The organism is Bradyrhizobium sp. SZCCHNS3052, from assembly GCF_032484495.1.
GTDB lineage: Bacteria > Pseudomonadota > Alphaproteobacteria > Rhizobiales > Xanthobacteraceae > Bradyrhizobium.
The window spans coordinates 1-214,241 of sequence record NZ_JAUETB010000012.1 but is presented as its reverse complement, the minus strand read 5'-3'; the positions used below and the strand labels follow the sequence as shown (position 1 = coordinate 214,241).

At 65.5% G+C, this 214,241-nt stretch carries 196 protein-coding genes, 3 tRNA genes, 3 pseudogenes and 2 riboswitches; of the genes and pseudogenes, 79 read left to right on the top strand and 123 right to left on the bottom strand.

What is annotated here, in order from left to right; translation table 11 throughout:
- Positions 1–644 precede the first annotated feature (644 nt).
- The 4 genes from QX073_RS28670 to QX073_RS28660 all read left to right on the top strand — a co-directional run bounded on the left by QX073_RS28670 (position 645) and on the right by QX073_RS28660 (position 2,626).
- Positions 645–1,043, top strand: coding sequence for a hypothetical protein (locus tag QX073_RS28670; RefSeq protein ID WP_315718664.1), 399 nt, complete (start codon positions 645–647; stop codon positions 1,041–1,043).
- A 244-nt stretch (positions 1,044–1,287) separates the two neighbouring features.
- Positions 1,288–1,809: a hypothetical protein gene (locus tag QX073_RS28665; RefSeq protein ID WP_315718665.1), complete on the top strand. Its 522-nt coding sequence runs from the start codon at positions 1,288–1,290 to the stop codon at positions 1,807–1,809.
- A complete protein-coding gene (locus tag QX073_RS34485) occupies positions 1,809–2,054 on the top strand; it encodes a DUF2635 domain-containing protein (RefSeq protein WP_409978007.1) in 246 nt (81 codons plus the stop codon). Before QX073_RS28665 ends, QX073_RS34485 begins: the two co-directional genes overlap by 1 nt.
- Before the next feature lie 185 nt (positions 2,055–2,239).
- A complete protein-coding gene (locus QX073_RS28660) occupies positions 2,240–2,626 on the top strand; it encodes a hypothetical protein (protein WP_315718666.1) in 387 nt (128 codons plus the stop codon).
- Between the two features lie 258 nt (positions 2,627–2,884).
- On the opposite strand, the gene QX073_RS34480 is transcribed toward QX073_RS28660, so the two are convergent.
- Positions 2,885–3,319: a bleomycin resistance protein gene (locus tag QX073_RS34480; protein WP_409978008.1), complete on the bottom strand. Its 435-nt coding sequence runs from the start codon at positions 3,317–3,319 to the stop codon at positions 2,885–2,887.
- Between the two features lie 404 nt (positions 3,320–3,723).
- Positions 3,724–4,155, bottom strand: a pseudogene (locus tag QX073_RS28655) (MarR family transcriptional regulator); the annotation flags it as partial.
- Between the two features lie 107 nt (positions 4,156–4,262).
- Here QX073_RS28655 and QX073_RS28650 point away from each other — a divergent pair.
- Both QX073_RS28650 and QX073_RS28645 read left to right on the top strand, forming a co-directional pair.
- A complete protein-coding gene (locus tag QX073_RS28650; protein WP_315755052.1) occupies positions 4,263–4,517 on the top strand; it encodes an ABC transporter substrate-binding protein in 255 nt (84 codons plus the stop codon).
- Between the two features lie 86 nt (positions 4,518–4,603).
- Positions 4,604–4,813, top strand: coding sequence for a hypothetical protein (locus QX073_RS28645; RefSeq protein WP_315718543.1), 210 nt, complete (start codon positions 4,604–4,606; stop codon positions 4,811–4,813).
- A 111-nt stretch (positions 4,814–4,924) separates the two neighbouring features.
- On the opposite strand, the gene QX073_RS28640 is transcribed toward QX073_RS28645, so the two are convergent.
- The 7 genes from QX073_RS28640 to QX073_RS28610 form a co-directional block, all read right to left on the bottom strand.
- A complete protein-coding gene (locus QX073_RS28640; RefSeq protein ID WP_315718542.1) occupies positions 4,925–5,245 on the bottom strand; it encodes a DUF736 domain-containing protein in 321 nt (106 codons plus the stop codon).
- Between the two features lie 1,094 nt (positions 5,246–6,339).
- Complete coding sequence (locus tag QX073_RS28635; RefSeq protein WP_315718541.1) at positions 6,340–7,836, bottom strand: sugar ABC transporter ATP-binding protein; 1,497 nt, start codon at positions 7,834–7,836, stop codon at positions 6,340–6,342.
- Entirely contained in the window at positions 7,833–8,927 is a 1,095-nt protein-coding gene (locus QX073_RS28630) for a hypothetical protein (RefSeq protein ID WP_315718540.1), read from the bottom strand. Before QX073_RS28630 ends, QX073_RS28635 begins: the two co-directional genes overlap by 4 nt.
- Positions 8,924–11,041: an ABC transporter permease gene (locus QX073_RS28625; protein ID WP_015663991.1), complete on the bottom strand. Its 2,118-nt coding sequence runs from the start codon at positions 11,039–11,041 to the stop codon at positions 8,924–8,926. Before QX073_RS28625 ends, QX073_RS28630 begins: the two co-directional genes overlap by 4 nt.
- 79 nt (positions 11,042–11,120) lie before the next feature.
- Positions 11,121–12,134, bottom strand: a complete 1,014-nt coding sequence (locus tag QX073_RS28620) for a sugar ABC transporter substrate-binding protein (RefSeq protein WP_315718539.1) — start codon at positions 12,132–12,134, stop codon at positions 11,121–11,123.
- A 42-nt stretch (positions 12,135–12,176) separates the two neighbouring features.
- On the bottom strand, positions 12,177–13,148 hold the full coding sequence (locus tag QX073_RS28615; protein ID WP_315718538.1) for an ABC transporter permease: 972 nt from the start codon (positions 13,146–13,148) through the stop codon (positions 12,177–12,179).
- Positions 13,149–13,171: 23 nt separating this feature from the next.
- Entirely contained in the window at positions 13,172–15,049 is a 1,878-nt protein-coding gene (locus tag QX073_RS28610) for an AMP-binding protein (RefSeq protein ID WP_315718537.1), read from the bottom strand.
- A gap of 255 nt (positions 15,050–15,304) precedes the next feature.
- Between QX073_RS28610 and QX073_RS28605 the strand changes: the two genes are divergently transcribed.
- Positions 15,305–16,249 (top strand): AraC family transcriptional regulator, encoded by a 945-nt coding sequence (locus QX073_RS28605; protein WP_315718536.1) that lies wholly within the window; start codon positions 15,305–15,307, stop codon positions 16,247–16,249.
- A 406-nt stretch (positions 16,250–16,655) separates the two neighbouring features.
- Here QX073_RS28605 and QX073_RS28600 read toward each other — a convergent pair whose 3' ends face one another.
- The 8 genes from QX073_RS28600 to QX073_RS28565 all read right to left on the bottom strand — a co-directional run bounded on the left by QX073_RS28600 (position 16,656) and on the right by QX073_RS28565 (position 33,368).
- A complete protein-coding gene (locus QX073_RS28600; RefSeq protein WP_315718535.1) occupies positions 16,656–17,591 on the bottom strand; it encodes a DUF2493 domain-containing protein in 936 nt (311 codons plus the stop codon).
- A gap of 340 nt (positions 17,592–17,931) precedes the next feature.
- The gene (locus tag QX073_RS28595; protein ID WP_315718534.1) at positions 17,932–18,984 is read right to left on the bottom strand and encodes a toprim domain-containing protein; all 1,053 of its coding nucleotides are present in this window, start codon (positions 18,982–18,984) and stop codon (positions 17,932–17,934) included.
- Positions 18,984–23,291: a strawberry notch-like NTP hydrolase domain-containing protein gene (locus QX073_RS28590; RefSeq protein WP_315718533.1), complete on the bottom strand. Its 4,308-nt coding sequence runs from the start codon at positions 23,289–23,291 to the stop codon at positions 18,984–18,986. Before QX073_RS28590 ends, QX073_RS28595 begins: the two co-directional genes overlap by 1 nt.
- Before the next feature lie 205 nt (positions 23,292–23,496).
- The gene (locus QX073_RS28585; RefSeq protein WP_315718532.1) at positions 23,497–25,620 is read right to left on the bottom strand and encodes a ParB/RepB/Spo0J family partition protein; all 2,124 of its coding nucleotides are present in this window, start codon (positions 25,618–25,620) and stop codon (positions 23,497–23,499) included.
- Positions 25,621–25,721: 101 nt separating this feature from the next.
- On the bottom strand, positions 25,722–26,678 hold the full coding sequence (locus tag QX073_RS28580) for an ArdC family protein (RefSeq protein WP_315718531.1): 957 nt from the start codon (positions 26,676–26,678) through the stop codon (positions 25,722–25,724).
- Between the two features lie 395 nt (positions 26,679–27,073).
- Positions 27,074–28,753, bottom strand: a complete 1,680-nt coding sequence (locus tag QX073_RS28575) for a recombinase family protein (RefSeq protein ID WP_315718530.1) — start codon at positions 28,751–28,753, stop codon at positions 27,074–27,076.
- A gap of 320 nt (positions 28,754–29,073) precedes the next feature.
- A complete protein-coding gene (locus QX073_RS28570) occupies positions 29,074–30,231 on the bottom strand; it encodes a hypothetical protein (RefSeq protein WP_315770019.1) in 1,158 nt (385 codons plus the stop codon).
- Between the two features lie 86 nt (positions 30,232–30,317).
- A complete protein-coding gene (locus QX073_RS28565; RefSeq protein WP_316226732.1) occupies positions 30,318–33,368 on the bottom strand; it encodes a DEAD/DEAH box helicase in 3,051 nt (1,016 codons plus the stop codon).
- 947 nt (positions 33,369–34,315) lie between these two features.
- On the opposite strand from QX073_RS28565, the gene QX073_RS28560 reads away from it, so the two are divergent.
- Complete coding sequence (locus QX073_RS28560) at positions 34,316–34,573, top strand: hypothetical protein (RefSeq protein ID WP_316200617.1); 258 nt, start codon at positions 34,316–34,318, stop codon at positions 34,571–34,573.
- Positions 34,574–34,830: 257 nt separating this feature from the next.
- On the opposite strand, the gene QX073_RS28555 is transcribed toward QX073_RS28560, so the two are convergent.
- Complete coding sequence (locus QX073_RS28555; RefSeq protein ID WP_316200616.1) at positions 34,831–35,259, bottom strand: hypothetical protein; 429 nt, start codon at positions 35,257–35,259, stop codon at positions 34,831–34,833.
- Between the two features lie 249 nt (positions 35,260–35,508).
- Here QX073_RS28555 and QX073_RS28550 point away from each other — a divergent pair, with 249 nt between their 5' ends.
- The gene (locus QX073_RS28550) at positions 35,509–35,727 is read left to right on the top strand and encodes a hypothetical protein (RefSeq protein WP_316200615.1); all 219 of its coding nucleotides are present in this window, start codon (positions 35,509–35,511) and stop codon (positions 35,725–35,727) included.
- On the opposite strand, the gene QX073_RS28545 is transcribed toward QX073_RS28550, so the two are convergent.
- The 11 genes from QX073_RS28545 to QX073_RS28495 all read right to left on the bottom strand — a co-directional run bounded on the left by QX073_RS28545 (position 35,724) and on the right by QX073_RS28495 (position 44,785).
- Positions 35,724–37,013, bottom strand: coding sequence for a tyrosine-type recombinase/integrase (locus QX073_RS28545; RefSeq protein WP_316200614.1), 1,290 nt, complete (start codon positions 37,011–37,013; stop codon positions 35,724–35,726). The two genes, QX073_RS28550 and QX073_RS28545, sit on opposite strands and share 4 nt — an antisense overlap.
- Positions 37,014–37,215: 202 nt before the next feature.
- A tRNA-Phe gene (locus tag QX073_RS28540) sits at positions 37,216–37,291 on the bottom strand.
- Positions 37,292–37,465: 174 nt separating this feature from the next.
- Positions 37,466–37,672: a DNA gyrase inhibitor YacG gene (gene yacG / locus QX073_RS28535; RefSeq protein ID WP_315717867.1), complete on the bottom strand. Its 207-nt coding sequence runs from the start codon at positions 37,670–37,672 to the stop codon at positions 37,466–37,468.
- 51 nt (positions 37,673–37,723) lie between these two features.
- Positions 37,724–38,353: a Maf-like protein gene (locus QX073_RS28530; RefSeq protein WP_006613056.1), complete on the bottom strand. Its 630-nt coding sequence runs from the start codon at positions 38,351–38,353 to the stop codon at positions 37,724–37,726.
- A 181-nt stretch (positions 38,354–38,534) separates the two neighbouring features.
- Positions 38,535–39,005, bottom strand: a complete 471-nt coding sequence (locus QX073_RS28525; RefSeq protein WP_315717868.1) for an arsenate reductase ArsC — start codon at positions 39,003–39,005, stop codon at positions 38,535–38,537.
- 54 nt (positions 39,006–39,059) lie between these two features.
- Entirely contained in the window at positions 39,060–39,566 is a 507-nt protein-coding gene (locus tag QX073_RS28520; protein WP_315717869.1) for a UPF0262 family protein, read from the bottom strand.
- Positions 39,563–40,858 carry a histidinol dehydrogenase gene (gene hisD, locus QX073_RS28515; protein WP_316226731.1) on the bottom strand — a complete coding sequence of 432 codons (1,296 nt, stop codon included), beginning with the start codon at positions 40,856–40,858 and terminating at the stop codon, positions 39,563–39,565. Before hisD ends, QX073_RS28520 begins: the two co-directional genes overlap by 4 nt.
- Positions 40,859–40,945: 87 nt before the next feature.
- Positions 40,946–41,395, bottom strand: a complete 450-nt coding sequence (locus tag QX073_RS28510; protein ID WP_316187846.1) for a DUF2948 family protein — start codon at positions 41,393–41,395, stop codon at positions 40,946–40,948.
- A 24-nt stretch (positions 41,396–41,419) separates the two neighbouring features.
- Positions 41,420–42,709 carry a UDP-N-acetylglucosamine 1-carboxyvinyltransferase gene (gene murA / locus QX073_RS28505; protein WP_316226730.1) on the bottom strand — a complete coding sequence of 430 codons (1,290 nt, stop codon included), beginning with the start codon at positions 42,707–42,709 and terminating at the stop codon, positions 41,420–41,422.
- Positions 42,710–42,858: 149 nt separating this feature from the next.
- The gene (locus QX073_RS28500; RefSeq protein ID WP_410052261.1) at positions 42,859–44,559 is read right to left on the bottom strand and encodes an FAD-dependent oxidoreductase; all 1,701 of its coding nucleotides are present in this window, start codon (positions 44,557–44,559) and stop codon (positions 42,859–42,861) included.
- A 43-nt stretch (positions 44,560–44,602) separates the two neighbouring features.
- Positions 44,603–44,785: a hypothetical protein gene (locus tag QX073_RS28495; protein WP_316165560.1), complete on the bottom strand. Its 183-nt coding sequence runs from the start codon at positions 44,783–44,785 to the stop codon at positions 44,603–44,605.
- Positions 44,786–45,136: 351 nt separating this feature from the next.
- On the opposite strand from QX073_RS28495, the gene QX073_RS28490 reads away from it, so the two are divergent.
- Positions 45,137–45,211: transfer RNA gene (locus tag QX073_RS28490), tRNA-Thr, on the top strand.
- A 14-nt stretch (positions 45,212–45,225) separates the two neighbouring features.
- Here QX073_RS28490 and QX073_RS28485 read toward each other — a convergent pair.
- A complete protein-coding gene (locus QX073_RS28485) occupies positions 45,226–45,432 on the bottom strand; it encodes a hypothetical protein (RefSeq protein WP_316165561.1) in 207 nt (68 codons plus the stop codon).
- Between the two features lie 432 nt (positions 45,433–45,864).
- Here QX073_RS28485 and QX073_RS34475 point away from each other — a divergent pair.
- From QX073_RS34475 to QX073_RS28470, 4 genes and pseudogenes are all read left to right on the top strand, one after another.
- Positions 45,865–46,038 (top strand): annotated as a pseudogene (locus QX073_RS34475) (nuclear transport factor 2 family protein); the annotation flags it as partial.
- A gap of 489 nt (positions 46,039–46,527) precedes the next feature.
- The gene (locus QX073_RS28480; protein WP_315717875.1) at positions 46,528–47,262 is read left to right on the top strand and encodes a sensor histidine kinase; all 735 of its coding nucleotides are present in this window, start codon (positions 46,528–46,530) and stop codon (positions 47,260–47,262) included.
- Complete coding sequence (locus QX073_RS28475) at positions 47,243–47,929, top strand: response regulator transcription factor (RefSeq protein ID WP_315717876.1); 687 nt, start codon at positions 47,243–47,245, stop codon at positions 47,927–47,929. The genes QX073_RS28480 and QX073_RS28475 overlap by 20 nt, the downstream gene beginning before the upstream one ends.
- 196 nt (positions 47,930–48,125) lie before the next feature.
- Positions 48,126–48,479, top strand: coding sequence for a response regulator transcription factor (locus QX073_RS28470; protein ID WP_315717877.1), 354 nt, complete (start codon positions 48,126–48,128; stop codon positions 48,477–48,479).
- 113 nt (positions 48,480–48,592) lie between these two features.
- On the opposite strand, the gene QX073_RS28465 is transcribed toward QX073_RS28470, so the two are convergent.
- Positions 48,593–48,766: a hypothetical protein gene (locus QX073_RS28465; protein WP_315717878.1), complete on the bottom strand. Its 174-nt coding sequence runs from the start codon at positions 48,764–48,766 to the stop codon at positions 48,593–48,595.
- Between the two features lie 164 nt (positions 48,767–48,930).
- On the opposite strand from QX073_RS28465, the pseudogene QX073_RS28460 reads away from it, so the two are divergent.
- Positions 48,931–49,600: pseudogene (locus QX073_RS28460) on the top strand (IS3 family transposase); the annotation flags it as partial.
- Positions 49,601–49,942: 342 nt separating this feature from the next.
- On the opposite strand, the gene QX073_RS28455 reads toward QX073_RS28460, so the two are convergent.
- The 3 genes from QX073_RS28455 to QX073_RS28445 all read right to left on the bottom strand — a co-directional run bounded on the left by QX073_RS28455 (position 49,943) and on the right by QX073_RS28445 (position 53,239).
- Positions 49,943–52,018 (bottom strand): HAMP domain-containing methyl-accepting chemotaxis protein, encoded by a 2,076-nt coding sequence (locus tag QX073_RS28455; protein ID WP_315828007.1) that lies wholly within the window; start codon positions 52,016–52,018, stop codon positions 49,943–49,945.
- 129 nt (positions 52,019–52,147) lie between these two features.
- Positions 52,148–52,495 carry a hypothetical protein gene (locus tag QX073_RS28450; protein ID WP_316226729.1) on the bottom strand — a complete coding sequence of 116 codons (348 nt, stop codon included), beginning with the start codon at positions 52,493–52,495 and terminating at the stop codon, positions 52,148–52,150.
- A 15-nt stretch (positions 52,496–52,510) separates the two neighbouring features.
- Positions 52,511–53,239, bottom strand: a complete 729-nt coding sequence (locus QX073_RS28445; RefSeq protein ID WP_315751340.1) for an SDR family oxidoreductase — start codon at positions 53,237–53,239, stop codon at positions 52,511–52,513.
- 120 nt (positions 53,240–53,359) lie between these two features.
- On the opposite strand from QX073_RS28445, the gene QX073_RS28440 reads away from it, so the two are divergent.
- Entirely contained in the window at positions 53,360–54,643 is a 1,284-nt protein-coding gene (locus QX073_RS28440) for a hypothetical protein (protein WP_316226728.1), read from the top strand.
- 207 nt (positions 54,644–54,850) lie between these two features.
- Here QX073_RS28440 and QX073_RS28435 read toward each other — a convergent pair whose 3' ends face one another.
- A complete protein-coding gene (locus QX073_RS28435) occupies positions 54,851–55,888 on the bottom strand; it encodes a magnesium and cobalt transport protein CorA (RefSeq protein ID WP_315828005.1) in 1,038 nt (345 codons plus the stop codon).
- A gap of 257 nt (positions 55,889–56,145) precedes the next feature.
- Here QX073_RS28435 and QX073_RS28430 point away from each other — a divergent pair, with 257 nt between their 5' ends.
- Positions 56,146–56,850, top strand: coding sequence for an SDR family oxidoreductase (locus QX073_RS28430; protein WP_315717883.1), 705 nt, complete (start codon positions 56,146–56,148; stop codon positions 56,848–56,850).
- Between the two features lie 414 nt (positions 56,851–57,264).
- Here QX073_RS28430 and QX073_RS28425 read toward each other — a convergent pair whose 3' ends face one another.
- Together QX073_RS28425 and QX073_RS28420 are read right to left on the bottom strand one after the other, a co-directional pair.
- Positions 57,265–58,704, bottom strand: a complete 1,440-nt coding sequence (locus QX073_RS28425; protein WP_316226727.1) for a glutamine synthetase family protein — start codon at positions 58,702–58,704, stop codon at positions 57,265–57,267.
- A gap of 193 nt (positions 58,705–58,897) precedes the next feature.
- Complete coding sequence (locus QX073_RS28420; protein ID WP_316165567.1) at positions 58,898–60,256, bottom strand: aromatic ring-hydroxylating dioxygenase subunit alpha; 1,359 nt, start codon at positions 60,254–60,256, stop codon at positions 58,898–58,900.
- Positions 60,257–60,467: 211 nt separating this feature from the next.
- Between QX073_RS28420 and QX073_RS28415 the strand changes: the two genes are divergently transcribed.
- Both QX073_RS28415 and QX073_RS28410 read left to right on the top strand, forming a co-directional pair.
- On the top strand, positions 60,468–61,268 hold the full coding sequence (locus QX073_RS28415) for an IclR family transcriptional regulator C-terminal domain-containing protein (RefSeq protein WP_315717886.1): 801 nt from the start codon (positions 60,468–60,470) through the stop codon (positions 61,266–61,268).
- 815 nt (positions 61,269–62,083) lie between these two features.
- Positions 62,084–62,785, top strand: coding sequence for an alpha/beta hydrolase (locus QX073_RS28410; RefSeq protein WP_315751328.1), 702 nt, complete (start codon positions 62,084–62,086; stop codon positions 62,783–62,785).
- A gap of 9 nt (positions 62,786–62,794) precedes the next feature.
- On the opposite strand, the gene QX073_RS28405 is transcribed toward QX073_RS28410, so the two are convergent.
- Together QX073_RS28405 and QX073_RS28400 are read right to left on the bottom strand one after the other, a co-directional pair.
- Entirely contained in the window at positions 62,795–63,220 is a 426-nt protein-coding gene (locus QX073_RS28405; RefSeq protein WP_316226726.1) for a hypothetical protein, read from the bottom strand.
- 22 nt (positions 63,221–63,242) lie between these two features.
- On the bottom strand, positions 63,243–63,824 hold the full coding sequence (locus tag QX073_RS28400) for a TetR/AcrR family transcriptional regulator (RefSeq protein WP_316226725.1): 582 nt from the start codon (positions 63,822–63,824) through the stop codon (positions 63,243–63,245).
- Between the two features lie 196 nt (positions 63,825–64,020).
- Between QX073_RS28400 and QX073_RS28395 the strand changes: the two genes are divergently transcribed.
- From QX073_RS28395 to QX073_RS28385, 3 genes are read left to right on the top strand one after another with little or no spacing between them, the layout of a single operon-like run.
- Entirely contained in the window at positions 64,021–64,515 is a 495-nt protein-coding gene (locus QX073_RS28395; RefSeq protein WP_316193444.1) for a (2Fe-2S)-binding protein, read from the top strand.
- A complete protein-coding gene (locus tag QX073_RS28390) occupies positions 64,512–65,570 on the top strand; it encodes a xanthine dehydrogenase family protein subunit M (protein ID WP_316193445.1) in 1,059 nt (352 codons plus the stop codon). Before QX073_RS28395 ends, QX073_RS28390 begins: the two co-directional genes overlap by 4 nt.
- Positions 65,560–67,824, top strand: a complete 2,265-nt coding sequence (locus tag QX073_RS28385; RefSeq protein ID WP_316226724.1) for a xanthine dehydrogenase family protein molybdopterin-binding subunit — start codon at positions 65,560–65,562, stop codon at positions 67,822–67,824. Before QX073_RS28390 ends, QX073_RS28385 begins: the two co-directional genes overlap by 11 nt.
- An 81-nt stretch (positions 67,825–67,905) precedes the next feature.
- Here the strand turns inward: QX073_RS28385 and QX073_RS28380 are convergent, their stop codons facing one another.
- A complete protein-coding gene (locus QX073_RS28380; protein ID WP_316226723.1) occupies positions 67,906–69,894 on the bottom strand; it encodes a methyl-accepting chemotaxis protein in 1,989 nt (662 codons plus the stop codon).
- Between the two features lie 286 nt (positions 69,895–70,180).
- On the opposite strand from QX073_RS28380, the gene QX073_RS28375 reads away from it, so the two are divergent.
- The 6 genes from QX073_RS28375 to QX073_RS28350 all read left to right on the top strand — a co-directional run bounded on the left by QX073_RS28375 (position 70,181) and on the right by QX073_RS28350 (position 80,553).
- Complete coding sequence (locus tag QX073_RS28375) at positions 70,181–70,492, top strand: hypothetical protein (protein WP_315717894.1); 312 nt, start codon at positions 70,181–70,183, stop codon at positions 70,490–70,492.
- A gap of 219 nt (positions 70,493–70,711) precedes the next feature.
- Positions 70,712–71,446 (top strand): porin family protein, encoded by a 735-nt coding sequence (locus tag QX073_RS28370; RefSeq protein WP_315717895.1) that lies wholly within the window; start codon positions 70,712–70,714, stop codon positions 71,444–71,446.
- A 243-nt stretch (positions 71,447–71,689) separates the two neighbouring features.
- Positions 71,690–73,828 (top strand): methyl-accepting chemotaxis protein, encoded by a 2,139-nt coding sequence (locus QX073_RS28365; protein WP_316193449.1) that lies wholly within the window; start codon positions 71,690–71,692, stop codon positions 73,826–73,828.
- Between the two features lie 274 nt (positions 73,829–74,102).
- Entirely contained in the window at positions 74,103–75,161 is a 1,059-nt protein-coding gene (locus QX073_RS28360) for an MBL fold metallo-hydrolase (RefSeq protein WP_316226722.1), read from the top strand.
- A gap of 209 nt (positions 75,162–75,370) precedes the next feature.
- A complete protein-coding gene (gene hemA, locus QX073_RS28355) occupies positions 75,371–76,600 on the top strand; it encodes a 5-aminolevulinate synthase (RefSeq protein ID WP_315717898.1) in 1,230 nt (409 codons plus the stop codon).
- A 434-nt stretch (positions 76,601–77,034) separates the two neighbouring features.
- Positions 77,035–80,553: a PAS domain-containing hybrid sensor histidine kinase/response regulator gene (locus QX073_RS28350; protein WP_315717899.1), complete on the top strand. Its 3,519-nt coding sequence runs from the start codon at positions 77,035–77,037 to the stop codon at positions 80,551–80,553.
- A gap of 14 nt (positions 80,554–80,567) precedes the next feature.
- Here the strand turns inward: QX073_RS28350 and QX073_RS28345 are convergent, their stop codons facing one another.
- Positions 80,568–81,500: a LysR family transcriptional regulator gene (locus QX073_RS28345; RefSeq protein ID WP_315717900.1), complete on the bottom strand. Its 933-nt coding sequence runs from the start codon at positions 81,498–81,500 to the stop codon at positions 80,568–80,570.
- A gap of 103 nt (positions 81,501–81,603) precedes the next feature.
- On the opposite strand from QX073_RS28345, the gene QX073_RS28340 reads away from it, so the two are divergent.
- Both QX073_RS28340 and QX073_RS28335 read left to right on the top strand, forming a co-directional pair.
- The gene (locus tag QX073_RS28340; protein WP_316170732.1) at positions 81,604–82,575 is read left to right on the top strand and encodes an alpha/beta hydrolase; all 972 of its coding nucleotides are present in this window, start codon (positions 81,604–81,606) and stop codon (positions 82,573–82,575) included.
- Positions 82,576–82,601: 26 nt separating this feature from the next.
- Positions 82,602–83,414 (top strand): alpha/beta hydrolase, encoded by an 813-nt coding sequence (locus QX073_RS28335; protein ID WP_316226721.1) that lies wholly within the window; start codon positions 82,602–82,604, stop codon positions 83,412–83,414.
- Positions 83,415–83,784: 370 nt separating this feature from the next.
- Here the strand turns inward: QX073_RS28335 and QX073_RS28330 are convergent, their stop codons facing one another.
- The 3 genes from QX073_RS28330 to QX073_RS28320 all read right to left on the bottom strand — a co-directional run bounded on the left by QX073_RS28330 (position 83,785) and on the right by QX073_RS28320 (position 86,239).
- Positions 83,785–84,243: a hypothetical protein gene (locus tag QX073_RS28330; protein ID WP_316226720.1), complete on the bottom strand. Its 459-nt coding sequence runs from the start codon at positions 84,241–84,243 to the stop codon at positions 83,785–83,787.
- Between the two features lie 87 nt (positions 84,244–84,330).
- Complete coding sequence (locus QX073_RS28325; protein ID WP_316170815.1) at positions 84,331–84,873, bottom strand: Imm21 family immunity protein; 543 nt, start codon at positions 84,871–84,873, stop codon at positions 84,331–84,333.
- Positions 84,874–85,564: 691 nt separating this feature from the next.
- Positions 85,565–86,239, bottom strand: a complete 675-nt coding sequence (locus QX073_RS28320) for a response regulator transcription factor (protein ID WP_316170729.1) — start codon at positions 86,237–86,239, stop codon at positions 85,565–85,567.
- Between the two features lie 352 nt (positions 86,240–86,591).
- On the opposite strand from QX073_RS28320, the gene QX073_RS28315 reads away from it, so the two are divergent.
- Positions 86,592–88,262: an MFS transporter gene (locus QX073_RS28315; protein WP_315717904.1), complete on the top strand. Its 1,671-nt coding sequence runs from the start codon at positions 86,592–86,594 to the stop codon at positions 88,260–88,262.
- 108 nt (positions 88,263–88,370) lie between these two features.
- Here QX073_RS28315 and QX073_RS28310 read toward each other — a convergent pair whose 3' ends face one another.
- The 3 genes from QX073_RS28310 to QX073_RS28300 all read right to left on the bottom strand — a co-directional run bounded on the left by QX073_RS28310 (position 88,371) and on the right by QX073_RS28300 (position 90,155).
- Positions 88,371–88,838 carry a secondary thiamine-phosphate synthase enzyme YjbQ gene (locus QX073_RS28310; RefSeq protein WP_315751306.1) on the bottom strand — a complete coding sequence of 156 codons (468 nt, stop codon included), beginning with the start codon at positions 88,836–88,838 and terminating at the stop codon, positions 88,371–88,373.
- Positions 88,839–88,862: 24 nt separating this feature from the next.
- Positions 88,863–89,429 (bottom strand): hypothetical protein, encoded by a 567-nt coding sequence (locus QX073_RS28305; protein ID WP_315828027.1) that lies wholly within the window; start codon positions 89,427–89,429, stop codon positions 88,863–88,865.
- Between the two features lie 102 nt (positions 89,430–89,531).
- Complete coding sequence (locus tag QX073_RS28300) at positions 89,532–90,155, bottom strand: 2-hydroxychromene-2-carboxylate isomerase (protein WP_316170728.1); 624 nt, start codon at positions 90,153–90,155, stop codon at positions 89,532–89,534.
- Positions 90,156–90,439: 284 nt separating this feature from the next.
- Here QX073_RS28300 and QX073_RS28295 point away from each other — a divergent pair, with 284 nt between their 5' ends.
- The 5 genes from QX073_RS28295 to QX073_RS28275 all read left to right on the top strand — a co-directional run bounded on the left by QX073_RS28295 (position 90,440) and on the right by QX073_RS28275 (position 93,011).
- Positions 90,440–90,817 (top strand): AtpZ/AtpI family protein, encoded by a 378-nt coding sequence (locus QX073_RS28295; protein ID WP_315717908.1) that lies wholly within the window; start codon positions 90,440–90,442, stop codon positions 90,815–90,817.
- A gap of 87 nt (positions 90,818–90,904) precedes the next feature.
- Positions 90,905–91,648: a F0F1 ATP synthase subunit A gene (locus QX073_RS28290; protein ID WP_315735910.1), complete on the top strand. Its 744-nt coding sequence runs from the start codon at positions 90,905–90,907 to the stop codon at positions 91,646–91,648.
- 40 nt (positions 91,649–91,688) lie between these two features.
- On the top strand, positions 91,689–91,916 hold the full coding sequence (locus QX073_RS28285; protein ID WP_006615622.1) for a F0F1 ATP synthase subunit C: 228 nt from the start codon (positions 91,689–91,691) through the stop codon (positions 91,914–91,916).
- Positions 91,917–91,944: 28 nt separating this feature from the next.
- Entirely contained in the window at positions 91,945–92,520 is a 576-nt protein-coding gene (locus QX073_RS28280; RefSeq protein WP_315717910.1) for a F0F1 ATP synthase subunit B', read from the top strand.
- Positions 92,520–93,011: an ATP F0F1 synthase subunit B gene (locus tag QX073_RS28275; protein ID WP_315827988.1), complete on the top strand. Its 492-nt coding sequence runs from the start codon at positions 92,520–92,522 to the stop codon at positions 93,009–93,011. The genes QX073_RS28280 and QX073_RS28275 overlap by 1 nt, the downstream gene beginning before the upstream one ends.
- A gap of 107 nt (positions 93,012–93,118) precedes the next feature.
- Here the strand turns inward: QX073_RS28275 and QX073_RS28270 are convergent, their stop codons facing one another.
- From QX073_RS28270 to thrC, 4 genes are all read right to left on the bottom strand, one after another.
- Positions 93,119–93,736 carry a hypothetical protein gene (locus tag QX073_RS28270; protein WP_315717956.1) on the bottom strand — a complete coding sequence of 206 codons (618 nt, stop codon included), beginning with the start codon at positions 93,734–93,736 and terminating at the stop codon, positions 93,119–93,121.
- Between the two features lie 142 nt (positions 93,737–93,878).
- The gene (locus tag QX073_RS28265) at positions 93,879–94,466 is read right to left on the bottom strand and encodes a GNAT family protein (protein WP_315717912.1); all 588 of its coding nucleotides are present in this window, start codon (positions 94,464–94,466) and stop codon (positions 93,879–93,881) included.
- 114 nt (positions 94,467–94,580) lie between these two features.
- The gene (locus QX073_RS28260) at positions 94,581–95,870 is read right to left on the bottom strand and encodes a pitrilysin family protein (RefSeq protein WP_315751523.1); all 1,290 of its coding nucleotides are present in this window, start codon (positions 95,868–95,870) and stop codon (positions 94,581–94,583) included.
- Positions 95,870–97,285 carry a threonine synthase gene (gene thrC, locus QX073_RS28255; protein WP_315827987.1) on the bottom strand — a complete coding sequence of 472 codons (1,416 nt, stop codon included), beginning with the start codon at positions 97,283–97,285 and terminating at the stop codon, positions 95,870–95,872. Before thrC ends, QX073_RS28260 begins: the two co-directional genes overlap by 1 nt.
- A 1,645-nt stretch (positions 97,286–98,930) precedes the next feature.
- Here thrC and QX073_RS28250 point away from each other — a divergent pair.
- The 4 genes from QX073_RS28250 to QX073_RS28235 all read left to right on the top strand — a co-directional run bounded on the left by QX073_RS28250 (position 98,931) and on the right by QX073_RS28235 (position 101,253).
- Positions 98,931–99,254, top strand: a complete 324-nt coding sequence (locus QX073_RS28250) for a heavy metal-binding domain-containing protein (RefSeq protein WP_315717915.1) — start codon at positions 98,931–98,933, stop codon at positions 99,252–99,254.
- Positions 99,251–99,478 carry a hypothetical protein gene (locus QX073_RS28245; RefSeq protein WP_315717916.1) on the top strand — a complete coding sequence of 76 codons (228 nt, stop codon included), beginning with the start codon at positions 99,251–99,253 and terminating at the stop codon, positions 99,476–99,478. Before QX073_RS28250 ends, QX073_RS28245 begins: the two co-directional genes overlap by 4 nt.
- A gap of 267 nt (positions 99,479–99,745) precedes the next feature.
- The gene (locus QX073_RS28240; RefSeq protein ID WP_315751522.1) at positions 99,746–100,579 is read left to right on the top strand and encodes a PhzF family phenazine biosynthesis protein; all 834 of its coding nucleotides are present in this window, start codon (positions 99,746–99,748) and stop codon (positions 100,577–100,579) included.
- Between the two features lie 86 nt (positions 100,580–100,665).
- Positions 100,666–101,253: an NAD(P)H-dependent oxidoreductase gene (locus QX073_RS28235; protein ID WP_315828026.1), complete on the top strand. Its 588-nt coding sequence runs from the start codon at positions 100,666–100,668 to the stop codon at positions 101,251–101,253.
- A gap of 25 nt (positions 101,254–101,278) precedes the next feature.
- Here the strand turns inward: QX073_RS28235 and QX073_RS28230 are convergent, their stop codons facing one another.
- The 10 genes from QX073_RS28230 to coxB form a co-directional block, all read right to left on the bottom strand.
- Positions 101,279–101,683, bottom strand: coding sequence for a carboxymuconolactone decarboxylase family protein (locus QX073_RS28230; RefSeq protein ID WP_315751295.1), 405 nt, complete (start codon positions 101,681–101,683; stop codon positions 101,279–101,281).
- On the bottom strand, positions 101,622–102,089 hold the full coding sequence (locus tag QX073_RS28225; RefSeq protein WP_315751293.1) for a MerR family transcriptional regulator: 468 nt from the start codon (positions 102,087–102,089) through the stop codon (positions 101,622–101,624). Before QX073_RS28225 ends, QX073_RS28230 begins: the two co-directional genes overlap by 62 nt.
- An 84-nt stretch (positions 102,090–102,173) precedes the next feature.
- Positions 102,174–102,935: an SURF1 family protein gene (locus QX073_RS28220; RefSeq protein WP_315751291.1), complete on the bottom strand. Its 762-nt coding sequence runs from the start codon at positions 102,933–102,935 to the stop codon at positions 102,174–102,176.
- Positions 102,936–103,140: 205 nt separating this feature from the next.
- The gene (locus tag QX073_RS28215; protein ID WP_315717920.1) at positions 103,141–103,530 is read right to left on the bottom strand and encodes a DUF983 domain-containing protein; all 390 of its coding nucleotides are present in this window, start codon (positions 103,528–103,530) and stop codon (positions 103,141–103,143) included.
- A 166-nt stretch (positions 103,531–103,696) separates the two neighbouring features.
- Complete coding sequence (locus QX073_RS28210) at positions 103,697–104,554, bottom strand: cytochrome c oxidase subunit 3 (RefSeq protein ID WP_315717921.1); 858 nt, start codon at positions 104,552–104,554, stop codon at positions 103,697–103,699.
- Positions 104,555–104,641: 87 nt separating this feature from the next.
- Positions 104,642–105,301 carry a cytochrome c oxidase assembly protein gene (locus QX073_RS28205; protein WP_409977986.1) on the bottom strand — a complete coding sequence of 220 codons (660 nt, stop codon included), beginning with the start codon at positions 105,299–105,301 and terminating at the stop codon, positions 104,642–104,644.
- Between the two features lie 7 nt (positions 105,302–105,308).
- Positions 105,309–105,485: a CoxF protein gene (locus QX073_RS28200; RefSeq protein WP_315717922.1), complete on the bottom strand. Its 177-nt coding sequence runs from the start codon at positions 105,483–105,485 to the stop codon at positions 105,309–105,311.
- A 20-nt stretch (positions 105,486–105,505) separates the two neighbouring features.
- Positions 105,506–106,444: a heme o synthase gene (locus QX073_RS28195; RefSeq protein WP_315751287.1), complete on the bottom strand. Its 939-nt coding sequence runs from the start codon at positions 106,442–106,444 to the stop codon at positions 105,506–105,508.
- Positions 106,445–106,590: 146 nt separating this feature from the next.
- The gene (gene ctaD, locus QX073_RS28190; RefSeq protein ID WP_315717924.1) at positions 106,591–108,204 is read right to left on the bottom strand and encodes a cytochrome c oxidase subunit I; all 1,614 of its coding nucleotides are present in this window, start codon (positions 108,202–108,204) and stop codon (positions 106,591–106,593) included.
- Between the two features lie 67 nt (positions 108,205–108,271).
- Positions 108,272–109,108, bottom strand: a complete 837-nt coding sequence (gene coxB, locus QX073_RS28185) for a cytochrome c oxidase subunit II (RefSeq protein ID WP_315717925.1) — start codon at positions 109,106–109,108, stop codon at positions 108,272–108,274.
- Positions 109,109–109,588: 480 nt separating this feature from the next.
- On the opposite strand from coxB, the gene QX073_RS28180 reads away from it, so the two are divergent.
- Complete coding sequence (locus tag QX073_RS28180; RefSeq protein WP_315717926.1) at positions 109,589–110,215, top strand: invasion associated locus B family protein; 627 nt, start codon at positions 109,589–109,591, stop codon at positions 110,213–110,215.
- Between the two features lie 84 nt (positions 110,216–110,299).
- Here QX073_RS28180 and QX073_RS28175 read toward each other — a convergent pair whose 3' ends face one another.
- Positions 110,300–110,800: a GNAT family N-acetyltransferase gene (locus tag QX073_RS28175; RefSeq protein ID WP_315717960.1), complete on the bottom strand. Its 501-nt coding sequence runs from the start codon at positions 110,798–110,800 to the stop codon at positions 110,300–110,302.
- Between the two features lie 84 nt (positions 110,801–110,884).
- On the opposite strand from QX073_RS28175, the gene tldD reads away from it, so the two are divergent.
- The 6 genes from tldD to QX073_RS28145 all read left to right on the top strand — a co-directional run bounded on the left by tldD (position 110,885) and on the right by QX073_RS28145 (position 115,085).
- A complete protein-coding gene (gene tldD / locus QX073_RS28170; protein ID WP_316170721.1) occupies positions 110,885–112,309 on the top strand; it encodes a metalloprotease TldD in 1,425 nt (474 codons plus the stop codon).
- An 11-nt stretch (positions 112,310–112,320) separates the two neighbouring features.
- Positions 112,321–113,109: a signal peptidase I gene (lepB, locus tag QX073_RS28165; RefSeq protein ID WP_316204550.1), complete on the top strand. Its 789-nt coding sequence runs from the start codon at positions 112,321–112,323 to the stop codon at positions 113,107–113,109.
- A gap of 79 nt (positions 113,110–113,188) precedes the next feature.
- The gene (locus QX073_RS28160; RefSeq protein ID WP_316226719.1) at positions 113,189–113,605 is read left to right on the top strand and encodes a hypothetical protein; all 417 of its coding nucleotides are present in this window, start codon (positions 113,189–113,191) and stop codon (positions 113,603–113,605) included.
- Entirely contained in the window at positions 113,602–114,030 is a 429-nt protein-coding gene (locus QX073_RS28155) for a hypothetical protein (RefSeq protein ID WP_316226718.1), read from the top strand. The genes QX073_RS28160 and QX073_RS28155 overlap by 4 nt, the downstream gene beginning before the upstream one ends.
- Entirely contained in the window at positions 114,020–114,478 is a 459-nt protein-coding gene (locus tag QX073_RS28150) for a hypothetical protein (protein ID WP_316226717.1), read from the top strand. The genes QX073_RS28155 and QX073_RS28150 overlap by 11 nt, the downstream gene beginning before the upstream one ends.
- Positions 114,479–114,515: 37 nt before the next feature.
- Positions 114,516–115,085, top strand: a complete 570-nt coding sequence (locus tag QX073_RS28145) for a nucleotidyltransferase family protein (RefSeq protein ID WP_316226736.1) — start codon at positions 114,516–114,518, stop codon at positions 115,083–115,085.
- 177 nt (positions 115,086–115,262) lie between these two features.
- Here QX073_RS28145 and QX073_RS28140 read toward each other — a convergent pair whose 3' ends face one another.
- The 5 genes from QX073_RS28140 to QX073_RS28120 all read right to left on the bottom strand — a co-directional run bounded on the left by QX073_RS28140 (position 115,263) and on the right by QX073_RS28120 (position 119,385).
- Positions 115,263–115,979, bottom strand: coding sequence for a cytochrome c biogenesis CcdA family protein (locus QX073_RS28140; RefSeq protein ID WP_316226716.1), 717 nt, complete (start codon positions 115,977–115,979; stop codon positions 115,263–115,265).
- A gap of 6 nt (positions 115,980–115,985) precedes the next feature.
- Positions 115,986–116,387 (bottom strand): thioredoxin family protein, encoded by a 402-nt coding sequence (locus QX073_RS28135; protein WP_316226715.1) that lies wholly within the window; start codon positions 116,385–116,387, stop codon positions 115,986–115,988.
- 137 nt (positions 116,388–116,524) lie between these two features.
- Positions 116,525–117,178: a PAN domain-containing protein gene (locus QX073_RS28130; protein ID WP_316226735.1), complete on the bottom strand. Its 654-nt coding sequence runs from the start codon at positions 117,176–117,178 to the stop codon at positions 116,525–116,527.
- Positions 117,179–117,429: 251 nt separating this feature from the next.
- A complete protein-coding gene (locus tag QX073_RS28125) occupies positions 117,430–118,800 on the bottom strand; it encodes a glutamate--cysteine ligase (protein WP_316226714.1) in 1,371 nt (456 codons plus the stop codon).
- 96 nt (positions 118,801–118,896) lie between these two features.
- Positions 118,897–119,385 (bottom strand): helix-turn-helix domain-containing protein, encoded by a 489-nt coding sequence (locus tag QX073_RS28120; protein ID WP_316226713.1) that lies wholly within the window; start codon positions 119,383–119,385, stop codon positions 118,897–118,899.
- 147 nt (positions 119,386–119,532) lie between these two features.
- On the opposite strand from QX073_RS28120, the gene gstA reads away from it, so the two are divergent.
- Positions 119,533–120,147, top strand: coding sequence for a glutathione transferase GstA (gstA, locus tag QX073_RS28115; protein WP_316201992.1), 615 nt, complete (start codon positions 119,533–119,535; stop codon positions 120,145–120,147).
- 188 nt (positions 120,148–120,335) lie between these two features.
- Here gstA and QX073_RS28110 read toward each other — a convergent pair whose 3' ends face one another.
- The 4 genes from QX073_RS28110 to QX073_RS28095 all read right to left on the bottom strand — a co-directional run bounded on the left by QX073_RS28110 (position 120,336) and on the right by QX073_RS28095 (position 126,337).
- On the bottom strand, positions 120,336–122,549 hold the full coding sequence (locus tag QX073_RS28110; protein ID WP_316226712.1) for an FAD-dependent oxidoreductase: 2,214 nt from the start codon (positions 122,547–122,549) through the stop codon (positions 120,336–120,338).
- A gap of 177 nt (positions 122,550–122,726) precedes the next feature.
- The gene (locus QX073_RS28105) at positions 122,727–123,935 is read right to left on the bottom strand and encodes an acetyl-CoA C-acetyltransferase (protein WP_315717934.1); all 1,209 of its coding nucleotides are present in this window, start codon (positions 123,933–123,935) and stop codon (positions 122,727–122,729) included.
- Positions 123,936–124,018: 83 nt separating this feature from the next.
- On the bottom strand, positions 124,019–125,809 hold the full coding sequence (locus QX073_RS28100; RefSeq protein WP_315717935.1) for an acyl-CoA dehydrogenase C-terminal domain-containing protein: 1,791 nt from the start codon (positions 125,807–125,809) through the stop codon (positions 124,019–124,021).
- Positions 125,810–125,938: 129 nt separating this feature from the next.
- Positions 125,939–126,337: a nuclear transport factor 2 family protein gene (locus tag QX073_RS28095; protein ID WP_315717936.1), complete on the bottom strand. Its 399-nt coding sequence runs from the start codon at positions 126,335–126,337 to the stop codon at positions 125,939–125,941.
- Positions 126,338–126,474: 137 nt separating this feature from the next.
- Between QX073_RS28095 and QX073_RS28090 the strand changes: the two genes are divergently transcribed.
- The 5 genes from QX073_RS28090 (at position 126,475) to QX073_RS28070 (ending at position 133,618) form a co-directional block, all read left to right on the top strand.
- Positions 126,475–127,062, top strand: coding sequence for a PadR family transcriptional regulator (locus QX073_RS28090; RefSeq protein ID WP_315717938.1), 588 nt, complete (start codon positions 126,475–126,477; stop codon positions 127,060–127,062).
- A 188-nt stretch (positions 127,063–127,250) separates the two neighbouring features.
- The gene (locus QX073_RS28085) at positions 127,251–130,772 is read left to right on the top strand and encodes a hypothetical protein (protein ID WP_316226711.1); all 3,522 of its coding nucleotides are present in this window, start codon (positions 127,251–127,253) and stop codon (positions 130,770–130,772) included.
- A gap of 156 nt (positions 130,773–130,928) precedes the next feature.
- A complete protein-coding gene (locus tag QX073_RS28080) occupies positions 130,929–131,762 on the top strand; it encodes a hypothetical protein (protein ID WP_316226709.1) in 834 nt (277 codons plus the stop codon).
- Positions 131,763–131,915: 153 nt separating this feature from the next.
- The gene (locus QX073_RS28075; protein ID WP_316165584.1) at positions 131,916–132,842 is read left to right on the top strand and encodes a sulfite exporter TauE/SafE family protein; all 927 of its coding nucleotides are present in this window, start codon (positions 131,916–131,918) and stop codon (positions 132,840–132,842) included.
- Complete coding sequence (locus tag QX073_RS28070; protein ID WP_315717942.1) at positions 132,839–133,618, top strand: TIGR02186 family protein; 780 nt, start codon at positions 132,839–132,841, stop codon at positions 133,616–133,618. Before QX073_RS28075 ends, QX073_RS28070 begins: the two co-directional genes overlap by 4 nt.
- An 11-nt stretch (positions 133,619–133,629) precedes the next feature.
- Here QX073_RS28070 and QX073_RS28065 read toward each other — a convergent pair whose 3' ends face one another.
- Positions 133,630–134,409: an MBL fold metallo-hydrolase gene (locus QX073_RS28065; protein WP_316165585.1), complete on the bottom strand. Its 780-nt coding sequence runs from the start codon at positions 134,407–134,409 to the stop codon at positions 133,630–133,632.
- Entirely contained in the window at positions 134,406–135,326 is a 921-nt protein-coding gene (locus tag QX073_RS28060) for a DMT family transporter (protein WP_316165586.1), read from the bottom strand. The genes QX073_RS28065 and QX073_RS28060 overlap by 4 nt, the downstream gene beginning before the upstream one ends.
- Before the next feature lie 97 nt (positions 135,327–135,423).
- On the opposite strand from QX073_RS28060, the gene QX073_RS28055 reads away from it, so the two are divergent.
- Positions 135,424–136,290 (top strand): LysR family transcriptional regulator, encoded by an 867-nt coding sequence (locus QX073_RS28055; RefSeq protein ID WP_315717945.1) that lies wholly within the window; start codon positions 135,424–135,426, stop codon positions 136,288–136,290.
- A gap of 246 nt (positions 136,291–136,536) precedes the next feature.
- Here the strand turns inward: QX073_RS28055 and pdeM are convergent, their stop codons facing one another.
- From pdeM to QX073_RS28035, 4 genes are all read right to left on the bottom strand, one after another.
- On the bottom strand, positions 136,537–137,190 hold the full coding sequence (pdeM, locus tag QX073_RS28050) for a ligase-associated DNA damage response endonuclease PdeM (RefSeq protein WP_315769738.1): 654 nt from the start codon (positions 137,188–137,190) through the stop codon (positions 136,537–136,539).
- Between the two features lie 49 nt (positions 137,191–137,239).
- Positions 137,240–139,945 carry a ligase-associated DNA damage response DEXH box helicase gene (locus tag QX073_RS28045; protein ID WP_316226734.1) on the bottom strand — a complete coding sequence of 902 codons (2,706 nt, stop codon included), beginning with the start codon at positions 139,943–139,945 and terminating at the stop codon, positions 137,240–137,242.
- 292 nt (positions 139,946–140,237) lie between these two features.
- Complete coding sequence (locus QX073_RS28040) at positions 140,238–141,467, bottom strand: ABC transporter substrate-binding protein (protein WP_316165587.1); 1,230 nt, start codon at positions 141,465–141,467, stop codon at positions 140,238–140,240.
- A 108-nt stretch (positions 141,468–141,575) separates the two neighbouring features.
- Positions 141,576–142,502, bottom strand: coding sequence for a class I SAM-dependent DNA methyltransferase (locus tag QX073_RS28035; protein ID WP_315827973.1), 927 nt, complete (start codon positions 142,500–142,502; stop codon positions 141,576–141,578).
- A 115-nt stretch (positions 142,503–142,617) separates the two neighbouring features.
- Here QX073_RS28035 and QX073_RS28030 point away from each other — a divergent pair, with 115 nt between their 5' ends.
- From QX073_RS28030 to QX073_RS28010, 5 genes are all read left to right on the top strand, one after another.
- A complete protein-coding gene (locus QX073_RS28030) occupies positions 142,618–143,664 on the top strand; it encodes a ligase-associated DNA damage response exonuclease (protein ID WP_316226733.1) in 1,047 nt (348 codons plus the stop codon).
- Complete coding sequence (locus tag QX073_RS28025; RefSeq protein ID WP_316226707.1) at positions 143,661–145,535, top strand: ATP-dependent DNA ligase; 1,875 nt, start codon at positions 143,661–143,663, stop codon at positions 145,533–145,535. The genes QX073_RS28030 and QX073_RS28025 overlap by 4 nt, the downstream gene beginning before the upstream one ends.
- A gap of 121 nt (positions 145,536–145,656) precedes the next feature.
- The gene (locus QX073_RS28020; protein WP_315717950.1) at positions 145,657–145,965 is read left to right on the top strand and encodes a DUF6460 domain-containing protein; all 309 of its coding nucleotides are present in this window, start codon (positions 145,657–145,659) and stop codon (positions 145,963–145,965) included.
- Positions 145,966–145,978: 13 nt separating this feature from the next.
- The gene (locus tag QX073_RS28015) at positions 145,979–146,713 is read left to right on the top strand and encodes an MBL fold metallo-hydrolase (protein ID WP_315751264.1); all 735 of its coding nucleotides are present in this window, start codon (positions 145,979–145,981) and stop codon (positions 146,711–146,713) included.
- Positions 146,714–146,820: 107 nt separating this feature from the next.
- Complete coding sequence (locus QX073_RS28010; RefSeq protein WP_315828019.1) at positions 146,821–148,116, top strand: MATE family efflux transporter; 1,296 nt, start codon at positions 146,821–146,823, stop codon at positions 148,114–148,116.
- A 71-nt stretch (positions 148,117–148,187) separates the two neighbouring features.
- On the opposite strand, the gene QX073_RS28005 is transcribed toward QX073_RS28010, so the two are convergent.
- Both QX073_RS28005 and QX073_RS28000 read right to left on the bottom strand, forming a co-directional pair.
- Positions 148,188–149,282 (bottom strand): quinone-dependent dihydroorotate dehydrogenase, encoded by a 1,095-nt coding sequence (locus tag QX073_RS28005; protein ID WP_315717952.1) that lies wholly within the window; start codon positions 149,280–149,282, stop codon positions 148,188–148,190.
- Entirely contained in the window at positions 149,279–149,623 is a 345-nt protein-coding gene (locus tag QX073_RS28000) for a DUF952 domain-containing protein (RefSeq protein WP_315717953.1), read from the bottom strand. Before QX073_RS28000 ends, QX073_RS28005 begins: the two co-directional genes overlap by 4 nt.
- 253 nt (positions 149,624–149,876) lie before the next feature.
- Between QX073_RS28000 and QX073_RS27995 the strand changes: the two genes are divergently transcribed.
- Positions 149,877–150,638, top strand: a complete 762-nt coding sequence (locus tag QX073_RS27995; protein ID WP_316226705.1) for a carbonic anhydrase family protein — start codon at positions 149,877–149,879, stop codon at positions 150,636–150,638.
- A gap of 198 nt (positions 150,639–150,836) precedes the next feature.
- Here QX073_RS27995 and QX073_RS27990 read toward each other — a convergent pair whose 3' ends face one another.
- From QX073_RS27990 to QX073_RS27965, 6 genes are all read right to left on the bottom strand, one after another.
- Positions 150,837–152,483 carry a lysine--tRNA ligase gene (locus QX073_RS27990; RefSeq protein WP_315751260.1) on the bottom strand — a complete coding sequence of 549 codons (1,647 nt, stop codon included), beginning with the start codon at positions 152,481–152,483 and terminating at the stop codon, positions 150,837–150,839.
- A 141-nt stretch (positions 152,484–152,624) separates the two neighbouring features.
- A complete protein-coding gene (locus QX073_RS27985; RefSeq protein WP_316175635.1) occupies positions 152,625–153,533 on the bottom strand; it encodes a transporter substrate-binding domain-containing protein in 909 nt (302 codons plus the stop codon).
- Positions 153,534–153,631: 98 nt separating this feature from the next.
- Positions 153,632–154,225, bottom strand: coding sequence for an SCO family protein (locus QX073_RS27980; protein ID WP_316226704.1), 594 nt, complete (start codon positions 154,223–154,225; stop codon positions 153,632–153,634).
- A 21-nt stretch (positions 154,226–154,246) separates the two neighbouring features.
- The gene (locus tag QX073_RS27975; protein ID WP_315751257.1) at positions 154,247–154,435 is read right to left on the bottom strand and encodes a hypothetical protein; all 189 of its coding nucleotides are present in this window, start codon (positions 154,433–154,435) and stop codon (positions 154,247–154,249) included.
- A 130-nt stretch (positions 154,436–154,565) separates the two neighbouring features.
- Entirely contained in the window at positions 154,566–155,090 is a 525-nt protein-coding gene (locus QX073_RS27970; RefSeq protein ID WP_316226703.1) for a hypothetical protein, read from the bottom strand.
- A gap of 713 nt (positions 155,091–155,803) precedes the next feature.
- The gene (locus QX073_RS27965) at positions 155,804–156,163 is read right to left on the bottom strand and encodes a hypothetical protein (RefSeq protein ID WP_315717159.1); all 360 of its coding nucleotides are present in this window, start codon (positions 156,161–156,163) and stop codon (positions 155,804–155,806) included.
- 165 nt (positions 156,164–156,328) lie between these two features.
- On the opposite strand from QX073_RS27965, the gene QX073_RS27960 reads away from it, so the two are divergent.
- Positions 156,329–156,694, top strand: coding sequence for a nuclear transport factor 2 family protein (locus QX073_RS27960; protein WP_315717158.1), 366 nt, complete (start codon positions 156,329–156,331; stop codon positions 156,692–156,694).
- A 176-nt stretch (positions 156,695–156,870) separates the two neighbouring features.
- Positions 156,871–158,736, top strand: coding sequence for an AMP-dependent synthetase/ligase (locus QX073_RS27955; protein WP_316195061.1), 1,866 nt, complete (start codon positions 156,871–156,873; stop codon positions 158,734–158,736).
- A gap of 34 nt (positions 158,737–158,770) precedes the next feature.
- Here QX073_RS27955 and QX073_RS27950 read toward each other — a convergent pair.
- Positions 158,771–158,844 (bottom strand) — tRNA-Gly (locus tag QX073_RS27950).
- Positions 158,845–159,074: 230 nt separating this feature from the next.
- On the opposite strand from QX073_RS27950, the gene QX073_RS27945 reads away from it, so the two are divergent.
- The 5 genes from QX073_RS27945 to QX073_RS27925 all read left to right on the top strand — a co-directional run bounded on the left by QX073_RS27945 (position 159,075) and on the right by QX073_RS27925 (position 162,031).
- Positions 159,075–159,494, top strand: a complete 420-nt coding sequence (locus tag QX073_RS27945) for an SPW repeat protein (RefSeq protein ID WP_316226702.1) — start codon at positions 159,075–159,077, stop codon at positions 159,492–159,494.
- Positions 159,495–159,717: 223 nt separating this feature from the next.
- The gene (locus QX073_RS27940; protein WP_316226701.1) at positions 159,718–160,290 is read left to right on the top strand and encodes a methylated-DNA--[protein]-cysteine S-methyltransferase; all 573 of its coding nucleotides are present in this window, start codon (positions 159,718–159,720) and stop codon (positions 160,288–160,290) included.
- Positions 160,291–160,367: 77 nt separating this feature from the next.
- Positions 160,368–161,207, top strand: a complete 840-nt coding sequence (locus tag QX073_RS27935; RefSeq protein ID WP_316226700.1) for an AraC family transcriptional regulator — start codon at positions 160,368–160,370, stop codon at positions 161,205–161,207.
- Positions 161,208–161,259: 52 nt separating this feature from the next.
- Positions 161,260–161,619, top strand: coding sequence for a VOC family protein (locus QX073_RS27930; RefSeq protein WP_315751247.1), 360 nt, complete (start codon positions 161,260–161,262; stop codon positions 161,617–161,619).
- Between the two features lie 10 nt (positions 161,620–161,629).
- Entirely contained in the window at positions 161,630–162,031 is a 402-nt protein-coding gene (locus QX073_RS27925) for an SRPBCC family protein (protein ID WP_315717152.1), read from the top strand.
- Between the two features lie 4 nt (positions 162,032–162,035).
- Here the strand turns inward: QX073_RS27925 and QX073_RS27920 are convergent, their stop codons facing one another.
- Both QX073_RS27920 and QX073_RS27915 read right to left on the bottom strand, forming a co-directional pair.
- Entirely contained in the window at positions 162,036–163,514 is a 1,479-nt protein-coding gene (locus QX073_RS27920; protein WP_316226699.1) for an MATE family efflux transporter, read from the bottom strand.
- A gap of 130 nt (positions 163,515–163,644) precedes the next feature.
- Positions 163,645–164,751 (bottom strand): 2'-deoxycytidine 5'-triphosphate deaminase, encoded by a 1,107-nt coding sequence (locus QX073_RS27915; RefSeq protein WP_315717150.1) that lies wholly within the window; start codon positions 164,749–164,751, stop codon positions 163,645–163,647.
- A gap of 112 nt (positions 164,752–164,863) precedes the next feature.
- A riboswitch (SAM riboswitch) is annotated at positions 164,864–164,943 on the top strand.
- A gap of 76 nt (positions 164,944–165,019) precedes the next feature.
- On the opposite strand from QX073_RS27915, the gene QX073_RS27910 reads away from it, so the two are divergent.
- Positions 165,020–166,228 (top strand): O-succinylhomoserine sulfhydrylase, encoded by a 1,209-nt coding sequence (locus tag QX073_RS27910; protein WP_316226698.1) that lies wholly within the window; start codon positions 165,020–165,022, stop codon positions 166,226–166,228.
- A 77-nt stretch (positions 166,229–166,305) separates the two neighbouring features.
- On the opposite strand, the gene QX073_RS27905 is transcribed toward QX073_RS27910, so the two are convergent.
- From QX073_RS27905 to QX073_RS27895, 3 genes are read right to left on the bottom strand one after another with little or no spacing between them, the layout of a single operon-like run.
- Positions 166,306–167,466, bottom strand: a complete 1,161-nt coding sequence (locus QX073_RS27905; RefSeq protein ID WP_316226697.1) for a GDSL-type esterase/lipase family protein — start codon at positions 167,464–167,466, stop codon at positions 166,306–166,308.
- A 13-nt stretch (positions 167,467–167,479) separates the two neighbouring features.
- Positions 167,480–168,238 (bottom strand): SGNH/GDSL hydrolase family protein, encoded by a 759-nt coding sequence (locus QX073_RS27900; RefSeq protein ID WP_315717147.1) that lies wholly within the window; start codon positions 168,236–168,238, stop codon positions 167,480–167,482.
- Positions 168,238–169,566 carry an OpgC domain-containing protein gene (locus tag QX073_RS27895; RefSeq protein WP_315717146.1) on the bottom strand — a complete coding sequence of 443 codons (1,329 nt, stop codon included), beginning with the start codon at positions 169,564–169,566 and terminating at the stop codon, positions 168,238–168,240. Before QX073_RS27895 ends, QX073_RS27900 begins: the two co-directional genes overlap by 1 nt.
- A gap of 324 nt (positions 169,567–169,890) precedes the next feature.
- Here QX073_RS27895 and apaG point away from each other — a divergent pair, with 324 nt between their 5' ends.
- Entirely contained in the window at positions 169,891–170,283 is a 393-nt protein-coding gene (gene apaG / locus QX073_RS27890) for a Co2+/Mg2+ efflux protein ApaG (RefSeq protein WP_315717145.1), read from the top strand.
- Positions 170,284–171,121: 838 nt separating this feature from the next.
- Here the strand turns inward: apaG and QX073_RS27885 are convergent.
- The 3 genes from QX073_RS27885 to QX073_RS27875 all read right to left on the bottom strand — a co-directional run bounded on the left by QX073_RS27885 (position 171,122) and on the right by QX073_RS27875 (position 174,516).
- On the bottom strand, positions 171,122–172,117 hold the full coding sequence (locus tag QX073_RS27885) for an Hsp33 family molecular chaperone (RefSeq protein WP_315717144.1): 996 nt from the start codon (positions 172,115–172,117) through the stop codon (positions 171,122–171,124).
- A gap of 252 nt (positions 172,118–172,369) precedes the next feature.
- Positions 172,370–173,296 carry an ornithine carbamoyltransferase gene (gene argF, locus QX073_RS27880; RefSeq protein ID WP_315717175.1) on the bottom strand — a complete coding sequence of 309 codons (927 nt, stop codon included), beginning with the start codon at positions 173,294–173,296 and terminating at the stop codon, positions 172,370–172,372.
- Positions 173,297–173,304: 8 nt separating this feature from the next.
- Positions 173,305–174,516 (bottom strand): aspartate aminotransferase family protein, encoded by a 1,212-nt coding sequence (locus QX073_RS27875; RefSeq protein ID WP_315717143.1) that lies wholly within the window; start codon positions 174,514–174,516, stop codon positions 173,305–173,307.
- Between the two features lie 477 nt (positions 174,517–174,993).
- Here QX073_RS27875 and QX073_RS27870 point away from each other — a divergent pair, with 477 nt between their 5' ends.
- Complete coding sequence (locus QX073_RS27870) at positions 174,994–175,509, top strand: GcrA family cell cycle regulator (protein WP_315717142.1); 516 nt, start codon at positions 174,994–174,996, stop codon at positions 175,507–175,509.
- Between the two features lie 122 nt (positions 175,510–175,631).
- Here the strand turns inward: QX073_RS27870 and QX073_RS27865 are convergent, their stop codons facing one another.
- The 4 genes from QX073_RS27865 to QX073_RS27850 all read right to left on the bottom strand — a co-directional run bounded on the left by QX073_RS27865 (position 175,632) and on the right by QX073_RS27850 (position 180,229).
- The gene (locus QX073_RS27865) at positions 175,632–176,939 is read right to left on the bottom strand and encodes an ATP-binding protein (protein ID WP_315717141.1); all 1,308 of its coding nucleotides are present in this window, start codon (positions 176,937–176,939) and stop codon (positions 175,632–175,634) included.
- Positions 176,940–176,967: 28 nt separating this feature from the next.
- Positions 176,968–178,023 (bottom strand): lysylphosphatidylglycerol synthase domain-containing protein, encoded by a 1,056-nt coding sequence (locus QX073_RS27860; protein ID WP_315751236.1) that lies wholly within the window; start codon positions 178,021–178,023, stop codon positions 176,968–176,970.
- Between the two features lie 501 nt (positions 178,024–178,524).
- Positions 178,525–178,830, bottom strand: coding sequence for a hypothetical protein (locus tag QX073_RS27855; protein WP_316226696.1), 306 nt, complete (start codon positions 178,828–178,830; stop codon positions 178,525–178,527).
- A gap of 4 nt (positions 178,831–178,834) precedes the next feature.
- Positions 178,835–180,229 carry an OmpA family protein gene (locus QX073_RS27850; RefSeq protein WP_315827957.1) on the bottom strand — a complete coding sequence of 465 codons (1,395 nt, stop codon included), beginning with the start codon at positions 180,227–180,229 and terminating at the stop codon, positions 178,835–178,837.
- Positions 180,230–180,393: 164 nt separating this feature from the next.
- Here QX073_RS27850 and QX073_RS27845 point away from each other — a divergent pair, with 164 nt between their 5' ends.
- Positions 180,394–181,452 (top strand): polysaccharide deacetylase family protein, encoded by a 1,059-nt coding sequence (locus QX073_RS27845; RefSeq protein ID WP_315751232.1) that lies wholly within the window; start codon positions 180,394–180,396, stop codon positions 181,450–181,452.
- A gap of 117 nt (positions 181,453–181,569) precedes the next feature.
- The gene (locus QX073_RS27840) at positions 181,570–182,379 is read left to right on the top strand and encodes an SDR family oxidoreductase (RefSeq protein ID WP_315827956.1); all 810 of its coding nucleotides are present in this window, start codon (positions 181,570–181,572) and stop codon (positions 182,377–182,379) included.
- An 86-nt stretch (positions 182,380–182,465) separates the two neighbouring features.
- Here QX073_RS27840 and boxB read toward each other — a convergent pair whose 3' ends face one another.
- The 4 genes from boxB to QX073_RS27820 form a co-directional block, all read right to left on the bottom strand.
- On the bottom strand, positions 182,466–183,917 hold the full coding sequence (gene boxB / locus QX073_RS27835; protein ID WP_315751230.1) for a benzoyl-CoA 2,3-epoxidase subunit BoxB: 1,452 nt from the start codon (positions 183,915–183,917) through the stop codon (positions 182,466–182,468).
- 114 nt (positions 183,918–184,031) lie between these two features.
- On the bottom strand, positions 184,032–185,720 hold the full coding sequence (boxC, locus tag QX073_RS27830; RefSeq protein ID WP_316200613.1) for a 2,3-epoxybenzoyl-CoA dihydrolase: 1,689 nt from the start codon (positions 185,718–185,720) through the stop codon (positions 184,032–184,034).
- Between the two features lie 95 nt (positions 185,721–185,815).
- Complete coding sequence (locus tag QX073_RS27825; RefSeq protein WP_316200612.1) at positions 185,816–186,619, bottom strand: alpha/beta hydrolase; 804 nt, start codon at positions 186,617–186,619, stop codon at positions 185,816–185,818.
- A 136-nt stretch (positions 186,620–186,755) separates the two neighbouring features.
- Entirely contained in the window at positions 186,756–188,294 is a 1,539-nt protein-coding gene (locus QX073_RS27820; RefSeq protein ID WP_315751214.1) for a benzoate-CoA ligase family protein, read from the bottom strand.
- A 109-nt stretch (positions 188,295–188,403) separates the two neighbouring features.
- Between QX073_RS27820 and QX073_RS27815 the strand changes: the two genes are divergently transcribed.
- From QX073_RS27815 to QX073_RS27805, 3 genes are all read left to right on the top strand, one after another.
- Entirely contained in the window at positions 188,404–189,324 is a 921-nt protein-coding gene (locus tag QX073_RS27815; protein ID WP_315751213.1) for a helix-turn-helix transcriptional regulator, read from the top strand.
- A 129-nt stretch (positions 189,325–189,453) separates the two neighbouring features.
- Positions 189,454–189,804 (top strand): PilZ domain-containing protein, encoded by a 351-nt coding sequence (locus QX073_RS27810; RefSeq protein ID WP_315751212.1) that lies wholly within the window; start codon positions 189,454–189,456, stop codon positions 189,802–189,804.
- Between the two features lie 4 nt (positions 189,805–189,808).
- Positions 189,809–190,066 (top strand): hypothetical protein, encoded by a 258-nt coding sequence (locus QX073_RS27805; RefSeq protein WP_316200611.1) that lies wholly within the window; start codon positions 189,809–189,811, stop codon positions 190,064–190,066.
- Between the two features lie 2 nt (positions 190,067–190,068).
- On the opposite strand, the gene QX073_RS27800 is transcribed toward QX073_RS27805, so the two are convergent.
- From QX073_RS27800 to QX073_RS27780, 5 genes are all read right to left on the bottom strand, one after another.
- Positions 190,069–190,437: a hypothetical protein gene (locus tag QX073_RS27800; protein ID WP_316200628.1), complete on the bottom strand. Its 369-nt coding sequence runs from the start codon at positions 190,435–190,437 to the stop codon at positions 190,069–190,071.
- A gap of 104 nt (positions 190,438–190,541) precedes the next feature.
- Positions 190,542–191,747 (bottom strand): agmatinase family protein, encoded by a 1,206-nt coding sequence (locus tag QX073_RS27795; RefSeq protein ID WP_316165610.1) that lies wholly within the window; start codon positions 191,745–191,747, stop codon positions 190,542–190,544.
- A 41-nt stretch (positions 191,748–191,788) separates the two neighbouring features.
- Positions 191,789–192,562, bottom strand: a complete 774-nt coding sequence (locus QX073_RS27790) for an ABC transporter ATP-binding protein (RefSeq protein ID WP_315827952.1) — start codon at positions 192,560–192,562, stop codon at positions 191,789–191,791.
- Positions 192,562–193,383 (bottom strand): ABC transporter permease, encoded by an 822-nt coding sequence (locus tag QX073_RS27785; protein WP_315717126.1) that lies wholly within the window; start codon positions 193,381–193,383, stop codon positions 192,562–192,564. Before QX073_RS27785 ends, QX073_RS27790 begins: the two co-directional genes overlap by 1 nt.
- Positions 193,384–193,533: 150 nt before the next feature.
- A complete protein-coding gene (locus tag QX073_RS27780) occupies positions 193,534–194,604 on the bottom strand; it encodes a putative urea ABC transporter substrate-binding protein (RefSeq protein WP_315717125.1) in 1,071 nt (356 codons plus the stop codon).
- 74 nt (positions 194,605–194,678) lie between these two features.
- Positions 194,679–194,780, bottom strand: a riboswitch (guanidine-I (ykkC/yxkD leader).
- Between the two features lie 219 nt (positions 194,781–194,999).
- Between QX073_RS27780 and QX073_RS27775 the strand changes: the two genes are divergently transcribed.
- Complete coding sequence (locus QX073_RS27775) at positions 195,000–195,335, top strand: hypothetical protein (RefSeq protein ID WP_315751204.1); 336 nt, start codon at positions 195,000–195,002, stop codon at positions 195,333–195,335.
- 343 nt (positions 195,336–195,678) lie between these two features.
- Here the strand turns inward: QX073_RS27775 and QX073_RS27770 are convergent, their stop codons facing one another.
- From QX073_RS27770 to QX073_RS27735, 8 genes are all read right to left on the bottom strand, one after another.
- Entirely contained in the window at positions 195,679–196,383 is a 705-nt protein-coding gene (locus QX073_RS27770; protein WP_315751202.1) for an ABC transporter ATP-binding protein, read from the bottom strand.
- A 16-nt stretch (positions 196,384–196,399) separates the two neighbouring features.
- Positions 196,400–197,170 carry an ABC transporter ATP-binding protein gene (locus QX073_RS27765; protein WP_315751200.1) on the bottom strand — a complete coding sequence of 257 codons (771 nt, stop codon included), beginning with the start codon at positions 197,168–197,170 and terminating at the stop codon, positions 196,400–196,402.
- The gene (locus QX073_RS27760) at positions 197,163–198,110 is read right to left on the bottom strand and encodes a branched-chain amino acid ABC transporter permease (RefSeq protein ID WP_315751199.1); all 948 of its coding nucleotides are present in this window, start codon (positions 198,108–198,110) and stop codon (positions 197,163–197,165) included. Before QX073_RS27760 ends, QX073_RS27765 begins: the two co-directional genes overlap by 8 nt.
- Positions 198,107–199,024, bottom strand: a complete 918-nt coding sequence (locus QX073_RS27755; RefSeq protein ID WP_315751198.1) for a branched-chain amino acid ABC transporter permease — start codon at positions 199,022–199,024, stop codon at positions 198,107–198,109. The genes QX073_RS27760 and QX073_RS27755 overlap by 4 nt, the downstream gene beginning before the upstream one ends.
- A gap of 145 nt (positions 199,025–199,169) precedes the next feature.
- Entirely contained in the window at positions 199,170–200,339 is a 1,170-nt protein-coding gene (locus QX073_RS27750) for an ABC transporter substrate-binding protein (protein ID WP_315751197.1), read from the bottom strand.
- Between the two features lie 418 nt (positions 200,340–200,757).
- Entirely contained in the window at positions 200,758–201,978 is a 1,221-nt protein-coding gene (locus tag QX073_RS27745; RefSeq protein WP_315717119.1) for an ABC transporter substrate-binding protein, read from the bottom strand.
- Positions 201,979–202,048: 70 nt separating this feature from the next.
- Positions 202,049–202,372, bottom strand: coding sequence for a 2Fe-2S iron-sulfur cluster-binding protein (locus QX073_RS27740; protein WP_316226695.1), 324 nt, complete (start codon positions 202,370–202,372; stop codon positions 202,049–202,051).
- An 8-nt stretch (positions 202,373–202,380) separates the two neighbouring features.
- Positions 202,381–203,604, bottom strand: coding sequence for a cytochrome P450 (locus QX073_RS27735; protein WP_315717117.1), 1,224 nt, complete (start codon positions 203,602–203,604; stop codon positions 202,381–202,383).
- A 77-nt stretch (positions 203,605–203,681) separates the two neighbouring features.
- On the opposite strand from QX073_RS27735, the gene QX073_RS27730 reads away from it, so the two are divergent.
- From QX073_RS27730 to atzF, 3 genes are all read left to right on the top strand, one after another.
- Positions 203,682–204,188 carry a MarR family winged helix-turn-helix transcriptional regulator gene (locus QX073_RS27730; RefSeq protein WP_315717116.1) on the top strand — a complete coding sequence of 169 codons (507 nt, stop codon included), beginning with the start codon at positions 203,682–203,684 and terminating at the stop codon, positions 204,186–204,188.
- 349 nt (positions 204,189–204,537) lie between these two features.
- Entirely contained in the window at positions 204,538–205,077 is a 540-nt protein-coding gene (locus QX073_RS27725; RefSeq protein WP_410052396.1) for a DUF805 domain-containing protein, read from the top strand.
- A 247-nt stretch (positions 205,078–205,324) separates the two neighbouring features.
- On the top strand, positions 205,325–207,112 hold the full coding sequence (gene atzF / locus QX073_RS27720; protein ID WP_316226693.1) for an allophanate hydrolase: 1,788 nt from the start codon (positions 205,325–205,327) through the stop codon (positions 207,110–207,112).
- Positions 207,113–207,223: 111 nt separating this feature from the next.
- Here the strand turns inward: atzF and QX073_RS27715 are convergent, their stop codons facing one another.
- The 8 genes from QX073_RS27715 to QX073_RS27680 are packed head-to-tail and all read right to left on the bottom strand — an operon-like array spanning position 207,224 to position 213,852.
- Positions 207,224–207,955, bottom strand: coding sequence for a GntR family transcriptional regulator (locus tag QX073_RS27715; protein ID WP_315751192.1), 732 nt, complete (start codon positions 207,953–207,955; stop codon positions 207,224–207,226).
- A 2-nt stretch (positions 207,956–207,957) separates the two neighbouring features.
- On the bottom strand, positions 207,958–208,350 hold the full coding sequence (gene hpxZ, locus QX073_RS27710) for an oxalurate catabolism protein HpxZ (protein WP_315717110.1): 393 nt from the start codon (positions 208,348–208,350) through the stop codon (positions 207,958–207,960).
- Complete coding sequence (locus tag QX073_RS27705; protein ID WP_316226692.1) at positions 208,331–209,731, bottom strand: AtzE family amidohydrolase; 1,401 nt, start codon at positions 209,729–209,731, stop codon at positions 208,331–208,333. The genes hpxZ and QX073_RS27705 overlap by 20 nt, the downstream gene beginning before the upstream one ends.
- A 10-nt stretch (positions 209,732–209,741) precedes the next feature.
- A complete protein-coding gene (locus QX073_RS27700) occupies positions 209,742–209,921 on the bottom strand; it encodes a DUF4089 domain-containing protein (protein ID WP_315717108.1) in 180 nt (59 codons plus the stop codon).
- A 26-nt stretch (positions 209,922–209,947) separates the two neighbouring features.
- Complete coding sequence (locus tag QX073_RS27695) at positions 209,948–211,762, bottom strand: ABC transporter ATP-binding protein (RefSeq protein WP_316226691.1); 1,815 nt, start codon at positions 211,760–211,762, stop codon at positions 209,948–209,950.
- Positions 211,759–211,935: a hypothetical protein gene (locus QX073_RS27690; RefSeq protein ID WP_316165618.1), complete on the bottom strand. Its 177-nt coding sequence runs from the start codon at positions 211,933–211,935 to the stop codon at positions 211,759–211,761. The genes QX073_RS27695 and QX073_RS27690 overlap by 4 nt, the downstream gene beginning before the upstream one ends.
- A gap of 4 nt (positions 211,936–211,939) precedes the next feature.
- Positions 211,940–212,842, bottom strand: coding sequence for an ABC transporter permease (locus tag QX073_RS27685; protein ID WP_315717106.1), 903 nt, complete (start codon positions 212,840–212,842; stop codon positions 211,940–211,942).
- Positions 212,839–213,852, bottom strand: coding sequence for an ABC transporter permease (locus QX073_RS27680; RefSeq protein ID WP_316165619.1), 1,014 nt, complete (start codon positions 213,850–213,852; stop codon positions 212,839–212,841). The genes QX073_RS27685 and QX073_RS27680 overlap by 4 nt, the downstream gene beginning before the upstream one ends.
- Positions 213,853–214,241 lie beyond the last annotated feature (389 nt).

Here is a 214,241-nt window from a genome sequence, read left to right as displayed (position 1 = left end):
CCTTCAGTCCTGCCCACTAGACAGACTGAATCACCGATATCTCTGCGTCGCAACTGCTGACTTTTTCAACGAAATCGACCCATTGCCGACGTTAGCTGCTTCGGCGGCCGCCTTTCTGCGCAAAGAGTATCAGTAGGGGATATGCCAGCGCGAGAATGAAAATCGCGTCGAACAGGTAGACCGCAAATCCGCGCCCGAACGACGCTCCCGCCCCGAACGTAAACTCTCGCGCGTCAGAGAACAGTATCGGCAGGTTAAGAACGGTCGAAATGAAGTGACCGACCCAGCCACCTCCGCAGGTGAAGCTTTGCTGTCCCTCGCTCAAGCTGCACCCGATGGATTTCAGTATAGGGTAAGCGACAAACTCCAAGGGCGCTACAACGATGGCAACCCCCACGATGCATAAGCAAAGCAGGCTCACACCTCGGAAAACTCTGAGCATTATCGACCCCGCATTCACCGAGAGTATCAATATCGATAGCGAGTTGCGACTGTCGTTGATTGGCTCATCGAACGGCTTCGAGGTGCTGGTAAACGGACCCTTGCGACGGATAAGCGTCTGCTTGTGGCCCATCTGAGAAGAGAGACGTGGATGCGCAGGCCAAGGCCGCGCATGACGGAATTATTCAACCGGAATTGAAATCATGCCGTCACCGCTCGCGCGTGCGGTCGCCGCTGCGGCGGTGACGCATGACCGTATCCAGGGCGAGCACTTTACGTTCGCTCCGATGAAATACGACACCGATCGTGACGCGCCGCTGATCTCCGATCCGGCGCGCACCGTGGTCGAGCACGTGCTGTGCCCGTTCGGCGAGTCCGCCGCCCGCGCGGGTGCCGGGGCGTTCGCACAAGCTGGCGTCAAGCCGGAGCGCGCTGGGCATGCGACCGATCGGCCCTATGTCTCGCTCGATCTGTCGCGTCTGGCCTGGCGCCCGCGCACCGGCGACCTCGTGACCCAGGAGGCGACCGGGCGGCGCTTCCGCATTCACGAGGTGCTGCCATCGACGCCGGGCTTTGTCCGGCTCACGCTCAATGGGATCTAACCATGCTGGCACGCGAATTTCTGCGGCTGACGGCGCTGGAAGCGCTGCGCCCCTCGGCGCTGCTGCCGAGCAGCGGTCCCTGGCCGACCATTGCCGGTGCCTATGTCTCGGACTCGCGCATCGATCCGTTCGATGACCTCACCGACGACGAGAAGCGCCCGCTGATCGCCGTGTTCACGGAAAACTCGTCGCTCGCCAGATCGCGCAGGCTGGCCCCGCCTTCTATAAGGGTGAGGTCGATCTCGTGTTCGAGATCTCTGACGTCGCCAACTTCCATCAGGACGGCAAGGTCATCGTCGACTATGCCGACACCGATGCGGCGGTCGAGGCCTCGCTCGGCGTGCTCGAAGATCAGATCTTTCACGCGCTGCATTTCGGGCCGACCGGCGCGCTGTTCCGGCAAATGGTCAAGCTGCCGTTCGAGGAGTGGCACTCCACCATCAAGCATCGCTCGGGCGAGGAAAACAACCGCCTCGCGGCCCGGACGATCCGGGGCCGCATCCGGGTGAAGGAGGCCTGTTACGACCCGGCGCCGGCCTCGCCGCCCGCGGATTTCGACCGGCTCCCGGCCGCGCTCAAGGCGATCGCGACGCAGCTCGGGCCGTCCACCTATCTGCACCGTCTCGCGCTCGGCATGGCGCGCGCCGTGTCGGTCATGCCGACACGCGTCAACCTCGATATGGTCGCCATCAAGGCGGTCCCGCAACCCGGCGCCATCAGCACCGAACCGGTGCAGTCGGCCGCCGACAATCTGCAAGGTGGATAATGGACAATATCTTTCTGAAGCCAGCGCCGCCCGCGGCGGACGGCGTCGTACGCGTGCGCGATCCCCAAACCGGCGCCCCGCTAGCCGCGAGCGGCGAGTGGAAAGCGCGGTCGCAATATTGGACGCGTCGGCTTCGCGACGGTGACGTCATCGAAGTGCAACAGGCCGAGGCGGAGCCCACTGCAGCCACGTCGACGTCCGGAATTGGACCCAAACCGGAAGCTACCGACCCTCACATCGAGTAGACCCGTCATGCTCCCACCCCGATCGAGGACAAATCGACTCATGCGGCAGGCTCGCCGCAAAAACTGGAGGGAGAAGAGAGAGCGCGGCAAAACGCTCAACGTAGGCTAGAAGTTCCACCGTGGATGTGGTACTGAGATAAGCGATTCGTATATAGATACCGTCTTTATGCTTTAAGGATTGCATAGTGACTGACCGGCGTGACGAAATTGAAGCTTTATTGAAGCATGAACGCCTCGAAAAGGTCCAAGGTTACACGAAGCGCGGAAGGCGCTTTCAGCTTTTGCCAGATGCCGAGTTGGTTGATTTCTGGGTACTTGCGATGAACCATTGGGCCGACGGCTCAAACGAGTTCACGTCGCAAGACCTTGATGATTGCCAATCTGAGATGATGTTGAGGCGCATTGAACCGCCATTCGATCGCGTAAGCGAGATATGGGAGCGTGTTGCTCGAAGAGCGGACATTCATTTCAACTTGATTGATAATGATCCAAAAGCTCGCGCCGCTACGGAAGCTTTGTTGGAAGAGCAACTTGGGCAGTTTCGTCAGCAGACCAGGCGCCCGAAGCATTAGTTGTGAGTTGAGAGAAGGCCGATCTGCACACCGAAAGGCTCATTACCGGACCAAGCGGAACGCAAACGGCAGAACTGCTTTTGGCCCATCTTGGACCTAACGGTAGCCCTCGCAGGCCGTCTGTTTTCGGGCTACAATCGGAAGTGGGCCGTAGGACCGCCCCAAGGCCGGCTTTGACCCGAAGCCAGCATCGTCTGTGGGCTCTCGGCACGGTTCCTGCAATGATCGCGCAGTACGCGAGAGACGTTGTCACACCGATCACCTTCTGCCTAGATCTTCTGCGAAACGGAGGAGGTAACCATCAGGGTCTTGCACCAGAAATTGCCTGTTGCCCCGCTCTTCGCCCGTAATCTCGTACCAAGCATCGTGACAGTCTCTGAAAAATGGCCAATTCGCTCCCCTCAGGGCTTCGACGAGGGGAGCGACCGAGTTGACAAACATTTGGAAGTTAATCCCGCGTCCCAACGGACGCTCAAGATTCCCAGTCTCCCAATTGCCGTTTCGCTGTTGTAGCATGAGCTGAGAGCCCTGCAACTCTATGTACATGAAGCGGTTCGCCGGTCGCTGATATGCGATTTGAAAACCGAGTATTCTGCACCAGAACGCCTCGCTCCGCTGCAAATCAAACACGTCCAACTCGGGGACCAGCCGGGCGAACCCTCCGGCAGGCAATCTGTTCTTCGATGTTTCCATTCCCCCGCGAGGCTCCTCGATGCAGCGCTGATCGCTCGCATGTTCTTAGCATTCGCGAGCCGCATTGACGATCGCTTCCTTGGCGGCGTCGGTTCAGCAGCGAGATCCGGTACGCAAAGACACGAACGCGACGTCGGACAATTTGCTCATCTGGCGCTCGATCGCTCTGAAGATCGTCGCACGAGGCTCCGCCAAGGGGAAGACGATTTCGCCAACTGATCAATCCATTCCTCGGCTAACACCAGCGTGCAGGAGCTCGTTGAGAGCGGCGAGTCAGCCGAACGATTACTAGCAGCTCAACTCAGAGATTCCCCGCCTTTAGCGAGGTTTATCGATTATGTTCTCTGCATCTGTCTCCGACATGCTCGGCTGAAGGATAGTGCAGCGGTTCGATCTTTGTTGCCTCAGGTCTGTTCGTCTTCGGATTGATTGTCGCCCTCATCGAGCTTTTTCATGTTTTCAAGGATCTTCAGCAGATCATGCAGACCGTGCACCGTGTCGTTGACGGAAATATCCGCCAGCACGTGATCGTAGTAGGTATGGATCTTCGGTAGCGCGAGCGTCTGCCAGACATGGCGACCAGTATCCGTCCATGACGAGCCTTGATCTCGGTCGCGCTCGTCCTGAGCGATCGTCACGTGTCCGCCGCGCCATACGGCCGACGAGTCCCGCGAGATTCTCGCCGGCTGACCCTGAGGTACTCGACAAGGTCGCCGCCGCTCATTCCGCTCCGTGCCTTCGGGCGGGGACAGCGCGCCCAGCACCGCCCATTGCTGGGTCGTCAGCCCCTCCTCCTGCACGGCCCGGGCCCCCGTTTTATGCAACATATTGGCCGCGTCATCACTGGCGAACAACAGAATGGCGCCGGGCAGATCATCCGGCTGGCCGATGCGACCCAGCGGGATCGAGCGTGTGAAGGCCTCGACCAGCTTCGAAGGCGGAGATCATCGGCCTCGCCAATGCCGGCACCGATACGATCAACGCGATCAAGACGGCCGGCGAGTTCGGCATCGTCGCCGGCGGACAGAAGCTGGTCGGCCTGGTGCTCTTCATCAGCGACATCCATGCGCTCGGCCTGAAGGCGGCGAAAGGGCTCATGCTGACCACCGCCTCTTACAGGGACCTGAACGACAAGACTCGAGTTTTCGCTGAGCGGTTCGCCAGGCGCAGCAACGGCAAAGTGCGCCCGATGAGTTAGGCCGGCACCTATTCCACCACGCTGGCTATCTGCGGGCCGTCGAGAAGGTCGGCAGCGCCAAGGACGGCGCAGCTGTGATCGCGGCAATGCGCGACGCTGGCGCCTTTGATGATCCGCTGTTTAGCAAGACGATCGTGCGCGTCGACGGACGGGTCGCGCACGACATGTATCTGGTCGAGGTCAAGGAGCCGGGGCAATCGAAAAAGCCGTTCGATTACTACAAGGTGGTTGCCACGGTCCCGGCCGATCGCGCATTTCGCCCTCTGGCCGACGGCAACTGCTCGCTGGCGCAATGACGCCTCGCCTGCTCCCAAAGGTCAGGCCGGCGAGGAACAGTCCGCGCAGTCGGAGCGGCCGGCCGACTGCGATGCGCTCCGCCCGGCAGATCCGGACGGAGCGCGATCGGCTCACTCGGCGGTCTTGCGCGGCCGCGACCAGAGGAGCGTGTAGCCCTCGCCGCCCTCGTCCTCGAACAGGTTGGCGTAGATCGGGGCGTTGAAGGAAGGATCGTCGAGCTTGAGCGAGAGATAGTCGCGTCCCTCCTCGGAGTGACGTGCCCAGGCGGCGCCGATCTCGACCCGCCCGGCATAGACGCGGTGGCTGGGCGCGTTCTCGCTGGAGCGGTTGGCTTCGGGGACGATGCGTACACCCTTGGCCTTGAGGCTCAGGGTGATGATCTCGCCCTGGAAATCGTCGCCGACCTTCTTGAAGGAACCGATGGAAGCCATGTTGTCTCTCCTTGGCTGGTTCGGGCCGCGACCACCGCGGCCTCGATGGCGCATATCGGACGAACGGCGAGCGACGGCGCACCCGAAGGGCTGAAGCGGCAGCGGAGGACGGCGTCGGCCAACTTTCTTGTCCCGCGAGGAATGGACGTTCCGTCCAGGGGAAGAAAGTTGGCCGGCGGCGTTGCGCTCAGGCGATCGAGGCCCAGCCGGCCTTCGGCCAGATCAAGCCATCACGAGGCAAGGTGCGTCACTGCCTGATCAGTTCACGGGAGAGACATGGTGCACTGAGGCTGCACAAGAGATCGGGATGATCAGGCGAAAGATCAGAAGCCACCGAGAAGAAAAGCGTGTGCCGATGTGTGCCCTGGCTGCCAAACGTCCGTCATGCCCGGCGAAAGGCCTGGGACAGTCGAGATCCGAAAGGGGGTCCAGCCGGTTCGAGCAGAGTCCCGACTATCTTTCCGATGGAGCTCGACGCCTTGTCGTTCAACGCTAGCGATCCGCATCAAGCTCCTCGAGAACGAGGGCAGCGAGAGCTCTACGCTCCTGTGATCCCGACCACGCTGAACGCGGGGGCCGCTCGGGGTCACGTCTTGCAGCGAGACTGGCGGGGACAGTTCGTAGGCGAAAGACCGATGGAAGGCGGCAGCACGAACCAGGGATGTTCCGACCACGCCGCGCCCGCACAACGTCGTAAAGGCCGGCAGGCACGACCAGTCCAAGAGGCCGTGACGAGAACCAATTGCTGCCGATTGCAGGTATCGTCGCGCGGTCAGCGCGTCAGACGACCACGACCGCTCCCGCGCCACCACGTGCAACGCGATTCAAGCAGACATGCATCTCGATGACGAGTGCAGAGAGTCGCCTGGGATATCGACGCGGGCCGCTTTAGCAAGGCAAAGGACCTGCAGAGTTGACGGCGCTCACGCGTCGCCTTGGCCAGGAGTCCACACGGAATGCCAAGCCCAAGCGCCTCGTCGGCGAGGTTGCCCTGGATCCCCGAGCCGGGAGAGAACGTGACGCCGATCGGGAGTGTCTCGAGTAAGGCGTCGGTGCGCTTGAAGGGATCTGATCGATTGGAGGCCGCGCGCAGTTCAGTGGATGGCGGCATACATGATCTTCTCTTCGGTCGCTTCGATCGCCGAGAATTCTTCGACGACCTTGCCTTGCCTTGATACCAGGATCCGATCGGATAGCGCTATAATTTCCGGCAGATAGGAGGATATCACGACCACAGCTCTGCCTTCATCGGCGAGCCTGTTGATCAACTCGTGAATTTCGACGATGGCCCCGACGTCGACCCCGCGCGTCGGCTCATCGAAGATGATCAGCTCCGGATCCTGAATCAACGATTTAGCGATGACAACCTTCTGCTGATTGCCGCCGGAAAGCTCGACAACCTTGACCTCGTCGCCGATGGCGCGAACCTTGAGACGTTCGATCCAGGTCTTGCCGACCCCATTTCTTTCACGACGCGACAACCAGGCTCGCCCTTCCGGAAACTTGGCAAGCAGACCCAAATAGATGTTGCGCGCGATCGAGGCCGTCTCGAAAAAGCCCTCCACTTTGCGGTCTTCGGTGATGTAGGCGATTCCGGCTTTCACGGCCGGCGCGGGCACGCGATATCGCACAGACTTGTCGTTGAGCAGAATTTCTCCACCGTGAAAGAAATCACGCTTCAGAATACCCGAGACGATCTTAAAAGTCTCGGTTCGGCCCGAGCCGACCAGTCCGAACACGCCCGTGATCTGGCCCGCGAACACCGACAATGAGTTGTTCCTGACCATCGGCGCCATTTTGAGATTCTGTATTGTCAACACGCGCCTGCCGGCCGGGCGCACTTTGTCCTTCCGCACACCATAGAGCGTATTTGAGAGGTTTCGTCCGACCATGGCCTGAACGATGCGCGCTCGATCGAATCCCGAGGCGTCGTCGGTGACGACGTGCTTGCCGTCCCGCAGGACAGTAATGCGATCGGCCAACAGCAAGGCTTCTTCGAGCGCGTGCGAGATGAAGACGATCGAAACACCGCGCCTCTTCAAATCCCGCACCAAATCGAAGAAATACTTCTTCTCCTCTGGCGTAAGCGTCGCCGTGGGTTCGTCAAAGATGATGACTTTCGCCTTGTGCAGCACGGCGCGAGCGATTTCGACCATCTGCTTCTTGGCCGCGCCCAGGCCGCCGACGGTCGCCGTCGGCGCGACGTCGAAATTGAGAGATTGGAGGAACTGCTGAGCCGCGATGTAGATGCCGCGCAGCCGATTGTAGAATCGCTCCTGACCGAGAAACAGGTTTTGCGCCACGGTCATCGTCGGCACCAGACTGTTTTCCTGAAACACCATTGCGATGCCAAGATGCCGCGCCTCCAGCGGCGTTCTGGGAGACACCGCGACGCCATCGACCGTCATTGCACCTGACGTCAAGGCCACGACACCGGCCATGACCTTGGTCAAGGTCGACTTGCCTGCGCCGTTTTCGCCGACCAACGCGTGGATCTCGCCCCGCCGCAGCTCGAAATCGACGCCCTCGATCGCTGGCACGCCGGCATACAGCTTGGTTGCCTTCGACAGGGACAGGATGATCTCGCTCATGGAAGGACCTCCTGGCCAAGGGTTGCAAGGGGCAGCCTGAGCACCCTGCCCGGCCCCTTTGCGATCATGACGAGGTCGCCGCCGTATTCGACGGCAGCGACGATGCCGTGATTGACGCCATCAGCGCGGCTATGAAGCGAATAAACCGGCAGTCCGTCGGCACCGAGCCGGATGACGAGTCCGTACGACCGTGGCGGAGCCCACGGCTTCATGACACCCATGGTCTTGATGTGCGCTCCCTGCAGCGGTTCCTTGAAGGACTGGCCGGACCTGAGCCGTGGTGCCACCCAATAGTCAGGCTCGATCTCAGCAATCATGCGACGCCGGTAGGCCGGTTCGCGCAGCACGAACTCGACCAATTGCGTGCGGGCGATAAAGGCCGTCAGCCAGAAGCCGCCGCCATGCGCCGGTGCAAGCCGGGAGGGATAGACCGGCAGGTGACCGAGCACGACCGTGCGCGTGCCGCCGGGTGCGATCGAGACCAGACGGTGCCGCCAGCTTTCACTGACCAGCACGTCGTTGCCGTTTGCGACGGCACCGAAGGCGTAGCGAAGCCCGCCCGCAAGCTGCTGCATCGTCTGCGTCCGCGGATCGAGCCTGAAGACACGGCCGGTATCACCGAGCTCCATCAGGTCGCGCGCCCAATCGCCGACCTCATACGATGACGAACCATCGGTTGCGATCAGGGTGCCGTCGCCTGCGGGCGCAAGCGCGTTGACGGCGCGCAACTCACCGGTAAATGTCGAGACCGGGGTCTTGGCGGTGATGTCGTCATAGAAATGAACCTCAGTGCCGCCAATCGCAACGGCCAGACCGCCGGACGGAAGCATCGCCAACGCGGAGATCGGCCGCGCGAATCTGCGGATCTCCGTAGGCGACGATCCGGCCCAACGCAGGAGTCGCGCGCCGTCGGCGATGAGAAGGGAGCGGCCGTCGGACGCAATATCCTCCGGTGCTTCACATTCGAGGAGCGTTTCGGCTGCCTCCAGCACTTGATTGGCCTTCAGCGCCCCGTCGAACGACGGAACGGTGATGGTCGCATCGCCGCGGCCGAGCAAGCGGTTTGCGAATTCACGGATGGCGGCGATCACGAATGCCTCCTCCAGCGTGTATCGTAGTGGACGAAGTCTGGATCGGCGTTCTCCAGCTTGAAGCGCCCGATCCTGTTGTTGGCGATACCGCCGAGATAGAGATAACCGCGGTGTTCCCGCATCGAGGTAATCATCGGATGATTGACGCCCTTGAGGTCCCAGAGGGATTCCAGGATCTGGCCCTGCTCGTTGAACTTGACGACGCACCCGGTGTTGATGTTCGGAAATAGCCATTCGTCGATCGGCACCCGCTTGGCCATGCGCCGCCGGAAGCCCGGCATCTGCCACGCCAAGTCGAGCGAAGGGCTGCGCATGCCGACCAGCGCCAGCCAATAGTTGCCATCCGACGCCAGATTGATGTTGTCGGGATAGCCCGGCAGATTGTCCATGACGGTCTCGACCGCGCCTTTCTTCGGACCAGCGAACCAGTATCGCTTGATCGAGCAGCCGAAGGTCTCCGCGAACAAGATCGACTGACCGTCGCTGGCAACAGCGACGCCGTTCGGAAACTTAAGTCCGCGCAGCACGGTGTGGGTCGTTCCACTCTTCGTGTCGTAGCAGATGATGCGACCGTTGCCGCGCGCCTCCAGCCCGTCGACCGGCCACTCGTCCATCTCGTAGCGAACGGTCGCCTCGGAGAAGAAGATCAGTCCGTCATCGGTGATGTCGAGGTCGTCGGCGAGCCGCAGACGGCTGTCGTCATTCACCGAATACAGGCTGCGGTTGGTCTCGTCGGTGGCCTTCTCCACGGTCCCGTCGGGCGTGATGCGGTAGAGACCCATGCCGCCGATGCAGACATACAGATTGTCCTGGCGGTCGAACGCCATTCCGAGCGGCTGGCCGCCGATATGGGCGAACACCTCCATCCGCTCGTAGTCCGGCGGAAAGAACCGGATGATGTCACCGTGACGGGAGCCGGCATAGAGCACGTCGTTGCGGTCGAGAATGACATCCTCCGGCGCCTCGATCCGTCCGAGCCCGATGAGAGACACATCGCGAAGCTTGTCGTTCTGCTCGAACGGCCCGCCCTTGCCGATCTCGGTCGGGGGTGGCGGCGGCAGCGCATGATAGGTCGGGGCAACGTAGACCTTGCTGATGATCCGGTTGCGGTTCTTCTGCCAGCGTATATCGACCATGGCGGCCGCCAGGAGGATCGTCGCGAGCGCCATGCGGTTGACGCCGCCACGCGCGTTCATCGCGGTCAAGCCGTTGGTCATCAGGAGGACGATGAGCACACCGACCAGCGACTTGACGACCGAACCCTTGCCACCGCCCAGTGTGATCCCGCCGAGGACGGTTGCAGTCAGGACGATCACCTCGAGGCCGACGCCGATGTCGCCGCCCACGGTTCCGAGGCGGGCGGCAAAGAACAACGCACCGATGCTGGTCAGAACGCCGCTCGCGACGTAGCAGAGCGCGATGGTCCGCCGCACCGGAATGCCGGAATTGTAGGCCGAGCGGCGCGATCCGCCGATCGCCGTGATGTGCCAGCCGGGCCGCAGCCGCGTCAGAAAGACATGGCCGACGATGGCGACGATGACATAGAGCAGCGCGACGCTCGGGATTCCCAGAACATCCCCGCCGCCAATGAAATCCCACGAGGGGATATCTGGAAGCGATGACGCGATGGCGTTCGAATAGCGTTGGATCAGCAGATCGAACGCCGAGCGATAGATGATCAGCGTGATCAGCGTGGCGATGAAGGCGCGAAGTCTCAGATATCCGATCAAGACCCCGTTCACGGCGCCAAGCAGCCCGCCGACGACCATGGTCGCGACGACCACCGCCGGAACGGGCCAATTGAGAACGTCCAGGAGATAGAGCGCGCAGAAATCCGTCAGGGCAAACATCGACCCGACCGACAGGTCGATGCCGCCGACGATGACCACAAGCCCCATTCCGAGACCGATGAAACCGATCTCTCCGGCCTGGCGCGCAGTGTCGGCGAGACTCGCGGGGGACAGAAAGTGCTCCAGGACCCGGCTCAATGCGAAGCCGACGATCAGGAGCAGAAGCACAGGAACGGCGGTTTCGGTCCACCTCTTGGACAAGATCTCGCCGAGGAGATGGTCGGGCCAGTAGCGATATCGCAGCCGAGTCAATGTCTCGCGCATCTGCCTTCCATGGGTACTGCCTATGCAATCGTCTTGATGCGCGTCCCGGCCGAGCCGGAACGCGCGCCGCGGAGCGTCGTCACTTCTTGAGATCGGAGAGGTTCCAGCACGACGTCTGGGAGTCTGCGTTCTCCTTGGTGATCGGAATGAGCGTGCTGTATTCGAAGCCCTTGACCGAGCCCGCCTTCACCCCCGAGGACAGCAGCCACTTGATCGTTCCGGCCATCTGCGCCGCCTGCGTCGGCACGTCGTAGCTCATGTTCAGATCGAACGAGCCGTTCTTCACGAGCTCGCAGGCGCCCTTGCGCTCTCCACCGCCCGATGTTGCCAGGAAGACCTTGCCGGTGAGCCCGGCCTCCTTGATCGCGGCGGCAGTGCCGATATCCATGCCATCCCAGAAGCCCACGATGCCGCACAGGTCGGGATTCTGCTTCAGGACGGTCTGCGTGATGGCCTTGGCTTTCGCCGCATCCCAATCGGCCGCCTGGCTCGACACCACCTTGATTTCAGGATGCTTGGCGAGAACGTTCTCGACGCCCTTGAGTGTGTAGGCACTGGCGGCCGCGGACAGCGCCCCCTGAATGATCGCGATCTTGTTCGACTTGCCCTGGCAGGCCTTCACCACCCCTTCGGTCTGTCGTTCGCCGATCTCGATCCAGTTCGCGCCGACGAACGCGGAGCTGCGATAGGCTGATCCCATGTTGATCTGGATGACGTAGATCCCTTCGTTTTCGGCGCGCTGCAACAGCTTGGCATAGGTCTGGACGTCGGGATTGTGGATCACCATGACCGCCGGCTTCTCAGAGATCAGCGAGGTGACAGCCTGCGCCCCCGCGTTGGTGTTCCAGTTGGGATCGCGAATCTCGAACTTGACGCCGTAGGGTTCGAGCTCCTTCTTCAGGCCCGCGTACCAGCCCTCCGTCAGATCGAAATTCATGGCGACCGGCACGTAGGCGACCGTCTTGCCGGCAAGCGCCTCGCGAAAGGTCTTCTGAAAGGGCTCGTCAAGCCCCTGCTGCGCGAGCGCCGGCGCCGCAGCCGCCGCGAGCGTCACCGCCACAAGACTTCCAAGTGCTAGGCTATGCATGCGCATCGTCGTTTTCTCCCGTTTGATGTTTTCATTTTTCGGACTGAGCTAGATGTCGCCTTGCTGGGCTGTTTCTTCATTTCGCGGATTCAAGATCGTATCCGTGATCACCGCGATCAGCAGGACGACACCCTTGATCAGGTTCTGTCCGGCATAGGGAATATCCAGAATCGTCATGCCGTTCAGCATGGTCCCGATCAGCAGCGTGCCGATGATGACGTTCACGACGCCACCGCGGCCGCCGGACAATCCGATGCCCCCGAGCACGACGACGAGGATCACGTCATAGATCATGGTCGAGTTGAAGATCCGGGTGGGCATCGAGTTGACGGATGCCGCCATCACGAGACCGGCAAAGCAGCCGATCACCGCCGCAAGCACATATTGCAGCACGACAATCGGGCGCGAGGGAATGCCGGTCACCCGTGCGGCGAACGGATTGTCACCAACCGCATAGATAAAGGCCCCCCAACGGGTCTGACGCAGCAGAACGAACACAGCGATTGCGGCGATCGCAAACATCACGATCGACGTCGGAATGCCAAGGATGCTGCCCTGCCCGAGCCGCTCGAATCCCGCCATGCCGTCGCTCCATTGGACGACGTCGAGCTGGAACAGCGCCGCTTGCCCAAGTCCTGCAACAAACAGCCCAGTCGCGAGCGTTGCAAACAGCGGCGGCACCTCCGCATAGGCGATCAGCCAGCCATTGACGAGACCGATGGCGACGGCCAGGAGGCCGGCGGCGAGCAAGGAGGCCGGCAACGAATGACCGTTCTGCACCAACTGCAGGACGAGCCCGCCGGGGACCGCGAGGGCAGCGATGAGCGACAGATCGATGCCGCGCCCGATGACGACAACGGCCATCGCCAGGCCGAGAATGCCGAGAACTGCGACGTTCTGCAGCAGGGTCAGCATGTTGTCGGCGGTCAGGAAGCCTTTGAGGAAGATCGAGAAGGCCAGGAACAGCGCCGCGAAGACGGCGAACACGATCTCCTGTTGACCAAGCCGAAAGTGCTTCATCGTTTGCTCTCACCAATTCCCAACTACGCCCGCCCGCGTGGCGGTGTCGCTTCAATGCGATAGGTCTGCGGCAACGCCGACAGGCTCTCTGCAAGCCGGCCCAGCGCGACCTCGTCGATCGTTTCGACCGCAATGCAGACGACCGTGTTGAGCTTGTCGTCCTTGTTGACCTGGATGTCTGCCGCGGTTGCAGGACCGAATATCCGATCGACTTCCGTCCTGACCTTCTCCCGAACGGCGAGATCGCGAAGCGTCGGCTTGAAGATCTTGCCCACGGCGGTGACTGGAAGCGCGTCAAGCACCACCACGCGCTTCGGGCGCGCGGGGGGCTCGTGGACATTCTGCTCGAGGTAGTCGCAGAGCCGCGCGAGCTCGATCGTCTGCTGAGGCGACGGCACAACGAAGAGAATCGGAACCTCGCCAGCGTAGGCGTCCGGCATGCCAACGGCAGAGCTCATTTGCACGCCAGGATATGCATTGGCGACATCTTCGATGGCGGCGGGATCGATGTTGTGGCCGCTGCGAACGATGAGGTCCTTCTCCCGACCTGTGAGAACCAGCCGCTCGTCTGCGGTGAGGTAGCCGATATCGCCGGTCACGATCCAATCATCGTCGGTCAGGACGCCGACATTGTGCGTGGGATCGACATATCCGGGGAATACCTGCGGGCCCTTGGCCAGCACCAGCCCGCTCGTGAGCGGAGGACACTCCTTCCTCAGCTCCGGGTCGCCCAGTGCCACGATCTTCGTTCGCGAGAACGGCGCCCTGAATCCGACGCTGCCCTGAAGCGGCTCGCCGCGACCCGGGTTGAACGCGATCGCCGCCGCGGTCTCCGTCATCCCGTAAGTCTCGAACAACCTCACTCCCGTCCTGGCCTGGAAACGGTCACCAACCGCCTTCGGGAGCACCGCACCTCCAGTCAGCGCCATCCGGACCGAGCTGATATCGCAGGACCCGATCGGCACCTCCGCCAAAGCCGCAATGGAGGTCGGCACGCCGCTCACGATCGTCACGCGATGTCGTGCGACGGTGTACCAATAGTCGCGGACGACCTCCGGGACGCGCAGACCGTAGGGTGACGGAATGATCACGTGGCCGCCAGCGGCGAGAATCGACAGACCTGCAGTCATGGTGCCGCCGACATGAAACAGCGGAAACCCGTTCAGCGCGATGTCCAACTCGTCGAGCCCGTGAACCTGGGCGAAGCCCCATGCGGCGTGGATCTGGTTGCCATGTGTCAGGCGGACGAGCTTTGGACGTCCGGTCGTCCCTCCCGTGTGGAAGAGTGCGCACACCGACCGCCGATCATTTGACGGTTCGAAATCGAGCGCATCTCGGTGCTTCGAAGCGGCTTCGTCAAAGACGGCCATTCGGCCGTTCGCATCGCGACTCTCGCCTAGAACGAGAATCTTCTGCAAAGATCCGACCCGTGCGGCGACCTTGTTCGCCTTGTGCCAGAGCGCCGGATCGTCGGCTTCCGAAGGGATCACAAGCAACGCTGCATTCTGCGCGTCGAGGAGATCGACGATCGCGTCCTCGTTCAGCAGATAGTTGATCGAGCTCGCGACGCCGGCGACCTGGGCTCCGAGCAAGGCCGGAAAGACCTGCGGCAGGCTCGGGCAGAGGAATGCAACGGTCGGTCCATCCGGCCTGATGCCGGACGCCCTGAACAAGTTCGCCGCGCGGGATATGTCGGCAAGCAATTGACGGTGAGTGAGGCTGATTTCGCGGGATTCACGAGGTGTCAGAACGGTCAGTGCCTGCCGATCCGGATGCAATCGGGCGGTCGCCTCGAACAGGTGATACAGATTTCGCGCAGGTACGAGGGCGTCATATGGCAGCCGCTCCAGCGCCACGATGTCAGCAATGGAGCCGACAGGGCGCGTGAACCTCGTCGTCATCGGTGAAGGCAGGCCTCCCCCCATTGCTGCAGTCCCTGGCACGGCAAATCACGCACGCCCGCATCGGCATCCGCGACTGCTTCCTCCCATTTTTGTTCTCTTAGCTTGCCGCCCCGAGTGACGCTTGCCTCGGAGCGCAAAGCTTTTGCATGGCCGCGCAAAGTTGGCTTGCGTAGAGCCGCTGGGCAACTAGAATTGCGGAACGGTCCTTGTGCGATGCAAAATGCAGCTTGGGCTGCTCGCGATGGATGACCGATGGAGCTCGTGTTCACAACGGAAAGCCTTGAGCCTTCCAAGCGCTACGCTGCCTGGCAAGGCGCCATTTGCGACGTCTATGTCCATGTCGACGTCGAGGCCGAGCAACGGTCCGACTATCAGGGCTTCATCCGGGAAGCACGATTTGGCGTGCTGACGATGACCGACGTATTGCTGTCGGAGCAACGGATATCACGACGGGAGCGGCATATCGCCAGGCTCGACAAGGATTGCTACTACGTCGAATTCGTTCAACAGGGCAAGATCAACGTCCTGCAGGCAGGCCAGACGCTGAATACGAATCCCCACGTAGGTGCAATCTTCTCCGCGGCCGAAGCCTACGATCTGGAGTGCGTAGGGAAGGTTAGATCCCTCTACCTTGAGATTCCGCGCAAAGAATTTTCGTCGCGATTCACCGAGAACCGGATTCCCGTTGCGATGACTATTGCGACCGGACGCGGTCTTGGCCGGATCGCCGCCGAATTCTGTTCGACGTTGGCATCGGAAGCATCGTCAGTCGATGAAGCGGCGAGGTCGCGGCTCGGCGACGAGCTGATGGATGTTCTGGCTCTCGCCCTGGACATGGGCGACAAGGACCAATTTTCCGAGGACGCCACGGCTCAGAAAGCCCGCCTGCGCTCTGTCAAAGCCTGGATCGAGGAGCATCTCACCGACCACGACCTTTCGCTCGAGAAGATCGCACGGAACAACGGGGTCTCGCTCAGACACCTGCACTATCTTTTTCGACTTACGGACATGTCGGTGTCGGAGTGGATTCTCGACCGGCGCCTGCAACGGTCCTACGATATGCTGACACGACTTGAGCAGCGCGTGTTGTCGGTGACTGAGGTCGCCTACCAGCTGGGATTCAGCAGCTCGTCACACTTCAGCACCGTGTTCCGGCGGAAATTCGGGCATAGCCCGTCCGAGCTACGCCGACGATAGGCCGATGCTCAGTGGCCGAGCGGCTCAGGAGGCACTGCGCCGAGCTCCAGCACGTCCGCGTCGCCCACGCGACCATCAAACCTCGATTCACTCGACAGCTCCACCTTCGAGCAGTTGTGCCGCCAATCGCAAGGCACATCAAGGCCGGCACAGCGACGAGAGGCTGATCCATTTGCAGGTTGCGGGACCGTCGCCAAACACGAGAGCTGTTCGGGGATATTCCGGTCGAGAGGTAGCGCTGCCGATTGCAGGCATCGTCGCGGCGGTCAGCGACCACCATGCACCCTGCGCCACCAGGTCCGACGCATTCAAGCAGACATACATGTCGATGCCGAGCGCAGGAGTCGCTTGGGATGTCGCCGCAGCCGCTTGGACGAACGCAAAGGACCTGCACAGTTGACGGCGCTCACGCGCCGCCTTGCCCGAAGGTCCAGACGGGAATGCCGAGGCGGCGAGCCTTGTCAGCGAGATTGCCTTGGATCCCGGAGCCCGGGAAGACCATGGCGCCGATCGGCAGCGTCGCCAGCATGGCGTCATTGCGCTTGAAGGGGGCGGCCTTATTGTGTCTTGTCCAATCGGGCTTGAACGCGATCTGCGGAACCTTGCGGTTCGATGCCCATTTGCTGGCGATCAGCTCGGCCCCCTTCGGCGAGCCGCCATGCAGGAGGACCATGTCGGGATGCTTGGCATGGACCTTGTCTAGACGATCCCAGATGAGTGCGACGTCATTGAAGTCCGGTCCGCCGGTCAGCGCGATCTTGGGGCCTGGCGGCAGCATGACCTCCGTCTCAGCCCGATGCTTGGCGGCAAGGAAATCGCGGGAGTCGATCATGGCCGCCGTCAGCGTGCGATGGCTGACCTGCGATCCCGAGCGAGGCCGCCACGGCGATCGCGTATGGAGCTCGAAGGCCTCGGCGGCCAGATCGCGGAACAGCTCCATGGCGTTGCGACGCTCGACCAGTGACAGTCCTTCCGACGTCAGGCGCTCGAGCTCGACCGAGCGCACCTCGGAGCCGTTCTGCTCGCGCTGACTCGAGCGCTGCGCCTGCTCGTTGTCGTCGAGCTCGCGCTCGACGCGCATCGTGGCACGGTGGAACAGGTTGACCGTTGACCACAAGAGCTCCTTCAGCTCAGGCTCGAGGCGCGTCTCCGAGAGCGTCGCGACCAGGGCGTCGAAGATATCGGCGACCGCGCCGGCGATGACCCTGCCTTCAGGGAGCGGCCGAGGATCAGGCTCATCGTCGAAGGGGCGGTAGCCGTACAGCTGGAGTTCGGTCAGGGTGTTGTCGGTGCTCGACTGCGTATCGTGCGGCTCACGCATCTCGTCTTGCCGGTCGGACATGGGAATCTCGTCTATGTTCAGTGACCGCGTCGATCGCGGCCTTCCATGGCGATCTCCAAGACGGCGGGAGGACCGGACCAGAACCCGCTGATCCCCTCGAGCAGCGGGCCGGAGCGACAGCGGAGGATGGCGGTGTGCGCGGCTATTTTGCCTCGCGATGCAAAGGCCCGCCTGCGGGCCGGCGGAAAATAGCCACGCACCGCCATTGCCGGACCGGACCGCCTGCCGTCCGATCGCCTCTCAGAAGGCCCCGCCGCGGCTCTCTGACGCCCTGACGAGATCCTCTTGTCCCGACAATGTGCGGCGAGCGCCGAACGACTCTCCAGCGTCGAGCCGACGTTTAGGTCGCAGCCGCGCTCACGAAGCGCTCGGCATCTTCGGGCAGCAGCTGATGACGCAAGACGTCCAGGAGCTTGGCTGTCCCTAAAACGCGTAGGTCTTCGTTGAAGTCGTCCAGGTGAGGGCATAATGCGATCGCCTCGATACCGGCGTCCAGCGCGCGTGTCGTCAACGTCTCTGCCGCGGCGATACCAGCAGCATCAGCATCGACAGCGACATAGATCCGGCGCAGCGTGGCCGGCCACAGCAGATTCGCCAGATGGTTGGCCGAGAGCGCAGCAGCAACCGGCAAGGTCGGCAGCACCGTCCGCAACGACAGCATGGTCTCGATGCCCTCGCCGGCCGCAAGCACGTGCTTGGCGGTCCCGAAGCGCACGGCATGCCCAAGCAGATCGCCCATCGCCCGCCGCGGCGTGTCGATTGGCGCCTTGCCAAGCCGGCGATCGTCGAAGCCATCGGGATCCAGCCAGGTGCGATGAACCCCGGTGATGCGCCCCTCGAGGTCCGTCACAGCGGCAATCAGCGCGGGCCACGTCTCGACATCGGTGGCATCGTCCGGCCGATAGTAGCAACGTGGATGAAAACGTAGACCATCAGTGCCTGCGCGCGGGTCGATACCGCGATGAGCAAGATAGGCCTCGCCGCGCGTTCCAGACAGCGGCTGCCCCATCGCAAACAGCCGGCGAGCCGCTCGGGCGGAGTCGCGGGGGCGCACGTCATTCACAGCACCGACTGGAAGCTTGCGTTCCCAGTCCGGCAGCTTCAGAAAGCGGCGCGCCTCCCCGGCAACCTCGTGAAAGCTGCTCAGGCCACAAACCGAGCCGATGACGTCGAGCAGATCGCCATGCTCCCCGGTCGCAGCATCCGTCCATTTGCCCGCCGGCCCCTTCGACGAGGCGTGCAATCGCACGAACAATGATCGGCCCGGCGTGTTGTTGACATCACCGACCAACCAGTAGCGTCCCTGACGTCTGCCGTTGGACAGATAGTGACGGCACACCGCCTCGGCCTCACGCGCAAGGCGGCGCGCCAGTTCAGACGCGTCGTCTGACATCACGACAGCTCCCGCCCGCGGACCTCAGCAATTGGAAACCGCTCCAGAACGCTGGCTAGGATCGCCGGGCCGCTTGCATCGGTCGGCACGAACATCCGCAGCCTCCACGAGATGATCTCGCTGAACAGCCCGCAGGCCCTTAGACAATCCCGTAAGCCCGCAGGGAAGCCCAAGAGCTCGATCCGGTTGGCGCCCATGACGCGCACCCTCCGCAGCTGCAAGCCCTCATGAAGATCGAGTACGTAGCCGTCACGCAGCACGGATGTGAACACGTCATCGGGAACGAGCGAAGGTCGCTCGGTCGACACTGCGGTGACCCAACTGAGTGGCACCTTGCGGCCGATGATGCGCTCGCCCGCGTCGGTCTGGAGCCGGTAGACCCGCGTGGATTCCTGAGGGAGGCGTTTCCAGATCGGCAGCAGAAGCCCTGTGACGAGGTAGATCGTGGTGGTCGTGGACTCCGGAATGGATGCGAGTTCCGCACTCCAGCCGGCCTTGAACTGCTCGCGGTCTGCCTCGGCCCAATCATGCTCGGCCAGCCTGGCGAGCGGCAGAGTCTGGCGTCGCATCGGTCCGATCAGATGGACGCGCTGCTCGATCTCGCCATCGTCGAGCAACCAGCTCGGCGCCGGCACCTGGATCGCCGCTCGCCCCGAGCGGACATGGGTCACGGGAACAGCGCGGCGTTGCAACAGCCGCTCCAAGGCCTCGTTCAGCGGCATCGGCCGGTTGCGGTCACGCTGGGCGATGGTGACGAGATGCGTCTCGGCACCTGTTGCCGGATGGGTGTTGATGGTGCGCCGCTCCATGACGACGAAGCTTTCTGCACGCAGCGTCTCCAGACCGGCATCGAAAGTCCCGGATGCGACCGCGCCCTCGATCCGCGCCGCGAGCAACTGCTCGAACACCGTGAACAGGATGTTCTGCAGCTCGATGGTCAGCGCCAGCAGCCGGTTCAGGAATGTCGTGATCGGCGGCAGCTGGTCGCGAAGGCCGTTCTCGTCCGTGAGCTTCAATCCCGTGGCCTGCTCGAACCGCTGCAGCGAGCAGCTCCCCAATTGCCCACGGGCGAGCAGCCCATAGAACTGACGCAGGGCATCGCGGGCGTGCGGGCCTTCGAGATTGTCCTCCGGCCGGAACAGTCCCTGTCCGCCGGTCTGGCGCTGGCCACGGGTGATCGCGCCCAACGTGTCGAGCCGGCGCGCGATCGTCGACAGGAAGCGCTTCTCGGCTTTCACGTCGGTGGCGATAGGGCGAAAGAGCGGTGGCTGCGCCTGGTTGGTGCGATTGGTCCGGCCAAGCCCCTGGATCGCGGCATCCGCCTTCCAGCCTGGCTCCAGTAGATAATGCACCCGCAGCCGCTTGTTCGTCGCCGAGAGCTCGGCGTGGTAGCTGCGGCCTGTGCCGCCGGCATCCGAGAACACCAGGATGCGCTTCCTATCATCCATGAACGCTGCGGCCTCAGCGAGGTTGGCAGATGTCGCCCTCGTCTCGACCACCATCCGATCGCGGACGCGGACGATCCGTCTCGACCTGCCCGTGACCTCAGCGACCATGTCCGTGCTGAAGCGCTGAACGATCTGGTCGAGCGCACCCGGCACCGGGGCGAGCGAAGCGAGATGTTCGATCATCTGATCGCGGCGAGCGACCGCTTCGCGGCTCTCGACCGGCCGGCCATCGCGAGTGACCGGACGCGACAACAGATTTCCCTCGCGATCGGTGAACGGCTCGTAGAGCTGGACCGGGAAGGAATGGGCGAGATAATCGAGGACATATTCGCGCGGCGTGATGTCGACCTGGACGTCGCCCCACTCCTCGGTCGGGATCTCGGCCAGCCGGCGCTCCATCAGGGCTTCACCTGTGGAGACGATCTGGACGACCGCGGCGTGGCCAGCATCGAGATCGCGCTTGATCGCCTGAATCAGCGTCGGCGTCTTCATCGAAGTCAGGAGGTGCCCGAAGAAGCGCTGCTTGGCCGACTCAAAGGCCGAGCGCGCGGCCGATTTGGCCTGGGCGTTGAGCGTGCCGGTCGCGCCGGTGATGTTGGTCGCCTGCATCGCGGCCTCGAGGTTGTTGTGAATGACCGCGAACGCCTCGGCATAGGCATCATAGATCCTGACCTGCTCGTCCGTGAGCCGGTGCTCGAGCGGCTCGTATTCGACGCCCTCGAAGGACAGCGAGCGCGCCGCATAAAGCCCGAGGGCCTTGAGATCGCGCGCCATCACCTCCATGGCCGCGACGCCGCCCTGCTCGATCGCCGCCACGAAGTCCGCCCGCGTCGCAAACGGGAAATCCGCGCTGCCCCACAGTCCCAGCCTCTGGGCATAGGCCAGATTGTGAACGGTGGTCGCGCCTGTCGCCGAGACGTAGACGATGCGGGCATTGGGCAGCGCATGCTGCAACCGCAATCCGGCGCGGCCCTGCTGTGAAGCCGCCTGATCGCCCCGATCGCCCTTGTGGCCTGCGGCGTTCTGCATCGCATGGCTCTCGTCGAAGATGATCACGCCATCGAAATTCCGTCCCACCCAGTCGACGATCTGTCGCACGCGGGAAAGCTTCTCGGCCTTCTCGTCGGTCCGCAGCGTGGCGTAGGTCGTGAAAAGGATGGCCTCATCGAGCCGGATCGGCGCCCCCTGGCGGAAGCGCGACAGCGGCGTGACCTGAAGCCGCTCCATGCCGAGCGCTGCCCAGTCGCGCTGCGCGTCCTCGATCAGCTTGTCGGACCTGCTGATCCAGACCGCCCGGCGCCGGCCCTTCAGCCAATTGTCGAGCAGGATGCCGGCGACCTGGCGGCCTTTTCCGGCGCCCGTGCCATCACCGAGGAACCAGCCGCGCCGGAAGCGGACCGCCGTCTCCGTGTCCTCTCCGACCGCACGGACCTGGTCGAAGGTCTCGTCGACCGTCCAAAAGCCGGCGAGGAGTCCACCATGCGCTTCGCCAGCAAAGATGAGACTCTCGAGCTGCGCGCCGGACAGCACGCCTTCGGCGACGATCCTGGCCGGAAGATGCGGCCGATAGGACGGCTTGGGCGGTGCGACGGAGGCCATCGCCGCCGACTGCACGAGCTTCGTGGGATGAGGCTGCACGCCCGGAATCCGGATCGACTGCAACTGATACGTCTCATAGAGCGCGTCAGTCAGGCGAGTTCCTTCGTCGGAGACCTCATCCACGATGTCGTAGGCGAGCTCGCAGCCCTCAGGCTCACTGGACGTCGGCGATGGAGAGGAGCATGCGGGATCCAGATCCCGTCTCGAACGAATTTTTGCACGCTGCCCCACCTGAGCGACAAACCGGCCGGCCATCGGCGGCCGCGGTGGCACGAGCGCCGTGATCCAGCCGAGCAAGGTCCTGACATCAGGTGCCACCCCGGCAGATTGCGGAAACACACGAGCGTCCGGCGCTGGGCGCTTGTCGATCACGAGCATCCGTGTGGCGGTTGTCGTGCCCTGCCGCGCATAGACAGTGCCATCGATCGCCGCGGAGAACACCAGACGACCGCGCTCCTGCAGATGCACGAAGGCATCCGTCCAGGTCGGATTGTCGGGCGCAAGGCCGGCGGCCGTGATTGCGACCAGTCGCCCACCGTCTCCAAGACGTGCGAGGGCCGAAGACACATGGCGCAACGCCGTATCGGCCAGCGGACGGTCCACACTCGCGGTCGCCGAGAACGGGGGATTCATCAGAACCACGCTTGGAACGAAGGCCGCATCGAGATGATCATCGATCTGCGCGGCGTCGAAGCGGGTCACGGTCAGACCCGCGAACACCAGATCGAGCAAGGCTGCGCGACTTGCAGCGAGCTCATTGAGCAGAAGCGAGCCGCCAGCAAGCTCCGCAAAGACGGCCAGGATTCCTGTCCCCGCCGATGGCTCGAGCACCCGATCGGCCGAGGTCACTTGCGCCGCCGCGGCCGCAGCGAACGCCAATGGCAGCGGGGTCGAGAACTGCTGAAGACTCTGGCTCTCGAGTGAGCGCCTGGTGTGGCTCGGCAGTAGGGCCGCGACCTTTGCGACCATCGGCAGCATGGCCGGGGGAGTGCCTTTGCTGGCCTTGATCATCGCTGGACCGTGCTTGACGAGGAATAGGACAGAGGCGATCTCACAGGCGTCGTAGGCCGTCTTCCAATCCCAGCTTCCATCGGCGTCACTGGCGCCAAACGCGGTCTGCATGGCCAGGCGCAGGCACCTGGCATCGATCCGCTCGCCACGGGTAAGGTTTGGCAGCAGCAGCTCGGCTGCACGAAGGACGGCCTTGGCGCGCGCAAGCAGCGCGAAGGGCGCCGCAGGTGAGCTCGTCTCGGTGATCATGTCGAGGAACCTTCAAGGAGAGCGGAACACGGAAGAGCACCGCCGAACGCTCTCTCCGGTCCGGCGGACTCAATCGCGCTGCTCCGCCTCTCTCACTCTCGAGCTGCTCGACGCGACAGTGACCTCCATGAAAAAAGCCCGGCCGATCTGACCGGGCTTGCACTTCGGTTTCTTCAGGTTGGGATCGGCCGCGAAGGCAAGCTGATCATTCCGCGGCAACTATCTCCTCCACGTCGTCAGCGCCTTCCGTCGCCTCCTCATCCTCACTGAGGAACGCCGGCAGGCTAGCGGAATCGACGCCATCGACCGCCTGCGTTACCTCGGCATCCGCGCCACGCAGCGGCTCGGGCAACCAGCGACTGCCTTCAAGCAACCGCTCGGCTTCACGCGCCATGTCCGGCTTCCTCAGATGCTCGATGAGCTGCGCCGACGCTTCGCCCTTCGCTTCTCGCACGGCCCGCAGGATGCGGTGCTTGGTGACGCGACCGAGATAGGTGTCGACGGTGGGCTTCCAGCCGGCGCTGATCATGTCGAGCCCGACGGCGCGCGACAGATGGTCGGCCTGTTCGAGGCGCCCGCGGACGCCATGGGCGGACAGGCGGCCTTGATGCAGGCGGTTGGCCGGCTCAAAGATCGCGTTCACCGCCTGCGCGGCGCAATGGGCGAACAGCTCTGCCTGGGCCGCTCCGTCCATCGTCGTCAACGCTGCCCAGAGGTCCTTGCCGTTGGCCGGCAGCTTCGCCTTCCAGGCCGCGTGACGCGCGACGATCGCCTTTGCCGGAGCGCTGTCCTGCAGGCCCGGTGGCTGCGCCGGGAAGCTCGGGGTGCGCAGCGAGATCTCCAGGCAGTTGAGGACTGACCCGTAGGGATAGAAGGCCGCGAGCACGAAGGTGTGCAGCACCGCCTGGAAGGCGATGGATGGCTCTCGGCCGAGTGCCTCACGAAGGGCGAGCGTGCGATACGCCGAGAGCTCGCTGATCAACCGGTCGGGCAGCGGCCGCTCGACATCCTCCGCGTCGGCGGGCGCTTCCTGCTCGCCGTGACCGATGACGATTCTCGCCGCCGGCACCCCGCCCTCCATATCCGGAATGGCGGTCGCAGTGTCCCTGTCGTGACCAGCTTCGGTCTCCGGCTCATCTTCCGACACCACGGCCTCATCCTCGGGTCGGACGAAACCGCGGGCGACGCGCAGTCGGCCTTCCGAGTCGATGCTGACGAACGCGCCAGCGCGCGCCATCTCGGCTGCATCGAAGATCATCGGCCGTTCGTCAAAGGACTGCAGCGCCGCCTCGATCTCACCGAGACGCTGATCGACATCCTCAGGCAGTTCATCGGCCTGACCGTGTTCGGCCTCGAGCCTGGCCTGCTCAGTCCGCAGCGCTTCCATGGTCGCCCGCTCGTCGGCGGTGAGCTCTGCCGGCTGCCCGTGAAGCTCGCGCAAGCCATGAGTATGCCCGAAAGGGAAGTCCACGGCGGCCGCGATCCACTTCCAGCCCTCAAGGCCAATCCGCTCCGCCTCCGCCTTCAGCTTCTCCGCCACGAGCCGGTCCAACAGCGCGACATCGTGGAGCCAGCCGCCATCGTCGGCCTCGAACAGATCCCGCAGCACAGCGCCACCGGCCATCTCGTAGGCAGCCAGCCCTATGAACTGGACCCTGCGGTCGAACGCCCGAACCGTCTGCTCGGTGAGTTGCCGCCGGATCTGGTAGGGCGAATCGCCGCCGGAACGGCTGACCTTGTCCCAGACCTCCTGTTGGCGTGCATGATCCGACGTCACCGAAAACGCCATCAGCTGCTCCAGGGTCATGCCGTCGGCGGCATACACGTCCAGAAGCGCCGGCGAGACCGCGGCCAGCCGCAGCCGCTGCTTGACGACCGCAACGGTCACGAAGTGCCGCGCCGCGATCTCCTCCTCTCCCATGCCGCCGTCACGCAGGGCCTGGAACGCCTGAAATTGATCCAGGGGATGCAGACCGACACGCTGGTCGTTCTCGGCGAGCGAGTCGTCCAGGGCGGAACCGGAATCGCGCACCACGCAAGGCACAGCTTGCGTTTTCGCCATCCGCTTCTGCTTGACGAGGAGTTCGAGGGCACGGTAGCGGCGGCCGCCCGCCGGCACCTCGAACATCCCGGTCTCCTTGCCGTCAGCATCGAGGACGGCCCGAACGTTGAGGCTTTGCAGCAGCGTCCGCTCGGCGATGCTCTCCGCCAACTGTTCGATGGAAACGCCGTCCTTGACGCGGCGTACGTTGGATTGGCTCAGCACCAGCTTGTTGAAGGGGATGTCACGCGACGGCGACAGCGTGATCTTCTGGGCGGCTTTGGTCATCTCTTGGTTCTCCGCGAAGGGTAGCCCGGAGCCTCTCTCTCAGGCCTTCACCCCTCGCAGAGCACCTCTCGCCCTCTTCCTCTCCTCCTCGTTGAGCAAGCTCAGGCAGCGGTGCAATCCGGTCCGATCGCCTCAGTGCCGCCAGCCGCACCAGGTGCGAAGCCGAGGAGATAGTCGGCCACGCGGCTTGCCTGGCTCGCCGCCCGGACGATAGCGCGATTGTCCTCGCGCAGGACATCGAGCCAGAAGCCGATATAGTCCGCGTGGCGCAGGGTCGGCACGATGCCAAGCGCCGCGCAGCTGAAGGCGGATGCTATCTCGGCGATCAACTCCTCGAAGGCGTATTCGCGGCTGCCGAACCGCCCCGACAAATCACGCTTGAGCCGGGAGGCATGACCGCTGGCATGCGCGAGCTCATGCAAGGCTGTGCGGTGCCAGTTGATCGGCTCGAAGAACGCCGCAGGCGGCGGGACCTGCACGAAGTCCTCGACCGGAGCATAGAAAGCCCGGTCACCGCCAATCCGGAAGTCGACGCCACTGTTCTTAATCAACGACTCCACGGCGGGCTGGATAGCACCGGCCGGCGCCGGCGGTGCCGTGGTCGCGATATCGTCCGGCAGAGCCGAGCATTGGTCGGTGTTGAAGACAGTAAAGCGCTTCAGAAACGGAACGGCGTGCGCCTCATCGCCGGTTTCGCGCGCACGCCGCCGTTCGTCGGATGGGACGAAGCGATCGGCATAGACGACCGTGACACCGCGTTCGCCCTTGCGGACATGGCCGCCTAGAGACAAAGCCTGTCGAAACGTCAGCCAGCTCTGGCCGCGAAACCCGCGCTCGATCACCGCTCCCCAAAGTATCAGAACGTTGATCCCTGAGTACGATCGCCCGGTCGCGGCATTACCGGGCAAGGCAAGCTGAGCTTTCGCAGCTTGCCTTCCCCATGGCTGGATCCAGGGCACGCGGCCGGCCTCCAGCTCGCTGATGATGTTGCTCGTGATCTCCTCATAGAGGCTCGCCCGGCCCTCACCGGCATGCGCTCCAACTCTCCGTTCCTGCATCGCGGATCTCCGCGACGGGCGCGGCAAAACTCTCTCGCCGCTTCCAACCCGTCACGGCCAACTCGGCCTGCACTCTTCCTCTAGGAGAGCCATGAGCGCACCAACCGTCTACCGGGCAGTCCGCATTCGCTTTGCTCCGGAGGAGGCGGCCCGCGCGGGTTCGGAGCAGATCGCCTCACCTGGGCAGCCGTAACCGTCGAACCGATTTCGCCTAAACGGAATTTTGCCTTGCGCCGTCGGGCAAATCAGTGGTTAATAAGGTGCTGGCTCAACTCGGGAGACAGTGATGGCCGAACAATCAGATCCGGCATCCGACCTTGTTCAAATCTCCAAAATGAACGGCGATTTCCGACGCAACTACGGACCGTTCCTTGGAGCGTATCTCTACTTGCGCTCTATCGAAGCCGTGCGCCAGCGCCCTTGTCGGCGGATCGGGATGTTTTCACTGATCGGGACCGCTGTCGCTGCATTGTTCGCACGACACGCCTGTCCTTGGTAAGCAGGCGGACCAGCGCCCGGGTAAGTTCACTTTCCGTCTTGAAGTAGGCGACGCCATGGTCGGCACGCCCATTCTCACGGAATCTGATCATGTTGCTGTCGTTCGGAACCGTTGGCATCAGGACGTAGTCGAGAATGGCCCTATTATGTTCATCTAGCCGGATTGCTACGATCCACCCGACCGGTAGACGCCGACACGAGACCGTCCAAAAGGGAGAAAATCCCGGCCGCGCTCCAGCCGTCCAGTAAGCCACCCGAAAATAGATCTGCCACTTCTTGTCAACAATCAGATGCTGCTCGGGAACACCGACGTTGATCCAACGGCTTTTCACGCTGTGAAGGTTTGCGCTGCATCCTTCTTTTTCCATCCTTTGGCAAAGGCGTACGGCGAGAGCTGAGAGTGGCTCAACCCACTCCTGACGGATGTCCATGTACTCACAGCGTCGCTGCGACTGATATCCAATCAGCCTGTAGGCATTTCGCAAAGTCCCGAAATGATCAACAAAGGTTCGGGCGGACGGGAGCTCGGCCGTTGCGTTGATGATCGTCGGGGTGAGACGCCCCTCCTTCTTCAATGTCTTCTTCAGACGGAGCAGCATCTCCTCTTCACTGATGTCGACGCGCCTCTCTTTCATGATTTTCTGAACAGCAAGAAAGACGTCATTCGCAACGATAGGTTCAAAGCAACGTTCAGCACGGACCCATAGGTTCGGGGGATTGTTGATACGCTCACCGCCCAGCTTGCTTGACTGCCGGTTATAGACCAGATTGCCGACGTAACTTTCGTTTCGCAGCATGCGGCTGATCGTGGGAGCTCTCCAGGGCTTCCCTCGGCACCATACCCGGTTGCGATTGAATTCCTTTGCGATGGCCTTCTCGGACTTCACCTGAAGGAACCGAGCGAAGATCCGCCTCACAATGGCGACCTCGTGTGCATCGCCAGGCCGCAGACGAATATGATCGGTCTGAAGATATTTCCGTTCTCCCTTTCCCATGATCCTCTTCGGCTGAAGGCGCTCGTCGACCAGAACGCGTTCAAGGCCGTAGCCAATGGGCCCGCCGGGCAAAAATCCAAGTCCAACAAAGCGGCAAATACCCGTATGCACCTTGACCGACAGTTCACGGCTGTATTCGGCGGCCATGACCCTTTTGAGGTTCTTGACGATGTTAGAGAGCATGCTGCCATCGTTGTCGAACTGCTCGGCGCAATAGTTGACACTGATCCCGGCTTGCTTGCAGATAAACTCGTAGTGTGCAGCTTCGTCGGCGTCCTGGAACCGCCCCCACCGGCTGATGTCGTAGACGAGGATGTGGTTGAACTCGGCGCGTCCATTGCTGACATCCTCGATCAGCTTGGCAAGTCCCGGCCTGTTCTTGATTTTGAGACCGCTCTCACCATGGTCAGCATAGGTCTTGACGATCGCAAGTCCATGGGCATGCGCGTAAGCCGCGATCGCTGCAGCCTGATTTTGGATTGAGTACCGCTGATAGTCCGTGGACATGCGGACATATTGCGCTGCGCGCCCATCGAGGGATCGGGGGAGGTGGGTCTCACGGACGACGAGTGCGTTTGACACTGATCACGCCTCCGACGGGTTGTCCAAACAAGCAGACGCCAATTCCGCGCCGCTGACAAGTCTGCGTGCCCGTCGTGAGAATACGCCCCTCGGTATGGCCGCCGGTTGTCGCCATGTCCCGTGACCTCGAAGAATGCACGGTCCTTCTACAGCAGTTGCTCCCTGCCATCGCTCGTCTCGGTCAATCAGACCGAGACCTAGATCGCTGAGGTGATCGTAAACTTGACCGACGGAGGCCGCTTCCGCGTGTTGGCGGAATGCCCCCCGACATGCCGTCTCGAGCACGAGGTCGGCTTTGCGGCGCCCAAGCGCGAGGCTTGTCATCCCAGCTCGGCAAGCTCGTTGGATGGGTAGATTTGTTCCTCCATCCATTTCAAGGCCGCTATCAAGCTGGCTCTGCCCGCAGGGTCCTGTACGATCGTCCTCAATGAAATTGACGGGTATTTCGAGAGATCAGCTTCGCGAAGGTCCGCCCCCTTGATTGCGTTGAAACGCTCCAGCAGCTTGCGTCGAGCATCCATCGATCCGAATATCGGCTTGTTCTCGAGGGCCCCAAATTGGAGCCATAGCTTTCCGTCCGACGACAGATATGTTGGATTGATCAGCACCCCGCCTGGTTTGAATACCGGATAGACCGAGCCATTCTCCTTTCCTGTCCCAAAGACGAGGGGACGTTTGCCTCCCTTGGCCATCCATGCAAAGATTTCCCTCGCAACATCCAGCTCATCGGGCCCGACGGTCCGGGACAGCTTCTCGAACAAGGTTTGTTCATTCCACCTCGTCACGCCCCCCAGACGTTTTCGGGTCATGGCCTGGTTCTGTCCGTAGATCGTTGGTACGATCGTCTTTAGATCCTTGTTGACGAACTGACGCAGCTCGACCGCCAGCACTTCCACAGGATTCATCTGTCTGTTGAGGAATTCCACGACACGGCGCAATTCGACGGGTATCACGTCGGCAAGGAAAATGAGCCGAATCTTTTCAGCTTGAAGATTTGTGCCGACCCGTTCCCAGAATTCGTTGATACTGGCCTCGGTGCCGAGCAGCTCTCGAAGCGCAGCCTCCGACGTAAGGCCCTGCTCCAGGCAGGTCTTGTCCAGAGAGGATTGCAGCCCCTCTACTGACCAGTAAGATGCACAGCTGGCCGCGTAGTCCAGCATTTGACCAATGAACTCCCGCCGGAGACGGCTATCGCTCTGCCGCTTAATCTCCACCAAGGTCAGGATGCCATCCTGGTCGATGAACACGTGGTCGATCGACCATAGAGACGCGCTCGCCTCCCCCGTCGAGATCGGCTGCTCACGCTTTACGAGGAGCCATCGCCTTGGGCTCTGCGGATCGATCTGATCGCCAACAAGCAACTCCGGAAATCGAGCCAGCAAGCGCTGGAAGTCGTCTTCGGTCGCAAACTGGCCTGGTTCCATCGCGACCAGAGCGTCCTCCCCCTTCAGCAAGAAGACCCCAGAAAGCCCAGTCATGTTTTCCCCTCAGATAGTTTCTTCTTGGAATCCGCAGGGCGCCTTGTCTATCAGGTAACGCCACAAATGGACTCGCGTATCATCCGCTATTCGTCCAGGAGGTCCAGAAACCGTTCGATCCTTCGTAAGGGAGGCTCGCCGCCGCGCTCGGCATAGATGAGCCGATTGCCATCACGCTGCAGCAGGCGTGAGCACGATTTTCCAATCCGCCCCGGAAGCAGCATGGCCGCAATCGCCTCTGGCCCGACATCGAGACGCATGATCCCGCGCTCCCTGCAATTCACCCTGAGCCTGGCCACAGCGAAAAAGTCGCAGGCCGCCGGTGGCAGAGTGCCGAAGCGGCGTTGCGTTTCGTCCTCGAGTTCTTCGAGTTCGTCATCCGTTCGGCACCGCGCGGCGCGCGCGTAGATCTCGAGCCTGAGCGCCTCCGACTGCACATAATCCGACGGAAGCAGCTCGGCGATGGGGAGGTTCAGCTCCGGAACCCAAAGAGCGGACATCCCTTCGCGGTCGCCCTCGAGCGCCAGGGTCAGCAGATGGCCATAGAGTGTCGGGCCGAACACCTGCACGTGGCCGGACTGCCGATCCGACAGCATGTCGCCGCCGCCGCGCAGGTCGAGATCACGCGCGCTGATCGCAAAGCCGGCACCCGGGCGGTTCAGCTCCTCGAGAACGGACAGCCGCTTCTCCGACCGGTCGGAACCGCCCGCCGTAAGGAAATGCGCGAACGCGCGAATGCCGCCCCGCCCTACCCGACCGCGGAGCTGATGCAGCTGCGCCAGGCCAAATTTTTCAGGCCAGCATACGACGATGGTGTTGGCCCGCGGGATATCGAGACCGCTTTCGACGATATTGGTCGCGAGCAAGACGTCCGCATTGCCTTCGACGAATTTCATCAGCCTTTCGTCGATCTCGTCTGTAGGCAACCTGCCGTGAATCGCAATGATCCGAAGCTCGGGCGCCGACGCGTGGATCCGGGCCAGCATCGGATCCAGATCCTGAATCCTCGGGCAGATCACGAAACTCTGGCCGTTGCGTCGCTGCTCGCGCACCAGGGCAGCGGCGATCCCAATGTCGGAAAGCGGCGCAACCTTGGTCACGACCGGAACACGATGAACCGGCGGCGTCGCAATCACGCTGAGATCCCGCAGGCCGGTCAAGCCCGCGGCGAGCGTGCGTGGGATGGGCGTCGCGCTCATCCAGAGCCTATGACCGTTCTTGTTGAGACCGGACAGCATGGCCTTGTCAGCCGCACCGAAATGCTGCTCTTCGTCGATGATGATCAGGCCAAGATCGGCAAACTTGATCTCCTTGGCGGCCAGCGACAGTGTCCCGACGACGACTTTGAGCTCACCGCTCTTCAATCCTTCGCGCACCTTGCGCGCCTCGGCCGTCGACGCAATCCGTGACAGGTTTCCGACGTCGATGCCGAGCGTCGCAAAGCGTTTGCGGAACGTCTCGACATGCTGTCGCGCCAACACCGTGGTCGGAACGACGATTGCAACCTGCTTTCCCGCCAGGACGGCAGCCGCAGCGGCGCGCAACGCGACCTCGGTCTTGCCGAAGCCGACATCGCCGCAGACGATGCGGTCCATCGGGTGCCCCGACGCGAGATCATCGAGAACGTCGCGGATGGCCTTGGCCTGGTCCGGGGTGGTGAAATACGGAAACCGCGCGACGAATTTCTCATAGCTCGCAGGCCGCGGCACAAGCTTCGGGGCCGGCCGCCGCCGGCGCTGGCTCATCTGCTTTGCGACCTCCTTGGCGACGACATGGATCTCGGTCTCGGCCGCGGCGCGCCGCGGCCGCCATGAGCTGCCATCGGCCTTGTCGAGAGAGGTGTCGCCGAGCTCAGCCGCGTAGGGCCAGATCAAGGCCAACTCCGCAAGAGGCACCAGAATGGCATCATTCTCGGCAAACACCAGCCGAGCCATCTCACGAGCAGAGACTCCGGCACTGCCCATCGACCGCAATCCGCCAAGCCGGGCCAGTCCACGTTGCAGATGAACGACCACCGATCCAAGCTCGGGCAGGTCCACGGCTTCGAAGCCAGGCGTCCAGGCCCAATTCGTGGGCTGCGGCTGATGCGCCCTGCTGCCGAAAACGTCGGACGCGGTGATGACGACAATTGGTTTCCGCCCGGGAATGACAAAGCCGGCGTCGAAGCCGGCCAGCAACGCCGTTTCTCTCCGGCCCCTGGCGGTTGCCTGCGCCCAATCAGCGGCGCATTCGGCTTTGACCCCGCTCATCGCGGCCATCAGCCGCAGATCCGCCTCGACCGCAGCAGCAAACACGAGACGCGCGTCGCGACGCTGGGCTTCCTCGACAAAAGCGCGCAGCGTCTTTCGGGGCGCGGCTTCCTTGAAGAACTCCGGCGTTGCTCGGTATGGCGCTGTCGTCGACAGCAGAGCGATGCTCTTCGCCGCTTGGTCCCATTCGCGACGGCTCACATACGCACGATCACGCTCAGCGCGGGAAGCCGCGTCCTCGATCGTGCTCAGCCATGTGTCCGCGTGCTTGGGGACCTCCGCATCGGCAATCCACTTGGCTCGCGTGCAGTAATCGAACAGAGTGGCTTTGTTCCGAGCTCGTTCCTTGAACGCAAGCCGCTCGGACATCGGATCGATCTGAAGCTGCTTGAGCTCGGAGATCACCTCCTGATTCAACGGATTGAAGGCGGCAATCCGCCGTATCCTGCCCCCGGAATGCTCGACCCTGAACGGGCCGCGCGCGCCGGCAGGAAAGATCTCGAACGTGTTTCCGTGAAACAGCACCCCGCCGGGATAGTCCGGGCTGTCATCCAGGTCATATCCGAGCGCACCAAAGCGCGATTCGAACTGCCGTTCAGAATAGGCGTCGCCGACCCGCAGCAGCATGCCGATCCCCGACCAGTCCGCCGGCAGCGGAAGGCGCTCCATCAGCGCCTCCACGGTCGTGATCAGCAGGATCGGCCTCTTTGCGCGCGCAAGACGCCTCAACACAGAACTTCGCCTGCCGGCGATGTCACGGGACGGCTCGAGCAGATCGAATGGCAAGGTGTCCAGTCGTGGATAAACGAGCACATCACACGCCGGCTCGAGAACCAGAATGATGGACGCTAACCGCTCGGCTCTGCGCTCGTTCTCGGCGAGAAACACGAGGCCGCTTCGACCAGCCCCTTGCCACCGTTCTACGAGGTGCAGTGCCAAAAGTCCCAGTGGCGATGCGGAGGATACGGCAAGCCTCGCAGCCGCTGCCTTTTTAGGCGCACCCAAGATCTTCTTGCGTGGAGACGGCTTCTTCGGTGCGGGGGTGGATTTTGGTGCAGTCGTCTTCCGCTGCACAGAGCTGCGGGGAACACGAAGGACTGAAGGCAAAGATTTCGGCTCGCGTATCACTGAGGGCGCCGGGAGAAGAGCCCAGCCATCTGACGACACCTAGCGGATTCGGGTCAACAAGGCACCCAAGATCTGCAATTTACTGCGGTTGCAGAATCAATCGCGCCAGCCGAATCGTCCACATCGTGGTCGAACACCTGATCGACGAGACTGAACCGTTCAACAGCGTCGGCGAAAAAAGAGACCTTTGTCCCAGCCTCAGGTCGCGACGACGAAGCGCATCTCCGCGGCGGACCAGATCTGCGTGATGTCCCAAGAAATTCAGAGACATTTATCCCGAACCGGCAAAATGATGCGCTGAGTGTAAGGGCGCGTAGTTTCCCTCAATCATGTCCCAGCTAGCGCAAGTTCGGCCCTTGCTCACTGATAACTAGCCAGCTCGCACGTTATGAACAATGAGACCGCAGCGGAGCGAAGGCAGAGAACGCACCCGCAGGCGGGGCAGCATTGCGGCCACCGCGTCAGCGGTGGCCCCGGGGCCGAGTGCAGTCGTGAGACCGGTTAAGAAGGCACCCGCGCTTGGGCAGTGATAGCGGTGCAGCGAAAGCGGCAGCCCCGAACGCGAGTGCCTCCGGCGATCGACCCCATAAATCCGTTACACGGCCATGTGCTCCGTCTTTCCCGCCCACAACACCACTACTGACAAACCGCGAATCATACCGTAAAGGTAGCTTTTATTATCTGCACAGACTCGCGGTTGTCTCGACATGGACATGCTTTATCCAGCTGAGCACATGATTTTTTCTCACGGAATCCTGGGTTCGCGTCCCGGCGCGCTCACCACGCTGGAAATATCGCAACCTTGGGTAAGCGGCCGCGACGATAAGCCGGATGACTATATCCCTCCTAGGCGCCAAACCATCGGAGAGATCTGCCCGCGGTGCGGCGCCGTGCTCACGATGGAGCGCCTCTACACCTGCTCCGACAAGGACTGCCCGTATCCCGATTTTCCCGGGCGGGAGTAATCGCCGCGATCCCGAGGGGCGCACTCACATGCAGTTTTGTGAAGCGCCCATTGTTGGTGCACCTCACCGGCGAAGGCTACCGTATTCACACATCGATGCTGAATAAGGGAAAGGCGTCTGATTCCGTGGCGTCTTGTTGCGGAGCAGGATAGCATTGAGCTCGGCTGGGACGGTTTGACGAGCGTCGCGTGGAATAGGGGCGCCTTTCTTCTGGGCGCCTCGTTGCGTTTGGGAGGCGGAGGTTGCGGGTGCGCCGGTTAGGCGGCACGCGGGCCGGAAAGGTTCGCCTGACGCCGCTTCTGCGCAAAGAGGCGGTCAGCAGCGCTGAGATGCTGACGGAGGTAGCCGCAGGGACGGCCGAACGTTGCCCGGGCCGTCATGTTCTGGCGCTCCAGGACACGACTGGGCTGCGCTCGCACGGCGGTCGGGGTGAATATCTGCACGCTGTCATGTCTCTGGATGAGAAGGATGGAACGATCCTTGGGGTGATAGATGGCATCTTCCTGGATCGCCAAACCAGCGGGCGGCCCGTCTGCGCCGATTGAGGAGAAGGAGAGCTTCCGGTGGCTGGCAGGTACCGGTCGGTTCGCCTCCGTCTGCCCCGGCGCAGCTTCGATCATGTTGACTGCCGATCGTGAGAGAGCGACATTTTTAAAGCGTTTTCCTTCCGTCCGGAAGGTGTCCAACTGCTGGTCCGTCGAGGCACAGGTGAACACGCGTCGCGATCTGGCAGTCAGCCCGTTTTCGACCTGTCCGGTTGAAACTCGCTTCTACGAAATTGTATCCGAAACACGCACTGAGGCTCTGGAGCCCTTCCATCGACACGCTGCGGCATCCTAACTGCCTTGAGCGAAGGTCCCCTCCTGCGAGTCCAGAGCAGCCAAGCTTGCAGGGTCGCCTCAGCCAACTGCCAGCCGGGCGATCGAAGCACCTCGATGAGCATGATTGAAAACGATGATATCAGGCAGCGCCGCCTCGTCCATTTCAAAGACGGGTGCCGCTACGGCAAATTTGGCAAGACAAAAGCCTATGAGCTGATCGCGAGGGAGCAGATCAGGGCCTACAAGATGGGAGGCAAGACACTCATCGATCTCGACAGCATCGATGAGTATCATGCCTCGCTGCCCCGCGTTGAATCGCGCGCGATGATCTAGGCTGACTTGCGCAGCGGCTGGGTAGCTCTCTTGCGCAAGTGGTCGAGGCGATCAGCCCAATGCTGCATCAATCGCACGCGCTCGCTCCAATAGGCTGCCCGGTTGTAGATTCCGCGGATTTTGTTCTTGTCGCCCTTTGCAAGCTGGCGCCGCACCACCTCGTCGCGGCGACGCCTCTTCTTCTCATCTGTTTCGTGGGCGAGTTGAGCTTCGACCACATCGCCGTCGAATGCGCCTTCTTCATTGAGCAAGGTTGAGGCGCTGGAGCGGAAGCCGTGCGCGCAATGGTCGCCACCGGGGCCGGTATCGTAGCCCATGATCCGCAATGCCTTGTTGATCGTGTTGTCAGACATCGGTACATCGTCGTCGTGCGAAAACAAGTAACGGCCGCGGCCGGTCAAAGGACGCAACTCGGCCAGAATGGCCAGTGCCTGGCGGGACAGCGGCACTTCGTGATCATCGCGCATCTTCATCTTTTCAGCGGGGATCACCCAGATGCAATTCTTCTCGTCGAACTCTGCCCACTCGGCCAGCCGCAGCTCGCCAGGGCGCACCATGGTCAAGGCAATCAGCTTGAGCGCGTAGCGGACCAGTCCGCCGCTCTTGGCGTCATAGACCTCGATCCGGCGCATCAGATCGCCGACGTCTTCGGGATCGGTCAGAGCGGGGCGCGGGTTGCCTTTGGGTGCCTTGGTCAGAGCGTGTTTCAAGTCGCGGGTTGGGTCGCTCTCACAATAGGCGGCGCCAACTCCAAACTGGAATACCCGCGAGGCCGTCGATCGTAGGCGCCCGACGGTGTAGAACCGGCCGCGAGCTTCGACGCGGCGCAAAGCGGTCAGCAGCTCGGGCGGGCCAATCTCACAGAGCGGCCGGTCGCCAATCTCGCGATTGAGCTGATCGAGATTCCATCGCTCGCGCTTGATCGTCGCCTTGGCCTTGTTCTCTTTCTCTAGCTTTGTGGTTGCCCATTCCTCGCCGACCGCCCGAAAGGTGTGCTTGAGCTTGTCGTCTTCGCGGCGCCTCGCCTCCCGCACAGCGACTGGGTCCTGCCCCTGGTCAAGCAGCTTTTCGGCTTCGTGGCGCTTGTCGCGCGCGGCCTTCAGCCCGACGCCGGGAAAGGTCCCAAACGACATGTTCTTGCGCCTACCGGCGTAGCGATAGCGGTAGAGCCAGAGCTTGGTCCCATTGGGCCGGACCACGAGGCTGAGGCCCTGGCCGTCGGCAAGCGCGTATTCCTTTTCCGCTGGGGAGGCATTGCGGAGTTTGGTGTCGCTAAGCTCATCCATGGGAAGGCCCCCCGCGATCGAGCGACGCTCCAGTGTACCCGGCCTTCCCAGTGTACCCACAGTGTACCCGAAAACGCCGGATGCTCCCGAACGGTCGCGAACCGTTTCGAGCACCATCCTAGCACGAAGAGCCTGATTTCAGGACGGTTTTCGCCAATCGGCGAACGATCGCGGACGAAAAAGAACGGGGCCGGAAGGGGGATGGTGCCCAGGGGCGGAATCGAACCACCGACACTGCGATTTTCAGTCGCATGCTCTACCAACTGAGCTACCTGGGCAGGTCTCGTGAAGGGCAAAAAAGCCCGGCGAGCCGGCGGGTTATAGTCAGAGCAGGCGGCGCTGTCTACCGCCCTGAGGCGAAGTTTTCACATTCCTTTCGCAGTTGCGCGGAAGGCCCCGGGGCCGCCGCCGGACGGCCAGCTCCGCCGGGGCAAAGCCATGAAAACACGGCCCTATTCGACGTCGTCCTCGTCGCCCTCGGTGGCCGGGATGACATAGGAGCCGCTGAGCCAGCGATGCAGGTCGACGTCGCGGCAGCGCGGCGAGCAGAATGGGCGGACGGCCTCGGCTGCGGGCCGGCGGCAGATCGGACAGCGGCCGGCGGGCTTGGCGGAGGCGGCGGATGGGGAGCTGGTCGAACGGGTCGATTCTTGGGACATGGCCGCTATCTAGGCGCCCGCGACGCGCGATGCACCTCCTCAAGGATGGCGTCAGACGCCGACGGTGTTGAGCCAGCCGAAGCGGATCGGAAACCCCTCGCCGGCGAGGAGCGTCGTGGTCTCGTAGAGCGGCAGGCCGACGACGTTGGTGTAGGAGCCGACCATCTTGACCACGAACGAGCCGGCGATGCCCTGCACGGCGTAGCCGCCGGCCTTCCCCCGCCATTCGCCGGAGCCGATATAGGCCTGGATGTCGTCCTCGCTGAGCCGCTTGAAGCGGACGCGGGTCTCGACCAGGCGCTGGCGGAACGCCTCCTTCGGCGTCACCAGGGTGATTGCGGTGTAGACGCGATGGTTGCGGCCGGACAGCAGCCGCAGGCACTGCGAGGCCTCGTCGACCAGATTGGCCTTCGGCAGGATGCGGCGGCCGACCGCGACCACCGTGTCGGCGGAGATGATGAAGGCGCCGCGCAGCTCGTCGTCGAGCTGGACGGATTTGAGCGCGGCATCGGCCTTGGCGCGGGCCAGCCGGTTGGCGCAGGCGCGCGGCAGCTCGCCACGCTTCGGCGTCTCGTCGACGTCGGCCGGGCGCAGCGCGTCGGGCTCGATGCCGGCCTGGTTGAGCAGCGCCAGACGCCGCGGCGAGCCGGATGCAAGAACGATTTTGGGACGGCCGAGCATGCTGATTTCGCTGGGGGATTCGGAAGCGGCGGGGCGTGCGCGCGGAACCTATCGGAAGGGCTGCCATTCCACAACCCGAAGGCTGCGACAAGGCTGCAACGAGCCTGCTCTACGGCGCGAATTTGAGCGGGGGACGACGTTGGTATTTCGGTTCGATGACACCTGCGGTGGAACCGGGAACCTACAAGCCCGCCGGACCGGGCTTGCCGAAACGCTTGCGGATCCGCGTGAACAGCCCGTCGCAGACCTCGCGATAGGCCGCGAGCTTCTGCTCGCGATTGCCGTCGGTGCCGGTCGGGTCGGGCGTCGGCCAGTATTCGACGTCGGCGGCGATGGTGCGGGTCAGCTCCAGGGCCTTGTGATGGGCCTCGGGCGAGAGGGTGATGATGAGGTCGAAATTCAGCCCCTCCCAATCCTCGAGCTCCTCGAAGGTGGTCGGCTTGTGCTGCGAGATGTCCTGGCCGAGCTCGGCCATCACCGACACCGCGAACGGGTCGAGCTCACCCTTCTTGACGCCGGCGGAGCGGACATAGAGCGCCTGCGGATACATCTGGCGCAGCAGGCTCTCGGCCATCGGCGAGCGCACGCTGTTCTGGCCGCAGGCGAACAGCACCGCCTGCGGCTGGCGCGCGCGCGGCGGCCCCTCGGCCATGCGCCTAGGCGCCCTTGGCCGAAAGCTGGGACGCGCGCGTGGCGGCCCGCGGCATCACTGGCCCTCGCCCTTCCAGTGCAGCACCGTGATCAAAGTGAACAGCCGGCGCGAGGTCTCGAAATCGACCCGCACCTTGCCCTTCAGCCGCTCCTGCAAGGTGCGCGAGCCCTCGTCGTGGATGCCGCGCCGGCCCATGTCGATGGCCTCGATCTTGTCGGGGGTCGCGGTGCGGATCGCCTGGTAGTAGCTGTCGCAGATCATGAAGTAGTCCTTCACGATCCGCCGGAACGGCGACAGCGACAACAGATGCGTCACCACCGGCGTGCCGTCCTCCTTGCGGATGTCGAACATCAGCCGGTTGGCGGTGATACCGAGATGCAGGGTGAAGGGACCGGCGCCGTCGGCGCCCTCGGGCGCGAACAGGTTCTCCTCGACGAGGTCGTAGATCGCGATCGCCCGCTCATGCTCGATGTCCGGACCGGAGCGGCCGATCGACTCCTCGTCGAGCGTCACCGCCACGATGCGATTGGTCCGGTCGTCGCCTGGCGGGTGCTGGGTCATGGCAGATTGAGGCGTATTCCCACGGAGCGTGAATGGGCGTCGAGACCCTCGGCCTTGCCCAGTGTCATCGCCGCTGGCCCCAGCGCGCGCAACTGCTCGGGGCCGCATTTCAACAGCGACGTGCGCTTCATGAAGTCGAGCACGCCGAGACCTGAGGAGAACCGCGCCGAGCGCGCGGTCGGCAGCACGTGATTGGAGCCGCCGACATAGTCGCCGATCGCTTCCGGCGTGTGCGCGCCCAGGAAGATGGCGCCGGCATTGCGGACACGGGCCGCGAACGCGTCTGGGTCGGCCGTCATGATCTCCAGATGCTCGGCGGCGATGGCGTCCGCCAGCGGCACGGCCTGGTCGAGATGCTCGACCTCGATGATCGCGCCGAAATCGGCCCACGACGCGCCGGCGATCGCGGTACGCGGCAGGGTCTTGAGCTGGCCCTCGACGGCGCGGGCGACATCATCGGCGAGGCGGCGGCTGTCGGTGATCAGGATCGATTGCGCGCTGGCGTCATGCTCGGCCTGGGCGAGCAGATCGGCGGCGATCCAGTCGGCATTGCCGCTGTTGTCGGCGATCACCAGCACCTCGGAGGGGCCGGCGATCATGTCGATGCCGACCTTGCCGAACACCAGCCGCTTGGCGGCCGCGACATAGGCATTGCCCGGGCCGACGATCTTGGCGACCGGGGCGATCGTCGCGGTGCCATGCGCCAGCGCGGCCACGGCCTGGGCGCCGCCGACGCGGTAGATCTCGGAGACGCCGCCGAGATGGGCGGCGGCCAGCACCAGCGGATTGAGCCTGCCGTCCGGCGCCGGCACCACCATCACGAGCCGGCCGACGCCGGCGACCTTGGCGGGAATGGCATTCATCAGCACCGAGGACGGATAGGCTGCGGTGCCGCCGGGCACATAAAGACCGGCGGATTCGATCGCGCTCCAGCGCCAGCCGAGCTCGACGCCGGCTTCGTCGGTGAAGCGCCGGTCCTGCGGCAGCTGCTTGAGATGAAAGGCCTCGATGCGGTCGCGGGCGAATTTCAGCGCATCCAAGGTCGCGGCGTCACAGGCCTTGAAGGCGGCCTCGATCTCGGCGGCCGTCACGCGCAGCGAGGAGGCATCGAGCTCCAGCCGGTCGAACTTGCGCGTCGCCTCGAGCAGCGCCGCATCGCCGCGCCGGGCGACGTCGTCGACGATGGCGCGGGCGGCGGCTTCGACGTCGGCGGAGGTCTCGCGCTTGGCGGCGAGAAACTGCCGAAACTGAGTGTCGAAATCGGTGCTGGCGCGGGACAGGCGAATGGGCATCTCTGGCACTTTCCGAAGGGGTGGCTGCCCCCGACCCCCTGCTCAATGGCGCGGCAGCGCGGGGCCGTCAACCCTTTGAACCGGCGCCTACCCGGTCAGCGGCGGACCGCCATCGATATCGCTGGTGCCGAGATCGTCCTCGCCAAGATCGGTCAGCTCGCATTCCAGACATTCGACATCGAGCCGTAATGCGCCGCCGTGGGAGAACAGCAGCAGCGCGCTGCCGGCGGGCGGCTCGGCGCCGGCATGGAATTCGATGCCGATCAGCTCCAGCACGGCCGCGGGCGCGGCGAGGTCGATGCGGCGCGACTTGCAGGCCAGCACCCGGTCGAACCGCAACGCCGCGAGCAGCCGGCGCGGCTCGCTCTCGCCATGCAGCGCCTGATCCCAGTCGAGCCGGTTCATGCCGATCACCAGCCGCTTCTCGGCCTGGCGCCAGATGATGTCGGCCGCCTGCACCCGCGCGTCCTGTACATGGGCGGAGATGACGGCGAGATCGTCGGCATCGAGCGCGATCAGTTTGAGCCGGTCGGTCACGGTCTCATCCTCTTGGCAGCGCCTTCACTCGCGGATGCGCTCGATCGTGGCGCCGCAGGCCTTCAGCTTGTCCTCCAGCCGCTCGAAGCCGCGATCGAGATGGTAGACGCGATTGATCATGGTTTCGCCTTCCGCAGCAAGCCCGGCAATGACCAGCGACACCGAGGCGCGCAGATCGGTCGCCATCACGGGCGCGCCGCGCAAATGAGAGGTGCCCTCGATCCGCGCGGTCTCGCCGTCGAGACTGATACGCGCGCCGAACCGTGCGAGTTCCTGCACATGCATGAATCGGTTCTCGAAGATGGTCTCGGTGATTGCCGAGGCGCCCTGCGCGCAGACCATCAGCGCCATCAGCTGGGCCTGCAGGTCGGTCGGAAAACCGGGGAACGGCGCGGTCGTCACCTGCACCGGGCGGATGCCGTGGCCGTTTCTGACGACACGGATGCCCTCGGCGTCGCTCGAGATCTCGGCGCCGGCCTCGGTCAGCACGTCGAGCGCGGACTGCAACAGCTCCGGCCGCGCGCCGGCGAGCCGGACATCGCCGCCGGTCATCGCCGCGGCGATCGCATAGGTGCCGGCCTCGATGCGGTCGGGCAGCACGGTGTGACGCGCGCCGTGCAGCGACGCCACGCCCTCGATCTCGATGCGTGGCGTGCCGGCGCCGGTGATGCGCGCGCCCATCTTGTTGAGGCAGTCGGCGAGATCGGTGATCTCCGGCTCGCAGGCGGCGTTGGTGATGACGGTCGCGCCCTTGGCGAGGCTCGCGGCCATGACCGCGACATGGGTGCCGCCGACGGTGACCTTGGGAAAATCGATCGTGCCGCCGCGCAGGCCGCCCGGCGCCTTGGCGACGACATAGCCGGCATCGATCTCGATGCTGGCGCCGAGCTTTTCCAGTGCCATGATCAGGAGGTCGACCGGCCGCGTGCCGATGGCGCAGCCGCCCGGCAACGACACCCGCGCCTCGTGCATGCGCGCGAGCAGCGGCGCGATCACCCAGAAGCTGGCGCGCATCCGCGACACCAGTTCATAGGGCGCCGTGGTGTCGATGATGTTGGCCGCCGAGATCTGCAGCGTCTGGCCCTGATACTGGCCGTCACCGGGACGCTTGCCGACGGCCATGATGTCCACGCCGTGATTGCCGAGGATGCGCTGCAGCTGCGCGACGTCGGCGAGGCGGGGGACGTTGTCCAGGATCAGCGTCTCCGGCGTCAAAAGACCCGCGATCATCAGCGGCAGCGCAGCGTTCTTCGCGCCCGAAATCGGGATGATGCCGTGAAGCGGGTTGCCGCCGACGATGCGAATGCGATCCATGCTGGTCCTGCTGGGCTGGCCGGGAAATTGGGCTAAGGTCGGCGCAACAGGACCGACATTACGGCGATTTGATGAGTTCGCAACGGCAGGTCGCAGCCGCCGGGAATTCATCCCCTGACGGTACGGCCCCCGCGGCGGAAAGGCGCGAATCAGACCGGCGGGACCAGCGCATCGGCCAGAAACCCGTGCAGCGCGGCGACGACCTGGGCCCCCTCGCCGATCGCACCGCCGACGCGCTTGACCGAGCCGGAGCGGACGTCGCCGACCGCATAGACGCCGGGCACCGAGGTCTCGAGCGGCGACACCATCCGCCCGGCATTCTGCTCCGACTGCGCGCCGGTGACGACGAAGCCGGCACGGTCGAGCGTGATGCCGCAGCCGTCGAGCCAGCCGGTGGCGGGATCGGCGCCGACGAACAGAAACAGATTGCTGATGTCGGCCGGCGTCTCTTCGCCGGACAGCCGGCTCTTCAAGGTGATGCGTTCGAGGCCGGTGTCGGCCCCGCCATCGAGCGCGACGACCTCGGTGTTGAACAACAGCTCGATGTTCGGCGTCGCCTCGATGCGCTCGATGAGATAGCGCGACATCGACGCGGCCAACCCGCCGCCACGGATGATCATCCGCACCTTCTTGACGTGCCCCGACAGAAACACCGCGGCCTGCCCCGCGGAATTGCCGCCGCCGACGAGGGCGACCTCCTGCCCCGCGCACAGCCGCGCCTCGATCGGCGAGGCCCAGTACCACACGCCGCGCCCCTCGAACTCCTTGAGCCGGGCAAGATCAGGCCGGCGATAGCGCGCGCCGCTGGCGACCACCACCGAGCGCGCCCGCACCTCGTCGCCGCCCTCGAGCGCCAGCACGAAGGCGCCGGCCTTGCGCTCGCAGTCGAGCGCATTGACCGACACCGGGATCATGATCTCGGCGCCGAACTTCTGCGCCTGGTTGAAGGCGCGCGCGGTCAGCGCGAGGCCGGTGATGCCGGTCGGGAAGCCGAAATAGTTCTCGATGCGCGCGCTGGCGCCGGCCTGGCCGCCGAACGCACGCGAGTCCAGCACCGCGACGGAAAGACCTTCGGAGGCGCCATACACCGCCGTGGCAAGGCCCGCCGGCCCGCAGCCGACGACCGCGACATCGTAGATCTTCTCGCCGCGCGGCCCGCCGATCATCCCGACGGCACGCGCCAGCTCGGTCTCGCTGGGATTGCGCAGCACGCTGCCGTCGGACACCACCACCAGCGGCAGCTCGGCCGGGGTCGGCGAATAGCGCGCGATCAGGTCGGCGGCGTCGTGATCGACGGCGGGATCGAGCAGATGGTGCGGAAAGCCGTTGCGGGTGAGGAAGCTCTGCAGCCGCGCGATCGCCGCCGATTGCGGCGGCCCGATCATGACCGGGCCGCCGGCGCCGCCCTGAATGAGATTCACACGGCGCAGGATCAGCGCCCGCATGATGCGCTCACCGAGCTCGGCCTCGGCGATCAACAGCGCGCGCAACCGTTCGGGGCGAATCAGGATGACCTCGACGTCGCCCTCGGCATGGCCATCGACCAGCGCGACGCGGCCGGAGAGCTGGGCGATCTCGGCCAGAAACTGCCCTGGCCCCTGGTCGATCACCGGGGTGACGTGACCGAGGCCGTCACGCTGGGTGATCGCGACATGGCCTTTGAGGATGACGAACATGCCGGGGCCGGGCTTGCCGGTCTCGAACAGCAGCTCGCCGTCACGATAGGTCTGGATCTCGCCGAAGCCGCGCAGGCGCGCGATCTCCTGGGGCGTCAGCTCCGGAAAAGTCTGGTCGAAGCGCGGCAGCGTCTTCGCGAGCTCCGCCCGTTGTGCCGCCGCATCCGCCGTCATCCCTTCATCCGCTGCCATCACGCCCACCCCGCCTGCCATCTGCTCAATGCTTCGAATCGTCCCGGCCGTCGGCAGCGGCCTCGTCCAAGCCGTCCTTCTCGACCGTCACCGCCTGGCTGCGCTCGCGGCTCTGCGCCTTGCGCCGCTTCAGGTTCTCGCGCAGCGCCTGCTTCAGCCGCTCCTCGCGCGCACCCTTCGGCGCCGCCTTCCCGGTCTTATCCGTCATCCCTTCCCCCGGTCACCCCATACCAGAGGCACAATTGGGGCCGCAGGTGCGAAAGCCAAGAGGCGTTGGCGACGCAGACGCTAGGTTCCGCCCGGCCGGCCGTCGCCTGCCCGGATGGGGAGTTGCCGCCGCGGCTGCGGCCAGTTGGGCACCTCGAGCGGCAAACCGCGAGAATCCGCCGCGAACGGGCGATTTCACTCCGATTCGAAGGTCTTTCGCTCCCTTTCGATGCATCACGCGGACGTCTTTCCCGGAAAACCAGGCGAGCCGCGCTTGCGCAGGCGGGGACCTTGTGGCAAGAACCGCCCGCGTTCGGTCGCGGCTTTCGGGCCGGTCCCCGCCAGTCCCTTTGCTGCCGTAGCTCAGTGGTAGAGCACTCCCTTGGTAAGGGAGAGGTCGACAGTTCAATCCTGTCCGGCAGCACCAGGGCATTCTTCCCCCTACATGATCTTCGGCGACGCCTCGGGACCACTTGCCACGCGCAGATGCGCGTCATCGGCCTCGCGGCGCAATTTGCGTCCGAGCTCTGCTGCAGCACCGCCCTCTCCGGAAATCGAGGGCGCAGGGAAGGCCGGGCGCTGGCCGCGCCCGTGGCCCGCCTGCGGAAAAAAATGCAGGCGGCAGGTACCACAGGTCTGGCCGAACACACCCGGCCCTCCCTGCGCAATGGGCTTACGATTTATACGCGCTCTCCCTGGGGACCGGGCTTTGTTGCCCCCATCACCCGCGATGCACTGACGCACATCAGCGAGCTTGACCTCAGCATCGGGAGGCCAGGACCACGCGACTTCACCGTCCGTATCGAAGTTGTTCGTCCGCTCGCGAATGCGCGCTGCAACTCCGACCCGGCCATCGCATCCCACACCCAACGCTCGTGACGACTCGCGAACGCCCCTCTTCGATGAGCACGGGACGGCCGGAAATGTGCAGGTGATTTGCCCGACGGCACAAGGGGAATGGGTGCGGCAGAGTGGCACGACGGGCAGTTTCAGCAGAGCTGGGATACGGGCGGCGGAGGGGGCTTTGTTTGGTGCAGCGTCACCGTAATCCCAGCGTCACCGTAATCCCCGGACGGGACCGTCCTCGACCGCGCCGGCTTCCTGCGGCAAGTCGCCCGGAAGTCGCCGGTCACCGAGATTTCCGGCAGCGACATCCAGATCAGGGTCCTTGGAGACATCGGTGTCGTGAATGCACGCACGCACTTCACCAAACCCGACGGAAGCCGGGGGACTGGCTGCTACACGGACGTCTAATGGAGGCGTGGCGACCGCTGGCGTTGCATTTCCGTTTCGCGCAACTGACGTGGAAGCACGGCGGTCGTACCTTGCGGTCGGGCGCCCGCGAGACAGATCGAGATTGGTTTGATCTTGCCTGTCATGAGATTGCCTCAACAGAGTTGCCGAGGCGATCAATCATGAATGAGGATAAACCCGCTGCCCGCTATTCAACGCCTGTGAGACCTTCACCTCACGTCCACATTTCATGCGTATGGAAGCTGCAAGGCTCAGCGTCCACTGACTCATGCTAGCGTCGGGAAAGACGGCGAATGGCGGCGCGGTGTTCTCCGTCGACGCGATGAGCTTCATCGACGCCCTGCCGATCGACAATTACAACGGTGCGGCGCGTAGCTTTAATGTACATAAAGTTATGCGGTTTAAATCGATCTTTGAAGTTGACTCGATCATACTACTGATACATCCTAAGGGTGTATCTTAGTCACGAGAAAACCTGGCTGGTCTTCGATGCAACGGGAGCAGATCGAAGCCATAACTCGCGATATTGGGCAACAAGAAATTCTTGAACGTGAAATTCTTGCGATTGCCTCTCGCGAGAGACAGCGCATTGGGCGTGAACTCCACGACGGGCTCTGCCAATCGCTCGCCGGCTTAGCGGCGCTAGCTGCGGCGCTGTGGCGAAGTTTGGCGGCGAGCGGCCAACCGGGTCCCGCCGCGGCCGCGGCCGAACTCGTACGATTGCTGAACGAGACCATCGGCGAGGCGCGTGACCTCGCTCGTGGGCTCAGCTCGATCGGTCTGAATAGCGCGGATCTTGTCGGCTCCCTTGAGAGCCTCGCCCGCAACGTCAGCGCCGCTCATGGCGCCTTTTGTGCGTTTGTGGAAGATAACCCTTGTCCCGATCTTGGCCGCGAAACCACGAGCCACCTCGTGCGTATCGCCCAAGAAGCCGTCCGCAATGCGGTCAGCCACGGCCGAGCCGACGAAATCGAGATCCGTCTGGCGTGCACTGCAGGCTCGGGACTATTGAGCATCCGGGACAACGGTGTCGGGCTTCCCGAAAAATGGCGCGATCATGACGGCATCGGGCTTTATACCATGGACTACCGCGCGCGGGCGATCGGCGGTTCTCTTACTGTGGAGCCGCAGGCCCGTCGCGGCGTCATGGTTGCGTGCGCGTTTCCGCTGTTATCGAATTACGAACGGCAGGAAAGTATCGGCGATGCCCACTTGCCTGGCTGAAGCCGCGGACGCGGTGCGGAAGAGGCTGCTTGTCGTCGACGATCATCCCGTGCTGTGCCGCGGGTTGATCGCCCTCATCGAGGCGGAAAACGGCCTCGCCGTTCACGGCGCGGTCGGTACGCGCGTGGCCGCGCTCAAGACCATCGCGATCAGTCGCCCTGATCTGGTGATCGTAGACCTTGCTCTCGGCGACGAGGACGGCCTAGATCTCGTCAAGGAAATCAAAGCGCGTCATCCCGGCGTTCGCTCGCTGGTGCTTTCGATGTACGACGAAGAGGTGTTCGCCGAGCGCGCGCTTTGCGCCGGCGCCCTCGGCTATGTCACCAAACAACAGCTCGAATCGACCGTGATCGCTGCCATTCGTCGGGTGCTTGCAGGCGAGACCTACATGAGCGAGGCTCTGCAGCGGCGGCTGGCTGAACGATGCGTCGGCGCGCGACCGCTCGAGACCGCCTCGCCGGTGCGCACGCTGAGCGATCGGGAATTGCAGGTATTTCGGCTCGTTGGTCAGGGCCGAACCACGCGGCAGATCGCTGGTCTACTGAACCGCAGCGTCAAAACGGTAGAATCCCATCTTGAGCACATCAAGAATAAGCTGGCGATCGAATCGGCTGCTGAACTCGCCCAACGCGCGGCTCAATGGGTTACAATCGGCCGATTGGGTTGAGTCATAAAGTTCGCCCAAGTGCGCGGCTAGTGTCATACACGTCTGCCATGCCGCCGATGACTTCTCGACCAAGCAGGCACAGCCCCTCTCCGGCAAGCGCGACGGCCGAACACGCGGTCTGGGCCATGGTGCTAAAGCGGACTGCGCAATCAGCACGGCGCACGCGGCGTCTGCTCATTGTGGACAGTCACCCCTGATGCGGCGCAGGCTGACCGCGCTGATCAATGCTGAGCCCGGTCTTGTCGTATGTGCCTTGGCGGCCACCCAACGGGATGCGCTCGTGGCCATCGCGGCCACGAAACCCGATCTAGGGATCGTCGATCTGTTCCTTGGCGATAGCAATGGTTTGGATCTGGTGAGAGACGTTCGCGCGCGCTTTGTTCGTCTGCCGCTACCTGGATTGAGCAGGCATGATTCGCCGCAATACGTCCGCCGCGCTTTCGAATCCGGCACCGACGACTACGTCGCCAAGCAGGAGATGACAGAAGACCTTCTGGTGGCGATCCGCAGCGTGCTGCTCGGCGACCCTTACGGCGCACCGGCGCCTTGATCCATGCCCGTCTGCGTCCGGCAAGTTGACGCGTGCGAAGCTGGGCGGCCCATGGGGGATTCTCCCAATGCGAAAACGGGGTGCGACCCCGATGTCAGTTTAAGTCTCCAGCGTTAGCATTGGTAGCTACCAATGCCGTGCCCGCTTTGACGACTGAAATGCTGGTCGAGCCCTTCGCTTATCGGCTCGATCGAGACCATCACCGCTTCAAATGGGAAAAAACGATGAGAAATATCTGCACCGCCGCCGCAATAGTCGCGATTGTTTTCATTCCTTGGACCGTCCATGCGGGCACCTGCTACAAAAACTTAGGTTGCAAGGGCGCTACGTCGACCACTTCTTGCAAGACATGTCTTGGAAACCCCTCAAAGGGAGAGGGTTGGAAGCAAAACTCAAAGAGCACCTGTATCGGAAACTTCAACCATTGTCCGGCGGTCCGTTAACGGTACTGGCGCTGGTCCCGCGCCCCGGCACCAGCAAGGCCGCCTCCGGCCACAAGATCCATCCCTATCTGCTGCGCGGCGTCAGCATCACCGATGCCCAATCACGTCTGGGCGGCCGACATCACCTACATTCCGATGGCGCAGGGGTTCCTGTATCTGGTGGCGATCATCGACTGGGCCACCCGGGCGGTGCTGGCGTGGCGCTTGTCGAACACGATGAATACGGGCTTTTGCATCGCTGCGCTCGACGAGGCGATGGCGCGTCACGGCCGGCCTAAGATCTTCAACACCGATCAGGGCGCGCAGTTCACCAGCTCAGCCTTCACCGGCAGGCTGGAGGCTGCAGGCATTGCGATTTCGATGGACGGACGCGGCCGTTTCATGGACAACATCTTCATCGAACGATTGTGGCGCTCGATCAAGTATGAGGAAGTGCATCTGAAAGCCTATGCTGACGGGCGCGAAGCGCGAGACGGCATCGGCTCATGGATGACCTTTTATAATCATCGCCGCCCGCACCAGGCGATGAACAATCAGTTTCCCATGGCGGCATGGCGCGCCGGCATGGATGTGATCGAGGCGGCCCAGACTGTGGATATGCCGCTTCGCTTGGACAACGCAAACGCGTTGCCCACATACCCACAGCAGGCCCAGACGCAGCAGCAGGAAGCTGCTTGATTTGAACGACAGGGCAGGCGCGATCACACCTTAATTTTCGGCGATCCATGGTCCCGTGCGTGGGGTCCACTTCAGTTGAACGTGTCTCGCAAGCTAACATCCGCCTGGGGTTATGGATTCCCGCGTTCGCGGGAGAGCGGGGCAGCCGAGAAGAACAAAGGGCGCGATCGGTCCGATCGCGGAGCATCGGCAGCAGCGCAGATCTGAGTAGCTGTAGCCCGGATGAGCGGCACCGATATCTGAGGGGGCTGGCCCCGCATGTCGCTTGCGCTCATGCGGGCTATAGCTGCTGCGATCGGGTGGCGATGCGCGGCCCTCGTCGAGGCCACGCATAATGCACCCTCACGCCGCGCGCACCGAGTCGAGGAAGCGGCTGACCTCGTCGCGGAGGCGGCTGCTCTGGCCGGACAGCGACTTCGCGGCGGACAGCACCTGCGAGGAGGCCGAGCCGGTCTCGTCGGCGCCATGCCGGACGCTGGCGATGTTCGCCGACACCTGCTGCGTGCCGTGCGCCGCCTGCTGGACGTTGCGCGAGATCTCGCGCGTCGCCGAGCTCTGCTCCTCGACGGCCGAGGCGATGGCGGACGCGATCTCCGACATCCGGGCGATGGTCTCGCCGATCTCCTTGATCGAGCCGACCGACTCCTGGGTCGCCGCCTGGATGCCGCCGATCTGCTGGCCGATCTCGCCGGTGGCCTTGGCGGTCTGCTCGGCCAGCGCCTTGACCTCGGAGGCGACCACCGCGAAGCCGCGGCCGGCCTCGCCGGCGCGGGCGGCCTCGATGGTGGCGTTGAGCGCGAGCAGATTGGTCTGGCCGGCGATCGCGTTGATCAGCTCGACGACGTCGCCGATCCGCGCCGCCGCCTTGGCAAGCTCCGCGACGTTGTCGTTGGTCTTGCGCGCCTGCGCCAGCGCCTCGTTGGCGATGCGCGCGGAGTCCTGCACCTGGCGGCTGATCTCGTTGACCGACGAGCTCATCTCCTCGGCGGCCGCGGCGACCGAATGCACGTTGGTCGAGGCCTCCTCGGAGGCCGAGGTCACTACGGTGGCGAGCTCCAGCGAGCGGCCGGCGGTCGTCGTCAGCGTGGCGGCGGAGCGCTCCAGATCGGCCGACGCTGATGACACGACGCCGACGACCTCGCCGATCGCCATCTCGAACTCGCGGGTGAAGCGCTCGACACGCTGGCCGCGCTCGATCTTGGCCTGCGCGTCGGCCGCGGCCGCCTGCTCGGCGCGCTTCTTCTCCAGCAGCGCCTCCTTGAAGGTCTGCAGCGAGCCGGTCATCGCGGCGATCTCGTCGTCGCGATTGATCGTCGGGATCGCCACGTCGTCGTGGCCGGCCGCCATCTCGCCGATCAGGCCGGTCAGGTTCACGATCGGGTTGATCACGCGGCGGCGCAGCAGCATGGTGACGAACACGAGAATGCCGGCGAGGGCCGCGACCACCGCCGTCGCCAGCGCGAGCATCAGATAGGCTGCATCGCGCGCCGCGACGGCGCGTTCGCGGGCCTCGGCGATCGCGGCGTCGCGCACGACGAAGAACTTCTGCACGGCCGGGACGACCGCCTCGGCCAGGCTGTCGGCGGTGAGTGTGTAGTTGAGATCGCCGAGCCCGGCTGCGATGTCCTTGTCGACGATCGGAACGGCGCGCCCGAAATAGGCGTCACGGGCCTCCTTGAACGCCGTGAGCAGCCGCTCCGGATTGCCGAGCTGGTCGATGCCGGCGTCCAGGCGCTCGCGGTCGGCCTCGGTGCGGCCCTGGGCGCGGTCCATCGCCGCCTTCTCGGCCGGTGCCACGGCGCGGCGGGCGCTGAGCGCCGGCGACAGCGCGGCGGCACGACCACCGGCGGTCACGCGCAGGTCCTGCGCGGTGCGGGCGACGTCGAGCAGCGTCGTCAGCGACGCGTCGGCATTGGCGATGCGGTTCTGCAGCTGGTTCAGGATCGGCTCGATTGCCAGGGCGACCTGGGTGACCCCGGGGAGAAAGCTCTTGATGACGGCCGGATCGCGCGCGGTCAGCGGCGCGGTCAGCGCGGGGTCCACCTTGGCGAGGATCTCGTTCAGCTTGGAAGAGGCCTGGTCCAGGCTGCGCGTGATCGCCTCGCCGTTGGAGACGTTCGCCAGCTGCGCGCGCGCCCTGGCGAAGGATGCGTCGGCGGACTGCCTGATCTTGCGCACGCCTTCGAGCTGCGCGGGCGTGGCGGGAGTATCCTGGAAGATCGGCGTGATGTAGGGGGCGCGATGGCCGACCACGTCCTGCGCGTAGAGCAGCACGGCGCCGAACGCCTCGACCGTCTTGATCGCCTCGGCCTTGTGGCTGACAGCCCTGACCTGCTCGATCACGACTTGAGCAGCAGGCAGGACGGCCAAAGCCGTCACCGACAGCATGGAAATTGCGAAAAGTCGGCCGATCTTCATTATTGCCCCCGGATTGCGCGGGCTCACGCTAGGTTCCTTATGATTAAGGTTGCGCTTAATTCGACCCCCGTAGTTTCCCGGACTCATCGTCATACGCGGACGCTGTGAAGGCGGCAGCCTGGAACGCCGTCAACCCGGCCAGCGCAACAGACTGTCCGAGCGCGCCAGAAGGCTTCGGCAACGGCCGTCTGCCACGTCGCGCGCCCAGCGCTGCGCGTTATCGATCGCCCCCTGCAGGTCGATCAGCGCTTGCGCCTGCCAGTGCTCGCGATCGCGGCCAAGCGGGAGCGCGTCCGTTTCGGAGTCGATTCCAACCAGGGGAAGAATGTCGACATCGGTCTCGAGCCGCGCGGTGAAGCGAAGCCTTGCGATGGCTCGCGCACCCTCGATCGGAGACACGGCGCCGGACAGGACATCCCGCGCCACTCGAAGGATATCCTGGCGCGCGGCGATGACTTGGGGCCGATTCCAGCTCATGAAATTTGGATGCCCCTACAGATCAAAATTCGTCGGCAGCATCACGACGTCGCGGATGGTCATGCCGCGCGGACGGGTCAGCATGAACATGATCACCTCGGCGACCTCTGAGGGCTCCAGCAGGCTGCCGGACTCGCGCGCCTCCTTCAGCTTCTCGGCCGGCCAGTCGGCGATCAGCGCGGTGATCACCGGGCCTGGCGAGATCGCGCCGACGCGGATGCCGTGCTTGAACACCTGGCGGCGCACCGTCTGCACGAAGCAGTCGATCGCCCATTTCGACGACGCATAGACCGGCTCCCACGGCGTCGGGTAATGGGCGGCGAGCGAGCTGGTGACGATGATGTCGCCCGAGCCGCGCGCGATCATGTGCGGGAGCACGTCGCGCACGTTCTTCATGACGACGTTGACGTTGAGGTTCAGCATGCGGTCGATCGCGTCGGTCCTGGCGTCGACGAGATCGCCGCCGAGATAGCTGCCGGCATTGGCGTGAAGGATGTCGAGCCGGCCGGCCGCATCGAGGACGCGCGGCAGCAGGGTGGCGCAATCCGTGGGATCGAGCAGGTCGATCACCACGGGGATCACGGCCTCGCCGTGCCGCTCGCGCAGGCTCGCCAGCGCCGCGGCATCTCGGTCGATCATGACGACGCGCGCGCCGGCGGCCAGCATCGCCGCGCTGCTGGCGAGGCCGATACCCGACGCCGCCCCGGTGACCGCCGCCACCTTGCCTTCGAGTTCCCTGCCCATTCATCTCCTCCTTGTCCGGCCAGACTACAGCAAACCGCGCGGCATTGCCGCACTCCGTTGGACCCATCGCAATCCCTGCGCGTTGCATCCCGGCCGCCAGCATCACCCATGAAGAGCCCGATGGAGACGATCGAAGCCTATCTCGCCCGCAAGCATCAGGAGCTGCAGCTCCTGAATTGCTGCCTGCGGAGACCGCATGCGCTGCCGGCGCCGCGCTCCGTGATGGAGGTCGTCCGGCGCAAGTTTCAGCTCACGGCCGCGCTGAAGGCCGAGCACGCACTCAGCGACTGGACCGCGACCGAGACGGCCTGGGCGGATGCGGACGATCATCGCGCCGGACCGTTCGCCTTCAGCTACGACTATCAGCGCGCCGATCTCGACGTGCGCGGGCCGTCGTTCTATGCAGCGGGCGAAAGCCGTCATGACACCATCTACACCATCTCCGGCATGGCGGCGATCGCGGCACTGCTGCTGGCGACGCGGCCCGTTCTCGGTACGGCGGACCTGCTGATGCTGCCGGGCTCCTATGGCGAGACGCAGGAGCTGGTCGCGGCGCATGCGCGGCATCTGCGCCCGGTGACGCTGACCCGTGACCTTGCCGCCGCGCTGGCGCAGCCCTCGCCCGCGCCGCGGCTGCTGCTGATCGATTCCAGCGCGACCGCGCCGCGCTTCGAAGCCGTACTGAATTGCGACCGCCCAGTGATCGATCTCCTGATCTTCGACACCACCTGCTTTGCCAACGGCTCCGGCCGCGTTCGCCGCGTGCTGGCCTGGGCGCGACGCTGGGACGTGCCGGTCGTGATGGTGCGCAGCCACACCAAGCTCGACTCGCTCGGCGCCGAATACGGCCGGCTCGGCTCGGTCGCCTTCATCGATTGGAGCAAGGCCGCCGCCGCGGGCCGCGTTGTGCTTCAGACGCTGCCGGACGAGACCCGCAACGCCGTCAGGCTGCTCGGCGGCGCGGCGCTGCCGGCGCATTTCCCGCCTTATGTCGGCCTGCCCGCCTATCGCGAACTGACCGCGCGGCGCGTCGCCGCCATCCTGCGCAACAGCCGGCGCGCGCGGCGTCAATTCGCGACCGCGCTGCACGGCCTGACCGCGGAGCTCGACTTCGCGCACGGGCTCTACGTCACGCTCGCCGGGCGCGCGCCGCTCGACGAGGCCACCGCGCGGCAAGCCGCAACCGCCATGAGCGACGATCTCCGGCGCGCCGGGCTGCCGATCCGCCACGCCGGCAGCTTCGGCTTCGATTTCGCTGCGACGGAATGGTTTCACGACGCCACCACGGATCGCTACAGCGTGCGCGTCGCCGTGCCCGACCTGCCGACCGCGATCTGGGACGAACTGACGGACGCGATCGCCGCGTGGTGGTCCGCGCACCAGGGGCGATCCGCCGCGGCGTGACCGCTGCGCCATGGCACCCCTTGCCTCCTCAACGGCAACCGATCTCGATGCCACACGCGCCACGTCGTGCCCGGCGGTCGCGGCGCCACCGCACTCAGCGCCCTGGCACCGCGCCTCGCTTGGGCGCAGGGGATTTGGAGCAACGCCTTCGCGCCGCTCGCAAGTGGCTGAACCCGCTTCGCGAGCAGGGACCGACGGCCCCTCCCCTCACAGCCATCCGCGCCGGTGGAACTGCCAGTACAGCACGCTGCACACGGTGGCGATGAAGCCCAGCACGGCGTAGTAGCCGTATTGCCATTTCAGCTCCGGCATGTGCTCGAAGTTCATGCCGTAGATGCCGGCGACGGCCGTCGGCACCGCGAGGATCGCGGCCCAGGCCGTGAGCCGACGGGCGATGTCGGTCTGCTGCGCCTGGCCGGCCATCATGCTGGCCTCGAACACGAAGGCGAGGATCTCGCGCAAGGAATCCGCATCCTCCTCGGCGCGCTTGGCGTGGTCGAGGACGTCGCGAAACAACGGCGCCATCTCGGCGTCGATCGCGACGTTGTCGACATGCTCGAGCCGCTTGCAGACGTCGACCACGGGGCCGACGGCGCGGCGCAGCCGCAGCAGGTCGCGCCGCAGGCGATACAGAAGGTCGACCTCGTGGCGCGCGAGCGGCCGCTGCAGCACGACCTCCTCCAGGGTCTCGACCTCGGCCATGATGCTCTCGGTCACCGGCCGGTAATTGTCGACGATGAAATCGAGGATCGCATAGAGGATGTAGTCCTCGCCCTTGGCGAGCGAGCCCGGACAGCTCTCGCAGCGCTCGCGCACCGCGCCATAGGAGGTCGAGGCGCCGTGGCGCACCGAGACCACGAAGCCGGGGCCGACAAAGATGTGGGTCTCGCCGAACACGATGTGCTCCTTGACGAGCTGCGCGGTGCGGGCGACGACGAACAGCGCGTCGCCGTAGCGCTCGACCTTGGGCTGCTGATGTGCCTTCGACGCATCCTCAATCGCGAGCTCGTGCAGCCCGAACTGATCCGCGACGCGCTGCAGCAGCGCAGCATCAGGCTCATGCAGCCCGATCCACACCACATGGCCCGGCCGCCTGCTCCAGGCGCCGGCCTCTTCGATGGCGATGTCTGCGACGCGGCGGCCATCGGCATAGACGCTCGCCGCGACCACGCCGGGCTCGCGCGACGCGCCGCGAACCTGAACGGCCGGCGTATCGGCCGGTGTCTGCGTCGTCACGTGGCGCATCGTGCCTCCCTGCTGTCCGGTCTCAACGGATCCACGCGGTGGCGCGTTCCCGTTGCACCGGCCTGTTTCCGATTTTCGGCGCGTTGCAGCCGCCGGTCAAGCAACGCGCCGGATCAGATCGGTGCCGATACGGCTTGTTGATGATCTGTCGCTCGCCGTCATGGCGACCGGCGCGTTCCTGTGTTTTGCTCGACGCCACCGGGAGAACGGCGCTACATGATCGCCGTCGTCATCCGTGAAAGGCAGGAGTCATCGTCATGGCCACACAACGTGTCGCACTGGTCACCGCGGGCGGCAGCGGCATGGGCGCAGCGGCCGCGCGCCGGCTTGCCGCTGATGGATTCCACGTCGCGATCCTGTCGTCGTCGGGCAAGGGCGAGGCGCTGGCGGCCGAGCTCGGCGGCCTCGGCATCACCGGCTCCAACACGTCCAGCGACGATCTGAAACGCCTCGTCGACGGCGCGATGGACCGCTGGGGCCGCATCGATGTGCTCGTCAACAGCGCCGGCCACGGCCCGCGAGCGCCGATCCTGGAGCTGACCGACGAGCAGTGGCACACGGGCCTCGATACCTATCTGCTGAACGTCATCCGCCCGACACGCCTGGTGACGCCGATCATGCAGGCGCATAAGGGCGGCGCGATCATCAACATCTCGACCGCCTGGACCTTCGAACCGTCTTCGATGTTCCCGACCTCGGCGGTGTTCCGCGCCGGGCTCGCATCCTTCACCAAGATCTTCACCGACACCTACGCGGCCGACAACATCCGCATGAACAACGTGCTGCCGGGCTGGATCGACAGCCTGCCGGCGACGGAGGAGCGCCGCAAGACGGTGCCGATGGGCCGCTACGGCAAGTCCGAGGAGATCGCCGCGACCATCGCCTTCCTGGCCTCCGAGGGTGCCGCCTACATCACCGGCCAGAACATCCGCGTCGACGGCGGGCTGACGCGCAGCGTGTGAGGGGCTGCGCCATTTTCGCGCCGAGACACACATCTCGGCTGCACGACCTATCCGTCTAGCTCCTTCTCGCAAGACGAATGAGATGTCTCATTTGCGCGGCAAGAAGCCCGCCAACGATAATCGCGATCTCACTTCCAGTCACTCGAAATAGCACAGGATCGCGGAGTGCCCACCAGACCCACCAGTTAATGGCGAGCGGCACTACAATGCACGCGCCAACACGGGCGATGCTGCGCCGAATTCCGATGAACGGCAGAGCGCAGACGAAGCCAAAAATGAATCCGTGCAACAAACTCTTGATAATCTGGATAGTTGGCCAATCCATGCGGAGTTCTCATTGCTGCAAACCGCAGCGGCCGGCAGCGGTTGCGATAGCTGGTCCTGCCGCCGCCCCCTTGGTCTGAACCAAATTTCTCAGAACAGCTCGAAATATTCGCGCTGCTCCCAGTCGGAGACTTCCGCCTGGAAGCGCTCGATCTCGGCGGTCTTGAGGAAGGTGTAGTAGTCGATGAAGGTGGCGCCGAAGGCTTGCCGGAAGAACGCGTCCTGCTTCAACACGTCGACCGCCTCGCCCAGCGACTTCGGCAGCAGGCTCGCCTTGGTCTCATAGGGCACATCCGCCGACGGTCCCGGATCGAGCTTGCGGTCGATGCCGTCGAGGCCGGCTGATATCTGCGAGGCCATGTAGAGATAGGGATTGGCGGCCGGCTCGCCGATGCGGTTCTCCAGCCGGGTGGCGCGATCGCCGGGGCCGCCGAGCACGCGGATCATGACGCCTCTGTTGTCGCGGCCCCAGATCGCGCGGTCCGGCGCCAGCGAATAGGCGCGGTAGCGCCGGTAGCCGTTGATCGTCGGCGTCGAAAACAGCGCGGAGGCGCGCGCATGCGCGAGCAGACCCGCCATGTAGTGGCGGCCGAGCGCGGACAGACCTTCGGCATCCTCCGTCATGAAGGCGTTGCTGCCGTCGCGCGCCACCAGCGACTGGTGCAGATGCCAGCCCGACGACATCACGTTGGGGATGCGCGGCCGGCACATGAAGGTGGCGTGATAGCCGTGGCGCTGGCAAATCTGCTTCACGGCGCTGCGGAACAGCACCATCGTATCTGCAGGCGCCAGGCCGATCCCGGGCTGCAGCACGAATTCGCACTGGCTCGGCCCGTATTCGAGCTCGATCGAGCGCAACGGCAGGCCCAGCGCGACGAGGTTCGCACGGATGATCTCGAGCGCCGGCTCCATCTGATCGAAGCGCTGCTCGGTGAGATATTGATAGCCCTGGGTCAGCAGGCTGACCGTCGGCGGCACGCCGGGCTGACCGGGCGAGCCGGCATCACCGGGCGCGAGCCTGGGATCCTCGACCTTGAAGATGTGGCACTCGACCTCGAGGCCGGCCATGAACTGATAGCCACGCTGCTCGAGCGTCGCCAATACCGATCGATAGAGATTGCGCGTGGCGAACGGGACCGGCGCACCGTTGGCGAAGTACAGATCACACAGCACCCAGCCGGTGCCGGACGCCCAGGGCAGGACGCGGAACGTGGTCGGATCGGCGACCATCAGTGCATCGCTACCGCCCTGCATCTCGGCCATGCCGAAGCCGCCGCCGGCGGTGAACACCGGAAACACGGTGCGATGCGAGGTGTCCTTGGCGAGCAGGGTCGTCGTGATCGAGCAGCCATCCTCGAGCGAGGACAAAGCAGCATCGACAGTGAGTGTCTTGCCGCGCAGGATGCCATGCTGGTCCGGGAACGAGAAGCGGATGGTGGTGAGGCCGTGCTCCTCGGCGAGGCGGCGCATGCGCATTGCGGCCTCGGCCTGCTCGACGCTCCACAACTGATGCTTGTCGACGAAACTCAACGATGGCTCCTCGAATCGTAGGACGGGCAAAGGCGCGTTCGCGGCGCTGCCTCCGCTGTTGCGCCAGTGGACACTGCGAACGCGACGCGCCCACCGCCGCGACGGTGCGCGTGAATGGTGGGCGGGCCGTCGGACGGCACGCTGCGCCGTTCCGCCGGCCTTGCCCACCCTACGGCAGCTCGGAGCAAAGGAGCTACTCCGCCGCGCTCAGATGCGGGGCCCGCCGCACGATATCCGCGGGCACCGGCGGGGCCCAGGGGGCGTTGCGGCGGCGGCGGACGTCGACTTCCATCCAATAGGTCTCCCAGCCGCGCGTCGGACCGATGCCGTCCATCGTCGCCGGGCCCTGCACGCTGCGGGCCTCAGCGGCATCGAGGAACAGCATCGGCGGCTCGCCGCTCGCGACCTTCTCGATCTGCTCGCGCAGCAGCCGGCGATATTGGATGATCGCCTTGTCGGATTGGCCCAGATGCTCGCGGGTGCGGTCCTGGATCCGGCCCATCGACTCCACCGCCCACTGGTCGTGCACGTTGATGTCGTTGCCCATGCCGGTGTAGGTCGCGGTCGCCTGCTCCCGTGGATCGAAGCCGTAGTCGTTGCTCTTGTTCTTGCGCGAGCGATAGTCGGGCAGCTCATAGAGCTCGAGCCGCTGCGCCCGCATCTTCGCCCGGTCGACCGGCGCGCCATAGCTGGTGAAGATCGCGTACCAATAGCAGCTCTCGTCATCGACCGGCACGTGCCACTGCGTGATCGTCATCTCCGTGCTCATCGGAATCACGAAGGCATGCGGGAACAGCTGATTGGTGACGCGCACGTGGGTGCGTTCGGCATCGATCTCACGCAGCGCGATGATGCGCAGGCCGTATTCGGTCCCCTCGACATTGATGATCGGACGATCGTATTCGCGCAGCACCTTGGTCATCGGCAGCTCGCTGTCGGCGGAGGCGCCGCGGAACTGCTTGCCATAGGCGGTCGACGTATCCTCGTCCTCGAAGAAGCGGTGCAGGAACGAGGCATGCGCGGGGTCGATGCCGACCTCCAGCGCCTGCAGCCAGTTGCACTCGATCAGGCCCTTGAAGGCGAAGGTGTAGGCGTCTGGCGCGGTGAAGCAGTCGAGATCCGGGAACGCCGGGGCGGCGCCCTCGCCCAGCCAGGCCCAGAGGATGCCGCCCTTCTCGACCACGGGATAGGCGCGTTGCTTGACGTTCTTGCATAGCGGCGAGCCGGCCGGTTCGGCCGGCGTCTCCAGACAATTGCCGTCGGCGTCGAACAGCCAGCCATGGAAGGCGCAACGCAACCCGCCGTTCTCCAGCCGTCCGAAGGCGAGATCTGCGCCGCGATGCGGACAATCGCGATCAAGTAGTCCGTAGCGGCCCTGCGCATCCTTGAAGAGCACGAAGTCCTGGCCGAGCAGCTTCACCGCTCGCACTGGCCGCTCGCCCGCGAGCTCATCGACCAGCGCGGCCGGCTGCCAGTACATCCTCATTAGTTTACCGGCGGGCGCGCCGGGTCCGACGCGCGTGATCAGGTCGTTCTGCTCCTGGCTCATCATGATGGCCGTCTCTCCTGTTCCGTCGCAAGTCGGGCGTTGAGCGTCACGCGATCATCTAATAATGTTCGCTAGACGAACACATGTTCGCCCAGATTAGATTCGCTTTAAGTGGGGAGAAGCGCAAGTGAAAAAGCTACAACCGAAGCCAAGGGGCCAACGGACTGCAGCTTCACTGCGGCCGAAAACAACAACAGCGGATCATGTCAGGCCGATGCCGAAACTGAAGCGCACTGATGAGGAGAAGAAGCAGGCTCGGGGCGACGGTCCCGAGTTCGTGGAAGCGCTCGATCGCGGCCTGCGGGTGATACAAGCCTTCAGCCGCGAGGGCCGGCCGATGACGCTGAGCAAGGCCGCGGAACTCACCGGCCTCGCCCGCGCCACGGTGCGACGGATTCTGCTGACCCTGAAGGCCTCCGGCTTCGTCCATGGCGACGACCGGCTGTTCTCGCTGACGCCGCGCGTGCTGCTGCTGGCCTCCAGCTATCTCGCCTCCAACCAGATCAACAGCGTGATGCAGCCGTTGATGGACAACACGGCCGGCGAGGCGCGCGAGGTCTGCTCGCTCGCCGTCCTCGACGGCGAGTCGGTCGTCTTCATCGCGCGCGCTACCTCGACGCGGATGTTCTCGACCGGGCTCGAAATCGGCTATCGGCTGCCGGCGTTCTGCACGTCGGTCGGCCGCGTGTTGCTGAGCCGGATGCCGGACGATCAGTTGCGCCAGGCCGTCGAGCGCATGACGCTGACCGAGATGACGCCGCAGACGATCACCGACAAGGAAGCATTGCTCGCGTCGATCATCGCCGTCCGCGACGACGGTTACTCGCTCGTCGACGGTGAGGCGGAGCAGGGTTTCCGCTCGATTTCAGTGCCGATTCGCCGATATGACGGCGGCATCATCGCCGCCGCCAACATCGGCGGCCACGTCGATCGCATCGGCGTCGACGAGATGAAGGAGCGCTTCCTGCCGCTGCTGAAGAAGCTCGCGGCGACGGCGCAGCCTCTGCTCGTCTGATCGTCGAGGAGAGGCCTCGGCCGCTGGCGCGCTCGCTCTCGCTCGCGCATCAGGTCACGCCACCGCAACCTTCGCATCGAACTCGCGACCACGAGCGCCGCTGCTCCATCCGGCAGCGACATCGCCGGGAGGCATCGTCGCGCCGCTGATCGAGCACGTCGTCCCGCCCCTCGCTGCATCGCGGATCGGCGCACTCGCCGTTCTCGTGAGAGCCGGACTTCGCGCGACACTCGTTCCGATGTCATCACCGACAGCGCGGTGCTACCAACTTATCTCCGCAGCAGCACGAGAGAGCCGGCCATCGCCGGCCACGTGAAGTTACCGGCCGCGCGAACTAATCGTTGTGGTCGCAGGCCTTGCGACGCCGCGGCCCACGCCCATTACGTGATATTATCGTGACGCCCGACCCTGTTTGCCACGATTGATGGTCCGTCCAGGTATCATCGCGCTGCATGCGATGGTGGCATGATCCGGAGCGGAAGTAGTTCGATCTCCGATCTCACGCGCGAATTGCGGACGACGCCACCAGATTGCCGCGAATAGCGCCGCAATCACGAAAGCCGAAGGCGCCGCGGCCCAAGCAGCATCGCGAGCAACCCGATCACCGCGATCATCCGACCGGCCCCCCCCCCCCCGCTGCCGCGAAGAGGCGCAGGAGGAGCCAGGACTCGGCTGGGGACGAGGTTGTCGGCCTGGGGCGGCGGGCGCGAGCCGCAGCACATCGTTGGACATCGGCCGCTTCTCGCGCGTAAATGGCATGCCGGGCGGACAACACCCGGACCTGCAGGTGAATGCCGTTTCCGGGGGGAAGACCCATGACTGATGCGCTGCCGCTCGTGCTGGTGCCTGGCCTGATCTCGTCGCCCCGCATCTATGCGCCGGTGATCCCGGCGCTGTGGCGGCTCGGGCCGGTGATGGTGGCCAACCACATCCGCGATGACAGCATGGCCGCGATCGCGCGCCGCATCCTGGCCGAGGCGCCGCCGCGCTTCGCGCTCGCGGGACATTCGATGGGCGGCTACATCGCGCTCGAGATCATGCGCCAAGCGCCGGAACGCGTGGGTCGGCTGGCGCTGATCAACACCCAGGCGCGGCCCGACACGCCGGAGGCGAGCGCCCGCCGCCGCACCATGATCACCCGCGCCAAGGAGGGCGACTATCACGGCGTGGTCGACGAGCTGTTCTCAGGCTTCGTGCATCCGTCGCGCCAGGATGATCCGCGGCTGCGCCAGCTCGTGCACGACATGGCCGAGGAGGTCGGCGTCATCGGCTTCATCCGGCAGCTGACGGCCATCATGTCGCGTCCGGACTCGCGGCCGACCTTGACCGCGATCCGCTGCCCGACCCTGGTGCTCACCGGCGACACCGACAACACCATCCCGAACAGCCTGTCGAAGGAGATGGCCGACGGCATCGACGGCAGCTGGCTCGTCGTGCTGGAGAATTGCGGCCACCTGCCGCAACCCGAGCAGCCGGAGGAAACGGCGCAGGCGCTGATGGAGTGGCTCAGGGGCTGATTGGATCGGTTAGGACCCCTGCGAGCCGTCGAACGCATTGAAGAGCCCGATGGTTTTCAGCGCGCGATCCTGATCGTCATCAGCCCACAGGCCGAGTTCCAGCACCATGCGGCCATTCTGTCCGGCACGCGTCACGCCATCGCGTTTGAGCGCATCAAGTTGGACCGCCGCCGATCGCTTGTCCGGACAAACAAACACGACAAATGGGATCGGAAGCTCCGCAACCTTGAAGGCGGCGACGGCCTCGACCTCTGAATGTCTGAAGCCGTGCCGGACGGCGTAGGGCGAGACCTTGATGCCATTCCGATCGAAATGGTCGGCAAGCGCGACGATCTCGGGAGGCATTGGATCGATGGGCCGGATGAAGCTGCGATAGACCCACTCGCCTGAATAGACCAGTGCGATGAGGGCGATAAGGATGACGACGATTCGCATCATTCGCGCCTGACGAGAGCCATCAACGTTGCACCCGCAGCCCATCCACGAACACATCCAACAGCCGCAGCACGCTCTGCTGCCAGCCGGTCTGGTCGTGCATGTAGCACATGCCGATCAGGGCGCGCAGGACATCGTCGGCGCTGATGTCGCTGCGGATCTCGCCGGCCGCGACGGCACGCGCCAGCAGCGCGCCGATCGAGCGGGTGAGGTGGCCGTGCGAATAGGCCGCGAGCTCGGAGTTCGCGTTCATGACGATCGCGAGCGCGGCCATCATGCCCTTCTTGGTGGCGACGAACTGCACCGTCGAGCGCAGCCAGCGGCGGAGCGCCTCGACCGCCGACGGCTCGCTCTTCAGCTCTTCCGCAAGCTCGGCGAGCTGCTCGACCTCGCGCCGGTACACCGCTTCGAACAGATCCTCGCGGGTGGGGAAATGGCGATACAGCGTGCCGATGCCGACGCCGGCCTGGCGCGCCACCGCCTCCAGGCTGGCCTCGGCGCCGCCGACGCTGAACACCGCCTTGGCCGCCTCGAGCACGCGCTCGCGGTTGCGCTGCGCATCGGCGCGCGGCTTGCGATGGCGGTCTTGTGGTTTCGTCTCCATCTCACCAGCTCTTGATGACGGACCGTTCATGTCCCCTTGCTAAACGGAGGAACCCTCCGTATAGATAGACCTGCCACCCGGGACAGCCAACCTTCCTCAGCTGTCGTCCCGCGGTCGCTGGATCTGGACGGACCATCGCCCGTAAGGCGGTGCCCGCTGCGATCCGATTAGGCCATCGCTTCGATCGGAACAACGCATGAATTGGACTGTCAGACTCACCGTCAACGGTGAGCCGCGAACGCTTGCGCTCGACGACCCCAGGGTCACCCTGCTCGACCTGCTGCGCGAGCGCCTCCACCTCACCGGCACCAAGAAGGGCTGCGACCGCGGCCAGTGCGGCGCCTGCACCGTCCTGGTCGACGGCCGCCGCATCAATTCCTGCCTGACGCTGGCCGTCAGCCTCGACGGCGCGGCGATCACCACCATCGAAGGGCTCGCTCAAGGCGACCAGCTCCATCCGGTGCAGGTAGCCTTCATCGCCCACGATGCCCTGCAATGCGGCTTCTGCACGCCCGGCCAGATCATGAGCGCGGTCGGGCTCATCAACGAAGGTCACGCCGGCGGCGATCCGGAGCGCGTGCGCGAAGGCATGAGCGGCAATCTGTGCCGCTGCAGCGCCTATGTCGGCATCGTCGAGGCGGTGCTCGACGCCCAGGCGACGCTCGCCGAGAACAAGGAGCGCGCGGCATGAACCGGTTCGACTATGTGAAGCCGTCGACGGTCGCGGAGGCGGTCGCAGCGGCCAGCGCGCCGGGCGCGGCCTATCTCGCTTCGGGCACCAACCTGCTCGATCTGATGAAGGGCAATGTCATCAGGCCGGCGCGGCTGGTCGACATCTCGCAGATCAAGGAGCTGACGCGGATCGAGACGCTCGGCAATGGCGACGTCCGGATCGGCGCGCTGGTGGGCAATGCGGACCTTGCGCATGACGCGGCCTTCGCGCGCGATTTCCCGGCAGTCGCCGAAGCGCTGCTGTCGGGCGCCTCGGCACAGTTGCGCAATGCGGCCACCGTCGGCGGCAATCTGCTGCAGCGGACACGCTGCGCGTATTTCTATGATCCGGCCTCGGCCTGCAACAAACGCGCGCCCGGCGCAGGCTGCGACGCGCGCGGGGGCGACACCCATCAGCACGCCGTGCTCGGCTGGAGCGAGGCCTGCATCGCCACCAACCCCTCGGACTTCTGCGTGCCGCTCGCCGCGCTCGATGCGATCGTCGAGATCGAAGGCGGCTCCGGCCGGCGCGAGGTCGCGCTGGAGGCGCTGCATCTCCTGCCCGGCACCACGCCGGAGCGCGAGACCGTGCTCGCGCCGGGCGAGATGATCGTCGCGGTCCGGCTGCCCGCGGCGGCGCGGGCGTTCGCAGGGCACGCGCGCTATCTGAAGGTGCGCGAGCGCAATTCCTATGCGTTCGCCGTCGTCTCGGCCGCGGCCGGTCTCGTGATCGAGAACGGCGCGATCAAGCACGCACGTCTGGCGCTCGGCGGCGTCGCTGCCAAGCCATGGCGCGCCCACCAGGCCGAAGCGCTGCTCGCAGGCCAGCCGGCTATGCCGCACACATTCCAGCAGGCTGCCGACATCGCGCTGCGCGATGCAAAGCAATCCGGCGACAACGCCCACAAGATCCCTCTCGCGCGCAGCCTGATCATGCGCGCGCTGGCCGCCGCTGCGCAAGGCACGCCGTCGCGCGTGCCGGCGCTGCCGGCCTCTCCCTTCTCCGCCGTTCCAGGAGCACTTCATGACGCCTGAGCTCAATCTCTCCCGCGATCCCGCCCATATCAGACACGGCTCCAACATCGGCCAGCCGCTGTCGCGCGTCGATGGCCGTGCCAAGGTCACCGGCACGGCGCGCTATGCCGCCGACAACAATCCGCCCGGCCTGCTCTATGCCGTGCTCGCCGTCTCCAGCATCGCGCGCGGCCGCGTCGTCGCGCTCGACGTCGAAGCCGCCAAGGCGCATCCCGGCGTGGTCGAGGTGATGACCTCCGCCAACCGGCCGCCGCTGCACGCCGATCCCGACGGCAAGCCGAACCCGTTCGCATTCCGCTTCGAGGCGCTGCAGAACGACCGTGTGCGCTACGCCAACCAGCCGATCGCGCTGGTCATTGCCGAAAGCCTGGAAGCCGCGACCGAGGGCGCCGCGCTGCTGTCGCCGCGCTACGAGGCCGAGCCGGCCCGCATCGGTCTCGATGCGGCCGACGCCTATGTGCCGCCTGTCGTCGGCATGGGTTTTCCAGCCGAGAGCCATCACGGCGATGTCGAGGCCGCGCTGGCGGGCAGCGACAAGCAGATCACCGCGATCTACGAGACCCCGCCGCATTATCACAACGCAATGGAGCCGCACGCGATCGTCGCCGAGTGGCAGGGCGACAGGCTCATCATCGACACGCCGACCCAGGGCCTGGTGATGATGCGCGGCCGCCTTGCCGAGCTGTTCGGCATCGCGCCTGAGAACATCCTGATCCGCAGCCCCTATCTCGGTGGCGGCTTCGGCGGCAAGGGCCTGATGGCCGGGCCGCAGGTCCTCGGCATTCTCGCCGCCAGGATGGTCGGCCGCCCGGTGAAGCTTGTGGCGCGCCGCGAGCAGCTCTACGGCCCGTTCGGCCACCGCTCGCCGACCCGGCAGACCTTGCGCCTCGGCGCCAGCGCGGTCGGGCAGCTCGCAGGCATCCATCACCACGCCCGGATCGCGACCTCCAGCTTCGAGGACTTCTACGAAGCGGCGGCGCATGTGACGCACACGCTCTATGCCGCGCCGGCGATCGCGACGACCTATGACGCGGTACGCATGGACACGGGCACGCCGCTGTTCGTGCGCGCCCCCGGAATCGCGCCGGGATCGATCGCGCTGGAGAGCGCCGTCGACGAAATGGCGGAAGCCTGCGGCCTCGATCCGCTCGCCTTCCGGGTCAAGAACTACGCCGAGGTCGAGCCGACCACGGGCAAACCGTTCTCATCCAAGGCGCTGCGCGAGTGCTACACGCAAGGCGCCGAGCGGTTCGGCTGGTGGGAGCGGCCGCTGAAGCCGCGGATGATGCGCGACAAGGACGGCTTCCTGGTCGGCTGGGGCATGGGCACGGCGACGTTCCATGCGCTGATGTTCGCGGGCCAGGCCCGCGCGGTGATCCGGCGCGACGGCACCGGCGTCGTCGAGAGCGGCGCGCACGACATGGGCCAGGGCGCCTGGACCGCCTTCGCACAGATTGCGGCAGACTCGCTCGCGCTCGAACTCGACCGGGTGACGTTCAAGGCCGGCACCTCCGACCTGCCGGATGCCGGCATCGCCGGCGGCTCGGCACATACGGCGACGGTCGGTACTGCGATCCACAATGCGGGCGCCGCCGTCATCGCCAGGCTCGCCGAGCTCGCGACATCAGACCAGCGCTCGCCACTGTTCGGCGCCGGCAACGCCGGCGTGATCGCGCGCAACGGTCGGCTGCTTCGGCGCGACGACGAGGGCCGCGGCGAGAGCTACGCCGACATCCTCGCCCGCGCCGGCCTCGACCAGGTCGAGGGCTCCGGCAGCGGCATGCCGGACCCTGCGGCCAACGAGCAATATGCGATGCATTCACATGGCGCTGTCTTTGCCGAGGTGAAGGTCGATCCCGATCTCGGCCAGGTCAGGGTGACCCGCATGGTCGGCGCGTTCGCGGCGGGACGGATCATCAATCCGAAGCTGGTGAAGAGCCAGCTCGTCGGCGGCATGATCTGGGGCATCTCGCTGGCGCTGCACGAGGAGGCGGTCACCGATCGCCGCACCGGGCGGATCATGAATGCCAATCTCGGCGAGTATCATGTGCCGGTGAATGCCGACGTTCCGGCGATCGAGGCCTTCACGGTCGAGGAGCACGATCCGTTCGTCAACCCGCTCGGCGTCAAGGGCGTCGGCGAGATCGGCATCACCGGCTCTGCCGGGGCGGTCGCCAACGCGGTGGCGCACGCGACCGGCATTCGGATCAGGCGCTTTCCGGTGCGGATCAGCGATCTGGTCTCGCGCCAATGACATTGGCGCATTGACGAAGCCCGTTCGAAGCAATGCCTTCGTTCTCCCGACCGAGAGCGGAGGCAGGCGACCTCGCTCCGTCTACGCCGCCTGCCGTGCGAAGGTCCGCCTGAACCATGCCAGGAACGTCTCGCGATTTTGGCCGGGGTCGAACTCGACATGCAGCGCGTCCTTTTCACGGGCGCGAACCCGATACGGCACGCTGCCGTCGAAGCCGCTGAATTCCATGACGCCGCGATCGCCGATGCCCGGTTCGGGGTCGAACCGGAACCAGGCGCCGCCTTCGGAAATGTCCACCAGATCGGCCTTCACCGTGCCCCTGCGATCGTCGACGACCTTGATCGACAGGCTCGACTTCAACCGCGGCGACTGACGGCGATCGGCTTCGGCGGTCGCCGTCCTGACGGCCTTCACCAGCGTGGCACGGAGCGAGGTCAGGCCCGTTGCCACGGAGCCGATGGCGTTGCGCACCTCGGCGGCCCGATCGTTGACCATGCCGGCGTCCCTGCCGACATTGCCGATCTTGGACGACACGTCGCGCGCCGCGCTGGCCGATGACTGGACCGAGCGGCTGATCTCCTGGGTCGCCGCGTGCTGCTCCTCCATCGCCGCGGCGATCGAGGCTGCGACCTCGTCGATCTCGGAAATCTGGCTGCCGATGCCTTCGACGACGTCGACGGTCGCCTGCGTGGTGGTCTGCACCTCGCCGATCAGGCGCGAGATCTCCTCGGTCGATTTGGCGGTCTGATCCGACAGCGATTTGACCTCGGCCGCAACCACGGCAAAGCCGCGGCCGGCATCGCCGGCGCGCGCGGCCTCGATGGTGGCATTGAGCGCCAGAAGGTTGGTCTGCTCGGCAATGCCGCCGATCAGGTTGGAGACCTCGGCGATCTTGTCCACGGCCGTGGACAAGGAGAGCATCGTGTTCTTCGCCTTCTCGCGCTCGGTCACCGCCGATTTGGTGATCGTGCTGGCGCGCGCCACCTGGCTCGAGATCTCGCGGATCGCCGAGCTCAGTTGCTCGGCTGCCGACGAGACCGTCTGGGCATTGGAGAGCGACTTCTCCGAGGCTGCGGCCACCGATTGCGCATCGGTCGACAGCTCCTCGGCCAGTTTCGAGAGGTCTGCGGCGACGGCCTCGACCTGGCGCGATGCGCCGGCCGCAGCTTCGACGGACGTCTCGGTCTCGCGCTCGATCACGTCGGCCATGTCGAGCATGGCGCGCTTCTTATGCTCCTCGGCGGCCGCACGATCGCGCTCCTGCCTGTCGCGCAGGCTCGCGTTCTCGAGCGCGTTGGTCTTGAAGATGCTCAGCGCGCCCGCCATCGCGCCGATCTCGTCGCCGCGTTCCGAATAGGAAATGTCGGCCGACAGATCGCCCTCGGCGATCCGCCGCATCAGCCCGGTCATGCGCGACAGCGGACGGACGACGCCGATCACCAGCCCCGACATGCCGGCGACGACCAGAGCCAGAACGATGCCGGACACGGTCCACACAATGATGGAGATGCTGCGATCCTGGGTCGCCGCCGTCGCCTCCATGTCCGAATTCAGCTTGTTCGCCTTGTCGACCAGCGTATCGATCACCGCGCGGTGGGCGGCGTAGGCTTCGGCCAGCCGGGCATAGGCGGCATCGGCCTTCGCCATGTCGCCGGAGCGCAGCGCCGGGATCAACTCGGCCTCCAGGGCCTGCCAGAATTTCCGGACCTCGCCGTCCGATCGTTCGACCAGCAGCGATTTCAGATCGGACGGCAGCGCCGAGCCGGTCCAGAACGTCTTGCGATCCTCATAGTCCTTCTTCAGTTGCGCCAGCTTATTGACGTGCGTGTCGAGGTCGTTCGGCGTCCGGAGTGCGAGGGTCGCCTCGAGATAGGCCTCGAGCACATATTCAGGTGGCGGCAGGATGTCGGCCACCAGATCATTGCCGAGCTTGATCTTGTCGTAGAGGGGCCCGCCGACCTTGAGCTCGCGCAGCGCATAGGCGCTGGTCAGCACGACCGCACCGAAGCCGAGTGCGAGCACAAGGCCAAAAGCCGCAATGAACGTGGAAATGGAGAGACGCATCTTCATGTCGGCGGCACATTCGCTGGAGGGTGGACTGCACCCGCCGTCGCCCCGCCGGAGCCCTCTCCGCTCGCTTGCATGGAGCTGGTCCGTCCGGAACGACCGGCATCGAGTCGTTAATTTGATCCAGCGTGCACAACCTTTTCTCAGGGAAGGTAAATTTCCGCCTCCGTAGAAATGCGGTCCAGCCCGTTTCGGCCGAGGATGCAGACGCTCCTCCCACTATGACCTGGCGCAAGGCGGCGGGAGGCGGATCTGCGAACATTCATGCATCGCCGCTTCAGGAGCCACCATGTCGAAACCCATCCCGGACAAGGCCGAGATCGCGCTCGAATATCCCGACAAGTTCTATGCCGGCACGTTCGAGCATTCCTCGCGGTTCGAAGCCCATCTCGAATCATCCGGCCTGGCATTGACCCTGGAGCGGCCCGGCCCAGAGGACGTCCGCAAGTCGATCCATATGCACCTGAACTTCGGACTGCTCGCCGCGATTCTGCACGAGCTCGCCGCCGGCATCGCTTCGATGCCCAAGGACGACATCGTTCATCGCGAGCAGCTGCGCGACGCAGTCGCGGCTCTGCATCGAGCTCTTAACGCGCCTTAACCGGTTGTGCCGCGGCGGCACAAAGGGGCCCGGCGTTAACTCCCGGTTCAGCCTTCGTTAGTGCATTACTAACTACGCCAGAACCTTTGCCCGGAGAAGGTCGGGTTGGAGGCCGGTGTGCTGCGGGAGTGACAGCATTTTATTCAAAAGCGATCTATCTCCGATGCATCGACGGCGCGCGATGCGCGAGCCTTGTTAGTTGAGTATCGGAGACCCGCCATGAAGAAGATCCTGTTCGCAACCGTTGCCGTCGCCGCGCTGGCTTCGGCCCAGTCCGCTGTCGCCGCCGATCTCGGCGCCCGGACCTATCCTTACGCCACCAAGGCGCCGCCGGCTTACGCCGCCCCGATCTACAACTGGACCGGCTTCTATCTCGGCGCCCATCTCGGCGGCGCGTTCTCGAGCGACAACAACTTCTCCGGCCTCGCCACCGGCAACAACTCCAACGGCCGCTTCCTGGGCGGCTTGCAGGTCGGCGCCGACTGGCAGTTCGCACCGACCTGGGTGATCGGCGCCGAGGGCCAGTACAGCTGGCTGAGCGGCAGCGTCGGCGCCGCCTTCCCCGGCGGCCTCGTCTACACCAACAGCCAGCGCGGCCTCGGCTCGATCACCGGCCGCTTCGGCTACACCTGGGGTCCGGGCCTGCTCTACGTGAAGGGCGGCTACGCCTATTCCGACAACAACGAGAAGGTGACGTTCGCCGGCACGCCGGTCGGCTTCGCGACCAATGGCGACCATCGCAACGGCTGGACCGTCGGCGGCGGACTCGAATACATGTTCGCGCCGAACTGGTCGGCCAAGGCCGAGTATCAGTACTACAATTTCGGCAGCGCCACCTTCACGGCGCCCGCCGCGCTGGTGCCGACCGGCAGCTTCACCACCGACGACCACACCTTCAAGGCTGGCGTGAACTACCGCTTCAACTGGGGCGCTCCGCTCGCGGCCCGCTACTGATCCGCAGGCGTCAAATAACAACAAACGACGGGAAGGCCGGCAGCGATGCCGGCCTTTTCTGTCATAGGTTATCGAAAGCGCGGCCCAACAATCCCTTCCGTCCCGTTAAATGCCGCACGGTGAAATGCGAAAATGCGAGAAAACTCAGCACTGCCCGAGTAGTTTCCCGGATTTGTTAACCGCCCGCCGCGATACTGCCTGCAAGCAACAGCTCCAAGTAGTGCATATCGGGGGACACCAGAGATGGCGATTCGGTTCAGCTTCAGCAGGGTGCTCGGAGTCCTGCGACCCAGATGGGGCGTCCGCGGCAGCCTGTTCGCAGCCTTCGCAGTGATCGCGGGCATGGCGATCGCGATCAGCGTCGCTGCGGGACTGATGCTGCGACACGTCGGCGGCACCATGGTCGAACTCTCGGGCCGCGAGATTCCGCGCCTGACCTCGAGCCTGCAATTGCTGGCGCAGAGCTCCGGCCTGGCCAGCCTCGGCCCGGCGCTGCTGCAGTCCCAGAGCGAGGACGCGCTCAACGAGCGCCTGAAGAAGATGCAGGAGATCCAGAAGACCACGCAGGAGCGCCTGAGCGAGATCAGCGCGCTCGGCGCCGCGAAGAGCGTGGTGGCGCCGCTCGCCGAGACCATCAAGAACATCAACGAGGCCAATCAGAGCCTGGTGTCCGCCGCACGCGAGCGTCTCGAAGTCGCGGCCCTGCACAACAAGCAGTACGACGCGTTGCGCAAGGCGCAGGCGGACTTCACTGCCGCCGCCAACGAGCCGATGCTGGATGCCCAGACGCAGCTCAACGCCGTGCTCGGCGCAGCCGAGGTGTCGGCAGACGACGCGACGGCGGCCGCACGGTTCGTCGAGCAGCTCGGCAACGTGATCGCGTCCGGCAACCTGCTGGTGGCGCAGATGGCCGCCGCGCTATCGGCCAACGACAGCGACACGCTGGAGACGATCGAGCGACAGTTCAAGGAGGCGCTGGCGCAGCTCAAATCCAATCTCGAATTGCTGCCGACCGGCCGCAGCACCAAGGCAATCCACGATGCCGCGCTGAAGCTCGCAGCACTCGGCGAGGGCAAGGCCCGCGTGTTCAAGACGCGCGAGAAGGAGCTCGACGCCAACGATTACGGACAGACCGTGCTGGAGGAGACGCGCAAGCTCAATGTCGGTCTCGACATCAGCGTGCAGCAGCTCGTCGAAGGCGTGCGCAAGTCGACCGAAAGCGCCACCGGCACGGCGGGCCGTGACATCGAGCTGGCAACGCTCGGCATGGCCGGTGCCGGCGCAGCCACGCTGCTCGGCTCGGTGCTGTTCGTCTGGCTCTATGTCGGCGGCAACATCCTGCGCCGGATCAAGCGGCTGCAGCAGGCGATGCAGACGCTGTCGAGCGGCGATCTCGACACCGAGATTGCGACCTCGAAGCAGCGCGACGAGATCGGCGCGATGGTCGACACCCTGCAGGTGTTCCGCGAGAACATGGTCCGCGCCCGCACCCTGGCCGCCGAGCAGGACCGCGAGAATGCCGCCAAGGCCGAGCGCGCCGCGCGCATGGAGGCCCAGATCGCCACGTTCGAGGCGACGGTGCGCAGCGCCCTCGGCACGCTGCAGAGCTCCGCCACGGCCATGCAGGCGACCGCGCAGAGCATGTCGCAGACCGCCGACCAGTCCAACTCGCTGGTCAATGCGGTCGCGGCGGCTGCCGAGGAGACCTCGGTCAACGTCCAGACCGTGTCGGCCGGCACCGAGCAGTTGTCGTCGTCGATCGCGGAGATCAGCCGCCAGGTCGTGACCTCGGCCCAGATCGCCAAGAAGGCGGTCGAGGAAGCCGGCGCCACCGACTCGACGATGCAGGGACTCGCCGACAATGCGAGCCGCGTCAGCGTCGTCGTCGACCTGATCCAGGCGATCGCCTCGCAGACCAACCTGCTCGCGCTCAACGCCACCATCGAGGCGGCGCGCGCCGGCGAGGCCGGCCGCGGCTTCGCGGTGGTCGCGCAGGAGGTGAAGAGCCTGGCGAGCCAGACCGCCAAGGCCACCGACGAGATCCGCACCCAGATCGCGGGCATGCAGCAGGTCGCCTCGTCGGCGGTGTCGGCGATCCGCAACATCGGCGAGACCATCGCCGAGATCGACAACGTCACCACCGCGATCGCCGCCGCCGTGGAGCAGCAGGGCACCGCGACGCACGAGATCGCCCGCAACATCCAGCAGGCGGCCTCCGGCACCACCGAGGTCTCCAACAACATCACAGGCGTCTCCAGCGCCTCGGCCCAGGCCGGCACCTCCGCCAACGAGGTGCTCAGTGCCTCCGAAGCGCTGCGCCGCGAGGCCGACACCCTGCGCGCCGAGGTCGACGCGTTCCTGACCAACATCCGGGCGGCGTAGTTGCTACTCGCCGGTCATTCCGGGGCAATCGTCAATGCGCTCTACGCATTGGCGAGTGAACCCGGAATCTCGAGCTGATGAGCGCAAGACAATCTCGCGATTCCGGGTTCGAGGCCTGCGGCCTCGCCCCGGAATGACGGGGGCGTGGCGAAGCAGAAGGCGTCGAGGCAGGTCATGCTGGCGCGACCCGAAGCAGCTTCCGTACCCCGGAATGCCGTCCAGCCATGTGTTTTTCGGCTGGCGCTCGCGCGCGGCGGTCGTTAATCGATGAGGCATGACGAAGACAGACACCGTTCACTCCTCCGCCGAAGCCCTGCGCTATCCCTGGGAGCAGCATCCCGGTGAGGATCAGGTCGTCGAGGTCGCGCCCGGCGTGCTGTGGCTGCGCCTGAAGCTGCCGTTCCGCCTCAACCATGTGAACATCTATCTGCTCGCCGATGGCGATGGCTGGGTCGCGGTGGATTCCGGCTTCGGCAACGAGGAGTCGATCGCCGCCTGGACGCGGCTGCTCGATGGCCCGCTGAAGCACGTCAAGATCAGCCGGCTGATCGTGACGCATTCACATCCCGACCATGTCGGACTCGCCGGCTGGATCGTCGAGCGCTTCAACTGCTCGCTGGTGATGTCGCAGGTCGAGTACCTGCAGTCGGTCTATCACCAGAACCGCGGCACCGAGGAGCGCCGCAATGCCCAGCGGCTGTTCTTCCGCCGTCACGGCATGGACGAGACCCTGACCGACAAGCTGCTCGGTCGCGGCCAGGAATATCTGCAGCGCGTCTCGGTGCTGCCGGCCTCCTACCGCCGCATCTCCCACGGCGACGAGATCCAGATCGGCAGCCGGCGCTTCAAGGTCATCACCGGCGGCGGGCACGCGCTCGACCAGGTCATGCTGTACTGCGCCGCCGACAAGCTGTTCCTGTCCGCCGACCAGGTGCTGAGCAAGATCTCGCCCAATGTCAGCGTCTGGGCGGTCGAGCCGGACCAGAACTCGCTCGGCGAATATCTGGCCTCGCTGGCGAGCCTCACCACCACCCTGCCCTATGACGTGCTGGTGCTGCCAGGCCATGGCGTGCCGTTCTACGGGCTGAAGACGCGCATCAAGCAGCTCGCCGACCACCACGAGGAGCGCTGCCGGATGATCGCGGACGCCTGCCGCGACGAGCCGAAGACCTCGGCGCAGCTCGTGCCGGTCGTGTTCCACAAGCACGTGCTCGACCCGCACCAGATGGGCTTCGCCGCCGGCGAGTTGATCGCCCATGTCAACTACATGCTGGTCGAGGGCCGCCTGACCAGCCAGGACGTCGACGGCGTGCTGCATTATCGCACCACCTGAGGCTGCGGGGCCGCGACGCCGCCGCGTCGCCGCAATCCCGGCGCCGTTCGGCCGAGATCACTCCCCCCTTGGACAAATCGCCCAATTCCTGCCTTGGGATTCCGGCTCGACAGCCGCTCTGGAAACGCTCTAAGAAGACTTCACGCCACGCATGCCGCGAGGTTTTCGCTTCAGGTGCTGCACTGCAGCGCGCCAGTTCGGGTTTCGTGATGGACTACAGCCAGTACTTCAGTGCCGCCCTCGGTCGCCTGCATGATGAGCGTCGCTACCGAGTCTTCGCCGATCTCGAACGCATCGCCGGCCGGTTCCCGCACGCGACCTGGCACTCGCCGAGCGGACCGCGCAATGTCGTGATCTGGTGCTCCAACGACTATCTCGGCATGGGCCAGCACCCGAAGGTGGTCGGCGCGATGGTCGAGACCGCAACCCGCGTCGGCACCGGCGCCGGCGGCACCCGCAACATCGCCGGAACCCATCATCCCCTGGTGCAGCTCGAGGCCGAGCTCGCCGACCTCCACGGCAAGGAAGCGGCGCTGCTGTTCACCTCCGGCTACGTGTCGAACCAGACCGGCATCGCCACGCTCGCCAAGCTGATTCCCGACTGCCTGATCCTGTCGGACGCGCTGAACCACAATTCGATGATCGAGGGCGTGCGCCAGTCCGGCTGCGAGCGCCAGATCTGGCGCCACAACGATCTCGCCCATCTCGAACAGCTCCTGATCGCCGCCGGTCCTAACAGGCCGAAGCTGATCGCCTGCGAGAGCCTGTATTCGATGGACGGCGACGTCGCGCCGCTGGCGGCGATCTGCGATCTCGCCGAGCGCTACAATGCGATGACCTATGTCGACGAGGTGCACGCGGTCGGCATGTACGGCCCGCGCGGCGGCGGCATCGCCGAGCGCGATGGCGTCATGCACCGCATCGACATCCTCGAAGGCACGCTGGCGAAGGCGTTCGGCTGCCTCGGCGGCTACATCGCCGCGAAGGGCGAGATCATCGACGCGGTTCGCTCGTATGCGCCGGGCTTCATCTTCACGACCGCGCTGCCGCCGCCGATCTGCTCGGCCGCCACGGCTGCGATCAAGCACCTGAAATCGTCGAGCTGGGAGCGCGAGCGCCACCAGGACCGCGCCGCGCGGGTGAAGGCAGTCCTCAACGCCGCCGGCCTGCCGGTGATGACCAACGACACCCACATCGTGCCGCTGTTCGTCGGCGATCCCGAGAAGTGCAAGCAGGCCTCCGATCTCCTGCTGGAAGAGCACGGCATCTACATCCAGCCGATCAACTACCCGACGGTCGCCAAGGGCACCGAGCGCCTGCGTATCACGCCCTCGCCCTACCACGACGACGGCCTGATCGACCGCCTGGCGGAAGCCCTGCTGCAGGTCTGGGAACGCCTGGGACTCGCGCTGCACAAGAAGCCGCTGGCGGCGGAGTAGCATCGCTCTCTCCGTCATTCCGGGGCGTGCGAAGCACGAGCCCGGAATCCATCGGGCAGCACGGCATGAGGCGACATGGATTCCGGGCTCGCCCTGCGGGCGCCCCGGAATGACGGCGGAGAACGTGGTGGCCCGTTTGCCCCGCTTGCCGCCCAGCTGACCGAGCAACACCCTCTCCGTCATTCCGGGGCGTGCGAAGCACGAGCCCGGAATCCATCGGGCAGCACAACATCAGGCGACATGGATTCCGGGCTCGTCCTGCGGGCGCTCCGGAACGACGGCGGAGACTGCGGGGTCTCCCGCGCTAACGACGACTCCAGCTCCGCGCTCTCTCGGCAAGATCGCTATCGCCCTGCCTCCAGCAACGGGCTAGATTTCCCGGACAACGGGATCAGCCCGGAGCCTTCGAGGAAGACGTCGGAGACGCGTAGGAGATGCTGCACGACTGGGGCGTGATCCTGGCCGCGTTCGGCTATATCGGGTTCCTGTTCCTGGTCGCCAGCCGCGGCAACCGGGCCGGCGAACGGCGGCCGGCAGAGAGCCGCGGTCGGCTGGCCGGGCTGATCTACCCGTTGTCGCTGGCGATCTACTGCACGTCCTGGACCTTCTTCGGCTCGGTCGGCTTCGCCTCCCGCACCAGCGTCGACTTCCTCGCGATCTATCTCGGGCCGATCCTGATGGTCGGCGCCTGCACGCCGCTGCTGCGCCGGGTGATCCGGCTCGCCAAGTCGCAGAACATCACCTCCGTTGCCGACCTGATCGGCGCCCGCTACGGCAAGAGCCAGGCGGTGGCGGCCACCGTGGCGCTGATCGCGATCATCGGCTCGGTGCCCTACATCGCGCTGCAGCTCAAGGCCGTCGCCTCGTCGCTGCAGACCATCCTGATCGACGACCGCGCCTTCGCCCACATCCCCTTCGTCGGCGACATGGCGCTGATGGTCACCTTGGCGATGGCTGTCTTCGCGGTGCTGTTCGGCACGCGGCAGACCGACGCCACCGAGCACCAGCACGGCCTGATGCTGGCGGTCGCGACCGAGTCGATCATCAAGCTGGTCGCCTTCATCGCCGCCGGCGCCTTCGTCACCTTCTGGATGTTCTCGCCGGTCGAGCTGATCGAGCGGGCCATGAAATCGCCGGAGGCCGAGCGCGCGCTGGAATATGTGCCGGGCATCGGCAATTTCCTCACCATGACCCTGCTGTCGTTCTGCGCCGCGATGCTGCTGCCGCGCCAGTTCCATGTCAGCGTGGTCGAGAACGCCGACGATGCCGAGGTGTCGCGTGCGCGCTGGCTGTTTCCGCTCTATCTGATCGCGATCAATCTGTTCGTGATCCCGATCGCTCTCGCCGGCCTCATCACCTTCCCGTTCGGCGCCGTCGACAGCGACATGTACGTGCTGGCGCTGCCGATCGAGGCCAATTCGCAATGGCTGTCGATCCTGGTCTTCGTCGGCGGCCTGTCGGCGGCGACCGCGATGGTGATCGTCGAATGCGTGGCGCTGTCGATCATGGTGTGCAACGACATCGTCGTGCCCCTGGTGCTGCAGCGCCAGGAGCAGCGCGAGATCGGCCGCGACTTCGCCGGCTTCCTGCTCGGCACCCGCCGCATCGCGATCTTCGCCATCATGGTGATGGCCTATTTCTACTACCGCGCGCTTGGCAACACCCAGCTCGCCGCGATCGGCCTGCTGTCGTTCGCCGCCATCGCGCAGCTCGCACCGAGCTTCTTCGGCGGTCTGTTCTGGCGGCGCGCGACCGCGCGCGGCGCAATGGGCGGCATGCTGGTCGGCTTCGCCGTCTGGCTCTACACGCTGTTCATCCCGAGCTTCCTCGACACCTCCACCGCCGGCATCCTGTTCCTGCAGCACGGTCCGTTCGGCTTCGAGCCGCTGCGGCCGCAGGCGCTGCTCGGCACCGATTTGCCGCCGCTGCTGCACGGCGTGCTGTGGAGCCTGTCGCTCAATCTCTTGACCTACGTCGTGCTGTCGCTGGCGCGGCAGCCGTCGTCGATCGAGCTGTTGCAGGCCGACATCTTCGTGCCGGCCGAGCTGACGCCGAGTGCGCCGAGCTTCCGGCGCTGGCGCTCGACCGTGACGGTGCAGGACATCCAGAGCACGGTCGGCCAATATCTCGGTCCCGACCGTGCCCGCGCCTCGTTCGAGGCGTTCGCCGCCCAGCGCAACCTCCCGCTCGATCCGGCCGCGCCGGCCGATTTCGAGCTGCTGCGCCATGCCGAGCACCTGATCGCCTCGTCGATCGGCGCGGCGTCGTCGCGCCTCGTGATGTCGCTGCTCCTGCGCAAGCGCACGGTGTCCGCCAAGGCCGCGCTCAAGCTGCTCGACGATTCCCATGCCGCGCTGCATTTCAACCGCGAGATCCTGCAGACCGCGCTGAACCATGTGCGCCAGGGCATCGCGGTGTTCGACGCCGACCTGCAACTGATCTGCTCCAACGGCCAGTTCGTCGACCTGCTCGGGCTGCCGCCGGATCTGGTGCAGATCGGCAGCCCGCTGAAGGAAATCCTCGAATTCATGGGCACGATCGGCGCGCCCACCTATGAGGACGGCGAGGCGCTGCTGGCGCGGCGGCTCGCCGCCTACACCACCGAAGGCGAGCCCTATCTGGAACGCCTCGCCGACCGCCACATGGTGATCGAGGTCCGCACCAACCGCATGCCGGATGGCGGCCTCGTCATCACCTTCACCGACGTCACGCCCTCGTTCGAAGCCGCCGAGGCACTGGAGCGCGCCAATGCGACGCTGGAGAAGCGCGTCCGCGACCGCACCGAGGAGCTGACGCGGCTGAACTCGGAGCTGGCGCTGGCGAAGAGCGCCGCCGAGGACGCCAACATCTCCAAGACGCGCTTCCTTGCGGCGGCCAGCCACGACATCCTGCAGCCGCTGAACGCGGCGCGGCTCTACGTGACGAGCCTCGTCGAGCGGCAGACGGCCGGCGAGGATTCGCGCCTGGTCGAGAACATCGACGACTCGCTCGAGGCGATCGAGGAGATTCTCGGCGCGCTGCTCGACATCTCCCGGCTCGATGCCGGCGCGATGACGCCGCAGGTCTCGAGCTTCAAGATGGCCGACCTGATGCGCTCGCTGGAGATCGAGTTCGCACCCGCCGCGCGCGCCAAGGGTCTGGAGCTGGTGTTCGTGCCGTCGTCGCTGCCGGTCGAGTCCGACCGTCTGCTGCTGCGCCGGCTGCTGCAGAACTTCATCTCCAACGCCATCAAGTACACCCCCAAGGGCCGCGTGCTGGTCGGCTGCCGCCGCCACGGCCAGTCGCTGCAAATCGGCGTCTACGACACCGGCGTCGGCATCCCCCCGGTCAAGCGCGGCGAGATCTTCAAGGAATTCCACCGCCTCGAGCAGGGCGCGCGGATCGCGCGCGGCCTCGGCCTGGGGCTGTCGATCGTCGAGCGCATCGCGCGCGTGCTCAATCACGGCATTGCGCTGGACTCGCGGCCCGGCCGCGGCTCGGTGTTCTCAGTGACGGTGCCGATCGCCAAGGCGATCAACCACACCGCCGCCGTCACCACCGCAACCCCGCTGGCGACGACGCCGATTGCGGGCGCCCTGATCGTCTGCATCGAGAACGACCCGGCGATCCTCGACGGCATGAAGACCCTGCTGACGGCGTGGGACGCCGAGGTGATCGCCGTCCCTGATCCGGAGTCCGCGATGGAGGCGATCGCGGCGCGCGACGGCGCCGTCACCGGCCTGCTCGTCGACTACCATCTCGACCGCGGCAACGGCATCGCCGCCATCCGCGACATCCGCCGCCGCTTCAACGAGGCGCTGCCCGCGATCCTGATCACCGCCGACCGCAGCCCCCACGTCCGCGCTGCCGCCCGCGACGACAACATCGCCGTGCTCAACAAGCCGCTGAAGCCGGCGTCGCTGCGGGCGTTGTTGGGACAGTGGCGGATTCAGCAGATGGTGGCGGCGGAGTAAGGGCGGCTGCCAAGTCACGACCCTCGCCGCGTTGCTGCCTTGCCGGGACTGTCCCCCATCCGCTCGACCAGATAGTCCACGAACACCCGAACACGCGCGGGCGTGTTGGCGCCGCCGACGAAGACGGCGTGAAAGACCTCCCTGTCGCCGGGATTGAACGCTTCGAGCAGCGGCACCAGCCGCCCCTCTGCGATCGCGTTGCCGAGGCTGAAATCGCCGACGCGGGCGATGCCGACGCCATCGAGCGCGAGCTGGCTGAGCGTGTCGCCGCTGTTGGCTTCGACGGCGCCGCGCACCTTCAGCGCATAGTCGACGCCATCGCGGCGGAACGGCCACACCGGCTCGGCGCGGCGAAAGCTGAAGTTCAGGCAATTGTGGTTGTAGAGGTCTTCCGGCGCCTCCGGCACGCCCCAGCGCGCCAGGTAGTCGGGCGAGGCGACGATGGTGCGGCCGTTGTCGCCGAGGCGGCGCGCGGTGAGCGCGCTGTCGGGCAGCGGACCGCCGCGAATCGCGACGTCCGCCTGCCCCGCCGCCACGTCGACGAGCCCGTCGCTCAGATTGATGTCGACCAGGATGTTCGGATAGCGCCGCACGAACTCGCCGAGCAGAGGGACGATGCAGACGCGGCCGTGCGAGAGGGCGGCGCTGACCCGGATGCGCCCGCGCGGCGCGCCCTGGTCTGCGATCGCCTGCTCGGCCTCGTCGAGGTCGGCGAGAATGCGACGGGCGGCCGCGAGATAGGACTGCCCCTCGGCGGTCAGCGTCAGCGCCCGCGTGCTTCGCAACAGCAGCCGCGCGCCAAGCCGCGCCTCGATGCGGTCGAGCGTCCGGCTCACAGCCGATGGCGTCAGCCCGAGACTGCGACCAGCGGCCGAGAAGCTGCCGCTGCCGGCGACGGCGCAGAACACTTCGAGATCCCTGGCACGATCCGCGCTGGCCAGCACCATCTTTGCGTCCCGGTAAAAAATCCTTGGCGCGGCTACCCTCTAATACCGCGCACCTCCCTCGTCTAGCTTTGCGTGCATCAACACGCCCACTGAGGAGATCGCCATGACCCTTCCCCGCCTGCTGCAACGAACCGCCCTCGCCGCCAGCGCGCTCACGATGCTGACCAGCGCCGCCCTCGCCGACGCAACCGACGCGCCCGGCAATTTCCCGAAGACCTTCCGCACCCAGGAGATCCCGACCAACGGCACCACGCTCCATGTCCGCGTCGGCGGCAGCGGACCGGCGGTCGTCCTGCTGCACGGCTATGGCGACACCGGCGACATGTGGGTGCCGCTCGCCGCTAAGTTCGCCGAGAACCACACCGTGATCGTGCCCGACCTGCGCGGGCTCGGCCTGTCCGCCCGCGCCGACAAGGGCTTTGAGAAGGCCAACCAGGCCGAGGACATCACCGGCGTCATGGACGCGCTGGGCGCGCGCACCGCCGAGGTCGTGGCGCACGACATCGGCAACATGGTCGCCTATGCGCTGGCGGCGCGGCACGCCGACCGCGTGACCAAGCTGGTGCTGATGGATGCGCCGGTGCCGGGCATCGGCCCGTGGGAGGAGATCCTGAAGAACCCGCTGCTGTGGCACTTCCGCTTCGGCGGCCCCGACATGGAGCGCCTGGTGGAGGGGCGCGAGCGCATCTATCTCGACCGCTTCTGGAACGAGTTCTCGGCTAACCCTGCCCACTTCCCGGAGGCCGCGCGCGTCCATTACGCGCAGCTCTATGCCGGCCCGGGGCGGATGCATGCGGGCTTCAGCCAGTTCGCCGCCTTCGATCAGGACGCGATCGACAACCGCGCCTGGCTCGCGGCGCATGGCAAGCTGACGATGCCGGTGCTGGCGATCGGTGGCGCGGCGTCCTTCGGCCCGACCATGGCGGTGGTGGCACGGGCCGGCGCGTCCAACGTGCAGGAGCAGGTCATCCCCGGCTCCGGCCATTGGCTGATGGAGGAGCAGCCGGCCGCGACGGTCGCTGCGATCGACGCCTTCCTCAACGGGCAGTCCGCCGCCACGCCGCCGCGCAACTGATCCAACGCAGCAGAAGGGCGCCGATCATGTCGACCCACACATGCGATGATGCGATCGGCGGGGCCAACGCCTCGCAAAGGCGCGCGATCATCTTCATCCACGGCCTGTGGCTGAAGCCCGGCTCGTGGGATCGGTGGGTCGAGCTGTTCGACGCCGCCGGCTACGCCGGGTTGGCGCCCGGCTGGCCGGCGGAGATGGGTGGCGCCGCCGCGCCCGAAACCATCGGCGAGGTAGCGGCGCACTTCGCCGCGATCGCGGGCGCACTCGACCGGCGCCCCGCCCTCATCGGCCATTCCTTCGGCGGCCTGATCGCGCAGATCCTCGCCGGCCGCGGACTGTCGGCGGCGACGGTCGCGATCGATCCGGCGCCGTTTCGCGGCGTGCTGCCGTTGCCCATCTCCGCCCTGCGCTCCGCCTGGCCGGTGCTGCACAACCCAGCCAACGCCAGCCGCAACGTCAGCCTCACGCCCGACCAGTTCCGCTACGCCTTCGCGAACTCCCTGCCTGAGGCCGAGAGCGAAGAGCTCTACGACGCCTATCAGGCGCCGGCCCCGGGCCGGCCGATCTTCCAGGCCGCAGCTGCCAATCTCAATCCGTGGACAGAAGCCCGCGTCGACATCGAGGCCGCCGACCGTGGTCCGCTGCTGATCATCTCCGGAGAGCATGATCACACCGTGACGCCCTCGGTCGCTCATGCAGCGTTCGAGCGGCAGAAGCGCAATCAGCACGCGGTCACCGAGTTCGGACAATTCCCGCAACGCGGCCACTCGCTGATCATCGACAGCGGCTGGCGCGAGGTGGCGAAGGCGACGCTAGGGTTTGTGGGGCGGTTTATCTAGACGCGCGCTCCCTGAACCCGCGGTCAGGCGGAACTCTCGCGGTGCCCCCGCTGTCATGCTTCGCGAAGGCGGAGCATCCAGTACTCCGCGGCAGAAGATATCGAACCGAGACGTTACGGCGTACTGGATCGTCCGCCAAAGCCTGTCATCCGGCATGCCGAAGGCCGGACCGGGTGGCGGACGACGACAGCGGGATCTGGATGGCCATGTCAATGTGACCAGAACAAGCGGTCGTCGACGAGCAACCCCGTGGTAAGATCCCCTGTCCATCCCGTCGTAGGTCTCGCAGAAGAACGCGACGAACGAGAGACATCCGCTCCCAAACGTTCGCGTCAGCTCGACGTGCACGCCACCGTATCACTGCGATCCACTACTTCGCCAGAGACCTCAGCTTTGCCAGCCTCTCGCGCACCTCAACCGCGTCGAGGTTCAGAATGGGTCCGGTCGATCCGCTCAAGGAGGTGATGTAGAGATCTTTCTCATTCAGGAAGAGGATGTAGTCGGCGCCCGCCAAGAGCGGGAGGGTGCAATTGCCGTACCCAAACGGCGCGCTCCGGACCTTTCCGTTTTTCGGTGGACTTCCTTTGATCGATTCTATCGTAGAGACCGATGCTTCAACGATCGTGTTGTAGGCTCCCTTCATATTGGCCGGCACGTCGATCTCTTCAACAGATGTGAGATGCGCGACGACGACCGCAGACGCTCGCGCGAGCAGCTCCTCGTCAGTCGGAATCGGCTTCGCAGATGAGCAAGCAGATCCAGGCGAGACTTGCGCGATCGACACGACGATCAAAGAGGCCGCCCAAGCTGAACAACGTGTTGCTGACATCGACCCGTCTCGCCTTCCTGTCTTCCGATCCCAGCAGCCCTGTCGTACGTCAAGTGAACGACCTGAACTTCTAAACATCGTCGATACTCACGGGCTCATCCAGCGAATCTCGCGAACGACAATCGCGAGCCCTACTGACTCGTAGTGAACCGCTCTCGCGAGGTATTTTCCCGGCCGCAGCACGACGGTCAGATGATTACCCTGCAGATCATCACCCGGATCCGATGCATCGATCAGCCACATGACTCCGGACGTACCGGTCTTGAATTCGAGCCGCTCGGCGTCTGCACCGCAGAGATCGTCTCGGAGTTGCGGCGCGCGTAGTGCAAGATCAATCAGCCGCTCGTCGTCTACGCCGAGCCATTGAACAAAATGGCCTCGGTCACCCCGATCACTTGCGTACCACGCCACGTCACCGATATCGCCCGAAAACACGATAGCGGCACCATCGCCGCAGACAATCGATCCCAGCCAGGTATTCACCCTGCATGCACGTGCATAGTCGCTTTGGTCCTTCGGACCCTGGTGATTGCGCCATCCTTCGATGCCTCGCCAAAACGGCAATTTCTCGAACGGGATGAGCAGGTGCGGACCGCCGGTCGTGTCTATCCAGGTGCCGGTTCGGGTCATCGGCAAAGGATAGCAGATTTTTCCTACTGCCGACGACGCCGACTCAACGAGAGTCAGTCAAAATTTCAATTTCCATTTTCCAGAAATCATGCTAATCACTGAGTCGTCCCGTGCCCGCCATGAGGGGCGCTTCGCGATCGTCACGAACGTGGGGCGCGGGATGCGGTGGGCGCGTCGGGTCGCAGCGGGCTTGGTCCTGCGGACGAACGATCCGGCGCGCACGGTCAAGCCGTGTGGTCCTGGCATCCCGGTGCTGATGCCAAGTCCGTAGCGACGATGTTGCGGATGACGGGGGCAAGAACGCCGGTCCCCGGGGAGAGCACGGAGCAGCCGTCAAAACCATCGCGCAGGGAGGGCCGGGTGTGTTCGGCCAGACCTGTGGTGACTGCCGCCTGCTTTTTTTCTGCAGGCGGGCCACGGGCGCGGCCAGCGCCCGGCCTTCCCTGCGCCCTCTGTCTTCGAGGGGGCGGACAATGAGCAAAGCTCGGACGCGCTGTGCGCCGCGAGGCCGTGAAGGTGTGTCGCGAGTGAAGCAGAAGGCGTGCGGAATGGACGCTGTCCACATACACTGCAAGACGGCATCAAGCGCCGGCCAATGGCGCCTCCGGCAGACAGCTGCGGGGTGTCGTCATTCCGGGGCGGCTCGCAGAGCCGAATCCGGAATGACGACTCATCCAGATTTTCCCGTCGCCTACTTCCCCGTTGGCGCGTCCTGCCGCCAGGCGCTGCCCGCGATCTTCGCCGCCGCAATCACCGCCTGCGTCCGGCTCTCGACGCCGAGCTTCTGCAGGATGGCCGACACATGCGCCTTGATGGTCGCCTCGGAGACACCGAGCTCGTAGGCGATCTGCTTGTTGAGCAGCCCCTGCGACAGCATCATCAGCACCCGCACCTGCTGCGGGGTCAGCGTCACCAGACGGTCGCGCAGCTTCGTCATCTCCGGATCGGCGCCGGCGGCCAAGTCCGTGTCGGGCGGCACCCAGACGTCGCCGTCCATCACCTTCTTGATGGCATCGCGCAGCGTGTCGACACCGAACCGCTTCGGGATGAAGCCGGAGGCGCCGAAATCGAGCGAGCGGCGGATTGTCGCGCCATCGTCGCTCGCCGACACGATGACGACCGGGATCGCCGGATATTGCGCGCGCAGATAGATCAGGCCCGAGAAGCCGGAGATGCCGGGCATGGTGAGGTCGAGAAGTACGAGATCGACCTCGGAATCCTTTTCCAACAGCGCGGTGAGGTCCTCGAACGAACCGGCCTCGTCGACCACGGCCTCCGCGAGCACGCTCGCGACCGCCTGCCGCAAAGCGTTGCGGAACAGCGGGTGATCATCGGCAATGACGAGATGGGTGCTGGCAGCCGCCATGAATCCAGACTTGACCTTGCGAGACCGACGACGTGCTGCAACTGCACGCGCCCGGTTTTCCGGAAATACTCGCCCGGCCACCGGTTGCATGCAAGCGTCCAATTCCACTTGCAGGGAAGGCGGTTAATCCGAACCTTGTGCAACGCAACATCGGTAGCGCGACGGCCGCTCACCGAACTTGATCCGGCGCAATGTCCCCATCTTTCCCGCGCGCCGCCGAGGGCAGAGCCGAAAGTCGTATTGGGGCGGGTTTCACTGCAATGTTACTGAAGAGCAAGGTCTCCGCGACCTGCGCCGTCCAAGTCCGGCATGCGGAGGCGAAAGCCATCATCACAACAATCATGGGGAGCGAATGCCGATGTCGACAATGGTAGCCACACAAGCGAGATCGGGAGGCATGACGAAGGACGAACGCTTCGTCATTCTGGCCTCCTCTCTCGGCACCGTCTTCGAGTGGTACGACTTCTATCTTTACGGGTCGCTGGCCTCGATCATCGGCGCGCAGTTCTTCAGCGGCTATCCGGCAGCCACCCGCGACATTTTCGCACTGCTCGCGTTCGCCGCCGGCTTCCTGGTCCGCCCGTTCGGCGCGATCGTGTTCGGCCGCATCGGCGACATCGTCGGCCGCAAATACACCTTCCTGGTCACGATCCTGATCATGGGCCTGTCGACCTTCATCGTCGGCCTGCTGCCGAACGCCGAGACCATCGGCTTCGCGGCACCGGTGATCCTGATCGGCCTGCGCCTGCTGCAGGGCCTCGCGCTCGGCGGCGAGTATGGCGGCGCCGCGACCTATGTCGCCGAGCACGCCCCGATGGGCAAGCGCGGCTACTACACCTCCTTCATCCAGACGACGGCGACGATGGGCCTGTTCCTGTCGCTGCTGGTCATCCTGTTCACCCGCACCATCATCGGCGAGGCCGACTTCGCCAAATGGGGCTGGCGCATTCCGTTCCTGGTCTCCGTGCTGCTGCTCGGCGTCTCCGTCTGGATCCGTCTGCGCCTGAACGAATCGCCCGTGTTCCAGAAGATGAAGGACGAGGGCAAGAGCTCGAAGGCGCCGCTGACGGAAGCGTTCGCGAACTGGGGCAACGCCAAGATCGTGTTGCTGGCGCTGATCGGCGCCACGATGGGCCAGGGCGTGGTCTGGTACACCGGCCAGTTCTACGCGCTGTTCTTCCTGCAATCGATCCTGAAGGTCGATGGCTACACCGCCAACCTGCTGATCGCCTGGTCGCTGCTGCTCGGCACCGGCTTCTTCATCGTGTTCGGCATGCTGTCCGACAAGATCGGCCGCAAGCCGATCATCATGGGCGGCTGCCTGATCGCGGCACTGACCTTCTTCCCGATCTTCAAGATGATCACCACCAACGCCAATCCGGCCCTGGAGAAGGCGATCGAGGCGACGAAGGTGGAAGTGGTGGCTGATCCCGCCGGCTGCGGCGATCTGTTCAACCCGGTCGGCACCCGCGTCTTCACCGCGCCTTGCGACACCGCCCGCGCCTTCCTGGCCCAGTCCTCGGTCAGGTACTCGACCGTTTATGGCCCGGCCGGCTCCGGCGTGAAGGTCACCTTCAACGGCAAGGAAGTGCCCTACACCGATGCGAAGACCAGCAACCCGGCGCTGACGGCCGCGATCGGCGAGGCCGGCTATCCGAAGGCGGGTGACGCCGGGATCGTCAAGATGGCGCATCCGTTCGACATCTTCCGTCCGCAGGTGGCCGCCATCATCGGTCTGCTGTTCATCCTGGTGATCTTCGTCACCATGGTGTACGGCCCGATCGCCGCGATGCTGGTCGAGCTGTTCCCGACCAAGATCCGCTACACCTCGATGTCGCTGCCGTATCACATCGGCAACGGCTGGTTCGGCGGCCTCCTGCCCGCAACCGCCTTCGCGATCGTGGCCTCGACCGGCGATATCTATGCCGGCCTGTGGTACCCGATCTTCTTCGCCGTGATCACTGCGGTGGTCGGCTTCCTGTTCCTGCCGGAAACCAAGGACGTCGACATCCAGGCCAATTGATCACGAGGCGAGCGGCACCCCGCTCGCATCTGCCTCCAACGACGAACGGCCGCGGATCACTCCGCGGCCGTTCCGCATTTCAGACCCGCGGGTTTTCTCTTTATGGCCTCAGGCCGCGCCGATGAACTGCAACACCACCTCGCGCCGATGCGGACGCGCACGATGCTCGATCAGATAGAGCGCCTGCCAGGTGCCGAGCATCATGCGGCCGTCTTGCACCGGCACCTGCAGCGACACCGCGCTCAGCATGGTCTTGACGTGTGCCGGCATGTCGTCCGGCCCCTCGGTGTCGTGCATCCAGCCGGCATCCTCCGGCGCCAGCCGCGCCAGCGCCGTGGTGAGATCGTGCAGCACCGTCGGATCGGCATTCTCCTGGATCGTGAGCGACGCCGAGGTGTGGCGGATGAACGCGGTCACCACCCCTTCCTTCGCACGGACCTCGCGCAGGAACGCCGCGACCTCGCGCGTCAGGTCGGTGAAGCCGCGGCCGGAGGTCTGCACCGTCAGGGCCGCCGTCACGACCGTGTTGACGGCGACGGCCGACGGCGCCGTCCGCGACATCGATGCTGCCGGCATCTGCCTGACCTCCTCGCCCCGGGGTCAGATCCTGCCCGAGACGTCCTTCTGCACCCGTGTTGCCATGTCGAGCAGCCGGCGCCAGGCCTGCTCGAGGAACCCCATCATGCGGTCCATGTCCTGGTCGCTGGGCAGCGGGATCTCGAGCTTGCGCGTTCCATCGGAGGATTTCGATTCACCCGGCTTGTCCCCCGTCCTGGGTTCGGCTTTCCTCAACTGATCGGACTTGGGCAGCGCCTGATCTTTCGGCAGCGGCTCATCAATCTTGCCGGAGATGCTCTGATCGCGCGACGCGAGCTGGCCCTTGAGCTTTTCATTCTCCGCCTGCAGACGGCCGATCTCGGCGTCCAGCGCGGCGCGCTCATCAGGCACCGCGTAACAAGCAAAGCCCGATCCACTGCTGTTGTTGCACATCGAGACCGCACCGGTCTTGGTATCGAGCCGGATCACGCCGTCCGATGTCGTCGACATCGTATAGCGTCCCTTGTCGCCGTCAGGCGCGGTGTCCTCGACCGCAAACGCCTCTCCGCCCAGGCAGCTCAACGCCAGCAGCGCGAGGAGGGACGGCCGGTACGGCTTCGTGAGACTCATGGCTGGCTCTCCCAGGCGCATTCGCAACCGCCGCCATGCACGCCGACATTGTGTCGCGGCCATGACGTTGCCTCAGGTGCGATCCCCTGCCACAGGCCGCACCTATGCTTCGGACGTATAGGCGGAGCGACCGGATTTCAACGCGTCCGCCAGCAGCTCGAGGCGGTCCTGCCCCCAGAAGATCTCGCCGTCCAGCACATAGGCCGGCGAGCCGAACACGTCGGCCGCGATCGCGTCCTGCCGGTTCTGCTCGTAGGCCGCCCCGACCACGTCCGTCGCCGCCTGCGTCACGAGATCGCGGCCCGGCAGACCGGCTGCATCGGCCAAGCCGGCGATCACCTCGGCATCCGCAAGATTGAGCTGCTGCTCCCAGATGGCCGGGAAGGCGCGCTGCAGATAGGGCTCGGGATCGAGGCTGGCCTGCTGCGCCGCGATGACGACGCCGTCGGCGAGCCGGGCGTTGAAGGGCCAGTTGCTCGGCTGGATGTGGAAATCGAGACCGCGCTTGTCGCGCCACCGCTTCAGCTCGACGATGCGATAGCGCTGCCGCGCCGGATGGCGCTTGGCCAGCGGAAGCCCGCCGGTCTCGGCGAACAGATCCACCAGCATGACCGGTTTGAGGTTGACGGTCGCGCCGTGGCTCGCGGCGATGTCGCGGAACAGCCGGTGGCCGATATAGGCCCATGGCGACTGCAGCGAGAAATAGTAATCGATCTGGCGCGACATGCGGGTTCCCGTGCCGGTTGGAAGTCAGCGACATCGGATCAGAGGGCACTGACAGGTGCAAGATCGCAGCCGCACACAACACTGTTGATGCGGCGCGGTGACACGCGCGACCGATCTGACGAAAAAGCCGAGAAAACGTGTAAATTCAGGCATCTAACAGTTCAACACGCAATCTTGACTTGGGGGGATGCGGTCAGTATGGTCCGCCCGGCTTTAAAGGGCGATGGGGCGCTAATTCCTGAAACTCGCGGCCGGGTCGGGTCTCCACACGTGGCGGATGGCACATGGCGGATGACACGAACGAGAGCAGCGGACACAAGGATCGCGACAAGTCGCCCGATGAGGTTGCGCTTTCCGCAAGGCTCGGAAGTCTCGACCAACGGTTGTCCGAAATTCGCGACGGCCGCTCGATCGGGACTGATCAACCTGGAATCGGCAGCGGTGACACTGCAGCCAGGGCTTCGGCCATGGCGCGTGGCCTGCGACTGTCGTCCGAGTTGATTGCCGGTGTCCTCGTCGGCGCGGTGCTTGGATGGGGCTTCGACCGCTTGCTGTCGACATCGCCCTTCGGATTCATCGTGTTTTTCCTGCTCGGCTTCGCCGCCGGCGTGTTGAACGTGGTGAGATCCGCAGGCATAGCTCCCGACAGGCCCCGCCAGTGAGGCATGCGCGGAAGACCTCGGCGCGGAAGACCAACGAGTGAATTGCAAAGCGCCGGCGTGGCCGGTGAACAATGAGACGCCACGCGGATGATCGATCCGATCCATCAATTCCACCTCAACAAGATCTTCACGATCGGCCATATCGGCAATCAGGAGATCACCTTCACCAACTCGTCCGCGTACATGCTGCTCGCGGTCGTGCTGATCGCCGTCATGATGATGGCCGCCGGGCGTGCGCTCGTGCCGGGCCGGTTCCAGTCGGTGGTCGAGCTGTCCTACGAATTCGTCGCCAACACCATCAGAACCAGCGCCGGCTCGCACGGCATGACGTTCTTCCCGCTGGTGTTCTCGCTGTTCATGTTCATCTTCGTCTCGAACATCGTCGGCATCATACCCTACACCTTCACCGTCTCCAGCCACATCATCGTCACCTTCTCGCTGGCGCTCTTGGTGTTCCTGACGGTCATCATCTACGGCTTCTACAAGAACGGCCTGAAGTTCTTTAAGCTGTTCGTGCCGTCCGGCATCCCCGCGGTGATCCTGCCGCTGGTGGTCGTGATCGAAATCATCTCTTTCTTCTCCCGCCCGATCTCGCACAGCGTCCGTCTGTTCGCCAACATGCTGGCCGGCCACGTCACCCTGAAGGTGTTCGCGAGCTTCGTGACCATGCTCGGCGCGCTCGGCTTCGTCGGCAAGGTCGGCGCGCTGCTGCCGCTCGGCCTCACGGTCGCGCTGACCGGCCTCGAGCTGATGGTCGCGTTCCTCCAGGCCTACGTCTTCACGATCCTCACCTGCATCTATCTCAACGATGCTATCCATCCGGGCCACTGATCCGGCCCTCTCTACCAAACCCCTCAAAGGAGTTCGTTTCATGGATCCGGTTGCAGCGAAGTACATTGGCGCGGGCATTGCCTGCATCGGCATGGGTGGCGCGGGTGCCGGCATCGGCATCATCTTCGGCAACTACCTGTCGGCCGCTCTGCGCAATCCGTCGGCCGCTCAGGGCCAGTTCGGCAACCTGATTTTCGGCTTCGCGGTGACCGAAGCGCTCGGCATCTTCTCGCTGCTGATCGCCCTGCTCCTGCTGTACGCCGTCTAAGACGGCCTGAGCCGGACAGGAGAAGCCCGTGGCTGAAAGTCATGGCGAGGCCAAGGGCGGCGAGGCCAAGGGCACCGCAAGCGCCCATACTGAGGCCGATGGCGGGCATGGTTTCCCTCCCTTCCAGAAGGAAACCTTTCCCTCCCAGATCGTCTCCCTGGTGATCGCCTTCGTGGCGCTGTACGTGATCGTTTCGCGTGTGGCGCTGCCGAAGGTCGGGGCCGTCATCGACGCCCGCCAGAAGTCGATCGACGGCGATCTGGCTGAAGCGCAGCGGCTGAAGGATGAATCCGAAGCCGCGATGAAGGCGTATGAGAGCGAGCTGGCGACGGCTCGTGCCCGTGCCCAGGCGATCGGAGCGGAGACCCGCGAGAAGCTCGCGGCTTCTTCGGACGCCGAGCGCAAGGCGCTGGAAGACAGCCTCGCGGCCAAGCTCGCGGCGGCTGAGAAGTCCATCGCCACCACGCGCACGACCGCAATGAGCAATGTCCGCGGCATCGCCGCAGACGCAGCCAGCGCGATCGTGAAGCAGCTCACCGGCAAGGCCCCCGCGGCCAAGACGGTCGAGGCTGCGGTCGATGCATCGTTGAAGGGAACAGCCTGATGCATTTGCTCGCTGATCCGGAAACCTGGGTTGCGATTGCCTTCGTGATCCTGATGGGCCTGTTCGCCTATCTCGGTGTCCATCGCACGGTCCTGAAGGCGCTCGACAATCGCTCCGAGCGCATCAGATCCGAGTTGGCGGAGGCCAAGCGGCTCAAGGAAGAGGCGGCCAAAGTGCTCGCCGATTACAAGACCCGCCGCGCCAGCGCCGAACGTGAGGCCGAGGAGATCGTCACCAGCGCGAAGGCGGAAGCCGAGCGCATCGCGGCGGAGGCCAAGGCCAAGATGGAAGACTTCGTCACCCGTCGCACCAAGGCCGCCGAGGGCAAGATCGCCCTCGCCGAGGCCCAGGCTCTCGCCGACGTCAGGTCCGCTGCGGCGGAGGCCGCCGTCCAGGCCGCCGCGACCGTGCTGTCGCAGTCGGTCAAGGGCGCTCTTGGCGAAGACCTCGTCGCCAAAGGCATCGCGGAAGTCGGCCGCAAGCTGAACTGAGCGGCAGTCCGTCTCCATCCATCAACTTCAAAAGGCCGGTGCGATCCCATCGCACCGGCCTTTTGCTATTCACGCTCTCCGGCGAGCGCCTCGCGCCACGGCAATCGTCACCGCCGCTTCTTGCCGTGCGGCCGCTCCGGGGTCAGCGCCTGCGGGTCGAAGCCGATGTAGAAGACGTAATTGTCGGCATTGGCGCCGGGCGGCGGCACCGGATAGACCATGTCCTCGGCGACGATCGTGAACGGCACGCTGCCGTCCTCGGTCATCTGCACCGTGGTGCGATACGACTTGGTCGCGATCACCTTCTCGCCGATGCCGCCCTGGACCACGGCGATGCGCATCGGAATGTCGACGCTCGCCGGCGCGCCCGCGGGGCCGGCAACGATGCGGCCCTGGATGCCGATCTTGGCGGTGATTTCGGCCCCGTTGAGACTGCATTCGCGCGCGGTCTTGGTGATCGACGCCTGGAACCGGACGTCGTTGCCAACGGCCTGCTTGCCGGGCGCGGCCACGGCGTAGGTCGAGGCGCCGGCGCGAATGCTGACCGGCGGACAGGTCAGGCCCTCGGTCGGATCGACCGGCGGTCCGCCGCTGGCGGGCAGGTTCTCCTGCCCCTTGTTGTCGGAGCCCCCGCCGAACAGGCTCTTGAAGCGGTCGGTCAGCGATTGGGCGGCTGCCGGCGGCGCCGCGCCGGCGGCTCCCAAGGCCAGCAGCACGGCTGCCAACGTCCCAGCCCTGATCACGCTCGTCTCTCGCATCGTCTGATATCCCCGGCAACTCGGTCGCCCAGCCCAGGCGTCTATACCCATTTCAGAGGCCGGAACCAGCCCCGATCGGCCTCTCCCGCGGCGATCCCGATCACGATTGCTACCCCCGGAAATCTTCGTGCAACAGGCCGTAGAGGTAATGGTCCTGCCAGACCCCGTTGATGCAGAGGTAGCGACGCGCTAGGCCCTCGCGGGTGAAGCCGCATTTCTCCAGCACGCGAATCGACGGCGTATTGGTCGGGATGCAGGCCGCCTCGACCCGGTGCAGATTGAGCTCGCCAAACAGGGTCGGCAGCAGCAGCCGCAGCGCCGCCGTCATATAGCCATGATGCGCGAACGGCTGCCCCATCCAATAGCCGATGGTGCCGGCCTGAACGATGCCGCGGCGGACATTGGCGAGCGTGATGCCGCCGAGCATGGCGCCGTCCTGCTCGCGGAAGACGATGAACGGATAGGAGCGGTCGGCCGAGATGTCCTCGGCATAGCGGCGCAGCCGGCGGCGGAAGCCGGAGCGCGTCAGGTCATCGGATGGCCAGATCGGCTCCCAGGGCGTGAGATAGTCGCGGCTGATCTCGCGCAGCCGCGCCCATTGCGCATAATCGGCCATCTGCGGCGCGCGCAACAGCAGGCCCTGGCCGCGCGGAGCCAGCGCAGCCGGTCCGTTGGATGGCAAGCGAAACAGGGCCATCTGTGATGCTCCCCCTGCTCTTTCCGGGTCGAAGCCTGCTCCGACCCACCCCAGATCTCCGATGCCGAGCGCTGGCGGATTGCAATGCGCGGACCGCACCGAGCCGCACCACGTTCAGTGCAGTTGGGCTTTCGATCTCGAACCGGTCAGACCTTCGGCGAAAGTGACCGCCGTGTCCAGACCCCTGCCGGTGCCGAGCGCGACGACCGCCGGCTTGCTGCGTGCGAGCAGCGCCCGCGCCGCATCGCGCGTGCTCTCGACGCTGACCGCCTCGATCTTGGCGACCATCTCCTGCAACGTCTGCGGCCGGCCATAGGCCAGGATATGCCGCGCCAATTGCTCGGCACGGGCACTGCAGCTCTCGAGCGCCATCAACAGCCCGGCCTTCATCTGCGCCTTGGCGCGGGCGACCTCGGCCTCGCTCAAGGTCTCCACCGCGTTGCCGATGATGTCGACCACGACCTCCATCATCTCGGGCGCGTCGGCGGGATCGGTCCCGGTGTAGAGGCCGAAGAATCCCGTGTCGCTATAGGGCGCGTGGAACGTGTAGACGGAGTAGCAGAGCCCCCGGTTTTCGCGCACCTCCTGAAACAGCCGGGACGACATGCCGCCGCCGAGGATGTTGGTGAACACCTGCAGCGAGAACAGCGACGGGTCGGCCTGCGGCACGCCTTCGAGCGCGAGCGTCAGATGCGCCTGCTCGAGATCGCGATGCACGACGCGCGAGCCGCCCTTGCCGAATGCCGCCGGCAGCGGCTTCGGCGCCGGCCCGCCATTGAAGCTGGCAAATCGTTTCGTCACGTCTTCGACCACGCGCTGATGATCGACGGCGCCGGCCGCGGCGACCACCATGTCCGGCCCGCGATAATGCGTCGACAGATAGCCGTGCAGCTTGTCGCGATCGAACGCCTCCAGCGTCTTGGCGGTGCCGAGCAGCGAGCGGCCCATCGGCTGGTCCGGAAAGCATAGCTCGTTGAGATGCTCGAACACGACGTCGTCGGGCGTGTCCTGCGCCGCGCCGATCTCCTGCACGATCACGTTCTTCTCGCGCTCCAGCTCCTCCGGCACGAACGACGGATTGGCGAGAATGTCGGAGAGCACGTCGAGCGCCATCGGCACGTCGGCCTTCAGCACGCGGGCGTAGTACGCCGTGGTCTCGGTCGAGGTGCCGGCATTGAGATCGCCGCCGACGGCCTCGACGGTCTCGACGATCTCGCGCGCGCTGCGCGTGGTCGTGCCCTTGAACGCCATGTGCTCGAGCAGATGCGAGATGCCGTGCTCGTCCGGCTTCTCGTCGCGGCCGCCGACGCCGGCCCAGACCCCGAGCGCCGCCGTCTCCAGATGCGGCATCGTGTCGGTGACGACCGTCAACCCCGTCGGCAGCTTGGTGACTTCCACGCCCATCATGCAATTCCCTGCTTGGCGGCCCGGCTGACCGAGCGGATGAACTTCTCCACCTCGGCCTGGTCGTTCCGCATGATCCTGATGTCCTCGCGCCTGCTCATCAGCCCTTCGAGCCACACCGGCAAATGCGGCCGCATCCCGCAGGCGGCCTCGACCGCATCGGGGAATTTGGCGGGATGCGCGGTCGACAGAACGATGTTCGGCACCGACAGATCGGTGCCGTCGCGATCGGCCACCGCCAGCGCCACCGCCGTGTGCGGATCGACGAGATCGCCGGCCTCGCGGAAGGCGGCGCGGATCGCGGCCGCGGTTTCGATCTCGTCAGCGCGGCCGGCGTCGAAATCGGCGCGGATCGCCGCCAGCATGGCATCCGGCAGCACGAAGCGGCCGGACTGCTTGAGGCTGTCCATCAGCCGCCGCACGGTGCCGGCGTCGCGGCCGCCGGCTTCGAACAACAGCCGCTCGAAATTCGACGACACCTGGATGTCCATCGAGGGCGAAGCCGTCGCATGCACTTCGCGCACCTCGTAGATGCCGGTCGTCAGCGTCCGGGCGAGGATGTCGTTGACGTTGGTCGCGACGCGCAACGTGCGCACCGGCAGGCCCATGCGCTTGGCGACATAGCCGGCGAAGACGTCGCCGAAATTGCCGGTGGGCACGGTGAAGTCGACGGCGCGGTGGGGTGCCCCGATCGCGACCGCCGAGGTGAAGTAGTAGACCACCTGGGCGACGACGCGCGCCCAGTTGATCGAGTTGACGCCCGACAGCCTGACCGAATCGCGGAAGCCGTGATGGTTGAACAGGCCCTTCACGATCGCCTGGCAGTCATCGAAATGACCTTCGATCGCCAGCGCATGGACGTTGGCCGCGCCCGACGTCGTCATCATCCGCCGCTGCACCTCGGAGATGCGGCCATGCGGGAACAGCACGATGAGGTCGGCATTGTCGCGGCCGGCGAAGGCCTCGACCGCCGCGCCACCCGTATCGCCTGACGTCGCCACGACGATGGTGGTGCGCTCGCCGCGCTTGGCCAGCACGTGGTCCATCAGCCGCGAGATCAGCTGCATCGCCACGTCCTTGAACGCCAAGGTCGGGCCGTGGAACAGCTCCAGCACGAACTGATGCGGCGCGATCTGGTCGAGCGGCACCACGGCGGGGTGACGGAACGTCGCATAGGCCTCGTTGGCCATGCGGCCGAGCTCTTCGTCGGAAATCTCGCCGGCGACGAACGGCTTGATGACCTCGACGGCGACCTCCCAATAGGGCCGGCCGAAAAACGACGCGATCGTCGCGGGCGTCAGCTGCGGCCAGGTCTCGGGCACGTACAGGCCGCCGTCACGGGCGAGCCCGGTCAGCATCACATCGCAGAAGGTGAGCGCGGGGGCTTCCCCGCGGGTCGAAACATAGCGCGTCAAACCGCTCTCCTGACCTGCGTCACCAGGCCATAACCCGTTGATTGAATTCGAAATCGGAACCGCCCGGCGGCAACATGGTCCGGCACCATAATGGTTTTGACCTTGTTGCGAAACCGGTTGTTGCCGCCGGGATGGTCGCGAGGAGGGGTTACGGCGGCGTTACGGAGCATGGGTCAGGGGGCATCGGTTACGAGACTTGGGTCGCAACGGCTGACCCGGGCCGCTCCAGCGGACCATCCGCCCCACCGCTTTCATCCCCGGTTCAACCGGGCGATCCCGTACGCCGCGGCGGCCGCGGTCGACCGCACCGGCGCGGCGTCCCGGATCCCCGCCTGCGCGGGGATGACGGCGGTGCCGTCGGCTTCCGGCCGGGTACTTCGAACACGCGAACGAACCATGGGATATCGGCACGATCTCTCCACCTCGTCATTCCGGGGCGCGCGGAGCGCGAGCCCGGAATCCATAACCACGACCGGGAGTATGGATTCCGGGCTCGCCCTGCGGGCGCCCCGGAATGACGGCGGTGCGTGGAGAAGCGTTCTCGCGGCGCGATGAGCGCCCGAGCTTTGCAAGCATACCTCCCTCCGAATCGGAGGGCGCAGGGAAGACCGGATGCCGGCTGGCACCCGCGGCCCCCGTGCGAACAAGAATGCACGGGGCAGGAACCACAGGTTCAGCCAGAGCGACCCGGCCTTCCCTGCGCGATGGCTTACGACTTATACGCGATCTCCTCGGTGCACCGGGCTTTTTGGCCACCGTCATCGACGCGATGCATGGGCACCAGCGCCAACTTGATACCAGCGTCGGGGTATCAGGACCACGCGACTTCACCGTCCGTGCCGGCCGCACTCGTCAGTTGCAGCCGACCCGTCCATCGCACCCCACCTCACGTCCGTGACGACGCGTACGCCCCTCGCAACGAGGCGGGATGGCGATAGACAAGCATGATTTCGGAAAAAATGAAATAGAAAAATGTCCGTGAGACCATACTACACGGGTGATCGTGTTGCGCGGGCTCACGAAATTAGTCTCTCGGCGCAACCGAATGCCGATCTTCCGGCGCGCGCGCATGCTGCCGCGAACAGCCCGTCGGGCGACTCGGATCAGGATCTTGAGGGCCGCCACCTCGATGCCGCGCCCCGCTTGAGCGCAGCACGGGCCTCTTCACATCAACCACCAGAATCGTCTGGGAGATAGAATGTGTATCCGAATGGCGGATTGAAGCGTCGATAGAACCAACCGACCGGATACACGTCTTGGACGGCGACCGTTCCAACTCGACCAGGATCACGCCAGCGATGATCGGCCATGACACGGCGGATCGCTCGTTCGGTTGCCACGTCCGCTGTCGGCGCATTCAGGACACACGTCGTGAAGAAGCCGCACCTGGTCGGCTTCCCATCCATCAGAACAACGAAGTCCTTGCCGTTCAGCAAGATTCGAAAGCGCACGATTTCACCCGACGATACTGCCCACGCGGACGCTCGGTACCCCACCGCATCATCAGAGCCTATCTGGGGGTAAGATTCGATGAATTTGGCCGAGGGAGGGCGACAACGGAACGTTAGGACTCGCCCGGACCTTGGCGACTTCGAACCTCAGGAGCGCTCGCTCGGACCAAATAGGACCACAACAGGAGCCTTCCATGATCGTCGTAACGACGGAAAACGTGACCGGCCACCGCACGGTGCGGATGCTGGGGCAGTGTTTTGGGGTGGTGGTGCGCAGCCGCGGGCTCGGGGGCAATCTGGTGGCCAGCCTGCGCTCGATCGTCGGCGGCGAGATCCACGAGTACACGCAGATGCTGGAGGAGGCGCGGCGCCATGCGCTCGACCGGCTCGTCTCCAACGCCACGTCGATGGGCGCCAACGCCATTCTGATGATGCGTTTCGATAGCGCCGAGATCGGCCAGACCATGAGCGAGATCGTCGCCTATGGCACCGCCGCCGTCATCGAACCCGCGCCGTGATCGATCTCGTGCTCTGGCTCGCGGTCATATCAGCGGTCGTCCTGGTGTGGTTCGTCTTCCGCCAGGGAGGCTACAAGCGCGATGCGCTGGCGGCGCCGCCAGGCCCGGACTGGATCAAGACCGAGGAGCGCTTCGTCGATCCCACCAGCGGCGAGACGCTGGACGTGTGGTTTCATCCGCGGACCGGCGAGCGGGCGTATGTGAGGGCGGGCCGATCCGTGTAGACCGCGGTCGAACGCGGGAGACCATCGCACCGACGACACAGGGAAGCCGCGTCACATTCCGCCGTCGTCCCTGCGAACGCAGGGACCCATAACCACCGGCTTCGGTGGGACGACGACTGGCAGTTGCGCTTCACCGATAGATTCCGCGGTATGGGTCCCTGCGTTCGCAGGGACGACAGCGGTGCGTGGAGTCACGTCTTGTACATCTTCACTTGCGAGCGCTGAAAGCCTAGCATCGCCAACACAGAGATCGAGCGCGAGACCTCCATGATCATCCAGCACATCGCAGCCTTCACCGACGGCCCACGCGGCGGCAATCCGGCCGGGGTCGTCATCTGCGAGGCGCTGCCCGAGGCCGCCACCATGCAGGCGACGGCGGCGGAGATCGGCTATTCGGAGACGGCGTTCGCGGCGCCCATCGGCGACAAATGGCGGGTGCGCTATTTCGCGCCGCAGGCCGAGGTGGATTTCTGCGGCCACGCGACGATTGCGCTCGGCGCGGCGCTGGCGAGGCACGAGCGCTCCGGCACGTTCGCACTGACGCTCAACCATGCCGAAATCACTGTCGACGGGCATCATTCGGCGACCGACTGGAGCGCGGCGTTTCGATCGCCGCCGACGCTGACCCGGGCCCTGCCATCTGCGGCGCTCGACAAGATCCTGACGCTGTTCGGGCTGTCGCAAGACGAACTCGACGAGCGGATCCCGCCGGTGATCGCTCACGCCGGCATGGATCATCCAGTGATTGCCCTGCGCGACCGCAGCCGCCTGGCTGCCATCAGCTACGACTTCGCTCGAGGCCAGGTGCTGGCACAGCGTGAGCGCTTCTGCACCTTCGCCCTCGTACACGCCGAGACGCCGCAGCTGTTTCACGCCCGCAACCCGTTTCCGTTCGGCGGGGTCTACGAGGACCCGGCGACGGGCGCGGCGGCCGCGGCGCTGGCCGGCTATCTGCGCGAGCTCGCCTGGGCGACCGAGCGGCCGATCGTGATCCGCCAGGGCGAGGACATGGGCGTGCCCTGCTGCCTGCAGGTCGATCTCGACGGCCCTCCAGGCGCGCCGGTCCGGGTGTCCGGGCGAGCCCGGCTGATTCACGCGTGATTTGATTTGAAATCCCGGGGCGCCTGGCCGCCATAGTGCGCGGGCTGCAAGAACGAGCGCTTCGTTCGCCAGCGGAGCACGCCGTGATGATGTCGACCGAGATGCAGCAGGACACATCGCTCATCGTTCTGATCAGCGGCAGCCTGCGCGCCCGCTCGGCCTGCCGTGCAGCGATCGTCGCCGCGGCCGAGCTGGCGCCAGCGGATGTCACGCCGGCGATCTACGTCGGGCTGAGCGAGCTGCCGCACTTCAATCCCGACCACGATTGCGATCCCTTGCCCGAGCCGGTCATTCGCTTGCGCAAGCTGCTCGGCGACGCCCGCGCCGTCATGCTGTCGACCCCGGAATATGCGGGCTCGCTGCCGGGCAGCTTCAAGAACATGATCGATTGGACCGTCAGTGCCGGCAGCCTCTATCGACGGCCGATCGGCTGGATCAACTGCTCGGCCCATGGTGGCGCGCACGACGCCCATGCCGACCTGCGCAGGGTGCTGGAGCGCGCGGGCGCGACGATCGTCGATGAGGCTTGCGTCGCCGTACCGGTGCCGCCGACGGCAATGACCGCAGATGGTCGCATCGCGGCCCCCGACATGCGTGCGGCCATCGCGGATGCGATCGCCGCACTGGCCTTGGCCGCGTCCGCAGGCGATGAGAACACACAGCCATCGTCATGACTGTGCTCACCGCGGGCGCCCGAATTCATGCGGGCTTCGCGTCCGCTTCCGCGAACACCGCCTTGGCCGCGAACAATCCATTGAGCGCGGCGGGAAAGCCGGCATAGACCGCCATCTGCATGATCACCTCGGTGATTTCCGCCCGGCTGAGGCCGACATTGAGGCCCGCATGGAGGTGCACCTTGAGCTGCGGGCTGGCATTGCCGAGCGCGGTCAGCGCTGCGATGGTCGCGATCTCGCGGCTGCGCAGATCGAGGCCGGGGCGCGAATAGATGTCGCCGAACGGAAACTCGATCACGTAGGTCGCGAAATCCGGCGCGATGTCGGCGAGCGCCGCGATCACATTGCGGCCGGCCTCGCCGTCGATGCTATCGAGCGCGCGCCGGCCGCGCGCCAGCCGATCCTGATCGTTGTTGGCGCTGGATGGCATCGGGCTCGTCGTCGTGGCCTGGTTGGGCGTGGATCGCGTCATCATCGTTCGTCCTCTCGCTGCTGCCGGCATAGCCGGCGATCTTGCCGTCGAGAACGAGAAGGCAGTCCTGCAGGCTGGCGACACGCGCCCGGACCGCGTCGCGATGCCGCTCCAGGAGCCGGCGTCGTTCCGGCTCCGTAGCAGCGCCGCCCGCACGCAGCTCGGCGTAGCGCAGCATGTCCCGGATCGGCATTCCCGTGGCCTTGAGACGGCCGAGGAATTCGATCCAGGTCAGGATCGATGCGTCGTAGTCCCGCTGGCGGGCATGATCGCGATCGGCCCTGGGCAGCAGCCCGATCCGCTCGTAGTAGCGGATCGTATGGGGCGTCAGCCCCGACTGCCTGGCCAGTTCGCCGATCTTCATGCGCCCCTATCTCCATTCACGACGCCACGCAGGCTACGGGTTCGAGTGCGCTCTAAGTCAAGCGACGTTTCGCGGACTACGGGCTCATCGGTTCGCTGCGCGCCGACCCCGCGCCCACACCGCGAACGCGACGATCAACGCGGCGGCCAGAGAGAACCACGTGATCGCGTATTGCATGTGCTCGTCGCGCAGATGCGGCGACAGCGGGCCGGGCTTGGGAATGCCATTGTCGGGCACCGGCGATTCCAGATCGATGTAGAACGGCGCGACCTCGCCCCAGCCGAGCGTCTTGGCCATCGCGCGATGGTCGCGCGTGAACCACAGCCGCTTTTCGCGGCTCTCGGCGGCGGTGAGCAAACCGGCAGCCTCGGGAAAGCGCAGATAGCCGGTCAGGGTCACGGGCTCGCCGGTGACGAGCTTGGCGGTGGCGCGGTCCTGCACCGCGCGCTCCTGCATCGTGTTGGCGACGAAGCCGGCGTCGATCACGACGGTCTCGCCGGACGGCAGGCGCGCCGGCAGGAATGCCCAGGTGCCGGGGCCCGAGACGTCCTCGCGCACGGCAGAGCCGGCGCTGTAGACCATCGCATCGGGGAGCTTGGCGTAAGTGGCGGTGAAGCTGACGCGACGGAATTCGTCGTGCTCGGGCGTCAAGCTGCGCCATTCGTCTTGTGGCGGCAGCGGTGCGGGCGACGTGGCGACGCGCTCGGTCAGCGCCGCGATCAGCGCGTGCTTTTCCGCACGGCGCTGCAATTGCCAGATGCCGAGGCCTGCGAACAGCGCGACCATGACGACGGTGAAGGCGGCGAAGGCGCGGGAGGACGTTTTGCGGCTGGGCGCACTCGTCATTGCGGAGATGTCCGCGGCGAGGTGAACGCTTTGCCGGAGCGAACGGTGCGCTCCCCTCCCCCTTGCGGGGAGGGGTTGGGGGTGGGGATGCCCCAACAGAGACTGCCACTGGGGCTACCCCCCTCCCCGGCCCTCCCCCACAAGGGGGGAGGGAGCGCACCTTCGGCGCCGCTCAGATGTGCAACTCGCACGCGCAGGCGCCAGCTCATCGCGGCGTCTTGTCCACCAGGCGGCCGGGGGCGGCCTTGTGGTGGAATTGCAGGGCGATCAGCAGCGACTTCATCGCGCGCAACGGCAGCAGCGTCGTCACCAGGATCAGCGGTCCCCAGAGCGCGGCATGGACCCAGAACGGCGGCTGATACTTCACCTCGACGATCAGCGCGGCGCCAACCACGATGGCGCCGGCGAGCATCATGATGAAGATCGCCGGACCGTCGCCGGTGTCGATGAAGGCGTAGTCGAGATCGCAGGCTTCGCAGCGCTTGCGCAGGTTGAGGAAGCCGTCGAACAGCTTGCCCTGGCCACAGCGTGGGCAGCGGCAGGCGAGCCCGCGCAGGACGGTCTGGGCCAAAGTGACGGGCGGATGGGTGGTCATGGTGTCTTGCCCCCTGGGCGGCCGCGCGACGCCTCATGGTGATACAACCGGAGGCGACGAGAGCGGATCACATTTCGATCAACCGCCGGGCGCCGCTGCAACGAGAAAGGGCGGCCCGACGGCCGCCCCTTCTTAGCACGTTCGACGGAACCGGTGCGCGCCGGCTTCAGTGCGCGCCGTGGGCCATCGTCTCGGCGCCGTGGCCCCAGACGTAGATGCAGATGAACAGGAACAGCCAGACCACGTCGACGAAGTGCCAGTACCAGGCGGCGAACTCGAAGCCGAGATGCTGCTTGGGCGTGAAGTGGCCGGCATAGGCGCGCGCCAGGCAGACGGTCAGGAAGATCGTGCCGACCAGGACGTGGAAGCCGTGGAAGCCGGTCGCCATGAAGAAGGTCGAGCCGTAGACGTGGCCGGCGAACGAGAACGTTGCGTGGCTGTACTCATAGGCCTGCACGCAGGTGAAGGTGGCACCCAGGAGGATGGTGAGGATCAGGCCATATTTCAGGCCCTTGCGGTCGCCCTCGAGCAGCGCGTGGTGCGCCCAGGTCACCGTGGTGCCCGAGGTCAGCAGGATCAGCGTGTTGAGCAGCGGCAGGTGCCAGGGATCGAAGGTCTCGATGCCCTTGGGCGGCCAGACGCCGCCGAACAGGGCCTCGCGGGTGGCCTGCACCTCGAAGTTCGGATACAGCGCGGCATTGAAATAGGCCCAGAACCAGGCGACGAAGAACATCACCTCGGAGGCGATGAACAGGATCATGCCGTAGCGGTGATGGAGCTGCACCACGCGGGTGTGGTCGCCCTTGTATTGCGCTTCCTTGATGACGTCGCCCCACCAGCTCGCCATGGTGTAGAGCACGCCGATGGTGCCGATGCCGAACACGATCGGCGCGGCGCCGAACATCTTGTGCATCCAGCCGATCGCACCGAACGCCATGATGAAGGCCGAAACCGAGCCGACGAACGGCCAAGGGCTCGGATCGACGAGATGGTAGTCGTGATGCTTGGCGTGCGCCTCAGCCATGGCAAGTCTCTCCCCAGATCGATGCCGGTCGCGCCGGCACGGTGTCGTTCAACAGCGATGGTCCCCGAATATCGGACGTCCGCGCGGTCATAGGCTGCCCCGCGGTTTGTCCGGCTCGCCCGCAGCGACCGGCTTCGGTGCGTCGCGGACGGGATAGAAGGTGTAAGACAGCGTGATCGTCTTCAAACTGTCGTTCTCGTGATCGGCTGTTATCGCCGGGTCGACGTAGAACACCACCGGCATCTCGCGGGTCTCGCCCGGCGCCATGGTCTGCTCGGTAAAGCAGAAGCAGTTGATCTTCTGGAAGTAGGCGCCCGATGTCAGCGGCGACACATTGTAGGCCGCCTGCGCCATGGTGGTGCGCGCCGACTGGTTGGTGACCGTGTAGTAGACCGTGACCACCTCGCCGATCGCGACCTCGATCTCGGTCTTCTCCGGCTCAAACTTCCAGGGCAAACCGCCGGCGACATTGGAGTCGAAGCGCACGGAGATCCGGCGCGCCAGCGGCGCCGAGGATGGCGCTGATGTCGCCACCTGCGTGGTGCCGTTGAAGCCGGTGGCGCGGCAGAACCAGTTGTAGAACGGCACGGCGGCATAGGACGCGCCGACCATCAGCACCACGACGGCGCCGCAGATGCCGCCGACCAGCGCATCGCGGCTGAGGCCGCGGCGCGGCGCGGCCGGCGCGGTCGCCGGAACGATCTGGTCGGTTGTCTCCATCGCGGTCTGCTTCGTCCCGTCCTGCATCACGTCTCTACATCGGCCGATTCAGCACCGCGGGACCCTTCACCATGGTCACCGCGAAGAACAGCACCACCAGCACGCCGAGCGCGAGCGCAATCGCGATCGAGCGGCGACGGCGGCTGCGCAGCTGCGCCTCGGTGAGGACGATGCCCTCTTGCTCGTTCGGATCTGCCATCGTGGTCGCCATGTTTTCCAGTCTCGCGCCTCTTACCAGATCAGCGGCGCGATCATGCGCGCGACCGCTTCGAGTCCGAGCGTAGCGAACAGCACGAACAGATAAAGGATCGAGAAGGCGAACAGCTTGCGGTTGGCGCGTAGCGAGGCGCTGCGCTCGCGCTTGCGGAACACCTCGACCGCGAGCCACAGCATGCCCGTGCCGAGCGCCAGCGAGACGACACCGTAGACGGCATCGAAATAGCCGAGCGGCCACGGCGCGGCGGCGATCGCCACCAGGACGATGGTGTAGAGCAGGATCTGCAGCCGGGTCGCATCGGGGCCGGCGACCACCGGCAGCATCGGCACGCCGGCGCGGGCGTAGTCATCGCTGCGGAACAGCGCCAGCGCCCAGAAATGCGGCGGGGTCCAGAAGAAGATGATCAGGAACAGCCAGAGCGGCTCCGGCGCGATCGAGCCGGTGGCGGACACCCAGGCGACCACCGGCGGCAAGGCGCCGGCGGCGCCGCCGATGACGATGTTCTGCGCAGTCCAGCGCTTCAGCCACAGCGTGTAGATGACGACGTAGAAGAAGATGGTGAAGGCGAGCAGCGCACCGGCGAACCAGTTGACGAGGATGCCGAGCGTTAGCACCGAGAAGAACGACAGCGTGATGCCGAAGGCGAGCGCCTCCTGGCGGGTGACGCGGCCGCGCGGAATCGGGCGGTTGGCGGTGCGCGACATCAGCGAGTCGATGTCGCCTTCCAGCGCCATGTTGAGCGCGCCGGAGGCGCCGGCCCCGACCGCGATGCACAGCAGTGAGGTGATGGCGAGCACCGGGTGGAAATGGCCCGGAGCGATCAGCAGGCCGATCAGCGCCGTGAAGATCACGAGCGACATCACCCGCGGCTTCAGGAGCGCGAGATAATCGCCGACATCGGCCTCGGAAATCCGCGGGCCGACGGCAATGGCGTTCTGATCGATGACCGACACGGCGAATCCAGACTTCAATTCACAGACTTCAATTCAAAAGGTTCTGGGACAGGGAGTGCCAGAACCGCGCTTCCGGCGCGGCACCAGGCGCGCCACCGGCAGAGATCGACGCGGCGCCGGATGGCGCCGCGTCGGAGAGATCAGGTTCACTGCACCTTCGGCAGCACCTCGAACTGGTGGAACGGCGGCGGTGAGGACAGGGTCCATTCCAGCGTCGTCGCACCCGGTCCCCACGGATTGTTCGCGGCCTGCTGCTTGCGCATGAAGGCGTCGACCACCCCATAGATGAAGATCAGGACGCCGAAGGCCGAGATGTAGGAGCCGATCGACGAGACCAGGTTCCAGCCCGCATAGGCATCGGGATAGTCGATGTAGCGGCGCGGCATGCCCGACAGGCCGAGGAAGTGCTGCGGGAAGAACACCAGGTTGACGCCGACGAAGGTGACCCAGAAGTGCGCCTTCGCGATCGTCTCGTTGTACATGTAGCCGAACATCTTCGGGAACCAGTAGTACCAGCCGGCGAAGATGGCGAACACGGCGCCGAGCGACAGCACGTAGTGGAAGTGCGCGACGACGTAGTAGGTGTCCTGCAGCACACGGTCGACGCCGGCGTTCGCCAGCACGACGCCGGTGACGCCGCCGACCGTGAACAGGAAGATGAAGCCCACGGCCCACAGCATCGGCGCGCGGAACTCGATCGAGCCGCCCCACATCGTGGCGATCCAGGAGAAGATCTTCACGCCGGTCGGCACCGCGATCACCATGGTGGCGGCGACGAAATAGGCCTGCGTCGCCGAGGACATGCCGACGGTGTACATGTGGTGCGCCCACACCACGAAGCCGATGCCGCCGATCGCGACCATGGCGTAGGCCATGCCGAGATAGCCGAACACCGGCTTGCGCGAGAAGGTCGACACGATCTGGCTGATCATGCCGAAGCCGGGCAGGATCAGGATATACACTTCCGGATGGCCGAAGAACCAGAACAGGTGCTGGAACAGCACCGGGTCACCGCCGCCGGCCGGATCGAAGAAGGTGGTGCCGAAATTGCGGTCGGTCAGCATCATCGTGATGGCGCCGGCGAGCACCGGCAGCGACAGCAGCAGCAGGAACACCGTCACCAGGATCGACCACACGAACAGCGGCATCTTGTGCAGGGTCATGCCCGGCGCGCGCATGTTGAAGATGGTGGTGATGAAGTTGATCGACCCGAGGATCGACGACGCACCGGCAAGGTGCAGCGACAGGATCGCGAAATCCACCGCCGGTCCGGGATGGCCCGAGGTCGACAGCGGCACATACATCGTCCAGCCGGCGCCGACGCCGTTGGCGCCGGGCTCGCCCTCGACGAAGGTCGAGGTCAAAAGCAGCGCGAACGAGGCGGGCAGCAGCCAGAACGAGATGTTGTTCATGCGCGGGAACGCCATGTCCGGCGCGCCGATCATCAGCGGCACCATCCAGTTGCCGAAGCCGCCGATCATCGCCGGCATGACCATGAAGAAGATCATGATCAGGCCGTGCGAGGTCACGAACACGTTGTAGGTGTGGTTCTCGTGGAACAGCTGCACACCCGGATACATCAGCTCGATGCGGATCGCGACCGACATGGCGAGGCCGATGATGCCGGCGCACACCGCGAAGATCAGATACATCGTGCCGATGTCTTTGTGGTTGGTCGAATAGATCCAGCGCCGCCATCCGGTCGGATGGTCGTGCGCGTGATCGTCATGGCCGGTCAGGGTCGTCGCGTTCGTCGCCATTGTCCAATCCTCAGTGTCCCCGTGGACCGCCAAGGCGGCCCTCAATCTCAGCGTTCATCCCGCTCGGCTACTGCGACACGCCCGCAGCCGACGCATAGGTGCTCGTGGGCGCGCTGGCGTACTTCTTCTTGGCGTCCTCGACCCAGGCGGTGAATTCCTGGTCGCTCACGACGCGCACCGCGATCGGCATGTAGGCGTGGTCCTTGCCGCACAGCTCCGAGCACTGGCCGTAATACATGCCGACCTTGGTCGCCTTGAACCAGGTCTCGTTGAGGCGGCCGGGAATGGCGTCGATCTTGACGCCGAACGACGGGATCGCCCAGGAGTGGATCACGTCGGCGCCGGTGGTCTGGACGCGAATCACCTTGTTGACCGGCACGACCATTTCGTTGTCGACGGCGAGCAGGCGCGGCTGCTTGTCCTGCGCCAGCAGCGAGTCGAACTCGAACTTGCCGTTGTCGGGATAGGCGTAGCTCCAGTACCACTGCTTGCCGGTGGCCTTGATGGTCATATCAGCCTTCGGCACATCCAGCTCGAGGAACAGCAGCCGGAACGACGGCACCGCGATCATGACCAGGATCAGCACCGGGATCAGCGTCCAAGCCACCTCGATCAGCGTGTTGTGCGTCGTCCGCGACGGCACCGGGTTGGCGCGCGCGTTGAACTTGACCACCACGGCGACCAGCAGCGCCAGCACGAACAGCGTGATGATGGTGATGATCGTCAGCAGCAGGCCGTGGAACCAGGTGATGTTCTCCATCACCGGCGTCGCAGCCTCCTGCAGCTTGACTTCCCATGGCGCCGGCTGGCCCGTTTCAGCAAACGCCGCTCCACCCGACACGAGCGTCATGCCCGTTACAGCCAACCCCAGCAAGGCGCTCAATTGGCCTCTCGACATCTTCATGCCGTCGCGCTCCCTTCAGAACTTTCCCCCTCGGCGCACCGCCCGCTTCACGCAGCGGCGCGCCGTTCGATCCGCTCTCCTGACAAATGGCCTTCGGGCGGATGCATAGAAAAGCACCTGGGCCAGTTCACTGGAATGACGAAATCTTTCTTCTCAAACCATAATTCTTGATCTATCGCAATGCAGTCTTGCGCCGGATATCGCGCGCGGCGCTGTTCGTCGCGACAAGCGTATTTTCCGGGAGATTGCCGCATGCCGTGATTTCGCGGGCAACGGGCGCTTGACAGGCGTGCGGCGCGATGTAGGCAAACGGGACACGGCCGTTTGCGAGGCTGATTCGGCGAGGCGCAGCGGCAGCGCCCACCAGGGTGCGGCCATATTTGGTATCGTTTCGTGCCGTACGCCGGTGACGCTGTCCTCAAGACGCCATCATTGCCGTATCATGGCGTCGGACGCGCAGATCACCCACAGGAAATTGTCATGGCACCGACCCGGATCAGGGTTTCAACGGACAGGACAGCTGACATGTCGACCCCAGCTGCGAATGACTCGCGCCGTTTGTACCGATTCAGCGCGGTGCGTGCGCGACTCGCGCGTGTTGCCGCGATGACCTCCGCGGCGACCGCGGTCGCGATGATCGCTGCGACGGTGATCGGCGCGCCGCACGCGGCGTTGGCGCAGGGCGCGGTGCGCTCGGTGCATGGCGACTGGCAGATCCGCTGCGACACGCCGCCCGGCGCGCAGAGCGAGCAGTGCGCGCTGATCCAGAGCGTCGTGGCCGAGGACCGTTCCAATGCCGGCCTCACCGTGATCATGCTGAAGACCGCAGACCAGAAGAGCCGGCTGATGCGCGTGGTGGCGCCACTCGGCGTGCTGCTGCCGTCCGGCCTCGGCCTGAAGCTCGACAACCAGGACGTCGGCCGCGCCGGCTTCGTGCGCTGCCTGCCCAATGGCTGCGTCGCCGAGGTGGTGCTGGAGGACAAGCTGCTCGGCCAGCTCAAGACGGCGAAGACCGCGACCTTCATCATCTTCGAGACGCCGGAGGAAGGCATCGGCTTCCCGCTGAGCCTCAACGGACTCGCCGAAGGCTTCGACAAGCTGCCCTGACGTCGGCCGCGATTGACAGCCCCTTCGCAGCACGATGCCGTGATCGAGCCGTGAGTTCGCGCGTCTGAATGCGCGCCCGCGGCCTCAGCGCCGCCCGTCGAGCGCCAGCGCCATCACCAGCAGGGTCTTGTCGAACCCGTCATCGCCGGGCTCCCGCGGCTGCACCGCCTTGAGCAGGAATCCGGCCTTCTGGTACAGCCTGATGGCGTTGGTGTTGCTGCGGTAAACCGTGAGCTCGACACGCGAGAAGCCGGCCGCCCGCGCCGCCTCGAGCGCCGCCGCCATCAGTCGCCTGCCCAGGCCCTGGTGCCGGAACTGCGGCATTAGGCCCATGCCGAGCACCCCGATCCGGGCATCGATTGGCCCCGATTTGGGCGTCACATCGCACCAGCCGACCACCTCCCCGGCAGAGAGAGCGACGAATTGCGGGTATCCCTCGTGGATGTTGTTCAGAATGAAGGCGCGCGTCGACTCCAGCGGCGGCGCCTGCACGAACGACAGATAGCGCCGTTCGCGCGCGACGTAATCGAGCGTGCGGTGGAAGCTCTCGATGTGAGCGGACGTGATGGGAACGATCTCAACCATGTCAGTTCGGTAATCATCCAGCCCCTCGCGCCCCGGCGTCAAAACAACTATCTTGGAATGATCGCTCCGACAACGGATTGACCCATGACTGCTCCCACCACTTCCCTGCTCGAACGCGCCAATCTGGACCGTGATACGGTCCGGAGCGAGGTCGCGCGTGGCCTGGCCGGCGCCGATGACGGCGAATTGTTCTTCGAATACAGCCAGACCGAAGCGCTGACCTTCGACAATGGCCGGCTGAAGCAGGCGACCTATGACACCAGCCAGGGATTCGGCCTGCGCGCGGTGAAGGACGATGCAGTCGGCTATGCCCATTCCTCCGACGTCTCGCTGCCGGCGCTGATGCGCGCGGCCGATGCCGTCAGCGCCGTGCGCGGCGGCTATTCCGGCACGTTCGCGAGCCCGCCGCCGCACACCAACGTCCGGCTCTATGGCGACGATAATCCGCTGGATGCTCCGGGGTTCGAAAGCAAGGTCAAGCTGCTCGGCGAGATCGACGCTTACTTGCGCGACAAGGATCCGCGCGTGCGCCAGGTGACCGTGAGCCTCGGCGCAACCTGGCAGGTCGTGGAGATCCTGCGGCCCGACGGCGAGAGCTATCGCGACATCCGCCCGCTGGTGCGCGTGAACGTCTCGGTGGTCGCCGGCCAGGGTGATCGCCAGGAGACCGGCAGCAAGGGGTATGGCGGCCGCGAGGCCTATGCCCGCTTCATCGAGACCAAGGCGTGGCGCGAGGCCGCCGACGGCGCACTGCGCGAGGCCCTGGTCAATCTGGAATCGGTCCCCGCTCCCGCCGGCGAGATGGACGTCGTGCTCGGCGCCGGCTGGCCCGGCGTGATGCTGCACGAGGCCGTCGGTCACGGCCTCGAAGGCGACTTCAACCGCAAGAAGACCTCGGCCTTCGCCGGGCTGATGGGCAAGCCGGTCGCCGCCAAAGGCGTCACCGTGGTCGATGACGGCACCATGGCCTCGCGTCGCGGCTCGCTGTCGATCGACGACGAGGGCACGCCGACCAGCCGCACCGTGCTGATCGAGGACGGCATCCTGGTCGGCTACATGCAGGACCGCCAGAACGCGCGGCTGATGAACATGGCGCCGACCGGCAACGGCCGCCGTCAGGGCTACGCGCACGTGCCGATGCCGCGCATGACCAACACCTACATGCTGGCCGGCGAGCGCGATCCGGCCGAGATCATCGCCTCGGTCAAGAACGGCATCTATGCCGTCAATTTCGGCGGCGGCCAGGTCGACATCACCTCGGGCAAATACGTCTTCCAGTGCACCGAGGCCTACAGGATCGAGAACGGCAAGGTCGGTGCGCCGGTGAAGGGCGCGATGCTGATCGGCAACGGCCCGACGGATTTGAACCGCATCAGCATGATCGGCAACGATCTTTCGCTCGATACCGGCATCGGCACCTGCGGCAAGAACGGCCAGGGCGTGCCGGTCGGCGTCGGTCAGCCGACGCTTCGCATGGATCGCATTACGGTGGGAGGCACGGGCCGATGAGCCTTGAGAAGATGTCCACGGACAAGACCACCAAGGCGACGCGCACGGGCAGCGTCCGCAAGGAAAGCACCTGGGGCGGCCAGCTCGCGCAGCTCGTCGCGGTCGTCATGGTGGTGTTCGTCGCCAAGGGCGCGATCGCTGAGCCGTTCTACGTGCCGTCGGGCTCGATGGAGCCGACCCTGATGATCGGCGACGCCCTGCTGGCGTCGAAATTCCCCTATGGCTACGGCACCTCGTCGCTGCCGATGCAGATCACGCTGCCGGAGACGGGACGCCTGTTCGGCGAGACGCCGAAGCGCGGCGACGTCGTCGTGTTCCGCTGGCCAGGCGACAACTCGCAGGCCTGGGTCAAGCGCGTCGTCGGCCTGCCCGGCGACCGCATCCAGATGCGCCAGGGCCAGCTCTACATCAACGGCCAGGCCGCGGCGCTCAAGCCCGACGGCATCGGCGATGCCGAGGACGATACCGGCCGCAACGAGCCGGCCTATCGCTACGTCGAGACGCTGCCGAACGGCGTGTCGCACCTGATCTTCAAGATGCGCGACAACGGCCGGCTCGACAACACGCCGGAGGTGACGGTGCCGCCCGGCAAGCTGTTCGTGCTCGGCGATAACAGAGACAACTCCGCCGACAGCCGCGTGGCCTTGCGCGACGGCGGCGTCGGCCTGCTGCCGATCGACAACCTGGTCGGCCGTGCCGATGCCGTGGTCGGCTCCTGGGACCTCGGCTTCAAGAACCAGCCGGTTTGGGCCTGGCTGTCGGGCTTCCGGCTGGATCGCTTCTTCACCGCGGTGCGGTAAAGCGGGTTCTCTGGAAGGAGGGTTGCCTTCAAAGGGAGTTGTGATATCTCAAAATCTCAATCTTGAGATATGTGAGCACATGAAATCGTGGGTTCAGCCTCTTCCCTGTGAGGGCACAATTTCTGCTGTGCTCGGAGCTTCTCTCGGCGTCATTCTTGCTCTGGACGGCGGACTTGGCGGTCATGATTGGAGCTATGTACCTACCCAGCTCAGCCTCTTGGCTTACGTCGTAGTGTTCGCCGTCAGCCTACATTTTGCCTGCACCGCAGTGATCAAAAGATCGGGTTCGATCTTTGCGTTTTTTCTAATCCTTTGTGTGGCCAACGGTGTTCTCTTCAACATATCACGCTTGCGTGATGTCAACGTAAACGTAGACCAACGAATAGTCTTCTTGCCCGATAACGTTGCAACAAGCGTGACAATCGTCTTCCTTGTTTGGCTACTAGTTCAGTTGATCCTCTCCACGGCCCTTTTCTTTTCTGGGAAGCGAAAATGAACTCCCTGCCAATATACGGCCCGATACTAGTCCTAAGCTTACTTTGCTTAGGTCTTATGCTCATTTCAAAATGGGAGAATGAGCAGACCTCCGCGGGTCACCCAACTACAAAGAGAGCGCGCTCAAAGAAAGACGAGAAGGCGATCTCGGCGCCTCCTGAAGCTGCAAAGGCGCTGTCTGATTGGTCTACTCTCCACACACGTGAGCTGCGTTATCGATTAAGTCACACTCAAATCAATTATATTTTTGCCAACAAAATGACCAGCGAGATGTCCGGCGGAGACCCGCCCTCTGTTGAGAAGAAAACTCCCGAACTTGCCCTGCGAGAAGAAGTTGCCTTGAACTACAGTCGCCCGAATTCCCGCAAGCAGATTGAGCGCCGAAAACTGTCAGGAAAAAGGGGTATGAGGCAGCATGTCGGCTGACGAAGACAATGGCCTCGAGAAGGTCAACGAAGCATCCTCGTCTGACGACGAGTCCGAGGACACAGAGCTACATCCATTCATGGAAGTGACCGGACTTGATATAAACATCTGGCCTGCTTGGGGACCTCTACCTAGCAGAAAGACCTTTTATCCCTATTTCAGCGCCCAAATCCGGGATGACGAAAAAAAACATTCGTTCGTAACCACCTTATCTTTGCCTGACCTCGTGCAGGTGTGCGCGCAACTTGCCCATATAATCAAGATAAGCGCTAGGGCTGCACAAAACATCGGCCCAAGCAAAATCGACATATATAAGCCGAAGGAAAAGATAATCAAAGATCTCAACGAGATTTGCTCCGATCTTGGAGTCTTCCTCAAGGCAATCAAAGAAGACGATATTATATTCGACGATGCCGCTCCTCCAGCTGAGAAGAAGGAAGAGCAGTGACCCTCTGGTGGATTCCGTTGCTCGATACCGGAAGACTGTGAACCATGATCACTTCGTCACGTCAGCGCTCCGCAATCCCGTCAACACGGCGATCCTGGATATGCTGCGCGTGACGGCGCTGCCTGATGCGTGGATCGTCGCCGGCTGCCTGACCCAGACGGTCTGGAACGTGCGCACCGGACGTCCGGTCGATCACGGCATCAACGACTACGATATCTTCTACTTCGATCCCGACACGTCATGGGATGCCGAGGATGCCATGATCCGGCGCATGGCATCCTGTCTGCATGGGGTCGATGCCAAAGTCGAAGTCCGTAATCAGGCGCGCGTGCATCTCTGGTATCCGACCAAGCACGGCCGGCCCTATCCTGCCGTGACACGCTCCACCGACGGCATCGATCGCTTCCTCACCGTCAACACCCAGGTCGGTCTTCGCCCTGTCGCAGACGGATACGAGCTCTATGCGCCCAAGGGCCTCGACGACATCGAACAGATGATCGTGCGGCCGAATTATACGGCCAACTTCTCGGCGGCGAACTACGCGGCGAAGGCCGCGCGCTGGAAGGCGCTATGGCCGGAAATCACGGTAATCGCTGCCGAGGAATGATGCGCAAGAAGAGCAACAGCTTTCTCCGCGTCATTCCGGGGCGCGCGCAGCGCGAGCCCGGAATCCATTGATCGTCAGTACGCGCGGCGCGATGGATTCCGGGCTCGTGCCGCTGCGCGGCCCGCCCCGGAATGACGGCGAGTGTGCCGGGCTGCCGGCGCGTCTTGCAAACGCTGCCTAGATCGACGTCGTCAGCTCAGTCAGCCACGCCGGGGAGTGCTCGACCAGCCAAGCTTCCAGCTGCTTGTCCGCGCCGCTGAGGATCGCAACCGCGACGACCACGAAGGCCGCTCCCATCAGCATCTTGCCGAGCTTGCCGGCGGACAGCAGCCGCGCGCGCAGGCGTGTCATGGTCGTCCGCGACACCAGCCCGAGCACGACCAGAGGCAGGCCGGCCCCCAGCCCGAACGCCAGCATCGTAAAGGTCACGCGAATGAGATCGTGCCCCTGCGACGCCAGCAGCGACGCCGCGCCCAATGTCGGTCCGACACAGGGCGACCAGACAGCGCCGAGCAGCAGGCCGATCATGAACTGGCCGCCGGCGCCCGAAGCCGCGAAGCCCTGGGAATGCCGGTCGGCCCAACGCTGCACCGGGCCGCCGGCGACGGCGAGCTGCGCCTGCCAGGACGGCATCAGCAGCACGACGCCGATCGCCAGCATGATGATCGCTGCGACAAGGCGGAACGCGCCGGCATCGAGGCCGATGGAGTTGCCCGCGAGGGCGATGAACAGGCCGATGCCGGTGAAGGACAGCGCAAGGCCTGCCGCGAGCGCCAGCGCACCGCGCGGATGCGCCGATGCCGCCGCGCCGAGCACGATCGGCACCAGCGGCAGCACGCAGGGCGACAGGATCGAGAGCAGGCCGGCCACAAAGGCCAGCAGCAACGCGAGCATGATGCGCTACAGGCTCTTGTCGAGCAGCGCCGCGATCGAGGCTTCCTTGGTGTCGCCGACCGAGCGTCCGGTCTCGGTCGTCCCCTTGAAGGTGATCAGGGTCGACTGCATCTGCGCGCCGAACGCCTTCACCACCGGCTTCATGTCATCGAAGTCGACGCGGAAAATCTTAAGGTTCTTGAATTTGGGTTCTGCCGCGAGCTTGTCGATGATCGGCTTCTGCGCCTTGCAGGTCGGGCACCAGTTGGCATCGATCTTGATGAGGATCGGCTGGCCGGCGGTCTGCGCCGCCTTGAAGGCCGCGTCCGAGTAGGGCGTGGTCTCGACAGCCCATGCCGTTCCGAGCCCTCCGACGGCGACTGTGGCAGCAAGCGCTGCGGTGGCAAACAACCTGCGCGAAAACGTCATGGCAAACCCCGATCTCTGCATTGCGACAGGCAGCCGTCGGCAAGAGCCGCGGTGCCGTCAATCAATACGAGCCGGACAGATGAAACGTTACGCGACCGCGGACCGAAATTTTCCGACGCGTCGGAGGGCGCGATGCCTCAGCGGACGACACCCGAGGTGAACCCCGCCCGCCGGCGCGGCGGCTTGATTTCCTTCTTCAGAAAGCAATGCGCTTCCTTGCCGGCGTAGCCGGGCCGCGCGAAGGTCCATGCGCGGCATTTGTTGTCGCCGGTGCATGCGGCCTTGCAGATGTCCTCGGCGTCGGCGGCCTTCTCTTCCTTCTTGTCCGCCGCCTTGTCACCGCTGTTCTTGTCGCTCTTTTCGGCGGCCTTCTCGCCGCCCTTCAGATCGGTGGTCTTGATGTCGAAGCTGCGGTAGTCGCCGCCGGGACGGTCGATCGACGTCTCGACCGCATCATTGCGGATCTCGACGACGCCCGCGCCGCGCACGCCCGAAACGCAGCAATTGTCCGGCACGCGCGCCGGCACGCTGTTCTTCAGCCAGCACACCGCACCCGCTTCCATCACGGTCGGATAGCTGAAGCTCCAGGCGCGGCAGCGCCGGTCGTGCTCGCACAGCAGCGCGCAATCGGCCGGGTCGCCGGAGGCGATCGGCGCGCTCATGTAGTCGCCACCGGGACGATCGGAATAGGTCTGGGCTGAAGCCGGCGTCAGGAACGCAGCCGCGAACAGGCACACCAGTACCCTCAGCCATGCCCCGATGAAGCGCCCCACGCGCCGCCGCTGAATCATCCGACCCATTGTTAATGTTCGAGTTTTCTTACGAGTTTTTAGGCAGTCATTTGATCGCCACGAACCTGTATGGCGGATGAACGGCCCGGACCGGTGGGAGCTGCGGAAGGCAAAGCAGCGCCGCCCGGGCGCTGAATCGAACCTGGGACACAAAATCGCAACAAAAAACAGCGGACCCGAGCCGCCAACCGCCTCAACGTGGAACAGGCGACGCAGCGAACCTGCGACGGCTGCAGGCTCGGCCGTTCCGATCAGAACGCATATTCGTCGTAGGCCGGCTCGACCGAGCCGCCCCACGGGCCATCGAACTTCTCCAGCATCTCCTCGGCCGGCGAGCAGCCGCAATCGATGATCTGATCGAGCGGCTCGAGAAAGCGACTCTCGTCGCGGCCGAGATGGTCGATGCGACTGCGCCGGCGCAGGCCGAGATGCGCCAGGGTCAGGCATTCCTTGGCGATCTCGAACACGTAGCGATTGCGAACACGCGCCTTGAAGCCGAGGCGCGGCACGTCGTCGCGCAGGTTCTGGCGCTCGAACGCGGTCCAGGTCTTGACCAGGTCCCAGGCCGCGTCGAGGCTGACGTCGTCGTAGAGCAGGCCGACCCAGAACGCCGGCAGCGCCGGCAGCCGGCCCCATGGCACACCGTCGGCACCGCGCATTTCCAGGTAGCGCTTCAGGCGCACCTCCGGGAAGATCGTGGAGAGGTGATTGGCCCAGTCCGACAGCGTCGGACGCTCGCCCGGCATCGCCGGGTTCTTGCCTGCGAAGAAGTCGCGGAACGAGGTGCCGGAGACGTCGATATAGGTCTCCTCGCGTTTCACGAAATACATGGGAACATCGAGCGCGTAGTCGACCCAGCGCTCGAAACCCATGCCGTCCTCGAACGCCCACGGGATCATACCCGAGCGCTGATTGTCAGTGTCGCGCCAGATCTCGGAGCGGAACGACAGGAAGCCGTTCGGCTTGCCTTCGGTGAACGGCGAATTGGCGAACAGTGCGGTCGCGATCGGCTGCAGCGCCACCGAGACCCTGAGCTTCTTGACCATGTCGGCTTCGGAAGAGAAGTCGAGATTGGTCTGCACGGTGCAGGTTCGGTACATCATGTCGAGGCCATAGCGGCCGACCTTCGGCATGTAGCTCGTCATGATCTTGTAACGGCCCTTGGGCATCAGGGGAATTTCGGCGCGCGACCAGGACGGCGTCATGCCCAGGCCGAGAAAGCCGATGCCGAGCGGAGTCGCGATCTCGCGGACCTGCGCCAGATGCGCCATCAGTTCCGCATGCGTCTGGTGCACGGTCTCGACCGGCGCGCCGGACAGCTCGAACTGGCCGCCGGGCTCCAGCGAGATGGCGCCGCCGCCGGTCACGTCATAGAGCCCGATGATGTTGCCGCGCTCCATGATCGGCTCCCAGCCGAGCAGAAGCTTCATGCCTTCGAGCAGCGCGCCGATGCCGCGCGCGCCCTCGTAGGGAACGGGGCGATGACCGTCGAGCGTGAACGGCGTCTTCTCGTGCTCGGTCCCGATGCGGAAGGCGGACGGCGGCTTCACGCCGGCCGCGAGCCACGCCACGAGTTCGTCGCGCGACTGCAGCGGGGTCATATCGATCTGGTCACGCGCCATGGGTGTCTCGGTTCAGAAGCGCTTCGAGGGTCGCGCGTGGTGACAGGAAGGGCCGCGGACCCCAGGGGGCCGCGGATGTGAATGGGAACGGATGCTTCATCGGGTCGCCGCGCCCTCTCCGGCCGCCACCGGAGCGGCCTGACCACAGGAGCAGCCCAGGCGATCCAGCAGCATGCAAAGCTTGGCAGCGTCGGTATCCGACAGCTTGGAGCCGACATGCTTCTCGATCGCGGCGGAATAGGCCGACCACATCCGCTTCTGCAGCTCGCGTCCGGCCTCGGTGATCTCGACGAACTGGCCGCGCTTGTCCATCTTGCATTCGCGCCGGACGACCAGACCTTCGTCGACCAGCCGGTCGATCAGCCGGGAGGTGGAATATTGCGGGATCAGCATCTGCCGCTCCAGCTCGACCGGGCGCAGCTCGCCCGCGGGCGCCCGGGACAGCTCCAGCAGCGCATCATACCAGGCGAGCGGCGGAAAACCGGCCTTCTTCAGCTCCTGCTCGACGCAGTCCAGCACCCGGCTCTGGACCCGCATCAGGCGGATCCAGGCGGCGGTCGCCTCGGTCGATGGTTTGCGTTTCATGGGCCGGCTCGTATCCTCGAATGCGCAGTCTAGCGCATTCGATGCAGCTGCATCAATCTTGACTATTCCATGCATCTGCATGTAAGGGCGGGTGTGACCGCTCGACAGGTTCCACAGACAAAAACGGTCTCACGGAGGGAATAAAAGATGAAGCTTTATTATTCACCCGGCGCCTGCTCGCTCTCGCCCCATATCGCCCTGCTCGAGGCCGGCCTGCCCTACGACCTGGTCAAGGTCGATCTGCGCGCCAAGACCCTGGAAAATGGTGACGATTACCTGAAGGTCAATCCGAAGGGCCAGGTGCCGGCGCTGGGGTTGCCGAGCGGGGAGATCGTGACCGAGGGCCCGGTGATCGTCCAGATGATCGCCGACCAGGCGGCGACCAAGAACCTGGCCCCGGCGCGCGACAGCGGCGAGCGCTACAAGCTGCTGGAGTGGCTGAACTTCATCACCTCGGAGCTGCACAAGAATTTCGGCCCGATGTTCTCACCGGTGCTCGCCGACGACGCCAAGGCGTTCTTCAAGGACCGGGTGATGGGCAAGTTCAAATACATCGACAGCCAGCTCGCAGGCCGCGACTACCTGATGGGCCAGCAATTCACGGTGGCCGACGGCTATTTGTTCACCATCCTGACCTGGGCGGACCGGATGAAGTTCGACCTGTCGGCGATGCCGAATCTCGTGGCCTACAAGAACCGCGTCGCCGCACGGCCGAAGGTGCAGGAGGCGCTGACCAAGGAAGGGCTGATGAAGGCGGGGTGAGCGAGATCTTGAAAGAACTCGCTGTTGCTTTTCGGGCAGTCTGTTCTCTCCCCCCTTGTGGGGGAGAGATAGAGAGGGGGGTAGCCACAAGCGCTGGTGCCTGTGGCTACCCCCCTCCCTAACCCTCCCCCACAAGGGGGGAGGGAATGGACAGCAAGCGCGGCTCGCTTCCGTCCATCATTCCGGTCTCAAGCCGCCGCCTTCTTCGGCGGGAAGCGGCCATAGAAGGTTTCGCCCTTCGCGGCCATCTCCTCCAGGAGCTTCGGCGGGGCGAAGCGCGAGCCGTACTTCGCCGTGAACTTGTGGCACAGCTCGACGAACTTCTTCGTCCCCATGAAGTCGATGTAGGACAGCGTGCCGCCGGTGAACGGCGCGAAGCCGAACCCTAGGATCGAGCCGACATCGGCCTCGCGCACGTCGGTGATGACGTGGTCCTCGACGGTGCGCGCGGCTTCCACCGCCTGCACCACCAGGAAGCGCTGCTTCAGCTCCTCGACATCGAGCGTGTCGGGATCGAGATGCTTCGGCTGCAGCTTGACGAGATCGGGCCAGAGGCTCTTCTGGCCCTTGCCCTTCTCGGGATAGTCGTAGAAGCCCTTGGCGTTCTTGCGGCCGAAGCGGCCCTGCTTCTCGACCAGCTCGACCATCAGCTTCTTGTGGTCCTGGTTGATCGCGTTGGGGCCGAGATCATGCTCGGTCGCCTTCATGATCTTGAGGCCGAGATCGAGCGCGACCTCGTCCGACAGCGACAACGGGCCGACCGGCATGCCGGCCATCTTGGCGACGTTCTCGATCATCGCTGGCGGCACGCCTTCGAGGAACATCTCGTTGCCTTCCGCGATGTAGCGCATCACGCAGCGATTGGCGAAGAAGCCGCGGGAGTCGTTGACCACGATCGGCGTCTTGCCGATGGCGCGGACGTAGTCGAGCGCGGTCGCCAGCGCGACGTCGCCGGTGTTCTTGCCCATGATGATCTCGACCAGCATCATCTTCTCGACCGGCGAGAAGAAGTGGATGCCGATGAAGCGGCCCTGGTCCTTGAACTCTTCGGCCAGCGAGGTGATCGGCAGGGTCGAAGTGTTCGACGCGAAGATCGCGCCGTCCTTCAGATAGGCCTGCGCCTTGGCGTAGGTCTCGGCCTTGACCTTGCGGTCCTCGAACACGGCCTCGATGACGAGATCGCATTCCTTCAGCGCCGCGTAGTCCGCGGTCGCAGTGATGCGGCCCATGATCGCCTCGGCCTCGCCCGGCTTGGCGCGGCCCTTCTTGACCAGGCCGTCGATCACGCCCTGCGCATGCGCCCTGCCCTTGTCGGCGCTCTCCTGGTCGCGGTCGATCAGCACGACCTCGAGGCCGCCGCGGGCCGAGACGTAGCCGACGCTGGCGCCCATGAAGCCGGCGCCGATCACGGCGATCTTCTTCAGCTTGGTCGCCGGCACGTCGGCCGGACGACGCGCGCCCTTGTTGAGTTCCTGCATCGACAGGAACAGGCTACGGATCATCGCCGCCGCTTCCTTCGAGCGCAGGATCTTGGTGAAGTAGCGCGACTCGACACGCAGAGCGGCATCGATCGGCAGCTGCAGCCCTTCATAGACGCAGCTCATGATCGCGCGTGCGGCCGGATAGTTGTCGTAGGTCTCGCGGCGATAGATGGCGTTGCCCGCCGGGAACATCATCATGCCGTTCTTGGAGAACACCGGGCCGCCGGGCAGCTTGAAGCCCTTCTCGTCCCACGGCTGCACGGCCTTGCCACCGCCCTTGATCCAATCCTTCGCGGCCTTGATGAGATCCGCCGCCGGCACGATCGCGTCCACCAGCTTCAGCGCCTTGGCCTTGTCGAGCGTCAACGCCTCGCCCTTCAACAGCAGGTTCATCGCGTCCTGCGGCTGCACGATACGCGGCACACGCTGGGTGCCGCCGGCGCCCGGGAACAGGCCGACCTTGATCTCGGGCAGGCCGAGCCGGGTTTTCGGATTCTCGGCCGCGACACGGTAGTGGCACGACAGGGTAATCTCGAAGCCGCCGCCGAGCGCAAGACCGTTGATCGCGGCGACCCACGGCTTACCGGAGGTTTCCATCGATCGATTGATCTGCGAGAAGCGCCGGCTGGTGTCGAACAGCATCTGGTTGGCGGCTTCCTCGCCCTTGCTCTTCAGCACGTCCAGATAGATGCGGTTCATGCCCTCGAGCATCGACAGGTCGGCACCGGCGCAGAACGCCTCCTTGGCCGAGGTGATGACGACGCCCTTGATAGCGGCATCCGCAGTGGTCTCCTTGACAAGGGCCTCGAGCTCGTTCGTCGAGGTTTCGTCGAGCACGTTCATCGAACGGCCCGGAATGTCCCAGGTGATCAGGGCAATGCCGTCGGCATCGGTTTCGAGTTTGAAGTTCTTGAAGGCCATGTGGTGCTCCCTCGTGCCTGCAGCCGGTCGGCGCGGCAAAAAATTGTGGTCTTGACCGTCATTCCGAGGCAGGGCCGAAAGCCTTGAACCCGGAATCTCGATACTGGCTTGCGTTGCTACTCATCGCGAGATTCCGGGTTCGATGCTTCGCATCGCCCCGGAATGACGTGGTGTCGATCACACCCGCTCGATGATGGTCGCGGTGCCCATGCCGCCGCCGATGCACAGCGTCACCAGCGCGGTCGCCTTGCCGGTGCGCTCGAGCTCGTCGAGCACGGTGCCGAGGATCATCGCGCCGGTGGCGCCCAGCGGATGGCCGAGCGCGATCGCACCGCCATTGACGTTGATCTTGTCCTTGTCGATCTCGAACGCCTGCATGTAGCGCAGCACGACCGAGGCGAACGCCTCGTTGAGCTCGAACAGATCGATGTCGGATTTCTTCATGCCCGAGCGCTCGAACAGCTTCTCGGTAACGTCGACCGGGCCCGTCAGCATCATCGCGGGCTCCGAGCCGATATTGGCGAAGGCGCGGATTTTCGCGCGCGGCTTCATGCCGTACTTCGCGCCGGCCTCCTTGCTGCCGAGCAGCACCGCACCGGCGCCGTCGACGATGCCCGAGGAGTTGCCGGCGTGATGCACGTAGTTGACGCGCTCGATCTCCGGATGCGACTGGATCGCCACCGCGTCGAAGCCGCCCATCTGCGCCATCTGCACGAACGACGGCTGCAACTGCGCCAGCGACTGCATCGTCGTCGAGGGACGCATGTGCTCGTCCTTGGCGAGGATGGTCAGGCCGTTGATGTCCTTGACCGGCACCACCGACTTGTCGAAGCGTCCTTCCTCCCAGGACTTCGCCGCGCGCTGCTGGCTCTGCACCGCATAGGCGTCGACGTCGTCGCGCGAGAATCCGTATTTGGTCGCGATCAGATCCGCCGAGACGCCCTGCGGCATGAAGTAGGACGGCACCGCCATCGACGGATCCATCGGCCAGGCGCCGCCGGAAGCACCGATGCCGACGCGGCTCATCGATTCCGCACCACCACCGATGACCAGCTCATGCTGGCCGCTCATGATCTGCGCCGCGGCGAAGTTCACGGCGTCGAGGCCGGAGGCGCAGAAGCGGCTGATCTGAATGCCCGGAACGGCATCGCCGAGACCCGCATTCAGCGCGGCGAAGCGCGCGATGTCGGAGCCGGCCTCGCCGACCGGATCGACCACGCCGAGCACGACGTCGTCGACCGCGTCCTCAGGGATGTTGTTGCGGTCCTTCAGCGCCTTCAAAGGCACGGTGGCGAGCGCGAGCGCGGTCACCTCATGCAGGCTGCCGTCGGCCTTGCCGCGGCCGCGGGGAGTCCGTACGTGGTCGTAGATAAAGGCCTCAGGCATCACGCCCTCCTCATCTGGTCAGATTTGTTGTTCGCATTGACGACGGAGCCGGCGCGCGGCGCGCACCGGCTCTCGTCTGATCCTCAGAAGGCTTCCGCCGGCAGTTCCATCACGGTCGCACAACCGGCCTGGAGGCGGGCGAGATGCGCCGCCGTTTCGGGCAGCACGCGCTCCATGAAGAAGCGACCCGTCACCAGCTTGGTGGTGAGATAGGTCGAGCCGTCGCCGGCCGCAATCTTGTCCTGCGCCACCTTCGCCATCTTCGCCCACATGTAGCCGAAGGTGACCAGCGCAAAGAGATGCATGTAGTCGGTCGCGGCGGCGCCGGCATTGTCCGGCTTGGTCATCGCGTTCTGCATCAGCCACGTGGTGGCCTGCTGCAGGTGACCGAGCGCGGTCGACAACGGGGCTACGAACGGCTTCATCGCGTCGTTGCCGCCCTGCTCCTTGGCGAACGAGCCGACCTCGTTGAAGAAGGCCATCACGGCGCGGCCGCCGTCGCGCGGCAGCTTGCGGCCGACGAGGTCCAGCGCCTGGATGCCGTTGGCGCCTTCGTAGATCATGGCGATGCGCGCATCGCGCACGAACTGCTCCATGCCCCACTCGGCGATGTAGCCGTGGCCGCCATACATCTGCTGCGCCTGGACCGCGTTGGCGAAGCCCATGTCGGTCATGTAGCCCTTCATGACCGGGGTCATCAGGCCCATGTGGTCGTCGGCGGCCTGGCGGTCCTTCGGGTCCTGCGAGCGGTGCGCGACGTCGCTCTTCAGCGAGGTCCACACCACCATCGCGCGCGCGGCCTCGTTGAAGGCGCGGATCGACAGCAGGGTCCGGCGCACGTCGGGATGCACGATGATCGGATCGGCGGCCTTGTCGGGCGCCTTGGGCCCAGTCAGCGAGCGGCCCTGGATGCGCTCGCGCGCATAGGCGACCGCGTTCTGATAGGCCACCTCGGACTGCGCGAGACCCTGCACGGCGACGCCGAGCCGGGCCTCGTTCATCATCACGAACATGCCCTGCATGCCCTTGTTCTCTTCGCCGATCAGCCAGCCGGTGGCGTTGTCGTAGTTCATCACACAGGTCGAATTGCCGTGGATGCCCATCTTGTGCTCGATCGAGCCACAGGTGACGCCGTTGCGCGCACCCACCGTGCCGTCGGGATTGACCATAAACTTGGGCACCACGAACAGCGACACGCCCTTGATGCCGGCCGGCGCGCCCTCGATGCGGGCGAGCACGAGGTGGATGATGTTGGGAGCCAAGTCATGCTCGCCGGCCGAGATGAAGATCTTGGTGCCGGAAATCCTGAAGCTGCCGTCGGCCTGGCGCACCGCCTTGGTGCGGAGCAGGCCGAGGTCGGTGCCGCAATGCGGCTCGGTGAGGTTCATGGTGCCGGTCCACTCGCCGGCGACCATCTTCGGCACGTAGGTCTTCTTCTGCTCCTCGCTGCCATGCACGATGAGTGCGGCGGTGGCGCCCATGGTGAGGCCGCCATACATCGAGAACGCCATGTTGGCGGAGCACTGGAATTCGTTGACGGTCTGGCTGAGCGTCACCGGCAGGCCCTGCCCGCCATATTCGGTTGGCGCGGACAGGCCGAGCCAGCCGCCCTCGACGATCTGCTTGTAGGCGTCCTTGAAGCCTTTCGGCGTGGTCACGCTGCCGTCGTCATGGCGCTTGCAGCCTTCGAGATCACCCACGCGATTCAGCGGATGCAGCACCTCTTCGGCGAGCTTGGCGGCTTCGCCGAGGATCGCCTCGCGGACATCCGCCGAGGCATCGGAGAATCCCGGCAGGTTGTCGTAGCGGTCGATCTGGAACACGTCGTTGAGCAGGAAGGTGACATCTTCCACGGGGGCTTTGTAGATCGGCATTGGCGTCTCCGGCAGGAAGGCTGAAGTTTCAGACGGGGAATTCCACGGACGCGGCAGGCAATGCAGGCCGCGGACTGTAGCGATTTCTCAAGGCTTGCGGCAGCCGTTAGTTTGCGACTGTCGGTCGCGTCACGACGGCTTGCTCATGGCGGCGAGCTGTTCGCCCATCAGGCGGTGCAGCAAATTGATCGCCTTGAGCGGGCGCACCATGACCTTGAAATGTGTGATCAGACCGGCGTCGTCGAAGCTGATGATATCGACGCCGTTGAGCTTGATCCCTTCGATCTCGTTCTCGAATTCGAGCACGGCGCCCGTGGCGTTACGCCACTCCCCGACATACTTGAATCCGGGACCGCCTAAGACTTTCTCAGCACTCGCGAGATATTTGAAGGTAATGTCGCGGCCGCGTTGCGGCGTGTGCACGACGGGACTTTCGAACACGGCGTCGGGATGCAGCAGCTCCCGCAAAGCGCCGAGATCGTGAGACCTCATGTAGCCGTACCATCCATCGAGGCCGGTCATTGTCATTGGGCGTCTCCTCGGGGCGGAACAGGCCAGCACCACAACCACCCCATATGCACATTGACGCATATGCGCTAGTGTGCATAATGTCAAGCGTGGAGCGGGGCAGAACACGATCAGAAAAACGGGAGCAGTTTCCGGCCATGGCCCTCGGCGACGCCATCCTCGCCTGCCTCACCGAACATCCGATGACGGGCTACGAGCTCGCCAAGACGTTCGACTCCTCGATCGGCTTCTTCTGGAAGACGGACCACCAGCAGATCTACCGCGAGCTGTCGCGGCTGCGCGACCGCGGCTACATCCAGGGGCGCGAGGTGGTGCAGACCGGCAAGCCCAACAAGCTGGTCTACACATTGACCGCGGAGGGCCGCGCGGCGTTTCGCAGCTGGGCGGCGCGGCCGAGCACGCCGGCCTCGACGAAGGACGATCTTCTCGTCCGGCTCTATGCACTGGGCGCCGCCGACATCGGGCCGATCCGGGCCGACCTGATGGCGCGGCTCGAGCATCATCGCGACCGCGCCGAGCGCTACGATCGCATCCTCAAGAAGCATTATGCGGACGGCAACGTGGCCCCGGCCGATATGGGCAAGCTCCTCAACCTGCGTCTCGGCTTGCGCCACGAACGCATGGTGGCGGAATGGTGCGAGGAAGCGATCACCGCGCTGTCGACGATATCCGGCGCGAGCAGCGTGCGGCCGCTCGATCCATCATCGCGTGAAAATGCCGGCTGATACCCGCCGTTTGATAGGGCAAAACTTCTGGCCGCGCCGGCGGTAAACTTAACGCGTTATTTACCGTAAAAGTCAAAAGTCGGGACCTGGAGCAGACGATCTGCGCGGACCCGTTCATGTTCATGTCCGGGACGCGTGGGGAGGCTGGAGGCGCTTGGTGGAGCGCTGGAAGCGGAACCGGACGAGACATGAATTCGCGCGTACCGTGGAGTAATGAAGGCATCGACCCGTCCGTCCGCGAGAGGGCCGAGGCCGCGGCGCAACGCGCCGGAATGACGCTGAACGACTGGATCAACTCCACGCTCGGCGCATCGACCCCGCCCGATTTCCGCGGCAGCCCCGCGCCACGCAGCACGCCGACCGTCAGCCGCGATGCCCGCGAGGTGACCGACATCCATCAGCGGCTCGACTCCATCGCACGGCAGATCGAGCAAATGTCGCGCCCCGTCGCGCGCAAGGATGGGCCACGCGACGAGCAGGGCGTCGCGCGTCAGCTGAACGACGCGATCTCGCGGCTCGACGCCCGCCTGTCACAGATCTCGACGCCGCTGCGCAAGCCGGACACCGAGGACCGCTATCGTGGTCCTGACGGCGTCGAGCGCGCCGCTGCGCAGCTCTACCGGCCCGCCCAGCCGCTCAGCGCGGGTTCGTTCGACGTGGCCGTGGCCGAGATCAGCGCCCGCCAGAGCGAGCTCGACAATGCGCGCCCGCTGCCGCCGCACCAGGCACCGCCGACCGCGCCTGCCATGGCATCCGCAGCAGCGCCGCTGATGACTCCGATCAGCGCGCCGCTGACGCCGCCGCAACCGGCAGCCCCCACTCCCGATTTCTCGCTGCTCGAACGCCACCTGCTGAAGATCACGAGCCAGATCGAGGCGCTGCATCGCCCCGACGACGGCATCGAGCAGTCGATCGCCGGCTTCCGCAACGAGCTCTCCGAAATTCGTCACGCCATCACCGAGGCGATGCCGCGCCGGGCGATCGAGTCGATCGAGAACGAGATTCGCTCGCTGTCGCGCCGTATCGACGAGAACCGCAACACCGGCGTCGACGGCCACGCACTGGCCGGGATCGAGCGCGCGCTGACCGACATCCGCGAGGTCGTCGGCTCGCTGAAGCCTGCCGAGCAGCTCGCCGTCTATGACGAGGCGATCCGCAATCTCGGCGCCAAGCTCGACCTGATCCTGCGCGCCAATGACGACCCCGGCACCGTGCAGCAGCTCGAAAGCGCCATCGCGGCGCTGCGCGCGATCGTCGCCAATGTCGCCTCCAACGACGCGCTGGAACGCCTGTCGGACGATCTCCGCCAGCTGTCGTCGAAGGTCGACCAGGTCACACAGGCGCGCGACACTCACGACTCGTTCCACGAGTCCTTTGCGGCGCTCGAACAGCGCATTGCCGCGCTGACCTCGACCCTGGAAAGCCGCGAGCCGCCGGCGGCCGCGCCCGACCACACTGCCCAGATCGAGGACGCGCTGCGCGGCCTGTCCGACCGCATCGACCGCCTGCAGGTCGGCAACGACGGCTCATCGGCGATCACCCATCTCGAACAGCGGATCAGCTATCTGCTGGAGCGGCTCGAGGCCGCCAACGACCCGCGCGGCGGCAACATGACCCGCGTCGAGGACGGCCTGCAGGACATCCTGCGCTATCTCGAACGGCAGCAGGCGACCTTCGCAGCGCTGGCGGAGAGCCGGTCGCAGCGCGAAACGTCGCAGGACGGCGGCCTGATCGACATGGTCAAGCGCGAACTGTCCGACATCCGCTTCAGCCAGACCGAGACCGACCGCAACACCCAGGACTCGCTCGAGGCCGTCCACAACACGCTGGGGCACGTCGTCGACCGCCTCGCCATGATCGAAGGCGACCTGCGCAATGTGCGCGCCACCGCGAGCCCGCCGGCCGCGCTGCCGCCGCTGGCACCGCCAATCGAGTCGCCGATGCCGGCCGCACGCGTGCCGGCGCCCCAGGCCTTTGCCGAGCCGGCCAGGCCAGAGCCCGCCTACCGGCCGGAGCTGCCCAATCCGGCGGCCGAGCAGCCAGCGGGACAGATTGTCGCTCCGGCCGCGGGTCAACAGGCGTTCGCGGCCGCCTCGCGCGACTTCCACGCCGCGCAGGCGCCGGCGGCCGCCATGCCGCCGCCGATTCCGCCGAAGGCGATCGCCGACATCCTCGAGCCGCACACAGCACAGGCGCCCCGCCCGACCGTCATCGTCCCCGAACTGCCGCCGGATCATCCGCTCGAACCCGGCACCCGTCCGCCTGGCCGGACCGCATCGCCCGCCGAGCGGATCGCCGCGTCCGAGGATGCGCTGAGCGAGCTTCCCGCCGGCAAGCGGGAGCCGGTGTCGACGTCGAGCTTCATCGCGGCTGCGCGCCGCGCGGCGCAGGCCGCGGCGGCTGCACAGCCCGTGGACGCCAAGAAGGCGAAGAAGGACAAGCCGAAGGAGAAGGCCAAGGAACCGCCGAAAGACCTCCCCAAGGACGTCGCCAGCGACGCTGTCAAGCCCAAGGCCAAACCCAAGGACAAGCCGACGTTCGCTCTCACCGCCGAGGGTGACGAGGAAGTCTCGACCATTGGGTCGAAGATCCGCTCGCTCCTGGTCGGGGCCAGCGTCGTCGTGATCGTGCTCGGCACTTTCAAATTCGCGATGTCGCTGCTCGACAGCGGCAGCACGCCGCCACCGATCTCGCCGATGGAAACCCAGGGCGAGGCGCCGCGCGCGCAGATGCCGTCGGCCTCGCCGAGCCTGTCGCCGCGGCCGACGACGCCCGACCAGAGCGTGCCGTCGTTGACGTCGCCGACGCCGATCGACCGTCAGTCCTACAATCGGGCCATGCCGAGCGAAGCGGAGACGATCGCAATGCTCGCGATCCCGCAGGACGTCGAAAAGCCAGCCACATTACCTGCTGCCGTCCCCACTGATATCACCGGCACGATCCCAACCGCTGCCAACGGCCAGAAGCTCGGCTTGGTGCAAGTGCCCGCCTCCGAGAAGCTGCCCGATGCCATCGGCGGACTGGCGCTGCGCAATGCCGCCCTGAAGGGTGATCCGACCGCCGCCTACGAAGTCGGCGTGCGCTTTGCCGAGGGCAAGGGCGTCGCGGCGAACTATGAGGAAGCCGCGAAGTGGTATGACCGCGCCGCGCAGGCGGGGCTGATCCCGGCGGTCTTCCGTCTCGGCACCTTCTACGAGAAGGGTCTCGGCGTGAAGAAGGACGCCGACATCGCCCGCCGCTACTACGTGGTCGCCGCCGAGCGCGGCAACGCCAAGGCGATGCACAATCTCGCCGTGCTGGACGCCGACGGCGGCGGCAAGGGCGCGAACTACAAGAGCGCCTCGCAATGGTTCCGCAAGGCCGCCGAGCGCGGCGTCGCCGATAGCCAGTTCAACCTCGGCATCCTCTATGCCCGTGGCATCGGCGTCGAACAGAACCTCGCCGAATCCTACAAATGGTTCACCCTGGCCGCAGCGCAGGGTGACGTCGACGCGGGGCGCAAGCGCGACGATGTCGCCAAGCGGCTCGATGTCCAGTCGCTCGCCGCGGCCAAGCTCGCGATCCAGACCTTCACGGTCGAACCGCAGCCCGACGACGCCGTGAACGTGCCGGCGCCCGTCGGAGGCTGGGATGGCACGCAGGCGATCGCCAAGGCAGCCGCGGCCAAGGCGGCGCTGGCGAAGCGCGCGGCTGCGACGGCGCCGCGCTGACACGGGCATAGCGCCCCTCTTTCGACATGGACGAGCGTCCGCGCACAGCCTGAAAAATCCTCCCGGCTTGCGATCGCGCCGCCATAGTGTCGCGCGGTCGATCGATATAGGTTGTCGCGGCGGATCATCACGAGCGCCGCGAGGGAGCATCGACGGGTGTCAGCGGGGAACGAACAACAGGACGGCGCGCGCTTCCTGCAGTCGCCGACGGGCCCCCGCGTGCCGCCGCGGACTACGGCGAACGTCGCCGCTGCTCCGCCTCCTCGCCAACGAATGCAGCAAGTGACCGACGGCTATCCTGCGGCGTTCCGATGGCGCCGGCTGGCTTCCGTCATCTTCTTCGTTGCAATCGTGCTCGGCGGAGGCATTCGCGCCTACCGCGACCTGTCGCGACCCGACGCCTGGTCGTTCTGGAAGGATCAGTACATCTCGCCGAGTCTGTCGGCGGCGCTGGTCGCCGACCCCGCGCTTGCCGGGCTGGGCGGCAGGCGCACCGTGCTCGCCGTCAGCGGCCCCATCGGGCCAGCGGCGGCCGGCTGGCTGCGCGAGCGGATCAGCGAGGCCCGTCTCAAGCCGGGCGACGTGATCCTGCTGTCCTCGCCCGGCGGCAACCTCGACCAGGGGGTGCTGATGGGCGAGATCATCCGCGCCCATGGACTCGCTACCGCCGTCGGCGTGGCCGACAATGCCGGCCGCATCCGTCCGGGCTTCTGCGCCAGCGCCTGCGTGTTCGCCTTCGCCGGCGGGCAGACCCGCTACGGCCTCGATGGTTCGGCGCTCGGCGTGCACCGCTTCACGTCGGAGGCCCGTGGCGCCGACGCGGTCGCCGACACCCAGCGCGTCACCGGCGCCATCCTCGGCTACATGACGCGCATGGGCGTATCGTCGCAGGTCATCGAGGCGATGTCGCAGACCCGCGACATCCGCTGGCTCGATCCGGGCGATGCCGAGGCCATGAGGCTGGTGACCGCGCCGCTCAAGGCCCTTTGACGGAGCGGCCAGACCCCCACGCTCGGCGCCGGTGGATGTCACTTTGGGCGGGAATGACTGATCCCTTCGCTGCCATTTTCGGTTATGCAGGAGTTCGGCATCCTGCGTCGCATGCGCGGGATGCTCGCTCGAAGGATCGCAGAGGCCGCGCGGATGCAGATTTATCTTCCGATCGCCGACATCCCGGTCAACATCTTCCTGTTGCTGGCGATGGGCGCGGCCGTCGGCTTCGTCTCCGGCATGTTCGGCATCGGCGGCGGGTTCCTGATGACGCCGCTCCTGATCTTCGTCGGCATCACCCCCGCGGTCGCGGTCGCCTCGGTCTCCAGCCACATCGCCGCCTCCTCGTTCTCCGGGGCGCTGTCCTATTGGCGACGGCGCGCCATCGATCCCTCGCTGGCCGCGGTGTTGATGATCGGCGGCTCGCTCGGCACCGGACTCGGCGTCGCCACCTTCACCCTGTTGCGGTCGCTCGGCCAGCTCGATCTGATGATCGCGTTGTCCTATGTCGTCCTGCTGACGAGCGTCGGCGGCACGATGTTCTGGGAGGGTCTGCGGGCGATGATGCGCGCGCGCCAGGGCGCGGTCGCGACCGTGCGGCGTCCGGGCAGCCATGTCTGGATCCACGGCCTGCCGCTGAAGATGCGCTTCAAGCGCTCGAAGATCTATGTCTCCGTCATTCCGGTGATCGCCATCGGCCTCATCATCGGCTTCCTCGGCGCCGTGATGGGCATCGGCGGCGGCTTCATTCTGGTGCCCCTGCTGATCTACCTGCTGCGCGTGCCGACCTCGACCGTCATCGGCACCTCGATGGTCCTGACGCTCGCGACCATGATGATCGCGACCATGCTGCACGCGATGAGCAATCATCTGGTCGACGCCGTGCTGGCGCTGATCCTGATGGTCGGCGGCGTCACCGGCGCGCAGTTCGGGGCCCGCGCCGGCCAGATGATCCGCGGCGAGCAGCTGCGGCTGCTGCTCGGCCTGCTGATCCTCGCCGTCGGCATCCGGTTCGCGATCGAGCTCGTGATCAAGCCCGACGACCCGTTCACGATCCGCGAGACCGAGATCAGCAGATGACGCCGCTCCGCCTCGCCAGCCTCACCTTCATGCTGCTGCTTGCCGGCGCCGCATCGGCGCGCGCCGAGCGGCTGATCGTCTCGGTCTCCAACCATCGCGTGACGGTGACGCCGAACTATTCCGGGGAGGAGCTGGTGCTGTTCGGCTCGGTCGAGAAGGACACCCAGACCCCGCCGGGTCGCACCGCCTATGACCTCGTCGTCACCGTCCGGGGCCCGCGGGCCGACATGGTGACGCGGCGCAAGGAGCGCAAGTTCGGCATCTGGATCAACACCGACTCGCGCCAGTTCCTCAAGGTGCCCGGCTATCTGGCGCTGTTCGCCAACCGCCAGTTCGATGCGATGGCCGCGCCCGAGGTGCTGCGCCGGCAGCAGCTCGGACTCAACAACGTGCTGCTGACCCAGCGCGTCGGTCCCGACTATGCCGACGTGGTCCCGAACGACGCGTTCCGCAGCGCCTTCGTGCGGCTGCAATCGCAGCACGGCCTGTACCGCGAGGATACGTCCGCGGTGACCTTCCTCACGCCGACGCTGTTCCGCACCGGCATTCCGCTCCCCGCTGCGGTGCCGATCGGCACCTACGAGGTCGAGATCAAGCTGCTCGCCGACGGCGCGCTGGTCACCAAGACGGAGACCGCGTTCGAGATCGTCAAGGTCGGCTTCGAGCAGTTCGTCGCGAACTCGGCGCGGCAGAGCGGCTTCGTCTACGGCCTCGTCACCGCCGCGATGGCGCTGATGACGGGATGGATGGCGTCGATCGTGTTCCGTCGGGATTGATCTTTTTCTCGTCAGTGGGAGGAGCTGGGTGACGAGGCGATCACCGTCCGAACACCGGGCTCCAGAAGCTTCAGCCGCGCACCGAACCCGAGCGCATCGAAGGTCTTGCGCAGGTCCTGCGCGCTCTGGCGGAAATGCGCCCAGCCATCCGTGTGAACCGGAACGATGGCGGCCTCGGCAAACACGCGCGCGGTCTCGATCGTGTCGTTGGTGTCCATGGTGAGGTGGAACGGCCCGCGTGTCTGCGCCGCTCCGGCAAAAGGCATCACGACACCAGGCTTGAAACGCCGCGCCACCTCCGCCACGCCGTCATAGAACACCGTGTCGCCACTGACATAGACGGGCGCGCCGTGCTGCGGGATCAGGACGAAGCCGATCACATCGCCCGCGAGCGGCTCGATGCCGGCGGGACCATGGCGCGCCGGCGTCGCCGCGACCGTCAATGTCCTGCCGCCTTTGCTGAGCTGCGTCGTCTGCCACGGCGCCAATCCTTCCGCCAGCGCACCGAGCCTGCTTGCGCCGACTTCCGTCGTGAGCACGCGCGGTGCGCGTCTCAAGAAGGCGCGGCCGCCATGGTCGAGATTGTCGGAGTGCTGATCATGGCTCAGCAGCACCGCATCGACCTCCCCGATCGCCTCAGCGGTCATCGCTGGTCCAGTGAGCTTCTCCAGTACGACATGCGGCAATTCATAGCGGCCGGGAGCATCGAATGTGGGATCGGTCAGCAGGCGGAAGCCATCGATTTCGATAAGGGCGGTCGGGCCGCCGATCAGGGTGATCGCAACACTCATGACGATGCTCCAATGGTACGGGCCGGCGCCCGCGTGACCAGATAGATCCCGAGCGCGACGGGAACGACGCCGAGCAGGTCCTGCAGCGCCACGTGCTCGCCGAGCACCAGGAAGGCGAAGATCATCGCGAGCGGCGGCATCACGAAATGATAGGCGCTGGCCGCGGTCGCGCCGCATACTTTCAAGAGATGGAACCAGAGCACATAGGCCAGGATCGAGCCACCGAGCACGAGGAAGGCGAACGCGCCGATCAGTTGCGCATTCGGCACGATCTCGCCCACGTGCGACACGCCGAGCGCGACCGGCCATAACACCAGCCCGGCTGAGAGGTTCTGGATGCCGTTGCCGACCCACAGGCTGCCCTGCGGGGCGAGCTGCTTGAACAGAATGGTGCCGGTCACGATCGAGGCCAGCGCCGCCAGCGTATAGAGAATGCCTTCGAGCTGGTCGGTGCCGACGGACATACGGTGCCAGACGATCATGGCGACGCCGATGGTGCCAAGCGCGAGGCCTGAGATTTTGCGCAGGGTCAGCGGCTCGCCCAGCAGCAGCGCCGCGAACACCGCGGTGAACACCGGATTGGCCGAGACGATCAGGCCGCCGAGCCCCGCCGACACGGTCTGCAGCCCGGTGTAGCCGAGACCGAGATACAGCGCGTTGTTGGCGATGCCGATGATCGCGAACACGGCCGCATCGCGCCAGCTCATGCGCAGCTCGCCCCGGACCGCCGGCACCACAAGAATGAGGACACCAGCGAGCGAGAACCGCGCCGCGAGCAGCAGCAGCGGCGGACAATAAGTCACCCCGATCTTGCCGGCAACGAAGGCAAAGCTCCACAACAGGCAGAACAGGCCGATTTGGAGCGGCAGCAGGTTGGACTTCTCGGGGCTCACGGCAACGGAGGATACGGACGACATCGGAGGTCTCCTTCGCCGCCGGTGTAGGGCTGTTCTTTCCCATTTGGAAATTAAATGATAGACTGACACTCAGTGGTTTTCCGAATGGAGGTCCCGAGTGCTCGATCTGGACCTGTTGCGCAGCTTCGTCTCGGTGGTCGAGGCCGGCGGCTTCACCCGCGCGGGCGAGCGCGTCCACCGCACGCAGTCGACGATCAGCCAGCAGATTCGCCGGCTGGAGGACGACCTCGGCCAGACGCTGCTCAACCGCGACGGCCGCGAGGTCACGCCGACCGAGGCCGGCGAACGGCTGTTGTCCTATGCCCGCCGCCTGCTCGCGCTCGCCGAGGAGGCCCGCGACGTCGTGGCGCGGCCCGGACCCGACGGCGCGGTGAAGCTCGGCATCCCCGAGGATTTCGCGGCCTACCGGCTCGCCAAGCTGCTCGCCGCGTTCTCGCGCGCCCACCCCGATCTGCGGCTCGACGTGCGCGCCGACCAGAGCCTCAACCTCAAGCGCGACATCGAGCGCGGCGATCTCGATCTGGCGCTGCTCAAGCGCGGTGCCGACGACGCACACGCAGCGATCGCGGCATGGCCGGAGCAGGTCTATTGGGTGACCAGCAAGAGCCATCCGGTCAACCTCGAGGCCCGCTCGCTGCCGCTGATCGGCTTCCCGCTCGGCTGCATCTATCGCACCCGCGCGATCCATGCGCTGGAGAGCGAGGGACGCGCCTGGCACATGGCCTACACCTCGTCGAGCCTCGCCGGCATCCAGGCCGCGGTCGCCGCCGGCATGGGGCTGAGCATTCTGTCCGAGATGTCGGTGCAGTCGGAGCACCGCGTGCTGACCGCCCGCGAGGGCTTTGCGCCGATCGAGCGCACCGAGGTCGCGCTGGTCGCCTCGCCCGACGCCAGCCCGGCGACGCTGCGCCTGGCCGACCGGCTGGCCGAGTTCTGCGAGAAGGTGCAGGCGAAGGCGGCCTGACGGGCATTCGTCCGCGGCTCCGGCGACCATGACGCCACGAGGACGCTGCGTTCCCTCTCCCGCTTGCGGGGGAGGGCTAGGGAGGGGCCGTTCCGACGGCGCTGCGCTTGGCGCCCCCTCTCCAACTCTCCCCCGCAAGCGAGGGAGAGAGCACAGCGATGCGCGCGGCGGGCATGATCAGTCCAACTTCGAATGATCCGTTCGACCTCTGATCACTCATCCAACTAATGAATTTCCATCATCCAACTAATAGCACCGCGCCGCGGCGATGCTGTGCAGGCGTCTATCTCCCAGCACATGCGCGATGAAGGCGCGCTTCGGAAACAGCTTGGCGAAGGCCGCGTCGCGCACGCTCAGGCCCCCGGCATAGGCGCCGAACGCCGGCATCACGGCGCGCTCGCCATCGCAGACGAAGCAGCGCCGCTCCAGCGTGCGCGCTCGTGTCGCGACGCGCGCCTTCGGATGCAGATGGCCGGCGATCTCGCCGCGCGCGCCGGAGGGCTCGTGACGGAACGTCACCGCGCCGAGCGTGACCGCGTCGGCCAGTTCGCCGCCGATGCCGCGCGGGGCCGGATCGTGGTTGCCGGTGATCCAGACCCAGTCGCGGCCGACCTGCAGGTTGGCGATGCAGGCGCGGTCGTCGCCGGTGAGACGCGTATGCGCATCGCGATCGTGAAAGCTGTCGCCAAGCGCGATCACGACGCGCGGATTGTAGTGGGCGATCACGGCTGTGAGGCGATTGAGAGTCGCAACGGTATCGAACGGCGGCAGCAAGGTGCCGCGCGACGCGTAGCTCGAGCCCTTTTCCAGATGCAGATCGGAGACGACGAGCAGACGCTGCTCGTCCCACACCAGCGCGCCGGAGAGATCGACGCGCAGCGCGGTGCCGGCGACGTCCATCATGCCCGATGCGCAGAAAGTCCCCCGCAAGTCCGCCTCGCTTCTCGATCTACCCCATCGCTTCCTTCACGAGTTCCTCGGCAGCCTCGGCCAGGAGCTCGTCGGCGGCCTCGCCATAGACGGATTCGCGGCCGATTTCCAGCATCACCGGCACCGCCAGCGGCGAGACGCGATCGAGTTCCCGATGGGTGATTCGTCCCTCGATGCGCTGGAGCATATCACCGAGCCGCTTCAGATCGAGCAGGCCGGTGGCGGCATCGGCGCGCGCCGCCCGCAACAGCATGTGATCGGGCTGATGCCGGCGCAGGACGTCATAGACCAGATCGGTCGAGAACAGCACCTGGCGGCGCGTCTTCTCCTCGGTCGTCGACCGCCGCGCGATCAGGCCGGAGATGATGGCGCACGAGCGGAACGTGCGCTTCATCAGCGCGGATTCGGCGAGCCACGCCTCGAGATCGTCGCCAAGCATATCCGGGTCGAACAACGCGGCGAGATCGAGCCGCCCCTGTTTGACCATCAGCGACATGTCGCCGAGCCCCCACACCGCAAGCGCATATTCGTTGGCGACGAAGCCGAGCGGCCGGGCGCGCGCCCGCTCGAGCCGGCGCGTCAGCAGCATGCCGAGCGTCTGATGCGCGAGCCGGCCCTCGAACGGATAGCAGACGATGTAGTGCTTGTTGGAGCGCGGGAAGGTCTCGACCAAAAGCTCGCGCCGGGCCGGGATGCGCGACACGTCCTTCTGCAAGGACAGCCAGTCGCGCACCTGCTCCGGCAACGCGCTCCAGGCGGTGCGGTCGTCGAGCAGGCCGCGCACGCGCTCGGCGAGATAGGTCGACAGCGGAAACTTGCCGCCCATGTAGGACGGCACCTTCGGATCGGAATCATTGGCGCGCGACACATAGACCTGGTCCTCGGCCAGCGCCTCGTAGCGCACGATCTCGCCACTGAACACGAACGTGTCGCCGAGGGTGAGGCCTTCGATGAACGCCTCCTCGATCTCGCCGAGCAGCCGTCCGCCGCGCGCGATCGCGCCGGTCGTGCCCTTGGCCCCGCCGCGCGAGCGCACCAGCCGCACCTTCAGCATCGCCTCCTCGACGATGGTGCCGACGTTCAGGCGATAGCTCTGCCGCACCTTGGGATTGGCGACGCGCCAGCGTCCCCTCGCATCCTGCTTGATGCGGGCGAACCGCTCATAAGTCTTCAGCGCGTAGCCGCCGGTGGCGACGAAGTCGACGACATCGTCGAAATCAGCGCGCGACAGCGACGCGTAGGGAGCCGCCGTGATGACCTCCACATAGAGCTCGTCGCTGAGAAACGGCTCGGCGCAGGCGCAGCCGAGCACGTGCTGCGCCAGCACGTCGAGCGCGCCGGTACGCAAAGGCGGCGTGTCCTGCGCATTGTCGGCGATGGCATCGATCGCGACCGAGCATTCCAGCACCTCGAAGCGGTTGGCCGGCACCAGCACCGCCCGCGAAGCCTCGTCGAGCCGGTGATTGGCACGGCCGATGCGCTGCATCAGCCGCGAGCAGCCCTTGGGCGCGCCGACATTGATCACGAGATCGACGTCGCCCCAATCGACGCCGAGATCGAGCGAGGAGGTGCAGACGACGCCGCGCAGCCTGCCGGCCGACATCGCATCCTCGACCTTGCGGCGCTGCGCGACGTCGAGCGAGCCGTGATGCAGGGCGATGGCGAGATTGTCGTCGTTGATGCGCCAGAACTCCTGGAACAGCATCTCGGCCTGGCTGCGGGTGTTGACGAACACGAGCGTGGTCTTGTTTCGCTTGATCAGCTCGTACATCTCGGCCAGCGCATGGCGCGCGCTGTGGCCGGCCCACGGCAGCCGCTCCTGCGTGTCGAGCATCTCGACCACCGGCGGCGCGGCGCCGCCGGCGACCACGACGTCGGCCGCGGCTATGCCGCCGCACGGCTGCGGCACCAGGAAGCGCGCGAGTTGCTCCGGCTCGGCGACGGTCGCCGACAGGCCGATCATGCGCATGTCCGGCGCAAGCCGCCACAGCCGCGCCAGCGCGAGCGACAGGAGATCGCCGCGCTTGGAGGTGACCAGCGCATGCAGCTCGTCGAGCACGACGCGCTTCAGCGAGGAAAACAGGAACGGCGCATCGTCGGACGACAGCAGCAGCGCCATCTGCTCCGGCGTGGTCAGCAGGATGTCCGGCGGATAGCGGCGCTGCCGCTGCCGGCGGGACACCGGCGTGTCGCCGGTGCGGGTCTCGACCTTGATCGGCAGGCCCATCTCGGAGATCGGCGCCTCGAGATTGCGCGCGATGTCGACCGCGAGCGCCTTGAGCGGGGAGATGTAGAGCGTGTGCAGGCCGGCGGGTCGCGGGATGCGGTTCGCCGTCTGCTTGCTCTTTTCCGTGTTCGCGAGTTCGACCAGTGCATTCGGCTCGGTGCCGGGTGTCACCATCGACACCGCCGCCGGAGGCCCCCCTCCCCGCCGTTCCCCCACAAGGGGAGCGGGAGTGGAGAGAGCGGATGTCTTGGCAAGAACAGAACGATGCTTCGGCGCGACGGCGGAGCCGAGCTCCACCAGGGTCGGCAGGAACCCGGCGAGCGTCTTGCCGGCGCCGGTCGGGGCGATCAGCAGCGCCGAGCGTTGCGCGCGAGCCTTCTCCAGCAGCGCCAGCTGATGCGCGCGCGGCGCCCAGCCGCGCGCCGCGAACCATTCGGTGAAATGGTCGGGCAGCGCGGCGCTGTCGTCGGGTGGGACTGGTGAGACGCGGGGCGGCACCGGGGGAAGGTAGGCAGTCACGCGCGGTTCGTCGAGGGTCGGGCGATAACACTCGACTGCCTCGACCACCTCCGCCGTCGGCCCAGCCCATGTTGGAGCGCACCGGCGCCTCAGCAAACTCCGTTGTCGTCCCTGCGAACGCAGGGACCCGTAGCCACCGGCTTTTGTGGGACGATGACTTGCAGTGACGCCTCACCGATAGATTCCGCGGTATGGTTCCCTGCGTTCGCAGGGACGACACCGGAGAGTGCGGCCACAGCTCCGGTGTCATCATCCGATGGAGGGAAAATCCCTACTCCGTCATCGGCTTCTCGGAGATGCTCCAGTCCTTGCCGTCGAAGATCGAGATGTAGAGCGTCTTCATCGGCGTATAGTCGTCCGGCGTGTAGGCGTAATTGACGCCATCGAGGAAGAAGGGCGAGTGGAAGCCGGCGAGTGTCGTGGCGTGCTTGAGCACGTTCTCGCGGGTCAGCGTGTCGCCGCAGCGGCGCAGGATCTCACCCATCGACACCGCCTGGCCGTAGCCGGCATAGGCGATGGTGTTGTCGGGATCGATGTTGGGCAGGTACTTGGCGCGCAGCGCCTCGAAGCCCTTGACGTCGGGATCGTCCTTCCATTGCGGCACGCCGGCGTCCTTGGAATAGCGGATCGCGACGATGTCCTTGGCATTCTCGAGGCCGGCGGCAGACAGGATCGAACGGCCGGTCGAGCCCGCCGACAGCAGCTGCAGCGGCTTCCAGCCGAGCTCGGCCACCTTGCGGATCGACTGCGACGAGGCCTTGCCCGTGCTGATGTTGTAGAACACGTCGGCGCCCGACTTCGACAGGTTGATCAGCTGCGAGTCCACCGTCGGCTCGGTGAGATCGTAGGTCTGCTCCATGATCACCTGCGCCTTGCCGCCGGCGTCGGCCAGCACCTTCTTGAACGGCCCCAGGAAGTCACGGCCGAAATCGTCGTTCTGATAGAGGATGCCGATCTTGGCTTCCGGCTTCACGCTCAGCACATGCTTGGCGAGAATGCGCGCCTCCGTCGGATACAGCGGCAGGCCGGCCATGGTCCATTTGTAGTTCTTGGGGTCGTTCCACTTCGAGGCGCCGGTGTTGAGCAGGAGCTGCGGCACGCCCTTGGAGTTGAGGTATTTGTGCACGGCGGTCTGTGGCGCGGTGCCGAGCGAGCCGTACAGCGCCAGCACCTCGTCCTGCTCGACCAGCCGCCGCGTCGCCTCGACGCATTTCGGCGCGCTATAGGCATCGTCCATCGTCAGGAACTTGACCTTGCGCCCGTTGATGCCGCCCTGCTCGTTGAGCATCTGGAAATAGGCCTCGCCGACACGGCCGAGCACGCCATACAGCGAACCGGGGCCGGAATGCGGAATGGTCTGGCCGATCTTGATCTCGGTATCGCTGGCGCCGGCATCATATTTCTTCTCGGCGGCCCAGACATGGGGCGAAGCGATCGTCGAGGCGCCGATGGTCGCAAGCGCGGTGGCGCAGAAATCGCGCCGGGTCAGATGTTTTTTCATTTTTGTCTCTCCCTAGACTGCCGACATTTTTTGGCATCGGGAGAGCTGCGGCAAGAGCGAAGTTGCCGCATTGGACGCCGCGTGCAGCGCATTCAATAGCGTCTAGACTCAAGTCCTGGCCGCGACCACGGCCAGCCCGCGCACCGGCAACTGCTCCTCGGTCCGCGGCGACGCCGGCGCGAGATGGGCCAGCTTCAATCCCGCGGCTGCGATCACGCCACGGACATATTCCGCGCCATGGGCATAGCGTAGCCCCTTGCCCATGATGACACCGTCGCCGTCATGGGTCTCGACGGTCAAGGCCAGCAGTCCGCCCGGACTGAGCACACGTTGCGCCTCGCGCAACACCGGGCCAAGGTCGCCGACATAGACCATCGCATCGGCAGCAAGAATGAGATCCGCAGACGCATCGTCCTGGCGCTGCAGCCCTGCGGTCATGTCGTCGACCTCGAGCCCGGCATAGAGCCCGGTGGCGCGCGCTTCCGCGATCATGCCGGCCGACAGGTCGATGCCGATGATGCTGTCGACGTTCTTGGCGAACGCCGCCGCGCCCAGCCCGGTGCCGCAGCCGAGATCGATCGCGCGCTTGAAGTAGGCCGGCTTGCGCTCGGCCGCGCGCACCGCGAGCACCGCCTTGAACAGGATCGCCGGCGCGCGGTAGTTGAGCCGCTCGGTCAGCTCGGCCTCGAAGCGCGGCGCATACTGATCGAACAGCGACTGCACATAGGCCTTGGGCATGTCCGACAGCGGCGCGGCGCCGAGCTGCATCAGATGCACGGCGGCGCCGTGACGATCATCCGGATCGGCGGCACAGGCGTTCTGGAAGGCCGAGATCGCCTTGTCGGTTTCGCCCAGACCGAGACGGATCTTGCCGAGCTCGAACCAGGCCGAGGCGAAGTTGGGGGCGACCTCGATGGCCTGCTCCATCACCTCGGCGGCCGCGACCAGGTCGCCCTTCAATTGCAGGTCGCGGGCGAACTCGTAGCGGCGGTCGGCGATCAGATCGCCGGAGGACAGGAACAGGCGGTGGGGCATGGGAACCATCGTCGTCAATGCGAACTTCTCATCGAGGAGATGGATGCGCGGGTCAAGCCCGCGCATGACGAGATGGAAACTGGCACGGCCTGAAAACGCGTCTTGCATGACCTATATGACCCACATGCGTCCGCAAGACATTCTGCTGCCCGTTCCGTCCGGCCTCTGCTGCAAGGCCGGCGGCTTTCACATCGATCCCGTGCGCCCGGTCGAGCGGGCGCTGATCACCCATGGCCATTCCGACCACGCCCGCGCCGGCCACGGCGCGGTGCTGGCGACCCAGGAAACGCTCGACATCATGCGGCTGCGCTATGGCGACAACTTTGCAGGCTCCACGCAGGCGATCGGCTATGGCGAGCGGATCGGGCTGGGTGACGTCACCGTCAGTTTCCACCCTGCGGGCCATGTGCTGGGCTCGGCGCAGATCAAGGTGTCCTGCGGCGGCACCTGCATCGTCGCCTCCGGCGACTACAAGGATGCGCGCGATCCGACCTGCGCACCGTTCGAGCTGGTGCAATGCGACGTCTTCATCACCGAGGCGACGTTCGGCCTGCCCGTGTTCCGTCACGGCGACGCGGCGCTGGAGGTGAACAAGCTGCTGGCCTCGGTGGTGCTGTTTCCCGAGCGCGCGCACCTGGTCGGCGCGTACTCACTCGGCAAGGCGCAGCGTGTCATCGCGCTGATCCGCGAGGCCGGCTATGATCGGCCGATCTACCTGCATGGCGCGATGGAGAGGATCACGCGCTACTATCGGGACAAGGGAATTGCGCTGGGCGAGCTGAGGCCTGTGAAGGGCGTCAAGAAGGCCGAGCTCGCCGGCACGATCACGCTGGCGCCGCCGACCGCGACCTCCGACCTGTGGACCCGCCGCTTTCCCGATCCCGTCACGGCCTTCGCCTCGGGCTGGATGCGGGTGCGCGCCCGCGCCCGGCAGCGCGGCGTCGAGCTGCCGCTGGTGATCTCGGATCATGCCGACTGGGACGGGCTCACCACCACCATCGCCGCGACCGGCGCAAGCGAGGTGTGGGTCACCCATGGGCAGGAGGACGCGCTGGTGCATTGGTGCCAAGCCAAGGGGCTCGCGGCCCGGCCGCTCGATCTGGTCGGCTACGGCGACGAGGAGGAAAGCGAGGTGGTGGCGACGGAGGACGCCGAGGCATGAACCGCTTCGCCGAGTTGCTCGACCGCCTCGCCTATGAGCCCGGCCGCAACAACAAGCTGCGGCTGCTGACGTCGTACTTCCGCGAGGTCGAGGATCCCGATCGCGGCTACGCGCTTGGCGCGCTCACCGGCGCGCTGTCGTTCAAGCACGCCAAGCCGGCGCTGATCCGCGACCTGATCGCCGCGCGCACCGATCCGGTGCTGTTCGCGCTGTCGTATGATTATGTGGGGGATCTCTCGGAGACCGTCGCGCTGATGTGGCCGAAGGACAGGGCGCATCATCAGCAGCTCGTTCCTGGGTACCCCCCTCCCCACCCCTCCCCCACAAGGGGGGAGGGAGCGCTGACGCGTTCGGAGTTGCTGTCTCGGTCTGCATCGAGCATCGCTCCCCCTTCACGTCTCTCGTTCCCCACAGCCGCTCTCTCCGGTCCCTCCCCCCTTGTGGGGGAGGAGCAGGGAGGGGGGTACCCCACGGGCGGTCTCACGAGGGACCCCACACCCGGCCACAACGACCCGCCACCGCCGACGCTGACCGAGGTTGTCACCACCTTGCGCACCCTCGGCAAGACCGAGATGCCGCGGCAACTCGCGCAATGGCTGGATGAGCTCGACGAGACCGGGCGCTGGGCACTGCTGAAGCTGGTCACCGGCGCTTTGCGCATCGGCATCTCCGCGCGCCTGGCCAAGACCGCAGCGGCCGCGCTCGGCGACAAGGACCCGCACGAGGTCGAGCTGATCTGGCCGGGGCTGTCGCCGCCCTATCTCGACCTGTTCGCCTGGCTGGAAGGCCGCGGCGACAAGCCGGTCAATCGCGATCCCGCGCCGTTCCGGCCGGTGATGCTGGCGCATGCCGTCGAGGACGACGACTTCGCCGGCATGAACGCGGCCGACTACATCGCGGAATGGAAATGGGACGGCATCCGCGTGCAGGCGGTGAGCGGCCGCGAGGCCGACGGCCGCGTCGTCACACGGCTGTATTCGCGCAGCGGCGAGGACATCACGGCGAGTTTCCCGGACCTGCTGCCGTCGCTGCATCTGCCCGGCGCGCTCGACGGCGAGCTGCTGGTGGTGCGCGATCACCGCGTGCAGAGCTTCAACGTGCTGCAGCAGCGGCTGAACCGCAAGACGGTGTCGCCGAAGCTGATGAAGGAGTACCCGATCCACCTGCGCGCCTACGACCTGCTCGGCGACGAGGAGAACGATCTGCGTGAGCTGCCGTTCGCCGAGCGGCGTGAACGGCTCGAGGCTTTCATCAAGCGACTCGACGAACCGCGTGTCGACTTGTCGCCGACCATCGCGTTTTCCACCTGGGACGAGCTGAAGGCCGCGCGCGCCGATCCCGCATCTGCCGGCGCAGGAGACGATGCCGAAGCGGTGGAAGGCGTGATGCTGAAGCGGCGCGACGCGCTGTATCTGCCCGGCCGGCCCAAGGGACAATGGTGGAAGTGGAAGCACGATCCGCACATCATCGATGCCGTGCTGATGTATGCTCAGCGCGGCCACGGCAAGCGTTCCTCCTATTACTCCGACTACACGTTCGGTGTCTGGACGGCGGGAGACGGCGGAGATCAGCTCGTGCCCGTCGGCAAGGCCTATTTCGGCTTCACCGACGAGGAGCTCTTGCAGATCGACCGCTTCGTCCGCCGCAACACCACCGAGAAGTTCGGTCCCGTGCGGCATGTCGTGCACGAGCCCGAGCAGGGCCTTGTGCTCGAAGTGGCGTTCGAGGGCCTGCAGCGCTCGCCGCGGCACAAATCCGGCATCGCGATGCGCTTTCCGCGCATCAGCCGGCTGCGCTGGGACAAGCCGCCGCGCGAGGCCGACCGGCTGGAGACCCTGGAGCGGATGTTGAGGAGCGAGGCGCCGGCGTGACAGCGCCGGGAACATTAATTGCCGGTAACCGGCTTGCGGCGCTGAGCCGGGTTCCCCACCTGCCCTGCCGTGCCTTATAATCGGGATCGCGAATCCGACGAACCCGCCTGGAGACGATGCCATGTCGAACGACGTCAGGGACTATCCGGCCCGCGCCCGCAGCTCGGATGGCCTGTACCGTTTTCTCGGCGGCTCGCCGCTGTCGGTGGCGTTCCGGCTGGTGCTGCTGTCGATCCTGGTCGGCGTCGTGCTGTCGGCGATCGGCTTCGATCCGCTGAACATCCTGCACAGCATCCGGCTGCTGTTCATCCGGCTCTACGAGCTCGGCTTCGACGCCTTCAACTGGCTGTGGCGCTACTTCCTGCTCGGCGCGGTGATCGTGATCCCGGTCTGGCTCCTGTCGCGGCTGTTCGCCCCGCGCGGCCGATAGAGAGCCACAGCCGATGCAGCTCCGCTTCGTCGGCTGCGGTGACGCGTTCGGCTCGGGCGGCAACTCCAACACCTGCTTCCATCTGACCGGCGCGCAGACGAACCTTCTGATCGACTGCGGCGCCTCGTCGCTGCCGGCGCTGAAGCGGCTCGGCATCGCCAGCAACGCCATCGAACTGATCCTGATCACGCATTTCCATGGCGATCATTTCGCCGGGCTTCCCTTCCTGCTGCTCGATGCGCAGTTTTCGAAGCGGACGCTGCCGCTGGTGATCGCCGGCCCCGCCGGCATCACGGCGCGGCTGACGCAGGTGATGGAAGCGCTGTTCGAGCATTCGTCGCGCACGCCGCGGAAATTCGAGCTGTCCGTGATCGAGCTTGAACCGGAGCAGACGACGCGCTTCGGCGAGGTCTGCGTGACGCCGTTTCCAGTCGTCCACGGCAGTTCGGGCGGGCCGTTTCTCGGCTACCGGATCGAGGCGGAGGGCAAGGTCGTCGCCTACACCGCGGACACCGAATGGACGGAGAGCCTGATCCCGCTCGGCCGCAACGCCGACCTGTTGATCGCCGAGGCCTACACCTACGACAAGGCGGTGAAGAACCACCTCAGCCTCGCGGTGCTGGAGGCGCATCTCGACGCGATCCGGCCGAAGCGGCTGGTGCTCACCCATATGAGCGACGACATGCTGGGCCGGCTGGACCGCATCGGCCATGTGGCCGCGCATGACGGCATGAGCATCGACCTCTAGCCGGGAGGCGCGAAAGGCCGCTAAGAACGGCAGGAACGCGCGTGCCGCGCGCTCTGCCAATCAACGGGCCATTCTTGACCGCTTCAGCCAAAGTCACGACCGCGCAGGTGTTCGACATCGCGGGTCCCGCGATGATCGCCAACCTGACGACGCCGCTGATCGGCATCGTCTCGACCACGGCGATCGGCCGGCTCGGCGAAGCCGCCATGCTCGGCGGCGTCGCCATGGCCTCGGTGATCTTCGACTGCCTGTTCTGGCTGTTCGCGTTCCTGCGCGCCAGCACGCTCGCCTTCACCGCGCAATCGCTCGGCGCCGGCGAGACCGACGAGATCCTGATGGTCCTGATCCGCGGCCTGGCGCTGGCCGCGCTGATCGGCGTCAGCCTGATCGCGCTGCAACTGCCGCTGGGGGCAATCATCTTCGATCTCATGGGCGGCAGCGACGCCGTGCTCGGCGCGGCCCGCACCTACTTCATGGTCCGGATCTGGTCGGCGCCGCTGGCGCTTGCCAACTACGTGCTGCTCGGCTGGCTCGTCGGATTGGCGCGCGCACGGCTGGCGCTGGCCATTCAGGTCGCGATCAACCTGATCAACATGGCCGCGACCATCCTGTTCGTCCAGGTGCTGCAGGCCGGCATCGCCGGCGCGGCGATTGCCGCCGTCATCGCGGAGACGGTCGGTGTCGCGATCGGCCTCGTGCTGGCGCGCCGATTGGTCAAGGCCGACGCCCGGATGTCGCGCGCGGCGCTGCTCGACCGCGCCAAGCTGATGCACATGATGGCCGTCAACCGCGACATCATGATCCGCACCGCGGCGATGATCATCGCCTTCCTGTTCTTCACCTCGCAGGGCGCGCGCGCCGGCGACACGACGCTGGCCGCCAACGCGGTGCTGAACAATTTCCTGCTGGTGGCCGCGTTCTTCCTCGACGGCCTCGCCAACGCCGCCGAGCAGCTCTGCGGCTATGCGTTCGGCGCGCGCAACCGCGGCGCCTTTTCCGGCGCCACAAGGCTGGTGCTCGCCTGGGGCTTCGGCTTCGCGCTCGCGGTGGCCGCGATCTTCGCGCTGTTCGGGCCGGTGCTGATCGACGTGATGACGGCAAGCGATGCGGTGCGCCGCGCGGCGCGCGACTATCTGCCGTTCGTGGTGGCGTCGCCGCTGCTGTCGGTATTCGCCTTCGCATTCGACGGCGTCTATATCGGCGCCACCTGGGCGCGCGACATGCGCAACCTCATGGTCGCGGCGCTGGTCGTCTTCCTCGGCACCTGGCTGGCGCTGCGCGGCTTCGGCAATACGGGCCTGTGGATCGCGATGCTCAGCTTCTACGCGGCGCGCGGCGGCTTCCAGGCCGCACGCTATCCGGCGCTGCTGCGGGCGTCGTTCGGCAACAAAGAGAGTTTGTAGGGGGCGCTGTATCGCGCAGCGCGCTTTGCGACCCCGCTCGCCCTACACTCTTCGCCGAAGATCAAGCGCATCTAAACCGGCCAGTCCTCGGCGGTGATCGTCGCGGCGTCCGCACCAACGATCTCCGACAGCGAATCGCGTCCCGTGCGCAGCAGGGTCGAGGTCAGGTCGGCCTTGATGCTCTCGACCAGGCCGAGGCCCTTGTAGACCAGCGAGGAATACAGCTGGATCAGGCTGGCGCCGGCGCGGATCTTGGTGAGCGCGGCGCCGCCGGTGTCGATGCCGCCGACGCCGATCAGCGGGAACGCACCTTCGACGCGCACGAAGGTCTCGGCCACCATGCGGGTCGACAGCCGGAACAGCGGCCGCCCGGACAGGCCGCCCTGCTCCTTGGCGCGCAACTGCTCGCGCAGCGAGCTGGGCCGGGCGAGTGTCGTGTTCGACACGATCATGCCGTCGACTCCGCGCGAGCGGGCGACATGGACGACGTCGTCGAGCTCGGCGAGGCTGAGATCGGGTGCGATCTTGAGCAGGACCGGCGTATCGCCGGCTTTCCGCCGCACGCGGTCGCGCGCCTCGAGCACCTTGGACAGCAGCTCGTCGAGCTGAGACGCCTGCTGCAGGTTGCGCAGGCCCGGCGTGTTGGGCGAGGAGATGTTGACGGTGAAATAGCTCGCCACCGGCGCGAAGGTCTCGATCAGCCGGACGTAGTCGGCGACACGGTCGACCGAATCCTTGTTGGCCCCGACATTGACGCCGACGATGCCGCCCTGGTGGGCGCGCCCGGCCAGGCGCCGCAGCACGATCTCGGCGCCGTCATTGTTGAAACCCATGCGGTTGATGACCGCCTCGTCGCGCTCCAGCCGGAACAGCCGCGGGCGCGGATTGCCGCTCTGCGGCCGCGGGGTCACCGAACCGATCTCGACGAAGCCAAAGCCGAGCCGCAGCAGCGCGTCCGGCACCTCGGCGTTCTTGTCGAAGCCGGCGGCCATGCCGACCGGATTCGGGAAGTTCAGGCCGAAGGCGCGCACCGCGAGCTTGGCATCATCCGGTCGCGGCTTGATCGCCGGCAGCAGCTTCAGGCCCTGGATGGCGAGCCGGTGCGCATCCTCAGCGTCGAGCCAGCGGAGCAGCGGCAGCGAAAGCTGGTCGAAGGCGCGAATCACGGCTTCAGGTCCGGAATGTCGTGGCCGCCATCGGCACGGCTGTGCATCTGGTGAACGCCGGTCACGGCACCGAGATCGAGCTCGCCATACAGATGCGGGAACAGCTCGTCATTGCGCGAACGCTCCCAACGCAGCGCATGGCCGAGCGCGTCCGCCTCGACCTCGACCAGGAACAGCGCGCTCTGCCCCGAAAAGTGCTTCCGCGCTGTCTCCGGCACCTGGGAGGCGGTCGAAAAATGGATGAACCCGTCGCGCAGATCGTCCGCGCTGCCGCGGTAGACGCCCAGCCGCTCTGCCTCGCGCCAGGCCGAAGCTGAGCAGATTTTGTAGATTTTGGGCACCTTTGCGCGGTCCTGGCTTGAGCTTGAGTTTGCTGATGTTTTCGGGAGCGGCCGACCGTATCGGCAGGGGGCAGCGAACTCAAGCATCGTTTGCCCGGGACAGTCCGGCGGCCGACCCGCTCAGGTTGTATCCGAGTGATGCGAGCTCGCGGGGATGCAACCGGTTCCTCAGCAAGAGTTAACCTGATTCGGCTTTCCTGTTGCGCGCGATTCGCAACCGATCATGCCCGCGCTTGAACCTTTGGAGATTGTCATGGACCGCCGCCACGTCTTGAAGGCCCTTGCGGGGCTCGCCCTGTGCCCCGTCTGCGCTACCCCGGGCTTTGCCGCCGAAGGCGCCCCGCATTGGAGCTATGAGGGCGCGACCGGGCCGGCCAAATGGGGCGATCTCGATGCGGCCAACAAGGTCTGCAGCGTCGGCACCCAGCAATCGCCCATCGACATCGAGCACTCGACCCGGGCCCAGCTTCCCGACTTCCGACTGAGCTGGGCCAGGACCGCCGACACCATCGTCAACAATGGTCACACCATCCAGCTCAACTTCGCCGACGGCAGCAGCACCATGAAGCTCGAGGGCACCACCTACAAGCTGCTGCAGGTGCATTTCCATCGTCCGAGCGAGCATCAGATCGGCGGCAAGAACTATCCGATGGAGGCGCATTTCGTGCACCGCGCCGCCTCCGGCGGCCTCGCCGTCGTCGGCGTTCTCATGACCACCGGGCGTCCCAACCCCGCCTTCGCGCAGATCGTCGCGACGATGCCGGACAAGGAGGGTCCCGCGGTCAAGGCCGATCCGCGCATCAACCCCAACATGATGCTGCCGGCACGCCGCTCCTATTATCGCTATGCCGGCTCGCTGACGACGCCGCCCTGCTCAGAGGTGGTCGAATGGCTGCTGCTGAGCGAGCCGGTCTCGGTCGCGGAAGCGGACGTGGCGAAATTCGCCAAGCTGTATCCGATGAACGCGCGCCCGGTGCAGAAGCTCGACCGCCGCTTCGTGCTGCAGGGGGTGTAGTTCATTCGGCTCCGGCGGCTTCGAGCTGAAGCGGCCGCCACAAACTCCGCTGTCGTCCCCGCGAAGGCGGGGACCCATACCGCGGAAGCTGGATTGTTTTGGAAGGTGGCGGAGACCCTCCGCCAAATTGTGTCCGGTGGCTATGGGTCCCGGCGCAAGGCCGGGACGACACCTTTGGTGGCGCGATGAGCTTGGCAATCACGCGCTGCGTGCCAATGCCCCGTCGATCATCGCCACCGCATTGTTGACGCCGTAGACCGCGACGAAGGACCCAAAGCGCGGGCCCTTCTCCTGGCCGAGCAGCACCTGGTAGAGCATGTTGAACCAGTCGAGCGAGACACCGGGGCGGCCGTCCTTGCCCTTCTTGGCGTGGTCGAGGAACGGCTCGCGGCGGCCGATCTCGTAGACCACGTTCTGAATGTCCTCGGCCGTCGCGTCAGCCGGCAGGTTCGACAGCGCATCGCGCAGGTCCTGCAGCGCCACGCGCTCACCCTCGGTCGGCTCGCGGAAGGTCTTGGTCGGCGCCACGAAGTCGCGATAGTAGTTGATGGCGTAGCCGACCATCGCGTCGAGCTTGGGATGGGTCTGCGGCGTCACGCCCGGCCGGTAGCGGCCGATGAACCCCCACAGCGTCTCGGCATTCTCCGCGTTCGACGACGACACCAGGGTCAGCAGCAGCTGGAAGGTGACGGGCATGTCGGCCTTCGGCGGCTTGCCGGAATGGATGTGCCAGACCGGGTTGCCGAGCTGCTGCTTGGCGTCCTGCTTCGGAAAGCCTTCCAAGAACTGCTGGTAATCGTCGACGTTGCGGGGGATGACGTCGAAATACAGCCGCTTCGCCGCCTTGGGCTCGCGATACATGAACAGCGACAGCGATTCCGGCGAGGCGTAGCGCAGCCATTCGTCGATGGTCAGGCCGTTGCCCTTCGACTTCGAGATCTTCTGGCCCTTCTCGTCCAGGAACAGCTCGTAGTTGAAGCCCTCCGGCGGCGTGCCACCGAGCGCCGCGCAGATCTTGCCCGACAGCTTCACCGAGTCGATCAGGTCCTTGCCGGCCATTTCATAGTCGACGCCCAGCGCATGCCAGCGCATCGCCCAGTCCGGCTTCCATTGCAGCTTGCAATGGCCGCCGGTGACCGGAACGGTCATGCGCTCCCTGGTTTCGGGATCGTCATAGGAGATGGTGCCGGCCTTGGCGTCGTGCTCGACGATCGGCACGTACAGCACGAGGCCGGTGCGCGGGCAGATCGGCAGGAACGGCGAGTAGCTCGCCGCGCGCTCCTCGCGCAAGGACGGCAGCATGATCGCCATCACCTTCTCCAGCCGCTCCAGCATCCGCAGCAGCGCCGCGTCGAACTTGCCGGAGGTGTAGTACTCGGTCGACGAGGCAAACTCGTAGTCGAAGCCGAACCGGTCGAGGAAGGCGCGCAGCCGCGCATTGTTGTGCGCGGCGAACGAGGGATATTCGTTGGAGAACGGGTCGGGGATTCGCGACAGCGGCTTGCCGAGGTGGGTGGCCAGCATCTCCTTGTTCGGCACATTGTCCGGCACCTTGCGCAGGCCGTCCATGTCGTCGGAGAAGGCGATCAGGCGGGTCTTGATCTTGTCCTCGGTCAGCACGCGGAAGGCGTGGCGCACCATGGTGGTGCGCGCGACCTCGCCGAAGGTGCCGATATGCGGCAGGCCGGACGGACCGTAGCCGGTCTCGAACAGCACCTCGTCCTTCGGATTCTTCTTCAGCCGGTTGACGATCGCCTTCGCCTGCTCGAACGGCCAGGCGTTGGAGTTTTCGGCAAGCGCGCGCAGGTCGCTCGGGCTGGTTGGGACGAGATCGATCGTGGACATCGTGAAAAAGACTTCTCCGAAGACGTCAGTGCAAAACAGAGGTCATGATACCCGTCATTCCGGGGCGATGCGAAGCATCGAACCCGGAATCTCGAGGTTCCGGGTTCGCGTCTTCGACGCGCCCCGGAACGACGGCAAGCGCTAGAACGGGCTGATCGAGAAGTAGCGCAGCCACAGGTCGGTGTAGCGGCCTTTTTCCCAGACCCGGAACAGCGCCCAATTCAGCGCCTGGCGCAAGAGGTCGTTGCCCTTGCGCACGGCGATGCCGACGCCCTCGCCGAAATAGCGGCTTTCGACGAAAGGTCCACCGGAAAAGGCGCAGCAATCGCCGGAATCGGTGCCATTGACCCAGAACGCCAGCGAAATGCCGTCGCCGAAGATCAGGTCGACCTCGGCCCGGCGCAGCGCCTGCCGCAGCGCCTCGTCGTTCGGATAGCTCTTGATCTCGGCGTCGGTGAACATCGCCTTGAGGTAAGCCTCGTGCGCGGTGCCGGCGACGGCGCCGATCTTCTTGCCCTCGAGAAATTCGGGGCGGATCTCGGTCATGACGGCGTCGCGGCGGGACACGAAACGCGCGGGCGCCCGGTAATACGGATCGGAGAAATCGGCCCGCGCCCGCATCTGCGGCGTCACCGCGATCGAGGCGATGATCGCATCGCCCCGGTTGGAGGACAGCGCGTCGAGCAGGGTTTCGAACCGGCGCATCTGGACGGTGCAGGTCACCTTGATCTCGTCGCAGATCGCCCTGGCAAGATCGACGTTGAAGCCGGCCGGATTGCCGTCCGGACCGGTGAAGTTGAACGGAGGATAGTCGGTCTCGGTCAGGAACCGAATCACCGTGAGGCGCGACAGATCGGGCCGCTCCGGTCGGCGTCGCGGGTCCCAGAACCCAGGGACGGCCTGCGGCGCCGCCTCGACGGCGGGCCTCACCGGCGCCTGGGCGCGCGCCTCCGAGCCGGCTGCGGCCAGGCCGAAGCACAGCAGCGCGCCGGCAATGGCGGCGCCGGCCGCAGGCGCGGATTTCACGGGCTTTGACAAGACGGTCGGCATCAGCGGTCCCGATGGTCAGCGCCTTATAGACCATCCATGCGCAAATTCGAGGCTGGATTCGGCCCGGAGGCGGCCGCCCGGCTGGAGCGTTAACGCGCTCAGAGGTATTTCTTGAGATCCGCCGCGGCTTCCTCGGGCGTCCGCTTCAGGTTGAACGGTGCGACGAACCGGCCGTTGCGGTCCATCAGATACACCAAAGCGGTGTGGTCCATGGTGTAATCGCCGTCCTTCAGCGGGACCTTCTTGGCATAGACCCGGTACTCGGTGAGAACCTTCACCAGCACCTCGGGATCGCCGGTCAGGCCCTTCAGATGCGGGTCGAAGCTGGAGAGGTAGTCCTTCATCGCGGCCGGATTGTCGCGCTCGGGGTCGACCGAGACGAAATAGGCGTTGACGCTGTCGGCGTCCTTGCCCATCGCGCGCAGCACCTCGGAGATCTCGAACAGCGAGGTCGGACAGACGTCCGGGCAATGGGTAAAGCCGAAGAAGATCAGCGTCGGCCGCCCTTCCAGGCTCTTCTCGGTGACGACGGCACCGCTCTGGTCGGTCAACTGAAACGGGCCGCCGATCGCGGCCGGCGCCGCGATGTTGCGGCCGCCGCCCATGACAAGGAACATCAGCGACAACCCGACCACCAGGCTGGCGGCGAAGGCTCCGACGATCACCAGCGGACGGGTGACATTGGACGGCATTGCGCGCTCCTTCACTGTCTCTCAGAAGCAGGCCTGCCAGCCGGCCGCGATGGTCTCGAAGAACACCGCGGTCCCGTACTGCACCCACATCGTCACGGCGCCGACGACGAGCCCGATCGCCGCGATCCCCGCCGCGAGGGCCGGAGCAGAGGCCGGACGCCGGGCTCGCGATGCGGACGGTATCTCTTGGGGCGCTGAAAGAGGCTGCATGATGGCGTACTCATCGGCCGGAGCCGGCCAAGCGGCCCACCCCTCTCGCTCCAGATAAGCCCCGCAGCCGGTCCAGGCAAGCGCCGCAGTCGGGCCGCGATCACCCGAAGCGACTAGTGCCTCAGTGTGATCAATGGGAGGCAGAGGCCTTGGCGGCAGCCGGCGAGATGGTCGGTACATTGGGCACGACGTGCGAGGAGGCCGGAGAGGACGCCTGGGCATCCATATAGCAGGGCTTGTACATTGCCTGCAGCTCCCTGCCCTTCAGGAAGATCATCCGGGGCGTCAGGCCGCCGCGCTGGGTGATCCAGCGGCGGATCGGCGAAGGGTACATCGAGTACAGCATCTGGGTCGCCTCGGGATTGGTGACGGCGCGGCCGTTGGCGCCGAAATCCCAGGCGGCGTGGAAGCCGAGATTGGCATGCGAGGTGACACAGATCTTCTCGTGCGGGATCGCCCCAAGCACGATGGTGCAGGCCGATGCGCAGAGCCCGTCGATGATCACATACTCACCGGAGGATCGCAGGCCCTGGTACTTGTCGACATAGGTTCCGATCCGGCCACCGCGGTCATCGGCGATCCGGACCACGGCCTGGCTGGCGCCGACCCCCGACAGCAACAGAACGACCGCAAGCAATCCCGTCCAGAATTTCATGTCGAGCCCCAGTGCAACCCGGCGAAAACCGATCTGACCGACTTTGGCACGCTTCGTGTGATGCGCTTCTTGTGATGCTTGGACTGCGGTGGACCTTGCAATCACGACCCCATCCGCAGAACCGGAACGCGAAAGCCAAATCCAAATCGCAAATGCAGCGTGTTTCGAGATCGTGTTTTTGTCCAGGAGAGCGCAGCTGCGAAAGCCAAATTCACCGCGAGTGTTGCAAGCCCGCTGCACCAATGAGTCGCTACCACCGAAAATGGACCAACGCTGGTTCCGGACATGGCGGTGGCGCCACGAGCAAGGCAGAGGCCCGGCATGATTCGCCCATCGGCGCGGCAGCGGCGTCACGGCGGCACAAACGACACTCCGGAGAAACCCGGGGCCGAGCTTCCGCGCGACACGCGCCCCGCTGCCCAGTGACGGCGGGACGCTCGCCCGCTCATCGCCGGCCCAGGGGTGCTCGTGCGATCACGATCGCGGGTGCGGGCTTCCGCCAGCCCCGACGGCATGGCCGAAATCCGGAGATGCGACGGATGCAATCACAAGGTTGGACCGTTCGGCCGAGCCCTCGCGCCGCAAGCGGGCGCGGCAGGGTCTCTCCTCGCACCGCGCCGTCTGGATCGGGAGATGGAGCGAGGTCGGGCCGATATCGCGCTGGCAGCCGGGGAGACGATCTGCCTCCCGATGCTTTCGCCGTCTGGACCGAACTAATTATCGGGCAGCCGAATCCGTGCACCAAAGGTGACGAGCGGCGCATCGGCGGCGCCGAGCTGGATCTGCCGCTCCGGCACCTCCTGATAGCTGCCGTCTTCAATCTTTCTTAATTCATATTGCCAGACCGTTAACGTCTCGCCGCGCGCGAGCGCATCGCGGATGCGGCTGGCGCCGCGTCCCGGCAGCTTGACGAGGTCGTCGCGCATCATGCCGATCATCGTCGGGCTCTCGCCGCGATGCAGCTCGAAGAACACCATGCGATTGGGCTTGTCCTGCGGCTTGAGCACGGTATCCGCCGTGAACAGCACAAGACAGATTGCGACGGCAATCCACTTCCAAGTGTCGGACATCATGAGACGCATTCCCCGCACCGCCTCTGCGCGTGGCGTAGCCCTCGCGCAAACGGGCGGCAACTTACAGTTCTGTCATTCCGGATGAGATGACGTTCGACGTAATCGATTCGCTGCGCGCCGGGCGCGATGATGGGCTCCTCATCGTTCACAACATGGAGAGCACCAATGACCAACCCGACCGAGATCGCCGAGAGCTACATCGCGCTGTGGAACGAACGCGATGCCGCGCAGCGCGGCGCATTGCTCGCACGTCACTGGACCGCGGATGCGCTCTATGTCGACCCGCTGATGCGCGGCGAAGGACGCGATGCCGTGGACGGCCTGGTCGCGGGCGTGCAGCAGCGCTTTCCCGACTTCCGCTTTCGCCTGATCGGCTCCGCGGACGGCCACGGTCATCATCTCCGCTTTTCCTGGGAGCTCGGCCCCGAGAATGCGGAAGCCCCGATCCTGGGCACGGATTTCGTCGAGCTGGCCGACGGCCGCATCCGGCGCGTCACCGGGTTTCTCGACAAGGTCCCGCAGGGCGCCTGACGGACGCCCCGATCCGCCCGACCTCCCACAGCGGGGTCGGCCTGCCGCGATTGCCGGGCTCCCATGCGCAGACGCACGATCTGTCTCGTGGTGATTGCGCTACGTCAACGTCGGACCCGGTCCGCCGCTGCAGAGCTTCTGCTTCGCGACGGAGTTCAGGATCGCCGGAGACGGGCGTGCAGCACTCAAATCCCATCGATGATCACGCCATGGCGGCCGACACGCTGGCCGGTATCACCACCTTGCCCGAACTCTGGCGCTGGCGCGTCGAACGGAGCCCGGACAAGCAGGCCTACCGACATTTCGACGCAGGAAGCGGCCGATGGGCGAGCTTCTGCTGGCGCGAGATCGATCTCGTCGTCGAGCGATGGCGGCGAGCGCTCGCGGCCGAGGGCTTCGCCCAGGGGGAGCGTGTCGCCATCCTGATGCCGAACGGGATCGCGCATCTCGCCATTGACCAGGCCGCGCTCTCGCTCGGCCTGGTGCCGGTGCCGATGCATGCCGTCGATAATGCCGACAGCATCGCCTACATCCTCGCCGATTCCGGTGCCCGGCTGCTGCTGGTCGATTCGGACACACGCTGGGATGAGATCGCAGCGGTCGGCGAGGCCCTGCCCGACCTGGGACGGATCGTCTGCGCCGACCGGCAAACGACCCCGCCGACCGGCGATCCGCGCCTCGTCGATCTGGAGGCGTGGTTGAAGGCGCCCGGCGATGCCACGCCTCCCGGCACCCGGATCGCCATCGCGCCGCACGACCTCGCCGCCATCGTCTACACCTCGGGCACGACGGGCCGGCCCAAGGGTGTGATGCTGTCGCACGACAACGTCGTTTCCAACCTCAAGGCCATTCATCAGCGGCTGGCGGCCGATACCGACGACGTATTCCTGTCGTTCCTGCCGCTGTCACACACGTTCGAGCGCACCGCGGGCTACTACTACCCGATCGCCATCGGCGCCTGCGTCGCCTATGCGCGCTCGGTGAAGCAGCTGTCCGAAGATCTGGTGGAGGTCCGTCCGACCATCCTGATCTCCGTGCCGCGCATCTATGAGCGCATCTATTCGGTCATCATGCATCACCGCGCGATCGCAAACCCGCTGGAACGGGTGCTGCTCGACCTGACCATCGCGATCGGCGGCCGTCGCTTCGATGCGCAGCATGGGCGCGGGACGAGACTCTCGGCGTTCGACCGTATCGCGTGGCCGCTGCTGCAACGCCTGGTCGCCGCCAAGGTACTGGCTCGATTCGGCGGACGGCTGCACGTCGCCGTCAGCGGCGGCGCCCCGATCGCCGAGCCGGTGGTGCGGCTGTTCCTGGCGCTCGGGCTCGAGGTGCTGCAGGGCTACGGCATGACCGAGACATCGCCCGTCGTCAGCGTCAACACGCCTGACGACAACGACCCGCGCACCGTCGGCCGCGCCCTGCCGGGCATCGAGGTGCGCATCGGCGACAATGACGAGTTGATGGTGCGCGGCCCAAACGTGATGCTCGGCTATTGGCGCCGGCCGGACGAGACCGCGCGCACCAGGGAAGCCGACGGCTGGCTGCACACCGGCGACCAGGCCCGCATCGACAGCGGACGCATCACCATCACCGGTCGGATCAAGGACATCCTCGTCACCTCGACCGGCGAGAAGATTGCGCCCGCCGATCTGGAAACCGCGATCCTGACCGATCCGCTGTTCGAGCAGGCCATCGTGATCGGCGAGAACCGGCCGTTCCTGACCGCGATCGTCGTGCTCAACGCCAACGGCTGGGCTGAGCAGCAGGCGAGGCTCGCGGCGCACGGCCAGCGCGGCACCGAGGCCGAAGCGGCCTCTCTGCTGCGCCACATTGCGCGAGCCGCGAAGGCCTATCCGTCCTACGCGACGCCGAAGGCGGTGCATTGGACCTTGGAGCCGTGGACCGTGCAGGAAGGCCTGATCACGCCGACGTTGAAGAACAAGCGTCCGGCGATCGAGCGGAGCTTTGCGAAGGAAATCGAGGCGATCTATGCAAAACGCCCGTCAGCTTCGCGGCCGTCGGCTATCGTACAAAGCTGATCTTGCAGGGCACCGCAGCAGGACATTGCGGCATTGGAGCGGGCGAAGGGAATCGAACCCTCGTATGCAGCTTGGGAAGCTGCCGTTCTACCATTGAACTACGCCCGCGCTCGCCAATGCTTAGCCGAGACCATGCGTTTCGCCAAGCGGCTTGTTGCCGCGAGACCGCCAAGGCCCCGGAGGGCAGACGCAAGAGTTCTACCACCGGCCTGATCTCCCGATCGTGATCGGCCGCAACCGCAGGCTCCGGAACGGATCGGGCCGATCGCGCTTTTGCCCGTTGGAAGCGGCGCCTCTCCCTGTTTCGCCACGCCGTGAAGGTCCTGGGAGCTCACATCATGCAAAGCCACAGCCCCGCGTCTCAGACCGCCCCCTCGAAAGCCCTCGCCGTCATGTCGGGTCCGTCGGCGCTCGACCTTTACACCCTCGGCTGCGGTCTGTTCCTAGCCTTCGCGCCCTGGCTGTTCGGCTTCGTCGGCAGCGTCGGCCGCATCAACGCTGAGTTGGCGGGGGCTGCCGTCATCGTGCTCTCGCTCGGCGGCCTTCTTGCGTTTGCCGATTGGGAGGAGTGGCTGAAGGTCGCGCTTGGAGTGTGGCTGGTTGCAGCCCCATGGCTGCTCGGATTCGTGCATACGTCGGCGATGCATGTCAGCATCGCCATCGGGATCACCGTGACCTTCCTGAGTCTGCTCGAACTGTGGCTTGCGCATGATCCCGATTTCGCCGGCGATAGGCCTGTATCGGTGAGCCGGCCGTAGCGGCTCCGGTCGATCGCGCCTCGCCTGCGTGCGGCGCCGCATTCCGCGATCGCAATGCCGATGACAGAGATCGCAGACAGCGATCGCAACGGCACGCTTGACAACCATCACCCAAATCAGGGCAAACCCGCCCCGGTCAGGTCACGCTGTTAACACTTTGTAAACAAAGTTGATGCGGGCGATCGTGACGATGATATGATGTGGTGTGGGTTGGGGTGGCGTCATGGGGCGTGGGTATACGATCTTTGATACGGCCCTCGGCCGTTGCGGCATTGCGTGGAGCGATGTCGGAATCACCGGCGTACAATTGCCGGAAGCACGGGAAATCGAGACGCGGCGGCGCCTGTTTCGCCAGTTTCCCGACGCACGGGAGCAGCGCCCGTGTTCGAATACTGAACTCGCCATCGAAGGCATCGCGGCCATGCTGCGCGGGCAGGACGTCGACTTCTCCGACGTTGCGCTCGACCTCGACGGCGTCGCGCCCTTCAACCAGCGCGTCTATGATTGCATTCGCGCCATTCCGCGCGGCGAGACGCGCACCGCCGACGCGATCGCAGACGAGCTGCACGTTCCCAAGGCGCTGAATTCGATCGCGCAGGCGCTGAGCAGGAATGCGCTCGTGCTGATCGTTCCCTGTCACCGCGTGCGTGACATCGGCAACGGCCTCGACAAGCCGTCGCCCAACAGCGGCATCGTCTCCAAGCGTCGGCTGCTGTCGCTCGAAGGCGCAAAGCCTCATGCGGGCCTGACGTTGTTCGACGCGTTTCTCGCCATCGACAGGCCGCGCGCATTGTAAGCCCGCCTTCGCGCGTCGCGCGATATTATCTCGCACGACGCCCTCCTCTTTCCGCCGCAATGCGCTAGATTTACAGGATGACCACCACCATCCTGTTCGAAAGCCGCGACGTCACCGTGTCCGAGTTCCGCTGTGCAGCGGTCCCTGGCGAGCGTCCCTATGTCGAGCAGTATGCCGGCTACTCGCTGTCCTATGTGCGCAAGGGCAGCTTCGGCTGCCGGCACCGCGGCCGCTTCTTCGAACTGGTCACCGGCTCGCTGCTGGTGGGCCATCCCGGCGATGAGTTCATGTGCACGCACGATCACGTCTGCGGCGACGAATGCCTGTCATTCTTCTTCGATGATGCGCTCATCGACGAGATCGGCTGCGACAGGCAGGCCTGGCGGGCTGGCGCGATGCCGCCGCTACCGGAGCTCATGGTCCTCGGTGAGCTCGCGCAGGCCGTCGCCGCGCGCGAGCAGGACCTCGGTCTGGACGAGGTTGGACAGATCATGGCCAGCCGCTTCGTCGCGACCGCCACGGGCCGGCAGGAACGGGCGGCGACGCCGAGCCTGCGCGATCGCCGGCGCGCGGTGGAGAGCGCATTGTGGATCGACGACAATGCGGAGCGCGACATCGACCTGGCGGCTGCGGCGCACGAAGCCGGCGTCAGCCCGTTCCATTTCCTGCGGCTGTTCGCGGCGACGATCGGCGTGACGCCGCATCAATATCTGATCCGCTCCCGCTTGCGGCGCGCCGCGCGGCGTCTCAGCGAGGAGGACACGCCGGTCACCACCATCGCCTATGATTCGGGCTTTGCCGATCTGTCGAATTTCACCCGCACCTTCGCGCGCGCTGCCGGCGTGTCGCCGGCGAAGTTTCGCAAGGCCTCGCGCGGCGAGCGCAAGATTCTCCAAGACCATCTGAGCCGCCATTGATTGGATGATCCCAGCGCGTGCGGCAGCCGCATGCGAAGCATGGAGATCATCGATGTACGATCATATCGGCCTCAAGGTCGGCAATCTCGACGCCAGCGTCCGCTTCTACACATCGGCGCTGGCGCCGCTCGGCCACATCCTCTGCTCCAAGGACGAGGCGTCGGCGGGCATCGGCCCGAAGGGGGAGCCGGCGCTGTGGCTGTATGTCGACAAGGGCGCCAGCAAGGGCGCCGCCCATATCGCGTTCCGCGCCCAGGACCACGCGGCCGTCGCCAGATTCCACAGCGAGGGGCTGAAGGCAGGCGGCAGCGACAATGGCGGCGCCGGGCCGCGCGCGGACTACAGTCCGACCTACTACGCCGCCTTCCTGATCGATCCCGACGGCAACAACATCGAAGCCGTGTGTCCGTGAGGTCAAGCCCATGGCATCCATCCAGAAGGACATTCCGATCGCAGCCCCGGCGGGTGCAGTGTGGGACGCAGTGCGGGATTTCGGCGCTGTTCATACCAGGGTGGCGCCCGGCTTCGTCACCGGCACCACACTCGACGGCGACGTCCGCATTGTCAGCTTCGCCAACGGCAGCGTGGTGCGCGAGCAGCTGGTCGACTGCGACGATCAACGTCGGCGCCTCGTCTATGCCATCAAGAACGAACGCATCAGCCAGCACAGTGCGTCGTTTCAGATCATCCCGGAAGGCGAGGAGCGCTGCCGGGTGATCTGGACCACCGACGTGCTGCCGCACGAGATCGCACCCTATATCGATCAGCAGATGGAGCTCGGCGCGCGCGCGATGCAGGACACGTTGGGCAGGCTGCGCGGATAGCGGCTCAGCCGATACGCGCCGGCGGCGGCCCGCGCGAGTCAAGGCCGCGTCCGGCCGTCAGCACGGCCGGGCGCAGCTCCAGCGCTGCGGCCGGCTTCGGGCCCCAGCGGGTGAGCATGACGCTGGCGAGCGTCAGCACCCCGAGCAGGACCATCGAGGACGCCGCCAGCATGAAGAAGTCGCCCTCGGTCGCGGCACGGCTCAACAGATAGCTGCCACCCGCAGCGATGAAGACGAGCCGCACCGTCTGCGCCAGCACCGGACCGAGCACCCTGGCGGCACCCTGCGAGGAGAAATACATCGAGATCGCCAGGCCGATGAAGGCATACATCGGCGCCGCGACCTGGAGATAGTGCCGGCCCGCGCTGCGCGCGCTCTCGTCCTGGGTGAAGATGTCGACCCACAATTGCGGGACGATCGCGATCAGCGTCGACAGCGCGCCCACCGACGCGAACGACACCAGTCCCGCCGTCCAGGCGATGCGGCGGGCGCGCGCGATTCTCTCCGCACCGATCGCCATGCCGACCATCGGCACCGAGGCCATGCCGACGGAGAATGCGACCGTGGTCATCATGAACTCGAGCCGCGCGCCGATGCCGTAGCCGGCGAGCACGGCGGTGCCGAACGACGCCAGCATATGCGTGAAGATCGCGATCGACAGCACGGATTGCAGCGGCGAGAAGCAGGCGACGGCGCCGACCTTGAGAATGTCGGCGAACATCGCGCCGCTGATCTTCAGGCCCCGCAGCTTCGGCCGCACGCGCGCGCGGCCGGAGAACAGGTACCAGCCCATCACCGAGATGCTGACGCAGAACGCCAGCAGCGCGCCGGCGGCGACGCCGCGCATGCCGAGCCCGAGGACCAGGCTGAGCGTGCCGCCCAATACGATCTGCAGCAGCGCCGAGCTGAGGATCATGAACGACGGCAGCTTCATGTTGCCGGTGCCGCGCAGGATGCCAGCCATCGAGTTCATCAGCCAGGGCAGGATCGCGCCGCCGAAGAAGATCTGCAGATAGGCCGTGGCATGGCTCAGCACCGCGCCGCGGCCGCCGAGCACCTCCAGCAAGGCAGGGCCGAACGCCAGCATGCCGATCATGAAGGTCGCGCCGAACAATAGCGCGATCAGCAGCGCGTGCGTGGCGAGCGTCGAGGCCCGCTCGGCGTCGCCGGCGCCGAGCGAGCGCGCGATCGCCGAGGCCACGCCGCCGCCCATCGCGCCGCCGGACATCGTCATGGTCAGGATCACCAGCGGAAACACCAGCGCCATCGCCGCCAGCGCCTCGATACCGAGCCGGCCGATATAGGAGGTCTCGGCGATGACGACGCAGGTGCCGGCCGTGTTCGCGATGATGTTGGGCCAGGCCAGCGACAGCAGGGTGCGCAGGATGGGTCCGTCGACGAGCTTATTCCGGACCGGCTTCTCGGGGGGCGGCAACGCACGCCCCTCGCCGACCGGATTGTCGGCCAGGCCGATCTCGGACATCTCAGCTCCCCGCTCGGCCGCGCAGGCCGCGGCCGTGTTATCGTTCGATTGCTCTCGCTTTCCTAGCACGGCGCTGGCGCGCGCCCTGTGCGGCAGGCGCATTGGGGGTGCGCGGCAGACGCAGCCGCGCTCAGAGACGGAAATGCTTGGAGAGCTTCAGGCCCTGGGCCTGGTAGTTGGAGCCGATGCGGCTGCCATACATCGCATTCGGCCGCGCCAGCATCTTCTCGTAGACGAGACGGCCGACGATCTGGCCGTGCTCGAGGATGAACGGCACCTCGCGCGAGCGCACCTCTAGCACCGCGCGCGAGCCCTGCCCGCCGGCGCCGGCATAGCCGAAGCCGGGATCGAAGAAGCCGGCGTAATGAACACGGAATTCACCGACCAGCGGATCGAACGGCACCATCTCCGCGGCATAGTCCGGCGGCACCTGCACGGCCTCCTTGGAGGCCAGGATGTAGAACTCGCCGGGATCGAGAATGAGGCTGCCGTCGGGACGTGCCTTGATCGGCTCCCAGAACTCCTCGACCGGATAGCCGGCGCGGCGGTCGACGTCGACGACGCCGGTGTGGCGCTTGGCGCGATAGCCGACATTGCCGTTCGCATTGCTGCCGGACAGGTCGACGGAAAGCGCGACGCCGCCGGTGAGATCGGCATCGTCGCGATCCACCAGTCGCTCGGCCTGGTGCAGCGCGATCAGTTCGTCCTCCGACAGGACCGCGTCGCGATAGCGGAAGCGAACCTGGGACAGGCGCGAGCCCTCGCGCAGCAGGACCGGGAACGTCTTCGGGCTGATCTCGGCATAGAGCGGGCCGTGATAGCCCGCGCCGATCATGTCGAAGCGTCGCGTGCCGTCGGCGATCACGCGGGTGAACACGTCGAGCCGCCCGGTCGAGCTTTTCGGATTGGCGGCCGCGACGATGTCCTTGGGCAGCGCCAGGCTCTCCAACAGCGGCACGATGTAGACGCAGTTGGTCTCCAGCACCGCGCCGTCGGCAAGTGCGAATTCGTGCAGCTTGAGCTCGTCGATGCGCTCGGCGACCGTCGCGCCCGGCCCGGGCAGGAAGCTCGCACGCACGCGATAGGCGATGTCGCCGAGCCGCAGATCGAGGCTCGCCGGCTGGATCTGGCTCTCGACGAAATCATATTCGGGGATGATCAGGCCAGCCTCCGTCATCGCCACGATCATGCGATCGGGGAGGATGCCGTGGGCGTCGGGGCTGAGCGAAAACGGCAAGACCTGATCCTTTGCAGGCGCCGGAACGGCGGCTTATGGAGCCAATATAGGGTCTTTTGACCGGTTATCCGATGGCTGGCTTGACGGAAAGGCCGGTTGCGACTATGAGCACGACTTATCCCGTGGTGATTTGAGCCGGCCGGCTTGCAGCCACGTTAAATAAGTCGCTAAACAGGCCGGGGACGATTGTGATCCCGGCCGTGAGGAGTTTTCCCAGGCCGGTTTTTTTGTGCCCATCGCCCGAGGCGGTGGCCACGATGGAGGTCACATGTCGAAGTCCCCCGCGAAGGCGCCGGCGTCGTTCGCCCACTATCGTCCCGAAACGAGGCTGGTGCATTCCGGCACCTTGCGCTCCGAATTCGGCGAGACCGCCGAGGCGCTCTATCTCACCCAAGGGTTCGTCTACGCCACCGCCGAGGAATGCGAGGCGCGCTTCAAGGGCGAGGATCCCGGCTTCATCTATTCGCGCTTCTCCAATCCCACCACGGCGATGTTCGAGCGCCGCATGATCGAGCTCGAGGGCGCCGAGGCCTGCCGCTCGGCCGCAACCGGAATGGCCGCGGTCACCACGGCAATCCTGGCTCCCCTCCGTGCCGGCGACCACGTCGTCGCGGCCAAGGCGCTGTTCGGCTCGTGCCGCTACGTGGTCGAGGATCTCTTGCCGCGCTACGGCATCGAGTCGACCCTGGTCGATGGGCTCGACCTCGACCAATGGCAGAAGGCGGTCAGACCCAACACCAAGTCGTTCTTCCTGGAGAGCCCGACCAATCCGACGCTCGACGTGATGGACATCCCCGCCATCGCCGAGATCGCGCACGCCCATGGCGCGCGGCTGATCGTCGACAACGTGTTCGCCACCCCGATCTGGCAGAGCCCGCTCGCGCTCGGCGCTGACGTCGTGGTGTATTCCGCGACCAAGCACATCGACGGCCAAGGCCGCTGCCTCGGCGGTGTGATCCTGTCGTCGGAGGCGTTCATCGCCGAGCACATCCACAATTTCATGCGCCAGACCGGCCCGTCGATCTCGCCGTTCAACGCCTGGGTTCTGCTCAAGGGTCTGGAGACCCTGGCGGTGCGCGTGCGCGCGCAGACCGAGACGGCGGCGAAGGTGGCCGACTTCCTCGCCGCGCATCCGAAGATCTCGCGGCTGATCTATCCGGGCCGCGAGGACCATCCGCAGGCGGCAACCGTCCGCAAGCAGATGCGCGCCGGCTCGACCCTGGTCGGCTTCGAGGTCAAGGGCGGCAAGGCGGCTGCGTTCCGTACGCTCAACGGCCTGAAGCTCGCGCGCATCTCCAACAATCTCGGCGACGCCAAGACGCTGGTCACGCACCCGGCGACGACGACGCATCAGCGGCTGACGCCGGAGGCGCGCGCCGAGCTCGGCATCAGCGAGGGCTTCATCCGCTTCTCCGCCGGGCTCGAGCATGCCGACGATCTGATCGAGGATCTCGACGCCGCCCTCAGCGCGGCGTAGCGAATGGCGAATAGAGAGTAGCGAGTAGTAGGATCTCTTTCCCTATTCGCTACTCGCTGTTCCCCACTCGCCCTCGATCACATCGGCCGATAGGTCGGCACCTCGGCCGGTGCGTTGATGCCGAGCTTGACCTGGCCGACCGAGCGGATGATGTCGTCGCCGAGCAACTGGGCGAAGCAGGCATAGCCCCAATCGCTCATGTGCAGGCCGTCCGAGATCACGAACTCGTTGATCGGGATCGCCTGGCGCTCGTGCCAGTCGCGCATCACCTCGAAGCGCGGGAAGATGCCGGCGTGATGCAGCTCGGCAATACGCCCGAGCAGCTTGTTCATGCGGCTGGCGTTCTCCGAGCGCTCGTTGACGCGCGGCGAATATTGCAGGTCGACCAGCACGACATCGGAGGCTGCCGCCTGGATCTTGGCGACGCCATCCTCGACCAGCCTGGCGGTCTCGGCCGGATCGAGATCGCGCAGCACGGCATTGGTGCCGACCTGCCAGATCACGAGATCCGGACGCCGGTCGATCACCGACGTCTCCAGTCGCTTCATCATCTCCGGCGCATCCTCGCCGCCGACGCCGGCATTGATGACGCTGATGTCGACCATGGGATATTGCCGGCGCAACTGCGCGGCGAGCCGGTTCGGATAGGTGTAGTCCGGCGCGCTCGCGCCAAAGCCCTGCGTCGACGATGAGCCGAAGGCGACGATCACGACCGGCAGGCCGGAGGCGAGCTTGTTGGCGACGTGCGGCAGCGAAATGAAGTTCTTCTTGGCGACACCCTTCGGCGGCAGGCACGGCACGCGGTTGAAGATGTCGGTGGCCGATTTGGCGACCTGCTTGACCTTGTCGATCGCCCGCTCGGTGATGCTGCGCGATTGCGGCGGCGTGGCCGCGACGGCCTGCCCGGCTGCAGCCGGCGGCTGTGCATCGATCATGGCCGGCGCGGTCGTCGCCGCGGGCGGCGAGGTCGTGGCCGCCGGGCGCACCGCGGCGATCGGCCCGCGCATCTGATCGTTCGCCTGCGCCAATGTGATGTGACCGATGCTCGGTCGCAGCTCGCTGATCAACGGAGGCTTCGGACCGGAGCTCTTCACATCGGAAAGCGCGGCGGGTGCAGCCGGCGCTGCGCTCTGCGCCCGTACCTTCTGCGGGCTCAGCGCGAGGGCGATGGCAATGACCGCAACGGCCGAAAGCTTCTCCCATGTCCCGGATACGCGGTGACACTCATTCGACGTCATGAACGACATAATCCTAGTTCTGCTGCGCCGGCCCGATATGCGCCGCGTCGATGATGAACTTCGACAGCGCCCGGCCGATGCAGTCATGAACCTGCCTGGCCAGCTCGACCCCGTGCGTCGGATTGAACAGGTCGAAATCGCCCTGCTCGTTCCACTGCCGCATGATGGCAAACCGATCGAACAGCGGGATGTCGCGCTGCTGCGCCACCACACGCATGTTGTCGACATAGGGCGGCACGGAGATCAATGTTTCCGTCCGCGGACTGTATTGCAGGTTCATCAAGACGACGTCAGCTCCCGCCTTCTGCAGCGTCGCCACACCGTCGTCGACCGCCTGCCGGAACTCATCAGGATCGATCGACCGCATGGCGTCGACCGTGCCGGTCTGCCAGATGACCAAATTAGGCCGTTTTCCTTCCACCAGTTTAACGAGATTGCCCGCGACCTCCTCGGCCGTCTTCTTGGGCTGCAGCTCGACGCTGAGATTGACGGTGACGGCCGGCAGCTTGTCCTTCAGCGCCGCCTGCAGACGGGCGGGGTAGGCATTTGCGTCGGAGGTGCTGACAATGGAGGATGAGCGGCTTCCGACGACGAGAATATCCAGCGTGCGGCCATTCTTGACGGCGTCTGCAACCTTCGGGAGCGGGCTCTCGGTTGTCAGCAGGTAGGCCGGCACCTCGCAGTTCTGCGGCGCATCTTCCGCGCGCGCGGAGGCCGCCAGCGAAACAGCCAGCGCTGCGATACCCAACCTTAACCACGAGACGGACTTCATCAGCCCCCTCCCGCCAGATCGGCGTTGCTGCGCGCACCTTTTCGCGCGGCCCCCTTATCGGCCTCACGCTTGTACCACGAAATCAACGACGCCACCCCCCACATGATGAGGATGCCGCAAAGGCTGATCACCGCGTGCATCATGGCGCCGCCGGACACTTCGGCAAGGACGAAGTGGCCCGCAAACGCCAGAAACACGCCAAGACAGAAGATCTCGAGCGAGTGTTGCCCACAAACAATCAGCGGACGCAGCCACGGCGACTTCAAGAGCGGCCAATCCTTGCGCAAATAGTGCACGGTGAGTGCTGCGAGTGCGAGAAAATGCGCGAAACGCAACACGTCAAGGTCGGTCTTGTCGATCGGATACATCCACTGCTCGATTCGGCGCGGCATCAGATGGCCGAGCTGCGGAATGTACCAGGTCAGGGTCACGCAGAAGGCCGCGACCAGATAGGCGACGCAGAGCCCGAGCGTGATCGGTGAGTTGATGATGCGCGACATGCGCTGGGCGCCCCCGAGCGCGCACCAGGCCCCGAACACGAACAGGAGCTGCCAGGCGAACGGGTTGAACGCCCAGAAGCCGTTCGGATAGGCCGTCAGATAGAGATCGAGCTCCCAGGTGAGTGCGTAGAGAACGACCGAGAGCCCGAGCGTGACGTCAGGACGCCAGCGCATCAGCCACAGGATCAGCGGCAGGAACAGCATCAGCACGATGTAGAGCGGCAGCACGTCCATGTTGACGGGGCGGAAGCGCAGGATCAGCGCCTGCACGATCGTCACGTCCGGCTGCTTGAGAAAGTCCATGATCCCCATCTCTTCGGTGTAGAGCGGGTTCTCGAAGCTGGTCGCGACGTAGGAGATCTCGGCAAGGAAGATCGTGAACAGGAAGACGTGGGCGACGTAGATCTGCCAGACGCGGCGCAGGATGCGCGCGGTGGCGACGATGAAGCCGGCATCCTGCATCGCCCGGCCATAGACGAATGCCGCCGTGTAGCCGGAGATGAAGATGAAGATCTCGGTGGCGTCGGAGAAGCCGTAGTTGCGGATCGTGAACCAGGTCAGCAGGTTCGGCGGCAGGTGGTCGATGAAGATCAGCCAGAGCGCCAGCCCGCGAAACAGGTCGAGCCGCAGCTCGCGCTCGCCGACCGCCGGGAAGGTGATCGCAGGAGCAGCGGTGGTGGCGGGTGCAGCGGTGACGGCCGGCGCGGCCGCGACGGCAGATGCAGATGCAGCCGCGCTCGCCGCGGCGGCAGTCTCCGCAGCCGGCGCGGGTGCGGCGCTGGCGGCGGGGGCGGACGGTCCGGCAGGGCGATCGACAATCGACGTCATCAGGCACCGCGTCAAGGCTGCCAGCCCTCGAGGCCCGGCAGGGGAAATGTAGGGCTGCGCAGATTTTACGCAAGCGATGAAGGACTTATCAGCTGGGCCGTGCCCAGTTTTTCGACCTTGGCGGACGGCTGGTGGGCGATCGCACGGCGCAGGACAGGTCGATCGCCGCCAGGGTGCTGCCTGCCGCGCCCGATCCGAGTCCAAGGAATGGATCGCGCGTACGGCCGACAAAGTCCGCGATTCTTGTGCCATAATGCGGAACTGTGTTGAAAGCACGATGGCGTCGCGATTGGTTCCGGCGCGGGTTTCCGCTACAATGCCACCATGTATCGCGCCGTGACTCGCCACATCGAAGTGACCGTCGAACCGAACTTCCTGCCTGAGAAGTCGTCGGTGGCCGATGGCCGCTGGTTCTGGTCCTATACCGTCGTCATCACCAACAGCGGAGAGGAGACGGTGCGGCTGCGCAGCCGGCACTGGATCATCACCGATGGGATCGGCCGGCAGCAGGAGGTCCGCGGCGAGGGCGTGGTCGGCGAGCAGCCGGTGCTCGCGCCGGGCGAGCGCTTCGAATACACCTCCGGTGTCCCGCTCACCACCGCGTCCGGCTTCATGGCCGGCTCGTATCAAATGGAGAGCGAGAGCGGTGAGCACTTCGACATCGCCGTGCCGGCCTTCTCGCTCGACAGCCCCGAGGGCAAGCGGGTGTTGAACTAGCTGAGAAGGCATGCAGTCCGACTGCCCCAAGTCTCGTCTGCTCGCTGTCTCTTGTGCTGCAATACGACAGATCCTGCACCCGCGCCGCACGAAATCGTTCTCGCGACGCATCCCGCGCCCGAGCCTTGTCCATTCACCCGCCCTCTGCAAATAGAGGGCGCAGGGAAGGCCGGGCCTCGGCTGAGGCCTGCGGCCCGCCTGCAGAAAAAATGCAGGCGGCAGGTACCACAGGTTCAGCCGGAACGACCCGGCCCTCCCTGCGCGACGGTTTTAACGGCTGCTTCGCGTTCTCCCTGGTGCGCCGGGCTTGTTGGCCACCATCCTCAACGCGAAGCGGAGCTTCAGCGTGAGTTGATATCAGCATCGGGATATCAGGACCGCGCGACTTGACCGTACGTGCATCGCCGTTCGTCCGCGCAGACTGAACTACGCTGCGGCAACACACGCCCGTCGCATCCCGCTGCCAACGGTCCGTGACGGTCGCGAAACGCCCCTCGTGCGGCAGCAAGACGCGCGGAAATGTGCCAGTGATTTGCCCGACGGCACAAGCGGTTTGTTGCTGCGACCAATCAACGCGACGGGCATGGATGTGGCGTCGATCAGCGAGAAAGCCGATTTTCAACAACGAACTAATCGAGATCGCCGGCGCACACGAACTCCCGACGTTTTCTCCGACGCCGTGCGACGCAGCCTATCAAGCGTCGTCGCGAGGAGCGAAGCGACGACGCGATCCAGAACTGTCGAAGGACTGCGGATCGCGTCGCTGCGCTCGCGATGACGTACGGAGGGTTGTCGCTCGAGCACGATCGGTACGACGCGCGGAGCGAGCGCAACAGAGTCAGTTCTCCGTCACGCCGGCTTCGTGCGGGGTGAAGTGATAGACCGAGGAGCAGAACTCGCAGGTGACGACGACCTTGTCGTCCTTGACCATGTCGGCGCGGTCCTGGGGCGAGAAGCTCTTCAGCATGTTGGCAACCGCATCGCGCGAGCAGGAACAGCGCGCCTGCAGCGGCACGAGGTCGAACACGCGCACGCCGCGCTCATGGAACAGGCGATACAGCAGCCGCTCGCCCGACAGCGCGGGATCGATCAGCTCGATATCCTCGACGGTCGCGACCAGCGACTGGCCCTCGACCCAGGCCTCGTCCTCCTCGATCGCATGCAGCTCGGTGCCTTCGGGCGCATCGCCGGGATGCAGGTCGGCTTGGCGCAAGCGCTCCGGCGCCTGCGGCAAAAATTGCGTCAGGAGGCCGCCGGCACGCCAGCGGTGCTTGCCGCCGCTCCACTCCTCGCCGACGGCGAGGCGCACGCGGGTCGGGATCTGCTCGGAGCGCAGGAAGTATTCATGAGCGGCCTCCTCCAGGCTGCCGCCGGTGAGCGCGACCAGCCCCTGGTAGCGGCTCATGTCGGCGCCCTGGTCGATGGTCATCGCCAGATGCCCCTTGCCGAGCAGGCCGCCGGAATCCTTGGCCTCCGCCAGCCGGGCTTCGTCGAAGCGGGCATAGGCACGCAGGCGGTCGGGTGCCTGGAAGTCGACCACCAGGAACGACACCGGGCCGTCGGTCTGGGTCTGCAGGATGAAGCGGCCGTCGAATTTCAGCGCGGAGCCGAGCAAGGTCGTCAGCACGATGGCCTCGCCGAGCAGCTTGCCCACGGGCGCGGGATAAGCGTGCTTGGTGAGAATGTCGTCGAGCGCCGGGCCCATGCGGGTCAGTCGCCCACGCAGATCGAGCGCCGCGACCTCGAACGGCAGCACGGCGTCGTCGACCGGCACCGCCGAGGGGGCGCGGCTGGTATCGAGGTTGATGTCGGTGTCGGGGGGATTGGTTGTCATGGGGCGTATTTGGGGATGATTGAAACGAATGGAAGGGCATCCCCGGCTGTCGTTCCGGCCTTGAGCCGGGACTCATACCGCGGATGCTATCGAGGAACGCCGGTGGTAGTCGCCGACGCTAAGCCGTAACCGACGAACCACGATCGCTCCAACTACGCCGAGCAACGGCCACAGCTGCAAATCAGTTCGATCACGCGGTATGGGTCCCGGCTCAAGGCCGGGACGACACCGGTGAAATTGCGCCGTCGAACCCTAAGCCCGCTCGCCGAAGCACCAGGCCAAGATGCCCTTCTGCGCATGCAGGCGGTTCTCGGCTTCGTCGAACACCACCGACTGCGGGCCGTCGATCACCTCGTCGGTGACCTCCTCGCCGCGGTGGGCCGGCAGGCAGTGCATGAACAGCGCCTCGGGCTTCGCCAGCGACATCAACTTGGAATTGACCTGATAGGGCTTGAGCAAATTGTGCCGATGCTCGCCATCCTTGTCGCCCATCGACACCCAGGTGTCGGTGACGACGCAGTCGGCGCCGGCGACAGCGACTTCCGGATCGTGGCCGAGATGGATGTCGGCCCGGGTGGCGCGGATGAAATCCTTCATCGGCTTGCCGGGCGACAGCTGCGGCGGGGTGGCGACGTTGAGCCGGAACTTGAAGCGCTCGGCGGCATGGGCCCAGGAGGCCAGCACGTTGTTGTCGTCGCCGGTCCAGGCCACGGTGCGGCCCTCGATGGAGCCGCGATGCTCCTCGAAGGTCATCACGTCGGCCATCACCTGGCAGGGATGCGAGCGCCGGGTCAGGCCGTTGATCACGGGCACGGTGGCATGCGCGGCAAGCTCGAGCAGCGCCTCGTGGCTGAGGATGCGGATCATGATGGCGTCGACATAGCGCGACAGCACGCGCGCGGTGTCGGCGATGGTCTCGCCGCGGCCGAGCTGCATCTCGGTGCCGGTCAGCATGATCGCCTCGCCGCCGAGCTGGCGCATGCCGACGTCGAACGACACGCGCGTGCGCGTCGACGGCTTGTCGAAGATCATCGCCAGCACCTTGCCCTCGAGCGGCTTCTTCGCCGGCTCGCGCGCCTTCAAGGTCTTCTTCATCGCGCTGGACAGCGCCAGCACGTTGCGCAGCTCCTCCACCGGCATCTCGGTGAGATCGAGGAAATGACGCGGCGTATTGCCCATGGTCTTGCTCATGATGCGGCCGCCTGCTTGGCAGGCCCGCCCGACAGCGCCGCACAGGCGCGATCGAGCATCTCGACCGATTGTTCGATTTCGGATTCGTTGACGATCAGCGGCGGCAGGAAGCGCACGACGTTGTCGCCCGCGCCGACGGTGAGCAGCTTCTGATCGCGCAGCGCCGTGACCAGATCGCCCGACGGCACCACCGCCTTGACGCCGATGAGAAGGCCCTCGCCGCGGATCTCGGAGATGATGTCGGGATGACGATCGAGAACGGCGGCGAGCTTCTGCTTCAACAGCAACGACATCTTGCGGACGTGATCGAAGAAGCCGGGCGCCAGCATCACGTCGAGCACGGCGTTGGCCGCGGCGACCGCCAGCGGATTGCCGCCGAAGGTCGAGCCATGCGAGCCCGGCGTCATGCCCGACGCGGCCTCGGCCGTCGCAAGCACGGCGCCGATGGGAAAGCCGCCGCCGAGCGCCTTGGCCAGCGACATCACGTCCGGCGTGACGCCGAGCCAGCGATGCGCGAACAGATCGCCGGTGCGGCCCATGCCGGTCTGGACCTCGTCGATGACCAGCAACAAACCGTTGTCGTCGCAGAGCTGGCGCAGCGCCTTGTAGAACGGCAGCGGCGCGGTGCGCACGCCGCCCTCGCCCTGCACCGGCTCGACCAGGATGCCGGCGGTGTGCGGACCGATCGCCTTCTTCACGGCTTCGATGTCGCCGAACGGAACCTGATCGAAGCCGTCCATCGGCGGACCGAAGCCGTCGAGATATTTGGCCGAACCTGTCGCGGCGAGCGTGGCGAGCGTGCGGCCGTGGAACGCGCCTTCGAACGTAATGATACGATAGCGTTCGGGATGTCCCTTGGCGGCGTGATATTTGCGCGTGATCTTGATCGCGCCTTCCATCGCCTCCGCGCCCGAATTGGCGAAGAACACGTAGTCGGCAAAGCTCTGCTCGCACAGCCGCGCGGCAAGGCGCTCGCCATCCGGGCTCTTGAACAGGTTCGACATGTGCCAGAGCTTGGCCGCCTGCTCCTGCAGCGCCTTGACCAGATGCGGATGCGCATGGCCGAGCGAATTGACCGCGACGCCCGAGGTGAAATCGAGATAACGGTCGCCATTGGTCGCGATCAGCCACGCGCCTTCGCCGCGCTCGAACGAAAGATCGACCCGGGCGAATACGGGGAGGAGATGCGTAGCGGCAACACTGGTCATGGCGGATCACATGAGCTGACGGGCCGGCCGAGACACGCGCCACGCGGCGCCATCGCGCATCAGGGACCCCACCCTGGAAAACAAAATGTGCCGCCTTTTCAAGGCGGCACGTGCATCTATTGTATGCGGGCAGCGGTGGGAGTCAACTACGCGTCAGCTGATGCATGGGGGGCCGGCCCGTGAGATTCCGGACGCCTGACACGCCTCGAGACACGCCACAGGGAACCACGGAATGTGTGGACTGCGGCCGCCGACTCTTGCGCGGGAGTCACGCCATATTGTAGCGTTTTCAACGTCGAGTACGACATCTCGTGCGGCAGTTCTGATCCCTCTCGAAGTTCTCTGAGTTTGCGTAACGTCCGGGTGCCTTGCGCGTGCCCGGCGAGGGACAAGGGATTCTGCCGCCAGGGATTTTCTTGAGACAGCATCGCAGCGCCGTCCCGGAATTGGCCGGCGCAACGCGAAGGGAAAGGTTCGATGACCGTATTGACCTGGTCCGACGATCGCGTCGAGCAACTGAAAAAACTCTGGGAAGCCGGACTGTCGGCCAGCCAGATCGCCGCGGAACTCGGAAACGTGACGCGCAACGCCGTGATTGGCAAGGTGCACCGGCTGGGCCTGTCCGGCCGCGCCAAGAGCCCGGCCACCGCGGCACCGCGCCAGCGCAAGGCGGCCCGCCCGGCACAGCCGATGATGCGGGTGGCGCGCCCGGTGGCGCGCGGCAACACGGCGCTCGCACAGGTTTTCGAGGTTGAGGCGGAGCCCGATCCGGTTGCATTCGACAACGTCGTGCCGATGAACCAGCGGCTGTCGCTGCTGGAGCTCAACGAGGCGACCTGCCACTGGCCGGTCGGCGATCCCTCGAGCGCGGATTTCTTCTTCTGCGGCGGCAAGGCGCTTTCCGGTCTGCCCTATTGCGCGCAGCATTCGCGCGTCGCCTATCAGCCCGCGGCCGACCGCCGCCGCCAGCCGGCGAAGTCGACCACGCGCTGAGGAAGTTGGCCGCGACGGGCGATGAGGATGCTCCGCATCGCCCTGGGATCTCCGGCGGCCTCAACTCACAACGACCATGGACGTGAGCCCGGCCCGCGCCGGGCCGCAGATGCGACGGGCGATCAGGCGCCCCGCGCCGGCTTCGACTGCGGAAAGCACGCCGTGAAGGCGGCACCGTTGCGCGGCACGCTTTCGATCAGCAGCCGGCCGCGATGGCGGTTGAGGATGTGCTTCACCAGGGAGAGGCCGAGCCCGGTGCCGCCTTGCGCGCGGCTGTCGCCGACATCGACGCGATAGAAGCGCTCGGTCAGGCGCGGCAGATGCTCGGGCGCGATGCCGGGGCCGAAATCGCGCACCTTGACCCGGATCTCCGGCGCGTTCTCGGCGGAGACGGCCTGCTCCAGCGAGACGATCACGCGCCCGCCCGAGGCGCCGTATTTCAGCGCGTTTTCGATCAGGTTCTCGAACACGCGCAGCAGCTCCTCGCGGTCGCCGGCGATCGTCACCGGCACGTCCGGCAGGCTGGTCTCGATCACCACCTGGCGCTCGCGCGCCAGCGACTCCAGCCCGTCGGTGACCTGGCGGATGATGGGGACGACGTCGACCATGGCGTGGGGCTGGACATGCGCCGACAGCTCCACCCGTGACAGCGACAGCAGATCGTCGATCAGCCGCGCCATGCGCGTCGCCTGGATGTGCATGATGCCGAGGAAGCGCTCGCGCGCCTTCGGATCGTCCTTGGCCGGCCCCTGCAGCGTATCGATGAAGCCCGAGAGCGCCGCCAGCGGCGTGCGCAGCTCGTGGCTCGCATTGGCGACGAAGTCGGCGCGCATTTCCTCGACCCGGCGCAGCGGGGTCAGATCGTGGAACGTCATCAGCATGCATTTGTCCGTGCCGCCGAACGCCGTCGGCACCGGCACCGGCGTGATGATCAGCTCCATCCAGCGATCGACCGGAACGTGATCGTGATAGGTGGCACGGCGGATCTCGGTGGTGGCGATCGCCTCGCGCAGCGCAGTGATGATCTCCGGCGTGCGCAGCGCGAACTGGGCGAGCTCGCCCTTGCGCAGGGCCGGCGCGAGCTGCGCGGCAGCGGCATTGAGGTGGATGACTCGGCCGGCGCGGTCGAGCAGCACGGCGGGATCGGGGATGCCCTCGACCACCGCGCTCACGGCCGGCGCCTCGACCGGATTGGCGTGGCGCTCCTCCTCACGCTTGGCGACCGCGCCATGCAGCCGCCACGGCACCAGGGCGGCGGCGGAAATGCACAGGAATACCGCCAGGGCCCGCAGCGGCAGCAGCTCGTCCAGCAGCACGAGCCCGGCAAGCGCGAGCGCCGCAGCGAGCAGGATGATCGCGGAATGGCGCAGCCGGTCCGGCCAGGGGGTGAAGATCGAGAGCGGCGTGTCGGAGGGAGCGTCGAGGGCCATCTCGTCCTACTGTTCCCTTGAGCTGGCGTCAGGCACCGGAATCGCTGCGTTTCCTCACAAAAGCGGCTTCCGGTGGGGGGCCCGGATCGAGGCTGAGCGCGGCCTGCCGCAGCCGTTTCGACCGCGTGCTGATGATAACCTCGCGAAACGTCAGCAAGATTACAGAAATGAGGAACGGCGCCAAATAATACAGCATCCGGAACAGGAGCATTCCGGCCAGCAGCTCCTCGCGGTCCATCTGCCACAGCCCGACCAGCATCGCGGCGTCGAACACGCCGAGCCCGCCGGGGGAATGGCTGGCGAAGCCGAGCAGGGTCGCCGAGACGAAGATCACAGCCACCACGACGAAGCCGAGATTGGGCTCGTCCGGCACCAGCACATACATCGCCAGCGCGCAGAAACCGAGGTCGATGATGCCGATCGCGATCTGCAGCAGGGTCAGGGGGCCGCTCGGCAGCACCACGGTCCACGGCCCGCGGCCGACCACGCGCGGCTTGGTCCATACCCAGGCGACATACCCCAACAGACCGACCAGGATCGCGATCGCCACCATGCGGTTGACCCAGGGCGGCAGCTGGTCGATCGAGGCGGCTGCCTCCGGATGATAGCTGATGCCGAGCCCGAGCACGGCCGCATTGCCGAGCCAGAACGTCAGGCCGGCAAGGAAGCAGATCTTGGCGACGTCGATGGCGTTCAGCCCATGGGCCGAATAGACGCGGTAGCGCACGGCACCGCCGGTGAAGACGCTGGCGCCGACATTGTGGCCGATCGAATAGCTGGTGAAGGCGGCCAGCGCGTTGACGCGGTAGGGCACGTGGTCGTGGCCAATCGCGCGCACCGCGAACAGATCGTAGAAGGTCAGCGTGAAATAGCCGGCGGCGACGAACAGCGCGGCGAGCGCGATCTGATGCGGCTCCGTGCTCTTGATCGCCTCGAGCACCTCGTAGGTGTCGATGCCGCGCAGCATGTGGTAGAGGACGTAGCAGGCGACCGCGATCACAGCGATGCTGATCAGCACGCCGAGCTTGTGCAGGACTTGCTTCTCGCGCAGGAACGTGGCCGCTCTGCGTATGGCTTCAAGCATCTACACCTCTCACCGTGATCCGATCACGACGGCCGGGGACGCCGCGCCCCGGAGGCCGCAGCATCATGTGCGCATACAACGCCCTCGTAGCGCGTTTCGACGCATTGGGGAACACGGAGCGTGCGAACAAAAGCGTACACATGGATATACTTAGCAGGCTTTGCGGAAATGCGATGCACCGTTTTGCCGCACATGAGGCAAGACATCAGGCAAAGGCATCGGACAAGGCATCATGCAGGACGGCGGGGCAGCGCACGTCCCCGCCAGCCTGCAAACCCCAGGTTAAACTTTGGTGAGGAACGCGAATCTCCGGGGCTTCCGGGGCGCCCAGCGGTTCGGCGGGTCAGCATGGCTCAACGATAAGCGCGAGCCGCGCGTTTGACAGGTTCGCGCCTCGTCAAACCTTCGTGTCTCGCAGTTGCGATGACCCGGGCACGCGGACGGCTGGCGCGCCGCCGCAGTCTCGGCAGGTGGCGTCGGGTGCAGTCCGGTGCCGCGGTTTCAGGCCGCCGATTTCGTCCGCATGCTGCGGATCACCACCAGCGCCCGCAGCCAGGTGCCGATGGCGCAGCCGACGAGGTAGGGCACGAACATGATCAGCAGCAGCTCGAGCCAGTAGCCGGCCCGGCCGGGAATCAGGCAGGCCACGGCCGTCGCGACCAGGCTGGCGGCCAGCGCCGCCAGCAGCCAGGTCAGCCAGCCCGACACGCGCGGGGCGCGATGCACCACGGCGACCCAGCCCATCGCCAGCCCGATGGCGAATGCGCCGGCCAGCCAGCCCCAGTGAAAGGCAACGAGATAGGCCATGACGTTACCTCACCACGAATTCGATGCGCCGGTTCTGCGCCCGGCCGTCGGCGGTGTCGTTGGCGGCGACCGGCTGGGTGCTGCCATAGCCGATCGCGCTGAAACGGTCGGCCGGCAGTCCGGCCTTGACCAGATAATCGACCACCGCCTGGGCGCGCTTCTGCGACAGCACCTGATTGGCCGCAGAGTCGCCGTCGGCATCGGTGTGCCCGATGATCTCGACATTGGCGGAGGGACAGCGGAACGCGATCTCGACGAGGCGGTCGAGCAGACCGGTAGAATCCCTGTCGAGGTCGCTGCGGCCGGTCTCGAACCGGATCTTGGCCTTGCCGAGCAGGTCGGAGAACAGCTGCTGGCACACCGTGGGATCGACCGGGGCGGCTGCCGGCTTCACCGTGATGTCGGCCTTCACCTGCCAGCCCTGTGGGACATCTTTGGCGAGCCCGGTCCGGATCTGGGCCGCTGCGGCGTCGTAAAGCGCATCACCGGAAATCTTGATGTCACGATCGGACACTACCAGCGTGCCGGTCGACAGCCGCGACAAGGCGCCCAACGCCGGCACCACCGCATTCACGAAATTGGTTGGCGCGCCGAGGCTGTTCTTGAGATTGTCCACGACCTTCTCGCTGAAGAATTTGCGCGATGAAGAGCCGACGACGACGGCGTGGATGTTCTCGTCGGGAACGTTGCCTGCAAGCGTCACGGTGACCGCGACCGGGTCCTTGTAGGCCTGGAAGACATAGGGCGGCGCCTTGACCTCGTTGCTGGCGACCTTGAAGCCGTCCGGCAGCTTTCCGAGCGCGGCCGCGATCGCCTCGCGGCCGCCGAGCTCGCGCGCCATGCCGGACAATGTGACGTCGCCGTCGGAGATCGTGAACTTGCCGTCCTTCAGCTTGGCGATCTGGCCGATCAGCAGCAGCGCCACATCCTCGAAGCGCGCCGGCGCGCCGCGCGCCAGGCCCATCTGATCCGCGACCTCGACACCCGGCAGCGCGGCCCGGGCCGCGTCCATCAGCTTGCCCTTCAAGGCGGGCAGCGGCGCGCTGCCGCCCAGCGTCACCCGGACGACGTCGCGCTCGGCCGACCAGACGAAGGGCTTGGCCTCGGGGACCAGCCGCGTCTCGTCGTTGACGAGCCGCACGCCGGCCACGCCGTCGACCGCAGCAACCGCATCGCGGCGTCCGGCCTCGGAAAACGCATTGGCGCGCAGCGAGACATCGCGGCCGTCCACCGTGATGCTTGTCCTGTCGAGCACCGCCCCCGTCAGGACGGCCGAACTGCGTCCGGCGAGATCATTCTCCAGGGGAACGGTGCTGGTCCAGGCCGCGAGGCCCCAAAGCACGATCAGCGGAATGACGCCAGGCCACCATTTCCCGCTCCACCTGAAAAGTCCGCGCATTCGTCATCCGTCGCATCGAGGAAGCAGAGAGAAAACAAACCCTTGCATGCCTGTCAAACCGGAAATGAGGAGCGCCGCACGGTACGTTGTGACCGCAGGCTAAGGTTTTCTTCAATCATTCGTCGGTAACCTTGTCCCGACACTCACCGGGCCGCATATTTCAGATGAGGCGATTTCGCAAAACCTTTATCCGTGCCGGCCTGGAAGCGCTGTATCTGAGCGGCGCGCATGTCTGGCTGCGCCCGATCTTCTCGGGCGTGGGTGCGATCTATACGCTGCATCATGTGCGGCCGCACCGCGACGCCGATTTCCAGCCCAATTGTCACCTCGAGGTCACGCCGGATTTCCTGCGCGAGATGTTGTCGCACCTGCGCGACCACGACATCGAGATCATCACCCTCGACGAGTTGCACAGCCGGCTGGTGGCGAAGGACTTCTCGCGCCGCTTCGCCTGCTTCACCTTCGACGATGGCTATCGCGACAATCGCGACTTCGCGCTGCCTGTCATGCGCGAGTTCGATGCGCCGTTCACCATCTATGTGACGAGCGATTTCGCATCGGGACTGGGCCGGCTCTGGTGGGTGACGCTGGAGCGGCTGGTCGCGAAGACTGACGCGATCGACATCGAGATCGGCGGGCTGTCGCTGCAGCTCGATGCATCGACGCCGGCAGCCAAATGCGTGACGTTCCAGCGCCTGCACGACTGGCTGCGCGCACTGCCGGGCGAGCACGACGTCCGGCGTGAGATCAGCGCGCTGTGCGCGCGCTACGACGTCGACGAGGCCTCGATCTGCCGTGAGCTCTGCCTGTCCTGGGACGAGCTCCGGGCGCTTTCGACTGAGCCATTGATCTCGATCGGCGCGCATTCGATCAGTCACTGCAATCTCGCCAAGCAGACCGAGGAGACGGCGCGCATCGAGATCGCCGACAGCCGCACTCGGATCGAGAACGAGTTGCAGCGGCCGGTGCTGCACATGGCCTACCCCTACGGCGACCGCGCCGCCGCTTCCCAGCGCGAATTCGTGCTGGCGGCCGCGAGCGGCTACAAGACCGCCGTCACCACCCGGCCCGGCATGATCTTCGCGGAAAGCGCCGATCATCTCACGGCCCTGTCGCGCGTCTCGCTGAACGGCCATTACCAGGACGCCCGCGTGCTGCCGGTGCTGACCTCGGGCGCGGCCACCGCGATGTGGAACGGCTTTCGCCGCATCGACGCGGCATAGCCCCGCCATAACGTTGCCCTCCGATTGAATTGCGGCGAATTCGTGCGACTGCGTCTCACTTGACGTGCTGGCGCGTCCCGCTCACAAGCGCGCATGACATAAGGAAAGGGAGGCTTCATGCTCAGGAACTTGTTCTCACTCGAAGGACGCATCGCGCTCGTCACCGGCGGCTCGCGCGGCATCGGCAAGATGATCGCATCCGGCCTGCTCGCGCATGGCGCGGCGAGGGTCTACATCACCGCGCGCAAGGCAGGGCCCTGCGAGGCGACCGCCAAGGCACTGACGACCGAATATGGCGGCGAGTGCATCGCGCTGCCGATCGACATTTCGACGATGGCCGGCATCGAGACGCTCGCGGGCGAGATCAAGAAGCGCGAGCCCAAGCTCGACATCCTCGTCAACAATGCGGGCGCGGCGTGGGGCGCCGACTTCGACGAATTCCCGGAGAGCGGCTGGGACAAGGTGATGAACCTCAACCTCAAGACGCCGTTCTTCCTGACCAAGGCGCTCGCAGCTCCCTTGCGTGCGGCGGCCAGCGCCGAACGGCCGGCAAAGGTCATCAACATCGCCTCGATCGACGGCATCTTCGTCAACCCGCTCGAGACCTATTCCTATGCGGCGAGCAAATCCGGCCTGATCCATCTGACGCGGCGCATGGCGGCCAAGCTGATCAAGGACCACATCGTGGTGACCGCGATCGCGCCCGGACCGTTCAAGTCCGACATGAACAAGGCCGCGCGCGACAACGCCGACGAGGTCGCCTCGCGCGTGCCCGCTGGGCGCATCGGCACCGACGAGGACATGGCTGGCACGGCGATCTTCCTCGCCTCGCGCGCGGGCGACTACGTGGTGGGGAATACGATCGCGGTCGATGGCGGCATCGTCTACGCGAACCCGGGCATTCCGGGTGCGGGATGGGACAGCTGAGAAGGGCGAATAGCGAATAGCGAATAGCGAATAGCGAATAGGCTACTTCCCCTATTCGCTACTCGCAACTCGCTATTCGCCTCTCATCAAGTCTCGATCTTCACGTACTCGAAGTCACCCGGCTTGTTGTCGATCCCGACCTTCGGGGGCGCGATCCACGAGGCGTATTCGCCGATCTCGGTGACCGGCTTCATCAGCGAGGAGATGTAGGCGCCGTCGTCGGCCGACGGCAGCCAGTCGCCCTTGCGCTTCGCCCACGTGCCCTCGTCGATCAGGATGCCGTCGGGCGTCGCATGGACGTCCTTGAACTCGCCGATGGCGCGGTGGAAGGCGGTATGCGGCAGCTTGAGCTGGAAGTCGTAACCTGCGGTCGTGATGATCTTGTTCCAGCGCAGCAGGCCCTTGACGCAGTCCTGCGAATAGTCGTCGCGCAGGCGCATGTTGAGCGCGGTCAGCGCCGGCTCGTCGACCCGCTTGATCTCGCCGTCGACCAGCTTGAGCACCGGATAGGTCGAGTTCTTGAGCTGGTGATCGTCCTGGATCTGGGTCTCGTGATAGCGGCCCTTGATGCCGGCATTGAAGGCATTGGCCGCGTTGGTCGAGACCTCCGAGCCGAACAGGTCGAGCGACAGCGTGTAGTGCAGGTTCAACTTCTTCTGGATGGTCGGCAGGTCGATCACGCCCAGCGCGCGGACCTTGGCGATGTCGGTGGGATCGTCGATCCCGGCCTCGCGCATCGCCTCGACCGTGCGCTGGATGACGCGGCCGACGCCGGTCTCGCCGACGAACATGTGATGCGCCTCCTCCGTCAGCATGAAGCGGCAGGTGCGCGACAGCGGATCGAAGCCGGACTGCGCGAGCGAGTGCAGCTGCATCTTGCCGTCGCGGTCGGTGAAGTAGGTGAACATGAAGAACGACAGCCAGTCCGGCGTCTTCTCGTTGAAGGCGCCGAGCATGCGCGGGCTGTCCGCATCGCCCGACCGGCGGCGCAGCAGCTCGTCGGCCTCCTCGCGGCCGTCGCGGCCGAAATATTTCTGCAGCAGGTAGACCATCGCCCAGAGGTGACGGCCCTCCTCGACGTTGACCTGGAACAGGTTGCGCATGTCGTAGAGCGACGGCGCCGTCTTGCCGAGATGGCGCTGCTGCTCGACCGAGGCCGGCTCGGTGTCGCCCTGGATCACGATCAGGCGGCGCATCAGCGCGCGATATTCGCCGGGAACCTCCTGCCAGGCCGGTTCGCCATAGTGCTCGCCGAACGGGATCTTGCGATCCTCTTCCTGCGGAGCCAGCAGGATGCCCCAGCGATAGTCGGGCATCTTGACGTAATCGAACTTCGCCCAGCCGCGCGGATCGACCGAATAGGCCGTGCGCAAGTACACCAGCGACTGCTGGAAGCCCTCGGGGCCCATGTCGTTCCACCAATCGACGTAGCCGGGATGCCAGCCTTCCAGGGCCTTGAGGACCTGGCGGTCCTCGGCGAGATTCACGTTGTTCGGAATCTTGGTCGAGTAGTCGACGTTCATGATGTTCATGTTCATGGAGACCTCCCGGGGGCTTTGATCTGTTGGAGGCGAGTAGCGAATGGCGAGTAGCGAATAGGGGTTCCAGACATCCTTCCCTCTTCGCTATTCGCCACTCCCTGTTCGCTCCCCTTACACGCGCGTCATGTCATATTGCGGCCGCTCGCCGGTGCCGTAGCGCCGGAGTGCGCCCTCCTCGCCGACCGCGTTGGGCCGCTGGAAGATCCAGTTCTGCCAGGCGGTGAGGCGGGCGAAGATCTTCGATTCCATCGTCTCGGGGCCGGCGAAGCGCAGATTGGCTTCGAGACCCGTGAGGCTGTCGGGCGAGAAGCTGGCGCGCTCCTCGAGGAAGACGCGGATCTCGTCCTCCCAATCGATGTCATCCAGCGCGAAGGTCACGAGGCCGAGTTCCTCGGCCTCATCGGCTTCGAGCGGCTTGCCGACCTGCTCACGCACACGCGCGAGATCGGTGGGATCGGCGAGGAAGCGCGACTCCAGCCGGGTCAGGCCGTGACTCATCGGATAGGGACCGAAATTCATCGCCGACAGTTCGATCGCCGGCGCCGGGCGGTTGTCGCCCTGGATGGTGCCGATCAGCATGTAGGAGCGGTCGGAAGCGAACACCAACTCGGCGAGCGTGCCGGCGAAGCAGGAACCGGGCTCGACCAGCGTGACCAGCGTGCGCGAGGTGACGTCGATGCGCTTCAGCACCCGCTTCCAGTAATGCCTGACCTCGTTGACCAGCCAGTGCGCCTTGTTGGCCTCAAGGAACGCGTCATGCGCGAGCACCTGGGCGCGATCGCCATGCGACTTGAACACCAGCATAGCGATGCCGAGCTCGTTGATGCGCAGATGCAGGATGGCGTCATCGAGTTCGCGCGCGACCTGCAGCGGCCAGAAGGAAGCGCCCTGCCCGATCATGCCGTCGATGTCCGCAGGTGGCGCGGCCTCGGGAGCCGAGATGGTGATCGTGGCGATGCGGGCCGTGCGGTCGATGTCGACATTGACGAAGCCGTAGCGCACGCTCGACGCATCGATGACGCGCTTCAGCGGCGTGAGCGCGACGCCCTTGCCGCTGCCGTTGCGCTTGGAGGCCGCCGCGAACTCCCTGGCGCGCTCAGCGACCTTGGCGTCGACCTTGGAGTTCGGCGCGATCTCGTCGACGAGGCGCCATTGCACGGCGCGCTTGCCCTTGACGCCCTCTTCCGTCGTGCAGAACGCGTCCGCACGGTCGCGGCGCACCTTGCGCTTGTCGACGACGCGCGTCAGGCCGCCGGTGCCGGGCAGCACCGCGAGCAGAGGCACCTCCGGCAGCGACACCGAAGACGAGCCGTCATCGGCGAGGATGATGTGATCGGTGGCGAGCGCGAGCTCATAGCCGCCGCCGGCCGCGGTGCCGTTCACCACGGTGATGAAGCGCTGACCGGAATTCTCGGATGAATCCTCGAAGCCATTGCGGGTCTCGTTGGTGAACTTGCAGAAGTTCACCTTGTGGGCGTGGGTCGCGCCCGCAAGCATGCGGATGTTGGCGCCGGCGCAGAACACGCGCGGCTTGGCCGAGCGCAGCACCACGACCTTCACTTGCGGGTGCTCGAAGCGCAGCCGCTGCACGGCGTCGGCGAGCTCGATGTCGACGCCGAGATCATAGGAATTGAGCTTGAGCTGGTAGCCCTCGAACAGGCCGCCATTCTCGTCGACGTCCATGGCGAGCGTCGCCACCTCGCCATCGATCGAGAGCTTCCAATGTTTGTAGCGGGAGGGATCGGTCTGAAAATCGATGAACGTCTTGCCTCCCGCGAGCACGCGGTCTTCCCCGGCCATGTGTCACCCTTCGTTGGAGTGCTTATCGTTGAGATGCACAATAATTCATGTTATGGCTGTCGTCTACGACAAAAAGCCGAAACATGCACTTTGTTTCATGTTCGTGATGCCGGGGCCGGCAAGGTCACGGCCGCGAACTCGGCAATGACCCGCAAGGTGGCGTCCGGCGCCTCGCGATGCGGGGAATGGCCGGTGTTGGGCAGCATCGTCACCTCGACCGGGCAGTAGCACTCCTCCTGGATGATCTCGACCTGGCGGATGGTGCCGTACTGGTCGTCGACGCCCTGGATCACGGCCACGGGAACGCGGATGTAGGCGAGGTCGCCGGTGATATCCCAGGCCCGGAATGCCGGATCGAGCCAGGCGCCGTTCCAGCCGTAAAACGCGTTGTCGACGTCCTTGTGCCAGCGGCCGAGCTTGGTGCGCAGCTCCGTGGTTTCGTAATTGGTCTTGATCGCGGCGATCGACGACACAGAAATGTCCTCAACGACCACATGCGGCGCGACCAGCACGATGCCGTCGAGGCGATGGTCGGCGTGGCTGCCCCCGTAGATCGCCGCGATCGACGCACCATCGGAATGGCCGACGAGAAGACCGCGCTGAAAGCCGATTTGATCGAGCAGCTTCGGCAGCACATCGCGCGCCTCGCGCTGCATGTAGTCGAGCGGCCGCGGCAGAGACACCGGGCTGGAGGCGCCGTAGCCCGCGCGCGAATAGACGAACACGGAAACGCCGGTGGCTTGCTGGAGCTTGTCGGGAAAGTCGCCCCACAACCCGACCGAGCCGAGCCCTTCATGCAGCAGCACGATGCACGGAGCGTCAGAGGGCTGCGGACCGATCAGGCGATATTCGAGATCGGCGGAATCGATGGTGAGGAAGCCGTTCGATGAAAGCTGCACGGGTCACTCTCTCCTTCGTCATGCCCGGGCTTGACCCGGGCATCCACGTCTTTCTTGTCGAGGCGGAATGGATGGCCAGGTCAAGCCCGGCCATGACGACAACCAAGAGTAGGACCACTCCGAGAGTGGGGGCCAACTACTGACCCGCTCCCTCACGCAGCTTGAAGCGCTGGATCTTGCCGGTCGCGGTTTTCGGCAGGCTGTCCACCACCTCGATCCAGCGCGGATATTTCCACGGGCCGATCTTCTGCTTGACGTGTTCCTTCAGTGCCTCGTGCAGGGTCGAGCGATCGACGCTCGGGCGCAGCACGACATAGGCCTTCGGCTTCAACAGCCCCTCCGGATCGGCTTCCGGCACCACGGCAGCCTCGAGCACCGCGGGATGCGTGATCAGCGCGCTCTCGACCTCGAACGGCGACACCCAGATGCCAGAGACCTTGAACATGTCGTCGGAGCGGCCGCAGAAGGTGTAGCGCCCGTCGGCGTCGCGGACATATTTGTCGCCGGTGCGCGTCCAATAGCCCTCGAACGTCGAGCGGGTCTTGTGGCGCTGATTCCAGTAGCCCTCGCCGGCGGACGGTGCATGCACCAGCATCTCGCCGACCTCGCCGTCCGGCACGTCCTGGCCTGCCTCGTTGACAAGACGAACCTGATAGCCCGGCACGGGGCGCCCCGATGAGCCGTATTTGATGTCCCCGGGCACGTTGGACAGGAAGATGTGCAGCAGCTCGGTCGAGCCGACACCATCGAGAATGTCGACGCCGAACCGCGCCTTCCAGGCATTGCCGACCGATTCCGGCAGCGCCTCGCCGGCCGAGGTGCAGATGCGCAGAGCGCTGCCGGCCTTCTCATGGCGCAGCGACTCATCGTGCAGCATCGCGGCGAACAAGGTCGGCACGCCGTAGAAGATGGTCGGATTGTAGCGGTTGAGGAGCTTGAACATCAGCGCCGGCGTCGGGCGCTCGGAGTTGAGGATCGTAGTTGCGCCGACCGACAGCGGGAAGGTCAGCGCATTGCCGAGGCCATAGGCGAAGAACAGCTTTGCGGCTGACAGACAGACATCGCTCTCGCGGATGCCGAGCACTTGGCTGGCATAGGTCTCGGCCGTTGCGGCGAGATTGCCGTGCAGATGGCGCACGCCTTTGGGCATGCCGGTCGAACCGGATGAATACAGCCAGAACGCAGGCTCATCCTCGTGGGTCGCGACCGTGTCGAACTGATCGCTCTCGCGCGCGAGCTCCTCGGTGAGCAGCTTGTGGCCGAAGGCATTGGCGCCGGACACGACGACGCAATCGAGATCCGGCATCCGGCCGACAATGTCCTTCACCACCGGATACAGCGCCTCGGACACGAACAGCACGCGGGCGCGGCAGTCGGCGAGCACATACGCGTATTGTTCAGAGGTCAGCAGCGTGTTGAGCGGCACCGGGACGACGCCCGCGCGCATGGCGCCAAGAAACACCGCGGGGAAATCCACCGTATCGAGCATGATCATCGCCACGCGCTCCTCGCGGCGGACGCCAAGGCGGCGCAGCATGTTGGCGACGCGGCAGGTCTGCTGTTGCAGACCGCGATAGGTCAGCTCCGAGACCGTGTCCGTGTAGGCGAGCTTGTCGCCGCGCCCCGCCTCGACATTGCGGTCAAGCAGCCACGATACCGCATTGTACGACTTCACGGCATTCTCCCCGGATTTTTGAATTATAATTCATACAAGGCCACCAACATCGCTTGCTGTCAATCCTCCCCGGCATTATGTTTCCTACTCAAAAGAGTACCTCAGGGATATGACGCCACACAGCGATGCCCCGCGCGACGACGGCCAGTCCGCGGCCGAGACCGATTTCCTCGACCAGCTGGGCCAGCGGGTGCGGCGGATGCGCGGCCTCGCCGGCATGTCGCGCAAGGTGTTGGCCGAGGTCTCCGGGATTTCCGAGCGCTACATCGCCCAGCTCGAGAGCGGCAAGGGCAATGTCTCGATCGTGCTGCTGCGCCGCATCGCCAACGCGATCAACGCGCCGCTCGACGACATCATCCCCGGCGGCGAGCCATCGCCGGACTGGCCGGTCATTCGCGATCTCCTGAAGAAGGCGAGCCCGAGCCAGATCGCCGAGGTCAAGGAGCTGCTTGCCGGGGGCGCATCGGCGCCGCTGCGGCGTTCGTTCTCAGGCATTGCGCTGATCGGCCTGCGCGGTGCCGGCAAGTCGACGCTCGGCAAGATGCTGGCGGAGCGGATCGGCTGGAGCTTCGTCGAGCTGAACAAGGAGATCGAGCGGCAGAACGGGCTTTCGGTAGCCGAGATCATCGCGCTCTACGGCCAGGAAGGCTTTCGCCGCATGGAGCAGGCCGCCCTGGTGCAACTGCTCGCGCGCAAGGAGCCGATGGTGCTGGCGACCGGCGGCGGCATCGTCTCCGAGCCGGTCACCTTCGACCTGATCCTGACCTCGTTCTACACCATCTGGCTCAAGGCCGAGCCGGAGGAGCACATGGGGCGCGTGCGTAAGCAGGGCGACCTCCGCCCGATGGCCGACGACCGCTCGGCGATGGCCGAGCTGCGCAACATCCTGGCGAGCCGCGAGCCCCTGTACGCGAGGGCCAACGCCGTTGTGGATACCGCAGGTCTATCAGTCGATGCGGCTGCCGCGCGGCTGGGCGAAGCGGTGAAGCCGGTCATCGCCAATGAGGCGCGCATGTTCGCGCGGGGGTGAACTCGCGCAACGTCAATGCCGGCACGTCGCGGCATCCGCGTTAACCACCGCCGTCATTTTCATACCGCCGATGGTGGCCACACACCCTCCGATTGCTTAATAGATCGTTAAGTGACTGGAGGACGCACCATGGACAATCGTCGCAGCGAGGCTCGCCAACGCGTCTATTATGGCGGCGTTCTGACATTCAACGCTGGCAGCTCGACGCTCGCCTGCATCGTCCGCAATTTCAACAACCGCGGCGTCAAGATCGAGCTGGACGGGACGGTGCTGCTGCCCGACCGGGTCGACGTCACGATCGAACGGCGCGGATGGTCACGTCAGGCACGCATGATCTGGCGCGACGGTGCCGGCGCCGGCCTTGCCTTCGACCAGGATAGCGAGGTCATCTCGCTGGAATGGGCGCGCAGGTTGCGCGAGCGCGAGCGCACCAACAAGCGGCTCAAATCCCGACTCGAACAGATGCTGTCGGGATACTGAGCGCATGTCCGAGGCCTCGCGAGAACAAGAGCACCTGCTGCTTGCAACTGCCGATGCGCCGCAGAGCCCCGCTCGCGCTGCCGAGCTTCAGCCGCGATCATCCTGGCTGCGGCGCGTCGCCCTCCTGCTCGCCGCTCAATATGTCATCGTGCTGCTGATCGGCATCGCGGCCGCGTCCATCGTGCGATCCTATGTGCTGCCGGAGGTCGTCGACCGTTTCGAGGCCGTCGCAGCGGCGCTCAAGCGAACGCCGCTGCCCTAAGCTCATTCCATCTCCCGCAGCTCCGCATAGGTCAGCGACGTCAGGCCGGCGCCGTCGAAATAGATGAAGCGGAGGCGGCGGCGGCGCGAGATGAAGTTCGACGGCAGCGGATCGTAGCGGAAGGTGCTGCCGCCGAGATGCGGGGTGAGGCTGCCGACATCGGTCAGCGCGTCGATCTCGACGCGCAGCAGCTTCAGGCTCGTGCCGTCGCGCAGGATCTCGAACGGGATGCGGGCCAGCCGTAGGAAGCTGGTCGGATCGGGCGCGGCGATGAAGCCGTCGACGAAGGCAGCTTCGACCTTGTCGAGATCGGGCTCGGCGACCGGCGCGGGCTTGGCGCCCTCAGGCTGATGCGGCGTCTGCCATTGCACCGGCGAACGGTGGCCGTGCGGATGGTTGTGGCCGGGGCCATGCGTCGGATGGTCGTGGTCGTGATGATGGTCGTGATGGTGGTGATGATGACGCATCGCGGACCTCAGTAGCTGACCGGCTTGTTGATGATATGCTTGTGGCTGCCAAGCTTGCCGTGGGCGACCATCGAGCCGAGCGCCTCGACGACGACACGGACGCCGATCAGCGCGGTAATGTCGGAGGTGTCGTAGGGCGGCGAGACCTCGACCACTTCGAGGCCGCACAGGCCCTCGGCGGCGACGAGGCCGAGCAGCTTGAGCGCCTCGCGCGGCAGGAAGCCGCCGGGCTCCGGCCAGCCGGTGCCGGGCACGAAGCCGCAATCGATGGAGTCGACGTCGAACGAGATGTAGACCGCGTCGGCATCCTTCCAGGCCAGCTCGAGCGCGATCTCGGCGGTCTTCTCCAGCCCGATCTTCTCGATATCGGCGATCGTCAGCACGTTGGTGTTGCGCTTGCGCGCGACCTCGACGCCCTCGCGCGGCACCTGCCAGCCGCCGATGCCGAGCTGCACCAGATTGGTCGGCGACACGTTCGGCAGGTTGGTCGCCCAATACCATGGCGTGGTGTGCATGCGCTCGTCGAGATCCTTCTCCTGGATGTCGATGTGGCGGTCGAAATGGATGATGCCGATCCTCTTGTCGGTGCACTGCGCGATGCCGCGCACGCAGGGAAAGCCGATCGAGTGATCGCCGCCGAGCATGATCGGCAGCGCGCCGGACGAGAACACATGCGCGACGCCGCGGCTGATCTGGTCAAAGCTCTTTTCCAGATTGGCGGGAATCGTGAAGACGTCGCCGGCATCGCACAAGGTCATCTGCTCGCGCAGGTCGACGCCCAGCTCGTAGTTGTAGGGCGTGTAGAGCGCGGAGATGCGGCGGATGCCCTGCGGCCCGAAGCGGGTGCCGGGCCGATAGGTGGTGCCGGAATCGAAGGGGATGCCGATCACCGCAGCGTCGTATTTGCCGACGTCGCGGACGTTCTCGACATACGGCGCCTTCATGAAGGTGTTGATGCCGGCGAAATGCGGCAGCTCGCCGCGGGCGAAGGTCGGGATGTCGCGGTCCGTCAGCGTGTCGGCGCCGGGCAGGCCCATGTCGAGCGCCCATTGTCGCTCCTTGCGCCAGCCGTTGGTCGGCAGCTTGCCCTCGGCCTCCAGCGCCTGCCAGCCTTGCGTGGCCATCTTGTCGAAGTCCGGATGGTGACGGCGCATGCACCGGCGCTGCGAGTGCAATCCGGCGCGGCGCGACCGGCGCATGAATGGGAATGACATGGGAGACTCTCCTTCGTTTCTTTCGACGTTTCTTGAACTGACTATTGCGTCGCCTGCAGGCTGGCGCGGATGAATCCGAGCACGGGCACGGCGCTGTCGCGGGTGAGATCGAGATCGTAGGTGATGCGCGCGCCGAACCGCTCCGGCGCCTGCGGATCCTTGCGCGGACGGTCGAGCGCGATCAGCCGCGTTGCGAGCCCGAACGCCTCCTTGATGTCGTGGGTGACCATCACGATGGTCATGTTGTGCTGGCGCCACAGCGGCTTGATCAGCGCATGCATCTGGGCGCGGGTGCCGGGATCGAGCGCGCCGAAGGGCTCATCGAGCAGCAGCACGCGCGGCTGCTTCGCCAGGGCCTGCGCGATAGCCAGGCGCTGCTGCATGCCGCCGGACAACGCGCTTGGATATTTGTCGCGATGCTCGGCCAGGCCGACGGCCTCGATCAGCGCGAGGCTCTTCTCCATCGCCGCCTTGCGCGCCGATCCGAACAGCCGCGCCGTGAACGGGCTGCCGGCAAGCTCGTAGCCGAGCAGCACGTTGCCGAGCACGGTCAAATGCGGGAACACCGAGTAGCGCTGGAACACGATGCCGCGGTCCGGTCCGGGCTCGGCCGGAAACGGCCGGCCGTCGAGCAGCACCGCGCCCTGGCTCGGCCTCTCCTGGCCGAGGACCAGGCGCAGGAAGGTGCTCTTGCCTGCGCCGGACGGGCCGACGATCGACAGGAACGTGCCGGAGGTGATCTCGAGATTGATGCGCTCGAGCACGACCTGGTTGCCGTATTCGACCCAGACGTTGCGGAAGGAGAGCGTGCTCATCAGCGGCTCCCTCGCGCATATGCCCACGGAAAGGCGTGCCGTCCGAACCAGACCAGCGCGTAGTCGAGGATGTAGGCAAGCAACGTGATCCAGACGACGTAGGGCAGGATCACATCCATCGAGAGATAGCGCCGGACCAGGAAGATGCGGTAGCCGAGCCCGACATCGGAGGCGATCGCCTCGGCCGAGATCAGGAACAGGAAGGCGGGCCCGATCATCAGCCGCAGCCCCTGGATCAGGCGTGGCATGATCTGCGGCAGCACAACGCGGATCGCGACCTGCCAGGTCGAGGCGCCCAGGGTCTGCGCCTTGATCAGCTGCTCGCGCGGCATGTTCTGCACCTCGAGCGAGAGGTCGCGCACCAGGGTCGGCGTGACGCCGATGATGATCAGCACCACCTTGGACAGCTCACCGAGGCCGAACACGATGAACAGAACCGGCAGCACCGCCATCGGCGGGATCATCGACAGCACCGCAATCAGCGTGCCGAAGCCGGCGCCGGCCACCGGCAGCAATCCGATGGCGAGGCCGAGCACGAGGCCGATGGCAGCGGAAATGCCGAGGCCGAGCGCGAGGCGCTGCAGGCTCGCCGACGTGTCGGACCACAGCACGTAGTCGCCGGAGCGGCGATCCGGCTCGGTCGCGAGCCGCTTGGAGGTCGCGACCATCTCGGAGACCGGCGGCAGCAGCTTGTCGTCGGGATTGTCCGCGCGCCGCTGCGCCGATCCGACCACGTAGATCAGCGCGATCAGCAGGAACGGCAACAGGGCCAGCAACAGCCGGCTGCCCCGGTTCGGAACGACGTTCATGGCACGCGGCATCAACAGGCTCCCTCAATCCTCATGGTGAGGGGCGCGTCAGCGCCGTCTCGAACCATGAGGCCCCGATGTGGGCCTCATCCTTCGAGACGCTTGCGCTCGCGCAAGCTCTTCAGGATGAGGGGTGGCACCGGCGGCGGTCCAGGAAGCGGATCAGAGCTTCCCTTCGGCCGCCATCTTCATGAAGGTCGGATCGAAGCGCAGCTTGACATTGCTGGCCGCGCCCAGCGCCTTCGTCGGCGTGGAGATGCCGACCGCGTCCTTCGACTTCACGTTCTCGCCAAGCAGGTTGTGATCGAAGCAGAAGGTGCGCACGAGATCCATGATCTTGGGCAATTCCGGTCCGGTCACGAAGGCGAGCGCGTCCTTCGGCTCGTAGTACATGAACGTCGTCTTGAGCTGGGTCTCGAAGCCGGCGAGATCGGTGCCCGACAGCTTGGCCATCGCCTCGCGCGCGGCCTTGCCCTTCTCGCTCTGGTCCTTCATCAGCGCGATGGTCTCGTACCAGATGCCGACCAGCGCCTTGCCGAGCTCCGGATTGTCCTTGAGCGTCGCGCTGTTGACGACCAGGAGATCCTCGATCTCGCCGGGGATCTTGCTGGAATCGAACACCAGCGTTGCCCCCGGCTCGGCCTTCACCTCCAGCAGTTGCGGATTCCAGGTGACCACGGCCGTCGTGTCCGGCGACTTCGCGGCGGCGACGATGTCGGCGTCGGAGGTGTTGACGGTCTTGATGTTCTTCTCGGACAGTTTCGCGGTCTCGAGGCCGCGCGCCAGCAGATAGTGCGACACCGAGAGCTCGACGAGGTTGACCTTCTGGCCCTTGATGTCGGCCATGGTCTTGCCCTTCTTCAGCACGACACCGTCATTGCCGTTGGAGTAGTCGCCCATGATGATGGCCGACGTGTCGACGCCGCCGGCAGCGGGGATGGTCAGCGCATCCATGTTGGTGACGGTGACGCCGTCGAACTTGCCGGCGGTGTACTGGTTGATCGACTCGACGTAGTCGTTGATCTGCGTGATCTTGATCGAGATGCCGTATTTGTCCGCCCACTTCTTGACGATGCCGGACTCGGCCGCATAGGGCCACGGCATCCAGCCGACATAGATCGTCCAGGCGATGTTGAATTCCTTCTTCTTCTCAGCTGACGCTGATGACAGCGATGCGGTCGCCAGCGTCGATGCCGCGAGCAGTGCAACAAACAGATTTCGCGCTTTTCCCATGTCCAGTCCCTCATCGGTTTTCTGACCGCGGACTGGCATGAAGAACCTCGTGCCTGCCAAGCGCGGCCACTGAGGTCTCCCGGGTTTTTATCCCGCCGTGCACCAGGGCTCTCCCCTGGCGGCTGCTCTCGGACCAGCATTCTCGATGGAGAACCGGAACCCTAGCTGCCAACTCTGAGCAACGAGGGGAGCAATCCGCGTGCCAGGGAAAAATGCTTGCGATTCAACGGAACCGGCGGCACGCTGTGCTCAAAAATTCGGCACTCAGAATTCTTCTTGGGCGAGGTGGCGCGTCACACGCCGGGCCATGCAACGACAGCATGAACCGTCCGGTGCACGGGGGGCGACATCATCAGGCAGGCCCGTCAGTCGCAGTGGCTTGGAGTCTCGTTGATATGATCAGGTCTTCCGGGATCACATTAGCAACCATTCTGGCTCTCAGCCTCGCCGCCGAGGCAGCCTTCGCGCAGAGCGCGCCCGCTCCCGATACGCCGGCGCAACCTGCTCCCGCCGCGAGCCCCATCCCGACAGCCACTCCGGCACCAGCCGCCTCGGCCGAGAAACCTAGCGACGCCAAGCCGGCCAGCGAGGCGGCCGCGCCGAAGAAGAAGCGGACGAGGACCAGCACGCGCAAGGAAGTCGAGGACTCCCTGCGCAGCGGCACGGTGCCGTCGCGCTATCGCAGCCGGGTGCCGAAGGAGTACCAGAAGTACATCCCGTTCCGTCGCTGAGGTCTAGAGTGGCGGTGTCATTTTCACGATGACTCCGACGATCAGCATGAAGGCGAGACACAGCCCCGTCTCAAGGTCGGAATGAACAGACCAGAAGCCGCGCAGGCCGGCCACGGCTTTCTGCGGTGATTCGATTCGGATACGAGGTGCACGCATTTGTTCAACCTCTGATAAAAGGAAAAACAAACTACTACCCTGGAAAAATAGTCCCGTCCAAGCCGCGCCTCAATGCGAAAAATCAGCGCATGTCGGGGCAGCTAGCAAAATCTACGCCCGACGCCCGACGCGATCTTGATTTGAGTCAATCCGCTTCCACGTCGGAATAGCCGGCAGCGCGCCGCCCTCAAATACCCAGATAGCGGTGCTGCAGCTCCGGCTCGGCCATCAGTTGCTCCGACGTGCCATGCCACACGGTGCGGCCACGCTCGATGATGTAGTGGCGATCGCAGATGCGGGTCAGATGCTCGACATTCTTGTCGATCACCAGGATCGACTGCCCGCGCGATTTCAGCAGCGACAGGCAGTTCCAGATCTCCTCTCGGATCAACGGCGCCAGACCCTCGGTCGCCTCGTCGAGAATGAGGAGTTTCGGGTTGGTCATCAGCGCCCGGCCGATCGCCAGCATCTGCTGCTCGCCGCCGGAGAGCTGGTTGCCCATGTTGCTGCCGCGTTCGGCGAGCCGCGGAAACAAGGCGTGGATCTTGTCGAGCGTCCAGGGATCGGACGCGCCGAGCCGGTTGGCCGAGGCCGCCACGAGATTCTCGGTGACGGTCAGATTCGGAAAGATCTGCCGTCCCTCCGGCACGAGGCCGATGCCGAGCTGAGCGATCCTGTAGGACGGCAGCTTTCGTGTCTCCTGACCGCTGAAGCGGATCAGGCCGGCGCGCGCCTGGGTCAGACCCATGATCGAGCGGATCGTGGTGGTCTTGCCCATGCCGTTGCGGCCCATCAGCGAGACCATCTCGCCGGGGCGGATCGCCAACGACAGGCCGAACAAGACCTGGCTCAGGCCGTAACAGGTCTCGATGCCGTCGACCTCGAGCAGCATGGCGCTTGTCCCCAGATCAACCATGGCCGACCACCACATGCTGATCGCCGAGATAGGCGCGCTTGACCTCCTCGTTCTGCCGGATCTCGTCCGGTCTGCCCGAGGCGATGATGCGGCCATAGACGAGGACCGAGATGCGGTCGGCGAGCGCGAACACCGCCTCCATGTCATGCTCGACCAGCACGATCGACACTTCCTTGCGCAGCTCGTTCAGCAGCTTCACCATGCGCTGCGACTCGGTCACCCCCAGGCCGGCCATCGGCTCGTCGAGCAGCAGGAGCTGCGGCTTGGTCGCGAGCGCGACGGCGAGCTCCAGCTCGCGCTGCTCGCCATGGCTGAGCTTCGACACCAGCACGTCGGCGCGATGGCCGAGACCGACGCGCTCCAGCGCGGCCTGCGCGGCGGCACGCAGCGGCTTGTCCTTGCGCGCGGCGGCGAAGAAACGGAACGAGTGCCTGCCGTCATGGGCTTGCGCCGCAAGCGCGACATTGTCGGCCGCGGTGAAGTCGGTCAGCAGCGAGGTGATCTGGAACGAACGCGCCAGCCCCAGCGCGCTGCGCTTATAGGCGGGGAAATGCGAGATGTCGCGGCCCCCTAGGAAAATGCGCCCCGCATGCGGCGCCAGGTGGCCGGTGAGCTGGCTGATCAGCGTGGTCTTGCCGGCGCCGTTCGGCCCGATGATGGCGTGGATCTCGCCCTTGGCAACGTCGAGACAGACGTGATCAGTCGCGACGATGCCGCCGAACCGGCGCACGAGATTGTCGACGCGAAGCAGAGGTTCAGCCACGGTTCAACCTCCCGAGCATGCCCATGATGCCGCCGCGGCCGAACAGCACGATCAGGAGCAGCAGCGGCCCCATGATCAGCGCCCAATATTCGGTGATCTGCGACAGCACCTCTTCCAGCACCAGGAACACGACCGAGCCGACGACCGGCCCCATCAGGGTGCCCATGCCGCCGAGGATGACCATCACCATGAGGTCGCCGGAGCGGGTCCAGTACATCACGGCAGGGCTGACGAAATCGGTGTTGTTGGCAAGCAGCGCGCCGGACAGGCCACAGAGCATGCCGGCGATGACGAAGCACGCCAGCTTGTAGCGCTTCGACGGGAAGCCGATCGCCTGCATGCGCTGCTCGTTGGAGCGCAGGCCCTGCAGCACGAGGCCGAAGCGCGAATTGACGATCCGCCAGATCAGGACCACGACGGCAAGCAGGCAGAACAGGCAGAGATAATAGAACTGCACGCGGTTGCCGAGATTGATCAGGCCGCCGAAATCGCTGCGCTTGTAGACGGTGAGCCCGTCATCCCCGCCGTAACGGGCGAGGCCGGACGCGACGTAGTAGGCCATTTGCGCAAAGGCCAGCGTGATCATGATGAAATAGACGCCGCGGGTACGCAAGGAGAGCGCGCCTATGACCAGCGCATAGAGCGCCGAAATCGCGATGGCGACCGCGAACTGGGCATAGCCGGAGCCGATGCCCTCCTGCGCCAGGATGCCGACGGCGTAGCCGCCGATGCCGAGATAGGCGGCATGGCCGAAGCTCATCATGCCGCCGTAGCCCATGATCAGGTTGAGGCTGACGGCCGCCAGCGCCAGGATCACGATGCGGGTGAACAGCGTGAGGATGAAGATGTTGCCGGAGAGGTTCGAATAGACCGGCAGCAGCACCAGGCCGGCCACGACGATGATGGCCACGATGGTCGAAACGTTGAGCGAGGATTTCATCTGCGGTTGGCCGGAAACAGACCTTCAGGCCGCGCCACCAGCACGATCGCCATCAGGAGGTAGATCAGCATCGACGACATCGCCGGCGCCGCAGTGGAAGCTGCTGCCGAGTTCAGCACCTGGCGCAGCAGATTGGGCAGGAAGGCGCGGCCCATGGTATCGATCAGGCCGATCATGATCGCCGCGATAAAGGCGCCGCGGATCGAACCAATGCCGCCGATCACGATGACGACGAAGGCGAGGATCAGGATGTTCTCGCCCATGCCGATCTGCACCGTGAGGATCGGCGCCTGCATCAGCCCGGCCAGGCCGGCGAGCGCGGCGCCGAGGCCGAACACCAGCGTATAGAGCAGCTTGATGTTGATGCCGAGCGCACCGATCATCTCGCGGTTGGAGGCGCCGGCCCGGATCAGCATGCCGATCCGCGTCCGCATCACGCCGAGATAGAGCAGCAGCGCCACCAGCAGCGCCACGACGATGATCGCGAGCCGATAGGCGGGATATTGGATGCCGGGCAGGATCGTGACCGGGAAGGCGAGCCAGGACGGCAGCGGCAGCGCCAGTCCCGCCGGGCCCCAGATCAGCCGGACGGCCTCGTTGAAGAACAGGATCAGGCCGAACGTCGCGAGCACGTGATCAAGGTGATCGCGCCCATAGAGATGGCGCAGTGCCGTGAATTCGAGCACGATACCGAGCAGAAGCGTGGCTCCCAGTGCCATGACGGCGCCGAGCACGAAGTTGCCGGTCCAGGCCACGAAGGTCGCCGCGAAATAGGCGCCCATCATGTAGAGCGAGCCGTGGGCCAGGTTCACGAAGTCCATGATGCCGAACACCAGCGTCAGGCCGGCGGCCAGCAGGAACAGCAGCAGTCCAAACTGCAGCCCGTTCAGGAATTGTTCGACGACGAGAAGCATGCCCCTCACTTCACGCTCAAAAAGACGGCGGCAGAACCCGTTCCAGGCGCTGCCGCCATGTCCGTCCCGATCTTAGGCCGGAGATGTTTTAAGCTTCAAGCAAATTCCAGGCCTGTTTCGTCCTCTGGCTCGGAATTCTTTTCGCTCACTTCATCGGGCACTTGTCGTGGAAGCGGTCCTGGTCGTTCTCGACGATGGTGGCGACCGTCTTCAGCGAGAGCTGGCCCTCGGTGTCCTTGACCACGTCCTGCAGGTAGAAGTTCTGGATCGGGATGTGATTGTTGCCGAACTTGAAGGAGCCGCGCAGCGACTTGAAGTTGGCCTTCTCCATCTCGGCCTTCATCGCGTCCTTCTTGGACGTGTCGCCCTTGACCGCAACCACGGCGCTGTTGATCAGCTGGGCCGCATCGTAGGCCTGGGCGCCGTAATAGGTCGGACGCAGGCCGGTGTATTTCTTGCGGTAGTCGGCGACGAACTTCTTGTTCTGCTCGTTGGGCAGGTCGTTGACCCATTCCTGGGCGCCGGGCACGCCGATCGCATTGTCCTTCTGCAGCGGCAGCGACAATTCGTCGACGGTGAAGGCGGTGTAGAGCGGCATCTTCTCCTTGAGGCCGGCCTGCGAATATTGATTGAGGAATTGCACGCCGGCCGCGCCGGGATAGAACACGAAGATGGATTCGGCGCCCGAGGCGCGCGCCTTGGAGAGCTCGGCGGAGAAGTCGAGCTGGCTCGGCCACACCGTGTATTCCTCGCCGACGACCTGGCCCCTGAAGGTGCTCTTGACGCCGGCCAGCATGTCCTTGCCGGCCGCATAGTTCGGCCCGATCAGGAACACCGACTTGACGCCCTTCTGGTTCATGTAGAGGCCCATCGCTGCGGGCGTCTGGTCGTTCTGCCAGGATGTCGAGAACACGTAGGGAGAGCACAATTCGCCGGCGAGCTGCGACGGGCCGGCATTGGCCGAGATCAGAAAGGTCTGGGAATCCACCGCGGTCTTGAGCGAGGCCAGCAGCACGTTCGACCAGATGTAGCCGACGATGAAATCGACCTTGTCGGACTGCACCAGCTTCTCGGTCTTCTGCTTGCCGACGTCAGGCTTCTGCTGGTCGTCCTCGTAGATCACCTCGACCGGCTTGCCGTCGATCTTGCGGCCGAGATGGTCGAGCGCGAGCTCGAACGAGTTGCGCATGTCGTTGCCGATCACGGCGGTCGGACCGCTGAACGTCGAGACGAAGCCGATCTTGATGGTGTCGCCGGCAAAGGCGGTGCTCGAAAACAGCAGCGCTGCGGCGCTCGCCAGCCAGAAGCTCTTCATGGTCTTCCCTCCCCTCAAACAAATCGTTCTTATCGTTGTTTTGTCGCCGCCACGCAGCAGCACGACCAGCGGCGGCGTTTCGCCGCAGCATTCGTCGCGCGGTGCTGATCCTACGCGCCATCGATCCATGCACCATAATTCCCGGAAACGGGCAAAGGCAAGAACTATAGTGCGTGTTAAGGATACTGCAGCACAGCAGACGGCAGGGTCGGGAAGAAGGTCATGAGAGGAAGTCGCCTTCCCCGCGCCGTCATGGCCGGCCTGTCCCGGCCATCCACGCGGCTCGATAGTCGCCGCTCGACGTGGATGCCCGGGACAAGCCCGGGCATGACGGAGCAACTGAAGAGCAGCGGCTCTCGCGGCATCTACTTCTAGATGTCACTCGTGGATATCACTTGCTCGCTACCCCACGAACGCATCACTTCACCAGCGCACACCCGCCATCGGCGATCGGGCGGAACGCCTGCTCGGCCGGAATCGTCGAGACCAGACGATAGTAGTCGTACGGATATTTCGACTCCTCCGGCTTCTTCACCTCGAACAGATACATCGGGTGCACGACGCGGCCGTCGGCCCGGATCGTCACATCGCCGAATAGCTTGTCCTTGCCCTTCACCGTCTTCATCTGCGGCACGACGTCCTTGGCATCATCGCTGCCGGTGGCAGCGACCGCGTTGAGATAGGCAAGCGTCGAGGCATAGACGCCCGCCTGGTTGCCGCTCGGCATCTTGCCGTTCATGCCGGGGCGCGCTGCGAAGCGCTTGGCGAAGGCGCGGGTGTCGTCGTCCATGTCCCAGTAGAAGGCCTCGAGCAGTTGCAGGCCCTGCGCCGCCTTCAGGCCCATGCCATGGATGTCGTTGATGAACAGCAGGAACGCGACCAGCGACTGGCCGCCCTGCTGGATGCCGAACTCGGACGCCTGCTTGACCGCATTGATGGTGTCGCCGCCGGCATTCGCCAGGCCGATCACCTTGGCCTTCGAGCCCTGCGCCTGAAGCAGGAACGAGGCGAAGTCCGTCGTGCCGAGCGGATGCTTCGCCGAGCCCAGCACCTTGCCGCCGTGCTTCTCGATGTAGTTGGTGGCCTCCGCCTCGATGCCCTGGCCGAGCGCATAGTTGACCGTGATGAAGTACCAGTCCTTGCCGCCGCGGCCCATCATCGCAGCCGCCGTGGTGTTGCCGGTCGCCCAGGCGTCGTTGACCCACTGGATGGTGTTCGGCGAGCAGGCCTTGCCGGTGAGATCGGAGCTCGCGGTCGACGACGCCAGGAACGTCATCCGGCTGTTGCGCAAGAGCTCGTTGACGGTGAGGCCCACGGCCGAGTTGGGCACGTCGACGACGGCATCGACCTTGTCGACATCGAGCCATTTGCGCGTGATCGCCGAGCCGACGTCGGCCTTGTTCTGGTGATCGGCATAGACGATCTCGACCTTGATGCCTTTACCGCCGCCGTTGAAATCCTCCGCCGCCATGCGCGCGGCCTCGACCGAGCCCATGCCGTTGGTGTCCTGGAAGATGCCGGAGATGTCGTTGAGCACGCCGACGCGTACGACATTGTCCGAGATCTCGCCGGCCCGCGCCGCGCCTGCAAGGCAGACTATTGCGACCAGCGCCAGCGCGCACGAATTCAGCTGCTTCATGATGTCCTTCCCCGTGTGTTGCTTGTTTGATTGTTGTCGTTGCGACTGGAGATCGTCTCCAGTTGCGAAATCAGCTCTGCCGATCCGGAATGCGCACCACCAGTCCGGCCAGCGCCGGCTGCACCTTGATCTGGCAGGACAGCCGGCTGTTCGGCCGCCGTTCGGTTGCGGTGCCGTCCAGCAGCGCATCCTCATCGTCGGACACGGGATCGAGCTTCCCGGTCCAGGCGTCGTCGACATAGACGTGGCAGGTGGCGCAGACGGCGTTGCCGCCGCATTCGGCGACGATACCGTCGATGCCGTGGGTCAGCGCCGCCAGCATGACGCTGGCGCCGTCCTCGGCCTCCACGCTTTCGCTGCGGTTGTCGGGATGGATGAAGGTGATCGTGGTCATGGTACAGCTCAGGCTGGAGTAAAGGTGACCGGCAGGCTCTCCAGCCCGCGCAGCGTGTTGTTGTAGCGGCGCTTCGGCTCGCCGCTCATCGTGACGCTCCCGACCTTGCGGGCGAGCGCCGTCAGCACCGCCTCGCCTTCGAGCCGCGCGACGAGCTGGCCGACGCACATGTGGATGCCCGAGCCGAAGCCGACATGGCCGGATACTTTTCGGGTGATGTCGTAGCTGTCCGGCTGCTCCCAGCGGCGCGGGTCGCGATTGGCGCTACCTAAGAACATCAGCACCTTCTCGCCCTCGGGAATCGTGACGCCGCCGAGTTCGACGTCACGCGTGGTGGTTCGGAAGAAGGTCTGCACCGGGCTTTCGAACCGCACGGCCTCCTCGAACGCGTTGCGCGCCAGCGACGGATCGGCGCGCAGCCGCGCCCATTGATCGGGGAAGCGCGCCAGGCAATACACCGCGGCGCCGATGCCGTAGACGGTGGTGTCGAGGCCGGCCGACAGCAGCGAGCGCACCAGCAACGGCGCCTCGGCCGGCGTGATCTCGCCGCTGTCGCTGAAGGCGTGGATGCAGGAACCGAAGCCGCCGGGCGTGAGATTGTCGCGCTGGCACTGCTCCGTGACATAGGCCTGGTGTGGCGCCGAGCGCTCGATCGCCTGCTGGCGCAGCTCATTCGGCGGACCGAACGCGTTGAACACCAGGCTCGCATAGGGAATGAGATGCTCGCGCCCCTCCGGCTTCAGCCCGAGCGCATCGGGAAACACCGACAGCGGATAGGCCTCGGCGAGATCGGGGATGGCATCGAACGAGCCCCGGCCTACAAGCTCGTCGATCTTGGCCTCGGCCGCTACCATGAAGCCGTCGCGCAGCCGCTTCATGACGGCGGGCGACAGCACCTTGCTCAGCACGGCGCGGGTGCGCGTATGCGCCGGCGGATCCGCCTCAAGGATCAGGCTCGGCGGCCGCCACGGCTTCTCCTTGGCGAAGTCGCTCAAGCCCACGCCGCGGCTGGAGCAGAACGTCTGGGGATCGTTGAGGACGGCATAGACCTCGGCGTAGCGGGCGACGCCGTAGACGTTCCACGCGTCCAGATGGATGACGGGGCCGGCCTCGCGCATCTCCTGATGCGCTGGATAGGGATCGTCGAAGAATTCATACGAGAACGGGTCGATGGCGAGGTGCGGGATGACCGGCGCCACGCCGGCAGCGGGGGAAAGACCTGTTGGGTTCATGCGGAGCTCCCGAAGTTTGGCCTTGTCATGCGGCTTTTCGTATCCGTATGAGTGGCGATGCATGGACGCTGGGGATCATGAGCGAGAAATCCGGGACGCCGCGCAAGGCGCAGCCGCGCGAAGCTGAGGGGCACGGCCTCACGCTCGATCTCGACCGCTATGTGCCGGCCTTCATCACCTTCATCGCCAACAAGCTGTCGAACAGCGCCACCGCGTTCTATCAGCGCAATTTCGGCGTCAACGTCACCGAATGGCGGATCATGTCGCTGCTGGCGATCGAGCCGGGCATCCCGGCCTCGCGCATCTGCAGCGTGATCGGCTTCGACAAGGGGCCGGTCAGCCGCACCCTGGCGCTGATGAAGAGTCGCGGCCTGATCGCGATCCGCAACGACCCGGAGGACGGCCGCAGCCATTCGATTTCGCTGACGGCCAAGGGCCGCGCGACGCACGACAAGGTCATCGTCGCCGCGCTGGAACGCGAGCGGCGCCTGCTCGCCTGTCTCGACAAGGATGAGCGGGAAGTCCTGATCACCCTGCTGCGCCGAATCCACGACAATCTCGACGCCGTCACGGGCGCGAGCTGAGCCGCTCAGGCACGAGCCGCCGAACGGCTGCCCCGTCTGCTGCGGCAATCTGTTGGCGCGCGCGCAAGCGACCGCGCCTGCGGCGAGCAGGCTGCGCATGACGTTCCCGTCCCTTCTTCGAGACGCGGATCATCCCGCGCCTCCGTTGCTGATCGGGTCGATCGTTCCACAGATTAGTTGCTTTAGCAACGATATATTTTCAGCCGCATGAGATCCCGCAGCGCGAAAGCGCCGCCGCACTCGGTCCTTCAAATTCTAACTATCGGCGAAGGCGCGCGGCAATTTCGCCCTGATATGCCGTGTCGGCTGCGCTCCCGATTGCGGCGCGGCCTGCGGGGAGAGGCGGATGTTGGGGTTCATTTTCGGTTTCAATGCGCGTCTCGGCCGTCTGCAATATTTTCTCGCCGCGCTCGGTCTTGCGCTGGTTTCGGTGGTCCTGATCGTGGTTGTGGCCGTCGGTCTTGCCGCCCTCGCCCCGCAGACGTCGGAGCTGACGGTGAGCCTGCCGATCGTGGTGCTGATCGGTCTGTGCCTGGTGGCGAACCTGATGCTGCAGGCGATGCGCTTTCGCGACATCGGCTGGGACCCGGTCTGTGTGATCCCGGCCTGGATCGCCGTCATGGTGCTGGACTACGTGATCGCCGGCCGATTTCCCGAATACGCGGCGACATCATCGCACCACGGCACGTGGGTGGGCGCCCTGGTCAATCTCGGCCTCAGCGTTGCGCTGCTGTTCTTCCCCAGCGGGGCTGACGACGCGCCATCGTCGGGAGCCACGGTGAGCCGCCCGACGTCTGCATCGTTCCGGACAGCCCGTGGCGCCAGCTCGGCCACCGAGGCACGACTTGCGCGCATCACGGGCGGGGATGCCGATCGGCGCGGGTACTAGGCGGCTGCGGCGCCCGGCCTGCTCACCAATTAGGCAAATCGCCTTCGGCAACCACATCCGACCGCCCGACGGCCTGTCGGATGGCACAGCAACCCACTGACTCTCAAGATTTTTCCTTATCAGGCCCGCATCCTCGCCGTGTACACAATGGCACATGGCTTGCTACGTTCGCAGCCGGATTGGGCGAAGCGGAGCGCAAGGAAATGGCAGGCCAGAGTTTGGGCTCGGACGAGACGCGGAGCGCCGCGTGACCGAGACCATTGCCGAGATCGTCGCCGCCCATCGCGCCGGCCTGACAACGCCAAGCGACACGATCGCGCGCTGCTACGCCGGGATCCGCGCGCACAACGACCCCGCCATCTTCATCAGCCTGCGCGGCGAGAAGGACGCGCTCGCGGAGGCCGAAACCCTCGCCGACAGGGACAGATCGCTGCCGCTCTACGGCGTGCCCGTCGCGGTGAAAGACAATATCGACGTGGCGGGCCTGCCGACCACCGCCGCCTGCCCCGCCTTCGCCTACACGCCATCTCGCGATTCCACCGCGGTGGCGCGGCTGCGCGCGGCCGGCGCGATCATCATCGGCAAGACCAATCTCGACCAGTTCGCCACCGGCCTCGTTGGCGTGCGCTCGCCCTATGGCATTCCGAAAAATCCGGTGCGCGCCGATCTCGTTCCGGGCGGATCGAGCTCGGGCTCGGCGGTCGCCGTCTCCGCGGGTCTCGTGCCGCTCGCACTCGGGACGGATACTGCGGGCTCCGGCCGCGTGCCGGCAATGCTCAACAACATCGTCGGCCTGAAGCCGAGCCTCGGCATGATCTCGACGTCCGGCCTGGTGCCGGCCTGCCGCACGCTCGACTGCATTTCGGTGTTCTCGCTGACGGTCGACGACGCCGTCGCGGCGCTCTCGGTGCTGGCGGCGCCGGATCCGCTCGATCCGTTCTCGCGCGACCGGCCGCTTGGGGCCGTGACGGCATTTCCCGAGGGCGTGAAGCTCGGCATTCCCCGCCCCGGGCAATTGATCTTCTTCGGCGACAAGGCGGCGGACGCCGCCTATGGCGCTGCCGCCGCGCGCTTCGTCAAGCTTGGCGCCGAGCTGGTCGAGTTCGACCTCGAGCCGTTCTACGAGACCGCGCGGCTGCTCTATGAAGGCCCCTGGGTCGCCGAGCGCTATCTCGTGATCCGCGATCTGCTCGCCTCCGATCCCGATGCGATCCACCCCGTGACGCGCGAGATCACCATCGGCGGCGCGCGCGGCAGCGCGGCCGACACCTTTGCCGCGCTTTATCGTCTGCAGGCGCTGCGCAAGGTGGCCGAGCGTACCTTCGCCGATATCGACGCGCTGGTGCTGCCGACGGCGCCGACCGCCTACACCACCGCGGATGTGCTCGCCAATCCGATCGAGCTCAACAGCCGGCTCGGCACCTACACCAACTTCGTCAACCTGCTCGATCTCTGCGGGCTTGCGGTGCCGGCTGCGATGCGCAGCGACGGCGTCCCGTTCGGCATCACCCTACTGGCGCCAGCCGGCCGCGATGCGGCGCTCGCCAGTCTCGGGCGCGCCTTCCATGCCGACACGGCGCTGCCGGTCGGCGCCAAGCCGGTCCCGCTGCCGCCGCTCGCTCCCGTGTCTCCCGCACTGCATGGCGACGAGATCGCCGTCGTCGTCGTCGGCGCGCATCTCTCAGGGATGGCATTGAACCACGAGCTGACCAGCCTCGGCGGACGTCTGCTCGAGGCGACGACCACCGCGCCTGACTACAAGCTCTACGCGCTGTCGACCACGCCGCCCAAGCCCGGCATGCTGCGGATCGGCGACGGCCAGGGCACGGCAATGGCCGTCGAGCTCTGGGCGCTGTCGGCCGCGAGCTTCGGCAAATTCGTCAACCTCATCCCGCCGCCATTGTCGATCGGCACCATCCGGCTCGCCAACGGCCGCAGCGCCAAGGGCTTCCTTGTCGAGCCTGCCGCCCTCGATGGCGCGCGCGACATCTCGAAGTTCGGCGGCTGGCGCGCGTATATGGCGCAGAAAAGCTGATCGCCTCGCGACTTCGTCACTGCGAGCGCAGCGAAGCAATCCCAGAGCTGCGGTCGGGCCTCTGGATTGCTGCGCGGGCAATGACGGCAACCCGGCAGACGGCGAGCTTAGCTATACCGACACCGCGTAGATCTCGTATTCGCCGCGCACCAGCTCGATGTGCGCCTTCATGGCACTCGCCGCGCCGGCCTTGTCGCCGCGCAGGATGGCCACGACGACGCGGTCGTGCTCGGCATGCGACTTGGCGAGGCGGCCGAGATTGCGGAACTGGGCGCGGCGGAACGGCTGCACGCGCACCCGCGTCGCCAAGGTGATCTCGGCGATGTAGGCATTGTGCGCGCCGGCATAGATCGCGTTGTGGAAGCGCTCGTTCACCTCGTGGAAGCGCTCGGGGTTGCCGGCGTGGCTGAGATTGCGCAGCTCCTCGTGGATGGCTTCCAGCCGCTGCCGCTCGACCGGCGTCATGCGCTGCGCCGCGAGACCAGCGCACAGGCCCTCGAGCTCGGCCATCGCCTCGAACATGCCGGTGAGACGGTCGGCCGACGGCCGCGCCACGACAGCGCCGCGATGTGCACGCGCCTCGATCAGCCCGGAAGTCGCCAATTGACGCAGCGCTTCGCGCACCGGCGTGCGCGAGACGTTGAAGCGCTTGGCGATCTCGGTCTCGTCCAGCGGCGCGCCCGGCGCCAGCGCGCCGCGCACGATCTCATCGGCCAGCTGCAGGCGCAGCTCCTCGGCGCGCGTAATTTTCGCGACGGCAGGCGGCGCGCGGTCGATGCGCTTGATCTCCAAGTCGCGGGCGGACCGCTGGCGCGTTCGCGGCGGTAGATCGTCCAGGCTCATCCTTAGCCGCCCTTTGCTTCATCGATGATGCTGACATGGGCAGCAACGATTCTCCAGCCTTCCGGAAACCGGACCCAGGTCTGCATCTGGCGTCCGACCTTGCCGGGCGCGGTGTCGCGATAGAACAGCGTCGAGGCGACCGCGGCGTCACGGCCGTACGTGGTGATCACGGTGCGCGCGGTCCGCCGCATCAGTCCAGCCGGCGAGCGCGCGGCGCGAAATGCAGCGATCTCGCCGTAGCCATAGAGGTTCTCGCCGATGCCGTAGCGCAGCGTGCGGGAGTCCTGCTTGAACAGCTCGTCGAGCACGGCAACGTCGTTGCCGACCAGCGCCTGTTCGTAGCGCTGGAACTGCGCGGTGACTTCCGCGACGACGTCAGGCAGATCGACTTCCATTCTCCAGAACTCCTCGCGGGGCCGGCGCAGCGGCGACGCCAAGCTGCTGCAAGGCGTGGGCCACACGCAATGCGACATGTTCGCACCAGGGCGCCGCGATGATCTGCACGCCGATGGGCATCGGCGCGAGCGGAATCGGGACGGCGACGACGGGAAGCCCGATGAACGAGATCGGCTGGGTATGAATGCCGATATTGGCACGCACCGGCAGCTCGACGCCGTCGAGCACGAAGGTCGCCTGCCCGAGCTTGGGTGCAACGCAGGGCGTGGCGGGGGCGATCAGCACGTCGACGGACTTGAACAGCTCGAGCACCCGAGCGCGGTACCAGCGGCGAAACTTCTGCGCGCGGTCGACCATCGGTGCCGGAATCATCGCCCCCGCAATCAGCCGATCGCGCACCGCCGGATCGAAATCCTGCGGCTGCTTGCGCAAGCGGTCGAGATGCAGCGAGGCGCCTTCGGTCGTGCTGATGACATAGGCCGCGGCGCGAGCACGCGCGGCTTCGGGCACCTCGACGACGTCGGTCGCCTTGAGCGCGGTCGCCACGCGGCTGACCGCTTCGGCGGCCTCCGGAAACAGGTTCTTCTGAAAGTGGCCGCCGGCAATGGCGATGCGCAGGCCATCGAGCCCTTGCGACAGCGAAGCTGAGACCGGCTCCGGCGCGCGCGTGGTGCACGCCGCATCGTCGGGATCTGGTCCCTGCATCACGTCATAGGCGAGCGCGAGATCCTCGACCGAGCGTGCGAACGGACCGAGATGATCCAGGCTCATGACGAACGGAAACGAGCGCGCCCGCGACAGCCGGCCATAGGTCGGCTTGAGGCCGAAGATGCCGCAGAACGACGACGGCACACGGATCGAGCCGTTGGTGTCGGAGCCCAGCGCGATCGGCACCAGGCCGCCGCCGACGGCGCTGCCGGAGCCGCCCGACGAACCGCCGCTCATCCGCGTCGGATCATGCGGATTGCGCGACGGGCCGTCGTGCACGTTCACGCCGGTGAAGTCGTAGGCGTATTCGCCCATGTTGAGCGCACCGACGAGGACGGCGCCGGCCGCCTCCATGCGCTCGATCAGCGTCGCGTCGCGCGTCGCGGGCGCTCGATCACGGTTGATCTTGGAGCCGGCGCGGGTCGGCAGCCCCGCGACGTCGAACAGGTTCTTCACCGCGAACGGCACGCCGGCGAGCGGGCCGACGGGCTTGCCCGCCGCGATGTCGGCATCCACCGCACGCGCCTTCGCACGCGCCCGCTCGGCGGTCACATCCGTGAACGAGTTGAGCACGCCATCGCGGGCCACAATCCGCGCCAGCGCGGCGTCGGTAGCCTCGACGGCCGAGAGCTTGCCGGTGGCGACCGCGGCGGCGACGGCGCTCGCGGTCATCTCGGGAGAACTAAGCGGTGAAGACACTGGCAGGCTCGGCTTCATCAGGCAGGGAGAATTCGTCGACCAGCTTCGCCATCTTCAGCGAGACCTCGAGATTGGCGCGGATAGCCGGGCGCCAAGCGTCCTCGATCGGCAGAGCCAATGCACGCCCGACGGCGTCGATGTAATCGTCCAATGGCTCCGCCATCAGCTTTTCTCCTCAAGCTTTCACGCTCAATGCGCCGGCAATGGCGGGTGCGGAATCGCCGTCAGCAACTCCCGCGTATAGTCATCCTGCGGATGACCTAGCACACGTTCGGAGGTGCCTTCCTCGACGATTCGACCCGACCGCATCACGATCACACGATCGCACAACAGCCGCACGACATTCAAATCATGGGAGACGAACAGATAGCTCATACCTAACTGCCGCTTGAGGTCCTGCAGGAGATTGAGCACGACCGCCTGCACGGAGACGTCGAGCGCCGCCGTGGGCTCGTCGAGGATGACCAGCTTCGGGTGCAGTGCGATGGCGCGCGCAATGCCGACGCGCGCCTTCTGGCCGCCCGACAATTGGTGCGGAAAGCGATCGAGCAGATTGAGCGACAGGCCGACCATGGTGGCGAGCTCCTCGCAGCGGGCACGAAGCGCGTCGCGGCCCTTGATGTCGCCGAGCTGCAGGATCGGATCGGCGATGGCACGCGCCGCGGTGAAGCGCGGATTGAGGCTGTCGGTCGGATCCTGGAACACCATCTGGATGCGGCTGCGCAGCGGCAGCCGGGCAAAGGCCTGCGGCAGGATGTTGCCGATCTCCTCGCCATCGAAGCTGATGCGCCCCGAGGTCTGGTCGAGCAGCCGCATCACCATCATCGACGTCGTCGACTTGCCGCAGCCGGATTCGCCGACTAGGCCAACGCTCTCGCCATGACCGACCGTGAAGCTGATGCCGTCGACGGCGCGGAACATCTCCGGCTCGACCGCCGGCCTCCGTCCGAACAGTTTCGACAACGTGGCCGAAGCGCCCTGGCGCGGATATTCCTTGACCAGCTTGTCGACGAGGAGAAGCGGCTTGGCGCTGCTCGCACTCCGCTCGCCCTCCGCACTCCGCTCGTCACCCCCGGGCTTGACCCGGGGGTCCATCACCTGGAGCGACTCTTGCGAAGATGGATGGATGGCCGGGTCAAGCCCGGCCATGACGGAGGCTGTGTGTGGTGGGGCTGCCACATCCTCCTCCGGCAGCAGATCGCGCAAGGACACGCCGAGGCGCGGCGTCGCGCGCATCAGCTTGCGTGTATAGGGATGCTGCGGGTTGGCGAAGACGTCGGCGGCCCTGGCGGTCTCGACCACCCGGCCCTTCTCCATCACCACGACGCGATCGCAATAGGCAGCGGCGAGACCCAGATCATGCGTGATCAGGATCGTCGACATGCCCCGGCTCTTGGTCAGCTCGACGACGAGGTCCATCACCGCCTTCTGCGTGGTGACGTCGAGACCGGTGGTCGGCTCGTCGGCGATCAGGAGCTGCGGGTTGCAGGCCAGCGCCAGCGCGATGACGACGCGCTGGCACATGCCGCCGGACAATTCGAACGGATAGGCGTGGTAGCGCTCGCGCGGGCGGGCGATCTTGACCTGCTCGAGCGCGGCGATCGCCTTCTCGGCGCGATCGGTCGCGGCCGCCTGGACGTGCTGCTTCAGCACATCCTCGATCTGCTGGCCCACTTTCCGGATCGGATTGAGGGCCGCGCGCGGGTTCTGGAAGATCATCGAGATCTCGCGGCCGCGCAGATCGCGCATCGCGCTTTCCTCGGCCGCCCTGACGTCCACGCCGGAGAACATCACCGATCCCTCGGCGATGCGCCCGGCGCGGTCGAGGATGCGCATCACCGCATAGGACGTCACCGACTTGCCCGAGCCGGATTCGCCGACGATCGCGAGCGTCTCGCCCTTGGCGACGGAGATGTCGACATGCTGCACCGCCTTGACGATACCGCGGCGGGTGGAGAATTCGACCGTGAGATCGCGAACGTCGAGCAGCGGCTGGGCGGTCATCCGTGGCTCCGCTTGTTACGACCGTCATACGCGGGCTTGACCCGCCTGCGGGGCCGAAGCCCCTTCGGCGCGGCGAAGGCCCGCGCGTCCATCACACTGACGAAGGTGTTCTTGAAGGGATGGATTGCCGGGTCAAGCCCGGCAATGACGGAGTCGTTTTGTGGTGCGCTCATCGCCTTACGTCCTGCGCTGCGGGTCGACGATGTCGCGCAGGCCGTCGCCGAGCAGGTTGAAGCAGAACACCGCGATCATCAGCGCGAGACCCGGGAACAGCGCGATCCACCATTCGCCCGACACCATGAACGAGGCGCCCTCGGCAACCATGATGCCCCATTCCGCCGTCGGCGGCCGCACGCCGAGGCCGATGAACGACAGGCCTGCGGCATTGAGGATGGCGTAGCCCATGGTCAGCGACATCTGCACGATCATGATCGGCATGATGTTCGGCAGGATGTGGCCGAGCAGGATGCGCAGCTCGCTGTTGCCCGACAGCCGTGCCGCCTGCACGAAGCCGGCGTTGCGGCGGACATTGGCCTCGGCGCGTGCCACGCGCGCATAGAGCGGGAAATTCACGATCGCGGTGGCGATGATGATGTTCTGCACGGTGTTGCCGAGCGCGGCGACGATGCCCATCGCCAGTACGAACAGCGGGAACGCCATGATCGTGTCGGCGATGCGGCCGACGATGCGATCGGTCCAGCCGCCGAAGAAGCCGGCGGCGACGCCGGCGAGACCGCCCAGGAAGAACACCAGCGCGACCGAGGCGATCGCGATGAAGGTGTCGAGCCGGGTCGCGACCACAACGCGGCTGAAGATGTCGCGGCCGAGCTGATCGGTGCCGAACCAATGCGCCGCCGACGGCGGCTTTAGCGCGGACGCGGTGTCGCTGGCCAGCGGATCATAGGGCACGATCCACGGGCCGAAGATGGCTGCAAACAGGATCACGACCAGGAGGCCGAAGGCGAAGCCCGTCACCTTGTTCTCGGCCAGGACATAGCGCGTGTGGCCGATCAGGGCTGTCAGTCCCGACGTCCGCGAGGGAACGGCGGCAGGCTCGACGGTCGGCGCGACAGTGCTCATCCTTCCAGCCTCACGCGGGGATCGATGACGCCATAGAGAATGTCGATGACGAGGTTGAGGACGACGTACATGATCGCCATCGTCAGCACGAAGCCCTGCACCGGCGCGAAGTCGGAGGCGATCAGCGCCTCGACCGCATAGGAGCCGATGCCGGGCCAGGCGAACACCTTCTCCACCAGCACGTTGGCGCCGAGCAGGAAGGAGAACACCATCGATAGCGTGGTGATGACCGGCAGCATGGCGTTGCGGAACGCATAGGTCACGGTGACCGTCGCGGGCGACAGGCCCGAGGCGCGCGCCGTGCGGACGAATTCCGACGACAGCACCGACAGCATCGAGGCCCGCGTCATGCGCGCGATCGGAGCCAGCGAGAAGATCGCCAACGTCGCGGCGGGCAGGATCAACTGGCTCAGCGCCGAGCGGAACGCCTCGCCGTCACGCGCGATCAGCGTATCGATGAGGTAGAAGCCGGTCACGGGGTCCGGCGCGCTATAAAACACGTCGAGCCGGCCGAGCGGCGCCGGTGACCAGCCGAGCCGGAAGTAGAACACATACACCAGCACCAGCCCGGTGAAGAACACCGGCAGCGAGACGCCCGCGGTCGTGACGATACGGCAGGTATGGTCGATCCACGACCCCGGCCGCGTCGCCGCGAGCACACCGAGCGGCAGCGCGATCGCGACGGATACCAACAGACCGAGCAAGGTCAGCTCGGCCGAGGCCGGCAGTCGGTTGCGAATCTCGCTGGCGACCGGCTGGCCTGTGGTCAGCGAACTGCCGAGATCGCCATGGGCGAGATCGACGGTGTAGCGGAAGAACTGCTCGACCAGCGGCTTGTCGAAGCCGAGCTTCTTGCGGATCTGCTCCACCGCCTCCTTGGTGGCGGCGGGGCCGGCAAAATACGCCGCGGGATCGCCGGGCAAGGCGCGCGTGAGCAGGAAGGTGACGATCACGACGCCGATCAGCGACGGGATCGCGAACGCGAGGCGCTTGGCGATGAGGCTCAGCATGAGCAGCCCCCTGCCCGAATTGGCCCAGACCTGTCCGCGCGGCGCACTCGGCTCCCTCCCCCCTTGTGGGGGAGGGCTGGGGAGGGGGGTGGGCTGACCTCGTAGGTGTATTTGACGGCAACTGGGTTGACGTGTTGACCCTACTTGTTGCCGTCGCTTACGCTGCCTATGAGTGTCACCGTGAGCCCGGTCAACGATATATCTCAAGAGAGACCGGTCAGGCTGTAGCTCATGGGGCCGCCCTGTTTCCTTTGGTGCTCCTCATGGGGGCTAGCGTATCGAGTCACGCCCTAGACGCGCTTCTCCACTCTCACAAGATCATACTCTCGGTGGCCGGCGCGGTCGCACTCCTTTCCATCTTGGAAGAAAGCCCGCCCTCCTAGGTACAC

Coding starts and splice junctions, on each gene's coding strand:
- QX073_RS28135 (WP_316226715.1), bottom strand. CDS start 116,387: ATGACGTTTTCGCGCAGGTTGTTTGCCACCGCAGCGCTTGCTGCCACA.
- QX073_RS28530 (WP_006613056.1), bottom strand. CDS start 38,353: ATGCTCGGCCGTCCCAAAATCGTTCTTGCATCCGGCTCGCCGCGGCGT.
- hemA (WP_315717898.1), top strand. CDS start 75,371: ATGGACTACAGCCAGTACTTCAGTGCCGCCCTCGGTCGCCTGCATGAT.
- QX073_RS28360 (WP_316226722.1), top strand. CDS start 74,103: ATGACGAAGACAGACACCGTTCACTCCTCCGCCGAAGCCCTGCGCTAT.
- QX073_RS28175 (WP_315717960.1), bottom strand. CDS start 110,800: ATGGTTGAGATCGTTCCCATCACGTCCGCTCACATCGAGAGCTTCCAC.
- QX073_RS27870 (WP_315717142.1), top strand. CDS start 174,994: ATGACCGTATTGACCTGGTCCGACGATCGCGTCGAGCAACTGAAAAAA.
- QX073_RS27920 (WP_316226699.1), bottom strand. CDS start 163,514: ATGTCCGAGATCGGCCTGGCCGACAATCCGGTCGGCGAGGGGCGTGCG.
- QX073_RS28260 (WP_315751523.1), bottom strand. CDS start 95,870: ATGGGCGTGGAAGTCACCAAGCTGCCGACGGGGTTGACGGTCGTCACC.
- QX073_RS28375 (WP_315717894.1), top strand. CDS start 70,181: ATGTCGAAACCCATCCCGGACAAGGCCGAGATCGCGCTCGAATATCCC.
- QX073_RS27875 (WP_315717143.1), bottom strand. CDS start 174,516: ATGACCAGTGTTGCCGCTACGCATCTCCTCCCCGTATTCGCCCGGGTC.
- QX073_RS27740 (WP_316226695.1), bottom strand. CDS start 202,372: ATGACCACGATCACCTTCATCCATCCCGACAACCGCAGCGAAAGCGTG.
- QX073_RS27815 (WP_315751213.1), top strand. CDS start 188,404: ATGACGCCACACAGCGATGCCCCGCGCGACGACGGCCAGTCCGCGGCC.
- QX073_RS28545 (WP_316200614.1), bottom strand. CDS start 37,013: ATGGATGAGCTTAGCGACACCAAACTCCGCAATGCCTCCCCAGCGGAA.
- QX073_RS27850 (WP_315827957.1), bottom strand. CDS start 180,229: ATGCGCGGACTTTTCAGGTGGAGCGGGAAATGGTGGCCTGGCGTCATT.
- QX073_RS28125 (WP_316226714.1), bottom strand. CDS start 118,800: ATGGCGCGTGACCAGATCGATATGACCCCGCTGCAGTCGCGCGACGAA.
- QX073_RS27845 (WP_315751232.1), top strand. CDS start 180,394: ATGAGGCGATTTCGCAAAACCTTTATCCGTGCCGGCCTGGAAGCGCTG.
- QX073_RS28580 (WP_315718531.1), bottom strand. CDS start 26,678: ATGCAGGAACGGAGAGTTGGAGCGCATGCCGGTGAGGGCCGGGCGAGC.
- yacG (WP_315717867.1), bottom strand. CDS start 37,672: ATGTCCCAAGAATCGACCCGTTCGACCAGCTCCCCATCCGCCGCCTCC.
- QX073_RS27965 (WP_315717159.1), bottom strand. CDS start 156,163: ATGATGTCCGACACTTGGAAGTGGATTGCCGTCGCAATCTGTCTTGTG.
- QX073_RS28465 (WP_315717878.1), bottom strand. CDS start 48,766: ATGGACGGTCCAAGGAATGAAAACAATCGCGACTATTGCGGCGGCGGT.
- QX073_RS28220 (WP_315751291.1), bottom strand. CDS start 102,935: ATGACGAGTGCGCCCAGCCGCAAAACGTCCTCCCGCGCCTTCGCCGCC.
- QX073_RS27940 (WP_316226701.1), top strand. CDS start 159,718: ATGGGGCGTGGGTATACGATCTTTGATACGGCCCTCGGCCGTTGCGGC.
- QX073_RS28150 (WP_316226717.1), top strand. CDS start 114,020: ATGTCGGCTGACGAAGACAATGGCCTCGAGAAGGTCAACGAAGCATCC.
- QX073_RS28400 (WP_316226725.1), bottom strand. CDS start 63,824: ATGGAGACGAAACCACAAGACCGCCATCGCAAGCCGCGCGCCGATGCG.
- QX073_RS28455 (WP_315828007.1), bottom strand. CDS start 52,018: ATGAAGATCGGCCGACTTTTCGCAATTTCCATGCTGTCGGTGACGGCT.
- QX073_RS28210 (WP_315717921.1), bottom strand. CDS start 104,554: ATGGCTGAGGCGCACGCCAAGCATCACGACTACCATCTCGTCGATCCG.
- QX073_RS28415 (WP_315717886.1), top strand. CDS start 60,468: ATGCCGAAACTGAAGCGCACTGATGAGGAGAAGAAGCAGGCTCGGGGC.
- boxB (WP_315751230.1), bottom strand. CDS start 183,917: ATGAACATGAACATCATGAACGTCGACTACTCGACCAAGATTCCGAAC.
- QX073_RS28620 (WP_315718539.1), bottom strand. CDS start 12,134: ATGCGCATGCATAGCCTAGCACTTGGAAGTCTTGTGGCGGTGACGCTC.
- QX073_RS27735 (WP_315717117.1), bottom strand. CDS start 203,604: ATGAACCCAACAGGTCTTTCCCCCGCTGCCGGCGTGGCGCCGGTCATC.
- QX073_RS34480 (WP_409978008.1), bottom strand. CDS start 3,319: ATGGAAACATCGAAGAACAGATTGCCTGCCGGAGGGTTCGCCCGGCTG.
- QX073_RS27785 (WP_315717126.1), bottom strand. CDS start 193,383: ATGCCGCGTGCCATGAACGTCGTTCCGAACCGGGGCAGCCGGCTGTTG.
- QX073_RS28160 (WP_316226719.1), top strand. CDS start 113,189: ATGAAATCGTGGGTTCAGCCTCTTCCCTGTGAGGGCACAATTTCTGCT.
- QX073_RS28420 (WP_316165567.1), bottom strand. CDS start 60,256: ATGATGAGCCAGGAGCAGAACGACCTGATCACGCGCGTCGGACCCGGC.
- QX073_RS28405 (WP_316226726.1), bottom strand. CDS start 63,220: ATGCGAATCGTCGTCATCCTTATCGCCCTCATCGCACTGGTCTATTCA.
- argF (WP_315717175.1), bottom strand. CDS start 173,296: ATGGGCAATACGCCGCGTCATTTCCTCGATCTCACCGAGATGCCGGTG.
- QX073_RS27925 (WP_315717152.1), top strand. CDS start 161,630: ATGGCATCCATCCAGAAGGACATTCCGATCGCAGCCCCGGCGGGTGCA.
- QX073_RS28380 (WP_316226723.1), bottom strand. CDS start 69,894: ATGAAGATGCGTCTCTCCATTTCCACGTTCATTGCGGCTTTTGGCCTT.
- QX073_RS28430 (WP_315717883.1), top strand. CDS start 56,146: ATGGCCACACAACGTGTCGCACTGGTCACCGCGGGCGGCAGCGGCATG.
- QX073_RS27805 (WP_316200611.1), top strand. CDS start 189,809: ATGTCCGAGGCCTCGCGAGAACAAGAGCACCTGCTGCTTGCAACTGCC.
- QX073_RS27795 (WP_316165610.1), bottom strand. CDS start 191,747: ATGTCATTCCCATTCATGCGCCGGTCGCGCCGCGCCGGATTGCACTCG.
- QX073_RS28645 (WP_315718543.1), top strand. CDS start 4,604: ATGCGCGACGCTGGCGCCTTTGATGATCCGCTGTTTAGCAAGACGATC.
- QX073_RS28385 (WP_316226724.1), top strand. CDS start 65,560: ATGACGCCTGAGCTCAATCTCTCCCGCGATCCCGCCCATATCAGACAC.
- QX073_RS28290 (WP_315735910.1), top strand. CDS start 90,905: ATGATCGATCCGATCCATCAATTCCACCTCAACAAGATCTTCACGATC.
- QX073_RS28265 (WP_315717912.1), bottom strand. CDS start 94,466: ATGGCCCTGTTTCGCTTGCCATCCAACGGACCGGCTGCGCTGGCTCCG.
- QX073_RS28215 (WP_315717920.1), bottom strand. CDS start 103,530: ATGACCACCCATCCGCCCGTCACTTTGGCCCAGACCGTCCTGCGCGGG.
- QX073_RS28200 (WP_315717922.1), bottom strand. CDS start 105,485: ATGGCGACCACGATGGCAGATCCGAACGAGCAAGAGGGCATCGTCCTC.
- QX073_RS28560 (WP_316200617.1), top strand. CDS start 34,316: ATGGACATGCTTTATCCAGCTGAGCACATGATTTTTTCTCACGGAATC.
- QX073_RS27885 (WP_315717144.1), bottom strand. CDS start 172,117: ATGACAACCAATCCCCCCGACACCGACATCAACCTCGATACCAGCCGC.
- QX073_RS28635 (WP_315718541.1), bottom strand. CDS start 7,836: ATGAGCGAGATCATCCTGTCCCTGTCGAAGGCAACCAAGCTGTATGCC.
- QX073_RS28015 (WP_315751264.1), top strand. CDS start 145,979: ATGCAGCTCCGCTTCGTCGGCTGCGGTGACGCGTTCGGCTCGGGCGGC.
- QX073_RS28365 (WP_316193449.1), top strand. CDS start 71,690: ATGGCGATTCGGTTCAGCTTCAGCAGGGTGCTCGGAGTCCTGCGACCC.
- ctaD (WP_315717924.1), bottom strand. CDS start 108,204: ATGGCGACGAACGCGACGACCCTGACCGGCCATGACGATCACGCGCAC.
- QX073_RS28370 (WP_315717895.1), top strand. CDS start 70,712: ATGAAGAAGATCCTGTTCGCAACCGTTGCCGTCGCCGCGCTGGCTTCG.
- QX073_RS28040 (WP_316165587.1), bottom strand. CDS start 141,467: ATGAAAAAACATCTGACCCGGCGCGATTTCTGCGCCACCGCGCTTGCG.
- QX073_RS27700 (WP_315717108.1), bottom strand. CDS start 209,921: ATGGCGGAGCCATTGGACGATTACATCGACGCCGTCGGGCGTGCATTG.
- QX073_RS28095 (WP_315717936.1), bottom strand. CDS start 126,337: ATGACAATGACCGGCCTCGATGGATGGTACGGCTACATGAGGTCTCAC.
- QX073_RS27990 (WP_315751260.1), bottom strand. CDS start 152,483: ATGTCCACGATCGATCTCGTCCCAACCAGCCCGAGCGACCTGCGCGCG.
- tldD (WP_316170721.1), top strand. CDS start 110,885: ATGACTGCTCCCACCACTTCCCTGCTCGAACGCGCCAATCTGGACCGT.
- QX073_RS27895 (WP_315717146.1), bottom strand. CDS start 169,566: ATGACGTCGATTGTCGATCGCCCTGCCGGACCGTCCGCCCCCGCCGCC.
- QX073_RS28320 (WP_316170729.1), bottom strand. CDS start 86,239: ATGGCGGCTGCCAGCACCCATCTCGTCATTGCCGATGATCACCCGCTG.
- QX073_RS27930 (WP_315751247.1), top strand. CDS start 161,260: ATGTACGATCATATCGGCCTCAAGGTCGGCAATCTCGACGCCAGCGTC.
- QX073_RS28610 (WP_315718537.1), bottom strand. CDS start 15,049: ATGACGACGAGGTTCACGCGCCCTGTCGGCTCCATTGCTGACATCGTG.
- QX073_RS28625 (WP_015663991.1), bottom strand. CDS start 11,041: ATGCGCGAGACATTGACTCGGCTGCGATATCGCTACTGGCCCGACCAT.
- hisD (WP_316226731.1), bottom strand. CDS start 40,858: ATGCCCATTCGCCTGTCCCGCGCCAGCACCGATTTCGACACTCAGTTT.
- QX073_RS28595 (WP_315718534.1), bottom strand. CDS start 18,984: ATGTCAGACGACGCGTCTGAACTGGCGCGCCGCCTTGCGCGTGAGGCC.
- QX073_RS28520 (WP_315717869.1), bottom strand. CDS start 39,566: ATGACCCAGCACCCGCCAGGCGACGACCGGACCAATCGCATCGTGGCG.
- QX073_RS28240 (WP_315751522.1), top strand. CDS start 99,746: ATGATCATCCAGCACATCGCAGCCTTCACCGACGGCCCACGCGGCGGC.
- QX073_RS28060 (WP_316165586.1), bottom strand. CDS start 135,326: ATGTCGTCCGTATCCTCCGTTGCCGTGAGCCCCGAGAAGTCCAACCTG.
- QX073_RS28450 (WP_316226729.1), bottom strand. CDS start 52,495: ATGAGCTGGAATCGGCCCCAAGTCATCGCCGCGCGCCAGGATATCCTT.
- QX073_RS28295 (WP_315717908.1), top strand. CDS start 90,440: ATGGCGGATGACACGAACGAGAGCAGCGGACACAAGGATCGCGACAAG.
- apaG (WP_315717145.1), top strand. CDS start 169,891: ATGTATCGCGCCGTGACTCGCCACATCGAAGTGACCGTCGAACCGAAC.
- QX073_RS27860 (WP_315751236.1), bottom strand. CDS start 178,023: ATGCTTGAAGCCATACGCAGAGCGGCCACGTTCCTGCGCGAGAAGCAA.
- QX073_RS28470 (WP_315717877.1), top strand. CDS start 48,126: ATGCGGCGCAGGCTGACCGCGCTGATCAATGCTGAGCCCGGTCTTGTC.
- QX073_RS28155 (WP_316226718.1), top strand. CDS start 113,602: ATGAACTCCCTGCCAATATACGGCCCGATACTAGTCCTAAGCTTACTT.
- QX073_RS28065 (WP_316165585.1), bottom strand. CDS start 134,409: ATGAGTGTTGCGATCACCCTGATCGGCGGCCCGACCGCCCTTATCGAA.
- QX073_RS27935 (WP_316226700.1), top strand. CDS start 160,368: ATGACCACCACCATCCTGTTCGAAAGCCGCGACGTCACCGTGTCCGAG.
- QX073_RS28180 (WP_315717926.1), top strand. CDS start 109,589: ATGGCACCGACCCGGATCAGGGTTTCAACGGACAGGACAGCTGACATG.
- QX073_RS27770 (WP_315751202.1), bottom strand. CDS start 196,383: ATGCTGCTCGAGGTCGACGGCATCGAGACCTGTTACGGCCTGAGCCAG.
- QX073_RS28495 (WP_316165560.1), bottom strand. CDS start 44,785: ATGACGGATAAGACCGGGAAGGCGGCGCCGAAGGGTGCGCGCGAGGAG.
- QX073_RS27760 (WP_315751199.1), bottom strand. CDS start 198,110: ATGAAATCCTCGCTCAACGTTTCGACCATCGTGGCCATCATCGTCGTG.
- QX073_RS28605 (WP_315718536.1), top strand. CDS start 15,305: ATGGAGCTCGTGTTCACAACGGAAAGCCTTGAGCCTTCCAAGCGCTAC.
- QX073_RS28110 (WP_316226712.1), bottom strand. CDS start 122,549: ATGGCCTTCAAGAACTTCAAACTCGAAACCGATGCCGACGGCATTGCC.
- QX073_RS27730 (WP_315717116.1), top strand. CDS start 203,682: ATGAGCGAGAAATCCGGGACGCCGCGCAAGGCGCAGCCGCGCGAAGCT.
- QX073_RS28390 (WP_316193445.1), top strand. CDS start 64,512: ATGAACCGGTTCGACTATGTGAAGCCGTCGACGGTCGCGGAGGCGGTC.
- QX073_RS28105 (WP_315717934.1), bottom strand. CDS start 123,935: ATGCCTGAGGCCTTTATCTACGACCACGTACGGACTCCCCGCGGCCGC.
- QX073_RS27755 (WP_315751198.1), bottom strand. CDS start 199,024: ATGCTTCTCGTCGTCGAACAATTCCTGAACGGGCTGCAGTTTGGACTG.
- QX073_RS27810 (WP_315751212.1), top strand. CDS start 189,454: ATGGACAATCGTCGCAGCGAGGCTCGCCAACGCGTCTATTATGGCGGC.
- QX073_RS27980 (WP_316226704.1), bottom strand. CDS start 154,225: ATGCCGTCCAATGTCACCCGTCCGCTGGTGATCGTCGGAGCCTTCGCC.
- QX073_RS27855 (WP_316226696.1), bottom strand. CDS start 178,830: ATGGCCTATCTCGTTGCCTTTCACTGGGGCTGGCTGGCCGGCGCATTC.
- QX073_RS28475 (WP_315717876.1), top strand. CDS start 47,243: ATGCCCACTTGCCTGGCTGAAGCCGCGGACGCGGTGCGGAAGAGGCTG.
- hpxZ (WP_315717110.1), bottom strand. CDS start 208,350: ATGGAAGTCGATCTGCCTGACGTCGTCGCGGAAGTCACCGCGCAGTTC.
- murA (WP_316226730.1), bottom strand. CDS start 42,709: ATGGATCGCATTCGCATCGTCGGCGGCAACCCGCTTCACGGCATCATC.
- QX073_RS27995 (WP_316226705.1), top strand. CDS start 149,877: ATGGACCGCCGCCACGTCTTGAAGGCCCTTGCGGGGCTCGCCCTGTGC.
- QX073_RS28330 (WP_316226720.1), bottom strand. CDS start 84,243: ATGTCAGCAACACGTTGTTCAGCTTGGGCGGCCTCTTTGATCGTCGTG.
- QX073_RS27905 (WP_316226697.1), bottom strand. CDS start 167,466: ATGACGTCGAATGAGTGTCACCGCGTATCCGGGACATGGGAGAAGCTT.
- QX073_RS28025 (WP_316226707.1), top strand. CDS start 143,661: ATGAACCGCTTCGCCGAGTTGCTCGACCGCCTCGCCTATGAGCCCGGC.
- QX073_RS28435 (WP_315828005.1), bottom strand. CDS start 55,888: ATGCGCCACGTGACGACGCAGACACCGGCCGATACGCCGGCCGTTCAG.
- QX073_RS27865 (WP_315717141.1), bottom strand. CDS start 176,939: ATGGCCCTCGACGCTCCCTCCGACACGCCGCTCTCGATCTTCACCCCC.
- pdeM (WP_315769738.1), bottom strand. CDS start 137,190: ATGGACGTCGCCGGCACCGCGCTGCGCGTCGATCTCTCCGGCGCGCTG.
- QX073_RS28300 (WP_316170728.1), bottom strand. CDS start 90,155: ATGTCGCGCCAGATCGATTACTATTTCTCGCTGCAGTCGCCATGGGCC.
- QX073_RS28305 (WP_315828027.1), bottom strand. CDS start 89,429: ATGAGTCTCACGAAGCCGTACCGGCCGTCCCTCCTCGCGCTGCTGGCG.
- QX073_RS27900 (WP_315717147.1), bottom strand. CDS start 168,238: ATGAAGTCCGTCTCGTGGTTAAGGTTGGGTATCGCAGCGCTGGCTGTT.
- QX073_RS28335 (WP_316226721.1), top strand. CDS start 82,602: ATGTCGACCCACACATGCGATGATGCGATCGGCGGGGCCAACGCCTCG.
- QX073_RS28090 (WP_315717938.1), top strand. CDS start 126,475: ATGGCCCTCGGCGACGCCATCCTCGCCTGCCTCACCGAACATCCGATG.
- QX073_RS28640 (WP_315718542.1), bottom strand. CDS start 5,245: ATGGCTTCCATCGGTTCCTTCAAGAAGGTCGGCGACGATTTCCAGGGC.
- QX073_RS28570 (WP_315770019.1), bottom strand. CDS start 30,231: ATGACTGGGCTTTCTGGGGTCTTCTTGCTGAAGGGGGAGGACGCTCTG.
- QX073_RS27985 (WP_316175635.1), bottom strand. CDS start 153,533: ATGCCGACCGTCTTGTCAAAGCCCGTGAAATCCGCGCCTGCGGCCGGC.
- QX073_RS27680 (WP_316165619.1), bottom strand. CDS start 213,852: ATGCTGAGCCTCATCGCCAAGCGCCTCGCGTTCGCGATCCCGTCGCTG.
- QX073_RS28325 (WP_316170815.1), bottom strand. CDS start 84,873: ATGACCCGAACCGGCACCTGGATAGACACGACCGGCGGTCCGCACCTG.
- QX073_RS27960 (WP_315717158.1), top strand. CDS start 156,329: ATGACCAACCCGACCGAGATCGCCGAGAGCTACATCGCGCTGTGGAAC.
- QX073_RS28480 (WP_315717875.1), top strand. CDS start 46,528: ATGCAACGGGAGCAGATCGAAGCCATAACTCGCGATATTGGGCAACAA.
- QX073_RS28035 (WP_315827973.1), bottom strand. CDS start 142,502: ATGCCCCACCGCCTGTTCCTGTCCTCCGGCGATCTGATCGCCGACCGC.
- QX073_RS28590 (WP_315718533.1), bottom strand. CDS start 23,291: ATGATCACCGAGACGAGCTCACCTGCGGCGCCCTTCGCGCTGCTTGCG.
- QX073_RS28225 (WP_315751293.1), bottom strand. CDS start 102,089: ATGAAGATCGGCGAACTGGCCAGGCAGTCGGGGCTGACGCCCCATACG.
- QX073_RS28615 (WP_315718538.1), bottom strand. CDS start 13,148: ATGAAGCACTTTCGGCTTGGTCAACAGGAGATCGTGTTCGCCGTCTTC.
- QX073_RS28410 (WP_315751328.1), top strand. CDS start 62,084: ATGACTGATGCGCTGCCGCTCGTGCTGGTGCCTGGCCTGATCTCGTCG.
- QX073_RS28275 (WP_315827988.1), top strand. CDS start 92,520: ATGCATTTGCTCGCTGATCCGGAAACCTGGGTTGCGATTGCCTTCGTG.
- QX073_RS27945 (WP_316226702.1), top strand. CDS start 159,075: ATGCAAAGCCACAGCCCCGCGTCTCAGACCGCCCCCTCGAAAGCCCTC.
- QX073_RS27970 (WP_316226703.1), bottom strand. CDS start 155,090: ATGAAATTCTGGACGGGATTGCTTGCGGTCGTTCTGTTGCTGTCGGGG.
- QX073_RS28525 (WP_315717868.1), bottom strand. CDS start 39,005: ATGGCCGAGGGGCCGCCGCGCGCGCGCCAGCCGCAGGCGGTGCTGTTC.
- QX073_RS28070 (WP_315717942.1), top strand. CDS start 132,839: ATGACGCCGCTCCGCCTCGCCAGCCTCACCTTCATGCTGCTGCTTGCC.
- QX073_RS28120 (WP_316226713.1), bottom strand. CDS start 119,385: ATGAAACGCAAACCATCGACCGAGGCGACCGCCGCCTGGATCCGCCTG.
- QX073_RS28030 (WP_316226733.1), top strand. CDS start 142,618: ATGACCCACATGCGTCCGCAAGACATTCTGCTGCCCGTTCCGTCCGGC.
- QX073_RS28100 (WP_315717935.1), bottom strand. CDS start 125,809: ATGCCGATCTACAAAGCCCCCGTGGAAGATGTCACCTTCCTGCTCAAC.
- QX073_RS28550 (WP_316200615.1), top strand. CDS start 35,509: ATGAGCATGATTGAAAACGATGATATCAGGCAGCGCCGCCTCGTCCAT.
- QX073_RS28205 (WP_409977986.1), bottom strand. CDS start 105,301: ATGCAGGACGGGACGAAGCAGACCGCGATGGAGACAACCGACCAGATC.
- QX073_RS27840 (WP_315827956.1), top strand. CDS start 181,570: ATGCTCAGGAACTTGTTCTCACTCGAAGGACGCATCGCGCTCGTCACC.
- QX073_RS28395 (WP_316193444.1), top strand. CDS start 64,021: ATGAATTGGACTGTCAGACTCACCGTCAACGGTGAGCCGCGAACGCTT.
- QX073_RS27975 (WP_315751257.1), bottom strand. CDS start 154,435: ATGCAGCCTCTTTCAGCGCCCCAAGAGATACCGTCCGCATCGCGAGCC.
- QX073_RS28235 (WP_315828026.1), top strand. CDS start 100,666: ATGATGTCGACCGAGATGCAGCAGGACACATCGCTCATCGTTCTGATC.
- QX073_RS28085 (WP_316226711.1), top strand. CDS start 127,251: ATGAATTCGCGCGTACCGTGGAGTAATGAAGGCATCGACCCGTCCGTC.
- QX073_RS28075 (WP_316165584.1), top strand. CDS start 131,916: ATGCAGATTTATCTTCCGATCGCCGACATCCCGGTCAACATCTTCCTG.
- QX073_RS28315 (WP_315717904.1), top strand. CDS start 86,592: ATGCCGATGTCGACAATGGTAGCCACACAAGCGAGATCGGGAGGCATG.
- QX073_RS27780 (WP_315717125.1), bottom strand. CDS start 194,604: ATGGGAAAAGCGCGAAATCTGTTTGTTGCACTGCTCGCGGCATCGACG.
- QX073_RS28250 (WP_315717915.1), top strand. CDS start 98,931: ATGATCGTCGTAACGACGGAAAACGTGACCGGCCACCGCACGGTGCGG.
- QX073_RS28585 (WP_315718532.1), bottom strand. CDS start 25,620: ATGACCAAAGCCGCCCAGAAGATCACGCTGTCGCCGTCGCGTGACATC.
- QX073_RS27745 (WP_315717119.1), bottom strand. CDS start 201,978: ATGAAGCAGCTGAATTCGTGCGCGCTGGCGCTGGTCGCAATAGTCTGC.
- QX073_RS28670 (WP_315718664.1), top strand. CDS start 645: ATGCCGTCACCGCTCGCGCGTGCGGTCGCCGCTGCGGCGGTGACGCAT.
- QX073_RS28340 (WP_316170732.1), top strand. CDS start 81,604: ATGACCCTTCCCCGCCTGCTGCAACGAACCGCCCTCGCCGCCAGCGCG.
- QX073_RS28310 (WP_315751306.1), bottom strand. CDS start 88,838: ATGCCGGCAGCATCGATGTCGCGGACGGCGCCGTCGGCCGTCGCCGTC.
- QX073_RS27910 (WP_316226698.1), top strand. CDS start 165,020: ATGTCGAAGTCCCCCGCGAAGGCGCCGGCGTCGTTCGCCCACTATCGT.
- QX073_RS28440 (WP_316226728.1), top strand. CDS start 53,360: ATGGAGACGATCGAAGCCTATCTCGCCCGCAAGCATCAGGAGCTGCAG.
- gstA (WP_316201992.1), top strand. CDS start 119,533: ATGAAGCTTTATTATTCACCCGGCGCCTGCTCGCTCTCGCCCCATATC.
- QX073_RS27790 (WP_315827952.1), bottom strand. CDS start 192,562: ATGAGCACGCTCTCCTTCCGCAACGTCTGGGTCGAATACGGCAACCAG.
- QX073_RS28500 (WP_410052261.1), bottom strand. CDS start 44,559: ATGACGGCGGATGCGGCGGCACAACGGGCGGAGCTCGCGAAGACGCTG.
- QX073_RS28130 (WP_316226735.1), bottom strand. CDS start 117,178: ATGATTCAGCGGCGGCGCGTGGGGCGCTTCATCGGGGCATGGCTGAGG.
- QX073_RS27690 (WP_316165618.1), bottom strand. CDS start 211,935: ATGAGCGCACCACAAAACGACTCCGTCATTGCCGGGCTTGACCCGGCA.
- QX073_RS28445 (WP_315751340.1), bottom strand. CDS start 53,239: ATGGGCAGGGAACTCGAAGGCAAGGTGGCGGCGGTCACCGGGGCGGCG.
- QX073_RS28230 (WP_315751295.1), bottom strand. CDS start 101,683: ATGCCATCCAGCGCCAACAACGATCAGGATCGGCTGGCGCGCGGCCGG.
- QX073_RS27685 (WP_315717106.1), bottom strand. CDS start 212,842: ATGAGCACTGTCGCGCCGACCGTCGAGCCTGCCGCCGTTCCCTCGCGG.
- boxC (WP_316200613.1), bottom strand. CDS start 185,720: ATGGCCGGGGAAGACCGCGTGCTCGCGGGAGGCAAGACGTTCATCGAT.
- QX073_RS28350 (WP_315717899.1), top strand. CDS start 77,035: ATGCTGCACGACTGGGGCGTGATCCTGGCCGCGTTCGGCTATATCGGG.
- QX073_RS34485 (WP_409978007.1), top strand. CDS start 1,809: ATGGACAATATCTTTCTGAAGCCAGCGCCGCCCGCGGCGGACGGCGTC.
- QX073_RS28285 (WP_006615622.1), top strand. CDS start 91,689: ATGGATCCGGTTGCAGCGAAGTACATTGGCGCGGGCATTGCCTGCATC.
- QX073_RS28600 (WP_315718535.1), bottom strand. CDS start 17,591: ATGTCCGACCGGCAAGACGAGATGCGTGAGCCGCACGATACGCAGTCG.
- QX073_RS27695 (WP_316226691.1), bottom strand. CDS start 211,762: ATGACCGCCCAGCCGCTGCTCGACGTTCGCGATCTCACGGTCGAATTC.
- QX073_RS28140 (WP_316226716.1), bottom strand. CDS start 115,979: ATGCTCGCGTTGCTGCTGGCCTTTGTGGCCGGCCTGCTCTCGATCCTG.
- QX073_RS28345 (WP_315717900.1), bottom strand. CDS start 81,500: ATGGTGCTGGCCAGCGCGGATCGTGCCAGGGATCTCGAAGTGTTCTGC.
- QX073_RS27750 (WP_315751197.1), bottom strand. CDS start 200,339: ATGAAGAGCTTCTGGCTGGCGAGCGCCGCAGCGCTGCTGTTTTCGAGC.
- QX073_RS27715 (WP_315751192.1), bottom strand. CDS start 207,955: ATGAGCCTGGACGATCTACCGCCGCGAACGCGCCAGCGGTCCGCCCGC.
- QX073_RS27775 (WP_315751204.1), top strand. CDS start 195,000: ATGATCAGGTCTTCCGGGATCACATTAGCAACCATTCTGGCTCTCAGC.
- QX073_RS28020 (WP_315717950.1), top strand. CDS start 145,657: ATGTCGAACGACGTCAGGGACTATCCGGCCCGCGCCCGCAGCTCGGAT.
- QX073_RS27705 (WP_316226692.1), bottom strand. CDS start 209,731: ATGACCGCGAGCGCCGTCGCCGCCGCGGTCGCCACCGGCAAGCTCTCG.
- coxB (WP_315717925.1), bottom strand. CDS start 109,108: ATGAAGATGTCGAGAGGCCAATTGAGCGCCTTGCTGGGGTTGGCTGTA.
- lepB (WP_316204550.1), top strand. CDS start 112,321: ATGTCCACGGACAAGACCACCAAGGCGACGCGCACGGGCAGCGTCCGC.